Origin of the sequence: Nostoc sp. NMS2 (assembly GCF_017115105.1) — a bacterium.
In the GTDB taxonomy this organism is placed as follows: domain Bacteria; phylum Cyanobacteriota; class Cyanobacteriia; order Cyanobacteriales; family Nostocaceae; genus Nostoc.
In genome coordinates this window covers 1-180,385 of the sequence record NZ_JABXKH010000135.1, presented here as the reverse complement: position 1 = coordinate 180,385, position 180,385 = coordinate 1, and the positions used below count along the sequence as shown (strand labels likewise).

The following is a 180,385-nucleotide window of genomic DNA, read 5'->3' as shown; positions in this document are numbered from 1 at the left end:
GTTTCTGTTTTGGCTGCGGCTCTCCCAAACTCAGACCCTCTGCCATAATCCCTCTGTCAATAGGGTTTGAGACGCGCTAACCCTGGAGGTGTTAACTGAATTTCAAATTCAATATTATCAGACTGTGGTATGTCAGAGTCCGAGTTTGAGTTTGGCATTATTCCAACTAATAGTTTCTCCCCTCTCTCCTTGAGCTATACTTTCTTGTAATTCTTGGGTAAATTCTTTATCAGATAAAATTGCCAGAGTTTCTAGTAAAGATTCGTATTTCTCAAAACTAATTGCAGCTATTACTGGTTTACCATGTTTGGTAATAATTATTGGATCTTCTTTTAAATCGTCTGGTAAATCTAGAAGTTGCTCTTGTGCTTCTGTAATTGTTAGGTATTTTAGCATATTCTAGTTGATTAATAATAATTAACTATCATTATATCACTTGCTTGAAAAACCAACCTAAACCTAGTCCGATTTTCTATAAAAATGTCCTTACACTCTTTCACAATTATTAGATGATAATTATTTACCTTAAATATATTAGTCTTATCTGAGTTTTTCTGAAATGAAAGAAGTACCAAGAGATGATGTCTACGATGATGCTCCCCCTACGCACCGTAAATTTTTGCTATGGTTTGGCGATCGCTTTCTGTAAGCATGTCTCCTGGCAGGGTTCAGCCAGGTCGCTTAAGCCGGTTGGTTTGGTTGCATCTATAATTTTGTTAGAGCCAGAACTGCTATGTATTATTAAACTCTAGAATAGACGTGGAAGATTCATTGATTCAGTTAGAGTGGAAAAAACATGGTAGCAATAGTTGATATTGGAACCCTAATTGTGAGGACACCTCAAGTTGCTGGAGGTCGCCCTTGCATTGCTGGTACGCGCATGACGGTTCAAAACATTGTGATGGATTCTCAAGCAGGCTTATCTCCTCAAGATATTGTCACAGAATATCCACACTTATCCTTAGCGCAAGTTTATGCGGCGCTTGCCTATTACTATGCTAATCAGGAGGCAATGGATAAAGAAATTGCTTTATATCAAGCAGAATGTAATGCGCTGGAAACGAAGTGGATGTCAGGTAATTTTGCATGAGTCAAATTCGCTTCTATTTAGATGAAGATGCTGGCAAGAAATCTTTATCTAATGGCTTACGCAATGCAGGGATTGATGTAATGACAACGGCTGAAGCAGATAGATTAGGATCATCTGATGATAGCCAATTAATCTGGGCAACGGAACAGAAACGTATTATTTATAGTTTCAATGTTGGTGATTTTTGTCGATTGCATAAAGCTTATCTCGAACAGCAACAAAAGCATTCAGGTATTGTACTTGCTGCCAAGCAGAGCTATGCAATTGGAGAACAGTTGCGAGGCTTGTTGAAGTTAGTAGAAAGTGTAGAAGCCGAGGATATGGCAAATCAATTAGTGTTTCTAAGAAAATATATTGAAAATTTTTAACCTGCGATCGCTTTGTGTGAAAATATGCAAAGGAGCGATGTCTACGACGGGCTATGCCTACGCACTCTAAATCTATGCTATGGTTTGGCGATCACTTTCTGTAAGAATCCCTGCTGACTAGCGATGTCTACAACGATGCTCCCCCTACGCGCAGGTCATTCAAACAGACATCCTGGCGTTGCGAAACCTCATCTGAATCGTGATTTGGTTACTCATTGCTTCAGACTGAAATAATTTCAAAGGTGTCTTGATGACAAATTCGATAAAACAAGAAATCAGAATCGAGGGTGAGAATTTGACGATACCCTGTCTTTTCAGCCGTCAAAACCAATGTAGCATCTGCTAAATCCATTGGGCGATTGCGGTATTGTTCCATCAACGCCAACAAACGGCTGTAATCACTTTCCTGAACCTCATAGACGGTCAACAGTTTATCTAAAAGAAGTTGCCCCAACTGTTTTTGCATTTGCCAGCCGCCACGATGCAGGGCAAGATACATAGCTTCTGTGAGGCATGACCACGTTGTGACGAGAGGCTTTGTCAAACGCATCACTGCAATTTTATAAGCATTGTGCTGAGGCTAAGTGGGATCAACTAAACATAATAAGACTCCTGCATCACACAGGATCATAGCTCTAGCCCTTGTTGCCGATATTTGTTGAGTAGGAGTTGCTGATAGTTGCTGACTGGTTCAGGTGGAGATACCTCTAAGGAATCCACAGCCTCAAACCATTGTGACCATTTTTCCACAAGCGTTTCATCAGGCTGACTGTCAGCATTTTTAACTTGATGTTTCTGGATCACAAAATCAATGAAATCGGTCACTTCTTGCAAGAGTGGTTCAGAAAGTTGCTGCAACTTTGCGATCGCAGTTTCACGAATAGTCATGGGAATAATCCTTTTTCAGTCCTCTTCATTGTTACTCAAAGATTTGACTAAATACACGGCTAGGGCGATCGCTTTCTGTAAGAATGCCTACTGGTTAGCGATCGCGCTTGGCTTGTGCCGTGATGAAATTAATGGGCGATCGGTTCATACTTTTAGTTAATTTTCTGCCTTAAAGTTTTATTTAAGTGAAAAATAAAAAGCCCGCTCATACGGGCTTTTTAAATCAATTAAAGTCGAGTTATTACTTTACTTACCGTTTTGCCAACTTCTTCGACATCTTCCGCAGACGAATTGATTGGGGTGTAACTTCCACCAATTCATCGGGGCCAATGTATTCCAAAGCCCGCTCTAGGCTCATATCTATTGGTGCTTGCAGTTGCACTAGTTCATCGCCACCAGCAGCGCGGTGGTTGGTTAACTGTTTGGTTTTACAGATATTCAATTCTAAATCTTGGGAACGATTGTGTTCGCCGACAATCATGCCTCTGTAAACCTTTGTGCCGGGAGTAATAAAGAATGCTCCTCTATCTTCGGCATTTCTCATGGCGTAGAAGGTAGAAACGCCTTCTTCAAAGGAGATTAAAACGCCTTTGTTACGGGCTTCAATGTCGCCACTGAGTTGACGGTAGTCTAAGAAGCTGTGGTTCATGATGCCTTCGCCACGAGTCATCCGCATGAATTCACCCCGGAAACCAATCAATCCACGGGCGGGTATGACAAACTCTAACTGGGTGCGATCGCCACTACCTGGTTGCATATCTTGCATTTCGCCTTTGCGTTGTCCCAGGCGTTCAATGCAGCTACCCACACCATCAGCAGGAATGTCTAATACCAAGAGTTCAAAAGGTTCGCAAGGTTGACCATTGATTTCGCGGTAAATTACCTGTGGCTGAGATACCTGAAACTCGAAGCCTTCCCGACGCATGGTTTCAATTAAGATACCCAGGTGTAACTCACCACGACCGGAAACTAGGAATTTATCGGGAGAATCGGTTTCTTCGACCCGCAAAGCCACGTTGGTTTCTAATTCGCGGAAAAGGCGATCGCGTATTTGTCTTGATGTCACCAATTTGCCTTCTTGACCAGCAAAGGGCGAATCATTCACCCAGAAGGCCATTTGCAAGGTTGGTTCATCCACTTTAATTAGTGGTAAAGCTTGCGGTTCATTGGGGTCAGTAATCGTTTCCCCAATATAAGCATCAGCGAAACCAGCCACCGCGACAATATAACCTGCGGTTGCTTCTTCCATGTCTACCCGCTTCAGTCCATCAAAGCCCATCAACTTAGTAATTTTACCCTTGACAATAGTGCCATCTTCTGTTACTAAAGCTGCTTGTTGTCCTGAGCGGATAGTACCGTTGTGAATTCTGCCAATCACAATCCGTCCCAGATATTCAGAATAATCTAGGGTTGTAACTTGCAATTGCAGAGGCTTATTGCTGTCACCGACTGGTGGTGGAACGTGTTGCAGAATCGCATTAAACAGGGGTTGCATATCTACCGATTCTGCTTCCAAGCTTTCCTTAGCAAAACCTGCCATACCGGAGGCAAACAGATAGGTAAAATCACACTGGTCTTCATCTGCTCCTAATTCCAAGAACAGATCCAAAACTTTATCTACAGCAACGTGGGGGTCAGTTTGTCCACGATCAATTTTGTTGATAATAACGATAGGGCGCAGCCCTTTTTCTAAAGCTTTTTTCAGAACAAAGCGGGTTTGGGGCATGGGGCCTTCATTGGCATCGACAATCAGAAGACATCCATCAACCATGCCGAGTACGCGTTCAACTTCGCCACCAAAGTCAGCGTGTCCAGGAGTGTCAACAATATTGATTAGTGTTTCTTTGTAGCGAACGGCTGTATTTTTAGACAGGATAGTGATACCCCGTTCCCGTTCTAGGGCGTTGGAGTCCATAACGCAATCCGGAACGTCTTCGCCTTCGCGGAAAATGCCGGATTGTTTGAGGAGTGCGTCAACCAGCGTGGTTTTGCCGTGGTCAACGTGGGCGATAATGGCGACGTTGCGAATTGGGAGCGTCATAGAAGCTTTTGGTGAACTCTAGAGGGGGTTTTTAGATTTACATTTGAATGCTAGGCTTTTTTAACAGAATTAGGTATGATTAGCAAAACTCTGTAAAGAACCTTTAATAATTCTAGCGTAATCGTCACAATTGCGGTGAGGTTTGTCAAGGCTGCGTTGCGATCGCCTGAGTACACATCACCGTAAGAGGGGTTCGGAAATATTGAGATGGTAGTTAGATTTACGCTGTGCTGTAGTAGATTGATTTTTAATAGTAAGAATGTACTATATTAATATATTTAAACTAGAATAGTAATTGTAAGCGATCACTAAAAATAGCTAAAATAGTTAACCAGCCTTTTATCAGTCTAGAGATAGAATACATATTTAAAATTATCTATCTAAAAGTATAAAAACAGAAAATGTAACGAAAAGTTTTGTTTCTCTACCCAGAGTTGTGAGAGCGATCGCTCAAAAGAAAGAGGGAATTCCCCTAACCTGTGTGTCAAGGTTATATCAGTAATAACTACGAACACTTTGCCGAGGATAACACCGATGGTAGCTACTTTAGATGATACGAAGCGTAATGCTATTGCTGTAAAATTGGCAAGTCTTAAAGCACTCCAACAGTTGGTCATCGAAAATGAGCAATCGCTTTTGAAAGAAGGACTTGATGCCGAAATTGCCGATCGCATCCGAAATTTCATTAAAGATGATGAAAAAAACCTTGGTATTCTAGAAACTGTAATTGGTCAGTATGGCATTCAGGCTGAACCCAAAAAAACTGTTACACAATTCATTGAAAAAGCCCGCGAATTGTTCAAAGGTTCTGAGTTGAGCCTGTATGAAAAAGTATCTCAGCATGAATTGCTGAAACATCAACTAGTAATGAGTGGCTTGATAGTTCACAAAGCTGCTCAAAAAGTTGGTGCTGATGTGTTGCTAGCGATCGCACCTTTAAATACCATTAACTTTGAGAACCGCGCTCACCAAGAACAACTCAAAGGTATTTTAGAAATTCTGGGCGTGCGCGAACTCACTGGACAAGATGCAGATCAAGGAATTTGGGCACGTGTTCAAGACGCTATGGCCGCAGTCAGTGGTGTAGTAGGTAGTGCTGTTACCCAAAGCAGCGACAAAAAGGATCTGAATATTCAAGATGCCATCCGCCTCGATCACAACAAGGTAAATACCCTGTTCACAGAATTGCTGCAAAGCAACAATCCCCAGAAGATCCAAGAGTACTTCGGTCAAATTTATAAGGATCTAACTGCTCACGCGGAAGCTGAAGAGGAAGTAGTCTATCCAAGAGTACGTCCTTTCTACGGTCAAGATAACACCCAAGAACTGTTTGATGAGCAAGCTCATGCAAAGCAGGCGTTAGAGGAAATTAAGACTCTTAGCCCATCTTCACCCCAATTTAAAGAGAAAGTCAAACAGCTGATGGATGCTCTTGGCGATCATATTCGTCAAGAAGAAAGCACAATGTTTGCTGCCATTCGCAACAACCTAAGCACTGAACAAAGTGAGCAACTGGCTACTGAATTCAAAGCTGCTAAGACCCGAATTCAGCAAAAGCTAGGTGTTGTTAAAGAAGCGAATCTATAGAATGTTTTCGGGCTTTCTATATCCGCTAAAAAAGTTTAGTTAAACAAAAACTCCCAGCACATAAGCGCTGGGAGTTTTTGTTTAAACATTTTGCTGACAGTATTTATAAGCGGCATAAGCCATAGTTACAACCCCGGTGATAATGGCAGATTCATCAACTTCAAATTGGGGATGGTGTAATGGGTGGTTAATGATTCTTTCTTTGTAGCCTACACCCAAGCGAAACATAGAACCAGGGGCGTGTTCCAAATACATAGAAAAATCTTCAGCACCAAGAGAAGGTTCAGGTAAAACTTGAACGCGATCGCTACTCCAAGCTTCTTCTGCGGCTGATTGTAACAATTGCGTTAGGGTATAATCATTCTGGACACTGGGTACACCCTGACGATAATTGACTTGATAGTTTGCTCCGTAGGTCTGGCAAACATTAGATACAATATTTTCAATCCAGTTAGGGAGATGGGCCCGAGTTTCGGGATGGAGCGATCGCACTGTTCCCAACAACTGTACTTTATCCGCAATTATATTTGGCGCTCTGCCACCATTAATTTTCCCGATACTCAATACTACAGGACGCAAAGGATTTTGTGTCCGGCTGATGGCTTGTTGCAATGCAGTAATGACTTGGCAAGCAATCCAAATTGCATCAATGGCCTCATGAGGACGCGCCCCATGTCCAGATTCTCCCATAATTATAATTTCTAAATCATCTGCGGCGGCTGTCAATGCCCCGTAACGCACGCCAATAGATCCTGCGGGTATAGAAGGAAAAACATGAATCCCTAATACAGCCGAGACATTTTCCATCGCCCCATCTTTCACCATCCAGCTTGCGCCTTGAGCAATTTCCTCAGCTGGTTGAAATAAAAACCGCACTTTTCCACCCAACTCCTCTGCCATTTGGGACAGCACCATTGCTGTTCCTAACCCCACCGTGGTATGGACATCGTGACCACAAGCGTGCATAACACCCTCTGCACGAGAGGCGTATTCTAAATTTGTCCCTTCTTGAATTGGCAAGGCATCCATATCGGTGCGAATTGCCAATAAACGGTCATTTTGACCAGTGCCTTGGAGTTCTCCAACTACGCCCGTTTTGCCAACTCCCTCTTGTACGTGTAGACCACTGGAAGACAAAACACCAGCTACGAAGGCTGCTGTTTGGTACTCCTGACCACTGAGTTCTGGGTGAGAGTGGATGTGGCGGCGAATTTCAATCAAGCGAGGCGCTAGTTTTGCTGCTAAATCTTTAATATGGGTAAGCATCGATTCAATTAATCTACAAGCTTTTTTCCCATGATAAAGAACTGTTAACAAACAAAATGCTTTTGCTATACAAGGTGAAGGAGGCAGGGGAGCAGGGAGCAGGGAGCAGGGAGAAGTTGCAGTTAGTTTTTCCCCTCTGCCCCTCTGCTCCTCTGCACCTCTGCCTCTTGTGCCCAATGCCCAATACTTCGACTTACCTCGGCTTCGCCCTTCGGCTACGCTCAGGACAGGCTCGGCACAAGTCGCTCAGTACAAGTGCCCAATACCCAGTTCACTTTGAATAACAGGTTGTGCCTGGAGTATTTTCGGGTTTGAACTCGTTACATTCTTTGGTCTTTTGACGCTCTAACGACCAGCCATAAGGCTTATCAGAGGTGACGACACCATTGGCCATAGTTGTTAGTCGGAAGTTAGCCCCCCGAAAATTGGTAAACTGCAATTTAGCATCTTTTAAGTTTGCTGCTTCCAAATTGGCGCTAATGAAACCGGCATAAGATAAGTCGGCGTTTTCTAGAGATGCTGATTTCAAATTTGCTCCGGTTAAGGAAGCACCGATGAGATTCGCCGAATTTAGAATCGCACCTTCTAAATTTGCACCGGTGAGATCGGCATTTGTGAGATTAGCTTGAGACAATGTAGCGCCGCTCAAGTCAGCCCCTCGCAAATTTGCTCCAGTCAGATTCAGTTTAGTTAGGTCAGCACCACTCAAATTACACCGGGGACAGGCATTTGCTGCCTTCAACTGATCTAAATCTAGTTGATTTAACGCCAGAGCTTGCTCTGCAAACCCAAAACAAGCTAATAGAGCGACGGTAGCAACAATCTTAAATTTCATATTTTTTACAGATATCCACAAAAATGACAGCTTACGCACATTGCCTACTGTCATACTTACATATACCGCTTCTCTAGGGAAGAACAGGGATGAAGCATTCATTAAGAAGCTGTAAAAATACTATAAATTCTAATGGTAAGACTACTCAAACTGAAATATAGGCTATACAATCGATTCGTAAGGAACTATACCGAACCTCTTATAGACTACCATATATGTGATCCCCCTAGCTCGATGAAAAATACGACTAGGGGGATCTTGTTTTTGGGCACTTGATTAATTCGTAATACCTCGACTTCGCTCGGCACAAGTTCGTAATTCGTAATTTTGGGGTCTAATCCCCCTTCATCTATAGGTTAATAAGGTCAGTTAAGGGAATTTATCTTTTGAGGCAGGCTATTTTTGAGGAAAAGGAGAAAAAAGCCTTATCCCAAGCGTATTAGTCTCTAGGCGGTCTTTGTTTCAGTCGCAGTCTAAATCCCTTTACATAACTGTCTTTAATTACGAATTACGAATTACGAACTTGTGCCGAGCGAAGTCGAGGTATTACGAATTATTTTAACGCCATCCTAAAAAGCGCAATCCAGGGACAATTAGGTAATAACTCACTCCTAACCAGAAGCTGATAAAGAAGCCTAGAGAACCAAAAAAAATCAGAGGTAACTGTAACTCTGACCAGGCTGGTTGACTAGTAAATTGGAAGATGGGTGGTGCTAACCTGAAAAGAATCAAAAATGCGTAGGCGATCGCACTACCAAAGGCAGCTAACACGGCGTACACTATGTGATGGCTGCGAAGACCTAAGCTCAAGGTGAGTAGGCAAGCTGCTACTAAAATCACTGCCACTAAGCCCTCGCCACTATCTTTTGGTGTGATTAATTGCAAAATGAACCAGCCAAAACCATAGCTAATCATGCCCATCAGCGATGCTACTAAAAAGCGCCGCCGTTGACCAAAACACCCGGATACTGTCAGTCCCCAAGCGGTTCCCCAGCCTGCGGCGATGAATACCAAAATATCCGCCCCAAAGACGGTTTGAGTATTTGGGACTAATTGGTTTAGCTGACTCGAAATAAATTCCACAATCCAACGCCCCAAGCTGGTGTGATATGCCAAAATAAAACCAGCGATCGCACCAAAACAAGCGCCAACATAAGCCAAAATCATCGCCCAAATCGTCGCCAAACAAGCTTGGAAAATTTTGATGATTGTCTGAGTGATAAAAATAACGGTTTTAGTTACAGCTTGGCTAAAGTTAGCTAAAACTTGTTCAATAGCTTGGATTAGCAGTGTAAATCTCTGGGAAACTTGCGTTGAGGCTTGCTTAACCTTGTCGCGTACTTGGGCAAATAATCCTGGTGGCGGTAATGGTTGAGAAATCTTTGCCAAGCGTTTTTGAATCATAGCTGCATTTGCTGGACGCGATCGCACATCCTCTTGCACCATTTCATCCAGTAAATCTGCTAGTTGCGGGTTGACATTCACCACAGTACGCCAGCGCAATTTCCCAGTTTGTTGATCTTCCAACTCTAGCGGGTATTTACCTGTTAGCAGTTCAATTACCGTTCGACCAAGGGCATAAAAATCGGCACTTGGCCCGACAATACTTCCACTTACTTGTTCTGGTGGACTATAACCAGAAGAAAATAATCGGGTGGAACTAGACTGAGAACGCAGCTTAGAGGGGCTAAATTGCTTTGCCCCACCAAAATCAATTAGTACCAGGCGATCGCCTTCTATTTGCCCTTGAGGTAGGCTGACAGTGGGCGAAGATGTACCCAGCATTAAATTAGAAGGTTTAATATCCCGGTGAATAATCTGACGTTTGTGTAATTCTTGTAAAATCTCTACAGCTTGGGCAAACCAGTTTACAACCAACTTCTCTGGACACCCTTGAGGAAACTTTTTTAATATCTCCTCTAAAGTCCGTCCATTGATTTTTTCCATTACCAGACAAGGTAGTTGGTGCTGCTTGGGGTTAAACAGTTGTACCTGAAAATACCCTTCGGTATCGACTGCGGGGACACCTGGATGCTGCAAACTAGATAAAACTGCCGCCTCTTGGGTAAATAATTCCAGTGCCTTTGGTGAATCTTCTACCAACACTTTCAGCACTTTCTCTGTTTGAGTTTTTTCATCCCAAACCGTGTAAATTTGAGCAAATCCTCCCGATCCTAATGGCTGAAGTGGAACATAGCGGTCTAACAACTCTAGCGGAGCGCCACAGCTGTTGCAAAATTTGTTGCCCCAAGGTTGGGGATAAGGACGTTGACAATCAGGATTTATGCAGTGAACCGCACTCTGAGTGATGTGGGACACAACCGCTACAATACAAAGGCTGAGTTGATTTTAGCGTTTCTTGAGGTTTCCTGATTTTTAAATAGGCAAAAGGAAAACCCTCATAGAATCTATGAGGGCATTCGTTTATATTTACAGCAGATTTCAACGAAGGTGAAGTACAAAAGCTAAATCTCAAAGCAAGGTATAAAACCTGTTTGACTAAGAATTTTAGATTTTAGATTTTAGATTTTAGATTTTAGATTTTAGATTATTTCGGTTCATGCCCCACCCGAAGTTAAGTGAAACAAATCCTCTCATCCCAAATTGAAAATCATAATGCCCCGTACCGCAAGTGGCGCGGGGTCAATCCAAAATCGCAAACTTGTACTGAGCGACTTGTGCCGAGCCTGTCCTGAGCGTAGCCGAAGGGCGAAGCCGAGGTAAGTCGAAGTATCTAAAATCCAAAATTGTTTGACTCCTGAATTCTGACCGGAGGCGGAGCGTCTCCGGCTCCGCTCCTGAATTCTGCTTTGTATGTCAGCCCTTAATTACGAAAACTTCTCTTACTCTGTCTGTGCTTGGCGACTTCTTTGCGCTTGCGTTTTTCTAAGGGTGTTTCAAAATGACGATGCTTTCTCATGTCTGGAAAAATTCCAGCCTTGGAAACTTCTCGCTTAAATCGTCGTAAGGCTGATTCAATGTGTTCATTGTCACCGACAATTACTTGGGTCATTACTTCTCCTACTAAGTTGACTTAATCAGGCGGGAACATTACAAAAAAAAGACAGACTGTTATTTGTCTGACCTTAAGACTATTGGTAAATTTTTTTTGTTTCCAAAGTTAGTAGCGTCCGCCGCGTCCGCCGCCACCGCCGTATCCTCCTCGGTTTCCACCAAAGGAACCTCTATCACCTCTATCTTCCTTGGGTTTAGCCTTATTTACTTTCAGGTCACGACCCATCCACTCTGCACCGTCGAGAGCTTCAATGGCAGCTGTTTCTTCCGCTTCAGTTCCCATTTCCACAAAAGCAAAGCCTCGCGGACGACCTGTTTCACGGTCAGTAGGTACTTGAACTCGCTTTACAGTACCATATTCTGCAAAAATACCACTTAAATCTTCTTGTGTAACGTCATAAGAGAGGTTACCTACGTAAATAGACATCGATTCGCTCCAAAATCATCACTGTGTAGAGATTTTAATTTCTCTGAGAAGTCTGTAAATACTAAAAGGAAAAGCCTTTCAATACTAAAATCAAAGACGTCACTGAATTAACTCTCCTAAATCTAGGATGACATAGGAGCCATCTCTCTGCATCCAGTAGATAGTTAACCAGCGATCCGATCGCGTAAATGCGATCGCCTGCCCCAGCTACCCTAAGTACAGCCCAACCCAAAAAAGGGTTGGAAATGGAAGAAGATAAATTCTGTAGGGTGATAAAGGAAATCAGACATACAGGGGCACATCTTTAGAATATCCGAATTGAATGTTTGACTGCATTAACCATGAAGTATTACTTCAAAATTTTAATACGAAAGCCAAAGTCAGGCAACAAATTTGAAGGAGGCAGGGGGCAGGGGGCAGGAGGCAGGAGGCAGGAGGCAGGGGGCAGGGGGCAGGAGGCAGGAGGCAGGGGGCAGGAGGCAGGGGGCAGGAGGCAGGAGCAAATTATCATTCGGGGATTCGACCCCTGATGATTTGGCAGCCCTGAGTCTTCTCCCTTGGCGCTAGCCTCTCCTTTTGGGAAAAAGGGAGACAAAACGTAGCTTTGACGGTATGGGGTTCTTCGGGTTTAATCCCTGATCGAAAAACTCTTGCGCTTAAGCATTAGCAGTAGAAACTGGATGGTGAATTGTCCCAAGTCCAGATATTAAAGTATAGGGCTGTCGTGCTTGAGCGTAGACGCGAAGCGGCTTGTCGTCAGACATCGCAGCATTAGGAGCGACTAAAGAGAGTATAAGCACCCAAACTATAAATAAGTACTTCATTGTCTATCTTATTTTTCTTCAAGCTCTTTTTTTCTTAATATTCAAAAGCCACAGTTTTTCTAATGAAGCAATTTGTTTCCTGAGAACAGCAGCCCGCTGTTTCTTATAGATATTAAATCCTACAAGTACAACCATTGGAATCAAAATAGAAAATCCGATTAAAATGTTAACAGATACATCAGTTTGCATCCTAGAATCTACATATTGGGAGTTAGGAGTTGGTTGAGTAGTAAAATTTGATTGCATAAATACCTTGATAAATAGAAATAAACGTAAATACTTGTTCCTGCTGTCTTTGGTGAGAAATTAGTCACAAGTTTTACTAATGCGGCATGGCGGAAACAACTATCCAGTTTAAAAAGGTAACAAAAGCTTAATTTACAAGCTTTCTTCCTGCTGTCTCTTTGAAGTTCCGTACCCTGCGGAAAGCCGCAGAAAAATCTACAGACTTTTCTCTGCTTTCTTGCACTAGTACAGTTCGGCGGAAATAAACAGACCATTTGAAATGTCTAAAACCCTTACGCAACGGTAATTACGAATTACGAATTACGAATTACGAATTACGCGAAGCGGTACTAGCTAAACTACTCTTCAGTTAAAACTTGAAAAATTATGTTTCTTTCTGCCTAAGATTTGTGACAACCCACTTTTTCTGAAACTAAGAATATTAGAAGATTTTCTTACATCTCAACTATTTTGTTGTGCCAAATGTTTCTAACTGCGGCTTAAGTAATCACTCTTTAAAGTATAATACACTACTCACCGTGCAACAGTGTTGGGAACTCAAGTTGCGATTCATCACATTCTGAGTATTTCTTAACCGCTAATTTAGGCTAGTACCGCAGGGCGTAATTCGTAATTCGTAATTCGTAATTGCTGTACCGTAAGGGTTTCATAGATTTGGAATGGGTGGTTTATTTACGCCGCGCTGTACTAGGTATTTGCTACCTTATCTAGCTAAGGTAGCAAATGATTTTCTCTCAAGATAGAACAATAGAATAAATCCTTTCTATCTTTTGGATATTATTTGAATTCTTAAAGATGAATTTAACCTTTAAATAACTATGTACAATGGACACAAATATTTTTAATAAAAACATCGTTAGATAGAAGAATTAAAATTTGTCGAAAAGTAATCTATAGACATTGCAACGCTTTCCTGGCAAGCAACAACTAATCACTAGCTGACATAACTTAGGAACAAAGTATATGAGTATCGAAGATAGAGCAAAGGCTTTTGCAAAGAACGTCGAAGGAAAAGTACAAGAAGCGGTTGGTGAAGTAACTGGCGATCCTAAAGATAAAGCTGAAGGTAAAGCTAAACAAGCTGAAGCCCAAGTTCGTCACACTGCCGAAAATATCAAAGATGAAGTAAAAAAGACTTTAGAATAGGCTGAACTTTATTTAGGAAGAATACTATTCGGTTAAGGCAAGAGACGCGATGAATCGCCGTCAAGACGAAAGACCGATTATTGTAGAGACGGCAATTCATCGCGTTTTTGTGATGATTTATAGCGCCTTTGCGATCTAAATAAAATTTTCATCAAAAAAACCTTAACAGAACCGTATTGCCTCCCATGTTTTAGTGTTCACGGATTTTGTCTGTGAACACTATTTTTGGTTGCAAAACATCCTCACTTTTAATTTTCGGCTGCTACAGGTAGACGGATAGTAAATGTACTACCATCCCCAGGCTCAGATGTCACACCAATTGTGCCTTGATGTGCTTCGATAATACAGCGAGATAGATATAGTCCTAAACCACTACCAGAACGCTGGTGTTTGCCTTGGCGAAATCGCTCAAATAATATTGCCTGGTCTTGTTTAGAAATTCCCGGCCCTGTATCTTGGATATCAATAGTCACATCGGCTGGAGTGAGATGGCAGTGAATATCTACAGAACCTTTGTCTGTAAATTTGATAGCATTGCCGATAATATTTGTTAAAACTCGCCGCAGTTCTAAGCGATCGCCCATGATGGTGCTTGCAGTTTCACCTTTATCAATATTTACAGCTAATCCTTTTTCTTCAGCTAAGGGAGTTAATTCTTGGGTAACTTCACCAACTAGTTCTTGAATATTGCAGGGAGAAATTTTTAAGGTTTTACATCCCGCCTCATGACGATAAACTTCTAGCAAGGTATTTACCATTTCCAGCAGGTCTTGATTACTGCCAATCATGGTATCAATGATTTCTTGCAATTGTGGCGAAACTTCGCAAAACCTGCCTTCCAGCAATAATTTTAAGACACGGTTGGAGGCTACTAGCGGTATACGTAAATCGTGAGTAAAACGCGAGACAAAATCTGCCCGCAGGTTAGCCATCTGATCTCGTTCGTCGATGCTATGTTTGAGGCGCAAGAGCGATCGCACTCGTGCATGTAGTTCATCAGGATCGAATGGTTTACGAATAAAGTCATCTGCACCAGCATCGAGTCCTTCCACAACGCTAGACTCATAGTGAGCCGTTAGCAGCAGAATAGGGATAAATGGCAACGCCGGGTTCTGTCGGATGCGTCGAGTAAATTCATAGCCATCTATCTCCGGCATCATCACATCTAAGAGAATTATGTCTGGTGGTGACTCCTCAGCCATAGCCAGAGCAATTTTGCTATCTTCCACCAAACTAATTTCATAGTCCTCATCTTCTAGGACTGCTTCTAAGACCAGTAAATTGTCAAAAACATCATCGACAACGAGAATTTTATCTTTTTTGACACTTTTAGTTAAAGACATGGCTGAATAAAAAAAAGAAGTGCTTGGCTATCCCTAGCAAATCTAGTAATAGCTTACTTTACCAGCGCTGAGATTATTAAGGATTCACATTTTCCTTTAAAGTTTCCTGAATTAAGTATCTTGTTTTATACGTGAAAATACTGCTATTTGGTAAAAATTAGTATTAATTATTTTGGTAACATTATTCTCTACCAAGTATATTATCCGTTTACTTATCCAAGCAATATCTGTGTCTGGGTCTTAGGTTAAGGTCGCTTAATCCATTGTATGTACGTCATTATAGCCACTGCAAGGGTGATTATTTAATAGATAACCGACTCCTGCTTGCTAGCGGATTTTCAATGAAAAATTGTTTAGCATAAAACATCTACCATCAGGTGAATGTATAAAAATGTTTTTTGATTGAATTATATTGTCATATCGGAACTCTTGCCTGAGAAAAACCTACAAGATAAGGTTATTTATGTCTAATGGTAGATGAAGTTCAGGAAACAATACCGATTACATTGCTTTTTGTATAAGATACCGAATAGAAGAACGAGATTATTTTAATCTGTACTTTAGTCTGTACTTTAGATAGATAACAGTAAAAAAGCAAGTATGAGTGAAATCAAGATCCTTGTAATTGAAGATCACAACCTGACGAGAATCGGCTTAAGGTCTGCCTTACAAACCCAGCCAGAGTTTAACATTGTTGGTGAAGCAGCCAATGCAGCCGACGGCATTAAGCTTCTGAAAACTCTCAAGCCTGATGTTGCCACTATTGACATCGGTTTGCCTGACATGGATGGTATTGAGCTAACACGTACATTTAGGCAATATCAAGCGGAGAATGAAGACTACACCACAAAACTGCTAATTTTAACCATGCAGAATAGCGAGCAGGCAGTTTTAGCAGCTTTTGCCGCAGGTGCAGATTCTTATTGCATGAAGGATATCGAAACTGAGAAACTAGTTGAGGCTGTGCAAACGACTTATGCAGGTAGCTCATGGATCGATCCTGCGATCGCAGACCTTGTACTACAACAAATACGTCAAGATTTCCCCGATGGGAGCAGAGGCGCATCGGGAAAAAGAGTCTTGATTGAAGGTATTGACCCAGATGTTGAGAAAAGTATAGTCAGCTATCCTTTAACTCACCGAGAGATGGATGTCTTAGAGTTGATTGTCGCTGGGTGTGACAATGCAGAAATTGCTAAAAGGCTCTATTTAACAGTCGGAACAGTAAAAACTCATGTTCGAGGTATTCTCAATAAGCTTTGCGTCGCTGACCGAACACAGGCTGCTGTTCGGGCTTTGCGGGCTGGGTTAGTACCGTAAATATGCTGATTAAAAATTATTTTCCGGTCAAAGCAATTACCTGGTACAAAGATTTATGAAGAAATTGTTACACACTTTAGTAAAATGACATAATTGACGAACAAATAAGTATTTTTCCTCATATACATGATAGCGGATCAATTTCCCTGGCTTACCGCGATTGTCTTGCTGCCACTCGTTGCTTCCCTGTTTATCCCTGTGCTGCCTGATAAAGATGGTAAGCGTGTTCGATGGTATGCACTGGGTATAGGTATTGCAGACTTTGCCTTGATGTGCTACGCCTTTTGGAAGCATTACGATGCCAGCAGTGCTAGTTTTCAACTTGTAGAGAATTATGCCTGGGTGCCTCAGTTAGGCTTGAACTGGGCAGTATCAGTTGATGGACTTTCAGTGCCACTTGTGCTTCTAGCCGGATTTGTCACCACACTCTCGATGTTTTCGGCTTGGCAAGTCGATCACCGCCCCCGCCTCTTCTATTTTTTAATGCTGGTGCTGTATTCTGCACAGGTAGGGGTGTTCGTTGCCAAAGACTTGCTGCTATTTTTCATTATGTGGGAAGTAGAACTGATTCCCGTCTACCTACTAGTCTGCATTTGGGGTGGGCAAAGACGGCGTTATGCGGCTACGAAATTTTTGTTGTATACCGCAGCCGCTTCTATATTTATTTTAGTAGCAGCCTTGGCAATGGGGTTATACGGCGGCGGTGATATGACATTTGACATAACTGCCCTCGCAAATAAGGAATATCCCCTTGGTCTACAACTGCTACTTTATGCAGGGTTATTGATTGCATTTGGTGTTAAGCTTGCTGTTTTCCCGATGCATACCTGGTTGCCTGATGCCCACGGCGAAGCATCCTCTCCTGTATCGATGATTTTGGCTGGTGTGTTGCTAAAAATGGGTGGATATGGACTAATTCGCCTGAATCTTGAGCTACTCCCCGATGCACACATTTACTTTGCGCCGGTTCTAGCCATTCTGGGTGTTGTCAACATTATCTATGGTGCATTAAACTCCTTTGCTCAGACGAATATGAAGCGGCGTTTAGCTTATTCGTCGATTTCCCACATGGGGTTTGTACTGCTTGGTATTGCCTCATTCACTGATTTGGGAATCAACGGCGCGATGTTGCAAATGATTTCGCATGGTTTGATTGCCTCAGTGCTGTTCTTCTTGGCTGGAGTTACTTACGATCGCACCCACACAATGATCATGAAAGATATGGGCGGTATTGGTCAAGCCATGCCCAAAGTCTTTGCCCTGTTCACCATCGCAGCAATGGCATCTCTAGCACTTCCCGGTATGAGCGGCTTTGCTGGCGAACTATCGGTATTTGTTGGGATGACAAGCAGTGACGTTTACAGTTCAACTTTCTGCACTGTCACGGTTTTTCTCGCCGCAGTTGGAGTTATCCTCACACCTATTTATTTACTTTCCATGCTGCGAGAGGTATTTTATGGTCAGGGTGCAGCGCTGATCTGCGACATTAATAATGCAGGCTTGGAAAATCAAGAAGATGAGGGAACAGTTTGTTTTGGTACAGATTGCTTCGTGCCAGAAGATGCAGTCTATGACGATGCTAGACCTCGTGAAGTGTTTATCGCTGCCTGTTTTCTGCTGATGATTATTGGTATTGGTTTCTATCCCAAGATGGCGATGCAGATGTACGACGTGAAAACTGTGGCAGTAAATGCTAATCTTCGCCAGTCTTATACCATAGTCTCACAAACAAATCCTCAGATTTATGCTAAGGGTTTCTTGGTTCCGCAAATTTCCGAGGTTGAGGTAGCGCCCGTTTTGGGAACTTTGAAGTAAGCTTTTTGACCAATAGACTTGTCGAGGAAGAGGCAGGGGGCAGGGGGAAGGGGGAAGGGGGAAATCACTCCGTCCTTGTCATGAATCTTCTTCGGAATATGGGTCTGAGTCCTCCACTTCTACTAAGTGGCTCTCGTAAAGAGCGGGAAGCTAGGGCAACAGGCTCTATCCCCCTTGCTCCCTGCTCCCTTGCCTCTTTTTCAACTAGCCAACTTGTTTAAAGAGAGCTTCCCCAGAATTTTCTGGGCATCAAATCAATATTGCTCGCTCTACTGTAATATCAACGTTGTAATATCGTGTGATTTTACTAAACAATGCCACAACCAGCCCAAATAAAAAACTTCAGGAAACGTTGGTTTCCTCAGATTCTCAAAAGAACTTTAATTGTGCTGTTAGTGCTGGGGCTATTGTTAGTGGGATTCGCCACTTACACTGTACGCCAATCCTTTCCGCAAGAGAGTGGCACAATTCAACTACCTGAACTCAAAGCTGAAGTAACCGTCCACCGTGATAAATGGGGAATTCCCCACATTTATGCTGCCAACTCCCACGATTTATTTATGGCGCAAGGTTATATCCACGCCCAAGACCGTTTTTGGCAAATGGATTTTTGGCGACACATCGGTTCTGGGCGACTCTCAGAAATGTTTGGTTCTTCTCAGGTTGAGACTGACAGATATCTGCGGACAATGGGTTGGGCGAGGGTGGCGCAGCAAGAAATTCAAGAAATGAATGCAGAGATGAAGGCATACCTGGAAGCATACGCAGATGGTGTCAATGCTTATCTGAGGGAGCATCAAGGCAGCGCTCTAAGTCTAGAATATGCTGTGCTAAAATTCCTCAATCCTGGGTATAAGCCAGAACCTTGGCAAATACTGCATTCTCTGACTTGGGGTAAGGTGATGGCTTACGATTTGGGTACAAATTTCCAGAGCGAAGTTGAACGTGCCATCCTACTTAAAACCCTGACTCCCGCTCAAGTAGAGGAACTTTATCCACCGTATCCTCAAAACTTGCCAGCGATTTTACCTGAGTTCCAAAAAGAGAAAACAGGAGAGGATGAAAATTATGACGAGACACCATTCACCGCCTTTGGTATTGAGGAGGTAATAGAGTCAATTAATAAGCCGATGATGGCTTTGGAACAACTCATCGGGCCTACGGGAATCGGCATTGGTTCCAATAACTGGGTGATATCCGGTGAGCTTACAGATACAGGTATGCCAATTTTGGCAAATGATCCCCACTTAGGTGTGCAAATACCCTCTATATGGTATGAGGTTGGTTTGCACTGTACATCTAAGAGGGCAGAATGTCCATACAACGTTACTGGTTTTTCCTTTGCGGGGATGATTGGGGTAATTATCGGTCATAGCGATCGCATTGCCTGGGGTGTAACTAATGTACTATCTGATGTGATGGATTTATACATCGAGAAAATCAATCCCAAAAACCCCAATCAGTATGAGGTAAATGGCAAATGGGTTGATATGAAACTCGTGCAAGAGACGATTCAAGTTGCGGGGAGTCAGCCGATTGTGCAAACGGTGCGCTATACCCGACATGGGCCGATTCTCTCTGATGTTTCGCCCAATCTGAAGAAGTTCCAGCCAAGTCAGCCGTTAGAAATACCGCAAAACTATGCCGTAGCACTGCGCTGGACAGCCCTAGAACCTTCCAAACTAGCGGATGCCATTCCCCAAATAAATCGCGCCCAAAACTGGCAGGAATTCCGCACTGCTGCGACTAATTATGATGTCCCGGCTCAAAATTTGGTCTACGCTGACGTTGATGGCAATATTGGCTACCAAATGCCTGGTAAATTCCCCATCCGAGCCAAGGGAAATGGGCGTTATCCCGTTCCTGGTTGGACGGATGAATATGAGTGGCAGGGCTATATTGACTTTGAGCAGTTACCCAGAAGTTTCAATCCATCTCAAGGCTATATTGCTACTGCCAATAATTTAGCGATGCGTAAATATCCTTATTTAATTACCGCAGACTGGGTTTATGGCTATCGGGCACAGCGCATCGTTGAGATGATTTCACAACAAACCGAACCGATTTCCCTAGAAGATGTCCAGCAGATACAGGGTGACGATCGCAATCTTAATGCACAAACATTACTACCGCTACTGCAATCTATCACAGTTGATACTCCCCGCTTGCAAGCAGCCCAAAAACTTCTCCGAGATTGGAATTTGCAGTTGGGAATGACATCATCGGCTGCTGCCTTGTTTGAAGTATTCTGGAAACACTTGCTAAGAGACACATTTCACGATCAGTTACCTGAGAGATACTTTCCCAATGGGGGCGATCGCTGGTATGCTGTGGTAGCAAATTTGGTAAAACAGCCCAATAGTTCTTGGTGGGATAATCGCAACACCCCAAAAGTTGAGAACCGCGACCAAATTTTGCGGCAATCCTTTACAAAAGCCGTGAATGAACTAGAACGGATTCAAAGCAAAGATCCGAAAAACTGGAATTGGGGCAAATTGCATACTGTTACTTTTCGTAATGCCACCTTGGGTAAATCTGGGGTTGCACCGATTGAAGCTTTATTTAATCGTGGTGCATTTACCACGGCTGGTAACGGCGAAACAGTTAATGCTAACCGATGGAGAGCAAATAAATCCTTTGAGGTGACTGATATTCCTTCCCTGCGGATGATTGTAGATTTGGGAAATTTGGATAACTCAGTTGCAATTCATACACCTGGACAATCAGGCCATGCTTTCCATACCCACTACAACGATATGGTTGACTCTTGGCGCAATATTGAATACCACCCCATGCTATGGGAACAAAAAAAAGTTACAATGAATACTACAACCTTGAAATTAATTCCAAAATGGCCAGAGAAAGGGTTTGGTAATGTAAATTAATTTCTAGACAAACCTATAGACAAAGTACGGATTGTTCCTAAGCTTGACCACTATGTTATTGAAGTTGTTTACACAGTTGAATTAGTCCTTAAAAGTGATTTTTTCCTCTAAACTCAAAATAATTTAAGAGATTGACAGAGATGAAGCGAGCAAAAAAACGGCGGGACTGGAGTCCTTTTTGGGCTTTAATCACATTGATAATTACTGTTAGTGTGTCAATGTCTAAAGGTAAGAATGCAACAGAAAAGATTAATGCAATCATGGATCAAGGAGTCAGTATTTTACTGACCACATTGGTTGCCTACACAGCATCAAAGATTAATTTTCTTGAAAAGACTAAAGAGACAACAGATGCTCTTCTTGAAACAGCTAAAGATTTAAGCAATCAACTTAACATAGGCACAGAAAACTTAACAAATACTGCTAAACAGATTTCTAGCTTAAGTCATCGTGCTGATACTGCTATAAATTCCTTAGAAAAAACAGCTAGTGAATTGATTAGTTTAGACTCTTTAGTGCCTGACGATCTGTTTACAAGCTTTGAAAGCGGAGATCAAAATAAACTCACTTCACAAATCAATCAAGCTTTCAGGCAGCACAAACAAGCATGGATAGACTCTGCCAAAAAACTAGATTTATATATCCACCCATCTATAGCTTATTCTTGGACAAATTTTGTTCAGATATGTACCAAAGAAGGACAACCTAACAACCAAACAGTTGAGATAACTACTTCGCCAAAAGCCTACACAGAAGCAGTCACAACATTTTGTAAGAAACTGCTCGATATGTACCCAGATGAAAACATAACTTTATTTTTGGTAACAGCTATGTTGCCAGAACAGTTTTACAACTGGCCGCAGATGGCATTTTCAGATCATACCTCTCCTGAATATATCAGCCACACCTGGAAAGGTTCTCATGAATATTTCCCAAGCATGAAAGATTTAAGTAGAAAAGATAAGTTAAGGATACGACGTTGTATTTTAGTTAAAGCTAATGATTATAAAGGTATAGATAAAAAGAAGCTTCCATCTGTAGAAACTATTAATGATTTGCGGATGAATGCAAATTTATATATATATAAAGATCCTCTAAAATATAAGGATTTTAGTCACTACAAAATGGAGAATATGTTTGCTCAAACGGCCAAGCTAAGATTTAGTTACCCTGGTGGTTCAGGTTTGAGTTATGCTCCTTACAATGCTGGAAAGCAAATAATTGATATTGATAATTTTGAGTTCTATCCTATCGGTACTAAAGAACAGTTTGACAATTCGATTAACCCAGGTGGGAGAAAGTTTTTGCTCGAAAGATTTATTCAAGAATTACATTCAAATAGTGAGGATTCATTATATTACACTCTCAGAGATACTGACTTTGATAAGTTAGATTTTTTATTCAATAGTGAGTTAGACATAATGCCAGAACTTGCCATGTTCAAAATTGGCTCTGATCAGAATTGGATGTTTGGTATTAGTGGATTACTTACCCCATTTACTGAGTCTATCTCTCTACGCTTTTTGGCAGGTAAGCAGTTAGATCCTCTGCGAAAAACCTTACGATATTTGGAGTTTGAAGCAGATTCTTTGATAACTCTTTTCAAACCTGAACTCTTCCAGGAGAGTTTTGAAAATGAGTATAAAAAACCATGTACTGATTGGGAAGAATTGCCATTAGATTATCAGTCTAAATTCGTATCCAAAGAAATGGATGGATGCAACTGGAGTGAAATTAAAAATATACTTGATATAGGCTGTGGACGTGGATATGGTACGCTAACCATGCTCCTCAATGAAGAGCGTTTGAATCGACCCGATGTCAATGTACTAGGTATTGATATTGCTTCTAATGCCATTGAAGATGCAAATAAATTGCTACAAAGCATAAAACTTGGGGAAACTTATCCAAATCTTACTGGTTTTCCTGTCAAAAAAAATGATGTTCAGCTAAGGTGTAATATTGAGTTCAAACAGTGTGATATTTTGGATGACTCAATACAAGGGCTATTATCTGAATTTGACCTCGTTATTGATTGGATGTGTTTTCATGAGTTGCCAAAAGCAGATTGGGATAAATACGTATTATTTTTAGAAAAAATCTGTAAAAAGTGGTTAGTATTAAATGTCTTTACAATGGACGAGGGAATAACAATGTATGGGCTTGATCCAGTAGCAATGTATATCCCAAAGCATCAGTTTACACAGAGTGCGATAAGAGAAGATTTATTCCGAAATTTCCTTTATATAGGCTCATTAGATTACGAAGAAGATTCTAAACCACAATCTTCTGGTAGTCCCATTGCAGCAAAACGAGCCTACCTTATGAGAAAAAAGGACTCATAGTTGTAAGAGCCAAGGTGTTAGTACAATTGGAACAGAAAACCGGGTTAAGCTTAAAAGTCTTATTCTGTAAAGATTTTACTGAAGGGTGTAGTAGCTCGTTTGTTAATCGCCAAGTCACTGCAACAGCAAAAAGCAAGAAAATTAACGCCTAAAAGCTTTGTAGACACTGTTGGCAAAACATTGCTTCAGTTAACGAAAGAGCCAAAACTGTACAATTGGATATTTATTTAAGTGAAATTACATACACATTTGCGAAAGAATGAAGTATAAAGTAGCAGGGATATAAAAGTTAGAAGCAGAAATAGAGTTTGCTGAGAATAAATTTCCTTTGCCCAAGTTTCGCAAAACATAGTCGGAGATAGTAAAATCTATGCAAAGCGTATTTAAACAAAGTTTTATGCTTGCAGCAACAACTGCGATCGCATTATTATTTGCAGGTTGTGGAGAAAGTAAAGTTGCTCAATGTAACAAAGTCATAAAGGTTGCTAATCAGGCATCTACTCTAGGTCAGGAATTTGGTAAAAATCCCAATCCAGCAAAAGGTTCTAAAGCTTTAACTGAACTTGCTGGTAAGATAGATCCACTTGCCCAAGAGATGAAAACCCTCGAAATTAAAGATGAAAAGTTGCAAGGTTTTCAAGGACGCTTTATTACACTCTATCAGAACATTAGCAAGGAATTGAATAATGCAGCAGGAGCTATAGATAAAAAGAATATACCAGCAGCAAAGGGTTTTTTGGTATCTTTGAAACAAAGTAGTACAGAAGAAAGTTCAATAGTCAAGGAAATTAATAGCTACTGTTCTGCTAAATAATCAATTCCGCATGGAATCTTGATTACAAAAATAGTGGTTAAATAGTTAGTCGATAACCACCAAAAACAGCAATATTCTGGCTAGAGATAAATAAGAGCTTTTTCATTGAGAGTTTCTTGCCGATCTAACTCCAAAAAAAGTTCTTCAGCATTCCAAATCAAATCTTCGTTTAACAAAGATGGAAAGTCTAAATGTCTGACCCTTTTCAAAATCTCCAGAGCTATTTCTAGTCTCTCTGACTCTGGCAGACGCTCAAAGGTGCTTAATAATTCTTCCACTGGAGCAGTCATGACTTTCTTTATTAGACACCCCAATAGCATAGCACGACCCTATATAAACGTTCTGTGAGATGAGATTGCTTCACAAGACTTGTCTTCAAACTATTCAACGATCGCAAAAGACGAGCGATCGCACCACAGACAATCTCAAAACTACGCCAATTATAAGCGATCGCGTTCTATTAAAGACTACTCAACTCATTCTCTTGTCTCAAATACTGCCTGTAAAATATCAAGACGATTGATAGTAGCGAAGTTAATCAAAGGCGTAGCGTTACAAATAACTGTCACAACTACCAAGAACCTGTTTTAATTGACTCAATATCATCTGCTAAATCCATTTCAGTATAATGGCGGGGAATTTTTTGTTGCGCTAGAAGTTGCTGAAATTTCCATACAGATAGATTAGCCAAGCGGCGTGCTTGACCAAAAGTAAAAATATTTTGGTCGTATAACTGCAAGGCAATTTCCTGACGAATAGCCTGCTCACCTTGACTTATGGAATCTGGAGATAATTGCAGGTTGATTGAACTCACAAATTGACTCGTATCCAAAAACAGCGTTTTACTAATAGCATAAAACATACCACTGCTTACAATACACTCAGATAAGTTTGCTCAGAATTCATCGGTAAAACTCGCAACTTCCGATTTTTCAGGTCTGGTTCTAACCCTAAAACTTCCATTGGCGTTACACCCAAAAGGGCATAAGATACTTCTGTGAGTTCCAGACAATCAAAGGTTCCTTGACGTTCTCCAATAGAGAGTTCCACATCTCGGAAAATCCGCCCCTGCTGCACTCCAGCCGCAGTCTCTACCTGGGCTTCTCCACCTTGAACTAAACCTAGTTGACTAATAATGCTAGCAGGTAAGCACAGCAAAGTTGCACCCGTATCAACTAAAACATTATCCAGAGTATAAGAGCGAACTTCCCCCGAAGAAATAAAGCCTCGTTGAGCTAAAACTCGATCAATTCGATTCGTGACAGTGAGGGTAACTATTACTTGCCCCATTTGCTTACCCTGAAGATTTGGTAGTATCAGCTTACCCATTTCAACGAACCCTGAAAACACAGTATTTTTGAGCAATGCACAAATATACAAAGACGCTAAGAAATTGTTGTGTCTTAGCGTCTCTGCGTGAGATATTCCCTACTTACACCATCTCAGATGAAGCTTGCATCATCTGCTGCGGCTGCGGCTGGAACATAAACAACGAATACACCACATCTCGGCGGATGTTGACCATCATATCCAAGAAGAGTTCGTAACCCTCGCTCTTATACTCAATTAGGGGGTCTTTTTGACCGTAACCGCGCAATCCCACCGATTCGCGCAAGGCATCCATTTGTTGCAGGTGTTCCCGCCACAGGGTATCAATGCGTTGCAAGATAAAGAAACGTTCAGCTTGGCGCATCAGTCCGGGTTGAACTTGGTCAATTTGCGCTTCTTTGAGGTCGTAAGCAATTCGCACCTGTTCATGGAGGAAGGCTTTAATCTCACTGACTGACATATCCTCTAATTGATTTGGCTGCAAGTCTGCTAGCAGATAGACGAATTCTTTGACTTTCTCAACCAACTTTTCCAACTCCCACTCTTCTGAGGGTAAGTCTATGTTGATATAGTAGTCAACGATGTCATCCATCGTTTTTTCAGCGTACTTGATTACCTGTTCTTTCAAGTCTTGACCTTCTAACACTCTCCGGCGTTCGGCATAAATAGCACGACGTTGATTATTCATCACCTCGTCATACTCAAATACCTGCTTACGGATGTCATAGTAGTAGGTTTCGACTTTTTTCTGTGCGCCTTCCAAACTGCGGGTAAGCATCCCAGATTCGATGGGCATATCTTCTTCCACTTGGAAGGCGTTCATTAACCCAGCAACGCGATCGCCACCAAAGATCCGCAGTAGGTTATCCTCTAAACTGAGGAAGAATCTCGTAGTTCCAGGGTCGCCTTGTCTGCCTGCACGTCCGCGCAACTGGTTGTCAATCCGCCGCGATTCGTGGCGTTCTGTACCAATTACATGCAACCCACCGATTCCTACTACCTCATCATGTTCGCGGGTAGTAAATTGTTCATATTCTTGCTTAATGCGGTTGTAAGCTTCCCGCAATTTCATAATCACAGGGTCGTCGATGGGAGCTTTTTCGGCCGCTACAGCCACCTTGTCTTCAGCTTCCAGTTCTGGTAAACTGCGATCGCCATACTCACGCACTGCAATTTCTACTGCATCTTTGAGTAGTTTCTCTGTTTCTTTCGTTAACTGGGTAGGGAAAATTTCTGGTGAAGCCCGCCAAGTTTTAACTTTTTTACCAGGGACAAAGCCTTGACCACCACCGTGTCCTGTGGGTAATCCGGCTGCTCTTTGCACGCCGAAGGTGTCTTCATCTTCTGGCATCACGATTCGGGGCATGAAGTACTCCCGCAGCTTCAGACGTGCCATGTATTCGGAGTTACCACCCAAGATGATGTCTGTACCTCTACCTGCCATGTTAGTAGCAATGGTAACAGCACCTTTCCGTCCGGCTTGAGCGACGATTTCCGCCTCCCGCTCAACGTTTTCCGGTCTGGCATTGAGCAATTCGTGGGGAATCTCTAGCTGCTTCAGCAATCGGCTGAGAAGTTCGGATTTTTCTACACTAGTGGTTCCTACTAATACAGGTCTGCCGAGTTGGTGCATTTCAGCACATTCCTTTGCGATCGCACCCCACTTGCCTGGTTCTGTCTTAAAAACCATATCAGACAAGTCTTCGCGTCTTCTGTCACGGTTAGTAGGAATTACCGCAACTTCCAGTTTGTAAATTTTTTCAAATTCTGGTTCTTCCGTTTTTGCTGTTCCGGTCATTCCACCAAGTTTTGGATACAGCAAGAACATATTTTGATAAGTAATTGTCGCTAGAGTTTGAGTTTCTGGCTGAATCTCTTCGTGTTCTTTGGCTTCAATAGCCTGGTGTAGTCCATCGCTCCAACGCCGCCCAGGTAGCACCCGGCCGGTAAATTCATCCACAATTACCACTTCCCCATTGCGGACGATGTAATTTACATCCTTGAGGAAAAGTTCTTTAGCTTTAATTGCATTAAAAACGAAGTGCGCCCAAGGATCTTCTGGGTCAAATAAATCTGTGACTCCCAAAAGATTTTCGGCTTCCGCAAAGCCTTCATCTGTCAATAGCACGTTACGAGCTTTTTCATCTACATCATAATGCTCGTCTTTTTTGAGCGTGAATGCTATTTCAGCCGCTTGCAGATACTTTTCCGTAGGTCTTTCCACCTGCCCGGAAATAATTAGAGGTGTCCGCGCCTCATCAATTAAAATCGAGTCTACCTCGTCAATTACGCAGTAATTGAATGGGCGTTGTACTACATCTGCCATTGATGTCGCCATGTTATCCCGCAGGTAGTCAAAGCCGACTTCGCTGTTGGTGACATAAGTGATATCGCAATCATAGTTTTTCTGGCGTTCACTGGGAGTCATACTTGACTGGATTAGCCCCACACTCAACCCCAAGAACCGATGCACCTGTCCCATCCATTCCGCATCCCGACGAGCCAGATAATCGTTCACGGTGATGACATGTACACCTTTACCAGTCAGGGCATTTAAATAACTTGGTAAGGTTGCTACGAGCGTTTTACCCTCACCAGTTTTCATTTCGGCAATTTGCCCTACGTGCAAAATGATACCGCCAAGAAGTTGGACATCAAAGTGCCGCAAGCCTAACACTCGCCGTCCTGCTTCCCGAACAACGGCGTAAGCTTCTGGCAAAAGGTCATCCAGGGCTTCACCCTTGGCGAGCCGTTGTTTAAATTCGACGGTTTTACCTTTTAGCTCCTCATCGGAAAGGACCTTAGTTTCTTCCTCTAAAAGGTTAATTTCAGTAACAGAAGGTTGGTATTTTTTAAGCTTACGAGCGTTGGGGTCGCCCAACAAAAGTTTTAGCATGGCAGATTATAGAACTGAATCAAGGGGATGGAAATTAAAGGTTTGGCATTGATTATAAACATTTAACCCAACCCAACCGTCTTGGTTGTGGATGGGTATCAAATGAGAATTACCTCAAAAACAGGAGAAAAACTAGCCAATCAGTTTACTAAATGATTGGTTTTAACTCTTATCTTATATTTACTCTTTCTTCATAGTATCATTTTGCCCCCAGATGAGGGAGCAGGGGGAGATGGGGGAGATGAGGGAGCAGGGGGAGATGAAGAAGAAAATTTATCTTTCCCCCCTCATCCTCCTCTCCCCCTCACCTTAATTCGATTTCTCCCACTCTGCTGACAAGCGGCGAAAATTGTAGTCACTAGCGCCTTGATGACAGCTGACACAGCTGCCAAGCTGGACGGGACGTGGTAACTTAACTCCTGGATGCAAAGCTTTGAAATAACGCGAGTTACTGAGGCGATAGGGTGTTTCTTCATCGTCTCGCTGAACACGGGAGAAAGTCGCAAGATATTTCCACACCAAAATACGTGGCGGATCGATTAAAGGCTTTAGTTGTGCGCCGTAGTGCTGCGAGTCTTGCAGGAGATTTTTCCACGTTTGGGTGGGTAAAACGGCTGGTGGTAAGGCAATGTGGCAGGTGGAGCAGTTTTCCAAATACAGTTCTTGCCCCAGTTGGTACTGTGCAGGCACTACGTCAACAGTGCCAATTTCGACGGGGGGAGTAGCACTGTGGGCGTTAGTTGCCAAGGCTAGAAGCCAACCCATAGCTAGGCTCCACGTTACAATTACCAGAAGTAAACCGAAAAATTGGCGTTTGAATTCACGTTCGGCACTTTGATTTAGCGTTTTGCGTTGGCGTAGCCCGCCGTAGGCATCGCTTTTGGCGGGGCGTAATCCATCGCGGGTTTTGCGCTTAACAAAAATTGACATTCCTCACATTCCCAGATATTTAGAAGTGGCGCTTGTGCTAATCATAGGACTTACGCTGTATTGGTAGTGTTTCGGATTTTCTGAGATACCCCATGCATAAATGCAGTTCTTGTTCTAACTCACTACGCGAGTTTCGTTTACCCCTACAGGTTCCGACTCCTCACGCGCTATTAGATTACTGGACACCCGCTCTGACCCACTATTGCTAATAGGTGACTTTGAACCACTGAGCGTTCTAGCAGGTTGATTTGACCCATCTTGCCAACCGTCCAGTAGGGATTTCTCCATCCCCAGCCAGCCATTTTTAGCTAGCTTGATTGACAAGGTTTCTGTTTTTGGATCGACGTAACGACTCAGGTAAGCAGATAAAATATCACGTTGCATCTTTAACCCACAGACTGAGCAATGATGAACACGTTGCGATAATGATTTTTTCTGTTTTGATAAGGTTCACCCTCACAGATTAACTGTGCAAACCAATAAGTTTTTTGATTAAGAATACGGCGCACTAAACGCACATATTTAATCTTTTAGTTTAAACCGTGCAAGATTACAGGGTCGCTGGCAATGATGCCAGGTAATTTTAATTTTGACCATTCAACATTGTTACCAGTCCATCTGATACCTTGTTTATTGGTCTTGCCTTTTAGTGACGAGAACTGACCTTTCTGTTTAAACCTAACTTTTTTAGCCTTGCCAAATGACATTTTCTCTAAAGCCTTAAAAGCTCTAGTTGCTATTTTCTGAATGGTATTAGCGTCAAGGTGAGACTTAATCCAAATACTTGCAATAGCTGTTTTGTTGGCAAAAGATTGTAAATCATAGTCACTAAAACGATAAGCCTCTCTAGCTTTTTGAAATGCTGTGGTCTAAAAGCAGGTTTCCCTGAGAGTCAATCCTGCCGGTAACTTCGATCGCTTTCATTTGTTGTCTACCTGATTTTGTAGGAGATCCTAACAAGCCCAAACTCCAGCAGGATGAGGAAACTTAAGTTAATGTCGGCCAAAGAGGAACCGGAGTAGAAGCGTAAACAAATATCCTCATACAACAAGAAATATAGTTACTATCACCCCGGATAGCTGTTTTTTAGCTCATCTAACTCACCTGAACTTAAGGAATAGAAACCGATCGCAATAATCGCTCAACAACAGTTCTAGCGTTGCGTCCTCCTCTAGGAATCAGGCGATGGCAAAGAACATGAGGAACGAGAAATTTCACATCATCGGGAATGGCATAATCACGCCCTAATAGAAAAGCTAGCGCTTGAGCAGCCCTTTGTAATGCTAATGTGCCACGCGGACTGACACCAAGGGCGATTTCCTCATCTTGGCGTGTTGCCCGTACCAATTCGAGGATGTACTGTTGCAAGGAAGTTGTCACTTTTACTTGAGAGCAGATGTAACGCAATTCCTGCACTTCTGCCAAGGTAATACAAGGCTGCAAATCAGCAACCTTCACACCATTTTGGAGATTTTGCAGCATCAGGAGTTCTTCTGCCTCCGAAGGATAGCCTAAACTCAGCGACAACATGAACCGATCCATTTGCGCTTCCGGCAGGGGAAAAGTACCTTGATACTCGATAGGGTTTTGAGTGGCGATGACAAAAAAGGGCTGGGGAACTGGACGAGAGACACCATCAACTGTTACTTGATGTTCTTCCATAACTTCCAGCAAAGCTGACTGAGTGCGGGGTGTAGCGCGGTTAATTTCGTCAGCTAGAAGGATATTGGCAAAGACTGGCCCGGGGAGAAAAGTAAATTCGCCGCTTTTTGGGTTCCAGATATTGGTGCCAGTGATATCAGTTGGTAGTAAATCGGGGGTACATTGTAGCCGTTGAAACTTGCCATCCAGGGAACGAGCTAGGGATTTAGCAAGGAGGGTTTTACCAACACCAGGGACATCTTCTAGGAGAGCATGACCACCACCTAGCAAGGCAACTAATACTAAGCGTATTGCTTCAGCTTTGCCAACGATGGTAAGAGCCAGATTTTGTGTTAGAGCGTCGATTTTTTCTCTCATGCGTTGTGGGGAGTGGGGAGATGAGGAAGATGGGGAGCAGGGGGAGCAGTGGGAGCAGGGGAGGATGAGGGAGATCAGGAAGCAGGGAGAAAGGGAGATAAGTTTTCCCCCTGCCCCCTGCCCCCCGCCCCTCTGCCTCTTTTCCATGCCCAATACCCAATGCCCTATCTATTGTTCCCACTAAGCACTCAAAACTTCTTTAGCAACAACGCAGTCAAGTTGAATTTGTGTTTTCAGAGCTTCTAGAGAAGGAAATTTTTGTTCAGGGCGCAAAAATTTAACTAGTTCCACAGCCAGTTTTTTGCCATACAAATCACCAGACCAATCGAATAAATGTACTTCCGCAGATGAATAAGTACCGTTTACAGTTGGGCGGTTGCCGATGTTCATTACGCCCAAGCTCTCACTAGAAGCAGCATTTGATGTTTCACTGGGAGTAAAAACACGGACAGCGTAAACTCCTTGGCGGGGCAAAAACTTTTCTTTTGGTAGTTGGAGATTGGCGGTGGGAAAGCCAATTGTTCTACCCAATTGTTGACCTTGAACCACAACACCAAAGAGAGTATAGGGGCGACCTAGTAGTAAATTTGCGTTTTCGATGTCGCCTTGCTCAAGGGTTTGGCGGATCAATGAAGTGCTAATGCGGGCATCTTGAGTTGGAGTAGTACTGACGCAACTGCTTTGGGTGGGCGAGTCACCTGTATAAGTTTGTAAGGGAACGATGGTAACGGGGATATTGTGTTTGGCGGCGATTAATTGCAAATCTTTAGCAGTGCCACTGCGCTTTTCTCCAAAACAAAAATCCTGCCCGATGCTAATTTGCTGGCATCGCAGTTGCTGGACGAGAATTTTTTTGACGAATTCTTCGGGGGTCAAAACAGATAATTCTTTGTCAAAGGGTAGTAATACTAGTTGTTCTACCCCAAGCGATCGCAATTGTTGGACTTTTTCATCCAGTGGCGTTAACAAAGTCCGGGGTTGCCCTGTAAAAAACTCCTGTGGATGGGGGTCAAAGGTGACAACTGTTGAGTAGGTATATTCTTGATTTGTCAGTTGATTTTCCTTTGACTGCGGACTACTGGCTACTGACAAGCGATCGCCAGGGTGCAAGACTGGTTGAATTACCCTTTGATGACCAAGATGAACACCATCAAACTTGCCAAGGGCAACAGCAGTCGGCGTTAGCAGCCCAACGCTAGAAGAAGCAACCCACACAGAACACCCATTTTGAGACAAATTTAGCACGTGGATTCTGAGATTTTAGGTTTATTTTAGCTATCAGCAGGAAGCTACCTTATGGTAAACCGCCTTGAGGAGGACATTCACCAACTACCCATGAGGTCTTGTGCGATCAGCCAGGGTGTTGATGCCACCCCTTTTAACTATCAGCTAAAAGCCTAACCTACGGGAAGTTGCCAAGATAGTTTCTTGTGCTGTTAGCTTGACTACGAATTTTAGATTTTAGATTTTAGATGTTAGATTTTTTGGTTCATACCTCGCCTTCGGGCCGAACAAATTCAAAATCCTCAATTTAAAATCCTCACAGCCAAGTACCCCGAACTTCGTCCCGCTACGAACGCGAGTGCGTCTCGTAGAGAAGACAGTGGTTTCTTTCAACCCAAAATCCAAAATCCAAAATTGGTTGACAACTCTGGGCAGCGCTGTCTCACCTTGCAGCCAACAGGTACGCCCTCGCGCTGAAAGCTTCTGATCACCAATCTAATCTAAAATCTCCAATTCCTGCGATCGCAATCTTTAGGTAGAAAACTTACTAACAGGAAAAGATTCTGATAAGGCTACTGAGGTGGGAATCTGAAGTACCATTCCTTCCCGTGCCATAATAGCACCGGGAAATTTCTCAGAAGCTTGTTGCCCTACACAATCTAAAAAGTCGTCATCGTGGGCGGGGTCGTGGTGGTAAATCACCAAAGTTTTGACGTTAGCAGCTTGTGCCACTTTCACAGCTTCTTGCCAGGTAGAATGTCCCCAGCCAATTTTCGGGGATTTTGGCGAGTGGTATTCTTCGTCTGTATAGGTGGAATCGTAAATCAGAATGTCGGCATTACGAGCTAGCCACAGCACATTATCATCGAGTCGATCAGGAAAATGTTCGGTATCGGTAATATAAGCGGCAGCACCACCACGCCAGTTGACACGGTATCCTACGGCCTCCCCTGGATGGTTTAAAGGTGCTGTTTCTACCGTAACGTCATCGATTTGGATTGGTTGCCCTGGTCGAATGTCGTAGAAATTTAAATTGGCTTGCATAATCTGCAAGGGGACGGGAAAGTTCGGGTGCAACATTTGATCGTTGAGGCGTTGTTCTATGGTAGAACCATCAGGTGCGATCGCGCCGTAGATATGAAAGTCATTCCCCTTCACAAATCCTGGGGTAAAGAAGGGAAAACCCTGCATGTGATCCCAGTGAGAGTGAGTAAAAAATATGTGACCTTCTAACGGCATTTGGCGCAACCAAGATTGCCCCAAAACATGTAGTCCCGTGCCAGCATCGAAAACTAAGCGTTTATCGCCCGCTTGCATTGAAATGCAAGGGGTATTACCGCCGTAGCGAACGGTGTGTGGCCCTGGACTGGGGATGCTGCCGCGAACGCCCCAAAATTGTACGGTAAATTGGTTCTCTATCCTAGACATGGGTGTTGCTTGCTGGACTGAGCGGGCGATAATTGGAAAAATTACTACTTAAATTGTCTAAGTTTATGCTGTCTCACCGATTGTATTAGAGGGAGGATTTCTTGGTAAAACAGCATACCCTGTTTCTGGCTGATTGTGTAAATGTGGATGAAATACTGTCAGAGAGAATTTTCTAGCTTTTGGGGTGAATGTGTATCGGTTATTTCAAGAGTGCCCCTACGTTATAGCCTACATTTTTCTCTGATGCATTTAAATAACTCCGGTTTTGTCCTGATAAATCAAATGATTCACGAAAAATTAAATTCCCAATCAGACAATTTATCTAATCCAGTTGCGTAAGTTAGATTGTATTGTAACGGAGTTATACTGATGTGGTTTTTACGTACAACCTGCACGTCTGTCGGTACATTTTGAGGCAGATTTAATCCAGTTGGAGGTTCTACATCTTCAACTACTTCTCCGGTTAACCAATAGTACGTTTTTCCACGAGGATCAACTCGTTTATCAAACACATCAATGTAACGCCGTACTCCTTGACGGGTAAGAGTCACTCCAGCAATTTCTTCCCACTTCACAGCAGGAATATTAACGTTGAGCAACATTAAATCTGGTAGAGGTTTTTGGGCTAACTGGTCTACGAGAATTTTGGCAAACTTAGCAGCAGGTTGAAAGTCTTTAGATGTGTGACTAATAAGACTTAGGGCTATGCTGGGAATACCTTCAATTAGACCTTCCATTGCCGCCGAAACAGTCCCAGAATACAAGATTTCAGTTCCCAAATTGGCACCTTGATTAATGCCAGAGAGAACCAAATCGGGAGGAGTATCTAGCAAAGCCCACAGCGCCAATTTGACGCAATCTGAAGGCGTACCATCGCAAGCCCAAGCTTTGATCGCGGGATGAAAAATCCCTTCAACAATTTCAGCGCGAATGGGTTGGTGTAAAGTTAACCCGTGTCCAGTTGCCGATCGCTCTCGATCTGGGCAAACTACACTAACATCATGACCTGCTTCTGCCAAGTAGTTGGCTAGGGTACGAATCCCCAAGGCAGAAACGCCGTCGTCGTTGCTAATTAGTAATTTCATAGTCATTGGTCATTGGTCACTTGTACTGAGCGTAGTCGAAGTATTGGTCATTAGTCATTGGTCATTAGTTATTAGTTATTTGTTATTAGCGATTTGTCAATGTCTGAGGTCACAAGTAGCAAAAAAACATTTATACTCACCAGTACATTGTGGCGGAAGTTTGCCCTTTGGCTGTGGGTTGATTTATCGAGCAGTTCACAGCTTTTGACTATAGACTAATGACTAATGACTAATGACTAATAACTAATGACTAGCAATTTAGAAGCTCAACTTTTAGCACTGCGGCAGTCAGGAGAAAAAGCGATCGCAGCCGCCGACACCTTAGAACGTCTGGAGGAACTCAGAGTTAATTATCTGGGTAAAAAAGGGGAACTGGGGGCACTGTTGCGAAGTATGGGGCAAATGAGTGCAGAGGAACGACCAAAAATTGGAGCGATCGCCAATACAGTCAAAGAATCCCTGCAAACTAGTCTAGACCAGCAACGCGCCACCCTCGAAGCCGCTCAAATTCAGGTACAGCTAGAGGCAGAAACTCTGGATGTAACTATGCCGGGAATTTACAGCCCCCAAGGTCGGATTCATCCCCTCAATGGTATTATTGACCGAGCGCTGGATATCTTTGTCGGTATGGGCTACACCGTGGCTCAAGGGCCAGAGATGGAAACAGATTATTATAATTTCGAGGCTCTCAACACCCCACCAGATCACCCCGCCCGTGATATGCAGGATACCTTCTACCTGCCAGATGGCAATCTTTTACGTACTCATACCTCGTCAGTGCAAATTCGTTACATGGAAAGAGAAGAACCACCGATTCGGGTTGTGGCTCCAGGGCGAGTTTATCGGCGAGATAATGTAGACGCGACTCACTCAGCAGTTTTCCATCAAATAGAACTTTTAGCCATTGACGAGGGATTAACTTTTACAGACCTCAAGGGCACAATTAAAGTATTTTTACAAGCAATATTTGGCGATTTACCTATTCGCTTCCGTGCGAGTTATTTCCCCTTTACCGAACCCTCTGCCGAAGTAGATTTGCAGTGGAATGGTCGCTGGTTAGAGGTGATGGGCTGCGGTATGGTCGATCCAAATGTACTTAAGTCGGTGGGTTATGATCCAGAAGTTTATACAGGGTTTGCTGCCGGTTTTGGTGTAGAACGCTTTGCAATGGTATTACATCAAATAGATGATATTCGTCGGTTGTATGCTAGTGATTTGCGATTTTTGCAGCAATTTTAGGTAAGCGATCGCTTTAAATAATCAGGCATTTAGTAAATTGGCAAAAGTCAATTTGATGAAAATATAACCACAGATAAATACCCATGAATTATCTGTGGTTTTAAATAATAGATCAGGATTGATGAATTTGGTAAACTATTAGTACGTAACTTCTGTTGACCTGATATGACTGCAATCATTGGCAAAGGTCTAACGCTTGAGGAATATTTTAAGTATGACGATGGCACGGATAGCCAATATGAACTGGTGGCAGGTGAGTTAGTTGCAATGCCACCTGAAAGCCCAAAAAATGTCCAGATATCTCTCTTTCTGCTGGTAAATTTCCTCAAGTTCGTCCCAGTTAATCGCTTAAGTAACAAAGTTGAAATTGTTGTTGCTGGTTCTCGTGCGACAACTCGCATTCCTGACTTAGTTGTGCTGACGGATGAACTTGCAACCGCCTTAGAAGGTGCAACGCGATCCACAATCACTCTAGATATGCCACCTCCGGCTTTAGTTGTCGAGGTTGTTTCTCCTGGCAAAGCTAACGAAGATCGGGACTATCGCTACAAACGTTCCGAGTATGCCGCAAGGGGAATTGCTGAATATTGGATTGTTGATCCACAAATAAATGTAGTTACCGTACTGATATTAGTTGACGGGTTTTATGAAGAAACCAGATTTACAGGAAACAGTGCGATCGCTTCTACTATTTTCCCAGAGTTACAGCTAACCGCAGAGCAAGTACTCAACGCGGGATAAAGCAATATCTCAAATATTCAGAAGACCAGCGTCCCAAAGTAAAATGTAGTCAATAATTCCTACCCAAAATTCATGCCATGAAACAATGGCCTTTTTACCGCAGGATGCAATAATCGCAGAAGAAAAGCTAACCAAGTATCTGCTTGTGCCGTTGCTAAAAGACGATAAATCTAAATTTCTGGCTATGGCTGGGTACACACTAGACAACTGGCAACAATTGGAACAGGATCTACGCGCTCAAGTTTTAACGCAACCTGCCGAAGAGATCAAAACAACTCGTTATGGTCACAAGTATGCCATTCGTGCGTGTCTGCGAGGGATTAATGGCGTTGAACTAAATATCTTAACCATTTGGATGGTTGCAAACGATACAACCAAATTTGTCACCTTAGTGCCAGATCAAGGAGCCAACTCATGAAGGTACAGTACCCTTTATTCTCCCAAGTTGCCTTAGCACAGGATTTACCAGAATACAACCTCAAGCGAGGAAATGTTGGAACAATTGTGGAACATTACCCCATGCCTGAAGGGGAACAGGACGGGTATAGTCTGGAAGGGTTTGATTTGCCCCATGTGACGGTCGAAGTAGCAGCATCTCAAATTATCCCCATTGCCCAGTGGCAGCAAGAAGAAATGATTTTAGCAAAGTTACGCCAGCTATCTGGAGCCAGGCTGTTGCAATTACAAGACTATCTCGATTTTCTGTTGCAAAAAGAAGAGTCTGAGCATCAGAGTGCTTAAAGCTATGAGTGTCACTGTGGTCAAAAATATAAGGTTACTGGTGAGACTAAATGAAGTATGATGCAAGTATGATAACGTTGAGAAATATCCCTCAGTTAGAGCAGCTAGCAGATGGAAAGTGCTGCCGAACATACGTTTATCGCTTCACAAATCCGTTAACTGAACAAAATGTTATTGACCAAATTGCAAATAGTTTAGAAAAGAGATTCACCTTTTCAAAAGAAATATATGAGATTCCTGAAGATGTTGAAATTTATGCATCTATTTTCATGGAGCGTTTACAAGATCATGAAGCCAGAGTTCGTGTTTTGACAAAGCAACCGGAAGAAGATTGTGTTTACATCTTTGGGATATACACTCTGCCACGCAAAATTGAGGAAAGGTTTGGAATTGTAGAGTCGATTCAGGGCGAACAACGAGAAACTTGGATTAAGGTTAAATAATGATGCATGAGAAAGGTTTTACTGGCGGCGTATCCCTCAATCAAACCATTTTCTAGTCTGGCAAACCAGCCTCCTGCTGACCAGAACTATTGGTAAACTAAAGGCAACGCCAGTTATGCTGAGTGATTTATTCTATGTTTGCTGAAACCTCATCGCGCTACGTTACCCGTAACCCGGAAATTTTGAGTGGAGAGCCAATTATTATAGGTACTCGGACATCTGTTCGTGCCATTGTCGGTTTGTGGCGGTTGGGGATTATGCCAGAAGAAATCCTAAATCATTTGCCACATTTGACGCTGGCACAAGTGTTTGATGCCTTGAGTTTTTATCTCGATCATCAAGCCGAAATTAATGAATACATTGAGCGAAACCGAGTACCCGATGAATTAATACATCCGTCTGTAAAAGCTATATTGGGGACATTGTGACGGTTTTTGCTGCACTTTACAGTGATGAGGATATGTCAGCATTGGTTGCTAGACTGTTGCGATCGCGCGGTCTGGATATCACAACTGTTCCTGAACAAGCAACACTCGGTAAAACTGACCGTGAACAACTTGAATTTGCAACTTCTGTGGGCAGATGTCTCTTGACACATAACCGTGTTGATTTTGAGCGGTTGCATCTCCAGTATATAGAGGAGAATAAAGAACATTTTGGGATTATCGTTGTGCCTTAGAAAAACGTTTATGAAGTCGCACAACGAATTGGGATTCTGGTAAGCACACTAACGGCTGATGAAATTAAGAATCAGTTGTTGTATGGATAAATCCTTCCAAATTAAAAATATTCAGGTGGTCAATGACACTAACCACCATTTTGAGACTTTATTTAACTATTCCTGAATGACCGGGGATATCTGCCAAAGGTTCAAATCTGCCACCTAAGTATTTGGCGAGAAACTCTTCTGCGATCGCAAAAAAGTGCAACCGATTTTCTGGTCTGGCAAAACCATGTCCTTCATCTGTGTAAAGTGCATATTGCACAGGTAAACCAGCCTGTTGCATGGCGTTGACAATTTGATCGCTTTCTGATTGTTTCACTCGCGGATCGTTTGCACCTTGACCGATGAGTAAAGGTTTTTGAATTCGGTCAGCGAAAAATAAAGGCGATCGCGATTTGAGAAACTCCTCTTCTGTCTCCAAGTTGCCAATGCGATGATAAATCATTGCTTTGATCGGTTCCCAATAGGGCGGTATAGTTTCTATCAAGGTAATCAGGTTACTCGGCCCGACAATATCCACGCCAGCAGCAAAGATTTCGGGTGTAAAAGTCAACCCCGCTAGGGTGGCGTAACCTCCATAAGAACCGCCCATAATCGCAATCTTTTGCGGATCAGAAATACCTTTTTCTACCAGCCAGTTCACGCTGTCAATCAAGTCATCGTGCATTGTGCCACCCCATTCCCGATTTCCAGCATTCAAAAATGCTTTACCATAACCAGTGGAACCGCGAAAGTTCACTTGCAGCGCGGCATAACCCCGGTTAGCTAGCCATTGCGTTGTGGGAGAGAAACCCCAAGTATCTCGCGCCCAAGGGCCGCCATGAACCAGTAATACTGTTGGGAGATTTTGGGTAAGTATTCCTACAGGGGTTGTCAGATAACTGTGGAGAGTTAAACCATCCCGCGCTTCGTAGGAAATCGGTTGCATTGAAGCTAACTGCAACGTTTCGAGTTTGGGTTGGTTGCTAAAGAGGAAGGTGCTAGTTTTGGATTCTCGGTTGTAAGCATAGTAATAAACTGGCCCATTGTCAGTTCTATAAGCTAAAGCCCAGGTTTTATCTTCCAAGTCGCGGCTAATTACAGAGAATTCTCCAGGACGCACCTTAGCGATTTCCTCAAAATCAGTGGCGATACTGCGATCGATTACCTGCCATTCCTGTTTATCTTTGTAGAAAGAAACTGCTTGGATAACTCGCGTCAGTGGCTGAATGATTATCCCCACGACATCATACTGTTCATCTTCAGCAATGACGGTTTCTTGACGAGTATCTAGGTCAACAGCTAGCAGACGTTTGGCGTTAGCATCATGATTCCCTTGAATGTAAAGGGTTTTGCCATCATCTGAGAAGCTAACAGAATTCCCTTCCTCCTCTGGCCCCCAGTGGCGGAGAATTTCCCACTGTTTATCTGGTTTCTGCAACAACAAATCGTAACCACCATCGGGTGTACTAGCTGTGGCTGCGCGTACTTGGAACTCAGCGTCAGATGTCCAACTGATAATGTTACCAGGGTTATCAGTGTCGAACTCCACAGCACCATTTTTTAGGTTGATGCGGTAAACGTCAAATTTTTGGGGATTGTTTAAGTTCAACGCTACCAGTACTTCATCTGGAAATTTTGGTTCCAGTTCCACTAGTTCGGCTTTCACACCCTGGAATGGCGTTAAGTCACGCACAATTTTGGAGTGAATATTAACCAAGTGGAGGTGAAAGTTCTCGTCGCCATCCGAGTCTTGCATATAAATCAACTGGTCGGCGTTATAAGTCCAGAAGAAAATGCGGATACCACGCTTTTTATCGGCAGTTAGTATCTGGTCGTCTTCTTGTCCTATAGTTCGCAACCATACCTGCAAGACATTTTTCTCATCAGGGGCGATATATGCCAAGTACTTGCCATCAGGCGAGAGTTGTGGACTGGTTTTTTCGGGATTCCCAAACAGGATTTCGCGCGGAATCAACGGTGGTAGGGAGGGCGCTTGAGCAGATGACATATTTTTATCCTCTACTTGACTACCCTATTGTCACTTGGTGGTGAAGATGACAATTCATCCTATTGGGTGAACCTAGCTGGAGAATATGTAGGGGAGCAGGGGAGTAATATTCGTGAATGAGTCTTTTATACTCGGCGACGAGCCTTTGATATTCGTGAATGAGTCTTTTTTACTCGGCGACGAGTCTTTGATACTCATTCTGACTTTTCACGTTATGTGGAAAAGCTAACGATTAACCTAACCCCCTAACCCCCTTCCCGAAGCGGGAAGGGGGAAAATTCAAAGTCTCTCTCCTTAAAGGAAGAGAGAAATAGAAGAGAGGTTTTCCAGATGACCTGAATTGTCAGGATACTCATTGACGGCAATTGTCGCAATGTCCACAACGCAAGTTAGCTGCTTCTTTATCAAAACCAAAGGCATTTAACAAAAACTGCCAACGACACTGCTTAGTTGTTAGGTATTGCTGCATTTGTTTAGCAGCGTGTAATTGCATAAGTGGCTGATTTCCGGCTTTTTGCCCAATGGTGTAATGGAAAGGATCAAGCCAGTTTAGCTGACCGTTGCTGTGGAGTAAAGCCAGCGCCGTAGCACCTTCGGGAAATTGTCGCGTTACTACATTCACTTCTCCCTGTTTTGGTAATTTTTTCACAAGTTGCTGCGCTATTTGTTGTTGCGATCGCATTTGTTGTTGAAAAAACTCCTGTCTTTGCTTATCCCCTGAATCTAACCATCCTGTAGGTTCACTCACCAATGTCAAAGCCTCTGCCGGTTTCCCATCCCTTCCAGCGCGGCCAATTTCTTGCACATATTCAGATAACAAATGTGGCGCATGAAAGTGGGCAACCCAGCGAACATCTGATTTATTAATCCCCATACCAAACGCACAGGTGCAAACCACAAATGGTATTTTACCACTTAACCAGCTTGCTTCTACTTCACGGCGTTCGGTTGCACCTAATCCCGCATGATAACTAGCTGTAGCAAAACCCATCTCTGCTAACCATTGGGCTAAATCTTCGCTATCTCTCCGAGTGCGAACATAAACTAATCCCGATTGTTGCGGTCTATTTTGAATAAACTTTAATAATTGTTGTTTCCTACCTTTTGGTGTCCAAGCGATGCGAACGCTGGGATGCAAGTTAGGACGGTAGGGATTCAAGCGGAAAATCTCTGGTTGCTGTAATTGTAAAACAGTTTGAATAATTTTTTGGGCTGAGGGGTCAGCAGTAGCGGTAAAAGCGGCGATACTAATTTTTGTTCCTGGTGGTTTTGATTTTAGCAATGCCGGACGCACTGCCCCTAATCTGCGATAAGCTGGGCGAAAAGTATCACCCCACTGCACTAAACAATGGGCTTCATCCAAAATTAAGCCATTAATTTGCAATTGCGGGTGACATAATCTTTCCCACACTGGCACACTTAACAAAGTTTCTGGTGACAAGTACAGTAATCTTAGCTGTTGACGTTCCAAAGCTTGCAGAGTTGCACGGCGTTGAGATGAAGATAATTCACTATGCAAAAGTGCTGCTTTTTGGTGACTTTGTAGTAGTTCCTGTACTTGGTTTTCCATCAACGCCACCAAGGGCGAAACTACTAAGGTTAATCCTGTTTGTAGCAATGCGGGAAGTTGAAAACAAATCGACTTACCGCCACCTGTAGGCATAATAATCAGCGCATCTTTTTGTGCTAATAAACTACTGATAATTTCTCCCTGTGGTGGACGGAAATCTTCATAACCCCAGATTTTTTTAAAAGCAGCGCGGACTTCTTGCCAAGATTTTGTTGTAGACTGATTCATAATCAATGCTAAATGCACCCATATTCTTGAATACTGAATATAGCTTCTGTTATCTAGTTAATGGTTCAGTAATTTCATCATTTGACACTACAAACCACTGACCACAAGAATGAATTATAATTTTTCAACCTATTAAATAAAAGATGTAGCGAGATGAATGAAGAATTAAAACATCGATTTTACATCAACACCGATAAATCTAAACTAGATATTCAAATGATTCATGATTTTTTACAAACTTCCTATTGGGCTGAAAATATCCCGTTAGCAACTGTGGAAAAGTCAATAAACAATTCTTTATGTTTTGGACTTTATGAAGATAATCAACAAGTTGGCTTTGCGAGAGTCATCACTGATTATGCAACTTCTGCGTTGTTAAAAGATGTTTTTATTTTGGAGCCTTATCGAGGACAGGGTTTAGGAAAATGGTTTGTAGAATATATTTTGGAATATCCAGAATTGCAAGATGTTCAAAGGTGGTTGTTAGGCACAAAAGATGCTCATGGACTGTATCGCCGTTATGGGTTTAAAAATTTGACAGAACCAGAGAAAATCATGATGCGTTTAAATCCCAATGCTAATCAAGCTTGAGCAAAGCGAGGGTAAATAAGTGCGTAGGCGTAGCCCGTCGTAGACATCGCTAACCCGCATTGACAGTTAGATTACAATCTAGGTATAGTTTCTCTGACTGGAGTTGTTCATCGGGTGATTCAATCCGATTCAATGACAAAGCATACCAGACAAGTATTACTTAGTGCGCTCAAGGTGGTTGTCTTATGCCTGACACTGTTCCTACTATGCACAAGCAATAGTTGGGCGCAAATCACTACTGACAGCAAAATTGCTCCCCTGATTCAGAAGCTAATAGATAACGATGTCCACATCAGTAGCATTGCAGCAGATGCATTTGGCGATCGCATTTTTTCAAAAAGGCAGACGATTTAGTCAAAACAGGCAGACAAGATGCCATTAAAGGCTTGTTATTGGCGGTGCGAGATTGCTACTTATCTGAGGTTCAAGGTAGCAAAGAAACGGACTTTGTACCGCAGAAGTTGGGTAAACTCGCTGGGTTTACACCTTCTGTTAATACAGCAGCTACTACTGTGCAAACAGTAATACCATGATTAAGGTGAAATATTCATTTTTGCCATGAGTGCTGCGGCAACAGGGTTTTGTTGGGTTAAATAATCTCGCCAGCTAATTCTATTTAATTGAATTGCTGCAAATTCAAACTTGAGTACATCTAAATTTGAAAATGTAATGCTATGTGTTTTTGGTTTTAGTCGTAGCGGGCGGCAAGCTACGCACAGCTTGTGATAAATGCGGGTAGAGCGTATTTCAGGTAAATTAAGTACACGGGTAGGGACACAAAATGTTCATTGGTGTCAACTTAAGCCTGGGCGAATGGAATTCGCGGCTACACAAACAAAGTCCGCCTACGCGGACTAAGTGTAGACGCGGTTTCTAACCGCCCTTTTAACGTTAAGTTGACTACGATTATCTGTAACTCACGCCTGTTGCAATCTGCTGTATATTTATCTGTGGTTAACTATTTTTTCTGTAGCTTACCCATGCGAGAACTAGGCAGATTTCTGATTTTCATCTGATGTCTGCCGTACATTACTTTTCAAGCGAGTCAACCTGCTTTTGCGTATACGTTCGCTGTCACGAACGCCACCTGCTATTTCATATTCGCTGCTGTCTGTGCCATACTTGAAACCAACTCCCTTCAGCATCTTATCTGAAAGTTTACTTAACTTTTTTTCCATTTGATCGATTTTAGTTTTAGTAGAATCAACCACAGCTAAAGCGTTGTTATAAGTATCAAGCATAGTGCGAAACTCCTCAATTGATTGAGTCAGATTTTCCAAATCGCAACTATTACCAAAATCCATGTTTGAATCAATTGCTTTGAATCCAGACGTTCTCAATTCAGCTTTTTCTAGAATCCGCGATGTCCGCTTTGTACGAGGCATAAATGTACTCCTTGAAGATATTTCTAGAACTAGCTTGCCTCAATTAAGCTGTATTCTGTATCAGAAAAACTCGCAAATCATTATATTTTTTCTAATAATATTTGTAGGCAATTCCAGTGGTTTTGCTGAAGTCAAGAATTAGATGCTGATTTTTATAGAAATAATATATTTGAACTTTATACAAGCTTCAGTTTATTCACGATCGCTTTAATGTTAGTGAATAATATCGTAATGTTGGTGACTAATATTGTAATGTTTGATGACTAATGTCGTAATATTACTCACTAATATCGTAATATTGGTGACTAATATTGTAATATTGGTGACTAATATCGTAATGTTTGATGACTAATGTCGTAATATTACTCACTAATATCGTAATGTTGGTGACTAATGTCGTAATGTTTTGGCAGTTGCTTAAGTCAGGTTGACAGTAATAGTCATCTGCCTTGGTAATTAATTCCTAATATTGTTTACGATAACACTGGATGAGTGGGCGATCGCTGCGATCGTGAGTTAGGCGAATCAGATTGCTGCAACGCGCCCTCAACAATTCAAAGTGCGTTATACCGTTTCACTTTAATTATAATACAAATACGTTGGTAGGGGCACAACATATTGTGCCCCTACGCAAAATCTATATGTATCAGGGTTTTAGTGAAATGGTATTAGCCTACGGTGTAACGCACACTATATATACTGATTTTAGGAATGGAAAGGACAACCACCTGCTGTTAATTTCTGAAGAAAGACATTATTATCAAAATAATGCTCTAAAGACTCAATCTTTAAATCATCAGTGACGCGAGCAATACTAACTCCGACGATTTCTATTGTTTCACCTGTGGGTATATAGTCCTTATAGGAACCATTAAATGTTCCCCAATGTCGCCACTTAAAGGTAACATTAGGCGGCCCCGAAAGGACTTCTGTTAATTCCCAAAGGAAGCCATTAGGAAAGGCTGTATGAAAAACTTGAAATGAAGATTCAAAGGTTTCTGTTTCAGAGTTATATTGCTCAGTTTTACCTAAAAACAGGTTATAAGTACCTTCGGTTGCAACATCCTCAGCAGTGAATTGTTGTCCGCCATTGGTACTCATCTTAAACTTATCAGTAACAATCGAAAGCCACTGTTGAGGATTAGATTTATTAGAAGCTTCCATCTCAAAAGTGCGGACTAAGTTTTGAGCGATCGCATCTATTGAACCTTCTGGATGCTGAAATTTACTCTCATGATGAAGAAATTCATTGGTGTATGAATAATCCGGGCGTTTTCCTTCTCGCCACTGTACTTCTTCATCATGAGCAATGACTATATCTCTATCTTGTACCCAGAGTGGCAATTCTGTTGTCTTTTCGCTACTCATACAAGCTGACTGATTATAAACATCGTTTCTCAGAATAAAGTTTTATGCATATAAATAAATAGAAAAATCTAAAAAAGTAAACAATATTCATAATTAACTCAATAAACTTGACTTTTGGCACAAATCCGAATATAGACAAACAGAGATGCTTCTTGAGCTAGAAACTTAAATAAAATCTAATTGCATTGCATTACCTTCAGAGAAACCGAGGCTGGAATAAACTGGTTTATCCGATGGCGAAGCGTTAAGAACTACTCGCGTACAACCGATCGCTTTTAAATATTCAATTGCTCTATTAGCTAGTCCTTTGGCAATACCTTGTCTGCGGTAAGATTGTTCAACGTAAACGCCCCAAATATATCCAAATTTGCGGTATTCATCTTTTAAAACATTCGGGTATAAACCTGCAAACATTTGACAACTTGCAGAACCCACAACTGTATTATCAACCTCTGCAAAAAAAGCCTTGTAAAACAAATCTCGACGCGCCTCTTCTATAAACTTGAGGGTAATATTCTGCCACTCTGTGGAGAATATTCTTCTCATCAACACCAATATCTAGCCACATTTGGTAAGAGTATTTTGCAATCAGTAAATCTTCTTTACTGGTGGCTTCTCTGATATTTATATGTTTTTCTGTCAGCATAATTTCCAACGATTTTTTGGAACTCACAAATCACTCCTCCCCAAAGTTGGAGAGGAGTTTGTTAGCATCAGCTAAAAACTGGCAGTTTGACAGATCCGATCTCAGACTTTCTGTGCAGATACTTTCTCTGGCTTTTGTTGAGTTTGCAAAGATGCATACAACCTATTCAGCGCATTTACATAAGCTTGCGCTGATGCCACGATGATATCTGTATTCGCTGCATGACCAGAAAAGACTTTAGATTCATAACGTAAACGAATCGTCACTTCTCCAATGGCATCAATACCAGCTGTGACTGACTGCACAGAAAACTCAATCAACTCGTTGGGTACATTCACCACCCGATTGATGGCTTTGTAAACTGCATCCACTGGCCCAGTACCGATCGCAGCATCGGTTAATTCTTCACCGTCTGGAGTCCGCAGGGTGACTGTAGCAGTGGGTTTGGCGTTGCTACCACAGGAAACTTGCACCAACTCTACCCGGAACAAATCGGGTGCTTGTTGGATTTCATCGTTAACGATCGCTTCCAAGTCCCAATCAGAAATATCTTTCTTTTTATCTGCTACTTCTTTGAATCTGACGAATGCTTTATTTAACTCACTATCCAACAGTTCAAAACCCAATTCTTTTAATCGGGTGCGGAAAGCATTTCTCCCTGAATGTTTGCCCAAAACTATTTGATTGTCTGTTAAGCCAATCAATTGGGCATCCATAATTTCGTAGGTGAGTTTGTTTTTTAACACACCATCTTGATGAATTCCAGACTCATGGGCAAAGGCATTCGCCCCAACAATCGCTTTATTTGGTTGTACCAACATTCCCGTCAAATTAGAAACTAAGCGTGAGGTTTTGTAAATTTGCCGGGTGTCGATATTTGTCAGGGATTCTTGAGATTCTTCTGGTCTTCCCAAGAAGGGGTTAAAATATTGCCGCCGCACGTGCAACGCCATTACTAATTCTTCTAATGAGGCATTTCCGGCGCGTTCGCCAATGCCATTAATCGTACATTCTAGTTGCCGTGCGCCATTTTTGACGGCTTCTAAGAAGTTAGCAACTGCCAAGCCTAAATCATTATGACCGTGAACAGAAATAATCGCTTGGTCGATGTTGGGGACATTTTCGATAATGCCTTTAATTATTGCCCCAAATTCGCTTGGGGTGGTGTAACCCACGGTATCGGGAATGTTAACTGTTGTTGCACCAGCTGCGATCGCTCGCTCTAATACTTGGTACAGAAATTCTGGATCGGAACGAGCCGCATCCATCGGCGAAAATTCCACATCTGTCATGAAGGACTTGGCATAAGCTACCATTTCTTCGGCGATCGCTAGCACTTCTGCCCGTGACTTCCGTAACTGATACTCTAAATGAATATCAGAAGTCGAAATAAATGTGTGAATTCTGCCCTTAACGGCTGGTTTTAATGCTTCTGCGGCCGCTTCAATATCTGCTTTAATCGCTCTTGCCAAACTGCAAATTACCGGGCCATTTTCTGTCCCCACAACTTCGGCAATCTTGCTGACTGCTTCAAAATCTCCGGGACTGGCAAAGGCAAAGCCGGCCTCAATTATATCCACACCCAGACGCGCTAGTTGCTTGGCAATAACTAGCTTTTCGTCTATATTCAGAGTCGCCCCCGGACACTGCTCTCCATCTCGCAATGTCGTATCAAAAATGATAATTCGATCTGTTTTGTTTGTCATTTGCGGTTTGTTGTTTAATTTTTACTTGTGGCTCAATATATCTTCAACCTTAGTTTTTCTTTTACTCTTACCTTTGTAAATAATTGCTAAGGCTACTAACCTTCGGTTTTTTCTATTTGATCTCTGATATCATTTAAATCTATATATCTATCAGTAGCGTTCCGTAGTTCTCTAGCGATCATTCCTTCTGTTGATACTACCGTAATATGTGTATTTTTTGAGCGCAATAGTTCAATTGCTCGTTCAAAATCTCCATCACCACTGAATAATACTACTCGGTCATACTGGTCTACTGTATTAAACATATCTACAACAATTTCAATATCTAAATTCGCTTTTTGCGAGTACCGACCGGATGTATCATCATAGTATTCTTTAAGAATTTTAGTTCGGACTGTATATCCTAGACTAATTAGAGCATCTCTAAACCCTCGTTGATCTTGTGGGTCTTTTAAGCCAGTGTACCAGAATGCATTAATTAATGTTGTTTCTGATTGCTCATGTTTAAAGTATTCTAAGACTCGCCGTGGGTCAAAAAACCACCCATTTTTTTGTTGAGCATAGAACATATTGTTTCCGTCTACAAAAATAGACAGACGATTCATTGGAGAACCCATACAAATTTACACCTAATAATATAAATGAATTTAGATGGAACAATAGATTATAGCAATTTTCAAATAGCAAGTTTGCTAATATCTATAAAGTAGCTCTTCATCTATAGCTTTTATCCTACCTCTTTCAAGGCATAAAAACGGATGCAACATTGGAGTTGAGATGCTGGGTGCTAAACCTTATTCACCTCCAGCACTGCAATAGCTACCATCTGATCAAAATCTACCAATAAAATTGAACCAGTAACAGCATTTATCGCTGTATAACATTAAAGTTTACTCCTAAAGAGGTATGGCATAAGCTTAGGGTAAGATATAATTTGATGCCTATCTATAGTTAAAGCTTTCAGTATCAGGACACGCTTTGTGGAGAGTACCAATATTGCGCCAAAGACAGAAGACGGACTTGGGACAGCTTCTGGTAAAACACCCAGTTAGGAACGTACCTGTTGGTTAGGTTAGGATAAAATCTCGCCGTAACCAATTGCAGAGGCGAAGTAGATCCGGCTCTGATCTGTGAGACAATCACTAGTTGTAACTCACTTAACAAAAAAACAATAACTTAGGCAGTACCTGAGTAGGAATCTCTTGGGGGCTAGCTCTGCCAATAAAAGTTTGTTGATGAATAGAAGATACTTTACAAATGTATAAGATTGTCATTTAAGTATTATTTCAATGTGCTTGCACTAAAACGTGGTCTGAATAAATAAAAGTGTTGGACTTAAATCAATCAGTAACATGATATGGCAGAAGAACCTACATCTACCTTAACTAAAAACTATGTCTCTGCTGCCAATAGACACTCAAGTAAACCGACAAAAGTAACGTCAACATCATCGGCTCGCCAGTCTAGATGGATGATTCGCTTAGGTCATCTCCTCGCTGGAGCTTGCGTAATGGGTGCAGCACTGCTGAGTGCTTCTGGTGGGGAATCGGTTCAGTTGATCGAAAATAAGACGCTTTCTGGCTTTTTTCAACTGCGTGGGCCGATTGTGCCTCCAGAAGACATCGTAATTTTAGCAATAGACGATCAGTCAATATCAGTTCCCGAACAGTACTATAAAACAAATCCGAAACAGTATGCCTACCTAGAAACACTGAAATCTTATCCTTATAGACGTGCTGCTTATGCCCAGATAATTACAAAGTTAATTAAAGCAGGTGTCCGCTCTGTAGCAATAGATGTAGTTTTTGACACGCCAAGTAGTTATGGAGCTACTGACGATCGCCAATTCCAAGCAGTATTGCAAAAATATGGCAGTAAAGTTACCTTAGCAGCCGTCTACGAAAATTCCCAAACGCACCAAGGGACTTTTACACAACTGACAGACCCACAACAGATGTTTCGTACAGGGTCAGTTTCCATTGGCTCAGTTAATTTTCCCGTAGAGGTGGATGGTAAAGTTCATCGATTGGCAAGTGAGTTTTCTAAATCGTTGGCTGAAGGTAATTTAATCGAGAAGCTACCCTCTTTTGATGAAGCAGCACTCAGAACAGCACAAGTAAATTATCCGCGACCAAAAGGCGATCGCATTTATTTTTGGGGTTCTGCGGGTACATTTGAGCAAATACCCTTTTGGCACGTACTCGACCCGGAAAATTGGAACACCTATTTGCAGCAGGGAAAGGTCTTCAAAGACAAGATAGTGCTGATTGGTGCGACAGATAAGTTAAATAATGATTATTATCCAGTCGCAGCTAGCAACAGCGCTAAACCGATGTCAGGCGTGGAAATTCACGCCAATGCGATCGCAACTTTGATGTCAGGAAAAGCCATCGCTCCAGGAATTAACACACCACCATTGCAGGGTTTGTTTGTGCTAACTCTAGTTGGCAGTGCAGCCTTGATGATTAGCAGACGCAAGCGTAGTATCAATAGATTTCTATGTAGCCTCGCTCTATCTGCCACTTGGTTAGGAATTAGCTATGGGTTATTTGTCTATGGTCAATTAATTTTCCCTACGATTGTACCAATGATTGCGATCGCCATGACCGGACTTTCCTACTTAGGAACCTCAGTTATGAGGGAAAGCATCAGAAAACGTCAATTAGTAAACATTTTTCAGAAGTATCAAACTTCTCCAGTTGTCCAAGAGATTATCAGTCAACAATATGACTTGCAATATCTAATCCAGCAACGAGATTTAGCCTTATCAGGAAAAGTCTTGGCTCGACGCTACAAAATTGTCAAAGTTCTCGGTTCCGGTGGATTCAGCGAAACCTATATTGCCGAAGATACCCAACGTCCTGGGAGTCCGCTATGTGTTGTCAAGCAACTAAAACCAGCCAGCACTAAACCAGAAGCCTTACAACTTGCTAGACGTTTATTTCACTCAGAGGCGCAAACCTTAGAAAAATTAGGAACACACGATCAGATTCCTCAACTTTTGGCATATTTTGAAGAAGATGAAGAATTTTATCTCGTGCAAGAACAGATAATTGGTCATACTTTAAATCAGGAATTGCCACCAGGTAGAGCAATTGATGAAATTGCCGCGATCAAAATTGTCAGAGACTTATTGCAAACATTAACATTTGTTCATAAAAACAATGTGATTCACCGGGATATTAAGCCCAGTAATATTATCCGGCGACACTCAGACGGAAAACTGGTATTGATTGATTTTGGAGCCGTCAAAGAAGTCAGCACAAAGCAGCTTGAGACTGAAGAGCAAACCCCCTTTACTATTGGCATTGGGACTCAGGGTTACGCACCAAGCGAACAATGTTTTGGCCGTCCCCAATACAGTAGTGATATCTATGCAGTGGGTATGGTTGGGATTAGAGCCTTGACTGGTGTAGCACCCCGTGAGCTAGATAGAGATGCTGATGGAGAGATCAAATGGAGCGATGCCTACGGCGGTAAACTACGCTCTCAGGTAAGCCGATTCCTTGCTAAGATTCTCAGTAAAATGGTGCTGGATGACTTCAAACACCGATACCAGTCTGCATCAGAGGCTCTTGAGGATCTAAAAGCTTTTGACGATGTGGTAAATTTCCAAAGCACATACCCCATGCTAGGGGATGACTCATTAATGAATACTTTAGACCAATTAAACGCTCCCACAAAATCTTGCTCAGAAGCATCCTCAGAAACTCCTTGAGAAGGACACGGGGAGGTGGGGAGAATTATTTGCAGGGAGCAGGGAGCAGGGAGCAGGGGGCAGGGGGCAAGGGGCAGGGGGCAAGGGGGCAAGGGAGCAGGGGGAAAAATGCCCGGACTCTAGAACTGTCACGACCAGAGGGAGCAAGGGTTTAAGACCTCCAGTGTTGCGTCAGCTTCCCGCTTTCTTACGATAGTTCAGTGGCTTCAATTCAGAAGGAGTCGAATCCCACAAGTGAATTGCTCCTCCTGCCCCCTGCCCCCTGCCCCCTTGCCCCCTGCCCCCTTGCCCCCTGCCCCCTGCCCCCTGCTCCCTGCTCCCTGCTCCCTTCCCTCATTCCCGCACCTAATTTAACGACAAAAATTCTTCTCCTACCGTGGGATGAATGCCTATTGTTTCATCCAAGTCTTCCTTGGTAATGCCCTTGCGAATTGCCACGCCCAGACTTTGAATGATATCTGCTGCGTGTTCACCCACCAGATGAGCGCCCAAAACTTGCCCAGAATCACCATTTAACACTAGCTTCATAGTGCTTGGCTCATGCTGTTCGGTTAGCTGATACAAAAGTGGTTGGAACTGGGTGCAGTAGCATTGTACAGATTCACCAAATTTTTCCCGTGCCTTCGCCTCCGTCATCCCCACACTAGCCGCTTCTGGACGGCAAAAAACAGCAGTGGGCACATAATCATAATTCAGTTTTTGCGCCTTGTTGCCAAAAACTGTATTGGCAAAAGCAATACCTTCTGCCTTCGCCACTGGAGACAATTGCACGCGGCTGGTGCAGTCACCCACAGCAAAAATATTTTCTTGGCTGGTGCAGCTGTATTCATCTACTTTGATTGCACCATGTTCGCCAAGTTCAACATGGGCATTTTCTAAACCAAGATTCTTGGTATTTGGAGCGTAACCTGTGGCAACCAAGATCGTATCTGCTGTAATTATTTCTCGCTTCTTACCAGTAATAGTCAACAACAAACTCTCGTCTGAGTATTTGATTTCTTGAACAGTACTACTAGTCAATAACTTAATTCCGCGTTTGCTCAAACCTTGTTGTACCGCAGAGCGAATGTCATCATCAAACCCCGATAAAATCATCTCGTCTTTTTCAATCACCGTCACCTCGCAACCGAAAGCGTGCATCATGCTGGAAAATTCTACGCCAATGTAGCCACCGCCAATAATCGCTAAACGTTTTGGTAGATAAGGTAGCTGAAACATCTCGCGGGATGTAATGGCATATTCTATACCTGGGATTTTGGGCTTGAGGGGTTGCCCTCCCACAGAAATTAAAATTTTGTCGGCTGTAACTTTAAGTCCATTGATATCGATAGTATGAGCATCAATGAAAGTGGCCCGATCGCAAATTAGTTCAATTCCAGCTTTGTGTAATTGCTGAAAGTAAGACTGGTTAAGGGTGTCAAGATGCTGATGTACTGACTTAATAAATAATGTCCAGTCAAAATATGTTTGACACTCACTCCACCCATAACTGGGCGCTATTTGGTTTTGCAGGGCGAAGTCAGCAGCGTAGACAATCAGTTTTTTGGGAATGCAACCGCGATTTACACAGGTTCCACCGATGGATTCTTGTTCGGCAATAGCCACACGGACACCGTAACTAGCTGCTTTTTTAGCTGCTGCCAATCCACCAGGCCCAGCACCAATGACAAACAGGTTGTAATCAAATGCCATAAAAATCTGTTCCTTTTTACTTTTTGGAAAGCAGAGCTATTTCATTCCTTATAGTTATTCAGACAAAACTTAATCTACTGTCTTTGGGTGGACAAGTTTGGATGAAACTATTCTGATAGGTAGCAAATTGCTGCTTTGCTTACAATTAGATTGAAAAGGAATAGCGTAGGCGCAGCCCGCCGTAGGCATCGCTCGAATACTGCTAAGTTATATTACATTATCTTATAAAAAATTATCATACCTAGTTTTGGTGGATATGCGATCGCGCTTTTAGGGATTTCCAAGAATTGAAGAAGAATTCAGAAGTCAGAATTCTGTTTCGATAAATTATCCCATCTTGCCCGTCTATGATTATAGAGAATCAAAGAAAATTTGCATCTCCTGTGCATCCCGTGTCATTCCCAAGAGCTTAAAACCATCAATAGCCTTAATTGACAATTGGTAGGCTTTCTCTGCACTTCCCCACTTTTTCTCCCAACGGGCAAAAGAACGCTGATAGCGAGCCAAACGTCGCTTGTTGTGAGTCATTTCAGCGACAGTGAAGCCTTGAATTAATAGCTTTTCAGCTTCATCGCGATCGCCTTGTTCAATTGCAATATCAGCCAGCCAATTTTGAGCAGAATTGATCACCCGATGCCAACTAATTTTTTTTGCACTTTTCATCACCTCTTGAAAGAGCTTCTTTGCTAAAAGATATTCACTTTCTAAATAAAGGATTTCAGCCTGATGATAAAGAACGGGAATAAAATAGCGGATGTGCTGACGCTCCTCTAGATTCGCCTCGATCACCAATTTTTCTTCTACCGTTAGCCAGTGGCGTGCATCTTGATAATCCTTCTGTCTAATTTGCAGCCTAGCCATACTTTCGGCTAAGTCAGCCTGAACACATAAATCTGCATGGTGACGCAAAATCCACGTCCGCCGCAAAATTTTGTCTGCTTCTTTCAGACTCACAGAGGAACACTCTCGAATTAGTAGCCAGCTTTTACGGACGATGATTTTTACAAAAGAAGACCATTCACCACGCCGTTCTGATTGTTCTATAAGCCATTGCAGCCAATCTAAGCGATCGTCCCAATAGGCGTAGAGATTTGCATAGTGGCTTAAGAGAAGCCATAAATCTCTAACTGCTTCATAGTGTTCTTTGTCTTCACACCAATGAAGTACTGCTCGCAGATTTCCTTCTTCTGGCTCCAACTTATTGTAGTGTATCCACTTTTCCCAATCTTCTCCAGCATAATTATGGGCAAAATCCAGATACCATCTCACCCAGCGCCTCCGTGCTTCCCTCTCAAAATCTGGGTAAGCAGCTAATTCTGCTAAGGCGTATTCACGAGTCAGAGAGAGCATATCAAACCGCTTAGTCTCTGGGTTGAGATTCACCAACGAAAGTTGCTGTAAACGTGCCAAGCCATTATTTACAGCATCAGGAGCGGTTGTTAGTCCAGCAACCTCAGCCACAGCAGCGAGGATGGCAGAGTCAGGAAAAATCGCTAGTGACATAAGTAACTTGTGGAGTGGTTGTCCCTTGATTCCCTGCACTGATTGCTCAAAGCAAAAACGAGCCACATCACCTGTAGCCGAGGTTAATCGATTCAATACCGAGTTTAGCGAGTAGCCACTGGATAATTGACCAATCGAATAGACGATCGCCAAAGGGATTCCGCCAGTGCGATCGTAGAGTTGTTTAGAGTCCTGATCATTAATGCTTATCCCTTTTTCTTCAGCTTGTTGTCGAATCAACTGCAAACCATCATCTGGAGGTAAGTTTCGCAGACGGATTGGCAGCAAAGCAATTTGTTCACGGCTAGTAATTATTACTTTGATGCAAATGGGTAGATTATATAAAAACTCAATAACCTCATTCCTATCCTCTATAGTCTCCATATTGTCCACAATCAACAGTGTTCTCCGTTTTGAGAGAATTTGGCGAACACGATCAAATTGGTCATTGGGAGGAGATTGAAGAATTGTCGGGTCGTCTAAAGCATTAGCAATTTCTCGAAAGATATCGCGTAGATTACGCTGTCCCTGTTGCCGCCACAATATACTGTTAGTGGGAATAAGTTCTTGCTGTTTGGCTGAAGTGAAAATAATCGCATCAAATTTGGGTGCGTCAGAAGAGTTTTCGTTACTAGCTTTTAAGCATAAGTAAGCAGCTGCTAACACCAGCGCCGTTTTACCTACGCCACCAATGCCATGTACTGTGATCATGTGAGCGCCATGCACCGACGAAAGGCGTTCTAATAGCTTTTTCATATCTGCCTCCCGACCAATAAATTGGGTGTAAGTCGGTGCTGGCAAATTGTGAGGGATGTCACGGCGTTGGATAGCAGCTACAACAGAACCTCTACGATAACCATGTTTTTCCAGAACGTAGACAACATTACTGGACTTAACAGTTTTATTTGGTTCTCCTGTCAAAGCTTCGATATCCCGATAGATATTGCTTAAACCTGCTCTAACAACAGCGTTTTTTTTGTGCAAATCTTGACCAATCTTTTTCAAGCTGTACCCACAGAGTAACCCAAGTAACAAGTCTTTCCTAGTACTTTGTCTGTAACGTTTTTGAAGCGTAACCTCCAAATTAGTCAGTAGTCGGTCTATCTCCCAGTCCTGCAAAATCTTGCGATTCCAACTTTTAGGTAAATTCCAATCTTCTGACTGACCTGGCATAAATATCACCCAATAAATTCGTCATCAATGTGGCGTTAGTAACATTTTAATGAACAAAAGCTTAACAAATTAGTAACATTTTTTTAACAGTGTTAATTCCTGTCTTAAATTTAACCAGTAAGCTAATTTATAAGTTTATTTTTGTCTCTAGTAAGTAGAGGCTGCCGACCATATCGACGGTTCGTTTATTTAGATAATTTCTTTCTTGGAAATCTCCAATAAAACTATGACAAATAAAACACTTAACTTTCTAAACCTCTTGTTTGGACTAAAACAATCCCGGCGTTATTTTCCAGAAGAAAAACAAGTCTGTGTATTCAATAAACGTCCTATATTATACCGAGGCTTTTCGCCAAACTCTGCACAAGAATCAATCAATGAACTCCAAGAGCGACTACAAGCTCAGGGTTTTCTCTCAACTATTAGTGGTAAATTTGACTTAGAAACAGAAGAAGCTGTAATCAAATTTCAGAAAGCCAATAATCTTCAGGTAGATGGAATAGTTGGGCCACTGAGTTGGTCTTGTCTTTTCTACCCAAAGCTTTATCGCAATCAAAAAAGTATGTCTCCAAAGTTACAGGACGCAGTTAAAGAACTGCAAATAATTCTCAATGAAGAAGGGTTTTTCAAAAAAGAACCTGATGGGTATTTTAGTCGTGAAACTGAAAGAGGCGTTAAACGCTTTCAAAGAACTTATGGACTGAAAGATGATGGTATGGTTGGGGCTGCAACTTGGGCTGTACTTTTGGGGATGCGACAAAAAATAGACAACAACAGCTTTCTCCGGTTAGTTTATTTTCTACCACCCCAATCCTGGTTTTTATGGGAGCAGTTTTTAATGATCTCTTTCATTATGCTGGGTATTTATTATAGCCCCATACCAGGAGATGAACCTAAATGGAATACAGCCTTAGCAACTGCCTATGGGCTTACCTGTATAGTGCCTTTTCTCTTGGAGTGTTTACCGCTAAAGTCGTCGAAGCAGTCAAGCTTACCGCTTTTACAATACGCTCCCTATGTGTTGACTGGTATCTTTTGGAAACCAATTATCAATTTCTTGGGGACATTGTTTAATTAACCATTCGGTAGTTGAATAAATGATGAACGATGTCTAACATCGCACATCGAAGACACTCTACTCTCAATACGGTTCGGATAAGGTTTTTTGATGACACGCCCTAGATCACAAAGACGCGATAAATCGCCGTCAAGACAAAGGACTGATTATTGTAAAGACGGCGATTTATCGCGTCTCTTGCCTTAACCGAACCGTATTGACTCTACTCTTACCCATCGCTGAAATAGAAAAACGACCATTCAAAAATTAAATCGCCTATTTACGTCTTTGCGTAAATCCTGAATCAAACAAAGGCGGGTGCGGGGTTTGAACCCGCTAATCCCCACAATGGTGGAGACATAACCGATAACCTTAATTCTTCGTCCTCGAAAGGCAAGTTGCGAACAAGGATAACCCGCCATGAAGTATGAAGGATAAAGTGTTTCATCCTTTACCCTTCAGTAATATTTACAACTCACCCGTAGCTAGCATCTGGATGATCCGAGGCGTACCTGGATCGAACCCTGCCAAATCCCAAGACAGCGAATCTTCAGGATCTACCAAAGTAATTTGGTAAGGTGTCAAGGTGACATACACCGCCTTGACGTTGGGATTTACCTTTTTGCGGTACTCCTTCAGCGCTTGACTTGGATGTTTATATCCGGCCCAGCTTTCAGAGTCAGTCCAGAAGCAGACTACATCAGCTTTGAACTTATTCTTAATCATCCAGTCGTAAGCCACAGACGCATCCGTGCCACCAAAGTTTTGGTTGCTAGCTTTGCGAACCGCAGAACTAAAACTATCTTTGGCACTGATACCTAATTCCCGGAATTCTGTAGAAAAGCCGCGAATCATATAGTTTTTCTCTGCCTTTGCTGTCACCAGTGCCATTGTGGTGGCAATTTCACAACAACTCAGTCCCATATCTGCAACCAAGCTACCCATAGAGCTAGAAATGTCCACAGCGTGCATAAAGACTTTACCTGTGGGTTGCACAACATCAAAAGACAGTTCAACCGCCTTTTCTAAAATGTCCACAATCCGAGGAACTGGATTCCAAGTCTTTTTACTGCGTCCTAATGTTCCACCAGATTTATAAGTCTTGAGTGCTTTCAAAACATCAATCGGATGGATGCGACCTTTACGCAGATGTTCTCTGCGATTAAGAACTGCTTCCACTCGCAGCAAATTGGCGCTTTCATCGGCTCGCAACACACCTAGTTCAGTTAAGGAACCCAAGTTACGTAACATTGCACTTATTGGCATTTCCTGAAATAGCAACTGCCAAGCTTGCTGATCCATTTTGCCCACAGGTGCTGCCATTTCGTGGGTTAAGCGTCCTTGAGAAATAGCTTCATGGGTTTCGGTGGGATTCCGCTTCAGCCACTCGTACCACCAAATCTGCGCTAACGCTTCTGAGGGAATGTCTGTTGGCAATTCTTCCCAGCCTCTAACTACCCATTCAAATAGTTGACGGTGATTTTCTGTAGGCGGTTTGACATGAAACAACCGCAACGCATCCCGGTGGGAAAAGCCTTGACGCTGTTGATATTTCAACAGTTGATAAGCTAAACCCTTAACATCTTCCCTTGAGAGCCAAGTTTTACCAGCTTCCCGCACGACTTTGCCAAATCCCCGCAGAGATTTTGTGTAGTTCAGCCATTCGTAGAAGTGGCTACCAGTGCGAACAATTTGCGGGAAGATTTCACCAAAAGCCTGTTTTGCCTGTGGTGCTTCACCCATAGAGAGCAGTACCAAAGCTAATATAGGCGCACTGTTATTGATGGCGCGTCCATCGCTAGCATACAAAATTTCTTCCGCTACACGGCTGGGATTTTTGGCAACAGCTTGTCTGACAACTGTTACAAAATCCTCAGTTAATTCCTGTTTTCCAGCGTAGTAAGTGCTTTTTGCTGTGCCAACCAAAAGACAGCGACGCAGCATTTTCCAAATGCCAGCATCAAACATAAAGCCGCCGGAACGTCCCTGAACCATTTCTGCTTCTCGTCCGGGGATCGGCTGATTTTGGGGGGTTGTAGTCTTATTTTTAGTGAAAAAATTGTAATTCATCGCTTCATCTCCCGGCCCTTGCGGGCAAAAATGAAAGGTGGCGAAGCGGGAATCGAACCCGCGACCTCTCGAACCCTATTCGATAACCCTAATTCGTCGGCCTTTTCAGACAAGAGGTGAAAAAGGATGTTTAGCGCTCTACCTCTGAGCTACTCGCCACATGGCAATTTTGGATTTTGGATTTTAGATTTTAAATTCAGTCCAAAATCTAAAATCTAAAATTAATTTGGTGTAGTGGAGCGGGAATTGAACCCGCGACCTCCCGCTTGGCAGGCAATAACCCTCGATTCGTCGGCCTTTTCAGGCAAGGGGTGAATAAGGATATTTAGGCGCTCTATCCACTGAGCTACCCACCACATATAAAGTTATTAAACCTCGTCTACCTTGAGAACCGTAGTTTTGTAGGTTGGGTGCAGCGATAGCGTAACCCAACATAAAATTTGGTGATAATGTTGGGTTGCGTTTCACTCCACCCAACCTACATAAATATATCTTTTAAAAAACTCTAGATTCTAACATAGATGAGGTTTAGTTAAACATTTAAAATTCGTGACTCAGCACTGAATTTGGTGTAGCGGAATAGGATTTTTACCTACACCTCCAGAAGTTTGATCGAGGGTGTTTAAGTTATATACGATAACCCTTGATACGTCGGCCCTTCCGGGCAAGGTAGGCGCTCTGTCATTTGAGCTATCCGCTACTGGTGCAAGTTAACTCTCTGATGAAAGTTGACTTGTATTATTAATGTAGTATATGTATTATTTGTTGTCAAGAGGCTGACGACTCAATTTATGGAGTTGTTGGTTGAGTTAAAACCCTCTTATTTTCGCTGGTAAAACTTTTGTGCGTAGTTTACCGCCGTAGGCATCGCAGACCATTCCAGTTTCAATAGGCTATAACACCTACGAAGTAAAGGTTTTGCCGGCAAATTTGCCGCAACTTTGCCAAAAGATACAAAAAAGTGTCACAATTTTTGCCAATATATATAATATTATTTCCACAAAATTCACTTGGCAAAAATCGGCATGAGTGAAAAACCCATAGAAGACAACAGCAAGGCTTTTCTCGTTCTACTTTTGCCCATCTCGTTTTTGATTATTTTCCTGGTTGCTACCTGGAGAATTTTACTAGCGCTAATTGTGTTGGTAATTGGCTTCAAGATTTGGCAGGAATATCAATGGCAACAGTGGACTATACGAGTTAATCCAATTTTTCATCAGTTGGTTCGAGAAAATCAGGGCAGACTCACGCCAATGGACTTGGCAATCAAGGGCAATTTTCCCGGAACAACGGCAAAACGCTACTTGGATGGTAAAGCCTCAGAATTTGGTGCCAGTATAGTCAATTCCGAAGAAGCGGGGCAGTCTTATTACTTTATAACTGCCAGTATTCTCGGCAATATTCTTGACAGTAGTGAGCCTGTCAAAGAACTTCCTGCTCAACCAGTTACTAAAACTGCGCGATCGCTCTTAGCACCACCACCAACACTTGAGGAGGAACCAGAAACCGAATCAATACCACAGCTAACTCAAACCCATGAAGAAGCTAAACGATCGCTGGAAAAACAGTTAATTTTTGGCTCTCTGATCCAATCTGAACTTGCCAAACGCCTAAATGTCTATTCCAGCACGGTTTATAAACGACGAAACGATCCAGAGTTTCCTGAATGGAGTCGCAGTAAAGACCCTGATGGTATTGCCTGGTCATACTCGGAAAAAACTAAAGAGTTTTTCCCAGTCGAGGAGGAATAAGAAGGCAAAAGTAAGAACTTTAAAGGTTTACTTTTTATTTTTTACTTCTAAGCCCACAGCTTCGTTGATGGAATTTAATCCGTTTTGTTCTAGTTTGGAAAGTAAACCTGCTAGAATCCGGCGTACCATCAGTGGGCCTTCATAAATCCAGCCTGTATAAACCTGGATCAAGCTAGCACCAGCAGTAATTTTTTCCCAAGCATCCTCTGGGGAAAAAATGCCACCAACGCCAATAATTGGGATTTGTCCTTGGGTTTGCTGCCAAATAAAACGAATTACCTCAGTGGAGCGATCGCGCAATGGTTCACCGCTAATTCCGCCAGCTTCTTCTTGAGGTGATTTGCCAGTTTGGTTAATCACCTGGGTTTTCAGTCCATCACGGCGGATGGTGGTATTGGTGGCAATAATTCCCGCCAATTGGTAGGTTTTAGCCAAAGAGATAATGTCAGCGATCGCAACGCATTCTAAATCTGGCGCTATCTTGACAAAAATGGGTTTATGTGCTATATTTTCTTGTTGTAATAAATTCAAGATGGCACTGAGCATAGAAGCATCTTGGAGCGATCGCAACCCCGGCGTATTAGGGGAAGAGACATTAACAACAAAATAATCTCCCAAATCCTTGAGTAGGCGAAAACTATCGAGATAATCTTGTGCGGCTTCTTCTAGGGGAGTTACCTTAGATTTACCCAAATTTATCCCTATGGGTATTAAGTGGGTTAACTCCTGTTTTTCATATTTCAAACGGGTTGCCATTGCTGCTGCACCGAGATTATTAAAACCCATCCGATTGAGAGCAGCTTTATCCAAGGGCAAGCGAAACAAACGCGGACGCGGATTTCCTGGTTGTGCGTGAAAAGTTACAGTTCCTAGTTCGGCAAAACCAAAACCCAGATTAGACCAAATACCAGCAGCGACTCCATCTTTGTCAAATCCAGCTGCTAATCCTACGGGATTTGGAAAGTTTAGCCCAAACAAATTTTGTTCTAGGCGTGAATCGTACAGACATAAAGATTTTTGTAAGCGTTGGTTTGCCCAACTAGCAGGGGTTTGTGATAGCCAGCTAAAACTGCGAATCGTCTGCTGGTGTAACCACTCTGGGTCTGTTTTTACCACATTGAACAAAAGCGGACTAATTGCAAATTTATAAATATCCATTAGCTTTATTTTTGGAACTAGTGGTCTGTCCCATTAAATTTGAGGGATGAGAGAACGAACCGCGTAAAGCCTTCTCTACGAGAAGGAAGAAGGAAAGAAGATAAATTGAAGAATTTATCTACTCGTCAAAATTAATGATATGAACCACTAGTGGTCTATCGCATTAATTTTGCAAGGTTTGTAGTGAGCGATTTATCGCTCAATTTTAAGCACTGAAGTGCTGACTACAAACTTTTATAACCCTTCAGAATTAATGGGACAGACCACTAATTTTCCTGAACCAGCAAAACTGACTTCACAGGACGCTTGATAGGATTTCCCTCCAAATCAACCTTCCCGTAAAAGGTTTTGCCATTGTAATAAAGCGAAGACGAACTCCCTCCATCCAGATTCATCGCTTTATCAGCACCAAGAGTTTTCATAAAATTAGCTAGTGCTGGCAACGACACCCCACTAGCGGCAGCAGAAGCTTTTTGAGCCACCATAACTAAAACAACGCTACCATCACGGGTGATACCTACGGCAGTTCTGGCATTAGGTTGGTTGCTACCAAGTGCATCTCGTTTATTAGCATTATCTACAAAACCTTCTTTTTCTAAAGTAAGTTCTGGTAATAGGCTTGGCCCTGCGCCTATGGCATCGACTAACTGACAACCGGCTGGCTGTGACGCACTGTGCAGGGCAATATCATAGCGAATATTCTGCCCACATGAGTAGCGGCGAAATTCTGTGCGATTGAAAATTTGACTCAGGTAAGATTTTAAGTTGGGATTGTTCACCAGGCGATCGTTTTTTTTGGGGTCAGCTACCAACTTCCCTTGTAAGATTACATAAGATGTAGATTTTTGGTTAACTGGGTCAAAAAAGCCAGCGTTCAAGATAGCTACGGCTCGATGCTTCTGGGCAAATTCCTCTACAGTGGCTACCTTTTGTGATAATGCAGGAGTTACCAAAAATTTGCTATTAGCTGGAATCAACAGAATGTGAGCGATGCTTTGGGGCAAAGTGCGCTCGAAGTAGCGGATAGTTTTTGGTGGTGAAGATGCAACAGTTGATATTGATGGTGTTGAATAACGCAAATTAAACCACAACACCATTGCCAAACTAATTAATATCAAAGCCAGTACTTTAATTTTCCTCACTTTTAAACTCACTTGTAGTTAGCTCAAACAAAGTTAATTTAGTTGAAATACTTTAAGCTGAAAAATAAGCGATTAACTTTAATTAGATAATGTTTCAACCATGAACAGTCAACCAAAATCCGTTGTGAGTGATTTAGAACAAGCCCATAGTCAGGATATTGAAACAATTACCCGTTTGTTAGCCAAGATTTCCAACCGTACTCCATTGGAAATTAAACCTCACTTGAACACCATGCTTGAGCAACTGGTGCAACCATCAAGGGAACGCCCTTTCTATGAAACTGCAACCCCCCAAGAGTGGGTGGCAGCATTTACTGAGTGGGTGGAGAGCCACCGAGAGCTTAATCTCCCGTCGCTTTCTGATGAAGCCATTAGCCGCTCAAGTATTTATGGAGAACGAGGTTAAGTGCCTTACCTCGTAGATACTAATGTCCTGTTAAGGAGTGTAGACCCTAGCCATCCAATGAACCCGGATGCCGTTAATGCTATCAGGACGTTACGCGATCGCGGCGAACAGTTGCACATTGTACCGCAAAACTTGATTGAATTTTGGAACTGTCGACAACACGCCCAAACTGGCGAGATGGCATTATACCATGTACACGTGCTAAAATGTTGCAAAACACCTTATCTCTCATAGAGATTGAAACGGTTGAAACTTACTATAGCTTTTCCTAATCAAATGAGGTACATTACAGCCCCCTATCGAAGAGCAGAGAGGGGGTTGGGGGTGGGGTTTTTGTACCTCACTCAACTGGGAACCGCTATAAAATCCCTATTGGGGATTGAAATTAAGACCATGTTAGAAACCATAAACCTGAAAAATATCTCCAAAAAATTCGCTATAACCAGAAATTGTGCTTCTTTCAAAGAAAATGAGGCAATGAGAGCTATTGCATATAGCATGGATTTACTACTACCTGGTTTGTATATATGGCTACTTGGTTTTAGTTTTCGCATTGGTGGGAACGTACCAGATGATATTCCCTATAGATATCCTGGTAAAATTCATAGCAACGCTGGAATTGCTTTAGTATTACCAGGATATAGAATTTTTACGACTTATCAGGGTAGCTATGACCCTAAACAGACATCAAATACAGGGGCTAACGGCTTTTAATTGTACGGTTCTCGACTCAAATACTTTTGAAACCTTAATGACTCAAGCAGGGTATTCAATCTCAGGTAGCGCACCTGCACAGTCTAATAGAATAAAAGTATGGTGGATTCATAATGAATACCCAAGAGTCGAATCCGTATGTAGCCCAGATAAGAGAATAGTGATAACGGCGTATCATATTAACTGATATCTTTTTATTTCTATCGCTCTTTTATTACTCCGAAAAAATAAAATATTCGTAGGTTGGGTTGAACGAAGTGAAACCCAACAAAATCAGAGATTGTTGGTGTTGGGTTTCGTTCCTCAACCCAACCTACGCCTCAAATACTTTTGAAACCTTAATGACTCAAGCAGGGTATTCAATCTCAGGTGGCGCACCTGCACAGTCTAATAGAATAAAAGTATGGTGGATTCATAACGAATACCCAAGAGTCGAATCCGTATATAGCCCAGATAAGAGAATAGTGATAACGGCGTATCATATTAACTGATATCTTTTTATTTCTATTAACCAATTTATAACGTGGGCAGAAAGTTTTGGTTGATAAAATTTTTTTGTCTGTAATACTTTCACCACCCAAATCTATTAGCCATCTCCCATAACTGATTCCAATTCTGGAGACAGCGAATGTGTATCTCTAAATGTTGAGGCAGGTAAGTAAACTGTAAATTGAGTCCCTCTGCCTACCTGACTGTAAACATTGACAAAACCACCGTGATTCTTAATGATACCCAACGCCGTGGAAAGTCCTAAACCAGTACCTTTGCCTACATCTTTGGTGGTAAAAAATGGTTCAAAAATCCGTTGCTGGACTTTCGACGACATCCCCATACCAGTATCAGTTACCACGATCGCAACATAAGAACCCACTTTAGCATCAATATTGATCTGAGCAGAATGTTCACCAATCACCAGATTCTCTGCCGCAATCCTCAATATACCGCCATTGGGCATGGCATCGCGGGCATTAACTACTAAATTTATCAGCACCTGATGTATTTGAGTTATGTCTCCACGGACATACCACAGATTTTTAGGGATATCTGCCTGACAGATAATAGATTTGGGGAATGTTTGAGTGATAATTTGCTCAATTTCTGCCATCAAAGGCTGAATTTGTACAATTGTCCGTTTGCCTTCAACACCCCGGGCAAAAGACAACACTTGCTTGAGCAAATTAGCGCCGCGCTTCACATTATTTTCTAAAGTTTGCAGTATTTGCTGACTCTGCGAATCGGGCAATTTCTTCTGCAAAAGTTGAACTGACATTAAAATTGGGGATAGTATATTGTTGAGATCATGGACAATACCACCAGCTAAAGTACCTATACTCTCCAAACGTTGCGATCGCAGAAGTTGAGCTTCCAGTTGTTTCTGCTGCTTAATCTCGGTGTTCACACTCAAAATAGACTTAGTTTGTCCATTATCATCTCGGATTAGCATCCACCGACTTTCAACGATAATTACTCTACCTTCCTTTGTCAGTTGATGCAACTCACCCCGCCACTCACCTGTATTCATCACCTTCAAATAAGCATCTTCTAGCTGTGGTGAAATATCTTTATACAAAATTTGCAAAACATTCTTACCCACAACTTCCTCAGCCTTCCAGCCATATAGACGTTCAGCACCTTGATTCCAAAACAATATTTGGTTGTGGATATTTCGTACCAAAATACCCTCAGTTGATACATCCAGCAGCAATCCTTGTTCACGGATTTTCTGTTCTGCCTGTTTTTGCTGGGTTATATCTCGCATCAGTGCCAAATGAATGAATGTACCATCAGATTCGTTACGCAGTGGCACAGCATAAGTTTCCATGTAGCGACGAGTACCTTTAAATCCGACAATTTCAAACTCCAAAGTCCCCTTGTTACCTTGGCAGATACTTTGATGCAAGTCGGCAAAAGCGGCTCTATACTCTGGTACAATTACGGCATAAATTGGTTTACCAATCAATACATCAGGACTTTCTACTTCCATCATTGCCAATCCTTCGGCATTAATTTCTAAAAGGGTGCCATCCCTAGCAATTAAATTGATGCATTCTGGTTCTGCATCTATCATGGCTCGTAAACGGTTTTCACTTTGGCGTAAGGCTAGTTCTGTCTGCTGAAGTTGTCTGATATAACGCCACAACAAATCATACAGCAGCGCCACCAGCACCAAATCCACAATAGCAGCGATAAAAAATGTCACTATCGCCTTTTGGGAACTTGCTTGCGCTTGCTGCATTCCCTGTTGTAATAAATTTTGCTCTACCTCTAAAGAGTCGTGAATAAGCTGTTGAATTTGTTTGCTACTTTGGTTATCTTTCTCAGATAAGATTCGCTGCCGAACTGCTGCAAATCCCTGGCTTTGTCTGAGGTAAATCTCTTGTTGCAGAATGTTGAGCCTACTGCTAATTTTCGGCTCCAACCAAGAAATCCACTGCTGCTTTTGATGGTTTTCAGCAGTTAACTTACTAAGAATCTGAATATTGCGATTAGTTTGTTGATAAGCTGCAAGATAAGTTTTTAGATCGTCTGCATCTGCTGTAATTAGATAATTACGTTGTGCAGTTTCAGTATCTTTGAGTAGAGATTGGATACTTTCAACTTGGGTAATAACTTCATAAGAGGATGTCATCCATTGCTGGTTGTGAATCAGCTTAACAGTGTTGCTATAAGAGACTACAGCATTAGTAAATACAACTGCCAATGCTAAGACGAATATTGCTTTTAGCTTTTGAACTCTATACCATTTTTTGACCATGCGTTCGCCCTTTCTGCCGCAGATGACCTCCATCAGTTAATATTAAAGATTAAAAACAAATACTGAGAATAATTTAAGGATTTTGAGAACACTGGTAACAAAATACAATCTGTTAGAGTTGTAAATATCTGGATTTTTTGGGATGATGATTTATACATAATACTCACAAATAAATCCGCTAGTTTTTAATATAAATTCATTTTTACAGTAATTTGGGCAATGCAGTTTAATCAGATAAGTTTCCTATTAACAGAGAGTAGGCAATAATACCAAAAATGGCTAATGACCAAACTACCACGTTGCATTGTCTGCAAGACAACTTTTTTACAGGGTCATAGCTTTTACACTGGACTCTGTGTTGAATGTGGAAATCTTAACTTCAGCAAGCGTCAGCAAAGTGCTGATTTACGGGGTATGATTGCCGTTGTCACAGGAGCCAGGGTAAAGATTGGTCATGGGGTAGCGTTGAGACTGTTGCGAGATGGTGCGACCGTGATTGTAACCAGCCGTTTTCCCCATGACGCGGCAAAAAGGTACGCAGTAGAGCCAGATTTTCTAGAATGGCAACATCGGTTGCAAATTTACGGACTCGATTTGCGCCATCTCCACAGTGTTGAGCAATTTACCCAACACATTTGTAAGTTTTACCAGCGACTCGACATTATTATCAATAATGCGGCACAAACAGTGCGTCGTCCGCCAGCGTTTTATCGTCATTTAATTGAGTTTGAATCACTGTCTTTCGGGGAACTACCGCCAGAAATACAGGTGTTAGTAGGCCATAATCATGCGGTGAACACTGAGAATTCTGCACTATTAGCTAGTACAGAAGAAAAACAAGCCACATTTACCAAAAATTCTGCTTTCCTGTCCCAAATTCCTTTGATTCCCGAAGACATCGGAGATAATTCGGCTTTTTTCCCTCTAGAAGGGTATACCGATGATGAGCAACAACTTGACTTGCGTCCCTTTAATAGCTGGCTGATGAAGGATGATGAAGTCAGTATTTTAGAATTATTGGAAGTGCATATAATTAATGCGATCGCTCCATTTGTCGTTAACAGTAGACTCAAGCGATTAATGAGCAACTACAAAGAAACTAATAAATACATCATTAATGTTTCTTCAATGGAAGGGCGATTTAACGATGTTGATAAACCTTGGCGACATCCCCACACCAATATGGCAAAGGCTGCTCTCAATCAAATGACCCGTACCTGTGCCAAAGAATACGCCAAACATCGTATTTTTATGAATGCAGTAGACCCTGGATGGATTAGCTTCCAACACCCCTATCATCAAGCAAAATCCATGCAAGAACGTGGCGTTTATCCTCCCTTTGATGTCAATGATGCTGCTGCACGCATTTGTGACCCAATTTATCTAGGAATTAACCAAGGTAAAACACCTTTTGCTAGATTATTTAAAGACTATACAGAAATAGACTGGTAATTTATGGCAGTGTAGCTTAATGGTAAAGCGTCCGCCGTTCAACGCGAAAGACAGCCGTTCGATTCGGTTCGCTGCCCCAGCAACGTAGTTCAAAGAGTAGAATTCCTTGGAGTATACCAGGAGATACGGGTGCAATTCCCGTCGTTGCCCTTTTTGCGAGAGTAGAATGGTGAGTCTTTTAATCAAAAATCTAAAACCCACCCCTAAATACCCCAATAAGTTGGCAGATTTTGATTATTGACATGATCCACATAATATGTTAATAATTATAGTTTGTGGAAACTTTACTTCTTAATATAAGCTCTTGGCTAACGTCATTGTCATAGGTGCCCAATGGGGCGATGAAGGAAAAGGTAAAATAACTGACTTACTCAGTCGTTCCGCAGATGTTGTGGTGCGTTACCAAGGGGGTGTCAATGCTGGACACACGATTGTAGTTAAAGGTCAGACCTTTAAGCTGCACTTGATTCCCTCTGGTATTTTGTATCCAAATACCGATTGCATTATCGGCTGTGGAACAGTAATCGATCCACAGATTTTGATCGCAGAACTCGACCAACTAAAAGAACTAAATATTTCCACTGACCACCTGCTGATATCTGAGACAGCCCACGTAACGATGCCTTATCATCGGTTGATTGACCAGGCATCCGAAGAACGACGGGGAAGCCATAAGATCGGCACAACAGGTCGGGGCATTGGGCCGACTTATGCTGATAAATCTGAACGTACAGGCATTCGAGTTCTAGACTTGATGAATCCCGATAGCCTCCGTGAGCAGTTGGAGTGGACGATTAATTATAAAAACGTCATTTTAGAAAAGCTTTACAACTTGCCGCCTCTCAATCCACAAGAGGTGATTGAACAGTATTTGGGGTATGCAGAACGCTTGCGCCCTTACGTTATTGATACATCGTTAAAAATATACGATGCGATTCAGCGACGGCGCAATATTTTGTTTGAAGGCGCACAAGGTACGCTCCTTGACTTAGATCATGGAACTTATCCTTATGTCACTTCCTCTAATCCTGTTGCTGGGGGGGCTTGTGTTGGTGCAGGGGTAGGGCCGACAATGATTGACCGGGTAATTGGCGTGTCGAAAGCCTACACAACGCGGGTGGGAGAGGGGCCATTTCCCACCGAATTGGATGGAGAGTTGGGTGAATTGCTATGCGATCGCGGGGCCGAATTTGGCACAACCACCGGACGCAAACGGCGCTGTGGCTGGTTCGATGCGGTCATTGGTCGCTATGCCGTGCGGATTAACGGCATGGATTGTATGGCGCTGACCAAACTGGATGTCCTCGATGAATTAGAGGAAATTAAAGTTTGTGTCGCATACAACATAGATGGTCAACGTAGCGAACACTTCCCCACCAGTTCTCGTCAATTTGCTAGATGTCGCCCCATCTACAAAACCTTACCAGGCTGGCAAGTTTCAACAACCCACTGCCGCACCCTGGAAGACTTGCCACAGCAAGCACTGGACTATCTAAAATTCCTCGCCGAATTAATGGAAGTCCCGATCGCGATCGTCTCACTAGGAGCAAGCCGCGATCAAACAATAATCGTAGAAGACCCCATCCACGGGCCCAAACGCGCTTTATTGCAGGCCGACGGCACACCTGCTACCTTGCTAAGTGCGTAAATTAGTCATTAGTCCTTTGCTAATGACAAATGACTAATGACAAATGACTAATGACAAATGACAAAGGACAACTTCTATGGCTATTACAGTCGAATCTCAAAAACGTCCAGAAGGCAGCAAGCCAAGAGCTTTGCGCCGTTCTGGATTAGTACCTGCCAATTTGTATGGTCATAAGGGTACAGAGTCCATTTCTTTGACCATTGATGCCAAAACTGTTGAGCGTTTGCTCAAAAGAGTTTCAGTCAACAACACCTTGATTGAGTTGAATATTGCTGATGCACCTTGGCGCGGTAAAACCTTACTGCGGGAACTTCAGATCCATCCAGCCAAAGGTACACCTTATCACCTCAGCTTTTTCGCGGTTGCTGGCCACGGCGACACCACTGTAGAAGTACGGTTGCGTTTTGTGGGAACTGCTGTTGGTGTTAAACAAGAGGGTGGCGTGTTAGACACCGTAGTCACTGAATTACAAGTTAGTTGTGCGCCAGAAAACATCCCAGATGTGATCGAAATTGATGTGTCTAACTTGCAAATTGGCGACAGCTTGAGTATTAGTGATATACCCTTTCCTGAAGGTGTTACACCTCTAGCTGAATCAGAGCGACTTGTTGTGAGCGTTTTGCCACCACAAATTAGCGCTGAAGATGCTGGGACAGAAACTGAAACTGAGGCAGTTTCTTAAGCTAGGTAAACTGTGTAATAATTTTTGATGACACCAGGGGGGAAACTCCTGGTTTTTTTGTATTTGAACCGCAGAGGCGCAGAGAGCGCAGAGGACAGAGATGACAGAAGCGACTCTTCCAGTCTTAATTCAGCAAATGTTGCAACCTGGATTTTATCCCCATGCAGTAACAGAACCTATTCAACTAATTCAAACCCACATTTCTTATGTGCTGCTGACTGGAGATTACGCCTATAAACTAAAAAAACCGATGAATTTTGGTTTTTTGGACTTTTCCACCTTAGAGAAGCGGCAACATTTTTCTCAGGAAGAGTTGCGGTTAAATCAGAGGGGTGCTGGTGAACTATATTTAGAGGTTTTGCCTATAACTCTTGTAGGGGAGCAATACCAGTTAGGAGGAACTGCTGAGGCTGTAGAATACGTGCTGAAAATGCGCCAGTTTCCTCAAGAGTCGCTATTGAGTACGCTTTTTGAACAGGGTAAGTTAAATGAGACACGCCTAGATGAGTTGGGACGGGTGGTTGCTCAATACCATGCCGAAGCACAGACGAATGATTACATTCGCAGTTTTGGTGAAGTGCCAAATGTCCGGGCTGCCTTTGATGAGAATTATCAGCAAACTGAAAAGTATATTGGTGGCCCCCAGACTCAGGCGCAATTTACAGAAACAAAGCAATATACAGATAACTTTTTTGCCGAACGTCCAGAATTATTTGCTAGCAGAATTCACAACGATTATATTCGTGAATGTCACGGAGATTTACACCTGAGAAATATTGCCCTGTGGCACGACAAAATCTTGCTGTTCGATTGTATTGAGTTTAACGAGCCGTTTCGCTTTGTCGATGTGATGTACGATGTGGCGTTTACAGTGATGGATTTGGAAGCGCGGCAACGCAAAGACTTAGGGAATGCGTTTTTGAATGCCTACATAGAGCAAACTGGAGACTGGGAAGGTTTACAGGTGTTGCCCTTGTATTTAAGTCGTCAGGCTTATGTCCGGGCGAAGGTGACATCATTTTTGCTAGACGATCCAAGTGTACCTGCGGCGGTAAAGGAAGAGGCGACAAAAACCGCCAGTGAGTATTACAAACAGGCTTGGGAGTACACTAAACCAAAGGTTGGAGAGCTAATTTTGATGTCAGGGTTGTCGGGTTCTGGTAAAAGTACCACAGCCAGACATTTAGCTCGTCAACAGGGAGCGATTCACCTGCGTTCTGATGCGGTGCGGAAACATTTAGGGGGAATTCCTCTGTGGGAAAAAGGTGGCGATGATTTGTATACACCTGAGATGACCGAAAAAACCTACACAAGGCTGCTGGAATTGGGAATTATCCTGGCTAAACAAGGGTTTTCGGTGATTTTGGATGCCAAGTATGATCAACAGCATTTGCGGCAAGAAGCGATCGCTCAAGCTACAAAGCACGAAATTCGCCTTCAAATTATCCAATGCACAGCACCGCTAGAAGTTCTAAAAGAGCGTCTGAACAACCGCACTGGTGATATTGCTGATGCCACCGCCGATTTATTAGCCTCACAAATCAAACAAGCTGAACCTTTCACTGAAGAAGAACAAGCCTACGTAAAGATTTTGGATACAACTCAATCACAAGAGGCACAATTAAAATAATTCGTAATTCGTAATACTTCGACTTCGCTCAGTACAAGTTCGTAATTCGTAATTGAATCTAAAATTACAAACTATGAATTGGTTCTAGTTAATAGCCTTTTTTTACTATATGGCAGACAAAAAGAACGACTTTTTCAGTATTTCTCCCAGCTTCTTTTCTCAGTTGTTATTTGGGGCATTTTTAACATTTATATTAATAATGACCGGCTCCGCACCAGCCCTAAGCATCTTCTTAGGAATCATGGGCGGTTTCATCCTCAGCTGGATCACCAATGTAACCGATAATAGCCCCCAGGCAGCAAATGTAGCCTCCTCTGATGGTGTTGATACAGGATTAAAATATTGGTTATTTTTCATGCTTGGCTTTGTATATTTGGGGTATCCAGCACCCATGAGTATCTTGCTAGGTGGATTAGGCGCTTTAGCTGGAGGCTGGATTACTGCTTGGTGGGGAAGTAAGGAAGAAACTAGAACTCAGTTGCAAGTTGAAGAATTAGAAGAGGGCGAAGTTGAACCAACAAACGACAGGATGAACAAACGGCAAACAAGAAGAAACACCCGCCGTTACCGTCGCGCTCCTGGAAATAGTATCAATTTCAGGTTTTGGGAAAGATAGTAAGTGGGGAATTGGGAATTGGGCATTGGGCATTGGGCATTGGGCATGGAAAAGAGACAAGGGAGACAAGGAAGACAAGGAAGAGGGGGAGACTTAATTTTAATAATTCCCCCTTGTCCCCCTTGTCTCCCTCATCCCCCCCATTCCCCATTCCCCACTATGTTTTTATATCTCTCGAAATTACTGCCACTATTTTTTTATCCACTAGGATTAGCCTGTGTAAGTTTGGTAGTCGCATTAGTCACGTTGTGGAAACGACCGCACACTGCGGCGATCGCAATTGCTTTTGCCCTAACTTTATTGCTATTTTGTAGTAACGCCTGGATCGCTAAATCATTAGTGCGATCGCTAGAATGGCAAAATCTCCCACTCGCCCAAATACCAGTTGCAGATGCAATTGTGGTTTTGGGTGGCGCAACTAAATCAGCTTTTTTCCCAAGACCTACCGTTGATTTGAGTGAATCGGGCGACCGCGTGATTTATGCCGCCCAACTATATCGCCAAAAAAAAGCCCCTATAATCATTCTTAGCGGCGGCCGCGTTGATTGGCGTGGTGGCGGTTCACCAGAATCGGCAGATATGGCAACAATACTCACATCTATTGGTATTCCATCTGACGCGATTGTTCAGGAACCTGAATCTCTCAATACTTATGAAAATGCTGTAAATGTCCGAAAAATTTTAGAATCTCGTGGAATTAATAAGGTATTATTAGTTACTTCGGCAATGCATATACCGCGATCGCTTAACATTTTCAAGCGTCAAGGAATTAATGTCATTCCTGCACCCACTGACTTTTTAGTTAGTCAAGGTGAACTGCAAGAACTTGGTGGCACTCCCAAAGCCGCTATACTAAATTTATTACCTGATACCGACAACTTGCACCAATTTACCAGCGCTTTAAAAGAATACATTGGTTCTTTTATCTATCGCTTACGCGGTTGGCTTTAATAAAGTTATGAGTTAGGAATTATGAATTATGAGCATCTGTGCGAAAGCAAATATACCAGGCGATTAGAAATCGCGGCTACACAAACGAAGTCCGCCTACGCGGACTCTAGGAATTTGAAACCCACGGAGGTGGGTTTTGTCTGTATAGCCGTGAATTCTATTCGCCAGGGCAGGTGTGTTTTTACAAAAGTCAGATGCTCCCATTATGATTTATGAGTTATTAACTATGAATTATTAATTATGAAATGTACTAAATTTTAAACTTCTAACTCCTGCCTTCTGCCTCCTGCCTCCTTCAATAACTTTATGTCTAAAAACTTGCCCTATATTATGCCATCGCCTCAACCCCAAGTTGAGGAAGCTTTTGCTGCTCACCAAACAACCCACCAGTTCTACCACGAAGTTCGCTCAAGGTCAGAGTTTCAGCGTTATTGTGAGTGGTATTATACAACAGCAGAGCAGAACCGCCAAGAGCTAAAAAGAATGCGCGGCGAACTGAATATTTTTCAGTGGTTTCGCCGCCGATAAGTGATTTAGATGACTTCTAACTCATTTTCACGTAAGTGGGCTTTAAATTTTTTACTAAACTGGACTACAATCGGCAGATTAGCGCTTACTGGTCTGTCTCGCCATTGGGTGGCAATACCTACTACATCACCTTCTGTGCCTTTGATGTCAAAAGCCTGATTCCGGTGTTCAGGATGATGATACACTACTACCGAATCTTTAACGCGGACGCGATCGCCAACTTTCATAACAACATTTACACCTAGCATTTGCTTTTCCACAAGTATCTGCTACAAAATATATGATTAAATCGGTTAAAATTCTATTTAATCAGCTATTTCTTGACGCTTCACAGGGGTGCGACGGCGCATTTAACCCTCTGCGTCCAGGCACGTCTTAGCAATCCGTGCATAGTTTTCTAACTTTTTTGCCGCGTTAATACATATTGCCCTCACCCTCCGTTTGATCCCAAAACCAGGGAAACGGAAGAAAATAAAGCAATACTCAGATATGCTTAGTACTTTGGCAAGAGATATAACCCTTTTATCTTCAGGGTAACTGAAAGTTTTCGGAGCATTCTAAAACCCTTCATTTGTATCAGGGATATTAACATCTGGTCAGGAGAATATTTTACACAATTCCTGGAACAACAGGTTCACGACTTTACCGAAAAACTGTGTCTAAAGCCCCGTTCTGACTTCGACAGGTTCAGTCACCATCTAGGACGGCTTTTTATTATTTCTATATTTTGGGTTTATTTTATACTTGCGGTGTCGCCGTATTTACCCAAGGAACATAACTTTCGGGAAAGAAGTACATTGAGTGTTATTCAAAGGCTTCGCGGAGGACGGTTTGCATGAGGTCTTCTGCAAGTTGTTTTCGGTGTTTGATTTGTTCTTGCAATTGGTCAATTATTTTCATCAGATAATCGACTTTTTCAACGATCGCTTTTTGTTCCGCAAGCGGAGGAAGGGGAAAAAGCAAAGATGTGATTATATTAAGATTGATGTTTTTTTGGGCTGTCGCAGGAGCAAATTTTATAATTTCATCTTGAACACAAAAAAGATAGTATTTAATCATCCAAGACATTGAAATATTGGTTAAAGATGTGAAGCCAACAATACTATCCGGGAAGCAAGCATCTATTCCCAAAAACCCAGTTTCTGCAATATTGGCAGCAATAGTAATACAGAGAGTATCTTTACTCCACAGCCTACTTTGGGCTAAACCAATTTCATTATAAAATTGACTACATCTTGTAATATATCCCTTGCTTTTTTTTGCACTGGAAACATCCCCTGTTTGTATAAATGGAATATTGCCATCTTTGAACAAATTTCCATCATTTCGAGGTCTATGCTTAGATTTGCCACGCTCAAAAATTCCTACATTTCCCAAACTACACCAAACCCAACTATCAGGTACAGAAAATGGGATTTTATCGGGTATTATTTCGGGGAGGGGTTTTTCTTGTTTAAGTTTTCCGTCAGCAATTAATTGTCGTTTTTCGGCTTTGATTTTAGCTAGGAGTGCGGCTGCGTCAGTATCTGGGTTGCCTTTTTGCATTGGGTGGCGATCGCGCCATTCTGCCGTGAGTTGTCCTGCGATCGCTTCTTGTAAAATTGCCTGTTTCAGTTGAGAAATATATCTTTCTTGTTTTTGCAGTTCAACTCTAAGTAAAATTAAACCTTGATCGGCGTGTTGAATTCTTTTGAGAAAGTTTTCTTGTTCTTCCAGTGGAGGAAAACGGAACTCAAAATCAAAAAATAGTTTTGCTTGTAGTCTGATGCGTTGTGTTACACCTTGACTTGATTTAATACAAGCATTTAAAAACAAGGGTGTGTTAGTTAACCAATAGAAAAAATCACGTTTAACCTTTGTTTCATCAATATCAAAATACCAAAAATCATTAGTAACAATTGCACCATCTAATTCATCTGGTACAATTCCAAAAGCACCATTTCTTGCATCAATTCCAGAGAGAATAAATTGACCTTTAGAGATTTTGTACATCTTAGAGCCAATTAATTTTCCTTTGGTTTTATTTCTTAAAACAACTCCTTTGTGATGTACTTTAATTGTAACAAGAGAATATTCCTGCTCAGGTTGAAGTTCAGCAGGAACTTTAACTCTATGTAAAAATTCAGAAACTTTGACAGATTTATACATTTTTCAAAACATTCTTTAACTTATCTAGTGTTTCATCACTCTTACGAAAAGAATCATGTAACATTCCCAACAACTCCACGGAACTATAACCCCTTTCTTGTTCCGAAAAATGAGGATTTTTCGCATCTAAATTAAATCCGTTTTTCTCTAAATCCGTAAAACTCACCCGCCATGCTTGCTCATTTTCCTCACGCTGATGCCACCAAGCCTTCAGAGACTTAAACTCACTTTTATTAATCGGTTTCGTCTTAGAATACGCCTTTATCCCTTCCATTAATTGATGTTCCCAATACCAGATTTCTGTTGTCGGTTTACCCTTCGTAAAAAACAAAAGATTAGTCGCCACAGACGCATAAGGTTGAAACACCGAATTAGGTAAACGCACAATCGTATGCAGATTACAAGACTCTAATAAATGCTGACGAATCCGCGCCTTTACCCCATCCCCCGTTAACGAGCCATCGGGTAAAACGATCGCTGCCCGTCCCCCATCTTGCAGATATCGCACCATCAACAACAGAAACAAATCTGCACTTTCGGTAGTGCGATAACTCATCGGGAAATTATCTTGCACTCCATCAGTCACCGAAGCCCCAAAAGGTGGATTAGCCAAAATCACATCTACCCGATCCGCCGCACCGATGGAAGTATATTCTCGATTCAGACTATCTATATATTCAATATTCGGAACTTCGATCTCATGGAGAAATAAATTCGTCACCGCCAACATAAACGGTAACGGCTTAAACTCCATCCCCTTAATCGTCTTTTCCAACGTCTCCAGATCCCGCACCTCATCAATCCCTTGCTGACGCAGATGATTAATCGCGCAGGTTAAAAAACCATCGGTTCCACAAGCCGGATCGAGTACGGTTTCCCCCAACATCGGGTTAACCATTTCTGTCATCAACTCCGTCAAAGCGCGGGGCGTATAAAACTCCCCATAAGCCCCCGCCGTTTGGAGTTCGCGCAAAATCGTTTCGTAAATATCCCCGAATAAATGACGATCTTCGGAACTTTCAAAATCAATTTCATTGAGACTATCCAAAACTTGGCGAATAATCGTCCCATTCTTCATGTAATTATTCGTACCCTCAAAAATCTCCCGCACAATCACTGCGCGTTGATTACCCGTGCTGGTGTCTAAATTTCGCAGCGTGGGGAACAATTCTTGATCGATAAAATTCCGTAATTCATCTCCCGTTAATGACTTTTCACCATTAGTCATTCCCTTCTCTGAAATTGCCCAATTGCACCAACGCAACCTTTCTGGAATCACCGAAACAAAATCATCCTTGAGTAATTCTAACTCGCGATCGCTAGCATCCAAAATTTTCAGAAACAGTAACCAGCCCAACTGTTCAATCCGTTGTCCATCACCAGACACACCCGGATCTTTCCGCATAAAATTACGCAGACTTTTAATATTACCGCCCAGATTTTTCATGAGACATTGACCGAATTTAATTATGCGTTGACTAAAATTTGTAGTTTGGATAATTCCTGACTTTTCACGGTATCTGAAAAACCTCTCTCTAAATCTCTCTCCTTTTAGGAGAGAGACTTTAAATTTTCCCCCTTCCCTCGTAGGGAAGGGGGTTAGGGGGTTAGGTTTTTCGTGGCTTTTCCACATAACGTGAAAAGTTAGGGCGTAATTCATCGTAGGGGCAATTCATGAATTGCCCCTACGCTACTACCTGATACAATTCAGATTTTAATTCCTGCAAAGCTGAAACATATTGAGATTTACCGCCAAATAATTGTACAATTTCACCTGGAGATCCAAGTTGCTTCAAGGGTTCTAATTTTAGCACCGAAAGTTCCTCGATATTCTCGATGCCATCGGTAGCATATTTTTCTAAAAGAGCATCTAAAACCGCCCGCACTTGTGAACCATACTTAGTAAAATAATCTCGTTTTCTGACATTTTCTGCCCGTTCTTTACGAGTTAAGGGAGGACGATCCCAAGCAATATGACAAATTACATCAAATAAATCCAAATCTTTTTTAACATCTTGCTGCAAATTCTCAAGAATAATATCCTGTTCCCGAAGTTCTGCAATCAAAGCACTTTTTTTATCCGCCTGATTCCAGCGTGTCAAAAACTCATCTAAACTGCTAAATTCTCGCAGCAAATTTTGTTTAGTATAGTCTCGTAAACTAGTTGTCACCAAATCCCCATCATCATTGAGATATTGAATCCGCTCATTTAAAATTGCTATATTTACGCCAGCAATATAAACCTTAACCTGTTTTTCTGTAGTAATTTCGCCACCATCAATAATTGTCGGTTTTATATTTTCTGAAATCTCGTTATTTTGCTCAAAATCAACTTTTTCTCCTGTCTCGCGATCGATAATTTCTTCTGTTATATCCCCGATAATATTTTCTGGTGTAAATGGCTCATTTTCCCGTACTTCCTTAATCATTACCGGATCGCCATCAAAAGCGCGATCTAAAAATAGATCCGTCACATTCCGAAAATCCATAATTGTGAAAAATTGCTTACCAAACTCTTCATTAATCCTTGTTCCTCGGCCGATAATTTGTTTAAACTCTGTCATCGAACGAATATTAGAATCTAGGACAATTAATTTACAGGTTTGAGCATCAACCCCCGTTGTCATTAACTTAGAAGTCGTCGCAATCACCGGATAACGTTCTTCTGGATTAATAAAATTATCCAATTCTAGTTTACCTTCCTTATCTTCTCCTGTAATTCGCATCACATATTTATAATTTTCCCGAACTAAATCTCCGGCTTCATTAGCAATAGCTTGTCGCATCCGTTCCGCGTGTTCTGTATCCACACAAAAAATAATTGTTTTTGCATAAACATCAGTTTCCCGCAAAAATTCTATCACTCGTTTTGCAATAGCTTTTGTCCGTTCATCAATTACCAAAATCCGGTCAAAATCTTTGCGATTATAAACCCGATCTTCGATAAAATCCCCTGATTTATCTCGCTTACCTGCTTCTGGTTGATATCCTTCTAGGTCAACATTTAAACCGACTCGAATCACTTTATAGGGAGCAAGAAAACCGTCATCAATCCCTTGCTTCAGAGAATAAGTATAAATTGAACCACCAAAATATTCAATATTAGAAACGTCCTTTGTTTCCTTTGGTGTTGCTGTTAACCCTATTTGGCTTGCTGAACTAAAATATTCTAAAATTTCTCGCCATTTACTATCCTCTGCCGCGCTACCACGATGACATTCATCAACTATAATTAAATCAAAAAAATCTGGACTAAATTCTCGGTAAGCATCAGCATTTTCATCATAATTAACCAAACCCTGGTATAATACTAAATATATTTCAAAAGCGGTGTCAATGACTTTCTTTTTAATCACCGTCATTTTGCTTTTAAAATGCTTAAAATCACCGCGTTTGGTTTGACTAATTAAGGCTTGGCGATCGGCTAAAAATAAAACTCGTTTTTTGATGCCATTTTTCCACAGCCGATAAATAATCTGAAAAGCGGTGTAAGTCTTACCCGAACCCGTTGCCATGACCAATAGTAAACGATCTTGACCTTTAGCAATCGCTTCCACCGTCCGATTAATCGCAATTTGCTGATAATAGCGCGGTTGGCGACCTTTAGGATCAAAAAAGTAATCAAAAGTTGCTATTTCTTCCGCTTCTGGGGTTTCAATCTGCTTAAACTTCTTATATTTCTGCCAAAGTTGATCGGGAGTCGGGAAATTATCAAGACTTAATTCTCGTTCAATTAAATTAGAAAAACCAGATTTATCATGTTCTAAAAAACCATCACCATTAGAACTAAAAGCCACAGGTAAATCTAAAATATCTGCATAATTTAAAGCCTGTTGCATCCCGTGACCAACAGGATAAATATTTTTCTTAGCCTCAATCACCGCAATCGGAATATTAGGCTGGTAATAAAGAATATAATCGGCTTTTTTTCCCTTTCCGCGTTGCGTTTGATTGCCTTTGACATAAATCCGACCATCAGTGAAATAGACTTGTTCTCGGACTTGCTTGCTAACATCCCACCCTGATTTAACCAAAGCAGGTAAAATATACTGTGTACAAATATCCTGTTCTGAAAGCTCTCGTTTATTGGTCATCTGTAAATTTACTTACTTTTATTCAGTAAGGGTAATTGATTAATTGCCCCTATCAAATAATGGATTGCTCAATTATATACAGATGCGCTTGAGGCTAATACCAACCTCATCATAGAATAGACGTCTCCAAAAAAGAATGTAGAGACGTAGCACTGCTACGTCTCTACAAGGGTTCTAGATAACGCATATTTAATTTCTGGAATTGTCTAATTAGTTGTCAAAGCTCAATACCCAAACCTTTACTAGCAGCAGTCACTAAGGCAACTTTGCCACAGAGTTGCAAATCCATAATCTTGATTTTTGTTGTTTACAGTAACTTGAAGCCAAGGTGATTGAGAACTTCACGCAAGCGATCGCGTCCTCTCAGTGATTCTACGGTTGCGATGCGTTGCGCTGAGTGTTCTGACCAATCACCAGGGACATTCATCTTTTGTTCAGTATAGAATTCTTTGATGATGTCGTTGTAATGAGCGATCGCTTCTTCTTGCTCTGCTAATTTATAAGTTTCGCGGTGCAGCACAGCTGATTGTGGCAACCTTGGCTTAATCGCTGCTTCTACCTCTGGATTTGGATAGCCCACACACAGCCCAAATACAGCATACACAGAGGAGGGCAAATTCAATATCTCTGCTACCTCTTGCGGGCGGTTCCTGATTCCACCGATATACACTGTTCCTAAACCGAGTGACTCGGCTGCAACTGCTGCATTTTGTGCCGCCAAAGTTGCATCGATTGTTGCCGTCACAAACATTTCCAAGTATTCCAGCGCATCATGAGATATGCCGCGACTGTCAGCAACGTAACTCAGACGCGCTAAGTCTGCTAACCAAACCAAAAATAAAGGAACCTGCTTAATATGTGCTTGGTTCCCCGCTAACTTAGATAACTCCTCTTTGCGCTGTTGATCTTCAACTGCTACCACACTCCAGGTTTGCAAATTAGAGGAAGTAGATGCAGATTGGGCGGCTGCAATTAACAACTCCAGAGTTCCCTCTGGTAAAGGATCAGATAGATAAGACCGGATGGAACGGTGAGATAATAGTGCAGTCAGAGAATCATTCCATTCAATTTCGGGATTAAAGGGAATTTCACCGTAGCGCGATCGCAGTAGTTCTGTAGGATTAGTCATAATCAACTCCAAGATTCAAAATTCAAAAATTGTCAGTTGTTTTATTACTAACATCAATCCCATTTGTAGGGATGTACAGATGTATCTCCCTACAGTCAACTCATTGTAATACAGCAGATTTCAAGTAGGTGAGGTACACAAGCTAAGTCTGTTACCCAGCTATAAAGAGTGTTTTACTCCTGTTAGCGTAGCCCATTTTGAATTCTGACTTCTGAATTCTACTGTAGTTTAAGTTTTTGGTGAAAATGCCGCATATTCTTCTTTTGTCAACACTGCATCCTTCACATTTACCTCCTTGGGAATTAACTTCAATTTATAATATGTATCCGCAACACCTTGTTGTAGATTTATCAGATTGTCGTCAACTGGTACAATCCCAAATGTCCGTCTATTAATTGCTTTAGTCATAGTTTCTAAATCAATTCCTAACACAGGTGCAAGAGTTTTTGCTACTTCTTTTCGATTCTGTTTAGACCATTCTTCTACATTTTTAATTTCCTCCACTATTGCCTTCACAGTTGGGGAATTTTCAGTGACAAATTTGCGTGTCATCAAATAATATCCTCCCTGTTTATTAATTCCTGTACCATCAATCAGGACTCTGGCTTGAGTTGCCTGTTGAGCTGCTGCATAGAAGGGGTCCCAAATTACCCATGCATCTACACTACCCTTGACAAATGCAGCACGGGCATCAGCTGGAGCCAAATATTTAGGTTCAATGTCAGTATATTTTAATCCGGCTTTTTCTAAAGCTTGGACTAATAATAAGTGGGCACTAGACCCTTTTTGAAAAGCAACTTTTTTGCCTTTTAGGTCAGTAACTTTTTGAATCGAGGAATTTTGGGGAACAAGAATTGCTGAACTAGCAGGACTAACAGCAATACCAAGAACGTAAGTTAGTGATGCTCCTGCTGCTTGAGCAAATATTGGCGGTGATTCTCCTACTGCACCGATGTCAATACTACCCACATTCATGGCTTCTAGTAGTTGTGGCCCCGCTTGAAATTCAGTCCACTGTACAGTTATACCTTCGGGTACCAAACGCTTTTCTAAAACACCTTTGGTTTTCAGCAAAATATTCTGTTTCTGATAGCCAAATCTGACTACTGTTGCTTTACTGGAAGCAGAATTGCCCTGAGATGTGGCGCTAGGATTAGGGGTAGGTGTCGATGAACAGGCAGCAAATAGCACACTCAGACACAGCCCCGTAACAAAAGCCCCCGCAATTGGCAAAGGAGAAGAAAAGAATAATTTGTGCTGGCTATTAAATGGGATATTCCTGATTTTTATCAACCATATCCACTTGGCAATGAAACGGCGAAAGATTAGGTTAATCATCAAAATGATTTCTCTGAGCTATATGGATACTATAAACCTATAGAGTTACCGGAGTATATCAATAAATTCAGGGAAATTTGACATAATAGGAATTACGCAAAACTAAATGCGGTAGGGTCAATTAATGAATTGCCCCTACAGAGGATCTCAATACATACGGTTCGGTTAAGGGAAGAGACGGCGATTTATCGCGTCTTTGCGATCTATAACTTTCATCAAAAAACCTTATCCGAACCGGATTGCGGCGGATCTGGTTTTTCAAATCATCTATACTTGGTCTTTCCTGTCAATGCGTAAGTTCATTATCCTAGTATCAAAAAATATATTACTAATTCAGAAAATCAGGTTCTTCACGGACAATCCTGTCGTAAAGGGGCTGGAAACCGAACCACCCACTTGTCCGTGACCCCACTTGAGTTTGTGTTAAACGGGCTGTTTCGTGTTTGATAGTAGTTGGTCTACCCGCAGCTTCTGCCAGTAGTTGGGCTTGGCACGATCGCTCTAAACTAATGTACCAAAAGGCTGCTTCATCTACCGTATTTCCCACAGTTAAAATGCTGTGGTTACGGAGAATTATGGCTTTCTTTGGCCCCAAGGTTTGCGCCAGTCGTTGACCTTCAGAAGTTTCTAAAACCACACCTGTGAAATCGTCAAACAGGGCATGATCTTCGTAAAAAGCACATGAATCTTGTGTCAAGGGGTCAAGGAGACGACCTAAACTAGACCAGGCTTTGCCATAAATTGAATGGGCGTGAGCCGCCGCGATCACATCAGGTCGAACTTCATGAATTTGAGAATGGATGGCGAAAGCCGCTCGATTTACTTCAGCATCGCCTTTAACCACCTCACCTTCTGTGTTAACTAAGAGCAGGTCAGAAACTCGGATATGACCGAAGTATGTTCCTAGTGGATTGACCCAGAAATGGTCTGTAAATTCTGGATCGCGAGCCGTAATATGGCCTGCGATTCCCTCGCTGAAACCAAACTTACCAAATAGGCGAAAGGCTGCGGCTAGGCGTTGCTTGCGGTGCAGGCGCTCGTCTTCAACTCGCTCGAATATAGGGGGTTGTGGTCTATCGTACCTGGGCATGTTCTTTTTCCTCTTCCTCTTTGCAGGGAGCGTTGGAATATCCAGAGCGAAAGGATTTGACGCTATGAGATTCTGGGATGAACTGGTGACGCAAAATGCAGCCAGTATCATTACCCAGAATATGAATAGATACAGATGCGCTCTGGGATGTAGTTTTGACGGCGTGGATATCATCATCTGGGGGTAACAGGCGGTAGATATCGCCTGGTTGAAGCCTACGCACTTCAGTTACTTGTAATTGTGCGCGTCCTTCAGCATCGCCGTTATCTACACGGCGATAGACTGTTTCTTCTTGATTACCTTTGTATAAACCAATCAATCCCCAGGCCAAATGGTCGTGGACGGGAGTCGTGGAACCTGGCGGAATCACCAAGCTGAAGACTGACAGAGAACGGTCTTTAGCGCGATAAAGTAGCCACTGACCTATACCACCGCCCATCTTACTTTCAGGATTAATTTGGGCAAATTTTTCAGGTAGCCATTCCTGTTGGGCAAGCAGTTCTTGAAAATAGGGTTCTAATCTAACAAGAGTTTGTGCGCGATCGTCAGCAGCGATCTCGCTAATTTCCCGCACTGTTGCTACAAAGGATCGTAATTCCTGGCTCTCAATAAACCATTGGTCTTCTGGCAATGGTTCCAAGATAGTGTGGTTCGTCATCTATAATTAATTCCTCCCTTTGGCAGGCGACTAAGATTAACTAATTTGTAATTCACGCCGTGTGCAACTTTCTCTCAAACCTAACCCCCAACCCCTTCCCTGCAAGGGAAGGGGAGTAAGAATCAAAGCCTCTCAGGAGTGGGGGAGAGGAATGGAAGCGGGGTTTCAATCCTAAGTTGCACATCGCGTTAATTCGTAATTCAGAATTAAATTACGAATTACGAACTTGTACTGAGCGAAGTCGAAGTATTACGAATTACGAATTATTTTAATGCTAGGGTGAATCTTGAAGCCCTGTTGCTCAAGTTTTAGACGAGATAGAGACTCCTTCAGAATGATAGTAAAAGGATATCGCTGGAATACAGTAGCTTTACCTTGTGACAATAGCAGCCTAGCATGGCTGATGCGTACTGGATACAACGGTTGTTGGTTGGCATCGAGAATGAATACTTTAGTCATGCAATTTTGAAATAATCAAATTATTTACAGCAGTCTTCAAATATTTCAGACGAAGAATGCGGAGTAGTTAAATTAGGGACTGACAAGAAATAAATTATCTATCTTGTGGGGTAAGATATTAAGCAAAACTGTACTAAGCAATGACAGCTGCTTGTCGCTCCCGCCGTTGCACTTCTGCCCGGACTAGGGGAATCACATCACGACCGTAAGCGATCGCATCTTCTAATGGATCAAATCCCCGAATCAATAGAGTCGTCACTCCCGCATCATAGTAATCCACAAGGGACTCTGCTACTTGCTCCGGCGTACCAACAAGGGCGGTAGTATTACCATAAGCACCAGTAGCAGCAGCAATTGGAGTCCACAAGCGCTTATCGAAAATTTCGCTTTCTTGGGCAAACTGTAATAAACGACTGGAACCCACTGCTTGCGGACGTGCTGAATTCAAGTAGCGAGTTAAGGGTAGTGGATTTTCTGTTTTTGCCGCCCGAATTTCTTTAACACGGGAAAGAATTGAATGCGCTCGTTCCCAAGCCTTCGCTTCAGTATCACCCAAGATTGGCCGCAAAGATACACTGAACCGTGGCGATCGCCCCGGTGGTGTTACAGCTTTTACTTCACGTATCCGTTCTTTAATTGCTGCAATAGGTTCTCCCCACATAGCGTACACATCACTGTGCTTTGCACCCACAGGTACTGCTGCACCAGAAGCACCCCCAAAGTACACAGGTATATGGGGCTGTTGCAGAGGCTTCACATCTGAATAAGCGTCTTTCACCCGGTAGAATTCGCCCTCATAATCGAAGGGAGTATCACTTATCCATATTCGGCGCACAATGTCAAGGTATTCATCTGTACGGCGATAGCGAGTATCATGGTCGAGCCAATCACCATCGCGTTGTTGTTCAGCATCGCTGCCACCTGTAATAATGTGTACGGCAATGCGACCATTAGTAAAATGATCCAAAGTTGCTGTCTTGCGTGCAAAGAGCGTAGGAGCCACGAAACCAGGGCGATGAGCGATTAAAAACTTCAACCGTTCTGTTGTAACCGCCGCAAACGATGCCACAGTTAAGCTATCGGGGCCAGTTGAACCATAACCAACCAACACGCGATCAAAGCCACCATCTTCATGTGCCTGAGCAAACTTGCGAACATAAACAGGATCTATGGAACCGCCCGTGATTGCAACTCTCGGCCCATCTAACTCAGATATTTGTCGCGTTCCAATCATTCCAATAAATTCAATTGGCATAGTGCATATCTTTAAAAACTACATTGGGCAAAATAGTTCTGTACATGGATAGCGGGGCGTTTAGCCCATTCCAAGTTCTGAGTAAATTACTATTTGCAGAGTTACTTGGAGCGCAGCCAGAAATCACTAAACCTAGCCAAGAATTAGCAACCAATAAGGCATTAAGGGACTTGACTGAGCGTTGTAGCAATAAAAATAAGAACTTTTTAAATTGATTCAACAACTTTTTTATTACTCCTTTGATTAAAGAAAAGATAAGAATGAGAGTCTAAAAGTAAACTCCAGAACTCTCGTTCTTATCGCTCACTAGGGATTTTCAAGGAATAAATCATCCAATCTTGTGAGGTAATCTCACAAGAATTAGTTAGATATTTTTATCGGGAAGTCTTTTAGCTGTGATATTGGCTTCCTTAAGTACGGTAAGTCGGTCGAATAACCGTTGAATTAACTACAAGCAAAAATTATCACATACAAATTGAAAAAGCAATAGGTTAGCTCTTAGGCTACACTTTGATTCTTTGGGATTCTGTCAACAAGAGGAAAAGGGGCAGGGGGCAGGGAGACAAGGGAGATAAGGAAGAGGGGGGAGACAAGGGAGAGACTTCTTCAATAATTCCCCCTTGTCCCCCTTCCCACTGCTCCCCTGCCTCTTCGGTCAAAAGGGGGTAATTGCTTGCAAATGTAAGGGTTTTTCTAATTGTGGATGCTCGAAGCGAAGTTCTCTGGCGTGTAGATGTAAGCGACTAGTAACTGCATCGCATCCATAAAGGCGATCGCCTAAAATAGTTATCCCAAGTCCTCGGACATCAGCCGCATGAACCCTCAATTGATGGGTGCGTCCTGTTAGCGGGGTAAATTCTAAGCGGGTGTAATCTTGTTCTCTCGCTATTACCTGGAAGTTTGTCAAGCTGGGTTTACCGTGTTGCCAATCAACTTTTTGATAAGGGCGATTTTCAGGATCTCCCCACAATGGCAAGTCAATTACACCTTGTTCAGCGATCGCAACGCCGGAAAGTATGGCTTCATAAACCTTGTGAACCTGGCGCTGCTGAAACTGCTGGCTGAGTTGCCGATGGGTTTGGCGATCACGTGCTAACAACAAAATCCCAGAAGTTTCTTGATCTAGGCGATGCACAGATGCAAGCGCCATGCCATCCGGTAACAGATGACGTAAGCGACTCAAAACACTATCTTGGCGATCGCGATAACGACCAGGTACCGAAAGTAACCCAGCAGGTTTATTTACCGCAATCAACCATTCATCTTCATAAATAATCGGTAAAGTGACCTCTCCCCAAACCCCTCCGCTAATAGGGGAGGGGCTTCTTACTCCCCCTTCCCTCGCAGGGAAGGGGGCTGGGGGGTTAGGTCTTAAGCCTGAGAGCAAAAACCCCATCAATGGCTGACATCGTTCGGCACACGCGCCATAAAATTCTCCCGGAATTTTATCCTGATTTACTGAAGATGCACCCCACCAAAACTCTGCCATTGCCAGTGGTTTTAAATTATGTGTTGCCGCATAATGCAGTAACTTTGGGGCACAACAGTCTCCAGTGCCAGTGGGCGAACCTTCTGGCATCAATTGCTGTAATGATAGCGATCGCCCGGAAAAATTAGTCAGGCTGTAGCTAGCGTGCATCTGAGCTTGTAATTGACGAGATAACGCTTTACGCTGTTGTTTCAGTTCGCTAATTAGCGCATCCGTTGCTGCAATTAACTGTCGAAGAGGCTGTAATACTGCATTTTGCTGGCGTTTAAGTTGTCGTCGCTCAATTCCTTGCTGACGACTTTCTTCGTCGAGTTGTTCAAGGGCAATAGTGAGTGCTTCTGGATGGAGTGTATTGCAGATTTGTTGACGTTTTTCCTGTCGTTGGTGTTTGCAATGACGATGGCGATCGCTCATTGCTTGCAATTGTCGCTCAAATTCATCAGATAAGGTTTGGTATTGCTGGCGTTCAGGCAGTTGCTTCAAGGTAATAATTTCCTGCTTAATCGCGTCCAACTCAGACAAAGTGCGGGCTTCCTCGAAAGCAACTTCGTCTCGTCCTGGAATTGGTGGAATCCAACCTTCAACCACACTACAACCATTCAAAAGACCCGAAAAGGCTTTCAGTACCCGTTGTTCGCCATTAGGCAGTTCAACCAACAGTATTCCATACATCTTGCCTTCATGAGAATAACAGTCATTCTTTGCAAGTTGTTGCATTAGTCCATGAGCGATCGCTTCGGACATTGAGGTGCGGGGTAATCTTAAGCGATGTCTACGACGGTCACTGAGCGAAGTCGAAGTGCGGGCTACGCCTACGCCAGTTTCAAGACAATGCCCTTCGTACCAATAACTTGGAGATAAATCGCTGACAGCAAAATCGCAGTCGATGAAATCTGAAAATGCGTGCAAAACTACCATACAAAGTATGATTGCAAATTTAGCTGATCCTAATATTACGCGATGTGCAACTTATTCTTAGAACCCCACTTCCAAACCTCTCCCGAAACGAGAGAGGCTTTGATTCTTGCTCCCCTTCCCTTGCAGGGAAGGGGTCGGGGGTTAGGTTTGAAAGAAAGTTGCACACGGCGCAATATTTTAAATTATTGCTTTTACTAAAATATATTACTAAACAGTATTGCTTTATATATGGTCTTGAGTAAGTGCGATCGCCCTAATTTGTAGTATTTAGTAGCTGTTATTCAGTAACACCTATTTGAGCGATCGCAGCTAAAAATCCAACCTTGTAATGCACCAAATGACTCTAGAATTTAGCTAGCAGGAATCGATGAATCGCTCTCCGGTGGATTATCTTGTGCTGGTGGAAGCGGTTGTTCAGATGAATTATCTTCTATGGTTGTAGATTCCGGCTCTTTTGTCATACCATGCTGCTCTTGCCCTCTCAGTCCAAGATATGTTGCAGCACTGATTCCTTGTAGTGTCAAAAGTGTTTCATCAAATTCCGGCATTGCCAGATTTTTAATGACCTCCCAAACAAAGAATAGTCCAATAGCAACTGTCCAAATAAATGTTTGGAAGCGGTGAAAGTTGACTCCATTAATATCCGACAATATATCATAGAAAAAACCTTCAGAAACGCGTTGACTACCTTTTCTATTTCTCTCATTCCCTTGCCCATCAATTAAGGAAGTACCAAACACAGTTATAGAATTGATTCCCAATAATATTAGTGATTGTTGGGTCAAAATATTGGTATAATCCCCTGTTATGCCATAGATAATCAGGTAAGAACCAAAAATTAGAAATGTCCAAAAAGCAAGTTGAGATATCGATAGACTGAACGGGTTTTTGTTTAGTTTTTTTCTACCAAGAAAAAATTGAGCAATTCGGCTTTTTCGATTTTCTTTTTCAAGTTCCGCCTTTTCTGGAATCAACAGTTCTTGCCCACCAATCACCTCTTTTTTAGAGTAAACTCCTTCTATTCCAGGGCTACGAAGAGTGCTTCGGCAATACCTGATGAATATTAATACAATAGCCAGCACTAAAAGCAGACACAGCCAAAATCGCCACGATAACAGAACTATTTTTAATTGAGGAGGTGATAGAGGATTGCTCACCGGAATCGCCAGTTTTCTAGGACAGCCTACCCCCGCTATTACATTAATACTGTATCTATTTGCCTGACCAAGAAGCGTATTCCATGCAGCTTGAGACGAGTCGGTACGCTCAAGCCGAAAAGCTAACCAATTATCATCAACAATTTTCTGCTGATCTTTACCCGGAACCATGACGATGACTGGTTCTCCGTGAACATCCTCTAGTTCATAGCCATCCAGGTACAACACTAATTGTCGAGGATCAAATGAATTGCTGACATTAGCCGTTGTATTTTTGGTGGCTGCTGATAATCCTTCAACTCTTACCCTGATGCGATCGCCCATCTTAACTTGATTACGACCATTGTCGGCAATGACTTGTTGAGTTTTCAGACCAGGAGGCACTGAACATATCTGAGGTGATGCAAAATTTACAGAAGGGCCATCTGAACTATTTTGAGCAATTACTGCAAAGTTGATAGAAACAATCAACAGAAAAACCAACAGAAAAATAGCAGTAAATTTTTTAACATTTTTATACATCGCTCGGTATTCCACCACCAGTGATTACTATGTCGGTAGTGTAACCATACTTGAGTCATTCCGTATATTAAAAAATTTGTCTGAAAAATAATACCTCTGCCGCAACAAGAGAGGCTACGCCTTTTCCTGATTGCTATCATGCAGTTTGCAAGGTTTTAAACAGACATTAGTGTTATTCAAATATAAAGCTAAGGGAAGTCAAAATTATGGCTGGTAAATGCGGACTCACGCTAGGCAAATACGCACCTCTCCACAAAGGACATCAATTAGTGATTGAAACTGCTTTAGCAGAGATGGATGAAGTGTTTGTGATGATTTATGAGTGTCCAGAGGTGACTGCTATTCCTCTAACCGTTAGAGCTAACTGGCTGCGGAAAATTTATCCCCAAATCCAGGTTATTGAAGCTTGGGATGGCCCAATCGAGATTGGGGACACTCCTGAGATAAAGAAAAAGCACGAAGATTACATCCTGAAACAACTGGAATCAAAAAAAATTACCCACTTTTACTGTAGTGAATTTTACGGTGAACACGTAAGTCAGGCACTAGGAGCAGTTAATCGACTTGTGGATTGCGATCGCCAAACTCTTCCTATTTCAGGAACGCAAGTTAGAAGAGACACTTACGCATTTCGGAAGTATTTACATCCTGATGTATACCGCGATTTGATCGCTAACATTGTTTTTTTGGGCGCTCCTTCAACTGGTAAAACCACCATTGCATCACAATTAGCTAAAGAGTACAACACTGTATGGATGCCGGAGTACGGGCGCGAGTATTGGGAAAAAAATCAAATTAACAGACGACTTTCGCTCTCGCAACTTGTGGAAATTGCCAAAGGGCATTTAGAACGTGAAGAAGCCTTATTATTGCAAGCAAACCAGTACTTATTTACAGATACCAATGCATTGACAACCTATCAATTCTCGTTGTATTACCACAAAACTGTTGCCCTAGAGTTAGCAGAACTTGCCCATCAAGCCATGTCGCGCTATGATTTAGTGTTTCTTTGCGATAAAGACATACCCTACGATGATACCTGGGATCGTTCTGGAGAAGCAAACCGTACCATATTTCAAAAACAAATTGAAAGCGATTTAATTGTGAGAAAAATTCCATTTTTTCGCTTATCTGGCGAACTCAATACACGTATTAATATTGTTAAAAAAGTATTGTCCTGTTACCAGAAATATACCAACCTGGGAGAGCTATTTTTCAATAAAATTATTTTATAAAGTGTATAAATATGCTGGAATTTTGGAGTGTAAATACTATAGCCTTCAATATTATAGGATATCCTATGAGCTACATAGAACTCTTGGGAACGGTCTTTTATTTATGGTCGGCGTGGCTAATTTCTCAAAGGAAAATTCTGACTTGGCCTGTTGGAATAGTAAGTGTATTGCTATATATGGCGCTTTTTTATCAAATCCGTTTGTATTCGGATATGTTAGAACAAATCTACTATTTAGTTGTTAGTGTATATGGCTGGTGGCGATGGAGTATACCTAATTCTGGTAAGGTTTTGCAGATTCGATATAGTCCACCGCGTAAAATTGTTTTGATTGCAGCAATCACAATAGCAATTTCGTTTGCAACGGGAGCTTTGATGAGTCAAATTCACCTGTTACTCCCTGCAATATTTCTAGAGAAAGCTTCTTTTCCTTACTTAGATGCACTTACAACAATCATGAGCTTTACTGCTATGTGGCTTATGGTGCAAAAAAGGATTGAAAGCTGGTATTACTGGATCATCGTTGATGTAATTGGCATTGGATTATATTATGTTAAAGAAGTTAAATTTATTGCTTTTCTTTATGTTATTCTGCTATTCATAGCAATTAACGGTTCAATATCTTGGCTCAAGACAGCTAAAATTCAGGATTGAAAACCCCTGTATATTTTTTCTATTTTATATAGTTAAGAAGAATAGTAGGTTGGGTGGAGCGACAGCGAAACCCAACAAAGCCTTGATAATGTCGGGTTTCGTTCCTCAACCTAACCTACGCCAGTTTTAGTTATTAGCCTTAACTGAACCGTATTGTTTTATAGGGTGCGTTATGCCTTTAGCTAACGGGACTTAAACATTTTTGAAGGAAAATTGTCTCAAATCCATACAGTGCTGGGGAAGTACAGCAAATACCTAAAAATGGCTATAAAAAATAAATTATGATTAAATCCGTGTTCTTATACAGCGTTAATTCTTTGCAAACCAGTGTAAATATTGAACCGTTCTCCACGCAGAAATCCAATTAAGGTAATCCCAAATTCCTTGGCTACAGATACCGCTAAACTACTGGGAGCGGAAACAGAACAAACAATGGGAACTCCAGCAGTTGTAGACTTTTGCAAAATCTCAAAACTAGAGCGTCCGCTTACCAGAACAATACAATTATTTAAAGGCAATTCGTCACTGAGAAAAGCTGTACCAATCAATTTATCCAAAGCATTGTGTCTTCCAACATCCTCCCACAGGTTTAACAAATTACCTTGAGTATCGAAGAGAGCCGCAGCGTGCAAACCTCCTGTAGCTGTGAAGATACCTTGAGCAGCCCGGAGCTTATCAGGTAGGCTGTATACGATCTCAGGTGTTACTGTCGGGCCAGAAGGAATCACTGGACATCCCCGCAGACGCAAAGCCTCAAGGCTAGCTTTACCACACACCCCACAGGCGCTACTGGTATAAAAATGACGCTCCAAAGGCTGTAAATCTGGAATCAACCCATCCCGCAATTCTACATTTACAATATTATGGCGTTGCTCACCATCTACTAATTCATCAACGCAGTAGCTTATCCGTCGGATATCTTCTCTGCGGCTAACGACTCCTTCACTGTAGAGGAAACCAGCTGCTAGTTCAAAATCTGCCCCTGGTGTCCGCATTGTCACAGCTACCGTCTTCTGGAAAGGAACAAGACGAATTTCTAAAGGTTCCTCAGTAGTGAGATGATCTAAACGAGGTCGTACTTTACCTTTTTCCACTACCCAAACAGTGGCTTTAGTTTTGCTTTTAGTTGGCATTGTCATATTTATGAGAGTTGGTAAATTGAAATTTTGATACTAATCTGGAAATAGAGCAATGCTATTTGTATAAGTAGGTCGGCGCAATTAAAGCTAACTGGTGAGGGCTGTCATTTGTCATTGGTCATTAGTAAGGGCTTTAAGCCTATGTTTCGTAACATAGTTGGGTTTTTTCGCGCCAATTTACTTATCAGATGTCTTTTTTATTCTCGTTGATCTAAATCGGGTAGGTTTCTATTTAGGAAGTAAAATGAACCTAAAATTTTTGGTTTTAAGAAAAATTTTATTTGCAATAGTCTTTGTGATTTCCCTTGGTTTTGCAGGATATCTAGTAAGTAATAACATTAGTCAGAGAGTAATTGAAAAATCTTTTGCTAAACAAGTCATATCTACCTCCACCGTTGGAAAAAGTTCTCAGCTACAGACACTTTTAAATGAGATAGTTGCAGAAGAAAAAATCCCTGGTGCAGTAATGTATATTTCTACACCTAAAGGTTCTTGGCTGGGAGCATCTGGTGTCAATAACTTGTCAACTAAAACTCGGATGAAACCCACAGATGGCTTTTCCATTGCCAGTATGAGTAAAACTTTTATGGCGGTGGTTGTGCTGAAATTAGTGGAGCAAGGGAAGATAAAATTAGATCGAGTGATCGCAACCTACCTACCAAGAGACATCACTCCTCATATTATCAACAGCGACCAAATTACAGTTCGTCAACTGCTCAACCACACCAGTGGTGTTGCTGAATACTTAGATACAAAAGAGTTTATTCAAGCTACTGCAAAAAGAAGTCGCTCACAGCCTTGGACAGCCAGAGAAGCTATTCAGTATATGTACCAAGAACAACCACAGGCAAATCCTGGAGAAAAATTTATTTATACTGATTGCAACTACATTCTTTTAGAACTGATCGTTGAAAATATAACTAGGGAAACTCTCGCACAAGCAATCCGCAGTCAGATTTTAAAACCATTAGGATTAAAACATACCTTCACGGAATTGCGCGAACCGATAATTGGAGAAGTCGCTACAGGTTATGGCGATCGCAATAAGGATGGTAAGCTAGATACCTACGCCCAAATCAATGATGGCAACGGTTTAGGTGATGGTGGATTGGTTTCAACAGCAGAAGATTTAGCCAAGTTTGCTAAAGCGTTATTTGTCAAAAAAAGCTTACTTTCCTCTAAGATGATGAAAGAAATGCTGAAATTTAAAAATAATGGCGAAAGCTATAGTTATGGGTTAGGTGTAGAACGGTTCTCATCTCCTTTGGAAACAGCAATTGGCCATAGTGGTATAGCTTATGGCTTCACAACATTGCTGGCATATCTGCCCAATCAAAATACCACTATAGTAGTGCTACTAAACGATCAGGGTGTTGATATTAAATCAATAGCTAGGACAGGTCTAGAGGTTGTCAGTAATAAATAATACCAAAAGTTAGTAAATATAGCATTCAGTTCATATGGGATTCCTATTTGATTTTTAAACAACAGGACTTTGACTCCGGTTTCCCCCTTTTGAAGCTACGGTGTACACACAAGTTTTGGAAAGTTGCTCCATAGCCTTTTGATCCCCCCAACCCCCCTTAAAAAGGGGGGCAAAAACCTCTCAAAGTCCCCCTTTTTAAGGGGAGCCACTGCGGTCTTGGGGTCTCCCCAAGTGAAGCAAGTGGCGTGGATTTAGGAGGATCTACAACATTTTGGTTTTGTAGAGAGATGTGTACACCGTAGCTTTTTAAGGGGGGTTAGGGGGGATCAATAAGTGCAAAGATACAGCCAACCACTTTTCAAACAACCTCTTAGGAGTACCTTGAAGATGGGGACTTGCGCGAAGCGTTAAATTAATAAAAAAGCTTGTTATTGATGAATCAAAGCATAAGTGTTGCTCCCAGCCTAGAAGAACACACTCATGAAAATCCTGTTGTTACCAAACAACAGCTATTTACGAAGCAACTAATTGTCCTTGTCTTGGAAATGCTTCTAGCATTACCTCTGGGTTTACTCCTCGCCAAGTTCCAAATTGGTAGGATTGCCTGGATATTTGGCGGGATTGCTGCTGGTACAGTAGTTCTTCAAGGGTGTCGAATTTTTTATGAATATTCTCCCCAACCTAACCGCACTGCTAGAAAAGTGGGAATGGCACTTGTAGGCTTAACTGTCGGCGCTTCCAATACCCACGGTAATCTAGCTAGTGTTGCTTCTGGGATTCCCATATTTATTTTTCTGACCTTGTTTCTGCTGCTGAGTGGAAGCTGTATTGGTTATATTTATGCCCGACTCAGCAAAACCAACCTATTGACAGCAATGCTGGCTACAGTTCCGGGTGGTGTCGGAATTATGGCAGCGATCGCTGCCGATTACAATAAAAATGTCAGCTTAGTTGCCCTAGTTCAGGCGATTCGCGTCACTTCAGTAGTTGTTTTGATCCCCTTCATCGCTAGGACATCAGCTGGTAATTACTATCCGCAAACACTCCCAATCAACGGTGCTTGGCTCAATCTCGATCCATCTCAACTAGAATTACTCTTGTTAGTACTTCTAATCACTGCATTAGTAATTTATCCAGCTATATTATTTAAAATTCCCGCAGGCGATTTCTTTGGTGCATTGTTGATTGGTATCGGGTTTAATCCTTTGCTACATTGGCTCCCTTTTGTGGGTGATATTAGTTTTAGTCCACCGCCAATAATAAACTTATTGGGCCAAATGCTCCTGGGAATTACCATTGGTGAGTATTGGGGAGAAAAACCCAACTTTCAGAAGCGGACTGTCGGCTATGCCTTGATGTCTGTGGCGATGACTCTCATAGCTGGAGCGATCGCTGCTATACTTGCGATGCAATTCACCTCTTGGGACTGGTTAACCTGTCTCTTAGTCACAGCACCAGGAGGATCGGCAGAAATGATTTTGGTTTCCCTGGCATTGAATCATAATGTTGAAATTGTCACAACTGGTCATTTAGTACGACTCATTGCGATTAACAGTTCCCTACCTCTTTGGGTGTTTTTGTTTCGCCGTCTAGATGAGCAACTTTCTGAATCAGTTTAATTGATTTCTACAAGCCGCACACTCGTTTCGTAATACTGGGTATTAGACAGATTTTTGAAATTCAGTCCGACACTCCAGTTGTCGCGGCGATAAAAAATACTGCGATCGCCTCATAATGAAGAAAGATTAAGCTGCACTCAGAAAATTCTCAATGAGCCAGACTACCTTAAATTTAGTTGCAATATCTATCTTTCTCATGACTCTATCGGTACTGCTGGGGCCATTCTTGAATTTGTCGCCAGCAGTACCGGCATTGGCAACCTTCGCCATCTTAGGCATAGCTACCTTAGATAGTTTTAGCTTGCAAGGCAAGGGTGGTACTATTTTTTTAGGTTGGATTGCTGGTTTTTCAAGTGAACACCGCGATCGCATTGTCCACCACGAAGCAGGGCATTTTTTGGTTGCTTACCTGCTGGGTATTCCCGTTACTGGCTACACACTCAGTGCTTGGGAAGCCTGGAAACTAGGACAACCTGGACAAGGCGGCGTTAGCTTTGATGATAGCGAATTAGCATCTCAATTAGAAGTAGGTAAAATCACTGCCCAAATGCTAGACCGTTACTGCACTGTTTGGATGGCGGGTATTGCTGCTGAAACCCTAGTTTTTAATAATGCTGAGGGTGGCTCTGATGATAAAAGTAAGCTGATAGGAGTCTTGACAATTTTGGGCTTTTCTGAATCAGTTTATCAACAGAAACTGCGGTTTCACGCCCTCCAAGCAAAAACTCTACTACAAGAAAATTGGTCTAGTTACGAAGCTTTAGTTAATGCCATGCGACAACGCACTTCGGTTGAAGATTGTCATGCTGAGTTAGGAGTAAGAGGGGAGTAGGGAGTGGGGAGATGGGGGCAGGGGGAGCATACTTCGACTACGCTCAGTAACCGGGGGAGTAGGGGGAGCATACTTCGACTACGCTCAGTAACCGGGGGAGCAGGGGAAGAATTAATGACAAATGACAAATGACAAATGACAAATGACAAATGACAAATTATGAAGAAACAGCTTTCAAATGTGAAACATGAGATAGGTAGTTTGAGTGAATAACCCGATTACGCCCAGCATTTTTTGCCTGTAGGAGACATTGATCGGCACGGTTCAGAAGACTCTCTCCTTGTTGATCATCGTCAGCTTGCAGACTTGCTGTGCCCAGACTAATGGTGATATTAATTGTTAGTTTATTACTGAGTGCAAATGGTTCGTCGCTAACTACGCGATTAAGACGACGGGCTACTAATAGTGCTTCTTCATCGGTAGTGTTAGCCAGAAGAATCACAAATTCTTCGCCACCATAGCGGAATGCTGTGTCTTGACAGCGCAGATTGTGTCGCAAACGCTGACATAATACTTGCAAAATGCGATCGCCTACTAAATGCCCGTGGGTATCGTTAACTTTCTTGAAATGATCTACATCCAGAATAATCAAACTCAAGGAAGTTTGTTGAGTTCTAGCTCTTTGAATTTGCCTGGGTAAGTCCCATTCTAAAGCACGACGATTATTTAATTCTGTCAACGAATCGGCTAAGGCGATCGCTGATAACATATCATTTGTCCTAATCAAATCTCGATATTTTTGTGCTTTTCGCAAGCCAACAGTCAATTGAGCAAGTATTAATCCATGATTGGCAGTCAACTCTGCCAAATTATGGTATGTTTTTTCATCAATAAGATGCCAAATATAAGCATCGGCTCCTTGCTTTAGGGCCGCAGCACTCATTTCTAATTCTCTGTGCCAACCCTTATTTCTATCAGTAAGCTGCTGGGAACGATCCTCGAATAAAATACAATATATCCAGGATAGTTTGGTCTGCTCTTTCAACCAATTGCACAGTTCCATACTGCCATCTAAGCTAGCCTGCACAAGTATTATATCGGGGGGCGCTGTTTTAATCCGCGATACTGCTTGATTCAGATTGTCTATAACTTCTACACTAAAAGCCGTTGCATAACGGATCTGATCTGGAAGTGTGGCGATAAAATTATTTTTTCCAAAGACCAGAATAGAAATATTCATTGCTTTATTTTTTATCCTATTTAAATTTTAAAGAAATTAAGTTGAGTAATTTACTGCTATGTTGCCTAATACTAAATATCATCTTTTAGGCTGAGTTAGATTTCTGGTTATATATTTTTTTTTACGCCGAATCTACAATATGTTTCCAAATTTTATCTCCTTTCAAGGCTTCATATTTACTACTAGCGTTTCTGAAATATTCACTTCTGACAACCAATGTCTTCTTTACAGTATGTTTTTCAAACAGTAAAAATACTGAATAATATTGAGACATATAAAAACTATTCATGTGCTTTCTTAAGTGTTGTTTTACTGATGAAATTACCAAAATAAATAGTTCGGAATAACCCTCACGTTAGACAAATAAATTTCTTTTTAGGTAGAAAAACAAAGAAATTATAAAGTTTTTTAATTCAACGACCAAAATATAAATTTGATCGTTGAATTAAAAATGTTATTTTTCATAGGCAATTTCAGCCTTTTTATTTATAAATTAGGCTTTCATCAAGTATTAAGGTAAGAGTAAAATTGCAAAACAAATGCGAACTAAATAGACAGCAAAGCTCCCTCCTGCTATGGGCAAGAGCTTTTTAGCACTAACAAACTCTATAATTACAGAGCAAATTTATCTGGTGAAAAATCCCCAAATTAAGTAAGACGTGAAACTTGGGTTCACAATATGTTAGCAGGATAAATAAAACGTCTCTGCCTACGCGCTTTATCTGTGTTTCTTTACTTAATTCACATCTTTTTTTTAATTGGTTGCAACATCATAAATCTCGAAAACAAAGCTAAATAAAAAGTTTGATGTCAAAACCTGCCCCTAATGTGGGGAAATCAGTTCAATTCCGCCTGTAGAAAGGGCGGAATAAATATAAAAAATTTTGTTAGCGTAGTCTGGGATATTAAAATCTCTACTTGTGCGAAAAGCGAGAATCGGCTCAATAACCTTCAACAATGTAATCAGCAGCAATTACCTGTTTAATTTACTCGTTAGAAGCTGCGGATTCCACTGAAACAGGTTTAAGTCTTAACATCGACATCCACCTTGGCTTCAGATTCCATAATATGGATGGATTCCAATACGGTTCGGTTAAGATCCCCCCGCCTGCGGCGACCCCCTTAAAAAGGGGGTAAAAGAGGGTTAAAAGCCCCCCTTAAAAAGGGGGGTTGGGGGGATCGACTCAAAACCTACGCAGTATTGGGATGGATTCAGTAATTATTTATGCACATTCCTTACAAGCAATATTTGATACTTTCAGTTTTAGTGCCATTTGCTACCCTAGTATGGGAATTTTAAACTATTTCTTAAGGATTAATCTTAAAGACCAAAATACATCGCGCATCCTGCCAGAGTCAGATAATGGTCTAAAAGCATCCTCATCACTGCATATAGCTCACAGACTTGGACAATTTGCTGGCAGTAATATGAAACAAAATGCAAGAATATATAAAGCTATTTATGAAAATACACTTACCCAGTGCCGCTACGCCCAAGTCTAGAGTCTAAAGTCTCAAGTTAAAAACACCTATGTCTTCAAATCCTCAGTACCTAAGCGGTAACGAAATTCGTAACACATTCCTCAACTTCTTTGCCCAACGGAGTCACCAAATTCTCCCAAGTGCCTCTTTGGTTCCAGAAGATCCAACCGTACTGCTGACGATCGCGGGGATGCTACCATTTAAGCCGATATTCTTGGGGCAGAGGACACCAGAATTTAAGCGGGCTACGACTTCGCAAAAGTGTATCCGTACCAACGACATCGAAAATGTCGGACGCACTAAACGGCATCACACGTTTTTTGAGATGCTGGGTAATTTCAGCTTTGGTGATTATTTTAAAGAACAAGCGATCGCTTGGGGTTGGGAAATTTCCACACAAGTCTTTGGCTTATCCCCCCAAAATCTGGTTGTCAGCGTTTTTGAAGAGGATGATGAAGCCTTTGCTATCTGGCGCGATCAAATCGGTGTGCCGGTAGCGAGAATTAAACGCTTAGGTGAAGATGATAACTTTTGGGTATCTGGCCCGACTGGCCCTTGTGGCCCTTGTTCAGAAATATATTATGATTTCCACCCAGAACGCGGTGACGAAAATATCGATTTAGAAGACGATTCCCGGTTCATCGAGTTTTACAACCTCGTGTTCATGCAATATAACCGGGATGCTTCAGGCAATTTAACGCCACTGCAAAACAAGAACATCGACACCGGTATGGGTTTGGAGAGAATGGCGCAAATCCTCCAAAAAGTGCCGAATAACTATGAAACTGACCTGATTTTCCCGATTATTCAAACAGCCGCCCAAATTGCTGGCATTGACTACCACAGCAGTGATGAAAAAACCAAAGTCTCCCTAAAAGTTATTGGCGATCATGTTCGTTCTGTTGTCCAGATGATTGCTGATGAAATTCGCGCTTCCAATGTGGGAAGGGGTTATGTGCTGCGGCGATTAATTCGGCGGGTGGTGCGTCATGGGCGATTAATTGGGATTTCTGGCGAATTTACTACCCAAGTTGCCGAAACTGCGATCGCTCTTTCGGAATCAGCTTACCCCAATGTGCGTCAACGGGAAGCAGCAATTAAAGCTGAACTGCAACGAGAAGAATCGAATTTTCTCAGAACTCTGGATAGAGGCGAAAAACTTCTAGAAGAAATTATCGAAGAGGTGAAACAACAAGGAAACACTCAAATTAGCGGTGAAAGTGCATTTACCCTTTATGACACCTACGGATTTCCCCTTGAACTTACTCAAGAAGTTGCCGAAGAAAATAATCTCACAGTTGATGTTGAGGGATTTGAGGCACAAATGGAAATTCAAAAAGGACGTGGTAGAGATGCACATGAAACCATCGATTTAACTGTCCAAGGTTCCCTCGACAAGCTAGCAGAACACATCCAAGTCACCGAATTCTTAGGCTACACCCAATCGGCGGCAACGGCAAAAGTCGAAGCGATTTTACTAGAAGGTGTTTCCCAAGAAGAAGTAGAAGCGGGGACACAGGTACAAATTGTTCTTGACAAAACGCCATTTTATGCTGAATCTGGCGGACAAATCGGCGATCGCGGTTATATCTCTGGTGATGGTATTGTTGTTCGCGTTGAAGACGTTAAAAAAGAATCTGATTTCTTTGTTCACTTCGGACGCATCGAACGCGGTACACTGCGTGTAGGCGATCGCGTCACCGCCCAAATCGATCCGGCTTGTCGCCGTCGCGCCCAAGCTAACCATACTGCAACGCACCTATTGCAAGCGGCGTTGAAAAAAATTGTTGATGATGGTATATCTCAAGCTGGTTCCCTGGTTTCCTTTGACAGATTGCGCTTTGACTTCAACTGTCCCCGCGCCTTGACAGCAGAGGAAGTGCAACAAATTGAAGAACAGGTGAACAGTTGGATTGCTGAAGCACACGCTGCGAAAGTTGAAGTATTACCTTTAGCAGAAGCGAAAGCTAAGGGTGCTGTTGCCATGTTCGGCGAAAAATACGGTGATGAAGTGCGGGTAATTGACTTCCCTGACGTATCAATGGAACTGTGCGGTGGCACTCATGTCAGCAATACTGCTGAAATTGGCGTGTTCAAGATTATCTCGGAAGCTGGCGTGGCTTCTGGGGTACGGCGTATTGAAGCTGTTTCGGGGCCAGCAATATTAGATTATCTCAACCTGCGGGATAAAGTAGTTAAAGATTTGAGCGATCGCTTTAAAGTCAAACCCGAAGAATTACCAGACAGAATTACAAGTCTGCAAAGCGAACTCAGAAATAGTCAGAAGGAATTGGAAACCTTGAAGGTACAATTAGCGATCGCTAAATCTGACAGTTTGCTGCAAACAGTAGAAACTGTAGGCGATCATAAAATTATTGTTGCCCAATTAGAAGATGTCGATCCAGAATCATTGAAAACCGCAGCCGAACGCCTGTTGCAAAAAATCGGTAACGGTGCAGTGGTGCTGGGTTCTGTTCCCGAAGAGGGTAAAGTTAGCATAGTTGCAGCTTTTAGTCCAGAAGTCAACAAAAAAGGTTTGCAAGCTGGTAAATTTGTAGGTGCGATCGCTAAAATCTGCGGTGGCGGCGGCGGTGGAAGACCAAACTTAGCCCAAGCTGGCGGACGTGATGCAAGTAAATTACCAGATGCGTTGAGACAAGCGGAAAGTGATTTAAAGTCCGCATTGGCTTAACCCACATTTGACAATCCCCACTTCGTTGCTATTAACTTTGGAATTATATAGCAATCCTAAATCATAAGCCCTGCGGGCAGGCTACGCCAACGTGAAAAATTAGATCCCCGACAACTTTTACGAAGTCGGGGATCTGGACATCAGTTTTTAAGCGGACATGATATGACTAATAATTGATAATTCTTAGCTAGAAGCTTTTGGTAGCGCGGCGGTAATTTGGCGGAGCATCATGACTTGCCAGTAAGGTATGGGAGCAAGTAATACAGTCCCAGTTCCCTCAAAAGTATTGACGAGAAATTCCCCAGAAGTCATCGAACCTAAAAGAGATTTAGTAGCTTTTTCAACGCGATAATTTAAGCTACTTGTGCGAGCGATCGCAAAATTTCCATCAACAACTAATCGGTCATTTTGTAAATTTATTACTTCTACAGGTCCTTGTGCTACCATTACCACTTTACCCCTGCCTTTGACTTTTGTTTGAAACAAACCCTCGCCACCAATTAAGCCTGATACAAATTTGTTTCGTTCAATTCCTACTTCTACATTGCCATCACTAGCCCAATAAGCGCCACTATCTAAAATCCATTCACTACCATCTAATTCTAGAATGTGATATCCCGCTAAAGACGGCTCTAAATATAATTCACCCGTACCTGTATATGTAGGACGAAAAATGTTTTCTCCCGTAGCTAAGGATTTTAAAAACCCGCCTGCTGAAGGAGCTTTAGATTGCATCTGAACGTTGCCACGAATATAGTACATAGCACCAGATTCAGTCCGTACTGTTTCGTTTTGCAAAGTGACCTTGACTAAATGTAAGCTTTCTTTTTCGATTATTTCAAAATGTGCCATAATTTTCCTATTGATTTTTACACAAATGTGTACTTGGCTCTTAGCCAGAATTTACATCCATTTTTGGCATCTATTTTTACAAATGGCAAGTCAGAGGAATTTAATTACTGTCTAATTTAATGTGATGATTATTGTAGAGACGGCGATTTATCGCGTCTTTGTGATTTAGAATTTTCATCAAAAAACCCTAACCGAACCGTATTGAGTGATATTGTGTCCGCAATAAATTTTCAGACTAGTCCCAATACTACTCAGTTAAGAAGATTTGTAGGTTGGGTTGAACTTTAGTGTTACCCAACACAACCCTGAAAATGTTGAGTTTCGTTCCTCAACCCAACCTACCCTGAAGTGGTTTTTTAGGCAAAACCTACGCAGTATTGAGATTAGTCCTTAACTCACGTAATTTAGAGTGAATATTTATATTTTAAAAAATAGTTGATCAATATTCACTCCCAAGTTTTAGCTCCTGGTTTATGTTTATTGCTAACTTCTAAAGGAAGGAAAATCGTCAAAACTTCGCCATAGTGTGGACGCTGACGCACAATCAATTTACCGCCGATCGCTTGAAATAAATGCTTGGTTGCGGCGATATTCAAACTAATCGTACCCGTTTCTGGTTGGAACATCAGCAATTGACCAAGGGCTTTGCGAATTGGTGGCGTTGCAGGTGTGGCGGCTTTACTCGAATCTTTGCACCCAAATTGAGGCGATAGTTGTAACTTCAGTTGATCTCCAGCCGGGATAACTTGCACTTGAATATGGCTACCAGAGGGTAAGCTGCGAGTGAAATTCTCTATCAAACCGGTGAGTACCTGATCGAGCATCATGGGATTACTTACCACAGTGGGTAGTTGCTGGGGTAAAACAACATTTAAAGTTAAGTTCCGGCGATGCGCTGCTTGTTCCCACCGAGGAATGCTCTGCTGCAACACTTGATCTAAAGACATCGGCGTGAGTTGAGTTTTTGACGATTTTGTAGAGGCAGTAGTTTCTAATTCTGCTGCTTTAAATAGCAACTCCATGCGATCAATTTGCTCGGTACACTCGTGATCGATAATTTTTAAACGATTGATTACACTAGCATCTAAATCTTGCCGCTTCAGCAGCAGACGAGTCATGGTGCGAATAGTTGTTAAAGGTGTACGAACTTCGTGAGCGAAAGCTTGGAGCAATTCGACATCAGGATTTGGGGATTGGGCACTTGTACTGAGCGAAGTCGAAGTATTGGGCATCCCTTCGGCTTTGCTTAGGGCAAGTGGGGCATGAGAGAAAACTCTTCTTCCCTGCTCCCCTGCTCCCCTGCTCCCCCGGTTACTGAGCGTAGTCGAAGTATGCTCCCCTGCTTCTTCTCTACACTCCCTAGTCTCTTCGGCTTCCGTTAATTCTTGAAGCAACAACTGACTAAACTTAATTATGATGCGGCAATCTGGTGCTACCGGAAAATACTGTTGTACTAATACATCCAGGCGGGCAAAAAATTCTGGATTAGCTAGCATTACTCTCGCTCCTAGCGATCGCCAAGCTTGCTGTACTACTTCCGGCTCAAAAGAAAATGAAAAGGTTTTTTTACCGTTTTTGTGGGTTGCTAAAACCAATACTAATCTAAATTTGTCTGTAAAAACTAAGCAAAACTGCTCTGTCCCCAGAGGATCGGCAGGTAATAAGGGAAGTACCGATTCATCAGGAGCGATTTCTTCATTTATAGTTGCGTTGGCATCTGGCATCTGAAATGGCATCAGTGCCAAGGGATTAAATGGTTTTGCCGTGAAAGTTACTGTTTGTAGGCTTTGAGTCAGTTTTGGCTGACTAAATAAAGGTGCGGGTGCGGCTAAAACTAATCCTTGGGTTGTGTCAACTGAATTAGCTGCTAAAGTATTTAATAGCAAATGTTCTGTTGCTGCGAGGCTGACACGCCACTGCCGCTCTGCTTTACCAGGTGAACATTCAGCCACACTTGATTGATTTTGGGCCAAGATTTCGCTCAGACTTGGCAATATCCATTCGTACACAGGTTTTCACCCCTTAATTCAAGAGCGACTAACAGCGTCTAAGGTAGACAATTCACTACTACCTACGAGGTTATAACCATTTGTGTGCTGTTGAAAGTGGTAGAACCGAACAATTCGGGCGCAATTTCCCCTATTATGATGGCGATGTCTACGACGGGCTATTCGGCGTCGCAGTTATGCGAAATGCTACGCATAGCTTGGATCTTCCCTTCTCTACAAGAGGCTGCGCGATCGCCAACACATTTTTTGAGTAGATTAAAAATAGACTATCTCAAAGGCAATTTATGACTTCTTTTGATTCAGCTGAAGATTTGGTACTAGTTGCTGGTGCTACTGGTGGAGTAGGGCAACTGGTAGTAGGCAAACTCCTGGAAAAGGGCTTGAAAGTTCGCGTTCTGACACGCAATGCCCCAAAAGCCGAAGAAATGTTTAACCAGAGAGTGGAAATTGCCATTGGTGACATCCTCCAGCCAGCTACACTACCAGCTGCAACACAAAATGTCACCCACATCATCAGTTGTACTGGAACCACTGCCTTTCCCTCGGAGCGATGGGAGTTTGACCAATCCCCGAACTTGCTTGAATGGGGAATAACTTTCCTTAACCCCAAATCTAGCCAAGCAAAAGCAAAGAATAGTCCAGCCAAAGTTGATGCCCAAGGTATCAGCAACCTAGTTACAGCAGCACCCCAGAATTTGAAGCGATTTGTTTTCGTCTCTTCCTGTGGAATTCTCCGTAAAGATCAGTTTCCTTTTAGTATTCTTAATGCTTTTGGCGTGTTAGATGCCAAACAAAAAGGTGAGGAGTCCATCATTAATTCAGGATTGCCCTACACCATTATCCGTCCAGGACGCTTGATTGATGGGCCCTATACCTCATACGACCTCAACACACTGCTAAAAGCCAAAACAGGTGGTAAATATGGTGTTGTTATAGGCACTGGGGATACACTTTCCGGTGATGCCAGTCGGATTGATGTAGCAAACGCTTGCGTAGAATGCCTTTTTCAGCCAAGTAGTTCCAAGAAAATTTTTGAACTAGTCAACCAGGGACAAAGACCGCCTGTAATTGATTGGGAAACTCTTTTCTCTAGACTTGAGTAAGTGCTGAGTAACATTTGATTCAATGCCCCATGCCCAATGCCTAATACTTCGACTTACCTTGACTTCGCCCTTCGGCTACGCTCAGGACAGGCTCGGCACAAGTCGCTCAGTACAAGTGCCCAATCCCCAATTCTCAGTACTTCTGTAGTTTATTACCTCTAAAGACGGCAAACACCACTCTGACGTTACGGTTCACCCTAATTACTGAAAGTATTAATTCTCATACATTAGACAGAGTGAAGGCAAATCAATCCATGAACCAACTAAAAAAACTATTTAGTTAGTTTAACCGTCCTAAGCAAGGTTCGGGAAACCACCCTTCATGGACTGGCTACCACTAAGCTTCAGTATATATATCAGCATCTGGAGTTTTTACCCCAGGAAAGCCAAATCAAAGGTATTCATGCTGAATTGGCTGATTTATTGACCCTGTTGGTTCAAAATTTAGTCCTTTATATTCTCATTCATTCATTTGTAGTTATACGGAGCCAGCACCTAAAATGGCAAAAGTAGTTGGAATTGACTTAGGAACAACGAACTCCTGCGTGGCAGTAATGGAAGGTGGTAAACCTACTGTAATTGCCAATGCTGAAGGTTTTCGGACAACGCCATCAGTAGTGGCATTTGCGAAAAATGGCGACAACTTGGTTGGCCAAATCGCCAAACGCCAAGCGGTGATGAACCCCGAAAATACGTTTTACTCAGTCAAACGCTTTATCGGTCGCCGCTACGATGAAGTGAGTAACGAAGCAACTGAAGTTTCTTACAAAGTTCTCAGCAGCAACGGCAATGTTAAATTAGATTGTCCGATAGCTGGTAAACCGTTTGCTCCTGAAGAAATTTCTGCAAAAGTTCTTCGCAAACTAGTTGAAGATGCCAGCAAATACCTTGGTGAAACTGTTACCCAAGCTGTAATCACCGTTCCCGCATACTTTAACGACTCTCAACGGCAAGCGACAAAAGACGCTGGTAAAATTGCCGGGATTGAAGTTCTGCGAATTATCAACGAGCCGACTGCTGCTTCCCTAGCTTATGGGTTTGACAAGAAGAGTAACGAAACCATTCTCGTATTTGACCTTGGTGGTGGTACCTTCGACGTATCCGTCCTAGAAGTAGGCGATGGAGTTTTTGAAGTACTAGCCACATCTGGGGATACACACCTTGGTGGTGACGACTTTGATAAAAAAATAGTTGACTTCTTAGCTGAGAAGTTCAAGAAAGCCGAAGGCATTGAACTACGCAAAGACAAACAAGCTTTACAACGTCTGACAGAAGCCGCAGAAAAAGCCAAAATTGAGCTTTCTAGCGTTACCCAAGCAGAAATTAACCTACCATTTATCACCGCTACTCAGGATGGGCCTAAGCACCTGGATACAACCCTGACTCGCGCCACCTTTGAAGAACTTTGTTCTGACTTAATCGACCGTTGCCGTGTTCCTGTTGAAAACGCTCTGCGCGATGCCAAGTTAACCAAAGGTGATATTGATGAAGTGGTGTTAGTTGGTGGTTCTACCCGTATTCCCGCAGTCCACCAGATTGTGAAGCAGGTATTGGGTAAAGACCCTAACCAAAGTGTTAACCCTGATGAAGTCGTGGCAATTGGTGCAGCGATTCAAGCAGGTGTACTGAATAATGAAGTTACTGGCATCTTGCTGTTAGATGTATCACCGCTTTCTTTGGGTGTTGAAACATTGGGCGGCGTGATGACCAAAATTATTCCCCGTAACACAACAATTCCCACCAAGAAATCGGAAGTCTTCTCCACCGCAGTGGATGGTCAAACCAACGTAGAAATTCACGTCCTTCAAGGTGAACGCGAATTTTCTAACGATAACAAGAGTTTGGGAACCTTCCGCCTTGATGGTATTCCTCCTGCACCACGTGGCGTTCCTCAAATTGAAGTGGTGTTCGATATTGACGCTAACGGTATCCTTAACGTCACCGCTAAGGACAAAGGTACTGGTAAAGAACAGTCCATCAGCATAACCGGTGCTTCCACTCTGGATAAATCTGATGTTGACCGGATGGTAAGAGAGGCTGAACAAAACGCTTCATCTGACAAAGACAAGCGTGAGAAGATTGAACGCAAGAACCAAGCCGACTCTTTAGCATACCAAGCTGAGAAGCAGCTACAAGAATTGGGCGATAAAGTTCCCGATGCTGACAAGACTAAAGTCGAAGGTTTGGTGAAAGAACTGCGGGAAGCAGTTGCTAAAGAAGACGATGAGCAAATCAAGAAGCTCACCCCAGAATTGCAACAAGCCTTATTCGCCGTTGGTAGCAACATCTATCAACAAGCTGGTGCGGGTGCTGCACCAGGTGCTGAACCTCAAGATGGTGGTTCTACCTCTAGCTCTGGTAGCGGCGACGATGTAATTGACGCTGATTTTACAGAGAGCAAATAATTTCTCTACTTAATTCGGGATAATTATTTTGTCTCGCCTTATATTACCCATCCAGGCATTGACCTGGGTGGGGATTTTTTTTTAGGAGTTAGGAGTTTGAAGTTTAGAGTAGTGGTCTGTCCCATTAAATTTGAAGGGTTATAAAAGTTTGTAGTAAGCACTTCAGTGCTTAAAATTGAGCGATAAATCGCTCAATACAAACTTAGCGCTCTTTTATGACTCTCGTGGGATAAAAATCATCCACCCTTATTTTTAAGGACTTTGATGAACTTAGGCGTAGGTTGGGTTGAGGAACGAAACCCAACACCAACAATCTCTGATTTTGTTGGGGTTTCACTAAAGTTCAAACGCCACTTGCTTCAAGCCGGGAAACCCGGACAACGCAGTGGCTCCCCAACCTACGAATATTTGATTTTTTCGGAGTAATAAAAGAGCGTTAGGTGTTGTTCAGAATCCGTTTCAATCCCTAATAGGAATTTAAGGTAATTGCGATCTGATTATGCAATCAATGTTAGCATTTTACTAAAGTTTCAATCCCTAATAACCCAAGTTGCTAGTCATTGATTCAGGCGATCGCTTTGTGCAATAAAATCCCCTCCAGATGTGAAAAACGGAGGGGAATATGCTAAACGAAATAGTTACTGTCTATGCTATCGTCGATGACCTGTTAAAGGCGATTAGGCTAAGTGTTGACTGTCGCCGAGAGATGAGTGATGCAGAAATTATTACAACGGTAATAACTGCGGCAATGTTTTTTGATGGCAATCAGAGCAAAGCTTGCGATTACATGAAAGACCATCATCTCGTTTCTAATATGTTAGGAAAATCACGCTTCAATAGGCGATTACACGGTATATCGATGTTGATGAACGATTTGTTTCACCAGGTGGGCATGATACTGAAAGAAACTAGTGATTGTACTGAATATCTTTTAGACTCTTTTCCTGTACCAATGTGCGATAACATCCGGATCTTCAATGTGAAATTAATTAGGTCAGAAGAGTACAGAGGTTACATCGCATCAAAGAAACGCTATTTTTATGGGGTGAGAGTTCAGTTATTAACGACTAAAAGTGGTGTCCCTGTGGAGTTTGTAATTATGCCTGGTAGTGCTTCTGATGTCCGGGCTTTGAATGCATTACCGTTAAATCTACCACCTGGTAGCGAAATTTATGCTGACTCGGCATACACTGATTATACAGCAGAAGATGAACTCTTTGAGACGAGTCAAATTGCCTTGAAAGTGATGCGTAAAAAGAACTCTAAGCGTCAAGATCAACCTTGGAATCAATATATTAAACAATCTACTAGGCATTATATTGAGACTGTGTTTAGCGCTATTACTTGCACTTTCCCAAAATCGATTCATGCTTGTACTTTTCAAGGATTTTTACTAAAGCTAGAAGCATTTATTTTGGCTTTTACTCTCCGACAAGCATTTTAACAACAAGTTAAATTTGGCACTTTTAAACTAGCTAATACTGATAAAGAAAATTCAGTTTGAGTGATGGTTGTGCGTAGCACAACCGTACATCTTGTTGTGGGCGGTCGCCTGCAAAGTACGCCGAGGTGGATAACTAGCAACTTGGGTTAATAGGAATTTAAGGTAATTGCGATAAGCTGCCCCAGTGCCGGAAGTCACAGAGGCGATCGCTGAAATGATAACACGATGAGTTGTGATTTGGCTAGAGGCAAATGGCTGAAAACTAGTCCCCATAAGGTGCGCGGATAGTTTAGAAATGCGTAGGCGTAGCCCGCCGCAGGCATCGCTCTCAAGTTCTTGCATATAGGACAGTTCAGCCATTTTTCTAGTTACCTCTTCCCCAACACCTACCCATCCGCGCAAAAAAACAATCTGATTGGAAAGCTGCTTACTTAATAAATACCCAACTCGATTAGTTAGGGTAATGCCGGGGTTGGGCGACACCTACAGAATACCAGCACCCAGATGATTAACTTTATTTACCAACGTCCTCAAAGTCTGTTATTGCACAAGCAAACTCCCTAAAAGCTGTTTTAATCAAAACCTCTTTCGTTCCCCTTTCCAGCGAAGAATTGCGTATCATGTCTGTTAATTCTATGAACAGTAGAGAAAACATAAAACGATCTTGCCGATCAACTTGTTTCAAGCAAGACGATATAAACTGATAAAGCTCTGTTTTTCTCGGTTTGGTTTGTTCTTCCCATATTTGTAACCCAAGCCGCAAGGTTCTTAAGCGGATCTCGTTGCTATTGAAAGACGCATCTTTGTAGCGCACAGATACGCGTTGGGGTATTTCCATGAGTTTTAGCTATACATATTCAATGTAAAGTAGTTATTCACTTATATTTTGGCTCAACCGGAAAAATCTGGTATTTTGCACCAAATCCAACAGCCGCCATAGATTAGCAACGAATGATGTGTGTGGAATATAGACGGTTAGTAGGGGGTCGTAACCGTGCATTGATGTCAACTGAAGGGACTGACAAATAAAAAAACATCCCAAATTTTCTTGTGGGATGGGTGTCCGCACCCGTCCCAGATTTAGGGCACTCATGTTGCCCCTACTACGAACAATTTAGAGGATGCCCCAGAAATGGAGTAAGCCTTGGCCAGAAAAAGCTTCAATCAAAATCGCAGATAAAAAACCAATCATTGCAAGACGACCGTTCCAATTTTCACTCTGAGGAGTGAAGCCAAAACGCACAGCATTAGGATCTTCTGAAACAATAGGCGCAGGATTCTTAAAACCTGTCATGATTAAAACTCCAAAGTTTAAGTGTTGTAGCAGTTGTAACTGTCTGTAAAGTAATGTAACAGATGTTTAAAAAAATGCAACAGTAAAAGGGACTGGGGATTAGGGACTGGGAATTAGGTAAAGAGCAGAAAATTATGGAATTTGCTCTGAAGAAAGAACATATTTTGGCACAATTTCCCAATCCCCAGTCACCAGTCCCTTTAATTTCCATTTTCTTTGTAGAGTGAAAGCTGCCCAGTAATAGGATGCGGCATATTTTTTAGTGTGCCATATTTCTATTTGCGCCTTCTGCATGTTATTTAGAGTAGTAATATAGTGAAAGTGCTTGCTCAAATTTTGCGATCGCCTTTAACAGAGATTCTGCTATTCCTTGCTCATATATAGTTGCTTTCTCTGGTGCTATGCAAGTTCAGCAGCAGCCAGAGTTGCATCTGGCGAATTTGTCTGCGTCATCTGTGCAAAAACCGGGAAACGCTTTTTCCGCCTGCATTCTGCGGTCTTCATGATAAGTCTTTAAGTGGATATGAGATGACATCTCTACTCAACCCGCTTAACTTCAAATCCCCGTAACCCTTCCGGTACTTCATACTCAACCACAACATCTTTAACTACAGCAGCAGGTGGCCCAGAGTGACACCAGCGAACCATATCATCTACAACCTCTCGCGCCCCTTCAAAAACTGCTTCTACTCGATTATCAGGGAGATTTCGCACCCAACCGGTTAATCCCAATTGCCTAGCTGTATCCACAGTGGAATAGCGATAACCCACTCCTTGGACTCGGCCAGAAATGAATACATGGGCGCGGATGATCTTTGGCAGTGCTGTAGAATTCTGCATAAACTGGTCTAATCTTTACGATTTCCAGTCTACCTAGTTTGTGTATACACAATCTGTTTTTAACTCCAACTGGCGAACTTAATCTGGGTCATTGTCATGTGCTGAAGGTGCGATCGCAATTATCCCTATCTTTGGGAGTGTAGCAAAGTAATGATAAAGTGTTTTTCACTACTTTGCTAATTGTTGTGAATTAAATTAATTAGTAGTCCGTTTTTCAACCTGAAATTTTAAATTGCTTATGTCTAACCTGCCACCACTCAATACAGCAACAATTTGGGCAATCCTTGACGATAAAATTGATGATGCTACAGTCAACCAGTTGCTATGGCATTATTTAGGCTATCGCTATGATTCCTCAACTGCACAATGGGACACTAGCCAAGTTGCACCAGAATGGCAAGAGGAGTACCCACAACCACCAAATTTCATAGAATCTCGCCCTGCAACAGTGAAGTTAACTCGTTCTATTCCTATTGAAAATAAACAAATGCTAAAAGAAAAACTTGGTTTCAAAGGGTACAAAATTGGTGAATTTGGGCCGCGGCAAACTCGCAGAGCAACGGCGGCAAATTGGTTCTTAAGTTATCTACAACAAACTAACGGCAAAATTGAATAATCTGATCCAACAGATATTTAACCAAAAACATATTATTTTTAATGAATATCTGCAATTTAAAAAGTGAATAAAAAACTATTCATTTATTTGTTAAAACTTTGTACTTTTATTCAATAGCATTTTACCCTTAGTAGTATTATAGGCAAAAAGTGCTTTGTATTGAATCTGGATATTAGGTAAAAAATAAATGCGATAAACAGCCAAAAATCGCCAAAAATATAGTAATTATTACAAAATATTTATAAATTCATCCTCAAGAGAGAAGCGCTGGTTATAGAATTATTTCTCTAGAGCGATTTGCAAATTCAATTGAGCATCAGAGAATACCTCTATCAACCCTTGATATTACAAACACTTCTATGGCAAAGCCAATTGAATTTAATTTATTTGCACCATACAACAAAGGAGCCGCATTAATTGCTTCTTTTTCTGATTGGCAAGAAATACCAATGGAAAAAGGTGATGATGGCTATTTTCGTACAAGTGTTGAACTAGAAGACGGCGTTTATAAATATAAATTTCGCATCCAGTCAAATTCATGGTTTTTTGAACCAGAACAATGGGTTGATGTTACAGACCCTTATGCAACTGATATAGATGAACTAAGTGGAAAAGATGATAGTGTTATCCATGTAAAAGATGGTGAAAGAATTACTGATACTTATGTCTGGCAACATGATGATAAACCTTTACCTGCTGACAACGAATTAGTAATTTATGAATTACACGTTGGGGACTTTTCTGGTGGCGAAGATGATCCTTATGCACGAGGCAAGTATAAACACGTCATTGAAAAGTTAGATTATTTGTGTGAGCTAGGAATCAATGCTATTGAGTTGATGCCGCTTAAAGAATATCCTGGTGATTATAGTTGGGGTTATAATCCCCGCCACTTTTTTGCAACAGAATCAAGCTATGGTTCTACTGCTGAGTTAAAAAAATTGATTGATGAGTGTCATAACAGAGGCATTCGGGTAATTATTGACGGTATTTATAACCACTCAGAAGCATCTGCTCCTTTAACACAAATTGACCACGATTATTGGTATCATCATGAACCTCGTGACCCTGATAATAATTGGGGCCCTGAGTTTAATTACGAACATTATGATGAAAAATTAGAGATTCATCCAGCGCGGAAATTTATTGGTGAAACAATTCGTTTCTGGATTCAGGAATATCATCTTGATGGTATTCGCTATGATGCAGCACGGCAAATTGCTAATTACGACTTCATGCACTGGATTGTTCAGGAAGCCAAAAAAGCTGCTGGTGCAAAGCCTTTTTATAACGTTGCTGAACACATTCCTGAAACTACCAGCATTACCAATGTAGATGGGCCAATGGATGGTTGCTGGCATGATAGTTTCTATCACTGCATTCTAGAACATATCTGCGGTGATACATTTGATTTAGAGCGTCTCAAAGATGTCATTGACTGCAAACGTCAAGGCTTCTTGGGTGCTACAAATGTAGTAAATTACCTCACCAACCACGACCATAACCACATTATGGTTGAATTGGGGAACCGTGAGATTTTTAACGAAGAAGCCTTTAGACGGGCTAAGTTAGGAGTAGCCATCCTCATGACTGCTGTTGGTGTACCTTTGATTTGGATGGGAGAGGAATTTGGGGAGTACAAACCGAAACAACCTGAATCATCGAAAATCGATTGGACACTGTTAGGTAACGATCTCAATCGTAGTTTATTTGAATCATACAAAGGCTTAACCAACCTGCGTAAAAGTAATCACGCTCTCTACACAGAAAATATTGATTTTATCCACGAAAATCCAGAGGCAAAAGTTTTAGCTTATACTCGTTGGAATGATGAAGGTTCTCGTGTGGTCGTAATAGCAAATTTCTCAGAAAACTTCCTTGCTGGCTATCATGTTCCTAATTTCCCTAGTGCTGGTACATGGCACGAGTGGACAGGCAATTATGATGTCGAATCTGGTGATGATGGTATAATAACTGACTTGGGCCCATACGAAGCCAAAGTGTTTGTGTGGCAGTAATTATATACCGATTCCCAGTTGAGTGAGGTACAAAAACCCCACCCCCGCTCTTCGATAGGGGGCTATGAAGTACCTCATTTGATTAGGAAAAGCTATATACAGTAACACTCAGTCAGTAATCCAATAGCAAAAAGAAAGGGGGAAAATATTCTCCCTTTTTAAGTTATTACCTTATTCGTTTACAGTGTAATTAGAAATTTGTCAAGCACAAAATAAGCTGTTTTAAAATTTCATGGGTTTGTGTTACACTTTTCATTTGAAGTGCGTATACAAAATTGCCAAAGCATCCCCATGCACAACAAATTATTTAATAGTAATATCGACAACGCTAACATTGAGAACGATCGCATTTTATTAACTCCCAATGAAATAAAATCAAAATTACCTTTAACACAATTAGCCGAACAAAGAGTTTTAGGATATAGACAAGAAATAGAAGATATCCTGGATTTTCAGGATCGGAGAAAGTTTATAGTAGTTGGCCCATGCTCAATCCACGACCCAAAAGCAGCGCTTGAATATTCTGAAAGGTTGAAAGCGTTGTCTGAGCAAGTTAAGGATAAGCTGCTACTAATAATGCGAGTGTACTTTGAAAAGCCAAGAACAACCGTCGGTTGGAAAGGATTAATTAACGATCCAGATATGGATGATTCTTTCCATGTAGAGAATGGTTTACTAATTGCACGCGATCTGTTATTGAAAATTACAGAATTGGGATTACCTGCGGGTACAGAAGCGCTAGATCCAATCATACCTCAATACATTAGCGAACTAATTACATGGTCTGCTATTGGGGCACGCACGACCGAATCACAAACTCACCGTGAAATGGCAAGTGGACTTTCGATGCCTGTGGGTTTTAAAAACGGTACTGATGGCAATATTCAAGTAGCTTTGAATGCCCTACAATCAGCTAGAAATCCGCATAATTTTCTGGGAATTAATCAAAACGGACAAGTTAGCGTCTTTCAAACTAAAGGAAATGGCTATGGTCACGTAATTTTAAGGGGTGGTAGTCAACCCAACTTTGATGCAGCAAATGTCAAATTGGTAGAAGGTAAATTAAAACAGGCGAATTTACAACCAAGAATTGTTATCGACTGTAGCCACGGAAATACCAATAAAGATTACAAATTACAAGGTGCTGTTTTGGAAAATATTGTTCAGCAAATAGTGGATGGTAATACATCAATAGTTGGCATGATGCTGGAATCACATTTGTATGAAGGTAGTCAACCAATTACTGGTAAGCAAGAAGAATTAAAATATGGTGTTTCTGTAACTGATAAATGTATTGGTTGGGAAGAAACCGAAAAAATTATTTTGGCTGCTTACGAAAAACTTAAGTAAATACCATAATTTGGGTTTTGAGAGGCTTTGAATCTTACTCCCCAACCCTAGTAGGGCTTGTGAATAATTTGTTTTTTGCAAGTCCTTTAAGGTTAATAGCTATAATAACGTGTAAGTAAGTTGGCGAGAAAAAAGCCAAGTATGTTACGAAACGTAAATAGGCTTAAAACCCTTATTAATGACCAATACTTCGGCTTCTCTACGAGACGCACTCGCGTTAGCGGAGCTTTCGCTTTAACGATACGCTCAGTACAAGTGACAAAGGACAAATGACAGCCTTAGCCAGTTAGCTTTAATTGCGCCGACCTGCTTAAAAGCAAATCTACTAAGCCTGTAATGCCTTAAACCACCTATTCAAAACTGTGCTGATGGTTTTCTTAATTTCATGTTTACGATTCCACTTCTGGAATGCCATTTCATACTCTTCACCTTTGATTTGAAAAGTATTCCATACATCCAGCCCAACAGGTAATCCGCAGAATAGCAAAATGTACAGCGACCAAGAAATTCCGCCACCAGTGATTAAATTTAACAGTATAAAAAAGCCATTGAAAATTGCATAATTCCCTAGACGCTTCTGAAATCTTCTAATCCGGTAAGCGTCAAAAGCTTTTCGCTGTTGGACTTGACCTTGTTGTACTAACCAATCGCGCTCGGCTAATTTTAAAGAATCAGGTGAAATTTCTAACTCAGCAGCAATTTCTAATATCTGCTCATAAGAAAATTCTGTATCTTTGTCATGAGCTTGACGAGCGATCGCTAAGTGGAGAATTTGGTGGACATCTTCTTGGCTATAAGAGCGGATGCTGTGAGGTTCAAACGCCGTCATAATTCTTTCTCTTATATTACTTTTAATAGAAATTGGCTGCCCGATAGATTTTAAGCAGCTACGCCTGTATTATTTCCATTATCTCTACATTAGCAAATCTCGATGTTGTCGTGCGTCTAATGTATTGGATTTTTAACTTTGAGTAAAAAGCGTCTATCCCTTTTCTACTTTTGGTTGTCGATAAACAATAGGCATAAATATCTTGAATAAGTTGCACCCAACCGTTAGCGACAGATTTGAGGATGCGATCGCCTTTTTCTTTGGTTGCAGTTGTAGCGTCGCCAATCACTCCACTTTTACGGAAAAGAGGCGGAGGGGCAGGGGGCAGGGGGAAAACTCTTCTCCCTTGCTCCCTGCTCCCCATCTCCCTCATCTCCCGGTTGGTGAGCGAAGTCGAACCACATCTCCCTAATCCCCACTCCCCATCAATATAAAGACTCTCCAAACATCCGAATCCGATCGGATGCAGCAGAGCATAATATCGAAAGAACAAACATTAACAAAGATGTAACCCAATGGTTGAAGAAAATGGATCGATTCGTACCCTCTCGGTTGATATTGGTGGTAGTGGCGTTAAGGCTATGGTTTTAGATATTACGGGGAGTCCTGTAACAGAAAGGGCGCGTTTAGATACACCTCAACCTGCTACGCCGGAGGTTGTAATTAATGCAATTGTTGTGTTAGCTGCGGCTCAAGGTGAATTTCATCGCGTTTCGGTCGGTTTTCCCGGCGTGGTGCGGTGTGGAGTTACGGAAACGGCGGTAAACTTACATCCAGATTGGATTGGATTTGATTTAGAAACAGCGTTATTAAAACACTTAAACAAACCTGTACGGGTGATTAATGATGCAGATATGCAAGGGTTTGGTGCGATCGCAGGTAACGGTGTAGAACTGGTGATTACTCTCGGTACAGGGTTTGGTTCAGCTTTATTTGTGAACGGCAAGCTAGTACCAAATATGGAAATGGGGCATCATCCGTTTCGCAAAGGAGAGACTTTTGAGCAGCAGTTAGGGCGTGCAGAGTTAGAAAAAATTGGTGAGAAAAGATGGAATAGGCGTTTAGAAAAGGCGATCGCATCCTTACAACATCTGTTCAATTATGATTGTCTTTATATTGGCGGTGGTGAAGCTGTAAGAGTGAATTTCCAGCTACCTTTAAATGTAAAACTCATCCCTAATATTACTGGTTTATTAGGTGGTATTGCTTTATGGCGAGATGAAAAAAGGTAAAAAGTTCTTCAGTATCCACAACTCAGCGTACTAAGGGATGTCTAAGGGCGGGCTACACCTACGCCATTTTATAAGGTGCATCCTTTCTTAACATTTAAAAATGTTATAAACATTAACACAGGTTAGGCAAGAGAATTGTAGACACATTATTTACATTCCCACCATGTAATACCAATTTTTTATGAAGCTGCATAGAATTAGATCCCTCCTAGCCCCCCTTATTAAGGCTACGGTGTACACACATCTTTGTATAAAACCAAAATCGTTGAAGATCCCCCTAAATCCATGCCACCTGCTCATGGGGGAAACCACGCCAGATGCTCCACTACAGCGCTTCGCGCATCCTGCGGCGGGGGAGACCCCAAGACCGCACTGGCTCCCCAAGACCGCAGTGGCTCCCCGATAAATTGGGGGACTTTGAAAAGCTTTTGCCCCCCTTTTTAAGGGGGGTTGGGGGTGGGGTTCTTGTACCTCACTCAAGCGAGAACCGCTATATTGAGGTCGAAGTATGCGTTTTCCGAGAATTAGCCTCAGAAGTTTTTTAACGCACATTTAGCCGTTAGAAAATTCCTAGAAGAATGATAAAAGTCAGCCCACAAAAGGCAAGCAAGGAGATAATCACAATGTTGACTATACTGTGGTCAGAAGCTATTAACTTGCGTGTATTAGTAGCCATATAAATAGACCTTACTTAAACAACTTTTGATTAAACTATAACTAATGCGAATAATGATTAGTCTATATTTAAACAAAAATTGATTTTAATTTATTCTAGTTTAGATTAAAAATAAATTATTAATTTTTGTTTCATATATTGAGATATAGATAATAGCAATCAAATTATTGATTCCCCAAATTTCCAGAATATTGGGAACCATAAAAGTTGCAGAATATATCATCTACACCCACTATAAAAATGAATATTAGCATCCTGTTGAAGAAGAAGTCAGAATGGGCTAAACGCCCTGCTACCGCTAACAGGAGTCAGAATGCAATCAGTGGGGGATTCAGACCTGCGACTGATTGAAGACCACCAAATTTTCAATTTGGTGGGGGTGCAAAAACGCCGTTTATTCATCCACCAGTCGCACAAAATTCATTCTGTTCGCGGAGCGTGGCGGAGGCATTATTCTGGCGACTGACGCATGTATTCTGTTTGATAGATAAAATTGAAAAAAGCATTGATTTACAGGCGTTACAGAGCTTTTTAGCTAAATATTGATATATCGGACTGATCATAATCAGATATACGCGAATAAATGATATAGTAAAGATTAAATTAATAATTTTAAGGCACAATAAATCGCGCCCAGATTATTATAAAGATTTTTCATAACATCTGTCAAAAGAAATAAAAATTGTATTCCTTTAGTTAGATCACAAAATACTGAGTCATAGATACTTTAAGTAAAGTAGAAGATGATTTAAGTGCCTGCTGAAAAGTTGATATTTGTAGGTACACAGATAAATCCAATTTATCTGTGTTATTTCATGCTTGTATCTGGTCTAACAAAAGGTGAAACTTATTTGTCTCGCCTTGAAACTCAACAATGCAAACATCGTCATCTAATGGAGTCGCCATGTCTGAATTGCTTCAAGCAGTCTTAGATAGTGAAGAAAGAAGTGATTTGCGTTCCTTTCTTAGTGAATTACGCCAACAAGAAAAAAAGTACTTGCTGCGAAACGACATACTCAATGTATATAGTGAGTATTGCTCAAAGTCCCAGAAACCAGAGGCTTATTACACCACCTCTGAGTTAGGCAAACTGATTTACTATACTCAGGAAATTATTCAGGAAGATTCCAACTTCTGTTTGATCATCCGTTCTAAGATTGCTAGCCAAGAAGTTTATTGGTTGACATCAGACTTGAGCATTGAGCCGATGACGGTACAGGATTTGCTGGATTTGCGCGATCGCTTGGTGAACAAATTTCATCCCAACGAGGGCGACCTGCTAGAATTGGATTTCGGCCCATTTTACGACTACACCCCAATCATCCGCGACCCCAAAAATATTGGTAAGGGGGTACAATTTCTCAACCGCTATCTATCCAGCAAAATATTTCAAGACTCCAAGCAATTGCTGGACAGCCTATTAAATTTCTTGCGACTGCACCACTACAACGGTGTGCAACTGCTAGTAAACGATCGCATTCAATCACAGCAGCAACTTTCCGAGCAAGTTAAAAAAGCTATCGGTTTTGTTAATAATCGCCCCGATGATGAACCCTACGAACAATTCCGGTTTCAATTGCAAACAATGGGTTTTGAGCCGGGTTGGGGTAACACCGCAGCGCGTGTGCGAGAAACTCTAAATATTCTCGATGAATTAATTGATTCTGCCGATCCCCAAACCCTAGAAGCCTTCATTTCTCGTGTCCCGATGATTTTTAGAATCGTCTTGGTGTCGGCTCACGGCTGGTTTGGGCAAGAGGGAGTATTGGGTCGTCCCGATACTGGCGGTCAGGTAGTTTATGTCCTTGACCAGGCAAAGAGCCTAGAGAAGCAGCTACAAGAAGATGTTTTGCTAGCAGGTTTAGAGGGATTGAATGTCGAGCCAAAGGTAATTATTCTCACCCGCTTGATTCCCAATAGTGATGGCACTCTGTGTAATCAACGACTGGAAAAAGTTTATGGTACTGAAAATGCTTGGATTTTGCGAGTCCCTTTACGGGAATTTAATCCCAACATGACTCAAAACTGGATTTCTCGGTTTGAGTTTTGGCCTTATCTAGAAACTTTCGCCATTGACTCAGAAAGAGAACTACGGGCAGAATTTCACGGCACGCCTGACTTAATAGTTGGCAATTATACTGATGGGAATTTAATAGCATTCTTACTGGCGCGGCGTTTGAAAGTTACCCAATGCAATGTTGCTCATGCTTTAGAAAAATCTAAATACTTGTTCAGTAACCTCTACTGGCAAGAATTGGAGGATAAATATCATTTTTCCTTGCAATTCACAGCTGACTTGATTGCGATGAATGCTGCCAATTTTGTGATCAGCAGCACCTACCAAGAAATTGTGGGAACACCGGATAGTGTAGGACAGTACGAGTCTTACAAGTGCTTCACCATGCCGGAGTTGTATCATGTAACCAATGGGATTGAATTATTTAGTCCGAAGTTTAATGTAGTACCGCCTGGAGTAAACGAGAATAATTATTTCCCCTACACCCAGACTAAAGATAGAGTAGAGAGCGATCGCCAACGCCTTGCAGAAATGCTGTTTACTCTGGAAGACCCAGCGCAAATATTTGGCAAACTTGACAATCCTAACAAGCGTCCTCTCTTCTCAATGGCGCGTCTCGATCACATTAAAAATCTTACAGGTTTAGCTGAATGTTATGGTAAAAGTAAAGAATTACAGGAGCATTGCAACTTAATTTTGGTGGCGGGTAAGTTACGTGTAGAAGAATCAGGCGACAACGAAGAACGTGACGAAATTATCAAACTCTACCAGATAATTGACCAGTACAATCTCCACGGAAAGATTCGTTGGCTAGGTGTGCGCCTGACTAAAAATGATTCTGGTGAAATTTACCGAGTCATTGCCGATAGTCAAGGAATTTTTGTACAACCAGCTTTATTTGAAGCTTTTGGTTTGACCATTTTGGAGGCGATGGTTTCAGGATTACCGACTTTTGCCACACAGTTTGGTGGACCACTAGAAATTATTCAAGATAAGGTTAATGGCTTTTACATTAACCCAACTAATTTAGAAGAAACAGCCACCAAAATTGTAGACTTCATCACTAAATGCGAACAGAATCCGAACTACTGGAATGAAATTTCGCAGCGAGCAATTGACCGAGTTTATAGCACTTATACTTGGAAAATTCACACTACTAAACTGTTATCGTTAGCACGAATTTATGGCTTCTGGAACTTTACCTCTAAGGAGAATCGGGAAGATTTATTGCGTTATATTGAGGCTTTGTTCTATTTAATTTATAAGCCAAGAGCGCAACAGCTATTAGAGCAGCACAAGTATCGGTAATTTGTCATTTGTCATTTGTCATGGACAAGGACAAATGACTAAGTTGTCAACGCTCGCCAAGTTCGTTGACCAACTACTCCATCGGTTCCTAAATTCTGCTGGTTTTGAAAGGCTTTGACAGCAGTCTCTGTCAGTGCGCCATAAATCCCATCCACCCTCACGGCATAACCGTTAGCCACTAACAGCCGTTGTAAGACTCTGACAGCAAGACCAGAGCTACCGAAATAAAGAGTCGGCATAGGTTGGCTACTAAACTTCTGGAAACGTCCTTTAGCCTTTATGCGGACTTGGACTACAGACTGAGAATGCTTTTTAGACTTACCTAAGTTAGATGAAGCTAGGAACTGATTATTTTTGCTGATTTTCTGAAGTATGTGTTTTTTCTCTAGTGCGATCGCTGAGGGAGAAGCCAGAGAAATTTCATCTGTATGCATAAATTCAGGTGGTGTGACTTGAGCAGTTATCTCCGACTCACTCTGTTTTGACTGCTTTAGATCATTTTCCATCTGAACTAATTGCTGCTGTGGCAAATTGGTTCCAAATGCTTGTCTTATTGTTAATATGCCCGTCATCATCAGGCCAATTTCAGTCATTGTAGTTCATTTTACTTCAACCAATATTTCTTTTGACTAACAACATCGCTGTTGTCCGGGATAATACATACTGACTAAAAAAAAGTCATGTAATAATTTTTTCAGATAATATTGTCATGCTCATATTTGCTCACCTCCGATTCCATTGAATGAGACTGATATTATTAGCTTTGTGCCTTTTTTATCTTTAAACAAGCCGCTAACTTCTAAGATATGGTATTTAAATCAACGGTTTAGACAATAACATACTATATGATTCTCTGGGAATGCCACAGAAGAAATTTGTCTTGTTAGCTTTGGCTCACGCTTGATATGCTGATGCTGCTTTTATCATATTTATACTGCCAGCAAAAATCCTGCTGAATTCCCTGAGTCTGTTTTTTAAGCATTTATCAATGCAATATTTGACAACAATCATAAGCTCTTGATTTTAAACAATTTGTCCTCCTTTAGAGGGGGTTATCAACTTTTTATCAATCACTTTTATATTGCAGGATACATGCTGGTTGTCACAGCATTATCTAGTTTTTCCAACTTCACTATAGAAATATTCAGCTATGTTTCCTAAATATTTGCTTTGTAAGGGACTTCTAAGAAATAAATTATCTATCTTATGGAGTGGGCCGAAAAGCCATTGGTGTCAACTTAAGTCAGAAAGCTCATTCCACAGTCATTTTACCCTACACGTCAGTGCGGTCTTGGGATCTCCCCAAGACCGCACTGGCTCCCCAAGACCGCAGTGGCTCCCCGATAAATTGGGGGACTTTAAGAGCCTTTTTGCCCCCCAATTTATCGGGGGGTTGGGGGGATCAAAAGCTTGTGGGGCAACTCTCAAAGACTTGTGTATACACCGTAGGGCTATCAAGCTATAGAGAATCTATAAACTGCTGTACTTTTTCTAGGAGTGGCTGGTGTTCGATTTGCTCTGCTAAGTCTTGAGCGTTTTGGTAGCACGATCGCGCCATTTTTTTTCGTTTCGTTGTGGCGTAAAGGGTTCCCATATTCAGCAAAGTTGAAATTTCCCCCAGACTATCGCCCAGTTGTTGACAAATTACAATGGCTTGCTTGTAAAACTTCATTGCTTGGCGATGCTGTGCCAGGGTGCTGTAGGTAAAACCAATGTTGTGAAGGGTTGTAGCAACGCCTGCGCGATCGCTAATTGCCCGACGTGTCAAAAGAACTTGATGGTAGAGTAATAGCGCTTGTTTCGGTTTTCCTAAATCACTATAGATTGAGGCAATATTGTTCAAAGTGGTTGCTTCACCAACCACATTCTTGACGGCTCGTTGAATTGGAAGTGCTGCTTCAAAAAATTCTAGCGCTTGCTCAAACTTGCCTAAAACATTGTAAGCAAACCCAATGCCATTGAGGGTTGTTGCCTCACCAGAAAAGTCACCTAACAATCGCCGCATCCTCAAAATTTGGTGTTGTAGCAGCAGCGCCCGTTTTGGTTCTCCTAAGCGGGTATAAATAAGCGCTACATCATTGAGAGTAGAAACTTCACTTTGAGTATCTTGCGATCGCCTGCATATTGGCAGTGCTTTATCAAAATATTCTAACGCTTGCGAAAAGCGTCCAATACGGCTGTAGGTAGAACCCAGATTGCTAAGTGCAGTTGCTTCGGCTGGCGCGTTGCCAATTTCAATCGCAACCGAAAGCGCCTGATGAAAGCGCTCTAATGCTCTTTGAGGTTGCCAGCAACTGAGGTGAGCTAAACCGAGATCGTTTAATGTATAACCTTCTCTGGCTCGATCTCGAATTGCTCTAGCCAAGTGTAAATTTTTGGTTGCAAGATCGAGAGATTCTTGAAATTTACCGCGCTGGTAGTAGCGGTTTGCTTCATCACGACGTTGTTCCCACTCTTTGACTTGATTTAAAGGTTGCGTCATCAGACCTCAGTTGCTTTCTGCAATAAGTAGGCAGGAAATCTCTTGGGAATGAACCCCTCTTAGGTTTCCCAAATTTTAACCTTAATCTTCTATCTTTAGATATAAGACGTAAATAGAGAAGTATGCTATTGTTCCATATTTATAGAAATCTTTATGAAGCAATTAATACAAATACTCCAATAGGGGCTGTACATCTGTGCGTCCCTAGTAAATACCTATATTCCAAGTAATTGAAAGGCTGAGATTGCCGACTTTTTAGCGCCTCCGAAGCAATAGCTGGATTGGGTGAGAAGCCCACACTGTACTGCTTGCAGTCAGTGTGGGAGTATGTCACAGAAGTCTAAAGTCGAATCCCCATATCAGGAAGTTCCTCCTGCCCTCTGCTTCGTGCCCCCTACCCCCTGTCCCCTACCCCCAACCTCCCTTAACTCAAGCGTTGCCGTAACCACAACGCTAGCAAAGGCAATGCAAGTTGATAACCTTGCTCGGCATTATAAATCAAACCTTTGTGCTGTAATCCAGTTAGCGCACCTTGAAGGCTTCCACCCCTTGAAAGTCCATGTTTTTGAATATAATCTTTGCTTTGCGGCTTTTCTGTAGGGTCTAAAGCTAAACATTCCAGTAAGTGTACTTGATTTGCTGGGAGTAACATGAGCAAGGACTCAAAAATGATAGACAAATCTTTGAGCAATCCTTCAATTGCCCGTTGTACCTCTTGCTCAGTAATTAACCCATCAGGAAGATGTAAAGTCACCAAGCGGCGAATTAGTGCCATCGCATCGCCCATATTTCCTTGCGCAGCATCTAAAAATAGTTGCAGTGCTTGTGAGCGAGAATCAAATTTTAATCCTTCTGGATACAACATCTCCCTCGCCCAGACTGCCAAAACGTCTCTAGCTAAGGGAGCCAACTGCATAGTTTCCAATGGGTAGTTAGTTTCATCTGCATGATGGCTGGTTTCGGCGATCGTTGCAATCAAAACGTAACTGACATCAGTTTGCGCTTTAATTTCTCGCCTAAATGTAGATTCCCACAAACCATTGCGATCCCAAGAGCGAATGTGAGGAAAACTTTGCAAAATCAGCACTACTCGTTTATTTAGGCTAACAGCCATGATTTGGGGCAAGTTGAGCAAAATTTCAAATGCTTGCCATAGCAACTTCTGATTTAAGGAACGCAATAGTTTGAGTTTACCGTCTGGATGAAAGACGAAAAATTCACTAGCATTCTTGGCAATCCAATCTTGAATTGCTGCTGGTTCCCAGTTTTGGCTAATAGCCTCTGCTAGCAGTTGCACAAATCGCTCTCCATCGATCGCGCGGATGCAGTCTATCTCCAGTGCGATCGCACCAACTTCTTGCGCTGCTTTCCGCACTAAGGTACGTCGCCCACTACCTGCTACTCCAGTGATCAGCAAGTCACCATCCTGCGCTAAGACTTCTACAAGGCGCTGAAATTCTTGCGATCGCCCAATTAATTGCAAAGGAGTAGACAAATTCAAATTCACGTTTTTTGCCTTTGGTTTTATTCCCAACTGTAAGGGAAAGCATACTCACTTTATTTAACTAATTCGTAATACTTCGACTTCGCTCAGTACAAGTTCGTAATTCGTAATGACGCTCTCTACGAGACGCTAAAAGCGTAGCTTGCTTAAGAGTAAGAGTACGCGGATTCGCTCTGCGTGGCGCCAACGTAATTCGTAATTTTTGGAGTCTCTAAATTAAAAGTAATTATGATTACTATCAGAAAATATTAGTGTTATATCTGTATTAGCACTAGTTAATCGTGCTAAATAATATATAGCACTTTAAAAAAAGAGATTAAATATGGCTAAGGCAGTATCTACCATTGCGCCAGAAGTTCAGCAGCCCATTGTCTGGCATTCTTTGGATACCTTGGAAGCGATCGCTCGGTTGAAAACTGATGCCCAAGCAGGTTTGAGTAGCGATACAGCAAAACGTCTGTTAACTGATTTGGGTGCAAATGAACTTACTGCCAAAAAAAGCAAACCCTGGTGGTGGAAATTTCTGCTGCAATTTAACCAGCCATTGCTGATTATTTTGTTGTGTGCGGGTTTAGTCAAAGCATTAACTGGTAGTTTGGTGAATGCTGGGGTGATTTGGGGTGTTACCACTACCAACGCCATAATCGGGTTTATTCAAGAGTCGAAAGCGGAAAGTGCGATCGCAGCTTTAGCCAAAGCAATCACCACAGAAGCGATCGTCATCCGTGATGGTGAAAAATTACGCATCCCATCACGCGAGTTAGTGCCAGGAGATATTGTATTGCTGACTTCTGGCGATAAAGTGCCCGCAGATTTACGGTTAATTCAAGTACGAAATTTACAAATTGATGAATCTGCGCTAACTGGCGAATCTGTAGCCGTAGAAAAAAATACTCAAATTTTAAAGTCAGATGCGGCTTTAGCAGAACGCAAAAATATGGCTTACGCGGGTGGCTTTGTCACCTTTGGGCAAGGCACAGGAATTGTAGTTGCAACAGGAAACGCCACCGAAACAGGGCACATTTCCCAGTTAATGGAACAACATACTGACATTTCCACGCCTTTAACTCGAAAATTCGATAAATTTAGCCAAAATTGGCTATATATGGTGTTAGGGTTAGCAACACTCTGCTTTGCGGTGGGATTGAGCTTTCGAGGTTTTCAAGAAGCCCTAGAAGCTGCGGTGGCTTTAACAGTGAGTGCGATACCAGAAGGCTTACCAGCAGTAGTTACAGTCACATTAGCGATCGGAGTTTCTCGAATGGCGCGGCGGAATGCGATTATTCGCAAATTAGCAGCCGTAGAAACCTTGGGTAGCGCTACCGTTATTTGTTCTGATAAAACTGGGACTTTGACAGAAAACCAAATGACGGTGCAAGCAATCTATGCTGGGGGACATCAATATACAGTTAGTGGTGTAGGTTACGCACCAGTTGGGGAAATCTTCACAGATGAAAAACCAATTGATTTGAATAGTGCCAAAGGTTTGCAAGAATGCCTAATTGCCGGATTATTGTGCAATGACTCTCGCTTAGAAAAGAAAAATGCTCGGTGGGTGGTGATGGGAGATCCTACCGAAGGCGCATTAATTGCATCGGCTAACAAAGCAGGTTTTCAACAACCTACTTTAGCAAAGCAAATGCCCAAGCTGGATGGAATTCCTTTTGAGTCAGATTTTCAGTACATGGCGACTTTACACGCCACACCCAAGGGTAAAACTATTTATGTCAAAGGTTCAGTGGAAGCAATTCTTCAACGCTGCACCCTGATGCTAAATAGTGATGGACAACCCCGCCCGTTAGATTGTGTCGAAACTTTACGACAAACAACCATCGAACGGGAAGTAAATATTATGGCACGGCAGGGCTTGCGGGTCTTAGCTTTGGCGAAAAAGCCTGTAACTAATGAGCAAAATACGGTAGATCATCCAGATATTGCCACTGGGTTGATTTTCTTAGGGTTGCAAGGGATGATCGATCCGCCGCGTGAGAGTGCAATTAAGGCAGTGCAAGCGTGTCAATCGGCAGGGATTCAGGTAAAAATGATTACCGGAGATCATGGAGTAACAGCCCAAGCGATCGCTCGTCGGATGGGAATCAATAATAATGGCTCAGTTTTGGCTTTCACAGGTACAGAACTAGCAAAAATGGATCAAATCGAACTCGCCCAAGTTGCCCAGGAGGGTGTAGTATTTGCCCGCGTAGCCCCCGAACAAAAACTGCGTTTAGTTGAAGCTTTGCAATTAAAAGGCGAAGTTGTCGCCATGACGGGAGATGGTGTCAACGATGCACCAGCATTGAAACAAGCAGATATTGGGATTGCAATGGGCGGTGCTGGTACGGAGGTTGCCAAAGAAGCATCAGATATGCTGCTTACTGATGATAATTTTGCTTCCATTGAAGCTGCTGTGGAAGAAGGAAGGGCGGTTTACAAAAACCTTCTCAAAGCAATTTGTTTTATTCTTCCTGTAAATGGCGGGGAATCGATGACGATTTTGATTAGCACATTATTAGCTAGAGATTTACCAATTTTATCTTTACAAGTTCTCTGGTTAAATATGTTGAATTCCATCACCATGACAGTACCCTTAGCCTTTGAACCGAAGGCGCAAAATGTGATGCAACAACCGCCACGCCATCCCAACGAACCTTTACTTTCTGGCAGTCGGATCAAAAGAATTTTGGCAATTTCTCTATTTAACTGGATTGTGATATTTGGGGTTTTTGAATATATCCGTCAAACAACTGGCAATATAGACTTAGCCCGGACAATGGCGATTAATTCTCTAATTGCAGGGCGGATATTTTATTTATTGAGTATTAGTCAATTAGTGCCAAATCTAATTGCGAAGATGGATGGTACGATTCAGGAAAATGTTGATATTCCTGCCATTGGCTTGGGGATTGTGGGGGCGATTATCTTGCAGATTATCTTTGCCCATGTACCGTTGATTAACCAAGTGTTTTCGACAGCACCATTGAGTTTGCAGCAGTGGTTATTATGTTTGGCAGTTGGTTCGCCAATGATTCTGTGGGCTGCGGTTGTGAATCGTTTTGATCCACCAAATTAAATTTAACAGTGGCAACATTTTTGGGTAGAGGACTGATAGTTTTAAGATTGCACAATGTAAAGGGAATCATCCGGCTGCCATTCTGTGCGTGAGATAGCGTAGTACACTACATCATGACCGTAATAGTAAGCATTATTTTCGTACTTCATCCCTAGCTTTTGAATCACACGCACTGAAGCAATGTTTTCTGGATGAGCGATCGCTACTATCCGATCTAGCTTCACTTCCTCAAATCCAAACTTTAAGGTTGCAACAGAGGCTTCAGTCGCCAGTCCCATATTCCAATAGGACTTGTCAAACACATAGCCAAGCTCAACTTCCGGCGTATTTTCCAGAAACCCAAGCCCACAACGGCCAATCATTGTACCAGTTTCTTTGTGTATTACTGCCCACATCCCAAAGTTGTGTTGTTGCCACTGTTGGATATTTTTGCTTAAACTTGCCTGAGTTTGTTCCCTTGTTCTTGGCGACAGATATCTCATGACTTCTGCATTACTGTAGAGGCGAAATAGACAATCAAAGTCGTTGAGATTGAAGTGCCTTAGTCGCAGCCGTGCAGTTTCTATCTTCATAATTACCCCAATTCAGAATTAAATTTACAAATTGTCAAGATAATCATCCGATCGCCATTCTGAAAGAGCTAGAGCATAATACGCTACATATAGGTCTTAGTAGTCTTGCAGTTTCTATCTCAGGCATGGTATCAGGGTAGTAAGACAAAGGCTACTTTAAACATGCGTATTTTTTTAGAAACATTAATATAATGCTCTTACTATGAGCATCTATCAATCTCTCAAAAAATCTTATACGCAACCTCGTCGGCGTGAAAATGACTGGCGGTTGTTTTTGCGTTTAGTGCCTTACGCCCGTCGTAACGGACAACTATTAGCGCTGTCGATGTGCCTACTCATACCGATCGCCCTGGCTAATGCCGTCCAACCTCTGTTGATTGGCCAACTTATCTCTCTGATTCGCAATGAACCAAGCGCTTACGAATTTCTCAGGAATCGCCCCTTATCCCAAGGGCTAAATATCCTGGAGGGATTGTTGTTTGTTGCGATCGCAATTCGATTGATTTTGACAGGCTACCAGGGTTATTTAGTACAAAAATTAGGGCAACAAATCACCGCCGCAATTCGCCAAGACTTATTCCAGCACGTAACATCTCTCGCAGTACGCTTTTTTGACCGCACACCCGTAGGTAAATTAATTACCAGAATCACCAGCGATGTGGAAGTCTTAGGCGATGTCTTTTCGACTGGGGCAATTGGCATCGTGTCCAATTTGTTTTCCATGCTGGTGATTTTGGGTTTAATGTTTTCCATCCAATGGCAACTCACTTGCTTGCTGCTCTTAATGCTGTTACCAGTTACCTGGTTAATTGTTTACATTCAGCAACAGTACCGCAAAGCCAACTACAAAGGGCGGGAAGAACTTTCTATATTGAACTCACAGCTACAAGAAAATGTCCTTGGCATTAACGTAGTGCAGTTATTCCGCAGGGAAAAATTTAATGCCGAACTGTTTCGCGCCACCAACAGCCGCTACACTCAGCAAATGGATAAAACCATCTTTTATGATTCATTTATTTCAGCAACCTTAGAATGGATTGGGCTGATTGCGATCGCAGCTGTTTTGTGTATGGGTGGTTGGTTACTCTTAGGAAAAAGTTTAGCTTTTGGGACTTTATCGGCATTTATCTTATATGCCCAGCGATTATTTGACCCTTTAAGGGATTTTGCCGAAAAATTTACGGTAATTCAAGCTGGTTTTACCGCCATTGAACGGGTAGGCGATATATTAGATGAACCGATAGAAATCCGCGATCGCGCCAATGTGCGCTTCTCAATATTTGATGCTAAATTCGGCTACATAGACGAAATCGTTGCAAATCTAGAATCCCCAGATATCACTTCCCCGCCTGAACTGGGAGAGATTTGCTTCGATCATGTCTGGTTTGCTTATAAAAATGATGATTACGTAATTAAAGACTTAGATTTCACCATTCATCCTGGTGAAAAAGTGGCATTAGTCGGCCCCACAGGTGCGGGTAAAACCTCGATCATTCGGCTTTTATGCCGCCTCTATGAACCCACCAAAGGACGCATTCTCATCGATGGGGTAGATATTCGAGAAGTCCCACAAGCAGAACTGCGGCGCTACATGGCAGTAATTTTACAAGAAGGCTTTTTGTTTGCTGGCGATGTTAAAAGCAACATTTCTTTAGGAGATGGCTATACCATTGAACAGATTCAACAAGCAGCAGAGCAAACCAACGTTGCCCAATTTATAGAAGAACTACCCCAAGGTTATGATACTCAACTTCGAGAACGGGGCACAAATATTTCTAGTGGTCAAAAGCAACTTTTAGCCTTTGCGCGGGCTGCCATTCGCGATCCCCAAATTTTGGTATTAGATGAAGCTACCGCTAGTTTAGATGTCGGGACAGAAGCTTTAGTTCAAGAGGCATTAAACCAGCTATTGCTCAGACGTACCGCCATTATTATCGCTCACCGCCTGTCTACGATTCGCAATGTAGACCGGATTTTTGTTTTGAAGCGTGGCGAATTAATCGAACAAGGAAGTCACGATGAACTACTGCAAGAAGGAGGGCTTTATGCCACTTTGCATAACTTGCAGATGTTGGGAACTTAGGATATTTTCAGAATAAGCTGAAGGGGGGAAACAGCGATAAACTTTGTTGCAAAGAGTTGTGGCAAGAGTGAATCAACTTGAGTCAGGACAACAACTATAAATCTCCCGCTTAGACTCAGATATTAGCGGGGTTAAAAATACAAAAAGGACTTGATTAGAAACTTATTTCGGGAGGGTATAATGCAAGATCGTTCAGTTAAGGCTAAAACTCTGTTATCAAAGTCAATTTTTTAACGAACCGCCAAGGCGCAGAGGACGCAGATTTCTTCCCTTTGCGTCCTTGGCGTTCTTGGCGGTTCGTTTCCTTGTCTATATTTTTCACGAATCAAATAGGATTGCTGTATAGCTACGCATTTACTATTTAGATTTCATATTTTGCTCAAAGGAGCGTTAAACCACATTTTATTTTTCCTGAAGTGCAAACTTCATCTCTGTCACATCTAATTCTCCTTCGGTGGTCATTAATACTAAGTTAATTCCTAAAACACTTTTTTCTTTAGTTGTATAGTTAGTTTTAGGGATTTGATTGGTCAAATCAAACTTAGTAGAACTTGTATATTTTTTAGACACACTAGTTGGTTGCTGTTGTTCGCCAATTAAAATTGATGAAATAGCTACTGTTGCTGGTGCTTTCTTTACTTCACCTTTTAAAGCTAAAGGCACGAGCCTAAATTGCTTTTGAGCATTAGAGGTATTGATTCTAATGATACATCTAGCCCTCGGCGATTGTGTGCTTACAGTTATTTTAGATGCAAGTTTAAACTCACTTGTTTTAGGATCAAAATTTATCTTACATCCATCATTGATAGAAAATTGTGGCTGGTTTTCTTGTGAAGTAGCAACGGTAGATGAATTGGTATTATAACAACCCAAAGAAAACAAGCATATTAATATGAAAAAATTACGTGTATAACTTAATGCCAACATAATCTACTCTCCATCAACAGGAATTTGGAATAGTAAAGGATTTATAAAATACCGCAGATTGTTAAGCAAAATATAGAAAAAGTGATTCAATAAACTGAACAATCAGTAGTATTTACTATTTTTCAGGCAATAAAGTTTTCTCAAAAATACTATTATTTTTGCCCTATTTTTCAATCTACTTTATATGGGATTAAAGATTAGTTAAACAATAAAAGTTTATACTAAAACCATCATCTTTAATCCCACAAGAATCAGCAAATTAGCAAGGAGCTATATCGATATGAAGTTTCACATCCCCAATATTAGCATCGACTGAATCAAGAACAATAGATGTTCCTGCTGAGGATTGAGCGATGATGTTAATGCCTAATTGTCCTTGTCCACCAGTACATGAAGCAGATGCAACAGTAAGGTCATCTTGTGTCTGAAAAAGAGGATTGCTAGATGTAAATTCGCTAGGTGCAGGTTTAGCCTTAGCTACACCAAGAACACCACCAGCAAAAATATAGCTTCTGGCTAAACTTGTCTTCCCTTTAGGAACTTCGGTACTTCCTTGGTACAGTATTTGTACATCTTGCACGTGGAAACCACTTGGAATAATAGTATCAACACGTAAAAGACACTTTTGACGCTTACCATTTTCTGCAATCATATTATCAAGAAAGATTGATAATGTTCTACCGTCACTTCCAGTAAGCTGATCTCCAATCGCACATCCACCAGAGCCTATTGCTTTTAGAAATTGAATACTAGGCTGTTCTTGAGCCAAAGCTTTGCTTGCAATAACGTTCATGCTAAGAACTGTAGATACACACAATAATGCACTAACTTGTTTAAAGTTCATGTAGATTGTACTCCAATGTATTTGAATAAAAGAAACGAAGATATGTTCACGTCCTCCCCTCTCTCAAGGAAGGAATTCCTTTAAGAATTTGGGTTATTGGGCGGTTTCATTCGCTGTTTTGTGTTATTTGTATATTTACTTTTTCTTACTGCTGAAGATAGAGGAATTAGCGCAAATAAAATTGCGCGTTTACGCAAGATATTTGAGCATAATAGAAGATAATAGTGAAAAAAGTAGTTATTATCAAGCAGAGTGCTATATGTACATAACTTATTATTTAAAGAGGAAGCTAGTAACGAGGATCTCTAACTACGGAATTTGTATACTTTCTCAAACAATTCTATTGCTGGGAATACTGATACTTCCAGTTAGTGCGAGTCAAATCTGGGAAGGGACAGGACGGATTACAAGTGGAATTGGAGAGGGCGGTTCAGTTGAGCTACAGTTAGAATTTGATGGAGATATTGTCAAATCGCTTTCCGGCCCCCCATTAGATGGGATAATAAATACAGAACCTAGTTTGAATGGGGTTATTAAAACCAAGACTGCCACCTGGCAAATTGAACGATGCGGTGAAAACCTATGTGTAAATTTGCAGCAATACAATCCCAAACAAACAGTCTTCTATCGCCTCCAGCCTAAGAAGTAATGGAAAGAAGATTGAGAGCGATTAACACTTGGCAAATGACAGGGATTGGTTTGGGTGTTGTCTGGAGTTTCCTTTTCAATGCAGTATTTAGCAAGCTACCTATTGTTGAAAAACTAGAGCTTAAGATTCAAGATAGTCTAACACGGCTCCACAAACCCAGCGCTTTACCCAGCGAAATCCTCTTAGTTACAATTGATCGACCAATCCATAAACCTGAACACAAGTTCTATGCCAATCTAGTCAAGCGGCTCATGGACGAAGGAGCTAATGTTGTAGTTTTGAACCTACCTAATTCCTTGAGGCGACCTCTTGATAGTAGTTTAGAAAATCCCTTGAAGGATCTGATAAAAAAATACACCCATCAAATTGTATTAGTCACTTATACTAAAAGACTTTCTCAATCAGTTCCTTCAGCATTATCTATTTACTATCATCTGCTACCATTTGATGACAACAGAATTCAACCATTAATTTCTCCAGAGCAAGTGCATGGATTTTTCGAGTACGAGACTGCCCTTCAAAGTTTAACCAGTCCATCTCGTCAAGCAAACTTGGCAGGATACTTTGTTTATGTAGAAAACATTCAAGAAACTCAAGAATTAAAATCAGTTGCGGTACTAGCCTTAGAAAAATTTTCTTCACCTCTAGATAATAAAGCACTGACTCAGATTACCCAAAGTGAGCAAATACTTTTATCTGAAACCGCCGTTGGGATAAATTTCTATGGCCCTGCTGGAACATTTCCTCACCTCAATATTTCATCTTTTTGTAATTCAACTTCTGCACAATTGACTCAATGTAGCGCTCCTACCACTCCAGAAGCTCAAAAGGTTCGCAACAAACTGGTGGTGATTGATTTGCCTAGAGAAGATTTAGTCTCATTTGGGATTTCCTCTCCTTTTGGCGATCGCATGTCAGTTGCAGAGGTACAAGCCAATTTGATCGGCAATTTGATGACGGATTCATTTCTGAGAACCTCTTCCGAATGGTTTGACTATACAATCACTACCCTGGGTGCAGTGTTTTTTAGTTTAATACTGACTTCCGGGATATTCAAAAACGGATCTGAACCCACTATCCGTTCAAAGAGTTGGCTTTCTCTAGGGGTTGTTGGAGGTTATATTATTTTCAGTGTTCTATTTTCTTGGCAAGGGCTGATTACACCTTTAGCAATACCAATCTTAACCTGGATCGGAACGGGTGCATCTGTAGCTGTCTGTTTGCGGTTTTGGCATAAACAACAACAACTGATCCACCAGCGACGAAAACTAGCTGAACGACAAGCAGTCCTCTCTCAGGCACGGAAGCTACTCCATCGAGTAGCAACCGACATTCATGACGGCCCTCTACAAGAACTCAAACTCGTCATGGATGGTGTCGAACTTCTAGCTATTAAACATCCAGCGATAAATCCCAACCCCTTATTAGATAGGCTAGAAGCGGTTGGGCGCAATCTTCGCGATCAACTCCGCAATACTCGCACTATGGCGGAAAAACTAGAGGTTACACCAGAATTGCAAACAGGTTTAGACAAGGGAATTCAACAGCAGCTACAACAACTTGTTAGTTCAGGAGAATTAACACTCAAAGTTGATGCTCACCTGCAACCTCTTTTAGAGCCTGAATCAGACAGTACTTGGATAGATGCCCGTGAAGATATTTTTCGCTTCTTTAAAGAGGCGATCGCTAACGTCATTCGTCATGCCCAACCTCCAAACGGTACTGCAACCCAAGTTAGAGTTAGTTTGTTTCAAGAAGGAACCTTATGTACGCTAATCATTAAAAATGATCTAACTGAACCTAAGCCTGTTGTTTTGAAAAGCACCAGCATCAGATTACACAGTGGTGGTTACGGCACAAAATTGATGGCTACTATTGCTGCGGAACTACCAGACGGATATTGGGAGCGAGTTCATTCAGCCGATGGCGGAATCCAGGTAACACTCACTTGGATTTTAAAGAATGCTACTGACGACAAAATCCAAAACTCAAGTATTTTTCAATAAACAATTAGCTTGCGTCCAATAGCTGCCATGCAAACAGCGATGCGAGGGTTTATATTCTGCCCATCAAGATGCTCGATATCCAGCTTTGCCTTGAGACGCTGCACATAGTTCTGAGCCGTTTTATGGGATACATGCATCCGCTCGGCGATCGCTTGGTCTGTTAGCGCATGATTGCATAACAAGTCTAAAATTTCCAGATCCTGCTGAGTCAATTGCATTTCTTTCATCAGTTCCCGATGGACTTTGAGTTGTCCATCTAGGGCGCTGCGAACGCCTTCCAGAAAGGCGCTCCGTCTTTCCATCTTGTTCACAACTACAAAACCCCCTTGGTGTTTACCAATCTGCGGTGCTAGTTGCCTTAAAAAATTAGGTTCGCTGGTATAAACAAGGATATTTACTGTGGGGTAACGCTCAAAAATTTGTCTTAGCAGTGCTAAACCTGGCTTTGCTGACTGCTCACCTCCGATAGTGCCGAACTGCAAGTCCACTACTACCAAATCCGGTAGCTCAAGCTCTAGCTGCTCAATTCCCCTATCAGGTGTATCCACGCTAATGCAAGAACACTGAGCTTCTATCATGTGCAAAAACTCGCAGTTATTCTGACCGACTTCGGGATGGTCTTCAATAACAAGAAAAAGAGGTAGCTTGCAGTCCATGTTTTGAGGAGATAGTTTTAGTTTCATGGCTAACAAAATAAAGAAAATTCTTTTAGCATCATCTAAGTACTTTATTACGCGGCATTAAGCTTAACGGTTGACGCTGACCTGTAGCGATCGCTCTCATCGATTTCAAAATCATCGCGATCGCCTAAATTTATCGGGTTATGGGAAAGCGCGATCGCATAAGATTATCGTATTAAGACTATTACTCACATAACTAAATCATCATTTCAATCCAATTGCCACCTTTGATCTGTGGTTGAGCCATTATCAGCGTTACGTCCAGAACGCTCGCAATCCCAAAGTTGTAGCGCTGCACCGTTGCTTCTTCCTGGCGCACCAGCAACGTCAATGCACTTTCCAGATAGAGAATTTCTGATAAAGCCTTCACTGGTTAATACCCACCTTTGATCTGTGGTTGAGCCATTATCAGGATTTGTTCCAGAGATTTCACAATCCCAAAGTTGTAGCGCTGCACCGTTGCTTCTTCCTGGCGCACCAGCAACGTCAATGCACTTTCCAGATAGAGAATTTCTGATAAAGCCTTCACTGGTTAATACCCACCTTTGATCTGTGGTTGAGCCATTATCAGGATTTGTTCCAGAGATTTCACAATCCCAAAGTTGTAGCGCTGCACCGTTGCTTCTTCCTGGCGCACCAGCAACGTCAATGCACTTCCCGGAGAATGAATTAACTATAAACCTCTCATTAGTACTTTGTGCTACGCTTGGTTTTTTGTCAAAAAGAAGAAACAAGAAAGTAAAACTTGAGAATACAAAGAGCAAACTGAGCAAAAACTTACCACTAAATTTCATCTTAAACATCCTGTTAAAATTGATCTAATTTACGTTCTTAAAACTGCTGCTCCAAATAATCTACTGCCTGGTATAAAGATTGACGGTCGGAAAAGGTCGGAAAAAAGTCGGATCTTTTTGGTAGATTTACGTAAAATTTAAGAAAAAATAAAATTTTTAATGAGAATATCGTGGTTTAACAGTATTAATACATAAATGACAGTTGAAGAAGCGATCGCATTAGTAGAGCAATTATTAGAACGGGGACGCTTAACAAAAGTTCAAGAGATTGTGTTTCGTCAGTCTTGGGCAGGACAGACATACTTAGACATGGCTGTAGAGTCCGATTACGATCCTGGTCATATCAAAGATGTTGGTTCTGAACTATGGCGATCGCTTTCTCAAGCTTTAGGAGAAAAAGTTACCAAAAATAACCTGCACGGAGTACTGAAGCGAACCGCACAGCCACAAAAGGACACAAACGCTTCGTCAACCTTAAACTTTCAACCCTTCACGAACTACACAAACTGGGGGGAAGCAATCGACGTTTCTCAATTTTATGGACGTACTACTGAATTAGAAACCCTCAGCCAATGGATTGTGAGAGACCGCACTCGTGTAGTAACACTACTAGGTATGGGTGGCATAGGCAAAACCGCGCTCTCGGTGAAATTAGCAGAACAATTGCAGGGAGAATTTGAATATGTCATTTGGCGATCGCTGCGGCACGCACCTTTTTTCCATGACTTGGTGACAGACTGCATCAAAATCCTTGCTCATCAGCAAGTTGGCACATTGCCCTCTGACCCTCATGAGCAAATTACTTGTTTAATCGAATACCTCCGCAATTCCCGATGCTTGCTGATTCTGGATAATTTCGACACGCTATTGCAGCAAGGTAAACGGACAGGCTGTTACCGTGAGGGCTACGAACCCTACGGTGAACTTTTGTGGCGATTAGGAGAAACACAGCATCAAAGCTGTGTCCTGCTCACCAGCCGGGAAAAACCTACTGAAGTCGCCGCCTTGTCAGGTGATGGTTTGCCAGTTCGTACCCTTGCTTTGTCAGGATTAGAAGTTGCAGCCGGACAAACAATTCTGACGCTCAAAGGGCTATCAGGCTCAGAGGACGAAACCCGCCAACTAGTTGAGTGTTACGGTGGTAATCCACTAGCTTTGAAAATTGCTGCCACCTCCATTCGGGACTTACATGAAGGCAACATCGCCAACTTCTTTGCCGAAGGCACAACGGTCTTCTATGGCATTGGCAATCTCCTAGAGCAGCAATTCAAAAGACTCTCTACCTCAGAGCAGCAAGTGATGTACTGGCTAGCAATTAATCGGGAGAAGGGTTCCCTGACAGAATTACAAACAGCCTTCACACCAGCATTGCTTCAGCCTAAGTTAATGTCAGTCCTCGAATCTTTACGTTGGCGTAGCTTAATAGAAAGCAATACTGAAGGATTAACACAGCAACCTGTCGTCATGGAATACGTCACAGACTGCTTGATTGAACAAGTCTGCCAGGAAATAGTCACAGAATCACCGCAATACCTGCTGACCCATGCTTTGATGCAAGCCCAAGCAAAAGACTACATCCGCGACAGTCAAATTCAGCTGATTGTGCGGCCTATCCTAAATCAGCTACAAATAACCCTTGGCTCTGCTCATCAGCTTGAGCATAAACTTGGCAGACTAGTTAGAAAGCTTCAAGATGAAGCTATAGATCCAGTTGGGTATGGTGGCGGTAATCTGCTGAATTTACTCACACAATTAGAAACCGATTTAACTGGGTATGATTTTTCGCGTCTCACTATCCGTAACTGCGATTTGCGTTGGCGGAGTCCCACCCATGCATCGCTCAACTTACATCGGGTCAACTTTACCCAAACAACCTTTCGAGAGTGTGTTTTTGCTGCGACCTTTGGCGGCATTACTAGCGTTGCCTTTAGTCCAGATGGGCGCTGCCTTGCTACCAGTGATACAAATGGTGAAATTCATGTTTGGGGTATTAGTAATAGTAAACAACTCTTTAGCTGTGAAGAACACAACAGTTGGATCTGGAATATTGCTTTTAGCCCTGTGCATTCAGTTTTAGCTAGTTGCGGTCAAGATCATACAATTAAACTTTGGGACATTACCACAGGAGAATGTCTCAAAACGCTGTATGGACACACTAGTATTGTCACAGCGATCGCATGGAGTCCTGACGCGAAACTTCTTGCTAGTAGTAGCTATGACCACACAGTTAAAGTCTGGCATCTAGCCACAGGACAATGTGTGCAAACTCTAGAAGGACATAATGCTTGTGTGTGGAGTGTAGCGTTTCATCCCGCAGATCAAATCTTAGCAACGGCTGGTGAAGATAACACAATCAGGCTGTGGGATTTAGAAACTGGATGTTGTGTGCAAGCCCTAGAAGGGCATCAGCAATGGGTAAAAGCGATCGCCTTCAGTCCAGAAGGGCAAATATTAGCAAGTGGCAGTTTTGATCAAACCGTGAAACTGTGGGATATACATACTAAGGTGTGTTTAATGACCTTGCAGGGACACGCAGGAGTCATCACCTCAGTAGCATTCAGCCCCAAGGGTGAACAGCTAGCCAGTGGCAGCTACGATCAAACCGTGAAGATTTGGGACATAGACACTGGGAAATGTCTGGATACCCTGGAAAAGCATACAAATCGGATTTGGTCAGTTGCTTTTCACCCTCAAGGACATTTAATCGCCAGTGGTGGTGATGACCACGCGGCTAGAGTCTGGGAGCTTCAGACAGGACAGTGTACCAAAACCTTCCAAGGACACAGTAATGCTGTTTATGGGATCGCCCACAGTTGGCAGCAAAACTTACTTGCTAGTGGACATGAAGACCAGACAATTAAACTCTGGGATGTAAATCTCAATGCCCCGCAAAGCTTAAAGGTTGACCTTCAGCCTTTTCGTGTACTACATGGACATAGCAATCGTATTTTCTCTGTTGCCTTCAGTCCCAATGGACAGTTTCTGGCCAGCGCCAGTGCAGATCGCACTATTAAACTTTGGAGTCCCCATACAGGGCAATGCCTCAAAACCTTACATGGTCATGGTAGTTGGGTCTGGGCAGTTGCTTTTAGTCCAGACAGTAATTTTCTTGCTAGTGGCAGCTACGACCATACAATCAAGATATGGGATGTGCATTCTGGTGAATGTTTGCAAACATTACAGGGGCATCCTGGTTCTGTGTTGGCGATCGCCTTTAGCCCTGATGGAAAAACTCTCTTCAGCAGTGGCTATGATTCGATAGTTAAATGCTGGGATCTTGAAACAGGCAATTGTCTTCATACTTGGGAGGCAGACTCTAACCGTGTTTGGGCTGTTGCTGTGAGTCCAGATACTCAATATGTTGCTACTGGTGGTGATGACTCCTTGGTGCGACTGTGGGACATTCACACAGGAGGTTGTCTGCGGACATTCTCTGGACATACTAGCCAGGTACTTTGTATTCTGTTCACCAAGGATGGCAGCCGCATGATTAGCAGTAGTAGCGATCGCACTATCAAAATTTGGAATCTAGTTACTGGAGACTGCCTTGCGACACTACAAAATCATCTCCATTGGGTGTGGTCGCTCAGTCTAACCCCAGACGATCAAACTTTGCTCAGTGGAAGTTGGGATGAAACAATCAACTGTTGGGATATTACTACGGGGCAATGTCGGCAAACCTTGAGACCAGCCCGCCCATACGAAGGCATGATTATTACTGAAGTGATGGGCTTGACTGAAGCAGAGGTAGCAACTTTGAAAGCTTTGGGAGCATTAGAAGTGAATTGATGCACAACTGGGCGCACTCTTCTTGCGCTGTCGTACCTATCCCAAACCTCGATATATCAAGCTTTTGAATTTTGGTAGAAAAATTTTTCTGACTTTTTTCTTATTTAAGGATTTCCAAATAACAAAAGTAGGCAAACTTCCACCACAGACTACTAGTACAGTACAGCGGAAATAAACAGACCATTTGAAATGTCTAAAACCCTTACGCAACGGGAATTACGAATTACGAATTACGAATTACGAATTACGCGAAGCGGTACTAGTACCTACGATCTCAGCACTTGTTAAAAATCATCAAGTTTGACGCACGCCGACTAATAGAAAAACTCACGCGCTCATAGTGAGATTGTATATTAGGAGTCTAAACACATTGTTTGTCTGTTTCTAACCTAGTTCCAAACTAGTCACAGCAAAGACGCGATTAATAGGTAAACTAGGAATTTCTTTAGTATACATCCGAGCAGTTTGAAGGACTGGCTGCAATTGGTAACGTTGAACTAGGTTAATCGCTTGTACATTTGCATCGGGCACGTCAAGAAACACTGGAGTATGAGGATTTTCTGCAAGCAAGGCTTGAAATAATGCTTCAGCAATCTGTTCGTCATTAGCAAACAGTGGCCCAATCCGAAAACCTGTATAGGCAGACCGGATAACTCCGTAACCAGCAAGATATCCATTTTTGAGAAACCCGAAAGCAGTACTTTCTGGCTGTTCAATCCAATGTCGCAGAAACAGTGAACGCTTAGAAGGAAAAAGTTGACAATCGTAAGCCACCAAATCTTCAAAAGGCACTGTTTTCAGTTCGATGATACCAGCAGGCACAACACCGCCACCCACCCCTTGATAACGAATATGGTTATAAGCGATTTGGAAACCAGACTTTTTGTAGTTATCTTGTTGAGCTACTACACCATCCAAGCCGATGTTACGGTCAGCACCCAGATAGTCCATTGCTGTCTGCCAAATTTTCATACCCAACCCCTGCCCACGAAACTGGGGTTTCACAATGTAAAAACCTAGAAAGCCGAAGTTTTGATCGTAAGCGACAGCAGAAATGCACCCCACCGGCTCACCATTCAATTCGCCTAATAAAAAACCGCTCTCGTCAGTTTGATAAAAAGATTGAGCATCATACCTTCCTGGATTCCAACCTTCGCTTGCTGCCCAAGTAATCGCCAAATCAATTTCCGACCTGTTCATTGTGCGGACGATGAAGTTGTTACTGGTCATAATATTTTCTTACTCTCAGGCTGTTAACTATTTAACTTCACTTTCGCAAACATAGTGATAACTCTTAATATTTTTATACTCATCTCTCGTAGTAAGTGTTTAATACCAAATCTAGGTTAAATATCGTGTTTTTTAGTCCACCTATGCGGACTTTATTTTTATATCCTTAAATTATATTTGCTCAAATATAAAATTACTCAAATACTACTGTCCTATTTCCATAGACTAATACACTATTTTGCAAGTGCGTAGGCGTAGCCCGCCGTGGGCATAGCACCGCTCTTGCTAATACAACTCTCTCCAAATCTTTGCCTTTTCTCACCAAATCATCAACTTCACCACGGTGACTAACTCGCACTACATCCTGTTCAATAATTGGCCCCGCATCTAAATTAGCAGTGACATAATGAGCAGTTGCAGCAATAATGCAATAACTATTAACAGGTAAAAAACGAGTCAAACTAGATTAACCCCAGAAGAGTGAAAGTAAAATAAAATTATCCTCCACTTAAACCCCATTATGACTATCCCAGAACTCGAAGAACAACTCCTTCAGCTTTCCCCCAACGATAAACTGTATATTATCCAATTCCTTGCTCAAAGCCTGACCAAACACAACACCCACCCAGAGCAACCCACCAAACTCTTAGAATTTTTGCGTCAATCCCCCCTAGCTGAACTCACCGAAGAACTCGACCTTAGCGGAGGCTGGACATTGCTAAAAACCCTCATTGATTCCCTACAACCACAAACCCAAACCGAAACTCCAGAATATCCCCTGACTAAATTCTATGGATGTATCGAAGATGAAACATTCTTTCGCCATCCCCAAGGAGAACAACAAGAACGCGAACCTATCCTGTGAAATTTCTTTCTGCTAGATACTAACACTTGCATTATCTATATGCGTGGTAAAAATTTCACCTTAAAGCAGAAACTAGAAACCACTGCTACCAAAGATATTGCCGTTTGCTCAATCGTCAAAGCTGAACTATTTTATGGCGCAATGAAAAGTGCCAACCCAGAACGTAATCTTACCTTACAGCAAGAATTTTTAGCTCAATTTATATCACTACCATTTGACGATCTCGCAGCAATGACATTTGGAATGATTCGATCTCAGCTAGAAGCATTAGGCACTCCAATTGGAGCTTATGATTTACAAATTGCTGCGATTGCACTGACAAATAACTTAACCCTTGTTACCCATAACACCAGAGAATTTAAGCGGGTTAATAACTTGCTGATTGAAGATTGGGAGATAGATAATTGACAAACGGCTGGCTAGAAAATATTATCTCACAACTTCCCGCGTAGGCGTAGCCCGCCGTAGGCATCGCTTTTTTGCATTCCTTCGGATATAAAATCACTCGAATACCACTGTTCTATTACCATATACCAATACACGATTTTGTAAGTGCGATCGCACCGCTCTTGCTAATACTACTCTCTCTAAATCTTTGCCTTTTCTCACCAAATCATCAACTTCATCACGGTGACTGACTCGAACTACATCCTGTTCAATAATTGGCCCTGCATCTAAATCAGCAGTGGCATAATGAGCAGTTGCCCCAATAATTTTTACACCCCGTTCAAAAGCTCGGTGATAGGGATTTGCACCGATAAATGCTGGTAAAAATGAATGATGAATATTAATAATTTGTGGAAATTTACTAATAAAATCTGCACTGACGATCTGCATATATTTCGCCAATACAACTAAATCTATTTTGTACTGGCGGAGTAATTCTAGTTGTTGGGCTTCTTTTTCCAATTTATTGTCTTTAGTGATGGGAACGTGCTGAAAGTCGATATTAAATTGTTCTGCTACTACCTTTAAATTAGAATGGTTACTAATAATTAAAGGAATTTCAGCCACAAATTCTTTAGCACGTTGTCGCCAAATTAAATCAAATAGACAATGGTCTTGCCGACTTACCCAAATAGCAATGCGTGGTACTGTATCAGAAAAATGTATTTGCCACTTAGCACCTAAAGGTTGAGCAATTGAATTAAAAGCAGGGGCAATAAATTCTCGCGGTAAATTAAACCCCTCTAACTGCCATTCAATGCGGGTGAGAAACAACCCAGCAGCAAAGTCTGTATGCTGATCTGCATGGATAATATTACCACCGTTAGAATAGATGAAATTTGCAAATTTCGCCACCAGTCCCCGTTGATCTGGGCAGGAAATCAGCAATGTTGCTGTCGGATTTGTCATAATATCGCCAGATTTTTTAATTAATTAGGGCTTGCTGTTTGTCGGACTCGGTTTAGGAATGTTGAGCGGAGGTAGTTTCTGACTATTATCTATCGGTTGCTGCCACTCTGATAGATCCCGATTCACGGCATTTGCAAAATCTGTAGATACCAACAGCACATTTATATTTCCATCAGGTTTAGCAGCAGGGTCAGCTTGAGCATATAAGAAACGTCCATTAAAGTTAGATTTGCCCAAAATTAACTGATGGCTTTGTCGGTTTTTTAAGGTGATATTTATGGTTGCTGGGGGTTCATCTAAGGCAAATTGTCCAAGCTCTTTTACTGGAGTTGATAAAGTGCTATTGCTCTTACCTTTGACTAACAAATCCATTAAATAAGAAACAATAGCATCATTTGCTGGGCCTGATATCGGAGATTTGATTACCCACTTGGGGTTACTAGGTTCAGGGTTACGTTCTAAATTCAGGGTGAGTTTTCTTGTCTTGACTGTTAAGGATTGCACATCATCTTCTCCAAAAGAGAAAATTTTCTGCTTTTGCTCTTTGGTTTCTTCTCGCACAGTCGTACCTCTAATTTCATAGAAGTAAACAAAACCACCTAAACCCAGCGCTAGCAGTATCAAAATTAAAGTCGTTTTCGGCAATTTCATTTTTTAGTCATTTGTCATTTGTCATTTGTCATTGGTGAAGAGTTAATAGTTATAACTCTTAACTCCTTTATTACCTTCGTTTCCACCAGATAATAAGTGCGATCGCAAATCCAATTAAGGGTAAAATCAACAGAGACGACAATATTAAAAGATTACCTTGTGTAGTTGTCAGGGTTATCCGACGGTTTTTCGGTTCTTTGGGGCGAATGGAAAGAGGTTGCTGATCCTGTTGACTCAGCCAAGTCACTGAGTTGAGGAATACATCTCCATTTAATTGCTGTTGAAACAAGCCATCGGTGGCGAAATTGGAATTTCCTAAAACTACTAAGCGTGATTCGGTAGCTGTTTGAGATGAAGGAGTTGGGGAAGCAGTAGCCGCAGGCGTGGGAGTGGGGGTAGCTTTGCCTTGTGTCGTTGGTGATGGCAGGGGTGAAGCTTGCGGAGTTTTGCGGGAGGGCGAAGAAGTAGGGCTAGTTTTATTCTGAGTGATTGGTGATGGCAGGGGCGAAGGTGTCGGTGCAGGTTGGAGAGTTGAAGCAGATTTAGCTGGTTGTTTTCTGGTTAAAGCAACGCCCAAGGTTAGAGGCCCTTTCAGGTCTTTATCTGCATTAAACTCTAATTTTTCGCTTTGGAGGTCGCTTTCTGCCCAACTTTTGGGATAGGGTTTAGTTCGTAGCAATGGAGTAGCCTGAACACCAGGTACAGAGGTAATTTCCAGTGGTCGGGCAATGGGATAAAAAGAATTGCCGTTACCGAAATCTTTGGTAATTGGATGTTGTCCGTATTCTGTGACTAAGGGTGCAGCAGGGCCAAGTCCCACGACGCTTTCGCCAGAGACATCGACTGCTAAACGATTATCCAGACGAACACCCCACTCTTGTAATAAGCTGTTAAGTTTGGGATCGGTATTCGGATCAATCATCAGCAGTAAATTACCGCCGCGATTAAGATACTCTTGCAAAGCTTTGACTTCGCCTTCAAATAGCCCTCGCTTGGGGCCAGCCACTATTACTACAGTTGCATCTTGAGGAACTTTGGAAGTTTCTCCTAAATTCAGTGGTGATGTTGTAAAACTTTTGTCGCCTAATCCCTGAATTGCTTGTGATATTGCATCTTTTCCAGGCGAAAGTTGACGTTCGCCATGACCTTGCAGTAAGTAAACTTTAGCTGTGGTTGAATTTGTTAGTTGTTGCAGGCGACTAGTTAATCTGATTTCTGACAAACGCTCATTTTGATTTACTGTTTGTACTAATTGCCGTTTATCCCCAGATTCTAAATAAACTTCCCCATAATCTTTAACGCCAAACTTTTCTGCAAGTCCTGGTCTAGCTTGGGGGTCGATGTACTCATATTTAAATTTTGAGCTTTGCCGTTGATAATTTTCGAGTAATTCTCGGTCTTGGGGATTTTGGTTAATATCAAACACCCACACTTTAACTGGTTGTGGTAAAACACTCACCAATTGCCGTGACTGAGGCGCAAGGGTAAATAATTGACTTTCTGTTAAGTCTGCCCGCAAGTGGTAGCGAGTCCCTAAAAAGTTAATCAATCCCAAAATTGCCAACACTGCTAGAGTTGCTACTAGGGCATTAGTTCCAGCTTGGGTAGAACGACGTTTCCACCAGTTAGTTTCGTAGCTTTGCCATATTATCCCCAACCCACTGATGACAATTCCCGTAATCATAAATGCTAATGGGATTAGTCCCCACTGTTCAGAAACTAACCCAACTGTTAAGCCAACAGCAATTAGGAACGGGCCCAACCAAAACAGATATTTCCACAGTTTCTTTTTTGCAACTATATTCATAATTTGTCATTTGTCATTGGTCATTGGTCATTTGTATAAAAATAGTGACAAGTAAAAATATATGGACGAAAATTGAGTGACTAAAAATAAGCAAGACAACTGAATTGAATAAATGGCGACAAAGCGTTTCCAAGAATTACAGGTTTATCAATTATCAGAACAATTAGCAGATGACATTTGGAACATTGTTGGAGGATGGAATTTTTTTGCAAAAGATACAATTGGTAAACAGATTGTCCGTTCGGCAGATAGTATCGGTGCGAATATAGCAGAAGGTGTAGGAAGAGGTAGTTTTCAAGAAAATAGACGTTTCATAAAAATAGCTAGAGGCTCTCTGAATGAAACTCAACATTGGTTAAGACGAGCTTACACTCGCAGGGTAAGCGCATCTCAAACCCTATTGACACGGTAGTTTTGGGGTTCACCCAAAGCACAAATAAGTTCAAAATTACTACACTGAGCCAAGGGGTGGGATTGACATTTTCGTCTTTATGTGGTTAAAAAACATAAAAAGCTATTTGACCCATGTTTTTTCAATCATTTACGACAATTCGTCCTATTTTGAATGAAAAATTGATATTCAGATAAAGTTTTAAGCTTTTTGTCTGTATCAAGAGCTACAAAATTAGATGCGCTTACCCTGCTTACACTCGTAACCTTTTAACTACCGAACAGATAAATGCAATCAAAACAATCATTAACGAACTAGCACCCAAATTAAACTCTTACCTAAACTCAATTGGCAATATACCAGATGACAAATGACAAATGACCAATAACAAATGACTACTGCCTTTGAAAGCGCAGTGCATCAATTGATTGAGCGGTGAGAAAGATGCCAAAAAAAATGTAACTGGCGAATAAGATTAAGGCGCTGGTATCAAAAACACCTTGAGTTAAGGTGTTGTAATGTTTCAACAATGATAAATAACCTAAAGCTTCGCCCACTGGGCCGGGGACAATTTTGGCGATTAAATCAATTAATAACAATAATAAAATTACTGCAAATGTAAGAACCGCAGACAAAATTGTGCTGTCTGTTAAGGAGGAAATAAACATTCCTACAGATAATATTGCTGCTGCTATTAAGATTAATCCAAAATGACCCAGCAAGGGAATTGAAAGTACCATTGGTGGATTTGATCCACTGATTGCGATCGCTTCTAACACTAGCATGGGTACGATCATTGTGGTAAAAAATGTTAGCACGCCTAATAACTTACCTACAGCTACCGCCCAGTTGGTGATTGGTGAGGTGGCTAATAATTCTAAAGTGCCGCGCTTCCGTTCTTCGGCATAGAGTCCCATTGAGAGAATCGGCAGGATAAATAACAGTAGCCACCCCATACGATCTAAAAATGCTCGAATAAATTCATAAGGCACATCTATCGGCGGTGTTGACACTCCGAGTTGTTGTCCTTGTGCATCTATGGCTGCGACTCCTAGCAATATGCCATCTGGACCTAGCAAAATCATCACGAAAAATAACCCGGCGATGAACCAAAATATGCCTGCGATCGCATAAGCTAAAGGCGATACAAAATAACTCTGTAACTCTCGGCGATAAATGGCAATAATATTACTCAGCACTATACCCATTTACGCTGCCTCTCCTTCCTTGTCTGCTGCTAAGTCTACATCAGGATCGAAATTCTTTTCTTCTGTGGTCAGTTGCAAGAATACATCTTCTAAGGTGGCGTTAACTCGTCGCAGTTCATGTAAACCGAATCCTGCACGCACTAAGGTTGCAACAATATCCTTTCCTGGTTCTTTTCCAGGCTGCGATATCACGCGCAAGTAAGCACGATTTGTCTGTGGTTGATGACCTCCGGCTGTCGGAATTGATTCTATCAGACTCACACCTGCGACTTTTTGTAATACCTGTTTCGCTAGGGCAGCTTCTCCTTCTATTTCTAATTCATACCCGGAACCACCTGTCAACTGAGTCATCAAGTTTTCTGGTGTATTAGTTGCCACAACTTTACCGCGATTAATGATGGCGACGCGGCTACAAGTCATGCTCACTTCTGGTAGAATATGCGTGGAAAGAATAATTGTGTGAGTCCCAGCAAGACTTTTAATTAAATTCCGCACCTCAATTATTTGTCGGGGATCGAGTCCAACGGTGGGTTCATCGAGAATAATCGCTGGTGGATCGTGGACGATCGCTTGAGCAATTCCGACACGTTGGCGGTATCCTTTAGAGAGTTTGCGAATAATTACCCGCCGCTTATCTTCTAAGTTGCAGCGTTTGATGGCGGCTACTACCTTGTTGGCGCGATCGCCTGCTGGAACTCCCTTAATTTGGGCGACAAAATGCAAAAATCCCTCCACCGTCATATCTGGATATAACGGTGGTGTTTCGGGTAAATAACCAATTCGTTGGCGTACAGCCAGAGAATTTTCATGGACATCATAACCAGCAATCCGGGCATTACCATTTGTTGCCGGTAAATAACCAGCCAGAATCCGCATGGTTGTGGTTTTACCAGCGCCATTGGGGCCCAGAAGCCCTAAAATCTCCCCAGGTTCGACGCTAAAAGTGACATCAGTAATCGCTGGGGTGGAACCGTATATTTTACTCAGATGTTCAACTTCAATCATCCGTATAGTGGCGATCGCAATTTATAAGATACCCAACAATCTTAGATCACGATATTGGGTATGGGGGATTGGCACTAAGATTAACCGACAATGGGTAAAGTTCCTAAAAAATCTAACCCCCTTCCCTAGTAGTCTGTCCCATAAGTTTTGCAAGGTTTGTAGTGAGCGATTTATCGCTCAATTTTAAGCACTGAAGTGCTTACTACAAACTTTTATAACCCTTCAAATTTTATGAGACAGACTACTAGAATTCACCTTAGTAATCCAAGAGCCATTTCAAGGTACATCTTAGCCTTGTGCAAGTTCAGCATATTCTCTTGGTCGTATCGGTCAGGGTAGCTCATAGCCTTTCCCTCCATCGTTAGCTTAATCAGCGCCGCTTGCTCATCAGTGGGTGAGTTCATCTCATCTACTACCCCTTCGAGGAATTGAATAACACTGAAACCTGGTGACTTTAACCCTCTTCCTTGCCTTAATTGAGCGAGTGCTATCTGTGGAAATGCCATCAAGGTGACAATCCAACTAGTACCGCAAGGCGGAATTCGTAATTCGTAATAGAGCCTCCGGCACGCTACGCGAACGTAATTCGTAATTAACTGTTCGCAAGGGTTTCAGACATTCCAAATGGTAGGTTTATTTCCGCCGTGACGTACTAGTCTTGTAGCCTCCATTTCCAGTAGGCTTTAGTCCGTAACGCCTACACAAGTCTCTCAACTCAGCAGTGGTTTTGATTTCGAGTTCTGACCTTGTGAACATAAAATAGAGTTACCCATTTGTAAAAGTGGTATCGGTGGTGAACTTGTTTTGCTGACGTGAACACCACCGACTTAAAACTCTATTCTTTGGTAGACATTGAATCAAGCGTTATTTATATTTCTCAACAATGCCTAATCCTAAAGGGAACCCACAAAATTTTGAACCAATCAAGTCTGATAGAGAAGAACCTTTAGATGGAAAACTTACTATTCGTGTCACCAAGGCAATGGAGAAAGAGGTAAAGGCACAAGACGATCCTCCTGAATTCTGTAGAGAAGCTATACAGAAAGCGCTAGATGAGAAAAAAGGGAAGTAGTTTAATTTATTTCGAGTATGACTCTAACAACTAAAACAATACCCTCCTGTTAAAGAGGGCATTATTGCTAAGTTCAAGAAAGGATGTTTTCAAATTTGATCGGGTAAATTTTCCTTGTTCCCATCTGCATGGGGACGAGAGAATTAAACCCAAAAATTACGAATTACGTTCGCGTAGCGTGCCGGAGGCTCTATTACGAATTACGAATTAGTTAATAATAGCTGCCAGATTTTCGATGCTCCAAAGCAGTGATACCATCATTTTCCAACACCTCACCGCGATCGATGACGGCATAAATTAACCATCGATCGCCACATTCAAGCTGATTTTGCACCGTACATTCTAAATAGGCTAATGCCTCATTCAAAATCAAACAACCATTCAGAGCAGTTTTTGTGTCAAGATTTGCAAAGGGATTATCGCCTAAAGTGCTATGACGAGAAAAATAGCGTCGGACATTTCTTCCTTCTCTGAGGATATTCAGCACAAATTTATCACCAGGATGATGCATTAACTCTGCATTCTGCTCGTTAGCGATCGCAATCATAATCCCTGGCGGGTTAAAAGTTGCCTGCGATACCCAAGAAGTTAAAACCCCTTTGTGAGTTTCTTCATCACGAGTTGTCACAACACACAGAGAACCAATGATCCGCCCCACCGCTTGTTCGGTACGATCTACGTGGGTTTCTGTCACAATCTGGCGGGAACTACGAAGTTTTTTGGTTTTCTTCAAGTTTTGGGCAAAAAAAGCACCTGCTTCTTGACACTGCTGAAGAATTTCAGAAGTAGGGCTAAAACGCACCCGAATTGTTTCAAACCCTAGTTGATAATTTGCATCTTTGAGCTTGCTTTCGATTAAATCTATTGCCTCGCCACTCCAACCGTAGGAACCAAACACCCCTGCTAACTTAGTTTTAGCTGCCACCGAGAGGACGATTCCTAAAGCTGTTTGAATTTGAGTCGGTGCATGGCCGCCTAAAGTGGGTGAACCGATAATCAAGCCATCGCAAGTTTCTACAATGCGGTTAATTTCGGCAGAATCGGCTAGTTCACAGTTGATTGATTCTACATTAACTCCATTTTGGATCAAACCTTGAGCGATCGCATTCGCCATAATTGCTGTATTTCCATAAGCAGAAGCGTAAAGCAAAGCGACACTCAATTCTTGAGATTTTTGTCCTTGACACCATTGACGGTAATCATAACTAAAACGACTGAGGCTGTAACGAACAACTGGCCCGTGTGCTGGGGCATAACATCTAGCTCCCAGAACCGAGATTTTATCTAAGGCTACTTCAACTTGTTTCGCTTGGGGCGCATGGAGACATTCAAAATAATAACGACGTTCCGCATCTAACCCTTTCCAATCTTCATCAAACAAAGTATCTTCGCAAATATGAGCGCCGAAAAGCTTATCTGTGTAGAGAATTTTCGTTGCAGAATCATAAGTGCAAAGTCCATCAGCCCACCGGGGAGTGGGTACGGTGACAAATGATAGATGATGTCCTTGTCCTAAATCTAGAGTATCTCCCGATCGCACCGCTTGAATAGGTGATTCAAATTCGGGAAAGGCAGTTTTTAGGGCATTGGCGGCGGGGCGAGAACAAATGAGAGTAGCTTGAGGAACCAGAGAGAGCAATACTTGTAAAGTTGCTCTGCGGTTGGGGTTGATATGACTGAGAACAATGTAATCTAGGGTGATAAAATCTAAATTTTGTGCTAGTTGCTCAAGGTAAATTTCGGTAAAAGATTCACCGGGAGGGTCAATTAAAGCCTTTTTATCAGCTTGAATCAGATAAGAATTTGCTGTAGTTCCCCGTTGACGGGAATACTCCACCTCAAATTTTAGTCTGTCCCAAGTCCGCGATCGTAGAATCAGAGTATTTTTACCAATTTCAGCAACTTGGACATCTCTGCTATGGTTGGGCGTTAATGTTGCAACAGACATAATAACCTCTTTTAATATGGGGATTGGGGCATGGAGAAGAGACAAGGTAGACAAGGAAGAGGGGGGAGACAAGGAAGAGACTTAATTTTAATAATTCCCCCTTGTCCCCCTCATCCCTATTCCCTACTCTTAATGACCATTAGTTTGTGTTAATTCAGACTTAGCTCGGCTTCTATAGCGTTTAGATACTTCTTGTTCGGGATCGATACCTTCAAAGGTAGGGGGTAGCCAAACTCGGAGAAACAGTAGTATTCCCAGCACTAATAAAAAGGCACAAGTTGCTAAAACTTGACTCCAACTTGTTTCTAGAACACCTTTAACAATGACTTCTCGCAAGGCGGAAACGATGGAAACTTCAACAGCTACCCCAATAGACACTCGATGTTCTTGTAGGTAAATAATCAGCAGTCGAAATAACTCAACTAAGATAAGTAAAAAGAGAATATCGGCAGTAACAGCATGAAAATCGAGAGGCGGAAGTAAGGAGAGAAACATATCTCTCACCTGAAGCACCATGAAGCTAAATAAACCGATACACAAACAAATCACAATTATATCTTGGATAAATTCCAAGGTTCGCACAACGCGCCCTCGATTGATTTCGTACATCGTAATCGGAGTATTCTCAACAGATTTATACATAGTTTTTTGGGAGTTTGTAGAGACGCGATTCATCGCGTCTATGGAAAGCAAGGTAAATAAGGCAGACAATGGGACAACGAGAATGACAAATGACAAATGACAAATGACCAATGACAAATGACAAATGACTATTTAATAATGATTGCCAATTTTGCGGTGATGGGCGGCGGTAAGCGCATCTAGCTTGGCAACTCTTCCAGTTTGGACTGTGCTATAAATTACCCAATGATCTCCACAATCCATGCGGCTAGTAATTTCACATTCCATATAAGCTAAAGCTTCAGCTAAAACGGGCGATTCATTGTTCGCCGGATATGTTTTCACCCCGGCAAATCTGTCTGCACCAGGAGCAAAACGCTTGAGGAAATGTTTCATTAATCCTTGATATTTGCCTTCTTCTAAAACGTTTAAAACAAAGCGATCGCCAACGTGCATCAAAGATTCAATTGCCCGGTCTTTGGATACTGCGATCGCAACTCCTAAAGGCTCAAGACTGGCTTGTGTCACCCAAGAAGCAAACATTGCACTCTGAACTTCTCCTTTTTTGGCGGTGATGATGTATAGTCCTGTGCTAATCCGCCCTAAAGCCTTCTCTAGTTCGGTATTGATAGATTTGATTTGTTTAATGGTGCGATCGCGGTTTAACCATTGACCTAAATCTGTCCCCGCTTCATCACAAAGCTGTTCTGTTGCTGGAGTAGGAATTTCTTTAACTAAAATAGGAGGAAAAGCTTCAGTTAATCCCAGTTCTTGAAACTTATTGCGTAAGGGATAAATGGGTTCATCTTCTCCACCCCCCGACTCTAATAAACCAATTGCTTGCTTTTTGTGAATAGCAGCTAAAATTGTACTTAAAGCTGCTTGAGCCATCACCGAAGATTGGGGTGGCATTGCAATTACTAAACCAGAAGATTGTGCAACTAATTCTCGAACTTCTTGAGGTTCGGAACTATTGAGAGGAACTAATTCCACTGCCACGCCTGTTTTCGCGCATCCATGAGCTATGGTACGGACTAACTGCTCGCTATGCCCGTAATCTTCCACATAAAATAAAGCCACTAAAGCCTCTGTTTTCGCTTGTTCTAAACTCCAGTTTTGATACAGTCCCAGCCATTCGGAAATATAGTGTTGTAATAAAGGGCCATGTCCTGTAGCAACTGTTGCTATTTCTAACTTTTCAATCCGCTTTAAAGCTGCTAAAACAGACCGGGCATTAGGCCCCATAAGACAATCATAATAATATTGAAAGTCTTCCTCAAGTAAGGTGATATTTTCATCATAAGTGTGGTCATCACAGTAGTGCATCCCAAACACATCACAGGTGTAAAGAGTGCTAGTTTTGTGGTCGTAAGTAAAGATTGTGTCAGGCCAGTGTAAGTTAGGTGCAGAGATAAATTCTAATTCGTGTCCGTTGCCTAAATCTAATCGCTCTCCACTTTTCACCTGCCTTGAATTAAAAGGCTGGTGAACCATATTTTCTAAAAATTGAATAGCTACTTTAGCACCGACAACAGTAATAGATGGAGCTAATTGCAAGATATTTTTCACTAAACCACTGTGGTCTGGTTCTGTGTGGCTAATAATCAAATAATCTATTTTAGCCGGATCAATTAATCCCACCAGTATCTCAAGATATAATTCCTCAAACTTGCGGTGAGATGTGTCAACTAAGGCAACTTTTTCTCCCTGAATTAAAAAAGAATTATAGGTCGTACCATTCCGTAAACCAAACTCGACATCAAAACGTTCTCTATCCCAGTCTAGACAACGAATAGCAGTTGTTTGAGGAGCAATTTCAACAGTTTGAACTGTCAAACGTCCTGGGTTGGGAGTAACTTGAGTGGGCTGTATGAGTGCAACCATTTGTTTTCTCCAAAAAGATTGTTATCTGAAGCGAGTGTTATGTCTCTTATATTTACCTGAAATAGTCAATTAGTAAAATGCCAATATCTAAAGCTAATCATCAGAAACTTTTATTCATCATTTAGATTTATTTACCATTGGAATTACTCAATGTTTATCATCAATAATGAATGTGAGAAAATGTAGATAATCAGTTAGAATGGTTTTGCATGTCATTAATATTTTTTCCTCCTCCCATACAACAAATCAACAGCGAAATCATCCGTCGCGCTGGTGTTGATCTGTATGTGCTACGCCTGGATCTCATGCACCCGTGGGTTAACGGCAACAAGTGGTTTAAGCTGAAATACAATCTTTTAGAGGCCAAAGAGAAAAATTTTACAACGCTGCTAACCTTCGGTGGCGCTTATTCCAATCACATCTATGCAACTGCGGCGGCTGGTAATCTTTTCGGTTTTCGCACCATCGGCGTAATTCGCGGGGAGGAGAGGCTACCACTAAACCCGACGCTGAGTTTTGCTGTCCAACAGGGTATGCAGCTTGTGTACCTGAACCGCGAAATGTATCGACAGCGCAACACACCAGTGCTAGAGGAATCTCTGCAACAACGCTTCGGTGAGGTGTTTATCATTCCCGAAGGTGGAAGTAATTTAAATGGTGTGCGCGGCTGTATGGAGATAGTTGGTGATGCGATGCCTACGGCTGGCTACGCCTACGCATTTAATCATATATGCGTAGCCTGCGGTACAGCTACCACACTAGCGGGTATTGCGCTTTCGTTGTATGAAGGACAAAGAGCGATCGCTTTTCCCGTTCTAAAAAATGGCGCATTTCTTGCACAAGAAATCGAAAGTTTATTGACAAATTACCTCGCCTCTGATTTACCTACACCATCTAACTCCCCCGCTTCCTGGGAATTAATGTGTGATTACCACTTTGGCGGCTATGCAAAGGTGAACGATGAGTTGCTAATGTTTAGCCAACAGTTCAGGGAAGAGCATGGTATACCCCTTGATTACGTATATACCGCAAAAATGTTTTACGGAGTGATGGATTTACTAAAGCAGGGATTTTTTGGTAAAGGCGATTCTTTGCTGCTGGTACATACAGGAGGCTTACAGGGCAACATTGGCATGGAAAAAAGGTTGCAGAGATTTTCTAAAATTTGAGTTGCCACTTAATTAAATATCAGTTAGCTTTGTATGGAATTTTACTAAAATTAGTTAAATTTACACGCCAATCTTGATATTTACTCAAAGTTAGGTAAGGTTAATTTAATGTCTACATACACTGATCGCATTCAGCCAACTGATTCTGCCATTGCTACCTATTTAGATAATCTTTTAGCTAGAAAGTATCAAATTCCCACTTTTCAACGAGATATCGTCTGGGAGAAAGAGAATGTTAAAAAGCTCTGGGATAGTATTTATAAATTTTACCCGTTAGGAAGTATTTTAATTTGGAAAACTAGTACAAAGCTAGAAAGCCATAGAGAAATAGGAGGTATTAAACTTGCTGACGATTTTTCCTCTAACGAATACCAATATATTTTAGATGGACAACAAAGGACTACTGCCCTTCTAACCTCAATATATGGAGATAAGAATAAGATTGCTTGCAAAAATAAGTTTAACTCAACGCTATATGTAGATTTGACTATTGAATTTACTGATGCAACAGATGATATAAGTTACATCAAAAGATTTCTTTTTTGGGATGAGATAGATGATAACAATGGGCAAAACAAATTAAATAAAAGTAGAAATAAACGTTATGAGGAAAACCTGATTGTCAAGTTAGAAGATATTAAAAATGATTATAAAAATCTTGAAAAAAATCTTCATAAAGGTGGCTACGGTGATTTTGATCATCCCTATAGAGAACAGCTAGCGAAGTGCAAAGAAGTTTTGGACAATTATAGAATGTCCTTTATTGAATTACGCGGTATTGAAGTCGCGGAAGTCTGCCAAATATTTGAGCGGATTAATCAAGCTGGTAAACCTTTGGATATCTTTGATATTGTGGTTGCAAAGACTTTTCGTTCTGAAGATAAGACAAATAATATCTCTGGGTTCTATCTTCGTGAATTATTTGATAAATTTAAAAAAACTATTTCTAGTAGTCAATATGCCAGTATTGATAATTGGACATTGCTTCAGATGCTAGCTGTAGTGGTAAAACTTGAATTTCCCGAAGCCGGGATACAAAATATTACTGACAAATATCTTAATGAGCTAAAAACAGAGCATATTGAAGCTGTATGGTCTGATTTTAAAATAGCAGTTGCTAAAACTTTTAATTTCTTTGATAATTGTTTGCATATCAAGGGTGGAAGATTAATTCCTTACCGATATTTATACCTTACTATCACAGCATACTTTTATCGTAATTTTAAACCTGATTATAATTTTTTATATAAGTATTTTTGGTATTATAGTTTTCATAACGAAGAGTTACTAACAAATACTACCCAACTCTGGCAAAACATAAACTTTGTTAACCAACAAAAGGCTAATAATATTTATTCATTCAATAAATTTGAAATTGATAAAAATCGTTTAAGAAAATCTTTCTATAGTTATAGAGGTCGTTTATCCAGAGCCATACTATCACTTTATGCAAACCACAAGCCGCAAGATTGGGCAAAACCCCATAACGATGTTTTATCTGATGTTTATTACTTACTTACAGATAAGCCTAACTTGCACCACATATTTCCAGTTAACTTTATTAAACAAAGTGGCATCGCTAGTCAAATAGAATGTGACAGCTTGATGAATATTGCCTATCTGTCTCAAATAACTAATTTGAACATTAGCGATAAAAATCCATTAGATTATCTCAAAGAATATGACGAGCCTGGTTTAGAGACAGTGCTACGCTCTCATCTTATACCAACTATTATTCTTGAATGGTCAAGAGCCGATGCACTTCCTGAACACGCCCTAACCATTTTTATTGAAGAAAGGATAAACCTATTATTAGAGGCTTTGAGGCTGAAGTTAGACGGGATTGAATTTAATGTTTTTGATATGGGCAATCGCACAGATATAGCGGTTCCCAGTTGAGTGAGGTACAAAAACCCCACCCCCAACCCCCTCCCCGCCGCAGGATGCGCGAAGCGCTGTAGTGAAGCAAGTGGCGTGGATTTAGGGGGATCTTACGATATTTTGCATTGTGTATAGACTTGTGTGTACACTCTAGCCGAAGCGGAGAGGGGCTGGGGGAGAGGTCAAATAATTTTTATCAAACTTACATTAAAGTAGCAAATTTTGGTTTTCCTGCCATCTTCTATAATTGATAAAACCTGCACACCTAATTCTAGGCATGAGACTGTGACCGAATCAGGAAGTTACAAAGATACTGTAAACCTACCCAAGACTAGCTTTGATATGCGGGCAAACGCCATCAAGCGTGAGCCTGAAATCCAAAAATTTTGGGAAGAAAATAAAATTTACGATCGCCTCTTTGAAAATAACCCCGGCGAATTATTTATACTGCACGATGGGCCTCCCTACGCTAATGGCTTACTCCATATTGGTCATGCTTTAAATAAAATTCTCAAAGATATTATTAATCGCTACCAACTGCTACAAGGTCGTAAAGTTCGCTACGTTCCTGGTTGGGATTGTCACGGATTGCCAATTGAGTTAAAAGTTTTGCAGAACATGAAGTCAGCAGAACGGCAAAGTTTAACGCCTTTACAACTGCGGCAAAAAGCGCAAGAATTTGCCCTAGCAACGGTAGATAACCAGCGCCAAAATTTTCAACGCTACGGTATTTGGGGTGATTGGGATAACCCTTATCTAACTCTGAAGCCGGAATATGAAGCGGCTCAAATTGGCGTATTTGGTCAGATGTTCTTAAAAGGCTACATCTATCGAGGTTTGAAGCCGGTTCACTGGAGTCCGAGTTCTAAAACCGCTTTGGCTGAAGCTGAGTTGGAATATCCTGAAGGTCACGTTTCCCGCAGTATCTATGCAGCTTTTGCAATCACAGGTTTGGCGGAAGCTGTAAAACCACTGTTGGCTGAATATCAGTCAGATTTGGGTGTGGCTGTTTGGACAACTACACCTTGGACAATTCCGGGGAATTTGGCGGTGGCGGTGAATGCAGATTTGAACTATGCAGTGGTGGAAGTGGAACCCCACCCCCCAACCCCCTCCCCGCAAGCAGGGAGGGGGAGTGAGGAAGTTTCTCCGTCAACGGAGAGGGGGAGTGAGGGGGTGAGTTTCCGCTATCTCATCGTTGCTGCTGATTTAGTGGAGCGTTTATCTTCAACTTTGGGAGTTGAGTTAACTGTAAAAGCCACCTTTAAGGGGAGTGACTTAGAACATACTACTTATCGTCATCCTCTATTTGACCGCGAAAGTCCTGTTGTTGTAGGCGGTGATTACATTACTACTGAATCGGGTACTGGGTTGGTACATACTGCACCCGGTCATGGTCAAGAAGACTACATCGTTGGCCAGCGCTACGGTTTACCCATCCTTGCACCAGTGGATGACAACGGCAATTTTACCGAAGAAGCGGGACAATTTGCTGGGTTGAATGTGCTGGGTGATGGGAATCAGGCGGTGATTGATGCCTTAAATGCGGCTGGTTCCTTGTTGAAGGAAGAAGCATATCCCCACAAATATCCTTATGATTGGCGGACAAAGAAACCAACGATTTTCCGCGCTACTGAACAATGGTTTGCTTCGGTGGAAGGATTTCGGGAAGAAGCACTAAAGGCGATCGCAACGGTAAAATGGATTCCAGCCCAAGGTGAAAATCGCATCACGCCAATGGTGGCGGAACGTTCCGATTGGTGTATCTCTCGTCAGCGGAGTTGGGGTGTACCCATTCCCGTTTTCTACGATGAAGCTACGGGTGAACCACTGCTGAATGAAGAAATTATCAACCACGTTCAAGGAATTATCGCAGAAAAAGGTTCTGATGCTTGGTGGGAATTATCCGTTGAGGAGTTATTACCAGAATCCTATCGTCAAAATGGTAAGTCTTACCGCAGAGGTACAGACACAATGGACGTATGGTTTGATTCTGGCTCATCTTGGGCGGCTGTCGTCCAACAGCGTCCAGAGTTACGCTATCCTGCTGATATATATTTGGAAGGTTCCGACCAACATCGCGGTTGGTTTCAGTCAAGCTTGCTGACCAGTGTAGCAGTGAATGACATTGCACCTTACAAAACTGTACTAACTCACGGCTTTGCTTTGGACGAACAAGGCCGGAAGATGAGCAAATCAGAAGGAAATGTGGTTGACCCCAATACAATCATTGAAGGCGGGAAAAATCAAAAAGTAGAACCAGCTTACGGTGCAGATGTCTTGAGATTGTGGGTATCATCGGTAGACTACTCTGGCGATGTTCGCATTGGTAAAAACATCATCAAACAGATGAATGATGTTAGAGGCAAAATTCGCAATACGGCGAGGTTTTTGCTGGGTAGCTTGGATGATTTTGACCCAGAAAAAGATGCAGTTCCCTTTGAGGAATTGCCAGAACTTGACCGTTATATGCTGCACCGCATCACTGAGGTATTTGAGGAAGTAACCGTTGCCTTTGAGAGTTTCCAGTTCTTCCGCTTTTTCCAAACAGTGCAGAATTTCTGCGTGGTGGATTTATCCAACTTTTATTTGGATATTGCCAAAGATAGGCTGTATATCAGTGCAAAAGATGCTTTCCGCCGTCGCAGTTGTCAAACGGTGCTGAAAATAGCTTTAGATAATTTAGCACGAGCGATCGCACCAGTGTTATGCCACACCGCCGAAGATATCTGGCAATATCTCCCCTACAAAACACCTTACAAGTCGGTGTTTGAGGCCGGTTGGGTGCAGATTGAGGAAAAATGGCGTAATCCAGAGTTAGCGGAATTTTGGTCAGCATTACGACAACTCCGCACCGATGTTAATAAGGTATTAGAACAAGCCAGGATAGAAAAACTCATTGGTTCTTCCTTGGAAGCGAAAGCTTTGATTCATATACCTCACAAACAGTTAGGCGATGCTATCAAAGCTTTTAACCCGGTTAAGGGTAACGGGATTGATGAACTGCGGTATCTATTGCTGACTTCCCAAGTGGAATTGTTGGATTCTGCTGAAGGGTTGCAAGGATTAAAATATACGGCGCAGACTGAAGACTGGGGAATTGGTGTAGTCAATGCAGATGGGCAAAAATGTGTTGGCAAAGCCTACACGAAGTGTATTCGCTGTTGGAACTACTCTACTCGTATGGGAGAATCAGCAGAACATCCCTTAATTTGCGAACGGTGTGTTGCAGCCTTAGCGGGAGAGTTCTAGTAAATATACCTGAGTTAAACGAAACTCTCCCTGCCTTGAAATAAAGTTAAAGTCTTTCCCTCTCAGACTCGGAGAGGGAAAGTTTTGTGTATTAAAAACAGGGAAAGGTATTTTCATTCAGGTAATTAGATGACACTACATCATCCGTATAATTCACGTTAAATCAGGTTGTAGTCACCGCCTAAAAAAGATTTTTTACGTGATACACATCATGGTTATTTTGTAAAGCACGTAAGTTCTAAGGGTAATATATTTATGAACAAAAAAACAGGTGTTTTTACTGAAGCTCGCTAAGTACTTTCACCATATCCTTTTCATGTATAGAGCAGAGTTACAGTATTATGAAGAAAACATAAAGGTATGGATTAATACGTAATTTTTCGCTTAAAACATCCATTAACTTAATCAAAATTCAAGAGATAGAAAGATATGTCAAGTAAAGTTGCTACAGAGTTGTCAGATTTTTTGCTGCAAATAGAACAGCGATCGCAGTTTCATGCAGGCTATCCATATAATCTAAGTTGTGACTACAGTGCGATCGGCAAATTTTTCAATCATCTGTTAAATAATGCTGGAGATCCTTATATTGAACCAGATTTTGGTCTCCATTCGCGGAAGTTTGAGCAAGAAGTATTATCTTTTTTTGCTCAACTCTATAAAATTCCAGAAAATCAGTTTTGGGGTTATGTTACTGCCGGTGGAACTGAAGGTAATTTATATGGAATTTTCTTAGCAAGAGAAATCTACCCTAATGGGATTCTTTACTCATCACAAGACTCTCATTACTCAATTCCCAAAGCTGCGAAATTATTCCGCATTCAACATAATGTTGTGAATTCACAAATTAATGGAGAAATGAATTATGACCATTTTGAACAACTACTTAGCGAAAATCGTAGTTATCCAGCCATCATAAATTTAAATATTGGGACTACTGTCAAAGGTGCAATTGATAACTTAGATAAAGTTCTAGAAATTTTAGAGCGCAATCAGATTAAAGATTACTACATTCATTGTGATGCTGCACTTTCAGGGTTAATATTACCATTTTTAGATAGCGCACCGCAAGTTAACTTTCAAAAACCTATAGACAGTGTAGCTATTTCTGCTAAATTCATTGGTTCTCCCTTACCTTGTGGTGTAGTTTTAACGAAGAAAAAATGGGTAGAAAAAGTTGAAATAGAAATTGAATATATTGGTTCCAAAGATACAACTATTCTGGGATCTAGAAATGGTCATACCCCCCTAATTCTCTGGTATGCAGTGCAAACAAGAGGTTATGATGGGTTAGCTAAAGAGGCAAAGACCTGTATTCATAATGCTCAATATCTTTTTCAACAACTTCAAATCAGAGAATACCCATCTATGTTAAATAATTTTTCCAATACCGTCGTGTTTCAAAAACCTTCTCAAAGGTTAATTAAAAAGTGGCAATTAGCAGTTTTTGAAAATTGGGCACACCTGATAGTCATGCAAAATATTAGTCGGGAGAAAATCGATATTTTTATTAATGAACTATTGTTAGAAGAAGGGTTAATTAATAACGCAGAAGATTTCCGGCTACAGCCGGTATTACAACACTAATGTAGATTCTCAAGTGTAATTGATTTCTCAATTTTACAAGGTGTTTTTCCAAACAGAATTCGATACCAACCAACTTATCTCTTTAAAAAGTTTTTGTAACACAAGTTAGCTGCAAGTAGCATTTCTACTTCTGCACTTTCCATCGGTGGTAAGAAAAAATACCCTTGTCCATAATCACATTGTAACGCCTTCAGTTGTGCTAATTGTTCTACAGTTTCTATGCCTTCTGCTGTCACAGACATATTGAGATTATGAGCTAATGTCACAATCGCTCTTACAATTTCTAAATTTTCTCCTCGACTACCTATATTAGTGACGAAAGAGCGGTCAATCTTAAGGGTTTTGATAGGTAGTCGGTGTAGATAACTCAATGATGAATAACCAGTTCCAAAATCATCCATGTGCATCTCAACATTTAGCTCTGTTAACTGAGAAAGCACGGTGGTAGCTAATTCAAAATTATCCATCAACAGGGTTTCAGTAATCTCCAACTTCAAACTGCATGGCTCAAGTCCAGTTTCCTGCAAAATATGTTTAACTTGTTTAAACACATCGGGTTGCGTTATTTGTTTCCCCGAAAAATTTACGCTAATTGTCAAAGGTAGTGAGCTAGGAAATTTTTGATGCCATCTGTGCATTTGCTGACAGGCTTCAGAAAGCACCCATTGTCCGATACTAACAATCATTCCAGTTTCCTCAGCCAGAGGAATAAAATCTTGAGGCGAAATAAGACCTAGTTCTGGGTGATGCCAACGTATCAGAGCCTCAAATCCAATAATTTTGCCAGTTATAAGTGAAATAATTGGCTGGTAATCAAGGCGAAATTCTTCTTGTTTGAGCAGTGCATTTCGCAGAGCAGTTTCTAACTCTAAAAGCAAAGATGCACCCTCGTACATTTTTTGGTCAAAGACCTCATAGCGTGCTTTCCCAAGTGATTTGGCACGGTACATTGCAACATCGGCATCACGGAGAATATGCGCTGATTGTTCATAATCTGCCTTACTTAAAGCGATGCCAATACTAGCATTAGTAAATACTAAATGCTCATTTAATTGAAATGGCAAAGCTAGCACCTTTTTAATTCGCTCGGCTACCTGTATGGCGATACTAATATCCTCAATGTCCTCAATTAAGATAGTGAACTCGTCTCCACCAAAACGGGCAACTATATCTCCGGCTCGCAGAACCGACTTTAGCCGATGAGAAATTGCAATCAAAAGTTGATTTCCCAGTAGATGTCCCAGGCTGTCGTTAACAACTTTAAAGCGGTCTAGGTCTAAGAAGAGGACGGCAAATAAATAATTATTTTGCTGTTTGGTACGTTCTATTGCTTGTTGCACTCGCTCCATAAATAATCGTTGATTAGGTAATCCGGTTAGCCCGTCATGAAGACTATTATGAAGTAATTGTTCTTGTGCTTGTTGACGCTTGATAATGTCTTGTTCTAGTTGTTGATTCACTCTGATAAGTTCAACAGTGCGTTCTAAAACCAGCTGCTCAAGCTGATAACGATATTGAATTAATTCTTCCTCCACTAACTTCCGCTTAGTGATATCGCGGATAATAACAACATACTCCCGTAGCTGAGAATTAAATGGCTGTGAAATAGTCGATTCAACAATTCTTAGACCTTGGTTTATTTTTAAAGTTTGCTCAGTTCTGATAGACCATTGCTTTGGTTTGCCGTGATAGCATACTAAAAGTTGATTCAAGTTTTGCCCAAGCAACTCCTGAGAGTGTGTTTGAAATAATTCTTCAGCCGCAGCATTAGTCTGACAAATTTTACCGTTTTCATCTAAGACTAAAACAGTATCTGGAACAGTATCGAGAGTAGTGATAAATAGGCTTTTTGCTTGTTTGCGTGCTTCATCAATAGCAACGATTTGTGGTAGAGTTGTCCAGCAAGCGATCGCTACTCCAATCAAAGAAAGCGTTACTAACAGAATAGCTAGTAAAGAATTTTGAGGATTATCAGAAACTTTACCTAATAAATCGCGGATAACCCAACTGCTGGTAGCAGTAATACAAATTAATGATACCAGGACAATTACCTGTAGTATCAGAAAATCTGAATTGTTTGTACTAGACCGAGTATAGTAACGTTGTGTCCACCATTCTAACTGTAATGGCGCAAATCTTAAGCGACGTAGGCCGACATCTCCTATCATCAGAATAGTAGGTAATAATAATCCCACTAAAAAATCTCTCCAATTCCAAGCTAAACCTCCTACTATTAGAACTACCGCTTCTAAACAGAAAAAACCAAGTGACCACCAAGGCCATAACACCTGGGGTTTTCCCCGACACAGCCATAATCCCAGATGTAATCCCATAATGGACATTAGATAACAAGTGCCTGCTACTGTGACAAGTTGAGATACATTTCCTAAATTTAGACACAGCAAACTGATTAGAAAGGTAATGAAGATAGCAGGCCCAAGGACACCTTGACGGGAAACTAAAGCAAATATGGGAGAAATCTGTCTGTCTAAGGCAAGTTGGTATAATATTCGAGGAGAATTGGAAACTGCCGTAGCAGAACTTAGAAGGCAAGATACAGTAATCAAAAGTGTTACTAGAAACGAGGCAGATTCACCCCAAAAAGGCTTAGAAGCCGCTACCAGATTTAAGAACGCATCGTTACCTATTGTGGGATTTTGACCCGAACACATTAATACCCAAGAACCACCTAAAAAGACTGGAGGAATTAGCCAAGCAGCTACGGTTAAGAAGCTTAAAGTTTTATACGGATGGTGGCTATCAGCTACAAAAGAAGAAGTGGTTTCACAAGCATAAATTGAATAGCTAGCTAGAAAAAACCATTTAGCCCATTCTTGAAAGCTCAGACTATGTGTGCTAGTTGGGATAAATTTAAAACTCGCAGTTGAGAAGACTGACCATAAAACGCCTTCAATTGAAAACAAAAGCAGTAATAAAATCGCTGGGAATACAAAAAATAAATGTAAGAGCGCTAAAGCACGAGTGCCACTGAACGCTAAAATAAAAGGAATCGCTGTAAATAAAACTTTTAATAAAGTTTCTGGACAAGAAATACCTAATGTTTCAAAATTGACTTTAATTAGGTCTGTGAGAATAATCGCATACAGTGCCGGAGCTGCTGCCCAGCTAAAAAAGTATCCTAATGCTACGTAACGACCTAAGCCAGGAAAATTTTTTAATAGTCTTGTGGTATAATTTGGTGTTCCTCCAGCGACATCTGGCCAATGTCTACCTAGACTTTGCACCTGCAAGTTCAGCAAAAAGGAAATGATTGTGCCAACAAACCAAACTAAAATAGCTTTAGACCCTAACGCTGCATGAATAATCGGGGCAGTACCAATCCATCCCACATGACCAGTTAAGCCAAAGCCCCAGGTTTCGAGATAACTCAGAGTCCGTGGTAAGCGTATTACCAAGCTCTGATTTTTCTCTACCGATATAGAATTGTTAGTAAGCATTGTTTCTTAGTAAGATTTACTGACCTTTTCACTCAATAGCCGAATCTCGCTGCATATAGCTTCCGTATAACTGCTGAACTTATAGAAAAGATAACTTACCTATAGCAATCCTATCTAATTTATGAAAATTCGTGCCGTCAAGATCCCCGACTTCATAAAAGTTGTCGGGAATCTAATTTTTAATGAATGATTTAGGACTGCTATATTACCCTCATTAGCTTACTGGTTAGGTCTTTATAGCTGTGACTAACCTTTGTAAATATATAGGCGATTAGAATATAGCCTCCGGCACGCTAACGCGAACCCGTTTACACAAACGAAGTCGCCTACGTAGACTCTAGGAATTTGAAACCCACGCAGGTGGGTAAAGTCTTGTATAGCCGCGTTCGCCCTTGGCGTGCCGGAGGCATCATTCTATTCGCTAGGGCAAGTGTGTTTTTACACTCATTGAGATGCTCCCCTTATAGCTTTTGCAACAACTCCTGAGCTAACTGAAAAAACGCTTTTGAACCAGCTGATTGGGGAGCATTTAAAACAGCTGGCATAAAACTATCAACAGCCTTAGCAACATTGACATCAACTGGTATTTGTACTTTACAAATTTTCTCTACTCCGAAATCTTCTACAACGCGGTGCATCACTTGTTTATAGTATCTGCCAGTGAGAAGGTTAGCACTAGACATACTGAATACAATTCCCAGCATTTTTATATCTATTTTGGTTTCATGTCCATGACTGTCTTTTAATTGGGCGATGCGTCTTTCTAGTAGTTGAATACCCACCACAGATAAGGGTTCTGGTTTCGCCGGAAGGATGTAGAAATCGCTGGCAGCTAAAGCACTACGAGTCAATAAATTATATCCAGGGGCACAATCGAGAAGGATAAAATCATATTCTTGACGGACTGGTTTTAAAATGTTATTAATCAGCACTCTTTCAAAGCGATTCCAAATAGTTTCAAAGTCCTGTTCTCCTAATGCAGTTGCTTGTTGATGTAGCATTTCTGATACAACAAATTCATCATATAAGTCGATGTCTCCTGGTAATAAATCCAGTCCGGGAAGATTACAAACCTGGGATTGAATGATATCTTGAATTGTCAGTTTTGCTTGTGGGTCTGGATTGATAATTTCGTCTATCAGATACCTAAATGTTTTGCTTTGTTTACGACGCTTGGCAAAATCTAAAGGCGACATCAAACTGAGTGTGGCGCTAATTTGGCTGTCTAAATCAAGTACAAGCACCCGCTTGCCATGATTTTTAGCTAGACAGGTAGCTAAGTTGACAGTGAGGGTGGTTTTACCAACGCCACCTTTCATATTTGCAGTAGCAATTACATATCCCATTGGTTGAGTCCTCTGTTGATGCATTCACATCTAGGTAGCGTACACCTCTCTCGATTTATTAAATCTTCCATTAAATTTAATATTTTCGGAAACTAAATGAAGAGGCAGGGGGCAGGGGGCAGGGGGCAGGGGGGACAAGGGGGGCAAGGGGGCAAGGGGGACAAGGGGGGCAAGGGGGCAAGGGGGGCAAGGGGGGCAAGGGGGACAAGGGGGACAAGGGGGACAAGGGGGAATTATTGAATAAGTCTCTTCCTTGTCTCCCCCCTCATCCTTGTCCCCCTTGTCTCTTCTTCATGCCCAATGCCCCCTGCCCCCTTGCTCCCTACGTAGATTAGTTGACATCCTCCCAGGAATGCGAAAAAGTGAAATGAAGGGCGATCGCTCCCAGGATAAACTCAAATGACTAAACTGATTCTGGTTGTAGACGACGACAATTTCATGCGAATGCATCTGTGTAAGCAATTGACAGATGCAGGGTATGAGGTGGAAGAAGCAAGTAACGGGCTTGAGGCGATCGCTATCTATAGTCGCCTCCACCCAGATATAGTCCTGTTGGATATCATGATGCCGGTGATGGATGGGTTTAGTTGCTGCGCTCACCTGCAAGCACTTCCCAACGGCAAAAATACACCAGTGGTAATGATTACCGCTTTTTCCGACCAGGCAACCGTAGATAAAGCTTTTGCTGTGGGTGCAACTGACTTTATTACCAAACCGATTCAATGGCCAATATTACATCTAAGATTGCGCCGTCTTTTGGAAGCTCATCATGCCATGCAGGAATTACAACAGCAAACTGCACAGGCACAATTGCGGGAAGTCCAACTCAGGATGGCATTAGATGCTGCTCGTATGGGTATCTGGAACTGGGATCTGCCGACGAACAAAATTACTTGGTCAGATAATCTGGAAGCCCTTTTTGGCTTAGAGAAAGGCACTTTCAACTATACATATCAAGCTTTTATCAACTGCATTCATCCCCACGATCGCGATTTCGTCAGGCGATCGCATCAGCAAGCTATTGAGGCTGGAGTCAAATATGATATCGAATTTCGAGTTATTTTACCCGATGGGAAAATTCGTTTTTTAGCAAACAAAGGAGTTGTCCTTGCAGATACCTCTGGTATGGCTGTGCAAATATCTGGGGTATACATAGACATCAGCAAGCGCAAGCAAGCAGAGGAGGCGCTAGAAGTTCATGCTAACCAGCAAGCAATAGTTGCAGAACTAAGTCAAATGGCTCTAGCTGGTACAGATTTGACTGCACTGATGAACTCATCTGTAACAATGGTTGCCCAATGCTTCAAAGTTGAGTTTTGCAAAATTTTGGAACTACTGCCAGACGATCAAAGATTGCTACTACGGGCTGGAGTCGGTTGGCAATCTGGACTTGTGGGAAAGGCGATCGTTAGCGCCGGAATAAATTCTCAAGCTGGCTACACTCTGCTTTCCCAAGAACCGGTGATTGTTGATAACCTCTGTGCCGAAACGCGATTCAATGGGCCACCACTGCTACATGAGCATCAAGTGGTAAGCGGCATTAGCGTGGTGATTCATGGCAAAGAGCATCCTTTTGGTGTCTTTGGGGCACACACAACCAGACACCACACTTTTACCAAAGATGACATTTCTTTTCTCCAAGCTGTTGCCAATGTTCTCGCTACAGCCATTGAGCGCCAACGGGTGGAAAACGCACTCAAAGAAAGCGAAGAACGCTGTAAGTTAGCCGTGCAGGGCAATAATGATGGCATTTGGGACTGGAATGTTAAAAATAATCAAGTATTTTTTTCAACTCGCTGGAAAGAAATGCTTGGTTATGCAGAACATGAAATTTCCAATCATTTAGACGAATGGGTAACACGAGTCCATCCAGATGATATTGGATTTGTCAGACAAGCGATCGCCGATCACTTTGCTAAGATTACCCCGTTTTTGATCAGCGAACATCGAGTCCGGTGCAAAGATGACACCTATAAATGGGTTTTAGATCGCGGTCAGGCAGTGTGGGATGAAGATGGTAATGTCGTGCGGATGACAAGTTGCCATACAGATATCACTGAACGGAAACTAGCAGAAGAACAACTGCGTCAGAGCGAAGAACGTTTCCAAATAGTTGCCCGTGCTACCAACGATCTTTTATGGGACTGGGATTTGCTGACTAATGAGGTGTGGTGGAATCAAGCTTTAGAAGAACTTTTGGGTTACTCGAAACAGCAAATAACATTCACTGCTAATTGGTGGTATGAACACATACATCCAGACGACAGGCAAAGAATCGCCTCCCAAGCGCGGGCACTGATCGATAGCGGTAAAAAATTCTGGTCAAATGAATACCGCTTTCGTCGCAGGGATGGTTCTTATGCCTATATGTTCGATCGCGGTTATGTCGTTCATGACCAAACAGGTAATCCAGTGCGGATGATGGGAGCGATGATGGATATAAGCGAACGGCAAGCTGTACAGCGCGATCGCGATCGCGCCCAAGCAGCATTAGAACTTCAAAATTTGCGATCGCAACTATTCGCTAATATCACCCTGAAAATTCGTCAGTCTTTACAAATCGATGAAATTCTCCAAACCAGTGTCACAGAAGTGCAAAAGCTACTGCTTGCCGACCGAGTATTAATCTTGCGCCTACAGCCAAATGGTTCTTTCATGGCGGTTCAAGAGGCAATAGTTCCCGGTTTACCTGTTGTGCTAGGGCAGCAAATTATCGACCCTTGCTTTCGTGATGATTACATTGAGAAGTATCGTCAAGGGCGAATTAGTATCATTAACGATATCAAAGAAGCTGATATCCAACCTTGCCACGTCGAATTACTGCAACGATTTGCCGTTAAAGCCAACCTTGTAGTCCCGATTTTCCTCAAAAATCAACTGTGGGGGCTGCTAATTGCCCATCAATGCGCCCATCCCCGCCAGTGGACTAATTGGGAAATTGAACTTTTGCGACAGCTAGCAGATCAAATCGGCATTGCCTCAACTCAGAGCCTAATCCTAGAACAAGAAACTCGGCAGAGGCAAGAACTCACCCGTTCTAATGAAGAACTAAAACAATTTGCATTCGTCGCCTCCCACGATTTGCAAGAGCCACTGCGTAAAATTAAAACCTTTGGCGATCGGCTCAAAACCACCTGTGGCGACACCTTAAGCGAACAAGGACGTGACTACCTAGAACGAATGCAGAATGCTGCATCAAGAATGCAGACATTAATTGAAGACTTGTTAACACTTTCACGAGTTACTACCAGAGCGCAACCTTTTGTATCAGTAAATCTCACAAAGATTGCCCAAGAGGTATTGTCTGATTTAGAAATTTATGTGCAGCAAACTGGAGGAAGTGTAGAAATAGGAGAGTTACCCACCATTCAAGCCGATCCTGTACAGATGCGTCAATTGCTGCAAAATCTCATTGGTAACGCCCTCAAATTCCATCGCCCACAAATACCACCAGTCATCAAAATCTATAGTAAAATATTAAACAATCAAGCAGATAGCATATCTAATAATTCTGAACTTTGCCAAATCATTGTAGAAGATAATGGTATTGGTTTTGAAGAAAAATATCTCGATCGGATTTTTAACGTTTTTCAACGTTTGCATAGTAGCATTGAATACGAAGGCACTGGCATAGGTTTAGCAATCTGCCGGAAAATAATTGAGCGTCATCATGGAAATATCACAGCCGAAAGCCAACCTGGGCAAGGAGCGAAATTTACGATCGGATTATCAATTAATTCCCATTCTTGATTTTTATTCCTGGAGAGGGATTAATACTAAATCCCAAAATTAGCTTAATTGTACAACTGCCATCCGTAATTTACTGATGTATTGTACAAATCAACCATAATGTTAATTCTTAATAAGATTCGATTATTTCCGGCTATTGGCAACCACCACAGCGATTTGTGGTTAGACATCGCCTTCTATTAGCAAAGAAATGAAGAAGAATTCAGAAGGGGCTAAACCCTAGCTATCCGCTAACAGAATTCAGGAATCAGAATCAATCAGTCGCGGGTCTTAAACCCGATTATTCATCCGCCAATCGTACAGAATTCAGAATGAATTCTGTACGATTGGCGGGGCGTTTAGCCCGTCCTGACTCCTGAATTCTATTCGATAAACTTTCATATCCTAAACAAATAAGTTGCATAAGTAATGATTTTTGTCAACGGAGGAGTTACCATCTATGCCAGGTTGATAACTTGATTCATAATAATAAATCACTGCAAAGGAGACGATGTGGAGGGTCGAAAAAGAAATCTCACCATCTTAATGGCTGATGATGATGAAGACGACGGCATCTTGGTTCGTGAGGCATTGGCAGAAAGTCAAGTGCCAATTGAACTATACATCGTGAGTAATGGTGAAGAATTGATGGATTATCTGTACCATCGTGGTAGATATGCTAACAGCAGCAATTTACCGCACCCTGGTTTGATTTTATTAGATTTGAATATACCGAGAATTAGCGGTATTGAGGCACTCAAAGAGATAAAATCTGATCCCCAATTGCGGCAAATTCCAGTCGTAATACTGACAACATCCCGAAGAGAAGAAGATATATATAATACTTATGATTTAGGCGCTAACTCCTTCATCATTAAGCCAGCGCCTTTTGCCTCATTAGTTGAGGTCATGGACACTCTAGTTAAATACTGGTTTGAAATTGTGAAACTACCACTAGAAGCAGTGGGAGATAAACATGGACAACAGCCCTATCAAAGTTTTGTTCATTGATGATGACGAAGATGACTATGTTTTGACTCGTTATTGGTTCAGTGAATTTCAAGTAGCAGACTGCGAGTTAGAGTGGGTAAATAATTATGAAGCAGCAAGAAATGCGATCGCTCGCCACCAACATGACGTTTATCTTGTAGACTACCGTTTGGGGCTACACAATGGACTGGAACTTTTACGCGAAGCAATTGCCAACGGCTGTTCTTCTCCCATAATTTTACTAACTGGTCAGGGCGACTGGGAAATAGATATCGAAGCGATGAAAGCCGGAGCCGCAGATTATCTCGAAAAAAGCCAGTTGACAGCACCTCTGTTAGAGCGTTCTATCCGCTACGCCATCGAGCGCAAACAGACAGAACATAAAATCCGCGAACAAGCCGCTTTACTAGATGTTGCCACCGATGCAATTTTTGTGCGTGATTTAGACGATCAAATTTTATTTTGGAACAAAGCTGCTGAGAGTCTGTACGATTGGAAAAAAGAAGAAGCAATCAATAAGAAGACACAATTTCTCTGGCATGAAAAACATCCGTCTAAAGTTCAAGAAGCACTCAGTGTTTTGATGAAAAATGGCTCTTGGGAGGGCGAATTACAGCAAAAAACAAAATCAGGTAAAGAAATTATTGTCGAAAGCCGTTGGACACTAGTACATGAATTTGGCAATAAAGCACAATCTTTCCTCGTTGTTAACACTGACATCACCCAAAAAAAACAACTTGAAGCGCAATTTCTCCGCGCCCAGCGATTGGAAAGCATTGGCACTTTAGCCAGTGGTATCGCCCACGACTTAAATAATATTCTTGCGCCCATTTTGCTGACAGCCCAACTGTTAGAGGCACAAGTCCACGATGAGCGTTCTCGGCGACTGTTGCCAATATTGATTACAAACACTAAACGCGGGGCAAACTTAGTCAAGCAAGTATTATCTTTTACTCGCGGGCTTGAAGGCGATCGCACAATATTGCAATTAAAGCATTTAATAATAGAAATTCAGCAAATTATTAGAGAAACATTTCCCAAATCCATTGAAGTTTCCACTCAAATTTCGCAAAATCTTTGGACTGTATCCGGTGATGCCACCCAACTGCATCAGGTACTGATGAATTTATGTGTTAATGCTCGTGACGCTATGCCAAATAGTGGAACTTTGAAAATATCGGCGGAAAATCTCTTAATTGATGAAAATTACGCCAAGATGCACATTGAAGCTAAAGTTGGTCATCACGTTGTTATTACTGTTACTGATACAGGAATGGGGATTAAATCAGAAATATTAGATCGGATATTTGATCCATTTTTTACTACCAAAGCACTCAATAAAGGTACTGGTCTTGGTCTGTCTACAGTCCTTGGCATTATTAAAAGCCACGGCGGTTTCATCAACGTATACACCGAACAGGGAAAAGGTAGCCAATTTAAGGTCTATTTGCCAGCACAAGAAGCGGCGGAAACCATAGAACAAGAAGACCAGGGACTACCTTCAGGACAAGGAGAATTAATTTTAGTTGTAGATGACGAAGCTGCCATTCGAGACGTAACAAAAACATCCTTAGAAAGCCACAATTATAAAGCAATGACAGCTAGTGATGGCATTGAAGCAATAGCCTTATATGCAGAACATCGAGACGAAATATTTCTTGTCTTGACTGATATGGTCATGCCGTCTATGGATGGGATAACTACTATCCGCACGCTGCGAAAAATTAACCCAGATGTCAAAATTATTGCCGTCAGTGGACTCACTTCGACTGATAAAGTTAATACAGCTTATGATATGGGTATCAAAGCCTTTTTATCCAAGCCTTATACAGCTAGCCAATTATTGCAAACTATTAGCACAGTTAAAAAGATTTAGGAATTGGGAATTGGGCATTGGGAATTACTAATTTACTTGTCAAACTTGAAGGTTATAATTTAGTAACTCCTAACTCCTAATAGACTTCCAAAGAAAAAAACATCCCAAATTTTCTTGTGGGATGGGTGTCCCCACCCAACAAGATAGATAATTTATTTCTTGGAAGTACCTAACTCCTAACTCCTAACTATTAAATTCCCCATGACGAAGGATGAAGTCTTAGCGGCTAATGTAGCTTTTTATCGAGCTTTTGAAAGAAAAGATATTGAGATAATGAGTACCGTATGGTCACAAGGAACTGGTAGTTTTTGTATTCATCCTGGAAGTAATATACTACGAGGTTGGAAGGAGATTCGCACCTCCTGGGAGCAGATATTTAAAAACACAGCTTATATTGAAATAAACACAGATATAATTGCTACAGAAATAGTTGATAATATTGCTTATGTTGTGCTGAGAGAAAATGTATTCCAAGTGGTGGCTGGGAGAAGACTTGAAGCACAATCAACAGCTACAAATGTATTTCACTTTCTTGGTGGAAAGTGGTATTTAGTTCATCATCATGGCAGTCCAGTTTTGCGGTGAGGAATGGGGAATGGGGGATGAGGGAGATGAGGGAGCAGGCGAGCATACTTCGACTACGCTCAGTAACCGGGGGAGCAGGGGAAGAATTAATGACAAATGACTAATGACAAATGACTAATGACTAATCAACTCTACTGCATCTCGTCCATCGTAATTTTGTAAGTAAACTTTCACAACTTCTTCTTTAGCAGTAGGCAACTTTTTTCCAATAAAATCTGGGTGGATTGGTAATTCTCGATGACCTCTGTCTACTAACACAGCTAAACGAATCACCTCTGGTCTACCATAATCGTTGACTGCATTCAAAGCAGCGCGAATTGTCCGTCCCTTGAAAATCACATCATCCACAAGTACAACCGTTTTCCCCGTAAGGTCAAAAGGAATTTCACTTTTCGTTGGAGTCCGCAATCCAATTTTGTCAAGGTCATCTCGATAAAATGTAATATCCAAAGCGCCAACTGACACGGCTACACCTTCTAGCGTCTCAATCTGACGCGCCAACAATTCGGCTAAGAACGCACCCCTGGTATAGATACCAAGAAGTACCAGTTGAGACAAATCACGCGTCCTTTCCACAATTTGAGAGGCCAGGCGAGTTAAGGTACGACGGATTTCTTCGGATGAGAGAATTTCAACTACTTTGGCAGACATAGGGAATGATAAGTTAGGAGTGATGAGTTAAGAGTTAGGGGTAGAGACGCGATTAATCGCGTCTCTACAAGAGTTAGAAGTTTTTATTTCTTAACTCCTAACTTTACCTGTTGGGGAGGATTAAGAATATTGCGATCGCTATGCCTAACCATAGCAAAAAACAAGATCGAGTCAGCTGCAAAGCATTTTGAATAGAAGTTGCAGTAATGGGATAAATCGCATCTCCTAGCAGTGGTTTGTACTTAGCTACCCCACGATACCAATTTGTACCTCCCATCTGCACACCCAAAAAAGCAGCATAGACACACTCACTCCAGCCAGAGTTGGGACTAGGATCGTTAATTGCATCCCGACAACAAATTCGCCAAACGTGCATTGGTTTACCCGATAATAGCGCCAGAGTCACGACTGTTAATCGACAAGGTAGCCAAGTCAAATAATCTTCTAACCGCGCACAGAACCATCCCAAATAAGTATAGGGTGCTTCTCGGTAGCCCACCATTGAATCAAGAGTACTGCTGGCTTTGTATGCTAAAGCCAAGGGAGTTGGCCCCACAATTGGCACAAACACACCAACAATTGCATAAAAAAGCGGAGCCATCACTCCATCGGTGGCATTTTCTGCAACCGTTTCTAAAACGGCTCGCAAAATTTCTGCTTGTGAGAGGTTTTGCGTATCTCGACCAACGTAATTACTTAAAATCTTCCGAGCCTTCTCCAAATCTCCTGCTGTTAAAGGTTTTAAAACAGCTTCTGCTGCTACTCGCAAACTTCTGCCAGCAAAACAACTAGCCAAAAGAATGGAATTAATTGTAATTCCTAACAATGGATGAACCCATCTGGCAATTTGAATAATCAAAAAACCAACCAGACCGCTACCAATTATTAGGATAATCCCTAGTGCAATTCCAGCTAGGCGTTGTGTAAGAGGATTTTTACACAATTGAAGAAAAAATTTGCTTAGGCGAGAAATTACCCACCCCATAATTTGCACTGGATGAGGCCAATCCCAAGGATCGCCAATTAAGTAATCTAAAAATGCAGCAATTATTAATATATAGATGCTATCAGTCATAAGTCACGAGTCAATCAATTTTGGATTTTGGGTCGCACCTTTGGTGCGCTGACAGCGCAACTTGGATTTTGGATTGACCCCAGGCATGTTAGCGTAGGGTACGAAGTCTGGGTATTTGGCTCTGATAGCGCATCAGAACGAGCGTCGGATTTAAATTGAGGATTTTCGATTTGTTCTGCCCACGAAAGCGTTGCGGGACGAATTACTAGGCGGGGGGGTATCAACCAAAAAATCTAAAATCTAAAATCTAAAATGCGTAGTCAATATTTAGACTATTGACCGGAGCAACGGAAACGTCTCCGGCTCCGCTTTTGACTAAACCACAAAACTAGCTTCTTCCCCAAGGGAAGCTTGCCAGCTACGAGCATCGTAATAAAGGTCTGCCAGAGTAATACTGTACAAAGCTTCTTTGAGCTTTTGGTTGAGTCTCTGCCAAAGGCTAAATGTTACCCAATCTTCAGCTTGTGTAGGTGCTGGGGTGTGATGGGGTAAATGGCTAGTCTCGCCAACTGCTTCTAAAATTTGTCCTATAGATATTTGTGCAGGCTCTCTTGCCAATTGGTATCCGCCGATGCTACCACGAATTGATTTAACTATTGACGCACGACGCATTTCTATTAGTAGTTTTTCGAGATAAGGAGCAGGGATATCTTGGCGTTTAGCGATCGCTCTTACAGATACAGGCCCATATTTTGGCTGTAAACTCAAATCTAGCAACGCCTTTACACTGTAGTGTCCTCTGGTAGTTAGTTTCATTTTGGCAAGCTTTGTTGTTTATCCTTTGTCATTTGTCCTTTGTAAATAACCAATAACCAACGACCAATAACTAAGGATCAGTTTTACTTATCATTCTGTAACTCAATTATCATCCTCAGCAAATAAACAACCTTTTGAGCGTTAGTTTAGAAAACTTAAACAAGTATAGTTTAGCAGTGATTTACAAACTATATATATAGCGTTCAGCATTGCCAGCATTCTCTAAAATAGATTGTCTTGACAATATTGTTAATGGCATAACAATTGTGCATCTGAGTGTAATATACTTGGCTAGGTTGAGATAAAAACTAAAGGATTATGTTCCTATTAGCTCAACCTCAGCTAAAATAAAATCGATTCCAACACTTCAAACATTCATTTTCGACCTAAGTTGATGCCTAAACAGAAAAAAATTGAACCCTTACTCGGTGAAGAACTGCTCAAAAAAGTCAAAGAGCTAGAGAGCGAGAGCAAAGAAGACAAAGCCAAGAAGTGCGGCTACTATACCGTTACCAAAAACGGTATAGAGCGCGTCAATATGATGAAGTTCTTAAATGCCCTAATTGATGCTGAAGGCATTCAGTTAGACAGTACACCCAGCGCTAATGGGCGGGGTGGACGTAGTGCTAGCTATAGAATTAGTGTGCAATCGAATAATAACTTACTTATAGGTTCAGCTTATACAAAACAGATGAACCTGAAACCAGGAGATGAGTTTATCATCACTTTAGGCAAAAAGCACATTCGTCTGAGACAGGTAGATCCAGAAGATCGGGAAGGTGATGAAACCATAGAAGCCACGGCTTAATAAATGGTCATTAGTCAATTGTCATTTGTCCTTTGTAAAAACCAATGACCAATGACCAATGACCAATGACCAATGACCAATGACCAATGACCAAT

General features: G+C 41.8%; 150 protein-coding genes, 3 tRNA genes and 3 pseudogenes. 71 read left to right on the top strand and 85 right to left on the bottom strand.

Annotated features, from left to right (window positions below; genetic code table 11):
- Positions 1 to 132 precede the first annotated feature (132 nt).
- Complete coding sequence (locus tag HWQ36_RS24420; protein ID WP_292707416.1) at positions 133 to 396, bottom strand: type II toxin-antitoxin system Phd/YefM family antitoxin; 264 nt, start codon at positions 394 to 396, stop codon at positions 133 to 135.
- A 400-nt stretch (positions 397 to 796) separates the two neighbouring features.
- Here HWQ36_RS24420 and HWQ36_RS24415 point away from each other — a divergent pair, with 400 nt between their 5' ends.
- Both HWQ36_RS24415 and HWQ36_RS24410 read left to right on the top strand, forming a co-directional pair.
- Positions 797 to 1,090 (top strand): DUF433 domain-containing protein, encoded by a 294-nt coding sequence (locus HWQ36_RS24415; RefSeq protein ID WP_292707414.1) that lies wholly within the window; start codon positions 797 to 799, stop codon positions 1,088 to 1,090.
- A complete protein-coding gene (locus HWQ36_RS24410) occupies positions 1,087 to 1,458 on the top strand; it encodes a DUF5615 family PIN-like protein (RefSeq protein WP_292707412.1) in 372 nt (123 codons plus the stop codon). The genes HWQ36_RS24415 and HWQ36_RS24410 overlap by 4 nt, the downstream gene beginning before the upstream one ends.
- Before the next feature lie 220 nt (positions 1,459 to 1,678).
- On the opposite strand, the gene HWQ36_RS24405 is transcribed toward HWQ36_RS24410, so the two are convergent.
- A complete protein-coding gene (locus tag HWQ36_RS24405) occupies positions 1,679 to 2,008 on the bottom strand; it encodes a PIN domain-containing protein (protein ID WP_292707410.1) in 330 nt (109 codons plus the stop codon).
- A gap of 77 nt (positions 2,009 to 2,085) precedes the next feature.
- Complete coding sequence (locus tag HWQ36_RS24400) at positions 2,086 to 2,346, bottom strand: DUF2281 domain-containing protein (protein WP_292707408.1); 261 nt, start codon at positions 2,344 to 2,346, stop codon at positions 2,086 to 2,088.
- Here HWQ36_RS24400 and HWQ36_RS24395 point away from each other — a divergent pair.
- Positions 2,345 to 2,506 (top strand): hypothetical protein, encoded by a 162-nt coding sequence (locus HWQ36_RS24395; protein WP_292707406.1) that lies wholly within the window; start codon positions 2,345 to 2,347, stop codon positions 2,504 to 2,506. The two genes, HWQ36_RS24400 and HWQ36_RS24395, sit on opposite strands and share 2 nt — an antisense overlap.
- Positions 2,507 to 2,596: 90 nt before the next feature.
- Here the strand turns inward: HWQ36_RS24395 and typA are convergent, their stop codons facing one another.
- A complete protein-coding gene (gene typA, locus HWQ36_RS24390) occupies positions 2,597 to 4,387 on the bottom strand; it encodes a translational GTPase TypA (RefSeq protein WP_292707404.1) in 1,791 nt (596 codons plus the stop codon).
- 534 nt (positions 4,388 to 4,921) lie between these two features.
- Here typA and HWQ36_RS24385 point away from each other — a divergent pair.
- A complete protein-coding gene (locus HWQ36_RS24385) occupies positions 4,922 to 5,974 on the top strand; it encodes a hemerythrin domain-containing protein (RefSeq protein WP_292707402.1) in 1,053 nt (350 codons plus the stop codon).
- Positions 5,975 to 6,055: 81 nt separating this feature from the next.
- Here HWQ36_RS24385 and HWQ36_RS24380 read toward each other — a convergent pair whose 3' ends face one another.
- The 7 genes from HWQ36_RS24380 to HWQ36_RS24350 form a co-directional block, all read right to left on the bottom strand.
- Complete coding sequence (locus HWQ36_RS24380) at positions 6,056 to 7,240, bottom strand: M20 family metallopeptidase (RefSeq protein WP_292707400.1); 1,185 nt, start codon at positions 7,238 to 7,240, stop codon at positions 6,056 to 6,058.
- A gap of 271 nt (positions 7,241 to 7,511) precedes the next feature.
- Complete coding sequence (locus HWQ36_RS24375) at positions 7,512 to 8,075, bottom strand: pentapeptide repeat-containing protein (protein WP_292707429.1); 564 nt, start codon at positions 8,073 to 8,075, stop codon at positions 7,512 to 7,514.
- A 558-nt stretch (positions 8,076 to 8,633) separates the two neighbouring features.
- Entirely contained in the window at positions 8,634 to 10,394 is a 1,761-nt protein-coding gene (locus HWQ36_RS24370; RefSeq protein WP_292707398.1) for a protein kinase, read from the bottom strand.
- 505 nt (positions 10,395 to 10,899) lie between these two features.
- Positions 10,900 to 11,088, bottom strand: a complete 189-nt coding sequence (rpsU, locus tag HWQ36_RS24365; protein ID WP_012407716.1) for a 30S ribosomal protein S21 — start codon at positions 11,086 to 11,088, stop codon at positions 10,900 to 10,902.
- 108 nt (positions 11,089 to 11,196) lie between these two features.
- A complete protein-coding gene (locus HWQ36_RS24360) occupies positions 11,197 to 11,517 on the bottom strand; it encodes an RNA-binding protein (RefSeq protein WP_012407715.1) in 321 nt (106 codons plus the stop codon).
- A gap of 656 nt (positions 11,518 to 12,173) precedes the next feature.
- Positions 12,174 to 12,341, bottom strand: a complete 168-nt coding sequence (locus HWQ36_RS24355) for a hypothetical protein (RefSeq protein WP_292707394.1) — start codon at positions 12,339 to 12,341, stop codon at positions 12,174 to 12,176.
- An 18-nt stretch (positions 12,342 to 12,359) separates the two neighbouring features.
- Positions 12,360 to 12,587: a hypothetical protein gene (locus tag HWQ36_RS24350; RefSeq protein ID WP_292707390.1), complete on the bottom strand. Its 228-nt coding sequence runs from the start codon at positions 12,585 to 12,587 to the stop codon at positions 12,360 to 12,362.
- Positions 12,588 to 13,550: 963 nt separating this feature from the next.
- On the opposite strand from HWQ36_RS24350, the gene HWQ36_RS24345 reads away from it, so the two are divergent.
- Complete coding sequence (locus tag HWQ36_RS24345) at positions 13,551 to 13,733, top strand: CsbD family protein (RefSeq protein ID WP_292707388.1); 183 nt, start codon at positions 13,551 to 13,553, stop codon at positions 13,731 to 13,733.
- 248 nt (positions 13,734 to 13,981) lie between these two features.
- Here the strand turns inward: HWQ36_RS24345 and HWQ36_RS24340 are convergent, their stop codons facing one another.
- On the bottom strand, positions 13,982 to 15,076 hold the full coding sequence (locus HWQ36_RS24340) for a hybrid sensor histidine kinase/response regulator (protein WP_292707385.1): 1,095 nt from the start codon (positions 15,074 to 15,076) through the stop codon (positions 13,982 to 13,984).
- A 600-nt stretch (positions 15,077 to 15,676) separates the two neighbouring features.
- Here HWQ36_RS24340 and HWQ36_RS24335 point away from each other — a divergent pair.
- From HWQ36_RS24335 to HWQ36_RS24315, 5 genes are all read left to right on the top strand, one after another.
- The gene (locus tag HWQ36_RS24335) at positions 15,677 to 16,396 is read left to right on the top strand and encodes a response regulator transcription factor (RefSeq protein WP_114084785.1); all 720 of its coding nucleotides are present in this window, start codon (positions 15,677 to 15,679) and stop codon (positions 16,394 to 16,396) included.
- Between the two features lie 126 nt (positions 16,397 to 16,522).
- Positions 16,523 to 18,211 (top strand): NAD(P)H-quinone oxidoreductase subunit 4, encoded by a 1,689-nt coding sequence (locus tag HWQ36_RS24330; protein WP_292707380.1) that lies wholly within the window; start codon positions 16,523 to 16,525, stop codon positions 18,209 to 18,211.
- A gap of 314 nt (positions 18,212 to 18,525) precedes the next feature.
- Positions 18,526 to 21,096 carry a penicillin acylase family protein gene (locus HWQ36_RS24325; protein WP_292707377.1) on the top strand — a complete coding sequence of 857 codons (2,571 nt, stop codon included), beginning with the start codon at positions 18,526 to 18,528 and terminating at the stop codon, positions 21,094 to 21,096.
- A 140-nt stretch (positions 21,097 to 21,236) separates the two neighbouring features.
- A complete protein-coding gene (locus HWQ36_RS24320; RefSeq protein ID WP_292707375.1) occupies positions 21,237 to 23,441 on the top strand; it encodes a class I SAM-dependent methyltransferase in 2,205 nt (734 codons plus the stop codon).
- A 397-nt stretch (positions 23,442 to 23,838) separates the two neighbouring features.
- Positions 23,839 to 24,255, top strand: coding sequence for a hypothetical protein (locus HWQ36_RS24315; RefSeq protein ID WP_366829600.1), 417 nt, complete (start codon positions 23,839 to 23,841; stop codon positions 24,253 to 24,255).
- Positions 24,256 to 24,335: 80 nt separating this feature from the next.
- Here HWQ36_RS24315 and HWQ36_RS24310 read toward each other — a convergent pair whose 3' ends face one another.
- Positions 24,336 to 24,545 carry a hypothetical protein gene (locus HWQ36_RS24310; RefSeq protein ID WP_292707370.1) on the bottom strand — a complete coding sequence of 70 codons (210 nt, stop codon included), beginning with the start codon at positions 24,543 to 24,545 and terminating at the stop codon, positions 24,336 to 24,338.
- A 59-nt stretch (positions 24,546 to 24,604) separates the two neighbouring features.
- On the opposite strand from HWQ36_RS24310, the gene HWQ36_RS24305 reads away from it, so the two are divergent.
- Positions 24,605 to 24,778 carry a hypothetical protein gene (locus HWQ36_RS24305; protein WP_292707367.1) on the top strand — a complete coding sequence of 58 codons (174 nt, stop codon included), beginning with the start codon at positions 24,605 to 24,607 and terminating at the stop codon, positions 24,776 to 24,778.
- 48 nt (positions 24,779 to 24,826) lie between these two features.
- On the opposite strand, the gene HWQ36_RS24300 is transcribed toward HWQ36_RS24305, so the two are convergent.
- The 9 genes from HWQ36_RS24300 to surE all read right to left on the bottom strand — a co-directional run bounded on the left by HWQ36_RS24300 (position 24,827) and on the right by surE (position 35,166).
- Positions 24,827 to 25,069, bottom strand: a complete 243-nt coding sequence (locus tag HWQ36_RS24300; protein ID WP_292707364.1) for a UPF0175 family protein — start codon at positions 25,067 to 25,069, stop codon at positions 24,827 to 24,829.
- A 56-nt stretch (positions 25,070 to 25,125) separates the two neighbouring features.
- A complete protein-coding gene (locus tag HWQ36_RS24295; RefSeq protein ID WP_292707362.1) occupies positions 25,126 to 25,584 on the bottom strand; it encodes an aspartyl protease family protein in 459 nt (152 codons plus the stop codon).
- A gap of 103 nt (positions 25,585 to 25,687) precedes the next feature.
- Positions 25,688 to 28,480, bottom strand: coding sequence for a preprotein translocase subunit SecA (gene secA / locus HWQ36_RS24290; RefSeq protein WP_292707360.1), 2,793 nt, complete (start codon positions 28,478 to 28,480; stop codon positions 25,688 to 25,690).
- A 309-nt stretch (positions 28,481 to 28,789) separates the two neighbouring features.
- Positions 28,790 to 29,410 carry a cytochrome C gene (locus HWQ36_RS24285; protein WP_292707357.1) on the bottom strand — a complete coding sequence of 207 codons (621 nt, stop codon included), beginning with the start codon at positions 29,408 to 29,410 and terminating at the stop codon, positions 28,790 to 28,792.
- 114 nt (positions 29,411 to 29,524) lie between these two features.
- Positions 29,525 to 29,794: a hypothetical protein gene (locus HWQ36_RS24280; RefSeq protein ID WP_292707354.1), complete on the bottom strand. Its 270-nt coding sequence runs from the start codon at positions 29,792 to 29,794 to the stop codon at positions 29,525 to 29,527.
- Positions 29,795 to 30,520: 726 nt separating this feature from the next.
- A complete protein-coding gene (locus HWQ36_RS24275) occupies positions 30,521 to 31,429 on the bottom strand; it encodes a MoxR family ATPase (RefSeq protein ID WP_292707351.1) in 909 nt (302 codons plus the stop codon).
- Positions 31,430 to 31,609: 180 nt separating this feature from the next.
- Positions 31,610 to 32,674: a bifunctional riboflavin kinase/FAD synthetase gene (locus tag HWQ36_RS24270; RefSeq protein WP_292707348.1), complete on the bottom strand. Its 1,065-nt coding sequence runs from the start codon at positions 32,672 to 32,674 to the stop codon at positions 31,610 to 31,612.
- A 510-nt stretch (positions 32,675 to 33,184) separates the two neighbouring features.
- Complete coding sequence (locus HWQ36_RS24265) at positions 33,185 to 34,081, bottom strand: MBL fold metallo-hydrolase (protein WP_292707346.1); 897 nt, start codon at positions 34,079 to 34,081, stop codon at positions 33,185 to 33,187.
- Between the two features lie 287 nt (positions 34,082 to 34,368).
- Complete coding sequence (gene surE / locus HWQ36_RS24260) at positions 34,369 to 35,166, bottom strand: 5'/3'-nucleotidase SurE (protein ID WP_292707427.1); 798 nt, start codon at positions 35,164 to 35,166, stop codon at positions 34,369 to 34,371.
- Positions 35,167 to 35,412: 246 nt separating this feature from the next.
- On the opposite strand from surE, the gene pheS reads away from it, so the two are divergent.
- From pheS to HWQ36_RS24225, 7 genes are all read left to right on the top strand, one after another.
- A complete protein-coding gene (gene pheS / locus HWQ36_RS24255; RefSeq protein ID WP_292707344.1) occupies positions 35,413 to 36,405 on the top strand; it encodes a phenylalanine--tRNA ligase subunit alpha in 993 nt (330 codons plus the stop codon).
- A gap of 165 nt (positions 36,406 to 36,570) precedes the next feature.
- On the top strand, positions 36,571 to 37,146 hold the full coding sequence (locus HWQ36_RS24250; RefSeq protein ID WP_292707342.1) for a Uma2 family endonuclease: 576 nt from the start codon (positions 36,571 to 36,573) through the stop codon (positions 37,144 to 37,146).
- Positions 37,147 to 37,231: 85 nt separating this feature from the next.
- Positions 37,232 to 37,564 (top strand): DUF6883 domain-containing protein, encoded by a 333-nt coding sequence (locus HWQ36_RS24245; RefSeq protein WP_292707339.1) that lies wholly within the window; start codon positions 37,232 to 37,234, stop codon positions 37,562 to 37,564.
- Positions 37,561 to 37,887 (top strand): DUF4926 domain-containing protein, encoded by a 327-nt coding sequence (locus tag HWQ36_RS24240; protein WP_292707337.1) that lies wholly within the window; start codon positions 37,561 to 37,563, stop codon positions 37,885 to 37,887. Before HWQ36_RS24245 ends, HWQ36_RS24240 begins: the two co-directional genes overlap by 4 nt.
- A 68-nt stretch (positions 37,888 to 37,955) precedes the next feature.
- Positions 37,956 to 38,330, top strand: coding sequence for a hypothetical protein (locus tag HWQ36_RS24235; RefSeq protein ID WP_292707334.1), 375 nt, complete (start codon positions 37,956 to 37,958; stop codon positions 38,328 to 38,330).
- A gap of 134 nt (positions 38,331 to 38,464) precedes the next feature.
- The gene (locus HWQ36_RS24230; protein ID WP_251956229.1) at positions 38,465 to 38,758 is read left to right on the top strand and encodes a DUF433 domain-containing protein; all 294 of its coding nucleotides are present in this window, start codon (positions 38,465 to 38,467) and stop codon (positions 38,756 to 38,758) included.
- Complete coding sequence (locus tag HWQ36_RS24225; protein ID WP_292707328.1) at positions 38,755 to 39,009, top strand: DUF5615 family PIN-like protein; 255 nt, start codon at positions 38,755 to 38,757, stop codon at positions 39,007 to 39,009. The genes HWQ36_RS24230 and HWQ36_RS24225 overlap by 4 nt, the downstream gene beginning before the upstream one ends.
- Before the next feature lie 148 nt (positions 39,010 to 39,157).
- Here the strand turns inward: HWQ36_RS24225 and HWQ36_RS24220 are convergent, their stop codons facing one another.
- Together HWQ36_RS24220 and HWQ36_RS24215 are read right to left on the bottom strand one after the other, a co-directional pair.
- Positions 39,158 to 41,044 carry a S9 family peptidase gene (locus HWQ36_RS24220; RefSeq protein ID WP_292707325.1) on the bottom strand — a complete coding sequence of 629 codons (1,887 nt, stop codon included), beginning with the start codon at positions 41,042 to 41,044 and terminating at the stop codon, positions 39,158 to 39,160.
- A gap of 352 nt (positions 41,045 to 41,396) precedes the next feature.
- On the bottom strand, positions 41,397 to 42,842 hold the full coding sequence (locus HWQ36_RS24215) for an ATP-dependent DNA helicase RecQ (RefSeq protein WP_292707322.1): 1,446 nt from the start codon (positions 42,840 to 42,842) through the stop codon (positions 41,397 to 41,399).
- A gap of 153 nt (positions 42,843 to 42,995) precedes the next feature.
- Between HWQ36_RS24215 and HWQ36_RS24210 the strand changes: the two genes are divergently transcribed.
- The 3 genes from HWQ36_RS24210 (at position 42,996) to HWQ36_RS24200 (ending at position 43,966) form a co-directional block, all read left to right on the top strand.
- Positions 42,996 to 43,433, top strand: a complete 438-nt coding sequence (locus HWQ36_RS24210) for a GNAT family N-acetyltransferase (protein ID WP_292707319.1) — start codon at positions 42,996 to 42,998, stop codon at positions 43,431 to 43,433.
- A gap of 114 nt (positions 43,434 to 43,547) precedes the next feature.
- Entirely contained in the window at positions 43,548 to 43,787 is a 240-nt protein-coding gene (locus tag HWQ36_RS24205) for a hypothetical protein (protein ID WP_292707316.1), read from the top strand.
- 44 nt (positions 43,788 to 43,831) lie between these two features.
- Positions 43,832 to 43,966 (top strand): hypothetical protein, encoded by a 135-nt coding sequence (locus tag HWQ36_RS24200; protein WP_292707313.1) that lies wholly within the window; start codon positions 43,832 to 43,834, stop codon positions 43,964 to 43,966.
- A gap of 456 nt (positions 43,967 to 44,422) precedes the next feature.
- Here HWQ36_RS24200 and HWQ36_RS24195 read toward each other — a convergent pair whose 3' ends face one another.
- The 6 genes from HWQ36_RS24195 to HWQ36_RS24175 all read right to left on the bottom strand — a co-directional run bounded on the left by HWQ36_RS24195 (position 44,423) and on the right by HWQ36_RS24175 (position 49,155).
- Positions 44,423 to 44,818, bottom strand: a complete 396-nt coding sequence (locus tag HWQ36_RS24195; RefSeq protein ID WP_292707311.1) for a hypothetical protein — start codon at positions 44,816 to 44,818, stop codon at positions 44,423 to 44,425.
- A gap of 705 nt (positions 44,819 to 45,523) precedes the next feature.
- The gene (locus HWQ36_RS24190; RefSeq protein ID WP_292707308.1) at positions 45,524 to 46,186 is read right to left on the bottom strand and encodes a SnoaL-like polyketide cyclase; all 663 of its coding nucleotides are present in this window, start codon (positions 46,184 to 46,186) and stop codon (positions 45,524 to 45,526) included.
- A gap of 165 nt (positions 46,187 to 46,351) precedes the next feature.
- A complete protein-coding gene (locus HWQ36_RS24185; protein WP_366829591.1) occupies positions 46,352 to 46,732 on the bottom strand; it encodes a GNAT family N-acetyltransferase in 381 nt (126 codons plus the stop codon).
- The gene (locus HWQ36_RS34430) at positions 46,632 to 46,859 is read right to left on the bottom strand and encodes a hypothetical protein (RefSeq protein WP_366829610.1); all 228 of its coding nucleotides are present in this window, start codon (positions 46,857 to 46,859) and stop codon (positions 46,632 to 46,634) included. Before HWQ36_RS34430 ends, HWQ36_RS24185 begins: the two co-directional genes overlap by 101 nt.
- 74 nt (positions 46,860 to 46,933) lie before the next feature.
- A complete protein-coding gene (locus tag HWQ36_RS24180; RefSeq protein WP_292707305.1) occupies positions 46,934 to 48,538 on the bottom strand; it encodes a 2-isopropylmalate synthase in 1,605 nt (534 codons plus the stop codon).
- A 95-nt stretch (positions 48,539 to 48,633) separates the two neighbouring features.
- Positions 48,634 to 49,155, bottom strand: a complete 522-nt coding sequence (locus HWQ36_RS24175; RefSeq protein WP_041565194.1) for an NYN domain-containing protein — start codon at positions 49,153 to 49,155, stop codon at positions 48,634 to 48,636.
- A gap of 740 nt (positions 49,156 to 49,895) precedes the next feature.
- Between HWQ36_RS24175 and HWQ36_RS24170 the strand changes: the two genes are divergently transcribed.
- Positions 49,896 to 52,256, top strand: a complete 2,361-nt coding sequence (locus HWQ36_RS24170) for a CHASE2 domain-containing serine/threonine-protein kinase (protein WP_292707301.1) — start codon at positions 49,896 to 49,898, stop codon at positions 52,254 to 52,256.
- 345 nt (positions 52,257 to 52,601) lie between these two features.
- Here HWQ36_RS24170 and gorA read toward each other — a convergent pair whose 3' ends face one another.
- On the bottom strand, positions 52,602 to 53,948 hold the full coding sequence (gorA, locus tag HWQ36_RS24165; protein ID WP_292707299.1) for a glutathione-disulfide reductase: 1,347 nt from the start codon (positions 53,946 to 53,948) through the stop codon (positions 52,602 to 52,604).
- Between the two features lie 351 nt (positions 53,949 to 54,299).
- Positions 54,300 to 56,624 carry an NB-ARC domain-containing protein gene (locus tag HWQ36_RS24160; RefSeq protein WP_292707297.1) on the bottom strand — a complete coding sequence of 775 codons (2,325 nt, stop codon included), beginning with the start codon at positions 56,622 to 56,624 and terminating at the stop codon, positions 54,300 to 54,302.
- A 226-nt stretch (positions 56,625 to 56,850) separates the two neighbouring features.
- Here HWQ36_RS24160 and HWQ36_RS24155 point away from each other — a divergent pair, with 226 nt between their 5' ends.
- On the top strand, positions 56,851 to 57,702 hold the full coding sequence (locus tag HWQ36_RS24155; RefSeq protein WP_292707294.1) for a peptidoglycan-binding protein: 852 nt from the start codon (positions 56,851 to 56,853) through the stop codon (positions 57,700 to 57,702).
- A 447-nt stretch (positions 57,703 to 58,149) separates the two neighbouring features.
- Here HWQ36_RS24155 and HWQ36_RS24150 read toward each other — a convergent pair whose 3' ends face one another.
- From HWQ36_RS24150 to HWQ36_RS24140, 3 genes are all read right to left on the bottom strand, one after another.
- Positions 58,150 to 59,751, bottom strand: coding sequence for a TROVE domain-containing protein (locus HWQ36_RS24150; RefSeq protein WP_292707292.1), 1,602 nt, complete (start codon positions 59,749 to 59,751; stop codon positions 58,150 to 58,152).
- 37 nt (positions 59,752 to 59,788) lie between these two features.
- Positions 59,789 to 59,910 (bottom strand) — tRNA-OTHER (locus HWQ36_RS24145).
- Between the two features lie 68 nt (positions 59,911 to 59,978).
- A tRNA-OTHER gene (locus HWQ36_RS24140) sits at positions 59,979 to 60,108 on the bottom strand.
- Between the two features lie 668 nt (positions 60,109 to 60,776).
- On the opposite strand from HWQ36_RS24140, the gene HWQ36_RS24135 reads away from it, so the two are divergent.
- Positions 60,777 to 61,502 (top strand): hypothetical protein, encoded by a 726-nt coding sequence (locus HWQ36_RS24135; RefSeq protein ID WP_292707290.1) that lies wholly within the window; start codon positions 60,777 to 60,779, stop codon positions 61,500 to 61,502.
- Positions 61,503 to 61,529: 27 nt separating this feature from the next.
- Here the strand turns inward: HWQ36_RS24135 and HWQ36_RS24130 are convergent, their stop codons facing one another.
- Complete coding sequence (locus tag HWQ36_RS24130; protein ID WP_292707287.1) at positions 61,530 to 62,660, bottom strand: quinone-dependent dihydroorotate dehydrogenase; 1,131 nt, start codon at positions 62,658 to 62,660, stop codon at positions 61,530 to 61,532.
- 266 nt (positions 62,661 to 62,926) lie between these two features.
- Positions 62,927 to 63,802, bottom strand: a complete 876-nt coding sequence (locus HWQ36_RS24125) for a phosphodiester glycosidase family protein (protein WP_292707285.1) — start codon at positions 63,800 to 63,802, stop codon at positions 62,927 to 62,929.
- Between the two features lie 100 nt (positions 63,803 to 63,902).
- Here HWQ36_RS24125 and HWQ36_RS24120 point away from each other — a divergent pair, with 100 nt between their 5' ends.
- The 3 genes from HWQ36_RS24120 (at position 63,903) to HWQ36_RS24110 (ending at position 64,922) form a co-directional block, all read left to right on the top strand.
- The gene (locus tag HWQ36_RS24120; RefSeq protein WP_292707282.1) at positions 63,903 to 64,208 is read left to right on the top strand and encodes a hypothetical protein; all 306 of its coding nucleotides are present in this window, start codon (positions 63,903 to 63,905) and stop codon (positions 64,206 to 64,208) included.
- Complete coding sequence (locus tag HWQ36_RS24115) at positions 64,209 to 64,442, top strand: hypothetical protein (protein WP_292707280.1); 234 nt, start codon at positions 64,209 to 64,211, stop codon at positions 64,440 to 64,442. It begins immediately after the preceding gene.
- Positions 64,443 to 64,685: 243 nt separating this feature from the next.
- Positions 64,686 to 64,922, top strand: a complete 237-nt coding sequence (locus HWQ36_RS24110) for a hypothetical protein (RefSeq protein ID WP_292707277.1) — start codon at positions 64,686 to 64,688, stop codon at positions 64,920 to 64,922.
- Positions 64,923 to 65,508: 586 nt separating this feature from the next.
- Here the strand turns inward: HWQ36_RS24110 and HWQ36_RS24105 are convergent.
- Positions 65,509 to 67,677: a PAS domain S-box protein gene (locus HWQ36_RS24105; RefSeq protein WP_292707275.1), complete on the bottom strand. Its 2,169-nt coding sequence runs from the start codon at positions 67,675 to 67,677 to the stop codon at positions 65,509 to 65,511.
- 282 nt (positions 67,678 to 67,959) lie between these two features.
- Between HWQ36_RS24105 and HWQ36_RS24100 the strand changes: the two genes are divergently transcribed.
- From HWQ36_RS24100 to HWQ36_RS24065, 8 genes are all read left to right on the top strand, one after another.
- The gene (locus HWQ36_RS24100; protein WP_292707272.1) at positions 67,960 to 69,129 is read left to right on the top strand and encodes an SDR family NAD(P)-dependent oxidoreductase; all 1,170 of its coding nucleotides are present in this window, start codon (positions 67,960 to 67,962) and stop codon (positions 69,127 to 69,129) included.
- A gap of 5 nt (positions 69,130 to 69,134) precedes the next feature.
- Positions 69,135 to 69,206 (top strand) — tRNA-OTHER (locus tag HWQ36_RS24095).
- Between the two features lie 227 nt (positions 69,207 to 69,433).
- Positions 69,434 to 70,777 carry an adenylosuccinate synthase gene (locus HWQ36_RS24090; protein ID WP_292707269.1) on the top strand — a complete coding sequence of 448 codons (1,344 nt, stop codon included), beginning with the start codon at positions 69,434 to 69,436 and terminating at the stop codon, positions 70,775 to 70,777.
- A 76-nt stretch (positions 70,778 to 70,853) separates the two neighbouring features.
- Positions 70,854 to 71,459 (top strand): 50S ribosomal protein L25/general stress protein Ctc, encoded by a 606-nt coding sequence (locus tag HWQ36_RS24085; protein WP_292707267.1) that lies wholly within the window; start codon positions 70,854 to 70,856, stop codon positions 71,457 to 71,459.
- Positions 71,460 to 71,559: 100 nt separating this feature from the next.
- On the top strand, positions 71,560 to 73,089 hold the full coding sequence (locus HWQ36_RS24080; protein ID WP_292707265.1) for an AAA family ATPase: 1,530 nt from the start codon (positions 71,560 to 71,562) through the stop codon (positions 73,087 to 73,089).
- Between the two features lie 109 nt (positions 73,090 to 73,198).
- Positions 73,199 to 73,705 carry a hypothetical protein gene (locus HWQ36_RS24075; protein WP_292707262.1) on the top strand — a complete coding sequence of 169 codons (507 nt, stop codon included), beginning with the start codon at positions 73,199 to 73,201 and terminating at the stop codon, positions 73,703 to 73,705.
- Positions 73,706 to 73,864: 159 nt separating this feature from the next.
- Complete coding sequence (locus HWQ36_RS24070; RefSeq protein WP_292707259.1) at positions 73,865 to 74,656, top strand: YdcF family protein; 792 nt, start codon at positions 73,865 to 73,867, stop codon at positions 74,654 to 74,656.
- Positions 74,657 to 74,962: 306 nt separating this feature from the next.
- Positions 74,963 to 75,184 carry a hypothetical protein gene (locus tag HWQ36_RS24065; RefSeq protein ID WP_292707256.1) on the top strand — a complete coding sequence of 74 codons (222 nt, stop codon included), beginning with the start codon at positions 74,963 to 74,965 and terminating at the stop codon, positions 75,182 to 75,184.
- Between the two features lie 5 nt (positions 75,185 to 75,189).
- Here HWQ36_RS24065 and HWQ36_RS24060 read toward each other — a convergent pair whose 3' ends face one another.
- From HWQ36_RS24060 to HWQ36_RS24005, 12 genes are all read right to left on the bottom strand, one after another.
- Complete coding sequence (locus HWQ36_RS24060) at positions 75,190 to 75,411, bottom strand: ferredoxin-thioredoxin reductase variable chain (protein WP_193946031.1); 222 nt, start codon at positions 75,409 to 75,411, stop codon at positions 75,190 to 75,192.
- A gap of 577 nt (positions 75,412 to 75,988) precedes the next feature.
- Positions 75,989 to 77,332, bottom strand: coding sequence for a restriction endonuclease subunit S (locus HWQ36_RS24055; protein WP_292707253.1), 1,344 nt, complete (start codon positions 77,330 to 77,332; stop codon positions 75,989 to 75,991).
- Positions 77,325 to 78,779: a class I SAM-dependent DNA methyltransferase gene (locus tag HWQ36_RS24050; RefSeq protein ID WP_292707250.1), complete on the bottom strand. Its 1,455-nt coding sequence runs from the start codon at positions 78,777 to 78,779 to the stop codon at positions 77,325 to 77,327. Before HWQ36_RS24050 ends, HWQ36_RS24055 begins: the two co-directional genes overlap by 8 nt.
- A 238-nt stretch (positions 78,780 to 79,017) precedes the next feature.
- Positions 79,018 to 81,426 carry an EcoAI/FtnUII family type I restriction enzme subunit R gene (gene hsdR, locus HWQ36_RS24045; protein ID WP_292707248.1) on the bottom strand — a complete coding sequence of 803 codons (2,409 nt, stop codon included), beginning with the start codon at positions 81,424 to 81,426 and terminating at the stop codon, positions 79,018 to 79,020.
- Positions 81,427 to 81,733: 307 nt separating this feature from the next.
- Positions 81,734 to 82,555 (bottom strand): NADPH-dependent oxidoreductase, encoded by an 822-nt coding sequence (locus HWQ36_RS24040; protein ID WP_292707245.1) that lies wholly within the window; start codon positions 82,553 to 82,555, stop codon positions 81,734 to 81,736.
- A 228-nt stretch (positions 82,556 to 82,783) separates the two neighbouring features.
- On the bottom strand, positions 82,784 to 83,893 hold the full coding sequence (locus HWQ36_RS24035) for a sulfonate ABC transporter substrate-binding protein (protein WP_292707242.1): 1,110 nt from the start codon (positions 83,891 to 83,893) through the stop codon (positions 82,784 to 82,786).
- 328 nt (positions 83,894 to 84,221) lie between these two features.
- Positions 84,222 to 84,983 carry a class II aldolase/adducin family protein gene (locus tag HWQ36_RS24030; protein ID WP_292707240.1) on the bottom strand — a complete coding sequence of 254 codons (762 nt, stop codon included), beginning with the start codon at positions 84,981 to 84,983 and terminating at the stop codon, positions 84,222 to 84,224.
- Positions 84,967 to 85,641, bottom strand: coding sequence for a cysteine dioxygenase family protein (locus HWQ36_RS24025; RefSeq protein WP_292707237.1), 675 nt, complete (start codon positions 85,639 to 85,641; stop codon positions 84,967 to 84,969). Before HWQ36_RS24025 ends, HWQ36_RS24030 begins: the two co-directional genes overlap by 17 nt.
- 249 nt (positions 85,642 to 85,890) lie before the next feature.
- Complete coding sequence (locus tag HWQ36_RS24020) at positions 85,891 to 86,100, bottom strand: RRXRR domain-containing protein (protein WP_292707234.1); 210 nt, start codon at positions 86,098 to 86,100, stop codon at positions 85,891 to 85,893.
- Between the two features lie 133 nt (positions 86,101 to 86,233).
- On the bottom strand, positions 86,234 to 87,355 hold the full coding sequence (locus HWQ36_RS24015) for an LLM class flavin-dependent oxidoreductase (protein WP_292707231.1): 1,122 nt from the start codon (positions 87,353 to 87,355) through the stop codon (positions 86,234 to 86,236).
- A 655-nt stretch (positions 87,356 to 88,010) separates the two neighbouring features.
- On the bottom strand, positions 88,011 to 89,762 hold the full coding sequence (locus HWQ36_RS24010; protein WP_292707228.1) for an RluA family pseudouridine synthase: 1,752 nt from the start codon (positions 89,760 to 89,762) through the stop codon (positions 88,011 to 88,013).
- Positions 89,763 to 90,112: 350 nt separating this feature from the next.
- A complete protein-coding gene (locus HWQ36_RS24005; protein ID WP_292707225.1) occupies positions 90,113 to 91,441 on the bottom strand; it encodes a hypothetical protein in 1,329 nt (442 codons plus the stop codon).
- 206 nt (positions 91,442 to 91,647) lie between these two features.
- Between HWQ36_RS24005 and HWQ36_RS24000 the strand changes: the two genes are divergently transcribed.
- Together HWQ36_RS24000 and pnuC are read left to right on the top strand one after the other, a co-directional pair.
- Positions 91,648 to 92,676: an AAA family ATPase gene (locus HWQ36_RS24000; protein ID WP_292707222.1), complete on the top strand. Its 1,029-nt coding sequence runs from the start codon at positions 91,648 to 91,650 to the stop codon at positions 92,674 to 92,676.
- Positions 92,677 to 92,741: 65 nt separating this feature from the next.
- Positions 92,742 to 93,329 (top strand): nicotinamide riboside transporter PnuC, encoded by a 588-nt coding sequence (pnuC, locus tag HWQ36_RS23995; RefSeq protein ID WP_292707219.1) that lies wholly within the window; start codon positions 92,742 to 92,744, stop codon positions 93,327 to 93,329.
- A 299-nt stretch (positions 93,330 to 93,628) separates the two neighbouring features.
- Here pnuC and fdhD read toward each other — a convergent pair whose 3' ends face one another.
- Positions 93,629 to 94,468, bottom strand: a complete 840-nt coding sequence (fdhD, locus tag HWQ36_RS23990; RefSeq protein WP_292707216.1) for a formate dehydrogenase accessory sulfurtransferase FdhD — start codon at positions 94,466 to 94,468, stop codon at positions 93,629 to 93,631.
- Positions 94,469 to 94,712: 244 nt separating this feature from the next.
- On the opposite strand from fdhD, the gene HWQ36_RS23985 reads away from it, so the two are divergent.
- The 3 genes from HWQ36_RS23985 to HWQ36_RS23975 all read left to right on the top strand — a co-directional run bounded on the left by HWQ36_RS23985 (position 94,713) and on the right by HWQ36_RS23975 (position 98,345).
- Positions 94,713 to 95,894, top strand: a complete 1,182-nt coding sequence (locus HWQ36_RS23985; RefSeq protein ID WP_292707212.1) for a serine hydrolase domain-containing protein — start codon at positions 94,713 to 94,715, stop codon at positions 95,892 to 95,894.
- 434 nt (positions 95,895 to 96,328) lie between these two features.
- Entirely contained in the window at positions 96,329 to 97,513 is a 1,185-nt protein-coding gene (locus HWQ36_RS23980) for an AbrB family transcriptional regulator (RefSeq protein ID WP_292707209.1), read from the top strand.
- A 151-nt stretch (positions 97,514 to 97,664) separates the two neighbouring features.
- Positions 97,665 to 98,345 (top strand): ATP-dependent Zn protease, encoded by a 681-nt coding sequence (locus HWQ36_RS23975; protein ID WP_292707206.1) that lies wholly within the window; start codon positions 97,665 to 97,667, stop codon positions 98,343 to 98,345.
- Positions 98,346 to 98,502: 157 nt separating this feature from the next.
- On the opposite strand, the gene HWQ36_RS23970 is transcribed toward HWQ36_RS23975, so the two are convergent.
- On the bottom strand, positions 98,503 to 99,525 hold the full coding sequence (locus tag HWQ36_RS23970) for a diguanylate cyclase (protein WP_292707203.1): 1,023 nt from the start codon (positions 99,523 to 99,525) through the stop codon (positions 98,503 to 98,505).
- A 1,206-nt stretch (positions 99,526 to 100,731) separates the two neighbouring features.
- On the opposite strand from HWQ36_RS23970, the gene HWQ36_RS23965 reads away from it, so the two are divergent.
- Together HWQ36_RS23965 and alaS are read left to right on the top strand one after the other, a co-directional pair.
- Positions 100,732 to 101,028, top strand: coding sequence for a hypothetical protein (locus HWQ36_RS23965; protein ID WP_292707200.1), 297 nt, complete (start codon positions 100,732 to 100,734; stop codon positions 101,026 to 101,028).
- Between the two features lie 28 nt (positions 101,029 to 101,056).
- Positions 101,057 to 103,699, top strand: a complete 2,643-nt coding sequence (alaS, locus tag HWQ36_RS23960; RefSeq protein ID WP_292707197.1) for an alanine--tRNA ligase — start codon at positions 101,057 to 101,059, stop codon at positions 103,697 to 103,699.
- A 183-nt stretch (positions 103,700 to 103,882) separates the two neighbouring features.
- On the opposite strand, the gene HWQ36_RS23955 is transcribed toward alaS, so the two are convergent.
- Together HWQ36_RS23955 and HWQ36_RS23950 are read right to left on the bottom strand one after the other, a co-directional pair.
- Entirely contained in the window at positions 103,883 to 104,551 is a 669-nt protein-coding gene (locus HWQ36_RS23955; protein ID WP_292707194.1) for an AIM24 family protein, read from the bottom strand.
- A 446-nt stretch (positions 104,552 to 104,997) separates the two neighbouring features.
- Entirely contained in the window at positions 104,998 to 106,560 is a 1,563-nt protein-coding gene (locus HWQ36_RS23950) for a HAMP domain-containing sensor histidine kinase (protein ID WP_292707191.1), read from the bottom strand.
- A gap of 284 nt (positions 106,561 to 106,844) precedes the next feature.
- Between HWQ36_RS23950 and HWQ36_RS23945 the strand changes: the two genes are divergently transcribed.
- The 4 genes from HWQ36_RS23945 (at position 106,845) to HWQ36_RS23930 (ending at position 111,512) form a co-directional block, all read left to right on the top strand.
- A complete protein-coding gene (locus HWQ36_RS23945; RefSeq protein ID WP_292707188.1) occupies positions 106,845 to 107,663 on the top strand; it encodes an SDR family oxidoreductase in 819 nt (272 codons plus the stop codon).
- Between the two features lie 500 nt (positions 107,664 to 108,163).
- Entirely contained in the window at positions 108,164 to 110,068 is a 1,905-nt protein-coding gene (dnaK, locus tag HWQ36_RS23940; protein WP_292707185.1) for a molecular chaperone DnaK, read from the top strand.
- Positions 110,069 to 110,332: 264 nt separating this feature from the next.
- Positions 110,333 to 110,494 carry a hypothetical protein gene (locus HWQ36_RS23935; RefSeq protein ID WP_292707182.1) on the top strand — a complete coding sequence of 54 codons (162 nt, stop codon included), beginning with the start codon at positions 110,333 to 110,335 and terminating at the stop codon, positions 110,492 to 110,494.
- A 196-nt stretch (positions 110,495 to 110,690) separates the two neighbouring features.
- Positions 110,691 to 111,512 (top strand): IS982 family transposase, encoded by an 822-nt coding sequence (locus HWQ36_RS23930; protein ID WP_292707179.1) that lies wholly within the window; start codon positions 110,691 to 110,693, stop codon positions 111,510 to 111,512.
- Between the two features lie 51 nt (positions 111,513 to 111,563).
- On the opposite strand, the gene HWQ36_RS23925 is transcribed toward HWQ36_RS23930, so the two are convergent.
- From HWQ36_RS23925 to HWQ36_RS23905, 5 genes are all read right to left on the bottom strand, one after another.
- On the bottom strand, positions 111,564 to 111,872 hold the full coding sequence (locus HWQ36_RS23925; RefSeq protein WP_292707177.1) for a hypothetical protein: 309 nt from the start codon (positions 111,870 to 111,872) through the stop codon (positions 111,564 to 111,566).
- 154 nt (positions 111,873 to 112,026) lie between these two features.
- Positions 112,027 to 112,350 (bottom strand): hypothetical protein, encoded by a 324-nt coding sequence (locus HWQ36_RS23920; RefSeq protein WP_012407783.1) that lies wholly within the window; start codon positions 112,348 to 112,350, stop codon positions 112,027 to 112,029.
- A gap of 33 nt (positions 112,351 to 112,383) precedes the next feature.
- The gene (locus tag HWQ36_RS23915; RefSeq protein ID WP_292707171.1) at positions 112,384 to 112,605 is read right to left on the bottom strand and encodes a hypothetical protein; all 222 of its coding nucleotides are present in this window, start codon (positions 112,603 to 112,605) and stop codon (positions 112,384 to 112,386) included.
- Positions 112,606 to 112,626: 21 nt separating this feature from the next.
- Positions 112,627 to 112,806, bottom strand: a complete 180-nt coding sequence (locus HWQ36_RS23910; protein WP_012407782.1) for a chlorophyll a/b-binding protein — start codon at positions 112,804 to 112,806, stop codon at positions 112,627 to 112,629.
- Between the two features lie 537 nt (positions 112,807 to 113,343).
- Positions 113,344 to 113,646 (bottom strand): acylphosphatase, encoded by a 303-nt coding sequence (locus HWQ36_RS23905; RefSeq protein ID WP_094347141.1) that lies wholly within the window; start codon positions 113,644 to 113,646, stop codon positions 113,344 to 113,346.
- A 238-nt stretch (positions 113,647 to 113,884) separates the two neighbouring features.
- Here HWQ36_RS23905 and HWQ36_RS23900 point away from each other — a divergent pair, with 238 nt between their 5' ends.
- From HWQ36_RS23900 to HWQ36_RS23890, 3 genes are all read left to right on the top strand, one after another.
- On the top strand, positions 113,885 to 114,262 hold the full coding sequence (locus tag HWQ36_RS23900) for a DUF1823 family protein (protein WP_292707160.1): 378 nt from the start codon (positions 113,885 to 113,887) through the stop codon (positions 114,260 to 114,262).
- Positions 114,263 to 114,621: 359 nt separating this feature from the next.
- The gene (locus tag HWQ36_RS23895) at positions 114,622 to 116,280 is read left to right on the top strand and encodes an alpha-amylase family glycosyl hydrolase (RefSeq protein ID WP_292707157.1); all 1,659 of its coding nucleotides are present in this window, start codon (positions 114,622 to 114,624) and stop codon (positions 116,278 to 116,280) included.
- A gap of 291 nt (positions 116,281 to 116,571) precedes the next feature.
- Positions 116,572 to 117,630 (top strand): 3-deoxy-7-phosphoheptulonate synthase, encoded by a 1,059-nt coding sequence (locus HWQ36_RS23890; RefSeq protein WP_292707155.1) that lies wholly within the window; start codon positions 116,572 to 116,574, stop codon positions 117,628 to 117,630.
- 325 nt (positions 117,631 to 117,955) lie between these two features.
- Here HWQ36_RS23890 and HWQ36_RS23885 read toward each other — a convergent pair whose 3' ends face one another.
- Entirely contained in the window at positions 117,956 to 118,459 is a 504-nt protein-coding gene (locus HWQ36_RS23885) for a 2TM domain-containing protein (RefSeq protein ID WP_292707152.1), read from the bottom strand.
- Between the two features lie 187 nt (positions 118,460 to 118,646).
- Positions 118,647 to 118,757: pseudogene (locus HWQ36_RS23880) on the bottom strand (creatininase family protein); the annotation flags it as partial.
- Between the two features lie 217 nt (positions 118,758 to 118,974).
- Here HWQ36_RS23880 and HWQ36_RS23875 point away from each other — a divergent pair.
- A complete protein-coding gene (locus HWQ36_RS23875; protein ID WP_292707148.1) occupies positions 118,975 to 119,691 on the top strand; it encodes an ROK family protein in 717 nt (238 codons plus the stop codon).
- 1,580 nt (positions 119,692 to 121,271) lie between these two features.
- Positions 121,272 to 123,692, top strand: coding sequence for a sucrose synthase (locus HWQ36_RS23870; protein WP_292707420.1), 2,421 nt, complete (start codon positions 121,272 to 121,274; stop codon positions 123,690 to 123,692).
- Between the two features lie 38 nt (positions 123,693 to 123,730).
- On the opposite strand, the gene HWQ36_RS23865 is transcribed toward HWQ36_RS23870, so the two are convergent.
- The 3 genes from HWQ36_RS23865 to HWQ36_RS23855 all read right to left on the bottom strand — a co-directional run bounded on the left by HWQ36_RS23865 (position 123,731) and on the right by HWQ36_RS23855 (position 127,681).
- Entirely contained in the window at positions 123,731 to 124,285 is a 555-nt protein-coding gene (locus tag HWQ36_RS23865) for a peptidoglycan-binding domain-containing protein (RefSeq protein WP_292707145.1), read from the bottom strand.
- Between the two features lie 866 nt (positions 124,286 to 125,151).
- Positions 125,152 to 126,174: a tetratricopeptide repeat protein gene (locus HWQ36_RS23860; protein WP_292707142.1), complete on the bottom strand. Its 1,023-nt coding sequence runs from the start codon at positions 126,172 to 126,174 to the stop codon at positions 125,152 to 125,154.
- A 424-nt stretch (positions 126,175 to 126,598) separates the two neighbouring features.
- Complete coding sequence (locus HWQ36_RS23855; protein WP_292707139.1) at positions 126,599 to 127,681, bottom strand: ATP-binding protein; 1,083 nt, start codon at positions 127,679 to 127,681, stop codon at positions 126,599 to 126,601.
- A 319-nt stretch (positions 127,682 to 128,000) separates the two neighbouring features.
- Between HWQ36_RS23855 and HWQ36_RS23850 the strand changes: the two genes are divergently transcribed.
- Positions 128,001 to 130,748, top strand: coding sequence for an HAD-IC family P-type ATPase (locus tag HWQ36_RS23850; RefSeq protein ID WP_292707136.1), 2,748 nt, complete (start codon positions 128,001 to 128,003; stop codon positions 130,746 to 130,748).
- 41 nt (positions 130,749 to 130,789) lie between these two features.
- Here the strand turns inward: HWQ36_RS23850 and HWQ36_RS23845 are convergent, their stop codons facing one another.
- A complete protein-coding gene (locus HWQ36_RS23845) occupies positions 130,790 to 131,320 on the bottom strand; it encodes a GNAT family N-acetyltransferase (RefSeq protein ID WP_292707133.1) in 531 nt (176 codons plus the stop codon).
- A gap of 202 nt (positions 131,321 to 131,522) precedes the next feature.
- On the opposite strand from HWQ36_RS23845, the gene HWQ36_RS23840 reads away from it, so the two are divergent.
- Complete coding sequence (locus tag HWQ36_RS23840; RefSeq protein ID WP_292707130.1) at positions 131,523 to 133,403, top strand: ABC transporter ATP-binding protein; 1,881 nt, start codon at positions 131,523 to 131,525, stop codon at positions 133,401 to 133,403.
- A gap of 402 nt (positions 133,404 to 133,805) precedes the next feature.
- Here the strand turns inward: HWQ36_RS23840 and HWQ36_RS23835 are convergent, their stop codons facing one another.
- Together HWQ36_RS23835 and HWQ36_RS23830 are read right to left on the bottom strand one after the other, a co-directional pair.
- Positions 133,806 to 134,330, bottom strand: a complete 525-nt coding sequence (locus HWQ36_RS23835) for a hypothetical protein (protein ID WP_292707127.1) — start codon at positions 134,328 to 134,330, stop codon at positions 133,806 to 133,808.
- Positions 134,331 to 134,589: 259 nt separating this feature from the next.
- Complete coding sequence (locus tag HWQ36_RS23830; protein ID WP_292707124.1) at positions 134,590 to 135,174, bottom strand: DUF4360 domain-containing protein; 585 nt, start codon at positions 135,172 to 135,174, stop codon at positions 134,590 to 134,592.
- A gap of 343 nt (positions 135,175 to 135,517) precedes the next feature.
- Here HWQ36_RS23830 and HWQ36_RS23825 point away from each other — a divergent pair, with 343 nt between their 5' ends.
- Positions 135,518 to 135,823 (top strand): hypothetical protein, encoded by a 306-nt coding sequence (locus HWQ36_RS23825; RefSeq protein ID WP_292707121.1) that lies wholly within the window; start codon positions 135,518 to 135,520, stop codon positions 135,821 to 135,823.
- Complete coding sequence (locus HWQ36_RS23820) at positions 135,823 to 137,829, top strand: CHASE2 domain-containing protein (protein WP_292707119.1); 2,007 nt, start codon at positions 135,823 to 135,825, stop codon at positions 137,827 to 137,829. The genes HWQ36_RS23825 and HWQ36_RS23820 overlap by 1 nt, the downstream gene beginning before the upstream one ends.
- On the opposite strand, the gene HWQ36_RS23815 is transcribed toward HWQ36_RS23820, so the two are convergent.
- On the bottom strand, positions 137,823 to 138,512 hold the full coding sequence (locus HWQ36_RS23815) for an HTH domain-containing protein (protein ID WP_292707117.1): 690 nt from the start codon (positions 138,510 to 138,512) through the stop codon (positions 137,823 to 137,825). The two genes, HWQ36_RS23820 and HWQ36_RS23815, sit on opposite strands and share 7 nt — an antisense overlap.
- A gap of 70 nt (positions 138,513 to 138,582) precedes the next feature.
- Between HWQ36_RS23815 and HWQ36_RS23810 the strand changes: the two genes are divergently transcribed.
- A complete protein-coding gene (locus HWQ36_RS23810; protein ID WP_292707115.1) occupies positions 138,583 to 138,705 on the top strand; it encodes a hypothetical protein in 123 nt (40 codons plus the stop codon).
- Positions 138,706 to 138,718: 13 nt separating this feature from the next.
- Here HWQ36_RS23810 and HWQ36_RS23805 read toward each other — a convergent pair whose 3' ends face one another.
- Positions 138,719 to 139,303, bottom strand: a complete 585-nt coding sequence (locus tag HWQ36_RS23805; protein WP_292707112.1) for an RICIN domain-containing protein — start codon at positions 139,301 to 139,303, stop codon at positions 138,719 to 138,721.
- 195 nt (positions 139,304 to 139,498) lie between these two features.
- On the opposite strand from HWQ36_RS23805, the gene HWQ36_RS23800 reads away from it, so the two are divergent.
- On the top strand, positions 139,499 to 143,092 hold the full coding sequence (locus tag HWQ36_RS23800; protein WP_292707109.1) for an NB-ARC domain-containing protein: 3,594 nt from the start codon (positions 139,499 to 139,501) through the stop codon (positions 143,090 to 143,092).
- A gap of 384 nt (positions 143,093 to 143,476) precedes the next feature.
- Here HWQ36_RS23800 and HWQ36_RS23795 read toward each other — a convergent pair whose 3' ends face one another.
- Together HWQ36_RS23795 and HWQ36_RS23790 are read right to left on the bottom strand one after the other, a co-directional pair.
- On the bottom strand, positions 143,477 to 144,322 hold the full coding sequence (locus HWQ36_RS23795) for a GNAT family N-acetyltransferase (RefSeq protein ID WP_292707107.1): 846 nt from the start codon (positions 144,320 to 144,322) through the stop codon (positions 143,477 to 143,479).
- Positions 144,323 to 144,515: 193 nt separating this feature from the next.
- Positions 144,516 to 144,749, bottom strand: a pseudogene (locus tag HWQ36_RS23790) (formyltransferase family protein); the annotation flags it as partial.
- Between the two features lie 93 nt (positions 144,750 to 144,842).
- On the opposite strand from HWQ36_RS23790, the gene HWQ36_RS23785 reads away from it, so the two are divergent.
- Together HWQ36_RS23785 and HWQ36_RS23780 are read left to right on the top strand one after the other, a co-directional pair.
- Entirely contained in the window at positions 144,843 to 145,187 is a 345-nt protein-coding gene (locus HWQ36_RS23785) for a hypothetical protein (RefSeq protein WP_292707104.1), read from the top strand.
- A 9-nt stretch (positions 145,188 to 145,196) separates the two neighbouring features.
- On the top strand, positions 145,197 to 145,595 hold the full coding sequence (locus HWQ36_RS23780) for a type II toxin-antitoxin system VapC family toxin (RefSeq protein WP_267921699.1): 399 nt from the start codon (positions 145,197 to 145,199) through the stop codon (positions 145,593 to 145,595).
- A gap of 93 nt (positions 145,596 to 145,688) precedes the next feature.
- On the opposite strand, the gene purU is transcribed toward HWQ36_RS23780, so the two are convergent.
- The 3 genes from purU to HWQ36_RS23765 form a co-directional block, all read right to left on the bottom strand.
- The gene (gene purU, locus HWQ36_RS23775; protein ID WP_292707101.1) at positions 145,689 to 146,543 is read right to left on the bottom strand and encodes a formyltetrahydrofolate deformylase; all 855 of its coding nucleotides are present in this window, start codon (positions 146,541 to 146,543) and stop codon (positions 145,689 to 145,691) included.
- Positions 146,544 to 146,567: 24 nt separating this feature from the next.
- Entirely contained in the window at positions 146,568 to 147,194 is a 627-nt protein-coding gene (locus HWQ36_RS23770; protein ID WP_292707098.1) for a DUF4340 domain-containing protein, read from the bottom strand.
- Between the two features lie 70 nt (positions 147,195 to 147,264).
- The gene (locus HWQ36_RS23765; RefSeq protein WP_292707095.1) at positions 147,265 to 149,001 is read right to left on the bottom strand and encodes a Gldg family protein; all 1,737 of its coding nucleotides are present in this window, start codon (positions 148,999 to 149,001) and stop codon (positions 147,265 to 147,267) included.
- A 112-nt stretch (positions 149,002 to 149,113) separates the two neighbouring features.
- Between HWQ36_RS23765 and HWQ36_RS23760 the strand changes: the two genes are divergently transcribed.
- Both HWQ36_RS23760 and HWQ36_RS23755 read left to right on the top strand, forming a co-directional pair.
- Positions 149,114 to 149,413, top strand: coding sequence for a four helix bundle protein (locus tag HWQ36_RS23760; RefSeq protein ID WP_292707091.1), 300 nt, complete (start codon positions 149,114 to 149,116; stop codon positions 149,411 to 149,413).
- 230 nt (positions 149,414 to 149,643) lie between these two features.
- A pseudogene (locus HWQ36_RS23755) lies at positions 149,644 to 149,766 on the top strand (four helix bundle protein); the annotation flags it as partial.
- Positions 149,767 to 149,787: 21 nt separating this feature from the next.
- Here HWQ36_RS23755 and HWQ36_RS23750 read toward each other — a convergent pair.
- The 3 genes from HWQ36_RS23750 to HWQ36_RS23740 all read right to left on the bottom strand — a co-directional run bounded on the left by HWQ36_RS23750 (position 149,788) and on the right by HWQ36_RS23740 (position 152,114).
- Positions 149,788 to 150,600 (bottom strand): ABC transporter permease, encoded by an 813-nt coding sequence (locus HWQ36_RS23750; RefSeq protein ID WP_292707089.1) that lies wholly within the window; start codon positions 150,598 to 150,600, stop codon positions 149,788 to 149,790.
- Positions 150,601 to 151,605, bottom strand: a complete 1,005-nt coding sequence (locus tag HWQ36_RS23745; protein ID WP_292707086.1) for an ABC transporter ATP-binding protein — start codon at positions 151,603 to 151,605, stop codon at positions 150,601 to 150,603. It lies immediately after the preceding gene.
- Between the two features lie 251 nt (positions 151,606 to 151,856).
- Positions 151,857 to 152,114 carry a hypothetical protein gene (locus HWQ36_RS23740; RefSeq protein ID WP_292707082.1) on the bottom strand — a complete coding sequence of 86 codons (258 nt, stop codon included), beginning with the start codon at positions 152,112 to 152,114 and terminating at the stop codon, positions 151,857 to 151,859.
- Positions 152,115 to 152,488: 374 nt separating this feature from the next.
- Between HWQ36_RS23740 and HWQ36_RS23735 the strand changes: the two genes are divergently transcribed.
- Entirely contained in the window at positions 152,489 to 152,677 is a 189-nt protein-coding gene (locus tag HWQ36_RS23735) for a hypothetical protein (protein WP_292707080.1), read from the top strand.
- Positions 152,678 to 152,888: 211 nt separating this feature from the next.
- On the opposite strand, the gene HWQ36_RS23730 is transcribed toward HWQ36_RS23735, so the two are convergent.
- The 3 genes from HWQ36_RS23730 to HWQ36_RS23720 form a co-directional block, all read right to left on the bottom strand.
- Entirely contained in the window at positions 152,889 to 154,625 is a 1,737-nt protein-coding gene (locus HWQ36_RS23730) for a diflavin flavoprotein (protein ID WP_292707077.1), read from the bottom strand.
- Positions 154,626 to 154,754: 129 nt separating this feature from the next.
- Positions 154,755 to 155,267 carry a phosphate-starvation-inducible PsiE family protein gene (locus HWQ36_RS23725; protein ID WP_292707075.1) on the bottom strand — a complete coding sequence of 171 codons (513 nt, stop codon included), beginning with the start codon at positions 155,265 to 155,267 and terminating at the stop codon, positions 154,755 to 154,757.
- Between the two features lie 132 nt (positions 155,268 to 155,399).
- On the bottom strand, positions 155,400 to 157,130 hold the full coding sequence (locus HWQ36_RS23720; protein ID WP_292707074.1) for a diflavin flavoprotein: 1,731 nt from the start codon (positions 157,128 to 157,130) through the stop codon (positions 155,400 to 155,402).
- Between the two features lie 209 nt (positions 157,131 to 157,339).
- Here HWQ36_RS23720 and HWQ36_RS23715 point away from each other — a divergent pair, with 209 nt between their 5' ends.
- The 4 genes from HWQ36_RS23715 to HWQ36_RS23700 all read left to right on the top strand — a co-directional run bounded on the left by HWQ36_RS23715 (position 157,340) and on the right by HWQ36_RS23700 (position 165,016).
- Complete coding sequence (locus HWQ36_RS23715; protein WP_292707072.1) at positions 157,340 to 158,299, top strand: pyridoxal-phosphate dependent enzyme; 960 nt, start codon at positions 157,340 to 157,342, stop codon at positions 158,297 to 158,299.
- Positions 158,300 to 158,407: 108 nt separating this feature from the next.
- A complete protein-coding gene (locus HWQ36_RS23710) occupies positions 158,408 to 160,198 on the top strand; it encodes a DUF262 domain-containing protein (RefSeq protein ID WP_292707070.1) in 1,791 nt (596 codons plus the stop codon).
- A gap of 267 nt (positions 160,199 to 160,465) precedes the next feature.
- Positions 160,466 to 163,432 carry an isoleucine--tRNA ligase gene (ileS, locus tag HWQ36_RS23705; RefSeq protein WP_292707068.1) on the top strand — a complete coding sequence of 989 codons (2,967 nt, stop codon included), beginning with the start codon at positions 160,466 to 160,468 and terminating at the stop codon, positions 163,430 to 163,432.
- 429 nt (positions 163,433 to 163,861) lie between these two features.
- The gene (locus HWQ36_RS23700) at positions 163,862 to 165,016 is read left to right on the top strand and encodes a histidine decarboxylase (RefSeq protein WP_292707065.1); all 1,155 of its coding nucleotides are present in this window, start codon (positions 163,862 to 163,864) and stop codon (positions 165,014 to 165,016) included.
- Positions 165,017 to 165,090: 74 nt separating this feature from the next.
- Here HWQ36_RS23700 and HWQ36_RS23695 read toward each other — a convergent pair whose 3' ends face one another.
- On the bottom strand, positions 165,091 to 168,474 hold the full coding sequence (locus HWQ36_RS23695; RefSeq protein WP_292707063.1) for an EAL domain-containing protein: 3,384 nt from the start codon (positions 168,472 to 168,474) through the stop codon (positions 165,091 to 165,093).
- 461 nt (positions 168,475 to 168,935) lie between these two features.
- On the bottom strand, positions 168,936 to 169,820 hold the full coding sequence (locus HWQ36_RS23690) for a ParA family protein (protein ID WP_292707060.1): 885 nt from the start codon (positions 169,818 to 169,820) through the stop codon (positions 168,936 to 168,938).
- 399 nt (positions 169,821 to 170,219) lie between these two features.
- On the opposite strand from HWQ36_RS23690, the gene HWQ36_RS23685 reads away from it, so the two are divergent.
- From HWQ36_RS23685 to HWQ36_RS23670, 4 genes are all read left to right on the top strand, one after another.
- Positions 170,220 to 173,570 carry a PAS domain-containing protein gene (locus HWQ36_RS23685; protein WP_292707058.1) on the top strand — a complete coding sequence of 1,117 codons (3,351 nt, stop codon included), beginning with the start codon at positions 170,220 to 170,222 and terminating at the stop codon, positions 173,568 to 173,570.
- Positions 173,571 to 174,062: 492 nt separating this feature from the next.
- Positions 174,063 to 174,560: a response regulator gene (locus HWQ36_RS23680; protein WP_292707057.1), complete on the top strand. Its 498-nt coding sequence runs from the start codon at positions 174,063 to 174,065 to the stop codon at positions 174,558 to 174,560.
- The gene (locus HWQ36_RS23675) at positions 174,526 to 176,415 is read left to right on the top strand and encodes a response regulator (protein ID WP_292707056.1); all 1,890 of its coding nucleotides are present in this window, start codon (positions 174,526 to 174,528) and stop codon (positions 176,413 to 176,415) included. Before HWQ36_RS23680 ends, HWQ36_RS23675 begins: the two co-directional genes overlap by 35 nt.
- A gap of 201 nt (positions 176,416 to 176,616) precedes the next feature.
- The gene (locus tag HWQ36_RS23670; protein ID WP_292707054.1) at positions 176,617 to 177,000 is read left to right on the top strand and encodes a nuclear transport factor 2 family protein; all 384 of its coding nucleotides are present in this window, start codon (positions 176,617 to 176,619) and stop codon (positions 176,998 to 177,000) included.
- 114 nt (positions 177,001 to 177,114) lie between these two features.
- On the opposite strand, the gene pyrR is transcribed toward HWQ36_RS23670, so the two are convergent.
- The 3 genes from pyrR to HWQ36_RS23655 form a co-directional block, all read right to left on the bottom strand.
- Complete coding sequence (gene pyrR, locus HWQ36_RS23665; protein WP_292707052.1) at positions 177,115 to 177,651, bottom strand: bifunctional pyr operon transcriptional regulator/uracil phosphoribosyltransferase PyrR; 537 nt, start codon at positions 177,649 to 177,651, stop codon at positions 177,115 to 177,117.
- 103 nt (positions 177,652 to 177,754) lie between these two features.
- Complete coding sequence (gene cbiB / locus HWQ36_RS23660; protein ID WP_292707050.1) at positions 177,755 to 178,726, bottom strand: adenosylcobinamide-phosphate synthase CbiB; 972 nt, start codon at positions 178,724 to 178,726, stop codon at positions 177,755 to 177,757.
- A gap of 315 nt (positions 178,727 to 179,041) precedes the next feature.
- Complete coding sequence (locus tag HWQ36_RS23655; protein WP_012409421.1) at positions 179,042 to 179,482, bottom strand: Rrf2 family transcriptional regulator; 441 nt, start codon at positions 179,480 to 179,482, stop codon at positions 179,042 to 179,044.
- 394 nt (positions 179,483 to 179,876) lie between these two features.
- Here HWQ36_RS23655 and HWQ36_RS23650 point away from each other — a divergent pair, with 394 nt between their 5' ends.
- Positions 179,877 to 180,290, top strand: a complete 414-nt coding sequence (locus tag HWQ36_RS23650) for an AbrB family transcriptional regulator (protein WP_292707048.1) — start codon at positions 179,877 to 179,879, stop codon at positions 180,288 to 180,290.
- Positions 180,291 to 180,385 lie beyond the last annotated feature (95 nt).

What these genes read in the sequence shown, in the direction of transcription:
- HWQ36_RS24420 (WP_292707416.1), bottom strand. Translation starts at nt 396, where the DNA reads ATGCTAAAATACCTAACAATTACAGAAGCACAAGAGCAACTTCTAGAT.
- HWQ36_RS24415 (WP_292707414.1), top strand. Translation starts at nt 797, where the DNA reads ATGGTAGCAATAGTTGATATTGGAACCCTAATTGTGAGGACACCTCAA.
- HWQ36_RS24410 (WP_292707412.1), top strand. Translation starts at nt 1,087, where the DNA reads ATGAGTCAAATTCGCTTCTATTTAGATGAAGATGCTGGCAAGAAATCT.
- HWQ36_RS24405 (WP_292707410.1), bottom strand. Translation starts at nt 2,008, where the DNA reads ATGCGTTTGACAAAGCCTCTCGTCACAACGTGGTCATGCCTCACAGAA.
- HWQ36_RS24395 (WP_292707406.1), top strand. Translation starts at nt 2,345, where the DNA reads ATGGGAATAATCCTTTTTCAGTCCTCTTCATTGTTACTCAAAGATTTG.
- HWQ36_RS24400 (WP_292707408.1), bottom strand. Translation starts at nt 2,346, where the DNA reads ATGACTATTCGTGAAACTGCGATCGCAAAGTTGCAGCAACTTTCTGAA.
- typA (WP_292707404.1), bottom strand. Translation starts at nt 4,387, where the DNA reads ATGACGCTCCCAATTCGCAACGTCGCCATTATCGCCCACGTTGACCAC.
- HWQ36_RS24385 (WP_292707402.1), top strand. Translation starts at nt 4,922, where the DNA reads ATGGTAGCTACTTTAGATGATACGAAGCGTAATGCTATTGCTGTAAAA.
- HWQ36_RS24380 (WP_292707400.1), bottom strand. Translation starts at nt 7,240, where the DNA reads ATGCTTACCCATATTAAAGATTTAGCAGCAAAACTAGCGCCTCGCTTG.
- HWQ36_RS24375 (WP_292707429.1), bottom strand. Translation starts at nt 8,075, where the DNA reads ATGAAATTTAAGATTGTTGCTACCGTCGCTCTATTAGCTTGTTTTGGG.
- rpsU (WP_012407716.1), bottom strand. Translation starts at nt 11,088, where the DNA reads ATGACCCAAGTAATTGTCGGTGACAATGAACACATTGAATCAGCCTTA.
- HWQ36_RS24360 (WP_012407715.1), bottom strand. Translation starts at nt 11,517, where the DNA reads ATGTCTATTTACGTAGGTAACCTCTCTTATGACGTTACACAAGAAGAT.
- HWQ36_RS24355 (WP_292707394.1), bottom strand. Translation starts at nt 12,341, where the DNA reads ATGAAGTACTTATTTATAGTTTGGGTGCTTATACTCTCTTTAGTCGCT.
- HWQ36_RS24350 (WP_292707390.1), bottom strand. Translation starts at nt 12,587, where the DNA reads ATGCAATCAAATTTTACTACTCAACCAACTCCTAACTCCCAATATGTA.
- HWQ36_RS24345 (WP_292707388.1), top strand. Translation starts at nt 13,551, where the DNA reads ATGAGTATCGAAGATAGAGCAAAGGCTTTTGCAAAGAACGTCGAAGGA.
- HWQ36_RS24340 (WP_292707385.1), bottom strand. Translation starts at nt 15,076, where the DNA reads ATGTCTTTAACTAAAAGTGTCAAAAAAGATAAAATTCTCGTTGTCGAT.
- HWQ36_RS24335 (WP_114084785.1), top strand. Translation starts at nt 15,677, where the DNA reads ATGAGTGAAATCAAGATCCTTGTAATTGAAGATCACAACCTGACGAGA.
- HWQ36_RS24330 (WP_292707380.1), top strand. Translation starts at nt 16,523, where the DNA reads ATGATAGCGGATCAATTTCCCTGGCTTACCGCGATTGTCTTGCTGCCA.
- HWQ36_RS24325 (WP_292707377.1), top strand. Translation starts at nt 18,526, where the DNA reads ATGCCACAACCAGCCCAAATAAAAAACTTCAGGAAACGTTGGTTTCCT.
- HWQ36_RS24320 (WP_292707375.1), top strand. Translation starts at nt 21,237, where the DNA reads ATGAAGCGAGCAAAAAAACGGCGGGACTGGAGTCCTTTTTGGGCTTTA.
- HWQ36_RS24315 (WP_366829600.1), top strand. Translation starts at nt 23,839, where the DNA reads ATGCTTGCAGCAACAACTGCGATCGCATTATTATTTGCAGGTTGTGGA.
- HWQ36_RS24310 (WP_292707370.1), bottom strand. Translation starts at nt 24,545, where the DNA reads ATGACTGCTCCAGTGGAAGAATTATTAAGCACCTTTGAGCGTCTGCCA.
- HWQ36_RS24305 (WP_292707367.1), top strand. Translation starts at nt 24,605, where the DNA reads ATGAGATTGCTTCACAAGACTTGTCTTCAAACTATTCAACGATCGCAA.
- HWQ36_RS24295 (WP_292707362.1), bottom strand. Translation starts at nt 25,584, where the DNA reads ATGGGTAAGCTGATACTACCAAATCTTCAGGGTAAGCAAATGGGGCAA.
- secA (WP_292707360.1), bottom strand. Translation starts at nt 28,480, where the DNA reads ATGCTAAAACTTTTGTTGGGCGACCCCAACGCTCGTAAGCTTAAAAAA.
- HWQ36_RS24285 (WP_292707357.1), bottom strand. Translation starts at nt 29,410, where the DNA reads ATGTCAATTTTTGTTAAGCGCAAAACCCGCGATGGATTACGCCCCGCC.
- HWQ36_RS24280 (WP_292707354.1), bottom strand. Translation starts at nt 29,794, where the DNA reads ATGCAACGTGATATTTTATCTGCTTACCTGAGTCGTTACGTCGATCCA.
- HWQ36_RS24275 (WP_292707351.1), bottom strand. Translation starts at nt 31,429, where the DNA reads ATGAGAGAAAAAATCGACGCTCTAACACAAAATCTGGCTCTTACCATC.
- HWQ36_RS24265 (WP_292707346.1), bottom strand. Translation starts at nt 34,081, where the DNA reads ATGTCTAGGATAGAGAACCAATTTACCGTACAATTTTGGGGCGTTCGC.
- surE (WP_292707427.1), bottom strand. Translation starts at nt 35,166, where the DNA reads ATGAAATTACTAATTAGCAACGACGACGGCGTTTCTGCCTTGGGGATT.
- pheS (WP_292707344.1), top strand. Translation starts at nt 35,413, where the DNA reads ATGACTAGCAATTTAGAAGCTCAACTTTTAGCACTGCGGCAGTCAGGA.
- HWQ36_RS24250 (WP_292707342.1), top strand. Translation starts at nt 36,571, where the DNA reads ATGACTGCAATCATTGGCAAAGGTCTAACGCTTGAGGAATATTTTAAG.
- HWQ36_RS24245 (WP_292707339.1), top strand. Translation starts at nt 37,232, where the DNA reads ATGGCCTTTTTACCGCAGGATGCAATAATCGCAGAAGAAAAGCTAACC.
- HWQ36_RS24240 (WP_292707337.1), top strand. Translation starts at nt 37,561, where the DNA reads ATGAAGGTACAGTACCCTTTATTCTCCCAAGTTGCCTTAGCACAGGAT.
- HWQ36_RS24235 (WP_292707334.1), top strand. Translation starts at nt 37,956, where the DNA reads ATGATAACGTTGAGAAATATCCCTCAGTTAGAGCAGCTAGCAGATGGA.
- HWQ36_RS24230 (WP_251956229.1), top strand. Translation starts at nt 38,465, where the DNA reads ATGTTTGCTGAAACCTCATCGCGCTACGTTACCCGTAACCCGGAAATT.
- HWQ36_RS24220 (WP_292707325.1), bottom strand. Translation starts at nt 41,044, where the DNA reads ATGTCATCTGCTCAAGCGCCCTCCCTACCACCGTTGATTCCGCGCGAA.
- HWQ36_RS24215 (WP_292707322.1), bottom strand. Translation starts at nt 42,842, where the DNA reads ATGAATCAGTCTACAACAAAATCTTGGCAAGAAGTCCGCGCTGCTTTT.
- HWQ36_RS24210 (WP_292707319.1), top strand. Translation starts at nt 42,996, where the DNA reads ATGAATGAAGAATTAAAACATCGATTTTACATCAACACCGATAAATCT.
- HWQ36_RS24195 (WP_292707311.1), bottom strand. Translation starts at nt 44,818, where the DNA reads ATGCCTCGTACAAAGCGGACATCGCGGATTCTAGAAAAAGCTGAATTG.
- HWQ36_RS24190 (WP_292707308.1), bottom strand. Translation starts at nt 46,186, where the DNA reads ATGAGTAGCGAAAAGACAACAGAATTGCCACTCTGGGTACAAGATAGA.
- HWQ36_RS24185 (WP_366829591.1), bottom strand. Translation starts at nt 46,732, where the DNA reads ATGAGAAGAATATTCTCCACAGAGTGGCAGAATATTACCCTCAAGTTT.
- HWQ36_RS24180 (WP_292707305.1), bottom strand. Translation starts at nt 48,538, where the DNA reads ATGACAAACAAAACAGATCGAATTATCATTTTTGATACGACATTGCGA.
- HWQ36_RS24175 (WP_041565194.1), bottom strand. Translation starts at nt 49,155, where the DNA reads ATGGGTTCTCCAATGAATCGTCTGTCTATTTTTGTAGACGGAAACAAT.
- HWQ36_RS24170 (WP_292707301.1), top strand. Translation starts at nt 49,896, where the DNA reads ATGGCAGAAGAACCTACATCTACCTTAACTAAAAACTATGTCTCTGCT.
- gorA (WP_292707299.1), bottom strand. Translation starts at nt 53,948, where the DNA reads ATGGCATTTGATTACAACCTGTTTGTCATTGGTGCTGGGCCTGGTGGA.
- HWQ36_RS24160 (WP_292707297.1), bottom strand. Translation starts at nt 56,624, where the DNA reads ATGCCAGGTCAGTCAGAAGATTGGAATTTACCTAAAAGTTGGAATCGC.
- HWQ36_RS24155 (WP_292707294.1), top strand. Translation starts at nt 56,851, where the DNA reads ATGACAAATAAAACACTTAACTTTCTAAACCTCTTGTTTGGACTAAAA.
- HWQ36_RS24150 (WP_292707292.1), bottom strand. Translation starts at nt 59,751, where the DNA reads ATGAATTACAATTTTTTCACTAAAAATAAGACTACAACCCCCCAAAAT.
- HWQ36_RS24135 (WP_292707290.1), top strand. Translation starts at nt 60,777, where the DNA reads ATGAGTGAAAAACCCATAGAAGACAACAGCAAGGCTTTTCTCGTTCTA.
- HWQ36_RS24130 (WP_292707287.1), bottom strand. Translation starts at nt 62,660, where the DNA reads ATGGATATTTATAAATTTGCAATTAGTCCGCTTTTGTTCAATGTGGTA.
- HWQ36_RS24120 (WP_292707282.1), top strand. Translation starts at nt 63,903, where the DNA reads ATGAACAGTCAACCAAAATCCGTTGTGAGTGATTTAGAACAAGCCCAT.
- HWQ36_RS24110 (WP_292707277.1), top strand. Translation starts at nt 64,686, where the DNA reads ATGAGAGCTATTGCATATAGCATGGATTTACTACTACCTGGTTTGTAT.
- HWQ36_RS24105 (WP_292707275.1), bottom strand. Translation starts at nt 67,677, where the DNA reads ATGGTCAAAAAATGGTATAGAGTTCAAAAGCTAAAAGCAATATTCGTC.
- HWQ36_RS24100 (WP_292707272.1), top strand. Translation starts at nt 67,960, where the DNA reads ATGACCAAACTACCACGTTGCATTGTCTGCAAGACAACTTTTTTACAG.
- HWQ36_RS24085 (WP_292707267.1), top strand. Translation starts at nt 70,854, where the DNA reads ATGGCTATTACAGTCGAATCTCAAAAACGTCCAGAAGGCAGCAAGCCA.
- HWQ36_RS24080 (WP_292707265.1), top strand. Translation starts at nt 71,560, where the DNA reads ATGACAGAAGCGACTCTTCCAGTCTTAATTCAGCAAATGTTGCAACCT.
- HWQ36_RS24075 (WP_292707262.1), top strand. Translation starts at nt 73,199, where the DNA reads ATGGCAGACAAAAAGAACGACTTTTTCAGTATTTCTCCCAGCTTCTTT.
- HWQ36_RS24070 (WP_292707259.1), top strand. Translation starts at nt 73,865, where the DNA reads ATGTTTTTATATCTCTCGAAATTACTGCCACTATTTTTTTATCCACTA.
- HWQ36_RS24065 (WP_292707256.1), top strand. Translation starts at nt 74,963, where the DNA reads ATGTCTAAAAACTTGCCCTATATTATGCCATCGCCTCAACCCCAAGTT.
- HWQ36_RS24060 (WP_193946031.1), bottom strand. Translation starts at nt 75,411, where the DNA reads ATGAAAGTTGGCGATCGCGTCCGCGTTAAAGATTCGGTAGTAGTGTAT.
- HWQ36_RS24055 (WP_292707253.1), bottom strand. Translation starts at nt 77,332, where the DNA reads ATGTATAAATCTGTCAAAGTTTCTGAATTTTTACATAGAGTTAAAGTT.
- HWQ36_RS24050 (WP_292707250.1), bottom strand. Translation starts at nt 78,779, where the DNA reads ATGAAAAATCTGGGCGGTAATATTAAAAGTCTGCGTAATTTTATGCGG.
- hsdR (WP_292707248.1), bottom strand. Translation starts at nt 81,426, where the DNA reads ATGACCAATAAACGAGAGCTTTCAGAACAGGATATTTGTACACAGTAT.
- HWQ36_RS24040 (WP_292707245.1), bottom strand. Translation starts at nt 82,555, where the DNA reads ATGACTAATCCTACAGAACTACTGCGATCGCGCTACGGTGAAATTCCC.
- HWQ36_RS24035 (WP_292707242.1), bottom strand. Translation starts at nt 83,893, where the DNA reads ATGATTAACCTAATCTTTCGCCGTTTCATTGCCAAGTGGATATGGTTG.
- HWQ36_RS24030 (WP_292707240.1), bottom strand. Translation starts at nt 84,983, where the DNA reads ATGCCCAGGTACGATAGACCACAACCCCCTATATTCGAGCGAGTTGAA.
- HWQ36_RS24025 (WP_292707237.1), bottom strand. Translation starts at nt 85,641, where the DNA reads ATGACGAACCACACTATCTTGGAACCATTGCCAGAAGACCAATGGTTT.
- HWQ36_RS24020 (WP_292707234.1), bottom strand. Translation starts at nt 86,100, where the DNA reads ATGACTAAAGTATTCATTCTCGATGCCAACCAACAACCGTTGTATCCA.
- HWQ36_RS24015 (WP_292707231.1), bottom strand. Translation starts at nt 87,355, where the DNA reads ATGCCAATTGAATTTATTGGAATGATTGGAACGCGACAAATATCTGAG.
- HWQ36_RS24010 (WP_292707228.1), bottom strand. Translation starts at nt 89,762, where the DNA reads ATGGTAGTTTTGCACGCATTTTCAGATTTCATCGACTGCGATTTTGCT.
- HWQ36_RS24005 (WP_292707225.1), bottom strand. Translation starts at nt 91,441, where the DNA reads ATGTATAAAAATGTTAAAAAATTTACTGCTATTTTTCTGTTGGTTTTT.
- HWQ36_RS24000 (WP_292707222.1), top strand. Translation starts at nt 91,648, where the DNA reads ATGGCTGGTAAATGCGGACTCACGCTAGGCAAATACGCACCTCTCCAC.
- pnuC (WP_292707219.1), top strand. Translation starts at nt 92,742, where the DNA reads ATGAGCTACATAGAACTCTTGGGAACGGTCTTTTATTTATGGTCGGCG.
- fdhD (WP_292707216.1), bottom strand. Translation starts at nt 94,468, where the DNA reads ATGACAATGCCAACTAAAAGCAAAACTAAAGCCACTGTTTGGGTAGTG.
- HWQ36_RS23985 (WP_292707212.1), top strand. Translation starts at nt 94,713, where the DNA reads ATGAACCTAAAATTTTTGGTTTTAAGAAAAATTTTATTTGCAATAGTC.
- HWQ36_RS23980 (WP_292707209.1), top strand. Translation starts at nt 96,329, where the DNA reads ATGAATCAAAGCATAAGTGTTGCTCCCAGCCTAGAAGAACACACTCAT.
- HWQ36_RS23975 (WP_292707206.1), top strand. Translation starts at nt 97,665, where the DNA reads ATGAGCCAGACTACCTTAAATTTAGTTGCAATATCTATCTTTCTCATG.
- HWQ36_RS23970 (WP_292707203.1), bottom strand. Translation starts at nt 99,525, where the DNA reads ATGAATATTTCTATTCTGGTCTTTGGAAAAAATAATTTTATCGCCACA.
- HWQ36_RS23965 (WP_292707200.1), top strand. Translation starts at nt 100,732, where the DNA reads ATGGATTCAGTAATTATTTATGCACATTCCTTACAAGCAATATTTGAT.
- alaS (WP_292707197.1), top strand. Translation starts at nt 101,057, where the DNA reads ATGTCTTCAAATCCTCAGTACCTAAGCGGTAACGAAATTCGTAACACA.
- HWQ36_RS23955 (WP_292707194.1), bottom strand. Translation starts at nt 104,551, where the DNA reads ATGGCACATTTTGAAATAATCGAAAAAGAAAGCTTACATTTAGTCAAG.
- HWQ36_RS23945 (WP_292707188.1), top strand. Translation starts at nt 106,845, where the DNA reads ATGACTTCTTTTGATTCAGCTGAAGATTTGGTACTAGTTGCTGGTGCT.
- dnaK (WP_292707185.1), top strand. Translation starts at nt 108,164, where the DNA reads ATGGCAAAAGTAGTTGGAATTGACTTAGGAACAACGAACTCCTGCGTG.
- HWQ36_RS23935 (WP_292707182.1), top strand. Translation starts at nt 110,333, where the DNA reads ATGAACTTAGGCGTAGGTTGGGTTGAGGAACGAAACCCAACACCAACA.
- HWQ36_RS23930 (WP_292707179.1), top strand. Translation starts at nt 110,691, where the DNA reads ATGCTAAACGAAATAGTTACTGTCTATGCTATCGTCGATGACCTGTTA.
- HWQ36_RS23925 (WP_292707177.1), bottom strand. Translation starts at nt 111,872, where the DNA reads ATGGCTGAACTGTCCTATATGCAAGAACTTGAGAGCGATGCCTGCGGC.
- HWQ36_RS23920 (WP_012407783.1), bottom strand. Translation starts at nt 112,350, where the DNA reads ATGGAAATACCCCAACGCGTATCTGTGCGCTACAAAGATGCGTCTTTC.
- HWQ36_RS23915 (WP_292707171.1), bottom strand. Translation starts at nt 112,605, where the DNA reads ATGAGTGCCCTAAATCTGGGACGGGTGCGGACACCCATCCCACAAGAA.
- HWQ36_RS23910 (WP_012407782.1), bottom strand. Translation starts at nt 112,806, where the DNA reads ATGACAGGTTTTAAGAATCCTGCGCCTATTGTTTCAGAAGATCCTAAT.
- HWQ36_RS23905 (WP_094347141.1), bottom strand. Translation starts at nt 113,646, where the DNA reads ATGCAGAATTCTACAGCACTGCCAAAGATCATCCGCGCCCATGTATTC.
- HWQ36_RS23900 (WP_292707160.1), top strand. Translation starts at nt 113,885, where the DNA reads ATGTCTAACCTGCCACCACTCAATACAGCAACAATTTGGGCAATCCTT.
- HWQ36_RS23895 (WP_292707157.1), top strand. Translation starts at nt 114,622, where the DNA reads ATGGCAAAGCCAATTGAATTTAATTTATTTGCACCATACAACAAAGGA.
- HWQ36_RS23890 (WP_292707155.1), top strand. Translation starts at nt 116,572, where the DNA reads ATGCACAACAAATTATTTAATAGTAATATCGACAACGCTAACATTGAG.
- HWQ36_RS23885 (WP_292707152.1), bottom strand. Translation starts at nt 118,459, where the DNA reads ATGACGGCGTTTGAACCTCACAGCATCCGCTCTTATAGCCAAGAAGAT.
- HWQ36_RS23875 (WP_292707148.1), top strand. Translation starts at nt 118,975, where the DNA reads ATGGTTGAAGAAAATGGATCGATTCGTACCCTCTCGGTTGATATTGGT.
- HWQ36_RS23870 (WP_292707420.1), top strand. Translation starts at nt 121,272, where the DNA reads ATGTCTGAATTGCTTCAAGCAGTCTTAGATAGTGAAGAAAGAAGTGAT.
- HWQ36_RS23865 (WP_292707145.1), bottom strand. Translation starts at nt 124,285, where the DNA reads ATGACTGAAATTGGCCTGATGATGACGGGCATATTAACAATAAGACAA.
- HWQ36_RS23860 (WP_292707142.1), bottom strand. Translation starts at nt 126,174, where the DNA reads ATGACGCAACCTTTAAATCAAGTCAAAGAGTGGGAACAACGTCGTGAT.
- HWQ36_RS23850 (WP_292707136.1), top strand. Translation starts at nt 128,001, where the DNA reads ATGGCTAAGGCAGTATCTACCATTGCGCCAGAAGTTCAGCAGCCCATT.
- HWQ36_RS23845 (WP_292707133.1), bottom strand. Translation starts at nt 131,320, where the DNA reads ATGAAGATAGAAACTGCACGGCTGCGACTAAGGCACTTCAATCTCAAC.
- HWQ36_RS23840 (WP_292707130.1), top strand. Translation starts at nt 131,523, where the DNA reads ATGAGCATCTATCAATCTCTCAAAAAATCTTATACGCAACCTCGTCGG.
- HWQ36_RS23835 (WP_292707127.1), bottom strand. Translation starts at nt 134,330, where the DNA reads ATGTTGGCATTAAGTTATACACGTAATTTTTTCATATTAATATGCTTG.
- HWQ36_RS23830 (WP_292707124.1), bottom strand. Translation starts at nt 135,174, where the DNA reads ATGAACTTTAAACAAGTTAGTGCATTATTGTGTGTATCTACAGTTCTT.
- HWQ36_RS23820 (WP_292707119.1), top strand. Translation starts at nt 135,823, where the DNA reads ATGGAAAGAAGATTGAGAGCGATTAACACTTGGCAAATGACAGGGATT.
- HWQ36_RS23815 (WP_292707117.1), bottom strand. Translation starts at nt 138,512, where the DNA reads ATGAAACTAAAACTATCTCCTCAAAACATGGACTGCAAGCTACCTCTT.
- HWQ36_RS23805 (WP_292707112.1), bottom strand. Translation starts at nt 139,303, where the DNA reads ATGAAATTTAGTGGTAAGTTTTTGCTCAGTTTGCTCTTTGTATTCTCA.
- HWQ36_RS23800 (WP_292707109.1), top strand. Translation starts at nt 139,499, where the DNA reads ATGACAGTTGAAGAAGCGATCGCATTAGTAGAGCAATTATTAGAACGG.
- HWQ36_RS23795 (WP_292707107.1), bottom strand. Translation starts at nt 144,322, where the DNA reads ATGACCAGTAACAACTTCATCGTCCGCACAATGAACAGGTCGGAAATT.
- HWQ36_RS23785 (WP_292707104.1), top strand. Translation starts at nt 144,843, where the DNA reads ATGACTATCCCAGAACTCGAAGAACAACTCCTTCAGCTTTCCCCCAAC.
- purU (WP_292707101.1), bottom strand. Translation starts at nt 146,543, where the DNA reads ATGACAAATCCGACAGCAACATTGCTGATTTCCTGCCCAGATCAACGG.
- HWQ36_RS23770 (WP_292707098.1), bottom strand. Translation starts at nt 147,194, where the DNA reads ATGAAATTGCCGAAAACGACTTTAATTTTGATACTGCTAGCGCTGGGT.
- HWQ36_RS23765 (WP_292707095.1), bottom strand. Translation starts at nt 149,001, where the DNA reads ATGAATATAGTTGCAAAAAAGAAACTGTGGAAATATCTGTTTTGGTTG.
- HWQ36_RS23760 (WP_292707091.1), top strand. Translation starts at nt 149,114, where the DNA reads ATGGCGACAAAGCGTTTCCAAGAATTACAGGTTTATCAATTATCAGAA.
- HWQ36_RS23750 (WP_292707089.1), bottom strand. Translation starts at nt 150,600, where the DNA reads ATGGGTATAGTGCTGAGTAATATTATTGCCATTTATCGCCGAGAGTTA.
- HWQ36_RS23745 (WP_292707086.1), bottom strand. Translation starts at nt 151,605, where the DNA reads ATGATTGAAGTTGAACATCTGAGTAAAATATACGGTTCCACCCCAGCG.
- HWQ36_RS23735 (WP_292707080.1), top strand. Translation starts at nt 152,489, where the DNA reads ATGCCTAATCCTAAAGGGAACCCACAAAATTTTGAACCAATCAAGTCT.
- HWQ36_RS23730 (WP_292707077.1), bottom strand. Translation starts at nt 154,625, where the DNA reads ATGTCTGTTGCAACATTAACGCCCAACCATAGCAGAGATGTCCAAGTT.
- HWQ36_RS23725 (WP_292707075.1), bottom strand. Translation starts at nt 155,267, where the DNA reads ATGTATAAATCTGTTGAGAATACTCCGATTACGATGTACGAAATCAAT.
- HWQ36_RS23720 (WP_292707074.1), bottom strand. Translation starts at nt 157,130, where the DNA reads ATGGTTGCACTCATACAGCCCACTCAAGTTACTCCCAACCCAGGACGT.
- HWQ36_RS23715 (WP_292707072.1), top strand. Translation starts at nt 157,340, where the DNA reads ATGTCATTAATATTTTTTCCTCCTCCCATACAACAAATCAACAGCGAA.
- HWQ36_RS23710 (WP_292707070.1), top strand. Translation starts at nt 158,408, where the DNA reads ATGTCTACATACACTGATCGCATTCAGCCAACTGATTCTGCCATTGCT.
- HWQ36_RS23700 (WP_292707065.1), top strand. Translation starts at nt 163,862, where the DNA reads ATGTCAAGTAAAGTTGCTACAGAGTTGTCAGATTTTTTGCTGCAAATA.
- HWQ36_RS23695 (WP_292707063.1), bottom strand. Translation starts at nt 168,474, where the DNA reads ATGCTTACTAACAATTCTATATCGGTAGAGAAAAATCAGAGCTTGGTA.
- HWQ36_RS23690 (WP_292707060.1), bottom strand. Translation starts at nt 169,820, where the DNA reads ATGGGATATGTAATTGCTACTGCAAATATGAAAGGTGGCGTTGGTAAA.
- HWQ36_RS23685 (WP_292707058.1), top strand. Translation starts at nt 170,220, where the DNA reads ATGACTAAACTGATTCTGGTTGTAGACGACGACAATTTCATGCGAATG.
- HWQ36_RS23675 (WP_292707056.1), top strand. Translation starts at nt 174,526, where the DNA reads ATGGACAACAGCCCTATCAAAGTTTTGTTCATTGATGATGACGAAGAT.
- HWQ36_RS23670 (WP_292707054.1), top strand. Translation starts at nt 176,617, where the DNA reads ATGACGAAGGATGAAGTCTTAGCGGCTAATGTAGCTTTTTATCGAGCT.
- pyrR (WP_292707052.1), bottom strand. Translation starts at nt 177,651, where the DNA reads ATGTCTGCCAAAGTAGTTGAAATTCTCTCATCCGAAGAAATCCGTCGT.
- cbiB (WP_292707050.1), bottom strand. Translation starts at nt 178,726, where the DNA reads ATGACTGATAGCATCTATATATTAATAATTGCTGCATTTTTAGATTAC.
- HWQ36_RS23655 (WP_012409421.1), bottom strand. Translation starts at nt 179,482, where the DNA reads ATGAAACTAACTACCAGAGGACACTACAGTGTAAAGGCGTTGCTAGAT.
- HWQ36_RS23650 (WP_292707048.1), top strand. Translation starts at nt 179,877, where the DNA reads ATGCCTAAACAGAAAAAAATTGAACCCTTACTCGGTGAAGAACTGCTC.